Source organism: Novosphingobium sp. RL4 (genome assembly GCF_035658495.1).
Classification (GTDB): domain Bacteria; phylum Pseudomonadota; class Alphaproteobacteria; order Sphingomonadales; family Sphingomonadaceae; genus Novosphingobium.
In genome coordinates this window covers 2,776,097-3,003,065 of sequence record NZ_CP141944.1, presented here as the reverse complement: position 1 = coordinate 3,003,065, position 226,969 = coordinate 2,776,097, and the positions used below count along the sequence as shown (strand labels likewise).

The window sequence follows — 226,969 nt, the reverse complement described above, 5'->3', positions numbered from 1 at the left end:
TTGCTCACGAGTTCGGCTTGCGTAAGGCTCGACCGGCGGAAGATGATCGCGAATTCGTCTCCGCCGATCCGGCAGAGCAAGGCGCCTGGCGGCACGAGTTCGCGCATTCTGCGCGCCGCGTCGGTCAGCAGGGCATCGCCGAAATGATGGCCGTAAGTATCGTTCACTGTCTTGAAGTGATCCAGGTCGATCAGCGCGAGAGTGACGGTTTCGGCAGGCGAGGCCGCGTCGAGCATGTTACGCAAGGTATCGCGGCAGTGCGAGCGGTTGGCGAGGCCGGTCAGTTCGTCATGGCGCGCCATGTGTTCCATGCGCTGCTCGATCCGGCGGCGCTCGGTCACGTCGAAGATCGAGACGATCGTCACTTCCACGCCATCGAGGAGCAGGCGGCGGGTGGAGACAACCGCTTCCACCACTTCGCCGTCGCGCCGCAGCATCTGCCATCCGGCATCGCGGGTGGGGTTCCTGGCGGCCAGCATTCTGGCGGCAGCAGCCCAGTTATCCTCGCCGAACAGCTTTCGGGCGTTGAGGCCCGACATTTCGGCGGCGGAATAGCCGAACAGGCGGCAGGCGGATTCGTTGGCGGTATTGATCCGGCCGGTGCCGGAATCGTGAACCAGCATGGCCAGCGGGTTCTGTTCGAACAGCAGCCGGAAGCTTTCTTCCTTCTGCTTGAGGTCGGTAATGTCGACGCGAAGGCCGATCGAGCCGCCGTCCTCCGTCTTGCGTTCCTCGATCAGGATGCAGCGGCCATTGGACAGGCGCTGTTCGTGACGGCTGGTGGGCTGCTGGATAAGCGCAAGGCGGTCGTTCAGCCATTCTTCCTCGCGGCCCATGGCTTCGGGATAGTCGCCGCGCTGGACGCCCACTCGCAGCGTATCGGCCAGCCTGGCGCCCGGTTCCAGCAGGTCGGCCGAGCGGCAGTAGATTTCCTCGTACTTGCGGTTCCACAGGATGTATCGGCCTTCCTCGTCGAGGAACACCACGCCTTGCGGCAGCACGTCGATCGCTTCGCGCAGTCGCTGATCCGCCCGCGAAGCAGCAGCCAGTGCGGCTTCGAGCGTTCCGGTCGGCAGGTCGCCGTCCGGCATCACGTATTCTTTCTCAGCATTTCCCAGAACCAACGACCAAGCCCCTGTGCTGAAATCACCTTATGCCACAAGACGTTAATTTTTCTGCCAACGCAGGGCGGAGCATTTGGTTGCCGATGGGGAGGCGCATTCGAAGATAAAGTTAACTGACACGAGAAGCCCGCCGCACCGGAGTGCGACGGGCCTTGGCTTTCCTCCCCAGGAAAACGCTTGAGTGGTTATCCGGTCCCGAGGGGCCGGTCGCGCGGGTCGCCGGCGTTATCGATGCCGGCGTTCCCTTGCGGATTTCACTGGCTCAGCGCCGACCCGCGGTTCCGAGGCGGTGGTAGAGGTTCGAATAAGTCGACGAGACCGGATCGTCCTCGTGTGCACGCATGTAGAACAGCACGGCTTCCTGAAGCAGCTTGAAGTCCTGGTTCGAAAGCACCGCGCGGGCGCGGGCCGGTTCGGTGGTCATGGTGGTCATAGTACCTTCCTTTCCTTGCTATGCGGGGATCTTCCCCAAGGGCCTGAGGCCGCGAACTGGTTCGCCCGCTGCCTCAGAGCGAACTGGTTCCCTCCGCTGCCTCAGGCAGCGAACTGGTTCATCGTGTTGTGCGTGCCGCCGGCCTTGAGGGCCGCCTCGCCGGCGAAGTATTCCTTGTGGTCATCGCCGATGTCGGAGCCGGCCATGTTCTGGTGCTTCACGCAGGCGATGCCCTGGCGGATCTCCTGACGCTGCACGCCCTTGACGTAGCCGAGCATGCCCGCCTCGCCGAAGTACTCCTTCGCCAGATTGTCGGTCGACAGGGCGGCGGTGTGGTAGGTCGGCAGGGTGATGAGGTGGTGGAAGATCCCCGCCTCGCGCGCCGCGTCCTTCTGGAAGGTGCGGATGCGCTCGTCTGCTTCTTGGCCCAGTTCGGTGCCGTCGTAGTCCACGCTCATCAGCTTTGCCCGGTCATAGGCGCCGGTGTCACGCCCTTCCGCTTCCCAGGCATCGTAGACCTGCTGGCGGAAGTTGAGGGTCCAGTTGAAGCTGGGCGAATTGTTGTAGACCAGCTTGGCATTCGGGATCACCTCACGGATGCGGCTGACCATTCCGCCGATCTGGCCGATGTGCGGCTTTTCGGTTTCGATCCACAGCAGGTCTGCGCCGTTCCTGAGGGATTCGATGCAATCGAGCACGCAGCGATCCTCGCCGGTCCCGGGGCGGAACTGGTAGAGATTGCTGGGCAGGCGCCGGGGCTTCATCAACTTGCCGTCGCGGCTGATGAGGACTTCGCCGTGGCCAAGCGTATCAGGCGAAACCTCCTCGCAATCGAGGAAGCTGTTGTACCGGTCGCCGATGTCGCCTGCCTCGCGGGTAAAGGCGATCTGCTTGGTCAGCCCCGCACCCAGCGAGTCGGTCCGTGCCACGATAAGCCCTTCGTCCACGCCCAGTTCCATGAAGGCGTAACGAACCGCGCGGATCTTCGCGATGAAGTCCTCATGCGGAACGGTGACCTTGCCGTCCTGATGGCCGCACTGCTTCTCGTCCGAGACCTGGTTTTCGATCTGGATGCAGCAGGCGCCCGCCTCGATGAACTTCCTGGCGAGCAGGTAGGTCGCCTCGGCATTGCCGAAGCCCGCATCGATATCGGCGACGATCGGCACGACGTGGGTTTCGTGGCTGTCGATCGCATGTTCGATCCGCTTGGCCTCGACTTCGTCTCCGGCGTCTCGCGCCTTGTCCAGATCGCGGAACATCATGCCAAGCTCGCGGGCATCGGCCTGGCGCAGGAAGGTGTAGAGTTCCTCGACCAGCGCCGGAACCGATGTCTTCTCGTGCATCGACTGGTCGGGCAGGGGGCCGAACTCGCTGCGCAGCGCCGCGACCATCCAGCCCGACAGGTAGAGGTAGCGGCCCTTGGTCGTGCCGAAGTGCTTCTTGATGGAGATCATCTTCTGCTGGCCGATGAATCCGTGCCAGCAACCCAGCGACTGGGTGTAGCGGGCAGGATCGGCGTCATAGGCGGCCATGTCCTCGCGCATGATGCGCGCGGTATGGCGGGCGATGTCGAGGCCGGTCTGGAAGCGGTTCTGCAGACGCATGCGTGCGACCGATTCCGGTTCGATGCCGTTCCAGGTGGGCTCGGTGCCGATGGTCTGGCCGGCTTCGCTGATCTTGCTCTGGTAGGTCACTGCCAAAAGTCCCCGTCGAAAGTGTTTGGGCGATGACCTTGAGTTAGGCGGCATTTGTGCAGTGCGAAACGCGCGGCGAAGTCCGGTTGTCAAACTTTACAGATATTCCTTGTAAAGATGTGTGGGCATGACAAGATTGCCGTCATGGCTGAATCGCGCCCTCTTTATCTCGGTCCCCGACTGCGCCGCCTGCGCCGCGAACTGGGGCTGACGCAGCAGGCCATGGCCGACGATCTGGAGATTTCGCCCAGCTACGTCGCACTGCTGGAACGCAACCAGCGGCCCGTTACGGCGGACATGCTGCTGCGCCTTGCGCGGACCTACCGGCTCGACATGGCCGACATCGCCGGAGACGACGGTGAGGACTACGCCCGCCGCGTGGGCGAGGTGCTGCGCGATCCCTTGTTCGCGGATATTGACCTGCCGCCGCTGGAGATCGCCGACCTTGCGATGAGTTTCCCCAGCATTTCCGAAGCGCTGCTGCGCCTGCACGGCGCCTATTCCCGCGAAAGCCAGGCGCTGGCGGAGCAACGCGCATCCGGCCCGGCGGCGGAGGAAAGCGAGCCCGTTCGCGAAGCGCAGCGCTTCCTTGGCCAGTCTCGCAACTATTTTCATGCGCTGGATGTTCGTGCCGAAGAGTTGGCTGCCGAAATCGAGCAGGCGGGAGGGGCTGCGGCATGGCTGGGCGCAAAAGGCGTGCGGGTGCGCTTCCTGCCGCCGGATGTCATGGTCGATTCCCTGCGGCGGTTCGACCGTCATAACCAGCAACTCCTGATCGACGACACGCTTGGCCCCGCCAGCCGGGCGTTCCAGATCGCCACGCACATCGCTCATACCGCCATGCGCAGCGATATCGTGTCGGTCGTGCGCGCTGCGGCTTTTGCGCAGACCACGACCGCCACGCTCGTGCGGCGCGCGCTGGCCGGTTACGCGGCGGCGGCGATCCTCATGCCTTACGGCCGGTTTGCCCGTGCCGCGGAGGCGCGCGGTTACGATATCGATGCGCTCGGCGCCCTGTTCGGTGCCAGTTTCGAGCAGGTCGCGCACCGACTGACCACACTCCATCGGCCGGGAGAGGAACGGGTGCCGTTCTTCTTCCTTCGCGTGGATGAGGCCGGCAATGTCTCAAAGCGGCTGGACGGCGCAGGCTTCCCTTTCGCGGCGCATGGCGGCGGCTGCCCCCTGTGGTCGGTACATCAGGTATTCCGCTGGCCGGGAGAGATACGCACCCAGTGGCTCGAACTGCCGGACGGGCAGCGCTTCTTCTCGATCGCGCGCACGGTGACGTTTGGCGAGGGGCGATATGGGCGCGCCAGGGTGACACGCGCCGTGGCGCTTGCCTGTGCGGCGGACGAGGCGGACAAGCTTGTCTATGCGGCAGGTGTGAAGGGTGGGACCGTGGCGGGAACGCCTATCGGGGTGACTTGCCGCCTCTGCCAGCGCGCGGAATGCGCCGCCCGTTCGGTGCCGCCGATCGGGCGGGACGTATTGGCCGACGACTACCGCCGCGCGGCGCAGCCCTACACTTTTGCCGAAAGCTAAAAATTCGCGATAGTGAACGTATATTCTCATATAGGGAATGACGCAGGGGCGATGCCCTTTGCCGGTAACTTGCCCAGCCCTGCCGCAAGCCGCAGGATCGCTCTCGACAGGGCATGACCCCAGCGAGAGGATGATCGGGCAGTGACCAGCGAAGCGTGCGCGGAAGATGCGCCGGGCAAGGCCCGCACTTTCCCGGAACTGATCCGGTCGGCCGCTCATGCCCATGGCGGGACATGCGCCATCACCCTCGAAACCGAGTCCGGTGTCGATAGCGCCACGTTCACCGGTCTAGACCGCGATTCAGCGGCCCTTGCGAAGGGTTTGCTGGCGCGCGGGGTGGGCAAGGGTACGCGCGTTGGTTTCATATTCGGCAATGGACCGGGGTTTGCCGTTACCTTGGCCGCGATAGCGCGGATCGGCGCCGTCGCCGTTCCGATCAGCACCATGATCCGCGCCAATGAACTGGTCCGCGTACTGCGCCAGTCCGACGTGCAGGGCCTGGTGGTCCAGCGCGAGATGTTGGGCAAGGATATGGCGGCGCGATTGGCCGAGGCGGTTCCCGAACTGGATGGGCAGGTGGCAGGGGCGCTGCTCATCCCCCGCATTCCCTATTTGCGCTGGATCGTTTCCGATGGAGAGGCGCTTCACGAGGCTATCGCGCCGACGGCCTGGCTGATCGAGGCCGGGACTGGCGTGAGCGAAGACCTGCTCAGGGCGGTCGAGAGCGAAGTTCATCCGACCGACCAGATGATCGAGATCTACACGTCCGGATCGATGGCCCTGCCCAAGGGCGTGCGCCACCTCCATGGAGCGGTCATGGCGCGTGGCCATTGGCTGGCGGGAATGCTGGGAATCAAGGCGGGCGAGCAACGCGCCGCGCAATTGCCGATGTTCTGGGTTGGCGGGCTGATGCTTTCGCTGGTGCCGAACTGGGAAGTGGGTGCGGTAACGGTCTGTACCGAACGCACGCTCAGCAACAGCCGCTTCGCCATGGGGAGCGTACTGGCCGAGGAGGATCTGGAACGCATCCGGGGGCCGCAACCCTGGTGGGGCCTCGGCATGAGCGAGACTCTGGGGCCATACGGCTGGGGGGATGAATTCCGCGTGCCCGGCCGCCCCGTCTGCGCGCCGATGGACCATTTCGCCCCCGGCTACGACATCCGCATAGCCGATGAGGAGGGCAATTCCGTAGGTGACGGCGAAGTGGGCGAGATGCAGGTGCGCGGGCTCGCGGTTGCACCCGCCCTGCACAAGATAGAGCGCGCCGATCACTATACCGCCGATGGTTACTTGCGCACGGGGGACATGTGCCTGGTCGAGGATCATGCCGACGGGCGCCGCATTCATTTCGTCGGGCGGGGTGGGGACATGATAAAGGTGTCCGGCTCCAATGTTTCTCCCGCCGAAGTCGAGATGGAGCTTCAGGCGCTTGGCGGAGTGCACAGCGCCTATGTCGTCGGCCTGCCGGACCGGGAGCGCGGAACGCTGCTGGCGGCGGCGGTGGTTCCGCGCGAGGGGGCGGTGCTGGACTTTGCCGCCATCGAAGCAAGGATGCGCGCCAGCCTTTCCGGCTACAAGGTGCCCCGTGCTTGGGTGGAAATGGCGCGTGAGGACGTGCCGCTGCTCCATTCCAACAAGGTGGCCCGGCGGGAGATCGCGCGGGTCGTGGCGGAACGGCTCCGGCGGCAGGGGTAGGGCGCTATTGACGAAGATCGGTGCAGGGCATACCCGACGAATTCGAAATAGCGAAAGTGCCCATGTCGCGTTCCTCTCCCGGCGTCGCCCGCATGGCCGCCATCCTGAATTTCATCGCCGACCATCCGGGGCAGGCCTTCGCGCTGACCGATCTCGTCCGCGCGCTCAAGCTCAGCCGCGCGACCTGTCACGCCTTGCTGACCGGCCTTGTCGACGTGGGCTACCTCTATCGTACCAGCGACAAGACTTACGTGCTGGGCCCGGCGCTGGCGGCGATCGGCCGTACCGCCGCCGAGCATTTCTCGCCGCTACAGGTAGCCCAGCCGGAGATGCGCAAGCTGGCGGACGATTTCGATGTCGTCTGCGGCGCCTATTTCCTCGAAGGCGATGTGATCCACTTGCGCGAGCGTGCCGCTTCGGTGAGCCATGTGGGATATCCGGTTCCGCTGGGTACGCGGATGCCGCTGCGCTGGGTGCAGGCAACGGCGTTCTACGCGCGCAGCCCGCGTGACGCGGACGCCGCCCAGGCACGGATAAACCCGTCCCCCACGGCCGAGCAGATCGAGCAGCTTGCCGGCGGCATGGCCTTCGTGCGCGAGCACGGCTTCATCGCGCTGACCCGCCGGCCGGACAGTATCCCGGGCGAAAACGCGATCGTCACCAACCTGGAAGATCCGCCAGTCCTGCCTGAAACCGCTTTGGACGATGCGCGCAATTATCCGTTGATGGCGATCATGGCGCCGATCTACGAAGCGAGGGACAAGGTCTCGATCTCGCTGGTGCTGGCCGGATTCAACGGCCCCATGACCGGTGTGGAAATCCGCAGGGCGGGCGATGCGCTCGCCGAAGCCTGCACCCGCATTTCGCGCTTCCTGATCGGACATCCCGAAACCGACTGACACCCCGCTCCACGCGGCTTTCCTTTCAGGCGAGGCTCGCCTCGCTTGACCGCATCCGTGCGGCATCTTACAAATACCGAAAATAAATTCGCGATATCGAACAATCGTGAATGCAGGTGGGAGTAGGACTGGATGTCGGACGTGATCGTCGCGCCGGAGACCCGGAATCTCGAACAACTGGCGGTGACGCTCGCGCGCTGGCTCGGTGCGCGCATGCCGCAGGCGGCAGATGTCGAAATCCGCGATGTCGCCTATCCGCGCGGGGCCGGGCAAAGCCATGAGACGGTCCTGTTCGATGCCTGCTGGCGCGAACAGGGTGCCGAACGCCGGCAGGGCTGCGTGGTCCGTATCAAGCCGCGCGCTTTCACGGTCTTTCCCGACGACCTGTTCGACGAGCAGTACCGGGTCATGCAAGTCCTGGCCGATGACGGACAGGTTCGCGTCGCCCGGCCGCTCTGGTTCGAGCCTGACCCGGCGCTGCTCGGCAATCCGTTCTTCGTGATGGAGAGGAAGGTCGGGCGGGTGCCGGTTTCGGTCCCGCCCTATGCCCGTGAAGGGTGGCTGCGGGATGCGAGCCCCGCGCAGCGCCGCGTGCTCTGGCGCAATGCAGTGGGGCAGCTTGCTGCGGTGCAGGCGGTTCCGCTCGGCTCTCTCGATTTCCTTGCCGGGCAGCCGGACGCGCCGCGCGGGCTCGATCAGGAATGGGCCAAGTACAATCGCTTCGCGCGCTGGTTGCAACAGGTCGAGCCGCTGCCCGTGCTCGACGCGGCGCTGGCGCGCCTTCGCTCGCTCTGGCCGGATAATCAGCCCGAGGGCCTCGTCTGGGGCGATGCGCGGGTCGGCAACATGATGTTCGATAAGGATTTCGACGTGGTGGCGGTGATGGACTGGGAACAGCCCTCGCTTGGCGGGGCTCTTCATGACCTCGCGTGGTTCTGCGTACTGGCGGAAACGATGCATGGTCCGCGCTCGGCCCACGGGGCTCCGCTGGAAGGCATGGGCAGCCGTGAGGAAACAGTCGCGCTGTGGGAGGAACTGACCGGAAAGTCTGCCGCCGACCTTGAATGGTATGAGGACTTTGCGAAGTTCAAGATGACGTGCACGGGTATCCGGCTTGGCCATCTGCGCGGTTCGCCGATGATGGATGCTTCGGCGATGGCTGCGAGATTGAAGGTGGGGTGAGGGCGCTGGCGAAGGGGGAGCGCCCGCTGCGCTCACCGCCCCTGCTTTCGTTACGTCAGCCCCAACATCCGCCGGCAATTGTCATGGATGATCGCCCGTACATCCGCCTCCGGCACGCCCTCGAAGTCACGCAGGATAACCTCGCGCGAGCGGGGGAAGGTGGTTTCCGAGTGCGGATAGTCCGATGACCACATGATGTTGCGGCCGCCCGGCAGGTCCCGGTTCAGAATACCGGCGCGGTCCTGGATGAAGGAACCGTAGACGTTGCGGTCCATGTACCAGCTCGGCGGGTTCTTGAGCGGGGATTCCGTCCAGAAGCGCTGCTTTTCCCAGGTGCGGTCGTTGTATTCGGCGTACCATGCGAACCAGCCGACACCGCTTTCCATCGAGCCTATGCGAAGGGATGGGAAACGGTCGAACACGCCGTTGTAGATCAGGATGCCGAGCGGTTCGGCCATGGCCAGCTTGCTCATCGGCATGTCGGGCAGGAAGAACTGCTTCTCACCGAAGCGCGGCACCCGGGCACCCAGGTGAAACGTGACGACGAGATCGTGATCGCAGATCGCTGACCAGAGGCGATCGAACTCCGGCTGGTAATATTGCAGGCTTCCCTTCGGATCGCCGGTAAGCGCGGAGACCTGCCCCGGTTTGAGCGCGGCGACGCCGGAACTGGTGTTCCAGGCTTCGGGGTTCTGGGGGAAGGCAGGCAGGTTGATGGCGCGAAAGCCCTTGGCCGCAAGGCGGCGGACGTGGGCAACGGTTTCGCCGACATCGCGCATCGGCACGTAGCCCACTGGATAGAGCCGGTCCGGTGCGGCGGCGCAGAAGTCCAGAACCCAGTTCTGATAGGCTTCGTAGCTGGCGACGTAGAGTTCGTTGTCGAACGAGCCGAGCGGCCCGCCGCCGAACAGCAGGGCGGCGCCCATGCCGTCCGCGTCCATGTCGGCCAGCCGCGTTGTGGGTTCCCAGACCTTGCGCTGATCGGCGAGGCGGCCCTTCATCTTGAAGTTCCTGCCTTCCCGCCCGGCCTGGTTGTTTATCATCATGAAGGGACGGCGGTTGCCTTCGAAGCAGATGTAGTCGCCGTCCTCGGCGTGCTCGATGAAGGGCGCGCGGTCCTTGAGCCGCGCAGGAAGGTAGTCCTTCCACATGTCGTGGGGGGGATCGATATGCGCGTCGGCATCGAAGATCGGGCCATAGGGCCAGGATGCGGCTTGGGCGCCTTCCGGGGCCGGTTTCAGTGCCAGATCGGCTTCGCTCATCTCCCGATTCCTTTTTATTCGCAATACCGAACAAATGATCGCAATTAAGAACTGTCTAGTCAATTGGGCGACTCGGTCCGGCTGATACGATCAGTCGCGCCGCAGGATCATCGCGCCGTATCCATAGCCCCCGTTCGAGACGATTGCGGTTCTGGCGCCGGGCACCTGCCTGCCGCCACCGCGTCCCCAGAGCTGGACGGTTGCCTCATGAATGTGGCCATATCCGTGAAGCCGTCCGGCGGAGAGTTGGCCCCCGCCGGTGTTCAGCGGCAGTTCCCCCCCGATCGCGATACGTTCGCCGCCGCGTGTGAAGCGGCAGGCCTCGCCGCGGGGAACGAGGCCGAGCGCTTCCATCCAGAGCCAGACGAAGATGGAAAACCCGTCGTACATCTGCGCGCAGTCCATCTCGCGGGGCTTCAGGTCGGTACGGGACCACAGCATGTCTCCGGCGCGGCGGGCGGCGGGCAGCTGGGTGAAGTCGCCTTCGTGCTGTCCGGTCCAGAGGCCGCCCACGGCCATGCCCATGGCTTCGATATGGAGGGGCGGGTTCAGCAGGTCTTTGGCGGCATCCCGGTGGGACAGCACCAGCGCGGTGGCGCCGTCGACGTGCGCGTCGCAGTCGAACAGCCGCAGCGGCGAGGATATCACGCGGGCGGCCATGTACTGGTCCAGAGTGATGGGTTCGCGGTAGATCGCGGAAGGATTGTGCGCGGCGTTCGCGCGGGCGTTGACGGCGATGGCGCCGAGTTCCTCTGCCGCCGCGCCGTAGCGTTCGAAGTAGGCCTGGGCGTAAAGCGCGAAAGTGTTGACCGGCGAGAGGGCGTTGAAGGGTACCGTCCAGGCATTGTTGCCATCGACGCGCTCCCGGCTGGCCGCCATCAGCGTGGAGCCGCGGGCGTGCTGCCGCGCGCTCGCCTGAGCCACGGTGCGGAAAATGACGACATGGCGCGCAAGGCCGCAGGCGATGGCGGTGATCGCGTTGAAGATCGGCGCCATGTGGCTGAAGCCTTCCGAGGAAGCGAGAATCCAGCGTGGAGCGATCCCCAGTACGGCAGCGGCCTCGGATGGGCTGACCGGCGCGATCCCGCCGCCTTCGGATGACTTGCCGGGATAGGTGGCGATGCCGTCGATCTCGCGCGGGGAAAGGCCGGCGTCGGCGATGGCGGCGAGACAGGCGTCGGCGGTCAGTTGCAGCGCGGTTCGCCCGGATGGACGTGCGATCTCCGATAGGGCGGCGCCGGTCACGCAGACGTGTTTTTCGGGAAGCAGGGTCATGCGGTCTCGGGTGTGAACAAGGGCAGCCAGATATCCTCGTGTCGTTGGAACACGACCGTGACAGGAAGTCCGATGCGAGCGGTCGCCACGTCGGCAAGAAGGTTGCTGAAAACGTAGAGCCCGCGTTGCTCGGGCAGTTCGATTGCACAGAACACGAAGGGCACTTCGAGGCCGGGCAGCCATGGTTCGTTGTTGATCGTGAAGCTGGCCAGCACGCCTCTGCCTGAAACCGGTTCCGGCGAGACATCCTCGCTGCCGCACTGGGCGCACCGGGGCAGGGGAGGGTGCTGCCATGTCCCGCAGGCGAGGCAGTGCTGTATACGCAGCTTTCCGTCTTGGCCCGATGTCCAGAAGAAGGCGCTTTCCGGTTCCAGCATGGGCAGTTTGCGGGGCAACATCAGAACACCACGCCCTGCACCTTCAGGTCGATGATTTCGTCTTCGCTGTAGCCCAGTGCGGCAAGCACGGTGTCGCTGTCCGCGCCGAGTTCGGGCGAGCGGTCAGAGGGCAAGGCCTCGCCTTCGAACAGCATCGGCACCGAAACCATCGGGATCGTGCTGCCGTCCGCGCAGTGCACCGCCTTGAGATAGCGATTGGCGCGAACCTGTTCGTCCTGCGCCAGTTCGCCGACATCCTGCACCACATCCCATTGGCCGTCCTGCCGGGCGAGGATCTGCTTCCACTCCGCGAGCGTTTTCGAGGCGAACAGGGAGGTCACTTCGGCATGACAGGCGGCAAGATTCCGGCGCCGGGCCTCGGCATCGGTAAAGCGCGGGTCGGCGGCAAGGTCGGGGCGGCCCGAAACCTCGCAGAAGCGGGCCCAGTAGCGATCCGCCTGCAACATGCACAGCGCAAGGAAGCGGCCGTCGCGGGTGCGGTAGTTGGCGACCAGTACATTGTGCGGGTGGGCCGCATCGGGGCGCGGGAACTTCCGCACCCCGTCGGCAGTGGCCTGGCAGATCAGCCGCTGCTGCGACCACATGGCGGCGGCCAGCAGGGAAACATCGACTTCGCCTGCCTCGCCGGTCATCGCGCGGCGGGCTATGGCGGCGCAGATCCCGCCGGCGAGCATGGCAGCGGACAAGGTATCGCCGAAGGCCGGGCCGGGCGGGCCGACCGGATGCGGCGCCTCATCCGCGGTGAGCGAGGATGCGATGCCGCCGCGTGCCCAGAAAGTGATCGCGTCGTAGCCTCCACGGTCGCTTTCAGGGCCGTTGGGGCCGAGTGCGCTGCCGCTGGCGTAGATCAGGTTCGAGAACGTGCGGCGCAGCGTTTCCGCATCGATCCCCATGGCGCGCCGGGCCGGAGGCAGCAGGTTGGTGAGGAACACGTCGGCATCGGCGAGCAGGCGATCCAGCACGGCGCGGCCCGCCTCCTGCTTGAGATCCAGGGTGACGGAGCGCTTCCCCCGGTTGTAGCTCTCCCAGGAATAGTCGATCGTGCCTTTGCCCGATAGCGAGCCGATCGTGAGGCCGCGCAAGGGGTCTCCGCTGGGTGGTTCGACCTTGATGACGTCCGCGCCGAGATCGGCCAGCATGCCGCCGCAAGCCGGCACGAATGCCCACATCGCGACCTCCACGACCTTGATGCCTTCCAGCGGCCTGCCCATCGGCGATCCTTCTCCATCTCGCGAATTTCCGCAGCTTTCCCGGTCATTCGGGACTATTTGCGCGGGCACGATAAATTCTCTATTGCGAATTATGTACCGAAATAGAGAATTGTACAAGCCGGACGGAACCGGCCACGGGAGAACAGACATGCCGGAAGCCGCCATTCGGAAGAGGCCGCAGCAGATTAGCGCCCATGTTCCCCGCACACTCGCGGAGGCGCTCGATCCTGCCTGGTTGACCACGGTGCTCGCCGGGTTCTCGGGCGGGAGGGTGGTATCCGGGGTCGAGACCGTCGAAGTGATCCGCACGGTCGCGACCAAGGTACGGTTCACCGTCACTTTCGAGGGCGGGGAGAGCGGCGCGTTCTGTCTCAAGGGCCTGCTCGACGTGGACGAGACGACCGCACGCGGCGGACCGACCTGTGTTCTGGAGGCTGACTTCTACGGACGGATCGCGCCGACCGTCGATCTCACCGTGCCTGACTGCGTGGCGACGGTGATCGACCGGGGGGGCAGGCAGGCGGTGACGGTGATGCTCGACCTGATCGGACAGGGCGCGACGTTCTGTTCCGCTCTGGATAGTTTCAGTGCCGATGACGCGGTGCTCAGTCTGGGGCAACTCGCACAGCTTCACGCGCGCAGCGACCTGCTGGAAGGGGCAGACTGGATCCGCCCGCGCGTTTCGCAACTGGCGGAGATGACCTACGTTACACCGGAAACGCTCCAGGAGCTGCTGGACGGACCGCGCGGCGACGGTCTTTCCCGGCAAGTCCGCAGCGCACCGCGCCTGATCGCGGGAATCCGGGCGCTGGCGGCCCGCGATGGACAGTGCCCGCAATTCCTCGTCCATGGTGATGCCCATGCCGGAAACGTCTTCCGCCTTGGCGGGGGGGTGGGCCTGATCGACTGGCAACTGCTTCAACGCGGCGGCTGGGCGCTGGACGTGGCCTATCACGTCAATGCGGTGCTCTGCGTGGATGTTGCCGAAGCCGAGGAGCGCAGGCTGCTCGGTGAATATCTCTCGATGATGCGTGGCCACGGCCTGGCAATGCCCGGCGACGAGGAGGCGTGGCGGCAGTACCGCGAAGCGGCGATCTACGGCTATTATCTCTGGGCGATCACCCGCCGCGTCGATCCGCCGATCATCGCCACTTTCGTCGATCGCCTTGGCAAGGCGGTTACTCGCCATGAAAGCCATGCCCTGCTGGGGATCTGACTGCCGAAAGCGGAAGGGCCACGCCGGTGAAGGCGCGGCCCTGCCGGGTCTCTTACATTCCGAAGTGGTACTTGAGGCTCATCCCGTACATGCGCGGTGCGCCGACCGATGCGGTCTCGAAGCCGGTGCCGGATACGAGGCCGGGGTAGAAGTTGTAGTACTTCTCCTTGGTGACATTGGTGGCGAAGAGGGCAAGATCGACCGGGGCTCCCGCGATATTGTTCCAGTTGAAGTTCAGGTTGAGCAGGTCCGTGCTCTGGATGCGGCTGAGGCTCTGGATATAGGCGACCGTGGCAGGGTCGGAGACCGCGCCGGTCTGACAGTTGGGCATGTAGGTATTGGCCGTGCCGTTGCAGCCGAAGTAGAAGCGGTTGGACGGATTGCCGAACATGCTGTCGGTGTGCGTGAATGTGGCACCGAACGAGACCGCACCCACGGATTCCGGCAGCGGCAGCGTGTAGGTGCCGGTTATCGTGACCTTGTTCCTGGGCGAAAGCGCCAGTGGATCGCCCTTGGTATAGGCCCCGGCCAGCACATAGGGAGACCCGGGTTCCAGCGAGAAGGTGTCGATCGAGGTCAGTCTCGTGTTCAGGTAGGTATAGCCCACCTGAAGCAGCAGCCCCGCGAACGGATTGAACGAGGCTTCCACTTCGACGCCCCAGATACGCGACTTGCCGGCATTGACCGGCGCAGCCGTGGGCGAAACCGGCGCCGCCACGCAGTTGCCGTTGGCGTCGACCGACTGGCAGGGGTTGGCGTTGAAGCCGAGCTGGAGCTGCTGGTTCTGGAAGTCGTTATAGAAACCGGCGACATTGAACGTGCCCGGCATGGAACCGTGCCAGCCGGTCTTGGCGCCGATTTCGTAGGCATCGACTTTCTCGGGCTCGAACACGGCAAAGGCCGAGGTCACGTTCGGTGCGATGCCACCGGTGCGGTAGCCACGGGCATATTTGGCGTAGATCAGAACGTCGGTCGTGGGGGTATAGTCGATATCGATCAGCCAGGTCGGCGCCTTGGATTTCTGCTTGATATCGCGGCGGCAGCCGTCGATCGCGCCGGGATCCTGCACGGGCGCATCGGGATAAGTGCAGAACGTGGCGAGGGGGCCTGCCGGGATCGGCTGGAATCCGGGGAAGCTCAGCGGATAGCCGGTAATCGTGGTGGTCTGGACGCTGGTGTTCTTTTCGCGATCCCAGGTGTAGCGGAAGCCGCCGGTGATCTTGAACTGGTCGCTCAGCTTGTAAGTTGCCTGCGCGTAAAGGCCGACGTCGTGGAACGAGGTCCGGCCCGCCGTGGTGTTGATCGCGCCTGCGTGAGAGGTGGGGTCGAAGGCGCCGCCGGAAAACACCGGGGTGATCGCGCCCAGATAGCCCAGGATGTCGTAGCATTCGCTGGCTGCCACTTGCTCCGGCCCGGCGCAGGACTGGATGACCGGTGACTTGGACCCGACCACGTCGAGCGGACGCACCGATTCCAGATAGGCGCCGGCCTGCCAGTTCAGCTTGTCGTCCGTGCTGCGGCCCTGGAGCTGGAACTCTTCGGTGAAGGTCGATTCGTCGGCAGTGCGATGGCCGGGAAGCGACTGGCTGCTGGCGAAGCCGAAGCGATAGCTCGGCAGGCCGATCGGAGCGATGGCGGGGCTTTCGAAGGCGGTGCCGAAGATCGGATTGTTGAACAGGTCGCGCAGTTCGCCATAGCTCACGATGTTCTTCACCGTCAGCGTGTCGCTGGCGTGCCAGGTCGTGGTGTTGATGATCTGCCATGTCGTCAACAGGGAGCGGGCGTTCGGAAGGTCCTGCGCGAAGTCGTAGAAGCCGCCGCCCTGATAGTTCGGACTGTCGGGATCGAGCTGTTCGGCGGCGAAATGGCCCAGCGAATAGGCGGCGTCGGCCGCAATGAGCTTCTGCGCGTCACCATGCGTGTCAGACCGGCTGTACGTCGCGATCGTGTAGTTCTCCAGATCTGGCGTCAGTTCGGCAACCACGCTGAGGCGCGCGGACAGGTAGTCGACATCGTTGAAGTCCTTCGGCCCAACGCCGCTGTTGTTCTTCAGGTAGCCGTCGCGCTTCATGCGGTCGACGCCGAGGCGAACCTTGAACGTCTCGGCCAGTGGAACGTTCAAGACGGCCTGGACGCGGCGCATGTCGTAATTGCCGATCGAGCCCTGGACGTAGCCCTCCAGCACATCGGTGGGCTTCTGCGGCACCAGCAGGATCGCGCCGCCCGTGGTGTTCCGACCGAACAACGTGCCTTGCGGGCCTTTGAGGACCTGGACGTTCTGGAGATCGAAGTAGGCGCCAGGACCGGCGCCGTCGCCTGACGGAAGGCCGTTCGATGCGCCGCGCGGGGAAACCACGTCGGCGAAGTAGACGCCCACGGCCGGTGCGGTGCCGATTTCCTGCACGAAGCCGCGGATCGCGAAGGACGAGTTCTGCGAGCCGAAATTGTTGTTCGCCGAAAGCGAAGGCGTGCTCGTCGCAAGGTCGCTGGCGCTCACCACGTTCCGATTGTTGAGCTGCTCCTGGTTGAACACGGTGATGGATATGGGAACGTCTTGCAGGCGCTCTTCCGTGCGGCGAGCCGTCACGATGATCTCGCCCGGATTGATGGTCGGCGAACTCTGCGCCAGCGCCGGCATTGCCGCCGTGGTGCCGCCAAGCGCAGCGCCAGCCATCAGCGCTGCCCTGAAATTCCTTGCAACCATGTTCGTCCTCTCCTCCGGAAACTGTGTTCTCAGTTGTCGCCGAATTGAACGCCGGGTAGCCGGTCATTGCCGGTCCGTGAGTTACTGCGGTTGTCCAGGGTTGGATAAAGGTGCGGAATTACGACCCGAACTGGGCGTGATCCCGTAATTCCCCAGGTGCCGTCCCTCCCAAATCCCGAGCCGTATTCGGCTTCACAGGTCTTTGCTTCTCAATCCCAAAAGTCCCGCCCGCGTTGATTTTGCGCAGATGGCCGAGACCTCTCTTATGTTTTCGTTCTTTCGTCCGTGCCGGCTTTCAGACCGGGCACGGGATGGAAAATATGCCTCGAAGAGAACTTGCGCAATTCTCTCCTGTAGCGGGTCAGCGCGCTTTTTCGGGTATTCGTTGCTGTAAGGTAACATTTGATGGCGCATCTTCGCCGACCGTTTCGGCTAGCAGCCCAAGAGTGCCCATCCAGGCAATTCTGTGTGCTATTCGGTCATAGGCGATACCGGGTCCGAAGCCATCATGATCGGGATCGGTGAAGGCGTGCCTGGCTTTCGCAAAGCGCGTGACCTGATAGCGGGCGCGGGCGGCACCGAGTTCTGCTTGCAGGGCCTCGACATCTTCTTGCGGGACATAAGGGTCTTCTCCGCCGGTCCAGATCGAGATTTCGGCCTGGATCGTATCCGGCTGGGCAGGCGCATCGGTGGCCAGCAGGCCGTGGAAGCTGGATATTGCCCTTACCGGCTCTCCGCTGCGTGCCAGTTCGAGCACGCATTTCCCGCCGAAGCAGTAGCCGATCGCGGCGATGCGTTCGGGGTCGACACCGTCGAGCCCGCGAACGTGCCGGAACCATGCGACGGTGCGGTCCCGCAATAATCCCGGGGCGGCCATGAGGGCTGCGAACTGCGCGCCTGCGGCTTCTCGCGAAGAGAGGTCGGCACCTGCCTCGTACATGTCCGCGCTCACCACCAGATAGCCCATTGCCGCCAGTTCCCGGATCGCGCGGTCGAAGCTGGGGCCGGGGCCGGTTGCGCCTGGAAACATCAGGACGGCGGCGCCGTTCCATCGGCCTTGCGGCCGTGCGAGGCGGCCCGACAAGCGCGTGCCGTCATGAATGCATGGCAGTGGTTCGAAGCCGGTCATCGGTTCGCTCTCTCCTCGCGCGTTTCACCCTCGTTTTCGAATCGCGTCGAATTGGTGAATTTATGTTCGCAAATCGAGAATGGCTTCAATCAGTGGTCATGTCAAAGCACAGCCGGACATTGCCAGGGATGGCGGCGGCGTGGCATTCGAAGGCATGACCGGGGCCGATCTGAAACCGGCGCGCAAGGCGCGTCTTGGCGCGATAGCGCTGGTGACGATCCTTCATCTTGCGGCGATCGCGGTGCTGATCAGGGCCTTTACCCCGGAGATCGCCGCTTCGATCGCGGGTAGAGTGACGCAGGCCTTCGACATCCCGCTCGACCCGCCCCGGCCTTCACCGGAACCTCGCCCTGAACCCACGCTGGCGGTGACGCCGGTGGCTCCGGCCGCGGAAGGCGGCGCAGGGAGCCCGGGAAAGCGGGCCGCGCCGCGCGCCGTCGCCGTGCCCAGGGCGGTCATTGCCATCAGGCCCACGCAAGCGCCACAAGTCGTGGGGAAAGGGACGGAAAATGCGTCCGGCGCGCGGGATCAGGGAGACGGAACCGGGGCGTCCGGTCAAGGAACAGGCACGGGGGCCGGCACGGGCGGCTCCGGGCGAGGGGGAGGCGGAGCAGCCTCGGGGCCGGTCAAGATCGGCGGCGATATCAATTCGGCGCGCGATTATCCCCGCCGGAGCCGTGATTTGCGATTGGGCTCGGAAGTCATCGTGTCCTTGAAGGTGGGGGTGGATGGACGTGTGAAGGGCTGCCGCGTCATCAGGGCCAGCCCGGATGACGAAGCCGATCGCATCACGTGCCTGCTTGCTGCCGAGCGGTTTCGTTTCCGTCCGGCCCGCGATGCTGCCGGCAAGCCGGTGGAAGCGGAATTCGGATGGCGCCAGCGCTGGTTCCTGAGGGATGCCGGGTGAGGGATCTTCCGGCTGCCTCGCCGCGTTGATCCGATATGGTGGTGTCGATCCTCGCGAGGCAACTCGTCATCCTTTAGCTGATCTGGATCTCCGGAAGCCCCGGATCGGACTAACCGAGCGAAGGCAGGGCAGCCTCTGCCCGAAAGAGATGTTGCCCCGGCAGGAGCTTTGGATGAAATCGAACCTGATCGACTCCGTTGCATTGATGGAAGGTGCTACCATTAACGCGCCCAATGACGCCGATTTGGCCCCTTCATCGAGCCCCATGTCCCAGATCGTTCCAGTTATTCTGTGCGGAGGCAGCGGCACGCGGCTTTGGCCGCGCAGCCGCGTTGCCAAGCCCAAGCCTTTCCTGCCGTTGGTGGGAGAGAGCACGCTGTTCGAGGCGACGGTGTCGCGCTGCCCGCCGGATCTGGGTTTCGCGGCGCCGGTGGTGGTGACGGGACGGCAGCACCTCGAACATGTCGAGGCGCAGCTTCACGGGCAGGAAGGTGCCTCGGTGATCGTGGAGCCGGCCGCGCGCAACACCGCTGCCGCCATCGCGCTGGCCGCCTGCCGCCTGCCGGATGACGCGGTGATGCTGGTCTGCCCGAGCGACCACCATATCGGCCGCCCGGACGTGTTTGCCCGTGCCGCGGCTGCTGCCGCCGCGCTTGCCAGGGACGGCTGGCTGGTGTCCTTCGGCATCGAGGCGACCGCGCCGGAAACCGGCTTCGGCTACCTCAGGCGCGGCGAGGCGATCGAGGGCACGCCCGGTTTCCGCACGGCCCAGTTCGTCGAGAAGCCCGACCTCGAACGTGCCCGCGCCTTCCTGGCTGAGGGCAATTACGCCTGGAACGGAGGCATCTTCGCTTTCCGGGTGAGCGATTTCATGGCCGAACTCGCCGAGCACCGCCCGCAGATCGCCGCCAAGGTGCGCGAGGCCGTGGCGAAAGGCACGCTCGACGGCCACCGCTTCCATCCCGACGCGGCGACTTTCGCCGAAGTGGAAAGCGATTCGGTGGACTATGCGGTGATGGAAAACACCCGCCGCGCGGCGCTGGTGCCGGCCGACATGGAGTGGTCGGACATCGGCAACTGGCACGCCCTGCACGAAGCGCTCGATCGCGACGCCGACGGCAACGCGGCGCGCGGCGCGGGTGAGGCGGAACTGGTGGATTGCCGCAATGTCCTGGTCGACAGCGACGGCCCGCGCGTCTCGGTCATCGGCCTCGAAAACGTCGTCGTCGTCGTCGATGGAAACGACATACTGGTCACCACCGTCCAAGGTGTGCAAAAGGTCGGCAAGCTATCCGGTGCCGTCAACCAGTAAGGACAAGTCGATGAATGCTGCGCTGCCTATCCGCCAGGTTGAAAAGCCCTGGGGTAAGGATGTCCTGCCCGCGCCGTTCAAGGCGCCGGAGGGGAAGCGCATTGGCGAGATCTGGTTCGAACCGCCTGCCGCGCTGCCGGACCTTCTTGTGAAGTACATTTTCACGAGCGAGAAGCTATCGGTGCAGGTCCACCCGAGCGACGCGCAGACGCTCGCCAAGGGGATCGGCAGGCAGGGCAAGGAAGAATGCTGGTTCATCCTCGCCGCAGAGCCCGGCGCCACGCTGGGGATCGGTTTCAACGCGCCGATCAGCGAGGAGGACATGCGCGAAGCTGCGCTTGACGGTTCGATCGAGGGATTGATGACCTGGCACGAGGTCGTGCCGGGGGATTTCTTCTATATTCCCGCCAACACAGTTCACGCCATCGGTATCGGCGTCAGCCTGATCGAGGTGCAGCAGAACAGCGACATCACTTACCGCCTCTACGACTATGGCCGGCCGCGCGAACTTCACCTTGAAGAAGGCATGGCCGTCTCGAAGGGCGAAGTTTACGATCTGGCGAAATGGCACAAGCGGGTGGCGGCGCATGCCACTGAAACCCTGGTAGATGGTCCCCTATTCCTGCTCGACCAGGTTGAAGGGCGCCCTTCGGCCGAAATCGCCGGCCGTTATCCCGACGCCTTGCTGGTCATCCCGCGCGAAGGCACTGTCAGGGTTGCGGGCGAGGCCATAGGGCCGGGCGGCTGCGGCTTGGCAGCCGCGCTGGAGGACGTCGAATTTGCGGAAAACGGCGTCTGTCTGCTGGCCAGGGCCTGTGCAGTCTGAGGCGTGTTTGCCATACAGGACACCATGATCGTCCAGACCATCCAGTTGGCCCTGACGCCGGTGTTCGTCCTCGTGGCGATCGGCAATATTCTGAATATCCTCTCGACGCGCCTCGGCCGGGTGGTCGATCGTGCGCGGACCTTGCAGCAGCTCCATAACGAAACGCAGGGCGCCGAGCATGACATGGTCGTGCTGGAGATTCGCCTTGTCGACAGGCGCATCACGATCATCACCAAAGCCATCCGCTTCATGGTGCTGTCGGCCCTGGCGATCGGCACGACCGTGGCGATCCTCTTCCTGCAAGGGCTGGCCGGGCTCGATCTCCATGGGCTGGCCGCGGTGATCTTTCTGGCCTCGATCGTGCTTTTGCTCGTGGCGCTGGTGCTGTTTCTGCATGAAACGCAGGTCGCCGCTCAGGCGCTCAGCATCCCGCGCGACTATCTGGAACTGCATCGCACCATCTGATCTGCGCTCTCGCGGGTATCGTCCCTGCGGTTGGTGATTTTCGCTTTCCCTTTAGGCTTCTGCGCCGAGGGAGAGAATTGCCATGAACAAGCCGCGCGTGCCAGGGCAGGCCGGGGAATGGAAGTCGGGCTGGACGCTCGTACTTGCCTCGTCGATCGGATTTTCGTTCCTGTCCGTGCTGCTGGCGGGGACGGGCCTGTTCATGGAGCCGCTGTCGAAGGAATTCGGTTGGAGCCGCTCCCTGCTATCCGCCGGGCCAGGACTGGCGACTTTCATCACTGCAATTCTCTCGCCGTTCTACGGTGTCCTGATCGACAAGCTGGGATCGCGAAAGCTGGCCCTGCCGGGCCTCGTTGCCGTCATGGCGGCAACTTGCACCTTCGCATTTGCGAATGGATCGAAAGTGCAGTGGATCGCGCTCTGGCTGGTGTTCGGCGTGCTCCTTACCAGCATCAAGTCCACGATCTGGACCGCTGCGGTTGCCAGTGTGTTCGACAAGGGGAGGGGGCTCGCGCTGGGCTTTACCGTTGCCGGCACCGCGCTGGCGCAGGCGATCGTGCCGCCGCTCGGCAATTTCCTGATTGACGAAGTGGGATGGCGCGGGGCGTTCGTGTGGTTCGGGCTGGGCTGGGGCGGGCTGTCGCTGCTGCTCTGTGTGCTTTTCCTTTACGATGCGCATGACCGCGCGGCCAGGCGGGGCGAGACGGGCGTTTCGCGTGGCGGTGCCCATCTTCCGGGCCTGACCCGCAAGGAGGCCCTACGCAGCCGTCCGCTATGGCAAGTGGCGATCTCGACGTTCGTGGTCATGTTGCTGACCATGGGTCTGGGGATCCATCTTTTTCCGATCCTTACCGAATCGGGGATGAGCCGGACCAATGCAGCCTGGCTCAGTTCGCTGACGGGCGTTGCCGGGATCATCGGCAAGCTGGCGACGGGCGCTCTGCTTGACAGGTTCCGGCCCAACTGGATCGGCGGCCTGACCATGGGGGTGACGGCCGTGACCTTCTTCCTGCTGACCGTGGCGATGGGATCGACGGCAGCGATCGTATTCGCCTTGCTGGTCAATGGCTATGCCGCCGGCACCAAGATGCAGATCTGCGCCTATCTGACGGCGGGCTATGCCGGCATGCGCAGTTTTGGCGCGATATATGGAATGATGTCCGCCATCGTTGCGCTCGCCTCGGGTCTAGGGCCGCTGATAGCGGGCGCGATCTACGACTATTCGGGAGGATATGGTCCGTTCCTGTGGGCCGGGACGATCGGCTGCATTCTCGGCGGCGGGCTGCTGGTGACGCTGCCGGCCTACCCGCGCTGGGATAGCGCTGAGCCCGTGGACGAAGCGATCGCCTGAGCCACCCGAAAACGAAACGGGCCGGAAAAGCGTGTAGCTTTCCGGCCCGTATTCCATTCAGGTTCCGCGGTTCAGGCGGCGAGCTTGAACGGTTCGATCTCGCCCGAAAGGTAGAGCTTCTTGGCCTTGGCGCGGCTGAGCTTGCCCGAGCTGGTACGCGGCAGGCTCTTGGGGGGCACCAGTTCGACCACGCAGTTCATGCCGGTGATCGAACGCACCTTGTCGCGGATCAGGTCGCGCAGTTCGATGCGCTTTACCGGATCGGAGACGCGGCAGTGCACGAGGACGGCGGGAGCTTCCTCGCCATTGTCCATTTCCACCGAGAAGGCCGCGATGTCGCCATGGTTGAAGCCCGGCAGCTGTTCCACGGCCCATTCGATGTCCTGGGGCCAGTGGTTCTTGCCATTGATGATGATCATGTCCTTGGCGCGGCCGACGATGAACAGATAGCCGTTCGCCATGTAGCCCATATCGCCGGTGTCGAGCCATCCGTCGACAAGGCAGGCCTCGGTCGCTTCGGGATCGCGGAAGTAGGAATGCATGACGCTGGTGCCGCGGCACCAGACCTTGCCGATCTTGTGGTCCGCAAGGCTCGCACCGTTCTCGCCCCGGATCACCACTTCCATGTCGAGCACGGGCTTCCCGCAATTGACGATGGCGCGGTAGCGGGCCGGGCGGCTGAGGTCGCGCGGGCTACCGGAGAGGCGTTCTTCCTCGACCAGTTCGACGCGGATACCTTCGCCCGGGGGCATGATGGTGACGGCCAGCGTCGCTTCGGCAAGGCCGTAGCTGGGCAGGAAGGCAGAGGCCTTGAAGCCCGCATCGGCGAAGGCGTTGACGAAGTTCTGCATGACGTCCGGGCGGATCATGTCGGCGCCGTTGCCGGCCAGCCGCCAGCGCGACAGGTCGAAGCGGTCGTCGACATGGCTCTGGCTGGAAATGCGGCGTGCGCAGATGTCGTAGCCGAACGTCGGCGAGTACGAGATCGAGGTGCCTTCGTTGCGGGTGATGAGGTCGAGCCAGGCCAGGGGACGGCGGGCGAAGTCCTCGGTCTTGAGGTAGTCGCCCGAGACCTGGTTGGCGATCAGCGAGAGGAAGCAGCCGACCAGCCCCATGTCATGGTACCAGGGCAGCCACGAGATGCAGCGGTCGTTCTCGGCCAGTTCCATGCCGTGGCTGTGCGCGGCAAGGTTCGACATGAGCGAACGATGCGTGACCGCGACGCCGTGCGGGAAGCGGGTCGAGCCGCTCGAATACTGGAGGTAGCAGATATCGTCCGGGCTGGCCTTGGGCAGTTCGACTTCGGGGGCGTCCTTGCCCGCGAAGTCAGCCCAGGTGGCGTGGCCGCAACCCTGGCGTTCGGCCGCTTTCGCGGTCATCTCGGCGATCTCGTCGGGGCCGACGAGCAGGATCGGGTCCGAGCTGGAAAGCTGGACGGCCAACTGCTCGATATAGTTGTCCTTGCCGCCGAAGCTGGTCGGCAGCGGGAGCGGCACCGGCCAGGCGCCAGAGTAGACCACGCCGCAGAACAGTGCTGCGAAATCGGAGCCGGTTTCGGCGATGAGCGCCACGCGTTCACCCGGTTTCACGCCGCGAGCGACCAGCGCATGGGCGACCTTGATCGAATCCTCGCGCAGCGCGCTATACGGATAGACCTGCTTCAGCGTGCCGCGCGGGTCATGAAAATTGAATCCACGCTGGCCCTGCGCCGCATAGTCGAGCGCATCGCAGAAGGTGTCGAAATCGGCAAACCGGCGGGCAAGCGCGTCCCTGTTGGGGGTGGCGACAAGTGCTTCGCTCGTTTGCGGCACCATGTTGATGGTGTCGTTCATTTCGTTCTAACCCGTTGTTGTTATAACGTTTATCTTATCGGAACCGGGCGCTTCTAACCGGCGTTACATGAACCGGAGATAGCTGTTCCACATGCCAAGTTCCGCGCGCTCTCCCCATTCCGAGCCGACTGTGGCACGAATAGGGCAAGATGTCCGCCAAGCGTCACAATCCACAGCCCCTTACGGGACCCCGCCTGGAAGAATTGGCGCTGGCCTATGTCGCGCGTTTCGCCACTACGCAAGGCAAGTTACGCGATTATCTCCAGCGCAAGCTGCATGAGCGTGGCTGGGACGAGGAGGAACGGCCCGATATCGACCGGCTGATCGCGCGCTACGTGGAACTGGGTTATGTTGACGATGCCGGCTGGGCGCGGATGAAGGCGGGAAGCCTGCTGAGGCGCGGTTATGGGGCGCGGCGTGTGGGCGAAGCGCTCGGCCAGGCCGGTCTTGGTGAGGAACTGCGCGACGAGATGCGGCCCGATGCCGCGGCGGAGCGTCAGGCGGCGGTGGTGCTGGCGCGGCGGCGGCGGCTGGGGCCCTTCGCGCGGGATTTGCCAGATCGGCCTACGCGGGAAAAGCATATCGCGGCGATGCTGCGGGCCGGCCACCGGCTCGACATTGCCCGCAGGGTCGTAGAAGCCGACGATCCTGAAGCGGCCGAACAATGGGCCGAATCTGACTGCGGAGACTATTGAGTGCGCCTGACCCGTTGCTTCGTTTTCGCGTTGGCCGGCCTGATGGCGGCTACGGGATGCTCTCAGGGCGATGACAAGGTGGCGGCCGGTCAGGCGTCGGGCAAGCCCGCGGTTCATTCCGAATCAGGTTTGCCGGTGGTCCCGCTCAAGGTGCAGTCGGGCGGCAGAACGCACACGTTCATGGTCGAAGTGGCGCGCAGCGAAGCGGAGCAGGCCAAAGGGCTGATGTTCCGCACGCAAATGGGGGCTGACGAGGGCATGATTTTTCCGGAGCAGACGCCGCGCCGTGCCGCTTTCTGGATGCGAAACACAGTGATCCCGCTCGATATCATCTTCATCGGGACAGATCACCGCATCCTCAATATTGCGGCGAATGCGGTGCCCTACGATGAAACCCCGCTGCCGGCGAAGGGCGTGGCGATCGGCGTTCTCGAACTTAATGGCGGACGTGCGGCGCAACTGGGTATCAAGCCGGGCGATGAGATGCGCTGGTAGGGCAGCGGACGGCGGGGCAGGGGTCAGTCTTCCCCGCCCAATCGCTCGACCATGGCACGAACCGAACTGAGCTGCGGGCCATAGCGCGTGGCAAAGGCGGTTGACCCGGTATAGCCCCACCAGTCCCAGCAGCCCATCGGGTTGAACGGCAGGGGCTGGCTCTTCTCGACCTGAGGGTAGAGCACGATCAGCCCGTTGGTATCCGCCCAGTTATTGAAGCCGAGTTGGCCGTAGACATCGTCACCCACATATTTCGCGGCCTGACCGCACCCGTGGAATACGACATGTACCGCGCACTTCGCGCCGGATTTCCGACATCCGGCGGGGACGTAGAGGTAGCCGGTGTCGGCCATAGCGCTGAACGGGCTCAGGTAGGGACGCTGGTCGAAGCTGCGCACTTTGCCGGAGAGCGTTTCGGCGCGCGCGCTCAGAGCCTGGCCGAGTATCTGCGTGAGGATTGCGCCGGGCTGATCGTAAGGCTTGTCGTCCACCTTGCAGCGATTGACGTAGGGATCTGCATTGGCATCGCAGGCCCCGCCCAGGGCGATGGACAGAAATGCGTGCCCGGCGGGCAAGTCTGCGATGTAGGCGAGATTGGCCGGCGGGACATGCAGGTCGGTGTAGAAATCGTGCACGGCCTTCATCGTTGCCGAGCCCACGATGCTGTCGGCAGTGCCATGGAAAAGGTAGATGCGCTGCCGGGCGATGTGGGCGATCGGATCGATTGCGCCCAATCCCTGATACCAGTTTGCGGCCCAATAGCTTCCGCTTCCGGAAGGTGTACCCTTCATGCAGGGCAGGGTGGCTGCCAGCCCCATGAGGCCGCAGCCGTAAGGCCCGCCAGCAACGATGCCGGCGCCGATGGTGCTTGCCGAATAGGTCACGGCGTACTGCACGGCCATGAACCCGCCCGAGGACAGGCCCGAGACCGAGGTTCTTGCCGAATCGGCACCCAGCTTCGGCAGTTGGGTGAGTGGCGGCGGCGTGCGGGCTGCCGCAAGGCCGGCATGTGCTGGTGCGAAAGTCGCAAGCACAAGAGCGCAAAGGACAATCCGGAAGAGTGACCATGGAGGCATGCGAACATTCCCCTGTTCGATATGGCGCTTCGATATCGATCAAACGCAGCCTTCGGCATTTCTCCCGAAGGCACGGTGTTCCCCGGCTTGCCACATGTCCAGCCTTGAGGCGGCCGGGTCGTATCGGAAACGGAGGTACTGCCGAATGGCGGAAGCTCGTATGGCTGTTTTGGGCATGTCTCGCGCGGATGGAGCGAATATGCCCGGTGTCCGCTTTCAACACGCTTGGCATCCGCTGCGAACAGCGCTAACGCGCCGCTCATGGGAATCCTGTCCAAGATCTTCACCTGGTGGGACGGCGCCACCATCGGCACCTCGCTCTGGAGCTCGCGCAATGGCGAGCACGTCGGCACCGACGCGCAGGGCAACAAGTACTATCGTTCCAAGCGGGACAAGGTGCGTACCACCGAGGGCTATGAACGCCGCTGGGTGATCTATGCCGGCGCGAACGATGCCAGCAACGTGCCTTCCGAATGGCACGGCTGGCTGCACCATTCCTATGACGGCGTGCCGGAAAGCCATCTGGCGCCGCCGCGCATCTGGGAAGTGGACTATACGCCCAACGCCACCGGTACCGCCGCCGCCTATCGCCCCCAGGGCGCGCTCGAGCGCGGCGGGAAGCGTGCCGCCGCCACCGGCGACTACGAAGCGTGGTCGCCCGACGCCTGAGGGGCGCTGCCTTGAAGCCGGTTCATGCCCTCGCACCCGTTCTCGTCCTGCTGCCGCTCCTCGCGGGGTGCGGTAGCGGCGAACCTGCGCCCGAGGCGCAGGACACCAGCGTTCCCGATGCCATCGCGGGGATGCAGGCTGGACCGGCGCAAGCCGCCAAGGGGCAGCAGATCGGCACGCCGAACAAGGACCGCGTGGTCACGCTCGGCGTCCTCAACAAGCGCAACAACCTGACGCAGGACCTGGTGATGAAGCCGGGCGAGGCGCGCCGCATCGGCAACCTCGTCGTCAAGGTGGCCACTTGCGAGAAGTCACTCCCTTGGGAGCGGCCGCAGGAAGAGGGTGCGTTTGTGCAGGTCTTCGCCGAGGAACGCCGCAATGCCGCCGAAAAACTCGGCTGGCGCAAGGTGTTCTCGGGCTGGCTGTTCAAGAATTCGCCGGCGCTCAACGTCGTCGAGCATCCGGTCTACGATGTCTGGGTCAAGGCCTGCGCTATGACCTTCCCGGGTGAAGAAGCCTTGCCCACGGCAGAGGCATCCTCCAGCAATGCCGCAAAAGCCGCCGGCAGTGCGAGCACGGCTTCCGCGCCTGCCGCTGTATCTTCGCCGACCGCCGCGCCATCGGCCGTCGCTCCGGCTCCTGTCGCGTCCCCCGAGGCTCCCGTCGAGGATTGAGCCTGCTGTAATAGCGCAAGATAGCGCTTCTGCGGCATTTCCACAGCGCCCAGCGATGCAAGGTGCGGCGTCATGAACTGGCAGTCCAGCAAGGTCGCACCGGCCCGCCGCAGCGCCGCTACCAGCCAGCATAGCGCCACTTTCGACGAATCGGTCTCCCGCGAGAACATGCTTTCGCCGCAGAATACCCGGTCGAAGCCGACGCCGTAGAGCCCGCCTACCAGTTCGCGTTCGCTCGATTCGCGTTCCAGCCAGACTTCGATCGAATGGGCATGGCCCAGTGCATGAAGGCTTTCGTAGCTGGACTGGATGCGATGGCTGATCCAGCTTCCGCCTTCGTCGTCGCTATCCGGGCGGACGCGGCGCGGCGCGGCGCAGGCGTCCATGACCTGCGAAAAGGCGGCGTTGCAGGTGACCGTGAAGCGTCCGCGCCGCAAGGTGCGAGCGAGTGAATGCGACATGTGAAAGCCATCGAGCGGAAGAGTCGCGCGGAGGCGTGGCTCGATCCAGAAGATTTCCGGATCGTCGCGGCTGTCCGCCATCGGAAAAATTCCGCTGCGATAGGCCAGCATCAGGAGTTCCGGCTCGATCGTGGTGGGGGAGCGGGGGGCGTGCACGTGTTTATCCTGAAGGGTTTCTGCGGAATTCCATCTTGAGTTGGGGCTTCTCCACGTCAAATTGCAAGGGGCGGGAATATCTTGTCATCATGCTGCTGCACCCTCTTGTATTCCTCTCCATCTCCTTCTAGAGGCTGCCTCGCCCGCAGGAGTGTAGCTCAGTTGGTAGAGCATCGGTCTCCAAAACCGAGGGCCCACGGTTCGAGTCCGTGCACTCCTGCCAGCTTTTTATGAAAAGCGGCGATATCGCCCGCCCCGGAATACTCCGCGGCGGGCGTTTTGCTTTTAAGGGTTTTTGCGCGGCTCATTCCGGCATTTGCGATGAACGGGGAAGCACGATACCGTGTCGCCCTTGTCAAACGCGGTGCTGTGACTAGGAGGGCCGCGTTTGGCGAATCGGGCATTTGCGCGGCTTCGGTCGACAGTGCGGCCCAGATTCGTTCGGCAACTTGCTCGGGAAAGAATCAGCGTAGATGCACGGAACCGCGCGACCGCAGACGGAACAGATCGGTCTCACACGGGCCTCATGGCGAGCCCGATGGCAACGCCTCGCCGAATTGCTCGGAGGGGACCGGGCGCTGTTGCTGGGCGTGCTGCTGGCCGCGATCGCGGCCTTGCCGGCGCTGGTTGCCTGGGCTCCGCAGATGACGGACTATCCCTCGCACCTTGCGGGATACAAGGTTGCGCTGGACCACGGCCAGGACCCCTACCTGACACGCTATTTCGTGTTCAACTGGGAGTGGACGGGGAACCTCGGCGTCGAACTGCTGATGGTGCCGATGGCGCCGCTCTTCGGTCTTGAGCAGGCCGGGCGAATCATCGTGGTGATGATTCCGTTCCTTTCGGGCCTGTCGATCATCGCGGTCTGCCGCTCGCTGGGCCGCCGGGTCGATGTCGGCCCGATTCTCGCCTTCGCGATGATCTGGTCGCCCTCGCTGCTGATGGGCTTCCTCAACTATTCGCTGTCGGTGGCCTTGGGGCTGCTGGCATTCGCGCTCTGGATCAGGCTTGAAGACCGGCCCTGGCGCTGGGCCGTGATGGTGCCGATCGGCTTCGTCGTCTGGCTCTGCCACGTTTCCGGCTGGGGCGTGATGGGCGTGCTGATGTTCGGCTATGAATGGAGCCGCCGCCGTAACTGGCTGGACTGGCGGCCCTTCATCAAGCCCTGGCCGCTGATCTTCCCGCTGTTCCCGATGCTGCTCGGCGTAGGCGCGAATTCCAAGGTTTCCTACGGGCGCTACGTCCTCGATTACAAGTTCGGCATCCTGTACAAGGCGATGCGCAGCTATGACTATTGGTTCGACATCGCCAGTGTCAGCGCGGTTGCCGCCTTGCTTGCAGTCGCCATCTTCCGTCGCCATTTCGACGGCAGGTTGGGCTGGGCAGCGGTCATCCTGCTGGTACTGACGCTGGCGGTGCCGCGCCAGATCTTCGGCGGCGATTATGCCGACTATCGTCTCAGCACGACCGCGCTTCTCGTCGCCTGCCTGGCGATCGACTGGAGCCTGCCACGCTGGGCGATCGTGGCTGCGGCTTCGCTGTTCATCTCGCGCACCGCTGTTACGACGGTCGTGTGGTATCAGGATGCGCAGACCGCGCGGCAACTGATCGCGGCGCTGGACCAGGTGCCGGAGGGCGCGCGAGTCGCTACGGCCGTCGCCATTCCGCGCGTCCAGTGGCGTTTCGGTCCGTTCGAGCACTTCGGCTCCTATGCCGTGGTCCGCCGCAGCGCGATGGAGAATTCGAATTTCGCGCTCCCCGACGTGCACATGCTGTCTATGCGCGATCTTTCCTATCGGTTTGCCGATCCGAGCCAGCGCATCCTCTATTCGCCGCGCCAGCATATCGACCTGCGCAAGTTCGCGCCGGCCCGTCATGCCGAGTACCTCTGGTATATCGGCAGGATAAAGCCCGTGGCGCTGCCGGACGGCGCGCGTATCCTCTACTCCAGCCCCAACTCGTTCCTGGCGCGCCTGGCCGATCCGGCGGATATCGCCAACTAGATCGTCCGGCGATGGGAAGGGCGACCCTTGCAAAATGCAGGGAGCGGGGCTAAGTCCGCGGTTCCTTCCGATATGCGGATCACGAATTGCCCCTCCCGGCCTCGGCCGGGGCGGCGATGGCCCCTATCCGGAAGAAACGAGACACATTTCTGCTCAGGCAGCAGGCAAGACGCGAGAACGACTGAAATGGCCAAGACCAGTCCCGGCGAATTCATCCGGCAGGTGCGTAACGAAGCCTCCAAGATCTACTGGCCCTCGCGCCAGGAGACGGTGACGACGGGGATCTTCGTCGGGCTGATGACTGTCCTGCTTGCGGTGTTCTTCCTTGGCATCGATGCGCTGTTCGGCTGGATCGTCACCTCGATCCTGTCGCTGCTGTGATCGCCTGAACCAGACAACGAAGAGAGAACCATGGCCCGCTGGTACATCATCCACGCCTACTCCGGATTTGAGAACAAGGTGAAGGAATCCATCCTCTCGGAAGCCGAGCGGATGGGTCTTTCGCAGCTCGTCGAGGACGTTCAGGTCCCGCACGAGACCATCACCGAGGTCAAGCGCGGCAAGAAGGTCCAGGTCGAACGCAAGACCATGCCCGGTTACGTGCTCGCCAAGCTCGCGCTGAATGACGACGTATACCACCTCGTCAAGAACACCCCGAAAGTCACCGGCTTCCTGGGGTCGAGCGGCAAGCCGCAGGCGATCAGCGAAACCGAGGCCGCGCGTTACTTCGGCGCCGCCGAAGCCGCTGCCGCCGCGCCGCGCAAGCAGATCAACATCGACTATGAGATCGGTGATTCGGTGAAGGTTCTTGACGGTCCCTTCGCCAGCTTCAACGGCCTGGTCGAGGAACTCGACTTCGACAAGAACAAGGTCAAGGTTGCAGTCTCGATCTTCGGCCGCGCCACGCCGGTCGAGCTCGATTTCGAGCACGTCGAACTCAGCAAGTAATCGGGGCCGGGCTTTCGGCCCGGCACCTCGCTCAAAGCGCCCCGCTCGCCGTCAGGCCTGCGGGGCGTATTGCGTGAAGCGTACAAGGCTGCGCTCGGTAAAGCCAAGCCGGCGATAGAGCGCGCGTGCAGTCGCGTTGTCGGTGTAGCTGTGAAGCACCGGTCGGCGCCCTTCCGCCCGGATCGCCGCCACCACGCGCCGGGAGAGCAGGGCGGCGAGGCCTCGTCGGCGTCCATCCGGATGAGTGCAGACGGCGCTGACTTCAATATGATGGCGGGTGCGCATTCGCTGGCCTGCCATCGCGAGCAGTCGCCCGTCCTCACGCAAGCCCCAGAACCGTCCCAGGTCACCGGTACGTGCCGCGAAGGGGCCGGGCTCGGTCAGGGATGCCAGGGCAAGCATTTCCGGATAGTCGCTTTCGCCGAGAGGCACGATGCGGGGATCGGCGACGGCGTGCTCCACCGCTTCCAGTGCAGCCTCGTCACCGGCGAAGACCATTTGCACGCCTTGCGCGCCGCGCACGATCTCGAGGTCCGGGATGATCGTGTCCTCGGCGACCCGGCTGCGGGCGAGGGCTAACGGGCCTGTAGTGCGCACAAGGTCGGCGAATTCGGCCAGGCATTCCGGGGAGAAATCGCGTACCGCCGCAAGCGGGCCGATTTCGGGGCGGAAGCGCCGTGCGTTCGCGGTTCCGATCGCAAAGCCGGCTTGCTCGCCCTCGAGGGCGTTCCAGATGAGGTTGTCGAGTTCGTGCCCGTGGTCACGGTCTCGGCCGGCGTCCTGTTTCTCGTGCATGCTGGCTTTCTATGGCGGTTGCACCGGGCGAGAGAAAGCCGGAAATCCTGCCCTTTCCTTTTATCCCGATATCGTTTAGGGGCGCGCACTTCGGATCGGCCTCGTGCCGGTGCGATTCCCTGCGGGAGGATGCTCCAGCGTCCGTAAGACCGCTAAACATGAGCATCTGCCGTGCAGGTGTGAAAGTGTGAAAGGAGTGGCCAAATGGCCAAGAAGATCGAAGGTTACATCAAGCTGCAGGTCAAGGCTGGCAGCGCCACGCCGTCCCCGCCGATCGGCCCTGCGCTGGGTCAGCGCGGCGTGAACATCATGGAATTCTGCAAGGCGTTCAATGCTGCCACGCAGGAGCTCGAAAAGGGCATGCCGATCCCCACCATCATCACGGTGTATGCGGATCGCAGCTTCACGTTCGTCACCAAGACCCCCCCGGCGACCTTCCTCATCAAGAAGGCCGTGAACCTGAAGTCGGGCTCGAAGGAGCCGGGCAAGATCAGCGCCGGTACCGTCAAGCGCTCGCAGCTTGCCGAGATCGCCCAGGTCAAGATGGCCGACCTCAATGCCAACGACATTGAAGCCGCCACCAAGATCATCGAAGGTTCGGCCCGCGCGATGGGCCTGCAAGTGGTGGAGGGCTGATTCCATGGCCAAGGTGACCAAGAAGCAGAAGTCGCTGACCGAGAAGCTCGGCGAAAACCTCAAGCACTACCCTGTCGCTGAAGCGCTGCAGACCCTGCGCGACCTGAAGACGACCAAGTTCGACGAAACCGTCGAAGTCGCGATGAACCTGGGTGTTGACCCGCGTCACGCTGACCAGATGGTTCGCGGCATGGTTTCGCTTCCGGCCGGCACCGGCAAGACCGTTCGCGTCGCCGTGTTCGCCAAGGGCGACAAGGCTGCGGAAGCTCTCGCCGCCGGCGCCGACAAGGTTGGTGCGGAAGACCTCATGGACGACATGCAGGCCGGCAACCTCGACTACGACCGCGTCATTGCCACCCCGGACATGATGGGCGTCGTCGGTCGTCTCGGTAAGCTGCTGGGTCCGAAGGGCCTGATGCCGAACCCGAAGCTCGGCACCGTGACCCCGAACGTCACGCAGGCCGTGAAGGACGCCAAGGGCGGCCAGATCGAGTTCCGCGTCGAAAAGCAGGGCATCATCCACGCCGGCATCGGCAAGATGTCGTTCTCGGACGCCGACCTGCTGACCAACTTCAGCGCGTTCGTCGATGCGATCGTCAAGGCCAAGCCCTCGGGCTCCAAGGGCAAGTACGTTCGCAAGATTTCGCTTTCGTCGTCGATGGGCCCCGGCCTGAAGATCGACACGACCGAAATCGCTGGCGCCTGATAGGCACCTGATCCTTCGGGATCATGCGAAACGGATAGAAGGGCCGGAGGGAAACCTCCGGCCCTTTTTTCGTTGCGGCGATCCTTCGGCAGGGCGCTCCTTCTTGCACCGTTCCGCCGAGCGGTGTATTTCGTGCTGAACAACTGTTCAAAACGATAAACTGGAGAGCGTGCCGCCATGGCCATCCGATTCGAGGACATCAAGGAACACATCGGTTCGCGTGTCGTATGGGACGACCGAGCGGACATCTTCACGCCGGAAGCGGCTGAGGCGATCCGGGCCAAAGTGGAAGAGCGTACCGTCGTGGTCTTCCCCGAACTGAACCTCACCGATGTCGAGCAACTTGCCATTACCGACGCGATGGGCGGGACCGTGAAGTTGACCGCGCGCAACAACGTCCAGCAGAACGACGAAAACGTCTATCAGGTCACGCTGGATGAGAAGATCAATCCTCAGCCGGAATATGTGCTGGGGACGTTCTTCTGGCACATGGACGGGATCACCGTGGACATGCCGCCGCCTTTCGCCACGCTGCTGTCGTGCCGCATCGCGCCCGCCATCGGCGGGGAAACCGAGTTCGCCAGCACTTATGCCGCATACGAGGGCCTGCCCGAGGAAGAGAAGCAGGCGCTCGAAGGGCTCAAGGCCGTGCACTCCGTGCGCGCCAGTCTGTCGCCGATCGCCGATGCCATTCCGGAAAAGCATCGTGAGCGCGTGCTCGGCATCGGGCTCGTCAAGGAGCATCCGCTGGTCTGGACACACGGTTCCGGCCGAAAGTCGATGGTGATAGGGACTACTGCCGATCATATCGTCGGCATGGAGGTTCCGGCGGGCCGGGCGATGCTGATCCGCCTGCAGGAATGGGCGGCGCAGCCGGCGTTTTCCCTGCGCCACAAGTGGACCAAGGGCGATTTCGTGATCTGGGACAATACCGGGGCGATGCACCGGGCCATTCCCTATGACAAATCGACCGGCCGCATGATGCACCGTACATCGATCGCCGGCACTGAGACCGTGGCCGCCTGATCCGGGTCAGGCGTTCAGGAACGCCGTCCCGAATACCCGCTTTGCCAGGGCAGGCGGGTCACGGGCGGCGTCAGGGCTCCAGGTTGGCCGCCGTATAGCACTCGACCAGATAGGCCAGCGGCCGTCCATCGGGCAGCAGCAGCATCGCCTGATGGGTGGAAATGGTCTCGGGCGGGCAGTTCGCGGCCGTACCGGCTACTGTCGAGAGCGGCTTGCGGCGGAATTGAAGGGCGGCCACCGCCTTGCCGAAGGGGATATCGGTGGACCCCAGCGCCGCGTTCATGGCCGGCGTCAGGCGCTCCGGGACATACCAGTTCCATGCCACTGACAGGACCTTGGCGCCGCAGTTCAACCGAACATTGCGCAGGCTGACGGTGTCGCCATGTCCGATCGCCAACACCGTGCGAATGTCGTCCGGTGCCGGCTGATCCGCTCCCTGGACGAGGTGCGCCGTGATCCTCGCAGGATCGCCCAATCCTCGTGCGGCACACCATTCCTCCAGCGCCAGCGTGGCGCTGTCATGGCGGCTCAGCACAGCCTCGAATGCGTCCAGTGTGGGCGCGGCAGTCAGGGAAGGGGCAGGAGTGGCCATCAGCGCAAACGCGGCGGCAAGCTCAAATGCCACCTGGCACCGCGGCTCGGCCCATCGCTTCGAGGCCCTCGACCAGCGCGCGTGAACAGGCGGCGAGATCGTCGGCGCTGACGGAGCGGATCACGAAGTTGGCGCCGGTCTTGCCTTCCGCCCAGAAAGGGTAGGAGCCGATCTGGCAGCTCTCATGTGTCTTCTCGGTCTGCCGGAGCAATTCGGCGACTTCGCTTTCGCCCACCCAGCAGCCGATGGTCTCGGACAGCAGCGGCGCTCCGCCTTCGAGCTGCCCGGACAGGGCGTCAAGCATTCCGGCCGTTATGCTCGGGACGCCTGCCATGATGAAGACGTTTTCGTAACGGATGCCCGGGGCGCCGGTGTAGCGGTTAGGGATCAGGCTGGCGCCTTCCGGCGTGCGTGCCATGCGCAGCCGTGCCTCGGTCAGTCCGCCGCGAGTCTCGTAGTAGCCTTCCAGGATTGCGCGCGCTTCGGGGTGTACGCTTGCCGGTACACCCAGGGCCTCGGCGATCGCGTCCACCGTGATATCGTCGTGCGTGGGACCGATTCCGCCGGTTGTGAAAAGGTAATCGTTGCGGGCGCGAAGGACGTTCACCGCTTCGACGATCGCGGCAGTGTCGTCCGCGACGACGCGCACTTCCTTCAGGCGGATACCTTGCACCTGAAGCCAGGTTGCGACTTGCGCGATGTTCTTGTCGTGCGTGCGACCCGAAAGAATCTCGTCACCGATGACGACGAGGGCGGCTGTGTAGATTCGCGAGGATTCGGCCATGGCGCATGGCTAGGACAAAGCTGCGCGCGCCGCCAGTCGTGCATTTGCTTCTCTTTCGCACGCGCGGGACCGGGGCAAAAAGAAAGGGCCGATCCGAAGACCAGCCCTGAAAAGTTTTGGGAGAGGATGCCTGAAAGGCCCGATCCTTATGATCCCGGACACGTTTTGCTGCAAATGCGAAAAACTTTCCTGCTGTTGCGTGACATGCAACCAATCGCTCAGGCGCTGGAAAACCGGCATTCCCATCGGCTTCAGGACTTGCCGGAATTGCACATGAAGAAGGGCAAAGTGAACGATGCCGAGGCGCTCGTTCCTTGCGGCTGATGCACGAGGCATGATCGAATCTGGATAAGGGTTGCCTGTCCTCAGGCCTCTCGCGTTCTCGCACGCACTTCTTGGTCGGAGAGCGATACCGATCGCCAGGCAAGGAAAGCGGGCAAAAAAATGGGCCGGTCCGAAGACCAGCCCTTTGAAAGTTTTTGGGAGAGGATGCCTGAAAGGCCTGCTCCATATGCTCCCGACACCGATTCGCCGCAAATGCGAAAAGATTGGGCAATGTTGCAAGGCGTGCAACTCAGGCGTCTGCCACCGATGTCGTCAGCCGGTAGTGATCGCTCCATAAAGATCGTGCTCGTCGGCATCCTCGATGAGAACATCAACGATATCACCGACTTGCATGTCCTTCCCGGCATTGCGGAGGAAGACGTTGCCGTCGATCTCGGGGGCGTCGGCCTGAGAGCGGCCGGTTGCGCCGATGTCGCCATCCTCGTCCGCTTCGCCCACTTCGTCGATGATGACGGGCAGGATGCGGCCGACTTTACCCTGGAGCTTGGCCGCGCTGATCGCGGCGGTCTTCTCCATGATCCGGGCGTAGCGTTCTTCCTTGACCTCTTCCGGCACGGCGTTCGGCAAGTTGTTGGCGCTGGCGCCTTCGACCGGCTCGAAGCGGAACGCGCCGACACGGTCGAGCTGCGCTTCGTCGAGCCAGTCGAGCAGGTACTGGAAGTCCGCCTCGGTCTCACCGGGGAAGCCGACCACGAAGCTGGAGCGGATGGCGATATCCGGGCAGATTTCGCGCCACTTGCGCAGGCGATCAAGCACCTTGGCTTCGTTGGCCGGGCGCTTCATCGACTTGAGCACCGAGGGTGCCGCATGCTGGAACGGAATGTCGAGGTAGGGGGTGAGCAGCCCTTCCGCCATGAGCGGGATCACCGCGTCGACGTGCGGGTAAGGGTAGACGTAGTGCAGGCGCACCCAAGGCTTGCGGCCTTGCGAATCGCTCAACTGGCCAAGCTCGCGGGCGAGATCGGTCATGTGGGTGCGGACCTCGTGGTCCTTCCATGTGCGCGTTTCATGGCGCACGTCGACACCATAGGCCGAAGTGTCCTGGCTGATGACCAGCAGTTCGCGCGTGCCCGCCTGCACGAGCTTTTCCGCCTCGCGCAGCACCGCGTCGATGCGGCGGCTCGCCAGCTTGCCGCGCAGGCTGGGGATGATGCAGAAAGAGCAGGCGTGGTTGCAGCCTTCCGAGATCTTCAGATAGCTGTAGTGGCGCGGCGTCAGCTTCACGCCCGCTTCGTCGTAGATCTGCGGGATCAGATCGACATAGGGCGAAATCTCGGGCGGGGCGGCGTCGTGCACGGCCTCGACCACGGCTTCGTACTGGTGCGCGCCGGTTACGGCGAGCACGTCCGGGAAGCGCGCGCGGATGACGTCGGCCTCGTTGCCCATGCAGCCGGTGACGATCACGCGGCCGTTTTCGGCAATGGCTTCACCGATCGCAGCCAGGCTCTCTTCCTTTGCGGAATCGAGGAAACCGCAAGTGTTGACGAGCACGACATCGGCGCCGGCATAGTCCGGGCTCATCGTGTAGCCGTCGGCGCGCAACCGGGTGAGAATGCGTTCGGAGTCGACAAGCGCCTTGGGGCAGCCGAGGCTGACCATGCCGACCTTGGGCGGAGAGGGGATTTCAATAGCCATAGGAATGGCCGGCCCGATACGCTTATTACGGCCAAGAGTCACGAAAAACGAATCATGCCAGCACTGCGGCCCCGCCGATGCGCTTCACGATCTCACCGCGGCCTTGCGCCACGGCAATGAGCCTGCGCAAGGAAGGTCCTGTTGGAAAAAGGAATGTGGCAATGGGTCCGGTAAACTGGTTGGCCGTGGTTCTCGCAGCAGTGCTCGCCGTGGTAGTGGGCTTCGTCTGGAACGGACCGCCGTTTCAGAATGACCGCCGACTGGCGCCGGGAAAATCGGAACGCGCGGGGAACTACGGAATCGTCTGCTTCGTGTTTCTCGTCAGTTCGATCATGCTCGGGCACAACTTCGCGCGGATCGGCGCGGAAACGCTTGCGGCAAAGCCCTGGCTCTATTTCATGCAGACCGGCGGCGTCGCCATTGCTTTCGTCTTGCCCGCGATCTGGCTGACGCATGTTCGCTACCGTGCCGAGCCGATTCGCCGTGTGATGGACTGCCTGTTCTGGCTGGTTGCCTATCTGGCGATGGGGCTGGTGTTCTGGGCGCTAGGTTGACGGCTCGTCGTCGCTGCTCTTCGTCGGCGTGATCTCGACCACGATATCACCCGGTTGCAGGGACTGCGCCTCGTCTTCCCAGAAGCCGATCGTGCGGTTTCCGCGATAGATCCTGAGGCCCTTGCCGCCGGTCGCAAGCTGGTCGAGCGAACGGCCCACTTCCGACGGTTCAACCGGTCTTTCGACAAGCTGGACGCGGCCTGCCACCGAAGCGAGGTCGGAGAAATAGTCCGCCACATGCTGCCCATCGGCCGAGCCGGCCAGCAGGAGGCCGGTGAAGCGAACCGGATTGATGACGTTGTTCGCCCCGGCCTGCCGGGCGAGCAGTTCGTTGTCGTCGGCGCGGATGACAACCGTGATCGGCACCTTGGGGGCAAGGTGCCGGGCGGTAAGGACGATGAGCACCGAGGTATCGTCTCGTCCGGCTGAGACCAGCACGGTTCTTGCCGTGGTCACGCGCACCGCGTTCTGGATCTCGTCGCGCGTGGCGTCTCCCTGGAGGACGTTGCAGCCCATCCTTTCGGCTTGCGCAAGCCGGGCCTGTACCGGATCGACGACAACGATGCAGGCCGGTTCGGTTCCCCGTTCGACGAGTTCCTTCACTGCTTCCGAGCCGCTGACGCCGAAGCCGAGCACGACGATGTGGTCTTCCAGCCGTTCCTGGATGCGCTTCATGCGCCATGTCTCCCAGCTGCGCTTGATGATGAAATTGTAGGCGGTGCCGACGAAAATGGTGATGACGGCGAGCCGGATCGGCGTGACCAGTACGGCCTCGATCAGGCGGGCACGATCACTGACGGGGGCGATGTCTCCAAAGCCTGTCGTCGTGATCGAGATCATCGTGAAGTAGACGACATCAAGGAAGCTGACCTGCCCGTCATGGACATCGTGGAGGCCCGCCCGGTCGCTCCAGTGGACCATGATGACGACGAAGATCAGGAAAAATGCGCCGCCCAGCCGCAGGGCCACGTCGGCCCACACCGGAACCGCCAGCGAGCGGCGCAGCGGCTTGAAAACGGGCGCCTTTGGCGGATTGGAGGCAGAGCGTCTCTTCGACATGCCCGGCGAGCTTACGGAGCCTTGGGCAGCTCGTCCAGCGGGTCAACCGGCTTGCCGTCCTGCCGGACTTCGAAGTGCAGTTCGTTGCCCTTGGCAAGGCCGGTGCTGCCGACCAGGCCGACGCGCTCGCCAATGGCGACTTTCGCGCCTTCCTTCACCGTGACCCGGCTGAGGAAGGCATAGGCGGTGAACCAGCCCTGGCCATGATCGATCACGACGAGGTTGCCGAACTGCTCCTTCTCCATTCCGGCGAACCGGACGGTGCCGGCGGCGGCGGCGCGGACCATCGTGCCTTCAGGCGCCTTGATGTCGAGCCCGTCGTGATGGTCGGCGCCGGTCGCGAAACCGCGGCGCACGGGGCCGTTCACCGGCCAGGCGAAACGCGCTGTCCCGGTGGACGGCGCTGCCTTCGGCGGGGGCGGCGCTGTGACCGCGGTGACGGGGGCGGCGCTGGTCGCGGGCGGATCGAGCAGGGTGGGGATCAACAGCGACTGCCCCGCCTTTACCGGAGCCGTTGGATCGAGGCCGTTGGCGAGGGCGATCTGCTCCCATGGCACGGCATATTTGTAGGAGATCGAGAAGCCGGTATCGCCTGCCTTTACCGCATGACGGCGGGTGCGCGGGATTTGCAGCTTCTGGCCCAGGCGCACATTGTAGGGCGGCTGCAGGCCGTTGGCCTCGGCGATCAGGATGCGCGGTACTTGGGCGGCGAGTGCGATGCTGCCGAGCGTCTCTCCGGGCTGGACGACGTGGACGCTCTCCTGCTCGGGCGGCCCGGCAGCGGCGATGGCGGCTCTTGCAGTCGAATTTGCGGCGGCTGCGGCCTTCTTTGCCGGCGCTGCCGGGTTCGCCGCGCTTTTGGCGGGCACCGGAGCGGCCTTGGTCGCAGCTACCTTGGCGCGAGGGATCGTCAGCTTCTGGCCGAGCTTCACGACGTAAGGAGCCTTGAGGCTGTTTGCGCTGGCCAGCGCCTCGGCGGAAACGCCCGCACGGTTGGCGATGCCGTTCAGCGTCTCGCCCGCCACGACGACGTGCACGGCCTCGCTTTCTTGCCTAGGGGGCGCGGCGAAGGCGGGCGCGATCGGCAGCGCGAGCGCCGCCAGCAGGAGAAGGGACTTCCGCATCATGCTTCGAAGCGGCTCGCGATCTCGGCCAGCGATGCGTCGTGCGTGAGGTCGAGTTGGAGCGGCGTTACCGAGATATAACCCTCGGAGATCGCTTCGAGGTCGGTGTTGTGGCCGGCCGTATGCTCGATGCCGTGAAGGCCGAACCAGAAGTAGGGGAACCCGCGAGGGTCCACGCCTTCGACCACCGAACCGCGTGCATAATCGTGAAAGCCCTGGCGGACCACGCGGATGCCCTTGACCTCGGCCCCGGCGACGGGCGGAAAGTTGACGTTGACCAGCGTTCGCGGCGCGAATGGCGCATCGAGCAGGGGCTTCAGTACCTTTGCGCCCCATTCCTCGGCAGCGGAGAAGCTGACGTTGTTGCCGTGCCCTTCGCCCGCATAGACCTGGCTCAGCGCGATCGAGCGGATGCCTGCGAGCGCGCCCTCCATCGCGGCCGAGACGGTGCCCGAATAGGTCACGTCATCGCCGAGGTTGGCCCCGCGGTTGACGCCGGAGAGGATCAGGTCGGGCGGTCCGGGCATGGCCTTCTTGATGCCCATGGTCACCGAATCGGTAGGCGTGCCGGTGACAGAGAAGCGCTTGGGCGCGTGTTCGCGCATGCGCACCGGACGACCGAGCGTCAGCGAATGGCCGGCCCCCGACTGTTCCTCGCTCGGCGCGCAGATCCAGATATCGTCCGAAAGCTGCGCGGCGATCTTTTCAAGAACGTAGAGGCCGGGGGCGTTGATGCCGTCGTCGTTGGTGAGCAGAATGCGCATGGTGTCTTTCTCGCAATGTGGCGCGGGCTTGGTGGTCCAAGCGAGGCGCCGGTCCATTCATCCTTCGACAAGCTCGGGATGAGCGGAGGGGAGGCTCGGCCTGCGTGAAATGGGAGGATGCCCCACTCAAATCCGCTCAGGCCGAGCTTGTCGAAGCCCCTTAGAAGCGGGGCTCCAGCTTTTCGATCCCGCCCATCCAGGGCTTGAGCGCCTCAGGCACCAGTACCGAGCCGTCCTCCTGCTGGTAATTCTCCAGCACGGCAACCAGCGTGCGGCCCACCGCGAGGCCCGAGCCGTTGAGCGTGTGCAGGAACTCGGTCTTCTTGGAGCCTTCCGGCTTGAAACGTGCGTTCATGCGGCGGGCCTGATAGTCGCCGCAGTTCGAGATCGAGCTGATCTCGCGGTAGGCCGCCTGGCCGGGCAGCCAGACTTCGAGGTCGAAGGTCTTCTTCGCGGTGGCGCCCATGTCGCCCGAGCAGAGCAGCACCTTGCGATAAGGCAGTTCCAGCGCCTGCAAGATCGATTCGGCGGCGGCGACCATGCGCTCGTGCTCGGCTTCCGACTGGTCGGGCTGGCAAACGGTGACGAGTTCGACCTTCTCGAACTGGTGCTGGCGGATGAACCCGCGTGTGTCGCGGCCCGCAGCGCCCGCTTCCGACCGGAAGCAGGGGGTGAGCGCGGTCATGCGCAGGGGCAGGGCGGCAGTATCGACGATTTCGTCCTGCACGGCATTGGTCAGCGAAACTTCGGCGGTGGGGATCAGCCAGCGGCCATCGGTGGTCTTGAACAGATCTTCCGCGAACTTGGGAAGCTGGCCGGTGCCGAACACGGCCTCGTCCTTGACCAGCAGCGGCACGATGCATTCCATGTAACCGTTGGTGCCGGTCTGGGTGTCGAGCATGAACTGCGCGAGCGCGCGGTGGAGGCGGGCCATCTGGCCCTTCAGGAACGTGAAGCGGGCGCCGGAAATCTTCGCGCCTGTCTCGAAGTCGAGACCGAGCGCCGGACCGAGATCGGCGTGTTCCTTCGGCTCGAACGCGAACGTGCCGGGCGTGCCCCACTTGGCGACTTCAAGGTTCTCGGTCTCGTCCGCGCCGTCCGGCACGTCGGCTACCGGGATGTTCGGCAGGGCGGCGAGCGCATTGTGCAGCTGCGCCGAAAGGTCTTTCTCCTCGGCTTCGAGCGCGGGGAGGGTGTCCTTGAGCTGGGCGACTTCGGCCTTCAGAGCTTCGGCCGTGGTGCTGTCGCCCTGGCCCATGGCCTTGCCGATCGCCTTCGAGGCCTCGTTGCGGCGATTCTGCCCTTCCTGCATGCGCGTGGCGACGGAGCGGCGCTGCTCGTCGAGGGCGAGGATTTCGGCGGCCACGGGGGCTACCCCACGGCGGGCGAGGCCGGCGTCGAATCCTTCGGGATTCTCGCGGATCAGGCGGATATCGTGCATGGCGCGCGCTATGCCGCCTCATGCCCGCACAAGCAAGATTTGTGCGGCCCGTTTCGACCGGAGTTGCATCGTGTTTTTGGGGAAATGTCCGCCTTTTTCAGCCATCCCGGATATAAGGGATGGTGGGCGCGGCAGGGATTGAACCTGCGACCCCACCCGTGTGAAGGGTGTGCTCTACCACTGAGCTACGCGCCCGCTGCTGGACTGTGTCCGTTGCGGAAGCGCGCCTCTAGATGAGTCGGATCGAATTGACAAGCGCCCATCTCCATTTAAATCGCGAGACATGACCGAAGAGACAAAAACCGGCGCCGACGTGCCGCCCGACCACCTTGCGATCAACCCGAAGAGCCCGTTCTTCGACGAGGAAAAGCTGCAGCGCGGCGTGGGCATCCGTTTCAAGGGAACGGTTCGCAACAATGTCGAGGAATATTGCATTTCCGAAGGCTGGGTGCGCGTTCAGGCCGGCAAGACGCTGGATCGCAAGGGTAATCCCCTGACGGTCAAGCTCGCAGGGCCTGTCGAAGCCTGGTATGAGGATCTCGGCGAAGACGCGCCTGTCGCCAAGGCCTGATGACGCATGATCGGCTGTCCGAAACGGGCGGCCGGTTCGCGGACCTGTCAGTAGTTTCCGGCGATGATGTCGCCGATAGGGTCGCTTCGGCGGCCCTTTTTCCTGGCTTTCACCCGTTCTCGGGGGGCTGCGGCCGCATCGGCTGTCTGGAACGCTCCGTCCTGCACCGTGCCGGGACGGGCGTTGTAGATGAAGCCTGTTACCGGCCAGTGCGTGTTGCCGAGATTGTGGATCGGCGCATACCAGACCCGCACTTCGCTCCAGTCATTCAAGGGAGATACGTCGAGAACGGTAACGTTCTTTTCGATCCGCCCCCGCTGCCCCTCGATGGGCGACCAGTTGGCATGGCTCACCAGGATCGTGCGCGAATCGACGACCTTGCTGACCGTGGCGACATGGCCGAGCTGCGAGCCTGCGTAAGGTTCCATCGCCATGACCGCGCCGATGCGCGGTGCGCGGCCGGTGGCGTAGCGACCCTTTGCCTGCTTCCACCAGGTATGGGCGTCGCCGTATATCTGGATGCCGGAAAGCTGGCGTGCATAAGGCACGCATTCGAGGTAATCCGGGCCTTTGGCGGCGGCGGAGCGGTCGTCGTCCATGCCGGCCAGGGCGTCGTCGATCGCGGAGCGGGCGCTGGCCGGAGAGGAGGCCGCGGCAGCCAGGCTCAACATGATTGCTATCGGATAAACCTTCATGTTTTCCAGATTTGCCCGATACGGTTAGGGGATTCCTTCGGCACATGGTTAACGCCGAAGTAAGAATTTGTTCCCGGGCTTCCCTGTTGCGCTGCGAAAATGCAGACGTTTCCATCTGCGCCGAATTCCCCTAGGGGCCGGAATCCTTTATCGAGTTATCAACATGCTTCCTCAGGTGATCATCATCGGCCGACCCAACGTCGGCAAGTCCACGCTGTTCAATCGGCTCGTCGGCAAGAAGCTCGCGCTCGTCGACGATCAGCCGGGCGTGACGCGCGACCGTCGTTTCGGCGACGCCGAGTTGCTCGGCCTGAAATTCCAGATCGTCGACACGGCGGGCTGGGAAGACGACGAGGCCGAAACCTTGCCCGGCCGTATGCGCAAGCAGACCGAAGCGGCGCTGGAAACCGCCGATGTCGCGCTTTTCGTGGTCGATGCGCGCGCCGGCCTGACGCCGCTCGACGAGGAGATCGGCCAGTGGCTGCGCGCCTCGCCGGTGCCGGTGGTCCTGCTGGCCAACAAGGCCGAAGGGCGCGCGGGTGAGAGCGGCGTCCTCGAGGCCTATTCGCTTGGCCTTGGCGAGCCGATCACGTTTTCGGCCGAACATGGCGTGGGCATGGCCGACCTGTTCGAATCGCTCCTGCCGCATCTCGATCCGCTTCAGCCCGAAGAGCCGGAATTCGAGGAGGAAGTTGACGAGGAGGCGCTGCTGCGCCGTCCGCTCAAGCTTGCCATCGTCGGCCGTCCAAACGCGGGCAAGTCCACCCTGATCAACCGGATTCTGGGTGAGGACCGGCTGCTTACCGGACCGGAAGCGGGCATCACCCGCGATTCGATCACGGTGGATTGGGAATGGACCGATCCCAAGACGCAGGAAGTCCGCCAAGTCAGCCTGATCGACACCGCCGGCATGCGCAAGCGCGCCAATGTCACCGAGAAGCTGGAGCGCATGGCCGTGGCCGACGCGCGCCATGCGATCGACTTTGCAGAAGTCGTCGTGCTGCTGCTCGATGCCACGCGCGGGCTGGAGCACCAGGATCTCACCATCGCCTCGAAGGTGCTCGAAGAAGGCCGTGCGCTGATCATCGCGATCAACAAGTGGGACGTTGCGGAAGGCGCCTCTGCGCTGTTCAACGGCATTCGCGGCGCGCTTGACGATGGCCTTGCCCAGGTGCGCGGCGTGCCGCTGCTGGCGGTTTCGGCGCGGACCGGAAAGGGGCTGGACGAACTCATCGCCGCCGGATTCTCGATTCGCGAGGCATGGAGCAAGCGTGTGCCCACAGCGGCGCTCAATCGCTGGTTCGACGATGCGCTGTCGGCCAATCCGCCGCCGGCGCCGGGCGGCAAGCGCATCAAGCTGCGCTATATCACGCAGGCCAAGACCCGCCCGCCGGGCTTCGTGCTGTTCGGCACCCGGCTCGACCTGCTGCCGGAAAGCTACCGCCGTTACCTGATCAACGGCATCCGCCGGGAACTCGGGTTCGACGCGGTGCCGATCCGGCTCAATTTGCGGATGCCCAAGAACCCGTTCGCCAAGTAACGAAAAAGGCCGCCGGAGATCGTCTCCGGCGGCCTGTTTCGTATCAGGAGGGGTGCGCTGCCACTTCGGCTTCGGAGCTGGGGGATTCGGCCTGTCTTTCCTCGACTTCCACTTCCTCGATGTCGATCGCGTCGGGTTCCAGCAGGCCGTCGCTGTTCTTGATCTCGCGCATGAGGTTCCACACCGCGATGAACAGGGCCGCGATCACCGGGCCGACGATGAAGCCGTTGAGCCCGAAGATCTGCAGGCCCGCCAGCGTTGCGATGAGCACCACGAAATCGGGCATCCGGGTATCGCGGCCGACCAGGATCGGGCGCAGGATGTTGTCGATCATGCCGATGATGAACATGCCGCAGAAGGCCAGGACCGCGCCTTGCCAGACCTGCCCCGTCGCGAAGAGGTAGCCGGCCATGGGCACCCAGACGAGGCCGGTGCCGACGGCTGGCAGCAGCGAGAAGAAGCCCATCATTACGCCCCAGAGCAGCGATCCCTCGATGCCCAGCAGCGAGAAGATCGTACCGCCCACCACGCCCTGCGCCACCGCGACAACCACGGTGCCCTTCATCGTTGCGCGCACGACGACGATGAAGTTGCTCACCAGCCGGTCCCGCAGATGCGGGCGCAGCGGCATGGCATCGCGGATCAGGGCGCCGTACCGGTCGCCGTCGCGCAGGAGGAAGAAGGTGAGGTAGAGCATCACGCCCAGCGCCGCGAGGAAGCTGAGCGCGCCTTGGCCCACCGAAAGCAGCCTTGCGGCGAGCCCTTGCAACCCGTTGGCGATGCCCGCGCCGAACTGGCGGCGAAGGTTCTCGAAATCGGTGAGCCCGTAGCGGTCGATCATCCGTTCCAGCGAATCGGGCAGGGCCGCGCGGAACTGTTCGAGCATGTGTGGGACATTGATCTGCCCGTCCCGGACCTTTTCGTAGATCGTCGAGACTTCCTGCACGAGGCTGGCGCCCAGCAGCAGGGTGGGAATGATGAAGATTGCCAGCAGCATCAGCAGCATGAGGCCTGCCGCCAGATTCTTGCGGCCGCCGAGGTGGGTGGCGAGCCTGGCGGTCAGGGGCTGAAAGAGGATCGCGGCGACCACGCCCCAGAGCACGGCTCCGAAATAGGGCAGCAATAGCCAGGCGAATGCCGCGGTGACGAGAATGACGAGGACGCCGAAACCGTAGTCCTCGATGGTGTAAGGTGGCCGTTCAGGTTGCTCCATGACCCTGTCTTAGCACGATTTCGGGAGAGGCAATCCCGGTAGGCATCCTGACTGGATTTTTCATCGGCTCTGCGCGACAGAGTGTCATCCTACAATTCGAGCGGGGAGCTCTCCATCTTGCCCAGATCTCTGGCCTATCGCGCCTTGCCCTTCCGGCTGGCTGTACTCGCGCTTTCCTGCGCGGCTGTTCCGCTTTCGCCCGCGCTGGCGGCGGAGGACACCGCGGCCAAGGGGCCCGAGCGCGGGTTCACTCCCGACGATCTCTTCAAGCTGTCCGGCGTTACCGATCCGCAGATTTCCCCGGATGGCAGCCGCATAGCCTACGTTCGCGCCGCGGCCGACGTGATGACGGACAAGGTCGTTCCTTCGATCTGGCTGGTCGATGCGGCAACAGGGGTGCAGCGGCCTCTCGTCACGGGTGCGGGCGCGCACTTTTCGCCGCGCTGGTCGCCGGATGGCAAGCGGCTCGCCTTCGTTTCCAGCGACGGAACCGGCGCGCCGCAGCTTTACGTGCTCTGGCTGGACAGCGGCGCGAAAGTGAAGGTGACGGGACTTCCTGACAGCCCCGGCGGTCTTTCCTGGTCGCCCGATGGCCGCCAGATCGCCTATACCATGCGGGTGCCGGGCGAGGGTGCCAAGATGGGTTCGCAGCCGGCGAATCGGCCGGAGGGTGCGCAATGGGCTGAACCGCTCCAGGTGATCGACCGCGTGACTTACCGTTTCGACGGCGGCGGTTATGCGCAGCCCGGCTATGACCACCTGTTCCTCGTCTCCGCCGAGGGCGGCGCACCGCGCCAGCTCACTTTCGGCGATTTCGACGATGGCGGGCCGCTGTCGTGGACCCCGGACGGAAAGCGTATCCTGTTCAGCGCCAATCGCCACGAGAACTGGCAGCGCGACATCAACAACTCGGAAGTCTACGCGCTCGACCTCGCCAGCGGCGCGGTTACGGCGCTGACCTCGCGCAATGGGCCCGACGCCGGCGCGGTGGTTTCGCCGGATGGCAAACATGTCGCCTATGTGGGCTTCGATGACGTCAACCGTTCCTACGAGAATTCAGACCTCTACGTCATGAATATCGACGGCACCGGTTCGAGGTTGCTGACCAAGAGCTTCGACCACTCGATCGATGCGCTCGATTGGGCGGGCAATTCGGCGATCATGGTTCAGTATGACGATCACGCGAAGACCCATGTCGCGCAGGTGGGGCTGGACGGTTCGATCAAGAACGTCGTCGAGGGGCTGAGCCCGGGTGATCACTTCGACCGTCCCTATACCGGAGGCGCCTTCAGCGTGTCCGGCAACGGGCGCATCGCCTATACCTCGGGCACGGCCCAGCGGCCTGCCGACCTCTGGGTGTCGGGCGGCGGGGCAGGGCGCAAGCTGACCGACCTCAACGGCACATGGATGGATGCGAAGGCATTGGCGCCCGTTCGCAAGCTTGCCGTGACCGCGCCGGACGGCCGTTCCATCGATGCATGGCTGGTGACGCCGCCGGGCCTGGCGCCGGGCAGGAAGGCGCCGCTGATCCTTGAAATCCATGGCGGTCCGAACACGGCTTATGCACCGGGCTTCTCCACGGATTACCAGCTCTACGCGGCGCACGGCTATGCGGTGCTCTATACCAATCCGCGCGGGAGCACGTCCTACGGCGAGGAGTTCGCCAACCTGATAGACCGGGCTTATCCCGGCACCGACTACGACGACCTCATGGCGTCGGTTGACGCCGCGATCGCGGACGGGGTGGCGGATCCTGACAACCTCTTCGTCACCGGGGGATCGGGCGGCGGCGTGTTGACGGCGTGGATCGTCGGCAAGAATGACCGTTTCAAGGCCGCCGTCACGCAGAAGCCTGTGATCAACTGGATCAGCGAAGCCCTGACGATGGATGCCACGCCGTTCACCTCGCGTTACTGGTTCGACAAGAAGCCCTGGGAAGATCCCATGGAATACTGGCGCCGCTCGCCGCTGAGCCTGGTCGGAAACGTCAAGACGCCGACCATGGTCGTGGTGGGATCGGACGACTATCGCACGCCCGTCAGCGAGGCTGAGCAGTATTACGCGGCGCTGCAGATCCGCGGCGTGCCCACCGCGCTGGTCAAGGTGCCGGGGGCGAGCCATGGCGGCATTGCCGCACGGCCCTCGCAATCGGCGGCGAAAGCCTCGGCGATCCTTGCGTGGTTCGACAAGTATCGCACCGACAAGGCCGCTGCTCCTGCTGCTAAGGCCGAGTAGACGAGAGTTCGGCGGCCAGCAGGGCAACCAGCTGCGCCGCCGGCAAGGCGCGGGACAAGGGTGCGCCCTGTCCCGCCCATTGCGCGCCGAACAGGGCCTCTCCTTGGCTCAGGGCAGCGGCGTTGAGCGCCTTTCCGGCATGATAAGTGCGCGGATAAGCCGGAACCGGCGGAAGATTCGCGCGCTGCCCAAGCTCCGTGAAGCGATTGGCGAGGCACCGCGCCGGACGGCCCGAGATCGCCCGGGTCATCACCGTGTGCCATGCGGCATCGGAGGCCAGCAGTGCGCGGTAGCCGTCATCGGCGTTGCTCTCAGGGCAGGCGACGAAAGCGGTTCCGAGCTGCGCGGCCACTGCGCCGAGATCGAGGGCGGCGCGAATGCCGCGGCCGTCCATGATCCCGCCCGCTGCGATCACCGGCAGTTTGCCCCATGAAACGAGCAGGCGTGTCAGCGCGCAGGTGCCGAGCCGGTCGTCCGGCGCATCGGGGGTGAACATGCCGCGATGTCCGCCGGCCTCCCACCCTTGCGCAACGAGCACGTCGATCCCGGCGCTGCGCGATAGTTCGGCCTCGGCCAGACTGGTGACGCTGCCGAGCAGAAGGCATCCTGCCCGCTTCAGCGCATCGATCGTGGCGGCTTCCGGCAGTCCGAAATGGAAGCTGACGACCGCTGGCCTGGCCTCAAGGACCACATCCACCATGGCCGCGTTGCCGGCGAAGCTTTCGTAGATCGTTTCCAGCGCGGTGGGTGGCTGGGCACCGTACAACGCGAAAGTGGGGGCCAGCGCTTCGAGCCAGGCCTGCTCTCCAGCAGGATCGGGCCGAGATGTCTCGTGAACGAAGAGGTTGAGGTTGAAAGGCCGGGCCGTGTGGCTGCGCAACTGGGCAATCTGTTGCCGCGCCGCTTCAGGGCCGATGGCGCCGAGGGCAAGTGAGCCCAATGCACCGGCTTCGCAAACCTGAGCGGCGAGCGCGGGGGTCGAAGTGCCCGCCATCGGTGCCTGTATCAGGGGGATCGAAAGCTGGAGGCGCGCGAGAAAATCCATGCGGTCTTGCGCGCCTCCGGTTTCGGTCAGTCCTCGGCCGGCTTGCTCTGGAGCTGGCAGTAGTTCTGGATGCCCATGCGTTCGATCATGTCGAACTGCTTCTCGAGGAAGTCGACGTGCTCTTCCTCGCTTTCGAGAATGCGGGCGAAAATCTCGCGGCTGACGAAGTCCCGCACGGTTTCGCAGTGTGCGATCGCATCCCGGAGCAGGGGGATGGCATCGTATTCCAGCGCGAGATCGGCCTTGAGCACTTCCTCGACGCTTTCGCCGATGCGCAGCTTGCCGAGCGCCTGGAAGTTGGGGAGGCCATCGAGATAGAGAATGCGATCGGCCAGCACGTCGGCGTGCTTCATCTCGTCGATCGATTCGTGGCGTTCGTATTCGGCCAGCTTCTTGATGCCCCAGTTGTCGAGCATGCGGTAGTGCAGCCAGTACTGGTTGATCGCAGTAAGCTCGTTGAAGAGCGCCTTGTTGAGATAGTCGATGACCTGCTGGTCGCCCTTCATGGGGGGATGCTCCTGAATTTGTTCGGGCGGATTATGGCCCCTCCGAACTGACAAGGCAAGCAGGCGCGCGAAAACACCCGACAGAAGCCGGGTTTGACCGCCTTGTTACAGGGTCAGGCTGCCGCGCTCAGTGGCGCGTTGGCGGTTGCCGATTCCTCGGCGATAATATCTTCGGCTTCGTCCAGGCACTGTCCGCACTGCGGCGCATGTCCGAGAGCCCCGTAAAGCGCCGTGGCATCGCCGCGGCAGCAGCGGGCAACGGTACGCAGGTCGGTCTCACGAATGGCATTGCAGATGCAGACGTACATGGTGCGAATCCTCTTGGGAGACCATCATATGCAAATGCAAATGGATCGCAATAGCGTTCTTCATTTGCCTTTCAAGCCGTTGCGGGGAGGCGATTTTTCAACCGTTTTTGCAGTACGAGAGACCTCCAGAGCAGCTCCAGCGGGCCTCTTTGGAAGCGACTCAGCCACAATTCGCTCCATCCCAGCATGCCCGTGCAGCCCATCGCCACGACGAGCCATTGGCCCAGCGGACCGACCTGTCCGTAAAGCCCCAGTCCCCATCCGTAGAACAGCCAGCACATCAGCAGGCTGGTCCCGATATAGTTGCTGAAGGCGACGCGCCCTGTCGCCATGAGCCGTCTTCCCAGGCCGGTGCGGGTCAGGCGCGGAGCGGCCAGTATCAGCAGGGATGCGTAGCCCAGCGCCGTCAGCAGGTGCGGCACGAACAGTCCTTCGCCCAGCAGCGCGGCCATGGCGATCGGCGGGAAGTGCCGGGACCAGCTCCACCAGAGAACGGCGCTCGTGAGAGCGAGGCCGGTCGCGCCAGCGCCAAGGCCCAGCGCGCATATCCTGCGGCGGGGCCATGTGCCGGAGAAGAAGCCGCCGCGAAGCAGCACGACGCCGATGAGCATGAGCGGCAGCACTTCGCTCCAGGCGTGGGCCGTCATCCGGAACAGCCAGAACGGATCGCCGCGCAGCTTGGTCAGCGCGATATCGGTGAAGTCCGAGTGGTACAGGAGGGCCTGCGCCGCGACATTCTGGCGGTAGAGCTCCAGCCGCGCGAAGACGTCCTGTTGCTGGGAGAGGCTGGCGGTTCCCAGCCTTACTGCTTCTTCTGCGCGAACGAGCGGGAGCGTGGACCAGAAGTCGATGGCCATGGCGGTGAGGGAAATACCTGCGGCAATGCCGAGCAGAACAGGGCCGGAAAGGCGCCGCAGGAACAGGAGGGCAAGGCCGCAGCAGGCGTAGACGAACAGGATGTCGCCCCACCAGAGCAGCAGGTAATGCAGGGTGCCGAATACCATGAGCCATGACAGGCGGCGCACCTGGATCACGTCGCCGTCGCGTCCTGCCGTATCCATGCGTTCGCATTGCAGGGCGATCCCGGCGCCGAACAGCATGGCAAAGAGTGCCCGCATCTTTCCTTCGAAGAACAGGAATCCGAAGCCCCACGCGGCTTCGTTGGCGAAGTTGCTTGGGGAAGGAAAGTCCGGCGAAAATGTGCCGATGGCAGGCCCGGCAAAGCCGGACACGTTTATCGCGAGAATGCCGAGAATGGCTACGCCGCGGATCAGGTCGAGCGTGACGATGCGGCCGCCGCCGGGTGCGGGCGGTGTTTCGGGCGCACGGTGGACTGCACGGGCATGTTCGCCCGTGATCGTTTTCGGCATTCCTCATTCTCCCGGCCGGGAGAGTAAGCGATCAACCGTTTCGAGTCGACGGTGAGCCGAAGACTACGAGGTGACGATGCATTCCTTGCCCGAAGCCCTGAGCGCCCCGCAGGCCTTTTCCGCCTGTGCCTTGCTGGAAAAACCGGTGGCATAGAGTTTTGTCAGCTTGCCTGCGGGCACCAGTTGGCGCCGGCTTCCTGCCATTTCCGGGCGGCCTGAAATGGAGGCCCAGAGTTTTTCGGCATTGCCGGACACGCCAAAGGCGCCAAGCTGGAGCCGCCAGGAGCCACCGGCCGCGGCGGCCGGTGAAGTTTGTGGTTTCGGAGCTGGCGCTTTCGGAGCCGGCGCTTTCGGCGGCTGGGCCTTTACGGGCTCGGCCTTGGGCACCGGAGTTGCGGCGGCGATGCGCGATGGCGTGGAGGTGGCGGCCGGGCGGGGTGACGGGGCGAGCGTATAGTCCGCACCGGCATTGGCGGGTCCGTTCACCGCAGCCACCCTGGGAAGCGTGGGCGTGGGCGCAGCGCGCGCCGGGCTGCCAAGTTCGGCGCCCGCCGTCTGCCTGGCGCGATTCGCCTCGGCCTCACTGGAAAGCTGGGCGGCGAGCTGGACGCTTTTCTGGCGATCTTCCAGCGGGATATGCTCATCCATTTGCGCCAGCGCATTGGCGGCCTGGGGCAGTCCGGCTTGCCGGGCAAGGCTGACGAGCGCGTAAGCCCGGACCCAGTCCTTCGTCGCGACATCCCCGTTGAAATGCGCAACGCCGAGAATGTATTCCGCCCGTGCATCGCCCCTCGCGGCGGACGCCTCCAGATAGGGAAGGGCCTTCTGGCGCTCGCCCCGCTGGAACAGCATGAGCCCGTAAGTGTCGGCCGCCTGGATGTGGCCCTTGGCCGCTGCCTTGCCGTAGAGATCCTCTGCCTTGGCCGGATCGAGCGGAACGCCGCGGCCCATCTTGTAGGCCTGCGCCAGGTTGAATTCGGCGTCGGCGTCACCCTTGTCGGCAAGGGGTTTCCACTGCTGGACGGCGGCCTGGTAGTTCCCGGCGGACCAGGCATCGACTCCGGCCTTCACATCGGCCAGCGCCGGTGTGAAGGCGATTCCCGCCAGTGTGCAGCCGCACAGGCCGAGCCGAAGGGAGCGTAGATTTTTCCGCACGTTGCTTTGGCCCCAATTTCGTCGCCGGGTCCCGGTCATGGTAAGCGAAGGTGTTCGCCGTTCCATCCGAAGATCCTGGAAAATGCCCATGTAAGGGCGAAAGTCGCGTTAACCTCGATGGTAAAATAAATGTTGCGGCCGCGTCTGCCCCACCGCGGCCAACGGGGCGGACGCGGCATGGGAGAGGCCGGAACGGTCCCTCGGGATTAACCCTAAATTAGGAACGATCTGCGATCCAGCCTCTTGTGGGTCGCCGATTTTTTCCGGCGGCGTCCTCGGGGGGTAACGGCTTTGCGCGTACTGGCATTGGCATCGCAGAAGGGTGGTTCGGGCAAGACCACGCTTTCCGGTCATCTCGCCGTGCAGGCGCAGCGTGCCGGAGCTGGCCCCGTCGTCCTCATCGATATCGACCCGCAGGGCTCGCTTGCCGACTGGTGGAACGAGCGCGAGGCCGAATATCCCGCTTTCGCCCAGACTACCGTGGCCCGTCTCGCCGGCGATTTGCAGGTGCTGCGCCAGCAGGGCTTCAAGCTCGCCGTGATCGATACGCCGCCGGCGATCACCATGGCGATCCAGAGCGTCATTTCGGTGTCCGAACTGATCGTGGTGCCGACACGCCCCAGCCCGCACGACCTGCGCGCTGTAGGGGCGACCGTCGACTTGTGCGAACGTTCCGGCAAACCGCTGATCTTTGTCGTCAATGCGGCCACGCCCAAGGCCCGCATCACTGCCGAGGCTGCCGTCGCGCTGTCGCAGCACGGGACGGTCGCGCCGGTCACGCTGCACCAGCGGACGGACTTCGCCGCCTCGATGATCGATGGCCGCACGGTCATGGAAGTCGATCCCAACGGGCGCTCGGCACAGGAAGTGACGGCGCTGTGGAACTACGTTTCCGACCGTCTCGAACGCAATTTCCGCCGCACCGTCTTTTCCGCGCCCCAGCTTGCCGGACAGACGGCCACGCCCGGTGCGCCTCGTCCCGTCGGTGGCTTCGGCCGCCGTGTTGCAGGGTCCTGACGATGACCGGAATGAGCGAACACGGCTTTGCCTCGCTGACGCCGGGCCTGCTTGCCCGCAAGGGCCGCGCCCGCCCGGCGATGCGCCGTCAGGACGCGGCGAACTTCGGAATTGGCGGATTTCCGGTCGATACCGCACGTATCGAGGATCTCGGCTGGAACGACTGGGGCCAGAGCGAGGGCGCTCGGAACGATCCGGAGCGGTGCGATCGGGAACTTGCTGGTCTGCCGGAAACGGCGCCGCTGCCCGGTCCGAGCACCGAACTGCCTGCCAGCGCGCCGGTGCCTGACGTGGTCCGCCAGATCGAGGCGATCTCCGAGCGCATGAATCGCGGCGCCCTGCCGACGCGTTCGTCCGGGCTGGAAGGTCGCCGCGCGGCCTTCACGCTGCGGCTTGATGCGGAACGTCACTTCCGGCTCAGGATGGCCGGTGTGCTGCTGAACCGCAGTGCGCAAGTCCTCGTGACCGAGGCGCTCGACAAGTTCCTCTCCGAAATGCCGGAAATCGCGCCGCTGACCGTCACGGTCGGCGGGCGAGGTTGATGCCGGGCCAAAGGGTCGATCCGATGAACCGCCTCAACATTCGTGCCCGCAATGCCGGACTTGCCGTCTGCACCGCGATGGCCGCCGCGCTCCTCGTGAGCTGTGCGGGGCAGATGCCGCTAGCGGCGACCGGAGCGACTGCCATTTCAGGTGACGCCGAGGCCGGTCGGAGCCCCGACAGGGATCTCGCCCGTGCCGAACAGCGCGTGGCCCGCTCCCCGCGCGATGGTTCGGCCCGCGCCGCACTGGCGCAGGCCTATCTTTCCGCGGGTCGGTTCGATTCGGCGGCGACTACGTTCGAGGATGCCGTTGCGCTGGGCGACCAGAGCCCCCGGACGGGGCTCGGCACCGCGCTTGCCTATATTGGCGCAGGGCGTTCCGCCGAAGCGACGGCAGTGCTGGCACGCCTTCACGACCGGATTCCCGCCAGCGACTATGGCCTTGCCATCTCGCTTGCAGGGCAGCCTGCCGAAGGCGTCGCCGTGTTGACCGACGTCGTGCGCGGCGGCGAGAATACACCCAAGGCCCGCCAGAACCTCGCCTATGCCTATGCGCTTGACGGGCGTTGGAGCGAAGCTCGCCTGATCGCTTCGCAGGACGTTCCGGCGGACCAGCTCGATGCGCGCCTCGGCCAGTGGGCCGCCGCCGCGCGGCCCGACCAGTCCCGCGCCCGCATCGCCGGCCTTATCGGCGCACCGCTGCGCAGCGATCCGGGGCAACCGGCCATGCTTGCGCTCGATACGCCTGCGGGCAACGTCCAGATGGCGCGTGTGGAAGCGCCCGAACCGGCGCCTGCCGCGCCGACCGGCGAATTGCCGCCCGTCCAGACCGGCGAGAGCTTCTGGGGCACCAGCCGTGCCGCCGAAGCGGCACCCGCACCGGTAGCCATGCCTGCCGCGCCGGTTCGGATGGCTGCCGCGAATCCCGCTCCGGTCCGCAAGGCAGTGCCTTCTCGCAAGCCGCAGACTGTGAGCTCAACCCAGGCTACGCATCTTGTCCAGCTCGGTTCCTTCCGCACGATGGACGGTGCCCGCCGCGCCTGGGGGATCATCCAGTCCCGCAATCCCGCGCTCAAAGGCCACGGTCTTCGCATTACCGAGGCGAAAGTGAACGGGCAGACCTATTACCGCGTCGCGGCCGAAGGCTTCGACCAGCGCGCCGCCCAGTCGGTATGTTCCAGCGTGCGACAGGGCGGCAATCCCTGTCTCGCCTATGCCCAGCAGCGGCCGCTGCCGGGCGGCGTCGGCACCAACCAGATGCGCCGCGCCGAGCTTTAGAGTTTCCGCGAGGCCCTGGCCTCGCACCTGAGTTCCATGTGAACTAAACGGCTCCTGTCTTCGGACAGGAGCCGTCTTTTTTTGGTTTCAGGGGAATTGGGGGCAGGGGCCTAAGCAGATACTTGGGGCCCGCCTATCCCTTACTTCGCCTTCACGGCAACGCCGCCCTTGAACAGCGCCAGCACGCGGCCCTGCACGGGTTGCTTGTCGAACGGGGTGTTTCCGGCAGCGGCCGCCATCTTGTCCGAATCGACGATCCACGGCCGGTCTGCATCGACGATCGCAATATCCGCTTCGGCCCCGATTTCCAGCTTGCCCGCATTGACGCCGAGGAGCCTTGCCGGATTGGTCGCGATCAGTTCGAAGGCGCGCGAGAGCGAGATCACACCGTCGCGCACGAGATTCATCGTCAGCGGCAGCAGGGTTTCGGCGCCGGCCATGCCGGGGGCGGAATCCGCGAAGGGCAGGCGCTTGTCCTCGGGGCCGCGGGGGTCGTGGCCGGAGGCGATCACGTCGATCGTACCGTCGCCGATCGCGGCGATCACGGCCTTGCGGTCGTCTTCCGAGCGCAGCGGGGGCGAGAGGTGCGCGAAAGTCCGGAAGCCCGCCAGCGCGAGGTCGGAGAGCATGAAGTAGGCGGGCGTGACACCCGCCGTGACCCTGAGCCCGCGATCCTTCGCACGGCGCACGAGGTCGAGGCCCCGGGCGGTCGTGACCTTGCGGAAGTGGATCGCGGCGCCCGCCAGTTCGGCAAGGGCGATATCGCGCGAAATGGCGATGGCTTCGGCTTCGGCAGGCGCGGAGGGCAGGCCGAGGCGGGTTGCCATCTCGCCCGAGGTGGCAACGGCTTTGCCCGTGATCCCGGCATCTTCCGGGTGCGAGAGCACGACCATGCCAAGCATGCCGGTGTACTGGAGCAGACGGAGCATCGTGCCCGAATCGCCGATCCATTGGCGGCCGGTGGTCACGGCCTTCGCACCGGCGTCACGCATCAGGGCGATTTCGGCAAGCGCCTTGCCTTCAAGATTCTGCGTCGCGGCGGCGAGCGGGTGGACCCAGAGGTCCGGCTTGCCCGACTGGGCCGCGAAGCGAACACGCGCCGGCACGTCGAGCGGCGGGTTCTGGTCCGGCATCAGTGCGGCGCGGGTGATCCCGCCGAAATGGAAGGCGGGCTTGTCGATGGCAAAGACGCCGATATCGACGAGGCCGGGAGCGATCAACTTGCCGCGGGCGTCGTGAACTTCGTCGCCGGGTTGCGGGGCCACGTTGGCGCCGAGGGCGGTGATGAAGCCGCCTTCGCTGCGCAGCGCGCCGGCGGTTACGGTGCCATCGGGCAGGATCAGCTTGCCGCCGGTCACGGTCAGGGGCGCGTTGTTGCTCATGCCCAGCCCTCCACACCGCGTGCCCGTCTGGTCAGAACTTCCAGGCAGGCCATGCGCATGGCGACGCCCATTTCCACCTGGGTGGTGATCTGCGAGCGGCCGACGAGGTCGGCGACATTGCTGTCGATCTCGATGCCGCGGTTCATCGGGCCGGGGTGCATGACGAGGGCATTGCCTTCCGCTTTGGCAAGACGATCGAGCGAGAGGCCGTAGAGGTGGCGATATTCGCGGGGCGAGGGGATGAACTGGCCTTCCATGCGTTCGAGCTGGAGGCGCAGCATCATCACCACGTCGGCACCTTTCAGCGCCGCGTCGAAATCGTGGAAGACCTTGACGTTCATTCGCTCGATATCGGCGGGCAGCAGGGCGGGCGGCGCGCAGACGCGCACCTCGGCACCCAGTGAATTGAGCGAGAGGATGTTGGAACGGGCAACGCGGCTGTGCAGGATGTCGCCGCAGATCGTTACGCGCAGGCCGTTGAAGGCGCGCTTGGCCTGGCGGATCGTCAGCGCGTCGAGCAGGGCCTGGGTGGGATGCTCGTGCTGGCCGTCTCCAGCGTTGAGCACGGGGCAATCCATGAGATCCGAGATGAGATGCACCGCGCCCGAGCTGGCGTGGCGGATGACGATGGCATCGGCGCGCATGGAGTTGAGGGTCATCGCCGTGTCGATCAGGGTTTCGCCCTTCTTCACGCTGGACGTGGCGACCGCCATGTTTACGACATCGGCGCCCAGGCGCTTTCCGGCGATCTCGAAGCTCAGCAGCGTACGCGTCGAGTTTTCGAAGAAGGCGTTGATGATCGTCAGGCCGGAAAGCAGGTCACGGCGCTTCTGCGTGCCCCGATTGAGATCGACCCATTGCTGGGCCTCGTCCAGCAGGAACATGATCTCATGCGGGGCGAGCCCGCCGATGCCCACGAGGCTGCGATGCGGGAAGGCTGCGGAGCCTTCCGGGTAAATGAATTCTGGTGCTGTCATCGAAGACAAGGCCTTAGGCTCGGGTGGGGGTGGGCTCAAGGTGTATTTTGGGTCGGCGGCCTATCTCTTGGGTACAAGGGCTTTGCTTGCGGGTTTCGCACGGACGGGAACTTGGGCGGTATCGGTTCCTTCCCTTTCGCTTGCTCTGGCCGCGCCGCCGTTCGGGCGTTATGGCATGGGGATCGAAAGGCTGGTGAATTCATGACGTTCGCGCGCAAGATCTGGAAACTGCTGGTGGGCGTGAAGGATGCCCTGGCGTTGATTTTCCTGCTGTTGTTCTTCGCGCTGCTCTATGCCGCGCTCACCGCACGGCCTTCGGCGGGCAAGATCGAGAACGGCGCGCTGCTCCTCGAACTCGACGGGAACATCGTCGAGGAGAAGAGCAACATCGATCCGCTCAAGCTGCTGATGAGCACCGAGGCACCTGCCGGAGAGTATCAGGCGCGCGATATCGAACGGGCGTTGGCGCTGGCGGCAACGGATTCGCGGATCAAGGTGGTCGTGCTCGATCTGTCGCGCTTCCTCGGGGGCGGCATGGTGCACATCGAGGAGATCGGAAAGTCGCTCGACGCGGTGCGAAAGGCCGGCAAGCCGGTGCTCGCATTCGCCAATGCCTATGCCGATGACGGCGTCCAGCTGGCGGCCCATGCCAGCGAGGTCTGGGTCGATCCGATGGGCGGTGCCTTCGTCGCCGGGCCGGGTGGGAACCACCTCTACTTCAAGGGCCTGATCGACCGCTTCAAGGTCAACGCCCATGTCTACCGCGCCGGCACCTACAAGAGCTTCGTCGAGCCCTATATCCGCAGCGACATGTCGCCCGCCGCGCGTGAGGCCTATCAGGATATCTACGGTGCGCTGTGGAGCGGCTACAAGGCCGACATCGCGCGCGCCCGCCCGCAGGCCCGGCTTGACCAGATGACCGGCGATCCGATCGCCTGGGCCAAGGCCTCGGGCGGCGATTTCGCACAGGGCGCCAAGGCTTCGGGTCTGGTCGACCGTATCGGCGACCGTACCGAGTTCGAGAACCGCGTCGCCGAAATCGCGGGCAAGGACGAAAACGGCGACTTGCCTTACAAGGCAACCCGCCTTCAGCCGTGGCTCGCCGCGAATCCCGAGAAGGGAGAGGGCGCCAAAATCGGTGTCGTTACCATCGCGGGCGAGATCGTCGATGGCGATGCCGGACCGGGACAGGCCGGGGGTGACCGTATCGCCGACCTGCTGGACGACAATATCGACGAGGGCTTCAAGGCGCTCGTTGTCAGGGTCGATTCGCCGGGCGGCTCGGCCATGGCGGCTGAGCGGATTCGCCGCGCGATCGAGCGCTACAAGGCGCGCAAGATCCCGATCGTCGTATCGATGGGCAACATGGCGGCCAGCGGCGGCTACTGGGTCGCGACGCCCGGCCAGCAGATTTTCGCGCAGCCCGAAACGATCACGGGCTCCATTGGCGTCTTCGCGGTCGTGACCAGCTTCGAGAAGACGCTGGCGGACTACGGCGTGACGAGCGACGGGGTGACGACCACGCCGCTTTCCGGCCAGCCTGATGTTTTCGCGGGCTTCACGCCCGAGGTCGAAGGGATGTTGCAGGCCTCGATCGAGAGCACTTATCGCAAGTTCGTCGGCCTTTCCGCCGCCGCCCGCAAGACGACGCCGGAAAAACTTGACGCGATCGCGCAGGGGCGGGTCTGGCCGGGCGAGGAGGCGCGCCGCATCGGTCTGGTCGACAAGATCGGCAATCTCGATGCGGCCCTTGCAGAGGCAGCGCGCCTTGGCGGTGTCGGCAACGGCAAGTTCCAGGCCGTCTACCTCAAGGGCGAGGAGGATTCGATCACCCGCTTCGTCAATGGCCTGACCTCGAAGCCGCAGCAGGCGCGGCTGGGCGGAATGGGCGCCTACGATTTCGCCAGCCTGGTTTCCCTGCGCCGGGACCAGCAGGCGGACCGGGCCATGCAGCAACTGACCGCGATGCTCTCTACCCGGGGCGCGCAGGCCTATTGCCTGGAATGCCCGGTGGTGACGGGCTCGGCACAGCCGCGGGGCGCGAAAGCTATCTCCCTTCTGGAGACGTTCTCGCGCCTTGCCGGGCGCGACTGAGGTTCAGTCCGGAGGAGGCATTTCGATCGGCCCGGTTTCGGGCCGGTCGAAATCCGGACCGGTTTCGGGGATCTCGGTGGGTGCGTCCGGCTCGCCGGGGTCGGCCGGGGGCACAGGCGTTTCCGGCGGGGTGTCACCGGGATTGTCGGCTGGTTGCGTGGCCATCGATTACCTCTCATTTCTGCACTGTTCCATCCAAGGTGGGCAGCGTGCAGGGCAGGGGCAAGACGGCGGAAGACGGGGTGGCGGCAATCCATCCCGCAGCGGGAACGCCGCAACGGACTTGCACATAGCGCGACTCGCGGCGCTTGCCCTTTTCCGCGTGTCCTTATAAGGGCACGTCCCTTGAGTTTCAGGCTTGATCTTTGCGGGCGTGGCGGAATGGTAGACGCGCTGGTTTTAGGTACCAGTATCGAAAGATGTGGGGGTTCGAGTCCCTTCGCCCGCACCATTACGCCGCCCTGGGGGAGATAAGTCGCGAGAATTGGCCCGTAAGGCCCGTTGAATTGCACAGGAAGGCATTTGAAATGCAGATCGTCGAAACCACCAACGAAGGCCTGAAGCGCGCCTACACGGTGACCATTCCCGCCACGACCATCACGGCCCGTGTCGAAGGCGAAATCAAGAAGATCGCCCCGCAGGTGAAGATGCCCGGCTTCCGCGCCGGCAAGGTCCCCGCCAATCTCGTCAAGAAGATGCACGGCGAAGCGATCCACCAGGACGCGCTGAACGCGGCTATCCGCGAAGCCATGGACAAGCTGGTCGCCGATCACGCCCTGCGCCCTGCAATGAACCCCGACGTCGCCCTCGGCGAGGGTTACGAGCAGGGCAAGGACGCCGAGCTGACCGTCAGCCTCGAAATCCTCCCCACGATCGCAGCCCCCTCGCTTGACGGCCTCAAGCTCGAGAAGCTGGTCGTGCCCGTCGCTGAAGACGCCGTGACCGAAGCGGTCGAGCGCATTGCCTCGCAGCAGCAGCGTTTCGAGACCAAGGACGGCGCGGCTGAAGACGGCGATCAGGTCATCATCGACTTCACCGGCAAGCTCGACGGCGTCGAGTTCGAAGGCGGCAAGGCCGAGAAGGCCCCGCTGGTCATCGGCGCCGGCCGTTTCATCCCCGGCTTCGAAGAGCAGCTCGCAGGCATCAAGGCCGGCGAAGAGCGCGTCATCACCGTGACCTTCCCCGAGGACTACCAGGCTCCGAACCTTGCCGGCAAGGAAACCACCTTCGACATCGTGGCGCACGAAGTGAAGGCTCCCGCCGAAAGCAAGATCGACGACGATTTCGCCAAGGAACTGGGTCTTGAGAGCCTTGAGCAGCTCCAGGGCCTGCTCAAGGGCCAGCTCGAGCAGGAAACTGCCGGCCTTACCCGCACCGCGATGAAGCGTCAGCTTCTCGACCAGCTTGCCGCCGGCCACGACTTCGACGTGCCGCCGACCATGGTGGAAGCCGAATTCGCGCAGATCTGGCAGCAGCTCACGCACGAAGCCAGCCACGAGGAAGACCCGGAAGCCGCTCTCGCCGAGATCGAGGCCGAGAAGGACGACTACCGCAAGATCGCCGAGCGCCGCGTGCGTCTTGGCCTGCTCCTGTCGGAAATCGGCCAGTCCAACGGCGTCGAAGTGACCGCGCAGGAAATGCAGATGCTCGTCGGCCAGGCTGCCCAGCAGTATCGCCCGGAAGATCGTCAGCGCTTCTTCGAATATGTCCAGCAGGACCCGATGATGGCCGCCCAGCTGCGCGCGCCGCTTTACGAAGACAAGGTCGTCGATTTCCTGATCGAGAAGGCCGAAGTCACCGAGCGTGAAGTGACCCGCGACGAGCTCCAGGCCGCCATCGAGGCCGACACCGACGGCGAAAAGACGGTCGAAGCCAAGAAGCCGGCCAAGAAGGCTCCGGCGAAGAAGGCTGCTGCCAAGAAGGAAGAGGCCGCCGAGGAAGCTCCTGCTGCCGAGGAAAAGCCGAAGAAGGCTCCCGCCAAGAAGGCCGCTGCCAAGAAGGATGAGGCTGCCGAAGCCGATGCCGAGGCAAAGCCGGCCAAGAAGGCTCCGGCCAAGAAGAAGGCTGCCGCCAAGGAGGATTGATCTCCTTTCGGCTTGATTTCGTGAAGCGGCCCGGCGCAGGAGATGCGCCGGGCCGTTTTTCGTATGGCCGATGCCTTCCCATCCCGCCCGCCTGCCTGCCGCGTGAGGACGTTATCCCACATCCATCCGCGTTAGATCGTTAAAGCCCTTGAACATCGGCGATGGGCACGCGACATAGGCGGTCCAAACCAGAAGAGGACTCCCATGCTCGACCTGTTTGGCGCCACGGGCGCCCAAGGAAAGTTCACTACCGATCCCGTGACCGGCGCGCTGGTGCCGATGGTCGTCGAGCAGACCAGCCGCGGTGAGCGCAGCTTCGACATCTACTCGCGCCTCCTGCGCGAACGCATCGTCTTCATCACCGGCCAGGTCGAAGACCACATGGCGTCGCTGATCGTCGCGCAGCTCCTGTTCCTCGAGTCGGAAAATCCCTCGAAGGACATCTCGATGTACATCAATTCGCCGGGCGGCGTCGTTACGGCGGGCATGGCGATCCACGACACGATGCAGTACATCAAGCCGCGCGTGTCGACCGTGTGCATCGGCCAGGCCGCCTCGATGGGCAGCTTCCTGCTGGCCGCCGGCGAGCCCGGCATGCGTATCGCGCTGCCGAATGCCCGCATCATGGTGCACCAGCCCTCGGGCGGCGCGCAGGGCATGGCTTCGGATATCGAGATCCAGGCGCGCGAAATCCTGCGGATGCGCAAGCGCCTGAACGATCTCTACGTGAAGTACACCGGCAAGTCGCTCGACGAGATCGAGAAGGCGATGGACCGCGACACCTTCCTCGAAGCCGAGGAAGCGCTGGCGTTCGGCCTCGTCGACAAGGTCTTCGAAACGCGCCCTGATGGCGACAAGCCGGCCGACGCCTGAGCATGACCGGAAGGGTGGGGTCTTCGAACCCCGCCCTTCAGTCCTCTTGAAGGATTACGGGGGCAAGGGAATCGGCCTAGGATTGCAAAACCGGTCCGGAGCAGGGTAGACTGGACGAGTCGCCTCGAACGGGCCTAAAGACGGAAAATGACGAAATTGAGCGGATCTGACGCGAAAAGCACCCTCTACTGCAGCTTCTGCGGCAAGTCGCAGCACGAAGTGCGCAAGCTGATCGCGGGACCCACGGTCTTCATCTGCGACGAATGCGTCGAGCTTTGCAACGACATCATTCGCGAAGAGACCAAGGCCGGGATCGCGGGCAAGAAGGACGGCGGCGTGCCGTCTCCCCGCGAAATCTGCGAGACGCTGAACGACTACGTGATCGGGCAGGAACGTGCCAAGCGCGTTCTGTCGGTAGCGGTGCACAACCACTACAAGCGGCTGAAGCACAGCGGCAAGCAGGGCGACGTGGAACTTTCCAAGTCGAACATCCTGCTCGTCGGGCCGACCGGTTCGGGCAAGACGCTGCTCGCGCAGACGCTCGCCAAGACGTTCGACGTGCCCTTCACCATGGCCGACGCCACCACGCTGACCGAAGCCGGTTACGTGGGCGAGGACGTGGAGAACATCATCCTCAAGCTGCTCCAGGCTTCCGACTACAACGTCGAGAAGGCGCAGCACGGCATCGTCTACATCGACGAAATCGACAAGATCAGCCGCAAGGCCGAGAATCCGTCGATCACGCGCGACGTTTCGGGCGAAGGCGTGCAGCAGGCGCTGCTCAAGCTGATGGAAGGCACCACCGCTTCGGTTCCGCCGCAGGGCGGCCGCAAGCACCCGCAGCAGGAATTCCTGCAGGTGGACACGACCAACATCCTGTTCATCTGCGGCGGCGCCTTTGCGGGTCTTGAAAAGATCATCGCCGACCGCCTCCAGAAGCGTTCGATCGGTTTCGGCGCGCATGTCGCCGATCCGGACAAGCGCCGCGTGGGCGAACTGCTCCAGAAGGCGGAGCCGGAAGATCTGCTCAAGTTCGGCCTGATTCCCGAGTTCGTCGGCCGTCTCCCGGTCATCGCGACCCTCAACGACCTCGACATCGAGGCGCTGGTCAAGATCCTGAAGGAACCGCGCAACGCTCTCATCAAGCAGTACGCGAAACTGTTCGACCTCGAAGAAGTCGAACTGACCTTCACGGACGAAGCGCTTGAAGCGATTGCCCAGAAGGCCATCGATCGCAAGACCGGCGCACGCGGCCTGCGCTCGATCGTGGAAGGGCTGCTGCTCGACACCATGTTCGACCTGCCGACCGAAGGCGACATCGCCGAAGTCGTTGTGGACAAGGACGTGGTCGAAGGCCGCAAGGAACCCGTTCGTGTGCTCAAGGGCGACAAGACCGAAGCGGCTGCCTGAGGCAGTCGCGATGGCTTGAACTCTTCAAGTTCAGCCCTCATGAAAAAGGCCCGTCCGGTTGTTCCGGGCGGGCCTTTTCATTGGAAATGAACCGCTGCCGTCCTTTCGGAGGGGCAGCGGGGCTGCAGATCAGCGGCTTCCCGGGGCTGGGGCCGGTGGGCCCATGCTGCCGCGGCGGCCCTGGGCCATCGCCTCGCCCTTGTTGATCGTGCGCATGACGGTACCGTCACGGGAAATCGTCATCGATTGGGTCTCCGTCGTCCGGAGCAGCCAACCCTTTTCGCTCTTCACCCAGGTATCGTGGGAGATCGAAGTCATCCCGAACGTATGCGTTTGCCCGTCGCGCCCTTCACGGGTGTCGCTGGCGACCTGCTGCTGATCGACCTCGGCAACATCGCCCTTGAGCGTGACCGACTGCACGGTAGTGGCTGATTTGCGGTCCGGGTCCACCGGAACCATCGTCAGCCCTTCGATCATCTGTTCGGCAGACATCTTGTTGCCGCCAAGATCGGTGCGTACGAAGTCGGCGGCGAGCAATGGCTTGATCTGCGCAGGCTCCCGGGAATCCATGGCGACGCGAAGTTGCTCATAGCGCGCCTCGATGTCGCCTTTGGTATCCGCCAGGGCGATGCCCGGCACGAGCGCACAGCCCAGCGCGGCGGCCAGCAGAATTCGGGAATTGGAAAGTCGGGTCATCCTGATCGTGTCCCATGTCGCGGAGGTCTATCGTCTGGAGGGACAACTCCTAATCGCCGGCCGCGTTGCCGCAATCACGATATTGTACCCGATTGTCGCGGCCCGGCTTGGCATGGGCGGCGCACCCGCGCACCCTGCCGCAAAACGAAGAGGAGGGGCCATTGACCGGGCGTATCGCCGTTTCGCGGATCATTCACACGATCCATGCGACCACCGACATCTATACATGCCGATTGCTCTACCAGGATGCACTGGGCGGGCTGGTCTTCGCGGAAAACTACTTCCCTGCCGAAGACCGCGATGCGGTGCTGCTTTACGTGACGGATCACATGGTGGAGCCGATGGCGCCGCGCCATCCGGAAGACCTGACCAAGCCCTATGCCCGGCAGGCCGCGCGGATCGGGCAGGCGTTCCATTCGTTCGAGATCAAGGTGGCGGACGGCAAGGCAGCCAGCACGGCCTTCCGCGAGGCCGGGTGCACTGTCGCCAGCGACTATGGCGTGTTCTTCTTCGTCCGTCCCGAATCGACCGGCGGCGTGCTTCTGGAAGTCTGCGAACTGCCGATGCCGAACGATCCGTGGGATCGCGGCAACTGGGACCCGCGCGTCGGGGCAGGGCACCACTGCACCGTGACGGGGCTGGACCACATCGCTTGCGTAACGAGAGACATGGCCTCGGCCCTGCATTTCTTCACCGAAATCGTCGACGGCGAAGTTCTGGAAGACACGCGGACCACGATGCCGCAGCCGGCGCGGCGCGTGCTGCTGCGCGTCGGTGACACGCGGGTCGCGTTCATCGCACCGGACGATGCGGAGGCAGGGCCGCTAGGCGCGTTTCTGGCGAAGGAGCAGAACGGCATCTACGCGCTGGTCTGGAAGATCGCCGATGAAACGCGGGCCCGGTCGCATTTCTCCGAAAAACTCAAGCTGCGCCTGACGCATTCCGGCTGCGTTTCATCCGGCTTCGCGATCGACCCAGACGATTTCCTCGGTGCGCGGCATGAATTCGTGAGCTAGACGACCGTCTCGCTCGCCAGTGCGCACGGGGAATCGAGGTCGGTTTCGATCTGGACGGTCGGGTGGCCGATGCCGAAGCGGTGCTCAAGATCATGGCTGAGGGCATGGAGGAAGCCGTCGCCTCGCTCGGCCCCCGGCATGACGAGATGCGCGGTGAGTGCGGTTTCGGTTGTGCTCATCGGCCAGACGTGAAGATCGTGGACGCGCGTCACGCCGGGCTGGCTTTCCAGGAACGTGCGGACGGCGGCGATGTCGATGCTTTCGGGCACGCCCATCATTCCCATTCGCAGCGATTCGCGCAGGAGGCCCCAGCTCGACCAGGCGATGACGGCGGTGATGATGAGCGAGGCCAGCGGGTCGACGAGTTGCCAGCCGGTGAACATGATGACGATGCCGGCGATGACCACGCCAGCCGATACGGCGGCATCGGCCATCAGGTGGACGAATGCCGCGCGCAAGTTGAGGTCGGACTTGCTGCCCTTGGCGAAGAGGAGCGCCGACAGCGCATTTACCGCGATGCCGATCGCGGCAACCACGATCATCGTCGTGCCGCCGACAGGAGCCGGTTCCGCGAAGCGCCGCACCGTTTCGACCAGGATCGCACCGATCGCGACCCACAGCAGCGCGGCGTTGGCAATTGCCGCCAGTATGGATGAACTCTTGAGGCCGTAAGTGAACCGTTCCGATGGCGGACGGGCCGCCAGCACACTGGCCGCCCAGGCGAGCAGGAGTGAGAGGACGTCGGACAGGTTGTGCCCGGCGTCTGCAAGCAGTGCCATCGAGCCGCTGATGAGCCCGGCCGCACCTTCGGCGATCACGAAGCCGACGTTCAACGCTACCGCAATTGCGAAGGCCTTCCCGGCATCCCCTGGGGCCGGGGGGGCATGGTGGTGATGTCCATGCGAATGGCCGTGACCATGCGCATGGCCATGTCCGTGGCCATGGTCATGATCGTCGTGAGCGTGGTGATTATGCGCGGTTCCCATGGCGATGGCTTCGCATGCTCAGGGCCTTATCAGCAAGCTATGACGTATCATTACACGGATCGCTCGACTCGTCCCGCTTTCGCAGCACGGACCGGGATCTGCTGTGACGTGACATTTATGCCGCACCGCAAATCGTCATATTGGCGTTTAAGATATTGAATATATGTGATAAAATGCTGTCTGTGACAAATTAACTCTCATCACGTCAGAAAATTGCGCGTTGCGGATCAGAAATGAATCCCGTGCGTCAGAAGATTGTCATATTGCCCTGCTCTTAGCAGCCGCAGCAATCCTGCGGCGGGGCAACCTCTCCGCATTTTCGCGCAAACCCATTCTGAAAAGCTCAGGGGGCTAAAATGAAGTTCCAATCGATTCTCTCCACCGCGACCAGCACGCTTGCCGTTGGCGTCGCATTCCTGGCGGCTCCCGCCTTCGCCCAGTCGACCGGTTCGCAGGACTTCGATAACGAGATCGTCGTTTCCGGCAGCACCGACCGTGGCGTCGCCGGTATCGAGATCCCCGATTCTCCGAAGGCGAAGCAGGTCCTGACACAGGAACTGATCTCGCGTGGCACCCCCGGGCAGACGATCAACGAAACGATCAACCTGATCCCCGGCGTCAACTTCCAGAACTATGACGGTTTCGGCTCTTCGGGCGGTAACCTGATGATCCGCGGTTTCGACGACACGCGCATCTCGCAGACCTTCGACGGCCTGCCGCTGAACGATACGGGCGGCTACGCGCTCTATTCGAACCAGCAGCTTGACCCCGAACTGATCGAGCAGGTCAACGTCAACCTCGGCACCACCGACGTCGACTCGCCGACCGCAGCCGCTTCGGGTTCGACGGTGAACTACCGCTCGATCAACCCTTCGGAAGACTTCGGCGCCCGCATGGTCGGCACCGTGGGCGACCAGAACAAGATGCGCGTGTTCGGCCTGATCAACACCGGCAACCTGAACTCTTCGGGTACGCGCGCCTGGTTCTCGGCTTCGAAGGACACCTACGACGCGCTCTATGGTAACTTCGGCAAGATCGACAAGACGCAGTTCAACGCGAAGATCTACCAGCCGCTCGGCAGCAACGGCGATTTCATCTCGCTGGCCGGCCACTACAACTACAACCGCAACAACATGACGTCCGACTGGACCATGACCACGGCAACCCCCTTCTCGGCCGGCGGCATTCCGCTGAACAAGAAGCAGCGCGATGCCTATGAAGTCGCGCGTTGCACCATTCCTGCAGGCGTGGCCGGCGTTACCGATACGGCCTCCAGCTGCGGTTCGGCCTGGGAATACCGTTACAACCCCTCGAAGACCGCGAACGTTCGCCTGAACTCGCGCTTCACGTTGAGCGACAAGCTGACGCTGAGCGTCGACGGTTCCTACCAGTACACCTCGGCCAACGGTGGCGGCACCGTGATCGGCTATGAAGGCACCACCACTGCTGGCCTTTCGGGCTACATCGGCGGTTCGCCCTACTTCGGCGGCGTTGACCTCAACGGCGACGGCGACATCGGTGGCGGTGACGACGTGCGTGGCGACGCAGTGCGTCTTTCCGCTCCGAGCCAGACCGAAACCAACCGTATCGGTGCCGTCGCCTCGCTGCGCTACGACATCGACGACAACAACCGCGTTCGCGTAGCCTACACCTACGACCGTGGCCGCCATCAGCAGACCGGCGAAGTCGGCTTCCTGAAGGCCAACGGCGAGGCCGTGCACTACTTCAACTCGAAGGGTGGCCTGACCGACGTGGACGGCAACATCCTTCAGAAGCGTGACCGCCTTTCCTATGCGATCCTGCATCAGGTTTCGGGCGAATACTCGGGTGACTACGTGGACAACCGTCTGCATGTCGCCGTTGGCGTGCGCGTTCCGTTCTTCCGTCGTAACCTGACGCAGAACTGCCTCACCACCAGCGTGAGCGGCAACGTGAACTGCTTCACCACCAACACGACCGACCAGCAGGCGAATCTGGACGCAAACACCAGCTTTGCTGGCCCGGACAACCGCGTGTTCAACTACAACCGCGTGCTGCCGCAGGCAGGCTTCACCTTCGACGTCGCGCCGAACGCAAGCCTGTACTTCAACTACTCGAAGGGCCTTCAGGTCCCGGGTACGGACAACCTCTATAACTCCTTCTTCTTCGACGAAGGCGTTGTTAAGCCGAAGCCCGAAACCTCGGACAACTTCGACGGCGGCGTGCGTTATCGCAGCGGCATGATCCAGGCCTCGCTCGGCGGCTGGTACACGAAGTTCTCGAACCGCCTGTCGTCGGCTTATGATCCGTCGGTTGACCGCACGACCTACACCAACCTGGGCACCGTGGACCGCTACGGCATCGACGGCACCTTCGCCGTCGCTCCGAGCACCCACTTCAAGGCCTATGTCTTCGGTTCGTACCTCTGGTCGAACATTCGCGACGACGTGGCGACCGGTGCAACCTCGGTCGCCGAGACCGGCGGCAAGATGGAAGGCGGCGTGCCGTCCTACAGCTTCGGTGGCCGTCTCGAAGGCAACTATGGTCCGCTTTCGGTCGGTACCGAGCTGAAGCGTACCGGTTCGCGCTACTACAACAGCCTGAACACCGCCGTCGTGAACAGCGCCGGCGACCAGATCTGGACTGCAAAGATCCCCGGTTACACCATTGTGAACCTCGATGCGCGTCTGGACCTCGGCTTCCTGGGCATGGGCAAGGACACCTATCTCCAGGCGAACGTGACGAACCTGTTCGACAAGTACTACATCGGTTCGTTCGACGATGCTGGCGTCGTCGCAACCAACACGACCTTCGCATACCTCGGTGCGCCGCGCACCTTCTCGGCCTCGATCAACTTCCAGTTCTGATCGAAACCACCGGGTTTGAAAACGACGGGGGAGGAAGCGCAAGCTTCCTCCCCTTTCGTTTGTGCGGTTGCCGGGCAGCATGGTCCTGAAAAGCGCCGGTGATCGGCGCGGTGCGCGTACGCTTTCCTACATCCCTTCAGGGGCGCTATGCCTGAGCGGATGACAAAGCGCCCACTTGCTCAACTTTCGATGATGGTGGCTGGGAGAGGCTGGTGCCTTGGGTCGTATCAGCGCGCGGGAATGGCGCCTGAATCCGGCAGGCACGGGTCGTCAGGCTGCCTCACGGCGGCAGGAGAGTTTTTTATCCCAGGACTGTGTCAACCGTGTCAACCTGCGCCCTGGCCAAGGGCTTACTCGTAGACGCAGGAATCGAAGCCTTCGCGCTTCACGGTACCGATCCGTGCGGCGATGGTGTTGCCGTAGCGGCGGGTGAAGCCCGAGGGGCTTTTCACGCTGCGGGTCTTGGGGCTGGGCAGGGCGGCGGCCATGCGGCCGGCCTCGGTCGTCGTCAGGTTGGAGGCGGACTTGCCCCAATACCGCTGGGCGCCGGCCTCTACGCCGTAAGTGCCGATTCCGGTCTCCGCGACGTTAAGATAGACCTCCATGATCCGCCGTTTGTCCCAGAGGTTCTCGATCAGGAAGGTGAACCAGACCTCCAGGCCCTTGCGCAAGTAGCGCGTCCAGCCGTCACCCTGCCAGAGGAACACGTTCTTGGCGGTCTGCTGGCTGATGGTCGAGCCGCCGCGCAGGCGCCCGCCGGTGGCGTTGCGCTCGAAAGCCTTCTCGATCGCGGCGGTGTCGAACCCGTTGTGCGTGCAGAACTTGCCGTCCTCGGCAGCGATCGCGGCGGCGACCATGTTGCGGTCTATCCGGCTGAGCGGCTGCCAGTCCTTGGTGATGCCATTGCCATCGACCAGCATCGTCACCGTCACCGGAGGGGGCACGAAGCGATAGAGTACGGTCAGCCCCACGCTGATCGCGACGAACCAGAAGACGGTCTTGGCAAGAATGCGCAGCAAAGGAAGGAAGCCCCACGTTCCGATTGTCCGGCGCGCGGGAGTGCCGCCGTCCGGGCCCTGACTAGCGAGGTTGCGCGGTGCGGGAAAGATGCCTGCGCGTTCAATCCCTCGCGTCGAATGCGGCGCGCGCGGAAGAGACCGTTTCGAGGTTGGCCTCCGCCCAGAGCCAGACACCGCAGAACGCCTCGCCCAGACTGTGCCCCAAAGGCGTGAGGCGATAATCGACGCGGGGCGGAATGACGGGGTGAACCGTGCGGTGGACGAAGCCGTCGCGCTCCATCTGGCGAAGCGTTTGCGTGAGCATCTTCTGACTGATGCCCGGCACGATGCGGGCGAGGGCGGTAAAGCGCGATTCGCCTTGTTCCTCAAGCGCTTCAAGAACCAGCAGGGTCCACTTGTCGGCGACGCGCCCGATCAATTCGTTTACGAGTGCATCGACGCCGGGTGTCGAGGAATAGCTTGTGACAGGCGGATTTTCCATTTCTTACTTTCAGGTGAGTACGGCACATTCCGGTGCCTACTTTCCAAAAGAGAGTATTGGACTACATCGCTTTTCGCAATCTCTCGTCACAGGAGCTTTCCCATGAAGATCAGCGGCAACACCATTCTTCTCAGCGGCGGCGGTACCGGCATTGGTCGTGAACTGGCCCAGCGCTGGCATGACGCGGGCAATGTCGTGATCGTGACCGGACGCACGCTGGCCAGCCTTGAGGAAACGGCAAAGGGGCGGGAGAATATCCATCCGGTGGTGCTGGATGTCGCCGATCCGGAAGCGATCAGGTCGTTTGCGGCAGGCTTGCTGGCGAAATTCCCGGCGCTCAACGTGCTCGTCAACAATGCGGGCGTCATGCCGCTGGAGGATACCTCGGTCCCCCGTGATCTTTCGCGCGCCGAAGCCTGTGTCGTGACCAATCTGCTGGGCCCGATCCGCATGACCGACGCCTTCATCGGCCATCTTCGCGAACAGGCGGATGCGGCGATCGTCAATGTGAGTTCGGGTCTGGCCTTCGTTCCACTGGCTAGCGCTGCAGTTTACTCTGCGACCAAGGCGGCCATCCATTCATGGACCGATTCGCTTCGCTTTGCGCTGTCCGGGAAGGTCGAGGTGATCGAACTTGCCCCGCCTGCCGTGCAGACGGAACTGACGCCGGGGCAGTCAGACCGTGAGGGTTACATGCCGCTGGGTGCATTCATTGATGAAGTGATGGGCCTTTTCGCAAAAGTGCCAACGCCGGAGTTGATCGGTGTCGAGCGTCTCGCGTTCTTGCGAAACGCCGAAGCGGAAGGGCGCTATGCCGATACGTTCGCCGCGCTCAATTCGTCGCCGGCGTAATCATGGCCCCGCCGCCCGACTCCATCCGGGCGGCGCTCCTTTGCTGGCCAGTAACCCGGACCGATGCTATGAATGGCCATGTTGCGATGCAGCATGGGTGAGAACATCTAATGGCGGTTCACTCTCTCGACCTTGCGCTGCAAGGAGGCGGCGCCCACGGTGCCTTTACCTGGGGCGTCCTGGACGCACTGCTCCAGGATGAACGTCTTCAGTTCGGTGCGGTCAGCGGTGCCAGTGCCGGTGCCATGAATGCGGCAGTGCTCGTTTCGGGTCTCGTTTCCGGCGGGCCGGAAGGAGCACGCGAACGGCTGCGTTCTTTCTGGAAAGACCTGAACCGGACAGGCCGCGAGGCAGGGCCGCTGATCCCCATGATCGAGGCCTTTCCGCAGACTTCACGCGCGATGTCTTCATGGTGGAGTACGGTTTTCGGTGATCTCGGCATGGCGCATGCCTCGCCGGAACTGGGCCGTGAAATGCAGGAGATCCTCCGCAAGGTCATCGAGGATCATGTCGATTTCACTGCGATATCGAAGGAAGAGGCTCCGCGGATCTTCGTTTCGGCAACCCATGCCGAGAGCGGCGCGGTGCGGATCTTCCGCAACGAGGAGCTGACGGCGGACGCCTTGCTCGCTTCCGCATGTCTGCCGCTGTATTTTCCGCCGGTGACGATCGAGGGCAAGGATTACTGGGACGGTGGCTACAGCGCCAACCCGCCGCTCGTCCCGCTCGTGCGGGAAAGCCCGAACGACGACCTCCTGCTGATTACCGTCAATCCCCAGCTTCGCGACCACACTCCGCGCAATGCCGCCGCGATCGTGGACCGCATAACCGAGATCGGCTTCAACCAGTCGATGCGCAAGGAGTTGCAGGGGCTGTTCCTGCTCAAGTCGTCGATCGGGCATTACCGGGCTGGCGAGGGACTCATCGCGCAAGTGGAGCGGTTGCGCCTACATGAAATTCATGACGAGCCGACACTGGCGGCGATGCCGGCGCAGACCAAACTGCTGCCGGTGCGGCATCTTCTGCTCAAGCTGCGCGATGCGGGGGAAGCGGCGGCCAAACGCTGGTGCGAGACGTCGATCAAGCATCTCGGCAAGCAGAGCACGGTCGATCTGGCGGGGCGTTTCGGTTTCGGTCTGACCTGACCTTGCATCCGGGATCGAGCGGCGCCGGCACAAGCAAAACCGGGCCGTCCTGCGGACGACCCGGTCATGCATTTCCGTCAAATGGCGATCAGCCCGCGGGCAGCAGCTTACGATCGCTGGCGATCCGGTTCATCGCCTTTTGCAGCTTTTCGAAAGCGCGCACCTCGATCTGGCGGACGCGCTCGCGGCTGACATGATAGACCTGGCTCAGCTCTTCGAGCGTCTTCGGGTCCTCGGTCAGGCGGCGTTCCATCAGAATGTCACGCTCACGCTCATTGAGGCCGTCCATCGCCTCGACCAGCATGGCGTGGCGAACGGTCGCTTCCTCGGCGTCGGCAACGGTTTCGTCCTGCAACGGGCGATCGTCCGCAAGGATATCCTGCCATTGGCCTTCGCCTTCCTCGCGCAGGGAGACGTTCAGCGAAGCATCGCCGCCCATCATCATGCGCCGGTTCATGTTGACCACTTCCTGCTCGGAGACGCCGAGCGTGGTTGCGATCTTGGCGACGTCGTCAGGGTGAAGGTCGGAATCCTCGTAGGCGTCGAGATTCTTCTTCATCCGGCGCAAGTTGAAGAACAGCTTCTTCTGCGCGGCGGTGGTGCCCATCTTCACGAGAGACCACGAACGCAGGATGTACTCTTGAATCGAAGCCTTGATCCACCACATCGCATAAGTGGCGAGACGGAAGCCCCGATCAGGTTCGAACTTCTTCACGCCCTGCATCAGGCCGATGTTGCCTTCGGAAATGAGTTCCGAAACCGGCAGGCCATAGCCGCGGTAACCCATCGCGATCTTCGCGACGAGGCGAAGATGGCTGGTCACGAGCTGGCCCGCTGCGGCGGGGTCCTCATGCTCCTTGTAGCGCTTGGCGAGCATGTATTCCTGCTCGGGCGCGAGAAGCGGGAACTTGCGGATCTCGGACAGGTAACGGTTGAGGCTCTGCTCACCGCCCAGTGCCGGCACCGCCGGGAGATTTCGTTCCTTGCTCACAATATCCGTCCTTTCCGGTCGGCCCGCGGTCGAAGACCCTTGCGAGGCGTCTTAGCTTGGGGCCACCTTTTCAAGATAGCACATTTATCCGATTTCAGTGTCGCAGTTCATCGATCAGTGTCCGCATGTCGTCGGGAAGCGGGCTGACGAGATGAACGTTCTCTCCAGTAACGGGATGGACGAAGCCAAGTTCCGCGGCATGAAGTGCCTGACGGGAGAAACCGAGTCGCTGGAGAATCGGACGAATCGCTGGAGGTGTACGACCATATACAGGGTCCCCCACTAGCGAATGTCCGATTGACGACATGTGAACGCGGACCTGATGCGTGCGTCCCGTCTCCAGGCGGCATTCCACCAAACTCGCGGTCTTCAGCGATTCTATGGTTCTGTAATGCGTGACCGCATGCTTGCCGCGACCATCCTCGACCAGCGCCATCTTCTTGCGGTTGGAACTGGACCGGCCGATTGCGCCCGTTACCGTGCCCGCCAGCGGAATCGGCCTGCCGGACACGACGGCCCGATAGGCACGTGCGATCGAATGATCGGCGAATTGCGCGGCCAGCCCCTCATGCGCCTTGTCGGTCTTGGCGACGACGAGCAGGCCGGACGTGTCCTTGTCGATCCTATGGACGATTCCCGGACGGGCCACGCCGCCGATCCCGGAAAGCTGGCCCCGGCAGTGATGCAGCAGCGCATTCACCAGCGTGCCGTCGAGATTGCCTGCGGCAGGATGCACGACCAGCCCCGCCGGCTTGTCTACCACGATAAGGTACTCGTCCTCGAACACGACGCTCAGCGGAATGTCCTGCGCCACCGCCTCGGCGGCGGCGGCTTCCGGCACATCGATGGCGAAGGCTGTGCCTCCGGCCACCTTGAGCGAGCCCTGCGAAACCGGTTTACCGGCAAGCGAGACCCGGCCTTCGGCCATAAGCGCCTTGATGCGCTCGCGTGAAAGTCCGCTCGCCTCGGCCAGCGCCTTGTCCAGCCGGCCGCCATCGTTGCCGATCGAACCCTGGATGATGTTTTCGTAAGCCCCCATTGCCTGTAGGATTTGGGGATGAATGTCGAAGTGACAAGTGACGTGATCGCAAGACTGCGTGAAGAATCGTTACGTGCCCATCCGGAGGAGTGCTGCGGCCTGCTCCTGGGCGAGGGTATGCGGGTCGATCGGGCGATTCCGGCGGCGAATGTCGCCGCTGAACCCAACCGTCATTTCGAGATCGATCCCTCGGTTCTGCTCGCCGCCCATCGCGGAGCAAGGCAGGGCGGTCCGCAGGTGCTGGGCTATTATCATTCCCATCCCGTCGGCCATCCCGTGCCATCGGCCACTGATTGCGAACATTCCACCGGGGATTCGCGCGTTTGGGCGATCATCGCGGGCGGGCAGGTTGCTTTCTGGCGCGATACCGGGAATGGATTTGCGCCGATACCATGCCGTATTGTCGGATGAACGTTCGGCAACGGCCTGAACTTGAATGATTACTGCAAAGGGAAGTCCTCGATCCATGACGACGAGCTCGCTCGAACTTGCCAGCCTGCTGTGTTCGCGACTGTGCCATGACATGCTCAGTCCGGTGGGCGCGCTGACCAACGGGTTGGAGCTGCTGGCGGATGAGAAGGACCCGGAGATGCGCCAGCGCTGCTTCGAACTGCTCGACCAGAGCGCTCGGATTTCGGCGGACAAGCTGAAGTTTTTCCGCCTCGCCTTTGGCGCTGCAGGTGGCTTTGGCGACATGGTTCCCGTCAGTGAGGCCCGCGCGCTGATCGATGCGCTCGTTGCCAACAATGCCCGCATCGTGCTGAATTGGGCGCTCGCAAGCGAAATGCTGCCCAAGCCTGCGGTCAAGACGCTGCTGAATTTCGGCCTGATCGGCATCGAGGCGCTGCCGCGCGGCGGTACGCTGGAACTGGCCGCCGAATTTCGCGACGGCGTCAGCGAGATCGTGGTGCGCGCCGTCGGGCCGCGCATCGCCTTCGACCGCGATATCGGCCGCGCCCTTGAAGGGGCGCTGCCCGAGGGCGATCTTTCGAGCCGGACGGCGCCTGCCGCGATGATCCAGCAACTGGCGCACAGTCAGGGTGGCCGCCTGCAATATGCCCTGGCGGAAGATGCTCTCGTGCTTGGCGCCGTGTTGCCGGGGGCCTGATCGGAAGGAGGCAGGACGATGAACCGATGGTTGGTCAATCGCATCGTCAGGTCGCCGAACTGCAACGAGCGCAAGCTGCCGATCTCGATGGTCGTGCTGCACTATACCGGCATGAAGTCGGCCGAAGAAGCGCTCGAGCGGATGTGCGATCCCGAGGCCGAAGTCTCCGCGCATTACATGATCGACGAGGAGGGCACGGTCACTTCCCTCGTCCCGGAGGATCGCCGGGCATGGCATGCCGGGCGATCATACTGGCGCGGCGTGACCGACGTGAATTCCGCTTCGATCGGCATCGAACTGGTGAATCCGGGGCATGAATGGGGATATCGCCCATTTCCCGAGCCGCAGATGGACGCTCTCCTGCCGCTTCTGGCGGACATCATGGACCGTCACGACGTTCCTCGCGCCAATGTGGTCGGCCACTCCGATATCGCGCCTGCCCGCAAGCAGGACCCCGGCGAGTACTTCGACTGGGCGAGGCTGGGCGAACTCGGGCTCGCGCTGGAGATCCCGGCGGCGAAGATGAACCTCTTCTACGACAACCCTGGCGCTTTCTATCTCGCCCTCGAACGCTTCGGTTATGACATCACCGATGGCCGCGCCGCGGTTACGGCGTTTCAGCGGCGTTGGCGTCCGGAATTGATCGATGGCGAGATCGATGGAGAAATCGGCGCAATTCTGTTGGAACTCCTGTTGGAGCGTGACACCGGCCGTGCTAGGTGACCGCTCGCACCGGGGAGCCGGGCAGCCGCGGGCGTCTTCTTGACGCGCGAGGAAAGTCCGGGCTCCACGAAACAAGGGTGGCGGGTAATGCCCGCCGGGCGAGTCGGGTTTTCAGGCCCGGCGAAGCTTAGGGAAAGTGCCACAGAGAGCAGACCGCCTCGCCTCGCAGGGTTCGCCCCTGAATGGCAGGTAAGGGTGAAAGGGTGCGGTAAGAGCGCACCGCGCTTCCGGTAACGGAAAGCGGCATGGCAAACCCCACTCGGAGCAAGACCGAATAGGGGCTGCGCGCTGTCCACGCTACGAAAGTAGAGCGGCGGCGGGTCTGTTTCGGACCCAGGCAGCCCGGGTTGGTCGCTTGAGCGGCGCAGCAATGCGTCGCCTAGAGGAATGGCTGCCGCCGCGGCGTAAGGTCCCTCCTTGGGGAGACCACGCCAGGAACAGAACCCGGCTTACAGGCTCCCCGGTGCGTTTCTCCCCTTGCGGGGCGGGTCAGGCCGCGACTTGGACGGAGATTCCGCTCTCGTTTTCGCACGCCTGGATGAACCAGCGCTCGCTGCCCTGAAGTCCGATAGCCGTGAGCCGCCCATGCACATAGGCGCCCGTGTCGATGCCCACGCGATTGGCCCGCATTTCCGGTTCCTCGGTGATGGTGTGGCCGTGGACGATGAAGGCCCCGAACTCGCCATTGTGGCTGAGGAAGGGCTCGCGAATCCAGCGGCAGTCGTGACCCAGTTGGTGCTCCAGCGGAGTATCCGGGCGAATCCCGGCATGGACGAACAGATAGTCGCCAAGCCGCACCATCTTCTGGAAGCTGTCGATGAAGTCGAAATCGTCCTGCGGGATGACCTCGATCATGGCGCGTTGAAGATCTTCCAGTTCGGCTTCCATGACGAAGGCCGGATCGAGGCCGTAGGAAAGGATCGTCTCGCGGCCGCCGAACTTCAGGAAACTGCGGAAGGCATCGAGCTTGCGCGCCGCCACCAGAAGCATTTCCTCGTGATTGCCCTGGATGAATTCGACGCGGCGCTTGCTGGCCCATTGCCGGGCGCGCGCAATGACGCCGGCGCTCGCCGGGCCACGGTCGATCAGGTCGCCCAGCAGAACCACGATGCTTTGTGAACTGTCGCGGCCGGCGTTGTCGCGCTCGATCGCGTCGATCAACTGCTCGAACAGGTCGAGTCGGCCGTGGATATCGCCAACGGCATAAGCACGTTGTCCCGGAGGGATGTGAGGAAGCCGCACTTCGGCGGGCCGGCTCAGGAGATTTCTGATTTTCGCAAGCATTAGATACCCGCTCTATTACGAAGACGAACATTAACAAACAAGGAACAGGCGGCAGGGAGGATTCCGCATGGGCCGGACCGTGCCTGATGCGGTCGCAATCATGACCGCCAAGCGGGCAGTGGCAAAAAGTCCACACAACATTGCCCGAATGTTGCCCATCTGAAATTTTTCTTGTGCCGTTGGTTGGTGCGGTGCAGCAATATTGTGCTGCCGCAATCGGGCCCGGGAAGAGGATCGAGGCGGCGGAGCAGGCTGGGACGAGACACCAAAGAAGAATTTAGTGAGGGAATGACCATGCTTATGTCCGTCCGTGGCGCTATCGCCGCCTCTCTTCTTGCGGGTACTGCACTCGCAGCAACTCCGGCTTTCGCAGACGAGGCGGACGCCCCCTCGGAAATCACCGTTACCGGCAACGTCGCGCTGACCAGCGACTATCGATTCCGCGGCGTTTCGCTCTCGGGGGGCGATCTTGCGGTCCAGGGCGGCATTACGGTTTCGCATCAGAGCGGCTTCTATGCCGGTATCTGGTCGTCGTCGCTTCACAGCAGCGAAGTGGACGTCAACGGTGACGGCATCGGCGACGGTTCGGTCTACGGAGACCAGGAACTCGACCTCATGGCAGGCTGGACTGGCGAAGTGACCTCGGGCCTCACGCTCGATGCCGGCCTCCTTTACTACGTCTATCCGAGCGGCAAGATCGGCGATGCCAACTACTGGGAGCCCTACGTCTCGGTGAGCGGCCAGGCCGGCCCGGCGAAGCTCAAGGTGGGCGTGGCCTATGACTGGAAGCAGAAGGGCCTGCTCGACAACAATGGCGACAAGTCGGACAACTTCTACGTTTACGGTAACGTCGACGTGGCCATTCCCAACACCCCGGTGACCGTTTCGGGCCATATCGGCTACACTGACGGCGTGCTGTCGCCCTGCTACTACTGCACCGGCACGGGCACGTTCAACGACAAGACCGGCATCGATTATTCGATCGGCGCCTCGATGACGCTGTTCGGCCCGCTTTCCGCCAGCCTCAGCTACGTCGGCGTGAGCGGCGCGGCGATTGACAGCTACACGGACGACACTGTCGTCGCGACGCTGACCGCGTCCTTCTGAACCATCGCATAGGTTAACGCGTTTTGCAGGAGGACCCGCCCGGAGCTTTCCGGGCGGGTTTTTCGTGCCTCTGTGAGAAGGCGGTCAGCGGAGATAGAAATCCACCGTCGTGACAACGCGGACTTTCTTGTAGGGCGTGTCCGAAACACCCCAGCCGCCGCCGGAATCGCCATCCCGCGCCTCTACGGTGAAGTATCCCTGAGTGGCGCCCTTGATGGAGCCGACTTCCGCCCCGCTGTCATTGGCAAACTGCTCCGCGGCGGACCGTGCGTCCTTGGTGGCAGCAGCGACCATGGGCGGCTTGATGTCGTTGAGCTTGGTGAATGTATAGGCCATCCCCGAACCTTCTTCGAGAATGACGCCGCGCCGAACGAGTTCGAACTGACGTCTTACCGCGTCCTGCGCACGCTTGATGTCCTGACTGCGCAAGGTCATCCGCTGACGGACGGTGAAGCTCGCGATGCCGTTGTTGTCCTTGGACTGCGAGACATTGGCGCCCGTCGGCTGGATGGCATCTGCGGGAAAGCCGAGTTCCTTGAAGAATGTGCGAATCTGCGCCGTATCATTCTCGACGCTCGCCTGCGCTCCGGCAAGGTCGTTGGCGGTGGCCGAGTAGGCGATCGTCCAGGTGGCGAGGTCGGCGGTGACGTCCCGCTCCGCCAGGCCCCGCACGGTAACGGAGCGGTCTGCCCGGTGCGCGCGCTTCAGGCCGTCTCCCAGCAGATAGCCGCCAGCGACAACGCCGATGGCCAGGATGGTCGAGGCGAGAAGCCATCGTCTGGTAGCGGATTCGGCCAAGAAGGTGGTAGAGTGATGAGGGCTCTCTGGGCTATCGTCGGTCATCGCAGCTTCTCCCTGAAGTCCCTCGGAACATGCCGTCAGACGGCTGTATCGTCCATGAACCGTTCTCTACATGCGATGAATTGAAGGAATGCCCGTGACCAAATATCTCCACACCATGATCCGCGTAAGCGATCCGGAAGCCACGATCCGCTTCTTCGAACTGATCGGCCTTCAGGAAACCCGGCGTTTTTCAAGCGAGCAGGGGCGCTTCACGCTGATCTATCTTGCAGTTCCGGGCGAGGAATCCGAGGTCGAGCTGACGTATAACTGGCCGGCCGAGGATGGTTCCGCCGAGGAGTATTCGGGCGGGCGCAACTTCGGGCATCTCGCGTTCCAGGTCGACGATATCTACGCCACCTGCCAGACCTTGGCCGACGCAGGCGTGGTCATCAATCGTCCGCCTCGCGACGGTCACATGGCGTTCGTGCGCACGCCGGACGGCATTTCCGTCGAACTGTTGCAGGATGGCCGGCTGGATCCCGCCGAGCCATGGGCGTCGATGCCGAACGTCGGCGTCTGGTAATTGGGCCTGATCCCTGCCCGTCAGGTGGGCGGGCAGGGATCAGGCCGAGGGCGCTTTCGCGAATCGCAGGATCACGAAGCCCAGAAGGGAAGAGGCCAGCGATCCTGCCAGCACACCCAGCTTGGCTTCATCCACGAGCAGAGGCGTAGTCGGGAAGGCGAGGGCGCCGATGAACAGGCTCATGGTGAACCCGATGCCGCACAATACTGCCGTCCCCCAGAGTTGCAGCCAGCTTGCACCGGCGGGGCGCGGGGCGATGCCCAGGCGGTGCGCCAGATAGATCGCCGCGAATACGCCCGCTTGCTTGCCGATGAAAAGGCCCAGGCCAATGCCCAGGGGCACCGGGGCGAACAGTCCTGCCATGCCGATTCCGGCCAGTGCCACGCCGGCATTGGCAAAACCGAACACAGGCACCACGAGATAGCCGATCCATGGCGCCAGCGCGTGTTCGAGGCGCAGCAGCATGCTGTCTCCGTGCTGTGTTCGCAGCGGGATCGTGAAGGCGAAGAGAACCCCGGCGATCGTCGCGTGAATGCCGGAGTTGAGCACGCAGAACCACAGGCCCAGGCCGAGCGCCAGATAGAGGCTGATGAACTGGATGCGTGCGCGATTGACTGCGAGAAGCGCTGCGAACAGGCCGATCGCGGCCAGCGCCCAACCCAGTTCGATCTGCGCGGTATAGAACAGCGCAATGATAATGACAGCGCCCAGATCGTCGACGATCGCGACCGTCAGCAGGAACAGCCTCAGCGAGGATGGTACCCGCCGGCCAAGCAGTCCTAGCACTCCTACGGCAAAGGCGATGTCCGTGGCGGCAGGGATGGCCCAGCCCCTCTGTTCGGGTTGTTGGGTTCCGGCGGTAATGAGGTAGATCAGCGCGGGCATCGCCATGCCTGCCGCCGCGGCGAGTACCGGCAGGCGGCGCTTTTCGGGGCTCGACAGTTCACCGCCGAGAACCTCGCGCTTTATTTCCAATCCGACCACAAAGAAGAACAAGGCCATCAGTGCGTCGTTGATCCATGCATGAACAGAAGTGAGCCTGGAGATTGGAGTCCAGGGAAGCTCATGATGGAAAAGGGCGTGATAGCCATCACTCAGAGGTGAGTTCGCGGCGGACATCGCCAGTACGGCCATGATGATCAGTAGGATGCCTGAACCTGCTTCACCGCCCATTAACTTTATGAAACGGCGCGCCAATTCATTGGCGTAATGTCTATCCATTCTCATAAACCATGTCGTGAGTGAGTTCCAGGCATCGCCGGGAGGCATGGACCTGCCTGAGAAGAGGTCCGGTAATTCTGATTCCAAGGAGGGGCACCGTGGAACCGGCGGGCATGTTTCAGCAAGGAATTTATTGCCTGCATCTGGTTGAGCAGGAGCTTTTGTTGTTCGCTGCCTTCTGGGTTCTGGTCGGTACGGTCGATGAAATGGCCGTGGATTGCTGCTGGGCCTGGTTCAGACTGTCCGGCCGGGCGAGTACGGGCCGGATTTCCCTCGAGGTCAGCCGGGCGCCGTTGAAGGGACATGCTGCGGTTCTTATCGCTTGCTGGCAGGAAGAACAGGTCATCGCCCATACTATCCGCCATGCCCTTTCCGCGTGGCGGCAAACCGGTTTCACGCTCTACATCGGTTGTTATGGCAACGATTCCGCGACAGTCGCGGCCGCGATGTCGGGGGCGGGGGGTGACAACCGCGTCAGGGTCATCATTCATGACCGCGAAGGCCCGACTACCAAGGCGGATTGCCTGAACCGGCTCTATCATGCGCTGTGCGAGGATGAGCGACGTCGCGGATGCCGCTACCGCAGCGTGCTGCTCCACGATTCCGAGGACATGGTGCATCCCGCGGAGTTGGCCGTTGTCGACGGGGCGCTCGCCAAGGCTGATTTCATTCAATTGCCGGTCCGGCCCGAGCCGCAGGTCAGGTCGCGATGGGTCGGTGGCCATTATCTGGACGAATTCACCGAGGCTCATGCGAAATCACTGGTGGTCCGGGATGTGCTGGGCGCGGCGGTGCCGGCAGCCGGCGTCGGCTGCGGCTTTGCTCGGGATATCCTGGAGCGGATCACGCGTCGGCGCCGGGCTGAAGGCAGCGCCGGACCTTTCGCTGCCGAGTGCCTGACCGAGGATTATGAACTGGGTGTTCTCGTCTGGCGGGAAGGCGGCCGTGCCCGGTTCCTGCGTGTCCGGGATGAGAAGGGGCAACTCGTCGCCACGAGGGCTTATTTCCCCGCGACTTTCGAGGATTCGATCCGGCAGAAGACGCGCTGGGTCCACGGAATTGCCTTTCAGGGGTGGGATCGCCTTGGCTGGAGCCGTCTCGCATGGCGCCGTCCGGGGCGCGTGGGCAAGCTTGCCGATGCCTGGATGGCGATGCGCGATCGCCGCGGCCCGCTGACGGCAATCGTGCTCGCCAGCAGCTATGCGCTGCTCATTGTCGAACTGCTGCTCGGGATCGTGCGGGTGGCGGGATTGGCGGATGAGATACCCGTCCCGAAGTCGCTGAACCCGGTACTGACCATCTGCCTGGCCAGTTTCGTCTGGCGTTGCGGCGTGCGTGCAGGCTTTACCGCGCGCGAGTATGGTGCGTGGGAAGGTGTCTGCGCGATACTGCGCATTCCCGTGGCGAACCTGATCGCCATCTTCGCCGGGCAAAGGGCCCTGGCATCCTACATACGCACGCTGAACGGCGGAATGATCGTCTGGGACAAGACCCGCCACGATGCGCACCCGGCCGCGATGTCGGTAGCCGGAGGGCCGGTCCTGTGAGTGCCTCGACGCGCGTTCGCGGGCAGCCGCTGGTGGCTCTGCTCGCGGTTCTTGCAGGGTGGGCCGGAGGCCGGATCTCGACATGGGAATCGCCCTTGCAGCTTGCATCGCCTGCGGCCCAGCAGGCAGAGGCTGCCGTACCAGGGCCGCAGACGGAAGGGGGCTTCTTCCTCGACCAGAAAGCCGGACCGCAGAGCCCGCCACTGAGTGATCAGGACTACTATTCGGGCAATGGATACGGGCCGGACGCGTTCGGCTATATGCCTGCGGGCATGGTTCAGCCGAGTAACGGGTACTTTCAGGCATTATGGCCGGCTTCGCGCCGCCGACCGAGATCGTCAGCAATCGACCCTCGCGGTGCATGGTACGGTCCTAACGGGAACTCGGCCGAACCCGGCGGTTGGTATGGCATTGACCGCCTGACCGATCGTTACCCGACAGGGCAGCAGTTCCCAGCGGATCATGGCGAGGGCGGACTGACGTTCGATCGGCGAGAAGGACTTCCTGCCGGATTTTCCTCGCTTTCGAGCTTCGCCGCCCAGCCCTATCCGTCCGGTTCGGTTGCGACAGGGCCGATCGCAAGCCAGCTCAAGCCCCGGCGCTGGTCGGCCGACAGTTGGGCGCTCATGCGCAAAGGGGGCTCGGGGCCGCTGGTGATCGGCGCCATGCCCGCGACTTACGGGGCAAGTCAGGCGGGCGCCGTGCTGCGCTACAGACTCGCCATGCGCGCACGCTACAATCCGGTCATCTATATGCGAACGACGTCAACCCTGGGACAGCAGATGCGGGAAACCGCTGCCGCAGTCGGATTTTCCGCGCGGCCTTTTCCGTCAATTCCTGTGATCGGCGCAGTCGAGGGAAGGCTGACGGAGCAGGCCGGGCGGCGGCGACTTCAGCCCGTGGTAATGGCGGTAACCGAATTTCCGACTTTCAGGATGCCTGCCGATTTTCGCGGAGAGGCCTACCTGCAGGCAGGCTATGTCGCGGGGAAGTTCGCCACGCCCTTTGCTGACGGGCAAGTCCGTGTGGATCGCCGTCTGCTGCAGCTCGGACCGGTTGAGACGAGAGTCGGTGCCGGTCTGTGGGGCGGCGCGCAGAGAGGGGCCGGGCGGCTTGATGCAGGGCCATCGGCAGCGGTTGCATTCCCGCTTGGCAGAGGGACTTTCGGCCGCCTAGCCGTCGATTGGCGGTTTCGTGTCATCGGAGATGCGCAGCCGGGTTCGGGGCCTGCGCTGACTCTATCCGCAGGTTTCTGATTCCCGGCTTTCCTCGGACTTGATGCTGCGGTAGCGAGAGGGGTGGAATGGATGTCTATCTCCCCATAGCCAATCTCTCGGTCAACGGGATCATCATCGTTGGACTAGGAGCGATCACTGGCCTGCTTTCGGGCATGTTCGGCGTGGGCGGCGGGTTTCTCACCACGCCGCTGATGATCTTCTACGGCATCCCGCCCACGGTGGCGGCCGCCTCGGCGGCCAGTCAGGTGACGGGGGCAAGCGTTTCGGGCGTTTTCGCCCATACCCGGCGCGGCGGCGTGGATTATCACATGGGCACGGTCATGGTTGCCGGGGGCATCATTGGCACCGGTATCGGCGCCCTGCTGTTCAGCCTGCTGCAGCGGCTCGGCCAGATCGATACGGTCATCAATATCCTCTACGTACTGATGCTCGGCTCCATTGGCGGTCTGATGGCCAAGGAGAGCATCCAGACCATCCGGGCCGAGCGTTCCGGCATTCCCATCGCGGCAAGAAAGCGGCGGCACCATCCGATGGTTGCAAGCTTGCCGATGCGGTGGCGGTTCTATCGCTCGGGTCTCTACATCTCGCCTTTGGCACCGCTCCTGCTGGGAATCGGCACAGGCATCCTGACAATGCTGATGGGGGTCGGCGGCGGCTTCATTCTCGTGCCGGCGATGCTCTATATCCTGGGCATGAGTGCCAACGTCGTCGTGGGCACTTCGCTGTTCCAGATCCTGTTCGTCACTATGGCCACCACGATGATGCATTCCATGACCACACATGCGGTGGACATCGTGCTGGCCTCCCTGTTGCTGCTGGGCTCGGTGACGGGCGCGCAACTTGGCGCGCAGTTCGCCCAGAAAGCCAGTCCGGTGAAGCTGCGCCTGGTGCTTGCCATCATCGTGCTGCTGGTTGCCGGACGGATGGCCATCGGGCTGGGTTACCGTCCGGATGAGATCTACACGGTTGCCCCCCTGTGAAGGACCGGCTTGTTTCGGCAGGTTTCGCACTGGCCGCATTGGTCATGCTGGGAGGTGCCCGGGACCCCATCCTCGTACCTGAAATATCGCAGCACGAAGTAGACCTGCAACAGGGGTTCACCGGAACCGAACTGCTGCTGTTCGGTGCTATCCTGACGCCGGAAGGGTCGCGCGCGGCGCAGGACTACGACATCGTCATCGTGCTGAAGGGGCCGACGCAGTCGATCGTCCTGCGTGAGAAGCAGAAGGTCGCGGGCATCTGGATCAATGCCGACAGTACGGAGCTTCGCTCGGCACCTTCCTATTATGCGTTCGCTTCTACCCGGCCGATCAAAGATATCGTCGACGACAAGACGGCGGCGATTTACGAACTCGGCCTGAAGTGGCTGCAACTTTCGCCGATCGGCGCCATCGATCCCGCTGAGCAGACCCGCTTTTCCGATGGGCTCGTCGATCTCAATCGCCGCAATGGCCTGTATCGCGAAGAGGAGGGCGGGGTGAAGGTGAGTGAGCAGGTGCTCTATCAGGCCCGCATCGGCCTACCCTCGCGAGTGCCGACCGGGACTTATACGGCCGAGACTTTCGCGATTTCAAAGGGGCGTGTCGTTGCTTCGGCCAGCAGCCAGGTGCAGGTCCGCAAGCAGGGTTTCGAACTGGCCATCGCCGACTTCTCCGAAAATTACGGCTTTGCCTATGGCTTGCTGGCGGTCCTGGTGTCCGTGGGCATGGGTTGGCTTGCCGGACGCCTGTTCGCCTTGCGTTGAGTTTGAGCGAAGCAAGGGCTTAGCCGGAAATTAACTGTGCCGGACTAGCCATGCCCGACGAATTTTCTGTTCGGGGGCTTGATGAATCAGATGCGAGTGGAAGGCTTCGATCCCGCGCGGACGTCGCAGGGAGAGCAGCTTGCGCCGAATGCGGCGCGAAGCGATACCGGTCGGGAGCCGATCGGTGTGGTGCTCGAGATTTCCGGCGCCGGAACCCGCATCGCCTTCGACCTCAACCGCCTGGCCGAAACGGCGCAGGATAACGATCCCTGCGTTGCGACTTCGGGGCAGGTGGGGAACCAGATCAAGATCCGCGTCGGTCGCGGCTGGTTGCTTGCCAGCGTGCGGAACCAGAAAAGCGACAACGCCATTCCCGGAGGCATCGTCGCCGAGGCGGACTTTCTGGGCGAGGGCCTGGAAGAGCGTCTGACCGGGCGGATCCATGGTTTCAGGCGCGGTGTCACCCGCTATCCCACTCCGGGAGCATTGGTCTATCCCGCGAGCACTGACGATTTGCGGCAGATCTACGCCAGTGACGGGCGCAAAGCGATCCAGATCGGCAATGTCTATCCGACCAACGACATTCGTGCCGGGCTCTATGTCGACGCTCTGCTGGGCAAGCACTTCGCGCTGTTGGGATCGACCGGTACCGGCAAGTCCACTGGCGCGTCGCTGATTCTGCACCGTATCTGCGAGCAGGCGCCGGAAGGCCATGTCATCATGATCGACCCGCATGGCGAATATGCCGCGGCCTTCCGCAATACGGGTGTGATCCTCGACGTTTCGAACCTGCAGATGCCCTACTGGTTGATGAACTTCGAGGAGCACTGCGAGATATTCGTCACCTCGCATGGCGATGACCGGCAGCTCGATTGCGAAATTCTCGGCCGCTGCCTGATGGAAGCGCGTTTGCGAAACCGGCTCGCCGAGCAAGTGGGCAAGATCACCGTGGATTCGCCGATCCCCTATCTGCTTTCCGACCTGTCGGTCATTCTCGGCAATCACATGGGCAAGCTCGACAAGGGACATTCCAGTGCCCCTTACTTGCGGCTCAAGAACAAGCTCGACGAGCTGAAGGGCGATCCGCGCTACCAGTTCATGTTCTCGGGCATGCTGGTGGGCGATACGATGACGGAGTTCGTCTCCAAACTGTTCCGCCTGCCTTCGCGCGGCCGGCCGATCTCGATCATCGACGTTTCCGGCGTGCCTTCGGACATCACCAGCACCGTGGTCGCCGTGATAAGTCGCCTGGTGTTCGACTTCGCCGTCTGGGCGCGGGAGGAGAAGACGAGGCCGATCCTGCTCGTTTGCGAGGAAGCGCATCGCTACGTTCCCAGCGAAAAGAACGCCGACGGTTCCTCTGTCGGGCGCATTCTCTCCCGCATTGCCAAGGAAGGCCGCAAGTACGGCATCTCGCTGGGCCTGATCACCCAGCGTCCGTCCGACCTTGCCGAGGGCGTGCTCTCGCAGTGCGGGACGATCATCTCGATGCGTCTCAACAACGAGCGTGACCAGGCCTTCGTCCGGGCGGCCATGCCGGAAGGCGCGCGCGGGTTCCTCGATTCGATTCCGGCACTGCGCAACCGCGAATGCATTATCTGCGGCGAGGGCGTGACGATCCCGATCCGCGCCTCGTTCGATGAACTCGAGGAATTCAAGCGCCCGGCCTCGGCCGATCCCTCCTTCACCGAGCTGTGGAGCAGTTCGGGCGGGGAGGAGGAGATGGTCCTGCGCACGGTACAGCGGTGGCGCGCGCAGGGGCGGTGACGGCTACACCGTGAAGTCGGCGCGCCACTTGCCCCAGCGGTAATAGCCGACGGTGAAGGCCACCGTCAGCACCGAACCGACCGGATAGGCCCACCACACCGCCTCGCTGCCGATGAACGGGCGGGCAAGGTAGTAGAAGCCGAGGCGGCCGGGATAGAGGCCCAGGAACATGATGACGAGCGGGGCCACCACCGCGCCATAGGCGCGCATGGTCCCGGTCAGGATCATCGTGATCGAGACGATCACGAAGCTGGCCGTGCAGACGAGCTGGATGTGCTCGGCAATGGGCATGGCCGGGCTGTCGCCGCCGAGGAACAGGGCGAGCAGGGGCCGGTCGAACGCCACGATCAGTGCCGCCACCAGCGTGGAGAAGGCGAGATTCGCGACGAGGCCCACCTCTGTCACCTTGCCCACGCGCTTGTGGTCGCCCGCACCCAATGACTGTGCCACCATGGCGCTGACCGCTGAGCCGATAGCGAAGGCGGGCATCTGGAGGTAGTTCCACAATTGCAGCGAGGCGCCGTAGGCGGCCGCCGCATCCAGGCCTTCGCGATTGACGAGGCTGACCATGATGAGGCCGGCGGAAGAGACCAGCAGCATCTGCGCGCCCATCGGCAGGCCTTTGAGGATGACATAGGCCAGTTCGGCGCCGCGCGGGGCAAGGTAGCCCAGTTCCGGGCCGCGCAGGCGCATCGGCAGGTCCTGCCGGTAAATGCGCCAGAGCTGGTAGATGAGCCCGGCAAAGTTCGCGAAAGCCGTCGCCATGGCGGAGCCGGCGATGCCGAGCGCGGGGATCGGGCCGGGCCCGATGATGAGCAGCGGATTCAGCACGATATCGAGCGCAACTGTCAGGATCATCGCGTAGAGCGGGGTCTTGGAATCGCCCGCGCCGCGCATGCCCATCGAGACCATCATCGACATCGAGCCGAGCGGGATGGTCACGAAGATAACGCGCAGGTACGCGAGCGCCTCGATCCGGCTGGCGTCCGGCGTGCCCAGCGAATGGAGCAGGGCGTCCGCGCCAAGCCAGCCGCCGAGGCCGCAGAGCCCCGACAGCAGGAAGCAGAAGCCCAGGCCCGATCCGAAAGTCTTGCGCGCCGCGTCGATATCGCGCGCGCCGAAGTGCTGGCCCACGCGTACCGTCGTGGCCATGCCGAAGCCGAAGACCAGTGCGAACAGCAGGAACATGATGACATTGGCATTGGCCGTTGCCGCCAGCGCCGCTTCGCCCAGCAGCCGACCCACCCAGATCGCGTTGACCGATCCGTTCAGGGTCTGGAGAACGTTGGAAATCAGCATGGGGATCGAGAAGAGCATCAGCGTCTTCAGGATCGGCCCTTGCGTGAGGTCGCCTTTCATCCGCGCCATTTGCGCCGGGGTAGGTGCTTCCTCGGGTTCTGTTTCCCCGGTCGGGATCGGCGATGCCTCGTTCATTTGCCCCTCAAGTTCCCCGCGTATCGCCCCAGATATGAATGTGCAGGCGGTCGGTGAAGCGATAGCCTTCCTGCGTGCAGATATCCGAGAGCCAGCCTGACCGCTGCCGGATAACATCGCTGGAGCGACCCTCGGGCATCAGGAATATCCGCTCTGCGGGAATGGCGTAGCGCTGCTGGAGCGCGCGGACCTCGTCCACGTCGGCAGGTTCGGCCACCACGAACTTGAACCATGCACGCGGTTCGGCCGCCCAGGCCGCCAGTCGTTCCGGCACCAGCGCGAGCTCGGCCGGATTGCCGCTGTGCGAAAGTTTCGGGCTGACGTTGTACTGCTGCACCCGCGCATCGAGCGCCGCATGCGGGGCCACAGATCCGTTGGTTTCGATTTCGACATGCATCCCCGGCCGCGCTTCGTCCAGCGCGACCAGCATCCGCGCCAGTTGCGGGCCCTGAAGCAGCGGCTCGCCCCCGGTCACGACAAGGCGATCTGGCGGCAGGTCGGCCACCATGCGCGCCACGTCGGCCTCTTCGGCCATGACCTGATTGGCCTTGCGTTCGAAAGCCAGATCGTCGCGGTGGAAGCGATTGTCGCCCGTGAAGCGCCATGTGTACGCGGTGTCGCACCACTGGCAGGCGAGATTGCAGCGCGACAGCCGGACGAACGTGCTCGGCCGCCCCATGCTGACGCCTTCGCCCTGAAGCGAAGCGAACACTTCGGGTTTGCCGGGAGTGGTGGTGGCAAGGGCAAGGGTCACGGATCGTCTCGGTGTAAGATTACGATTTTGAGGGGCGAGGTTGACACAGTTTACACGGTCCAGAGGGAAAAGTGTCACCTTGCGTCGAGGGTGTCACCTTGTGGCTGGTTTCGTGGAGAAAGGGTAGGGCGTTCACGCGCGCGAAAGTGTCAGATGCGTGAGGTGTAGGAAAACGAAAAAGAGAGAAGTCCTGGGGGATGATCCCCCAGGCCCTCGGAATGTCTGCCGGAATGTCTGCGTCGTGACCGGCCTCGCCGTTGCGCGCTCATTGAGAGCCGGGAGACAAAATAGCCTGCGGCAGCAAAGGGCACACAATGAGGCTGCGCGCGTGCCCTGGACGGTATTGGGGGGGGCAGGGGGTCTAGACCCCCTGCCTTAACCCTTACTTCTTCAACCCAGTCGCACCAGCGCCGCGGCCAGACGCTCGGCCTCTGCGGAGTGATGGGCATGGTCGGCACGGGCCTTATCGATGGCCTCCGGCTTGGCCTTCTCTACGAAGGCCGGGTTGCCCAGGCGCTTGTCGAGCGAGTCCCGTTCCTTGACCGAAGCGGCCATGGCTTTTTCCAGACGGGCCTTCTCCGCGGCGATGTCGATCACGCCTTCCAGCGGGATCGCCAGCGTCGCATCGCCCGCGCCCACCTGCATGGCGGCACCGGCTGGAGCCGCTTCGAACACGATTGCATCCAGACGCGCCAGACGGTCGATAACGGTGCCGTTACGCCCGATCACCGCGCGGGTCGCGTCCGAGGGATTGGCGACATAGGCGGTAAGGCGCGCGCCCGGCGCGATGCCGAGTTCGGACTTGGCGCCGCGCAAGTTGCCGATCAGCGCGATCAGCCATTCGACTTCGGCCTTGGCCTCGGCGTCCACCGAGGCTTCCGGCGCGGGCCATGCGGCAACGATCAGGTCCTGTTCGCGCGCGCCCATCTTGCTCCACAGCTCTTCGGTGACGAAGGGCATGAAAGGGTGGAGCATGACGAGGATCTGGTCGAGCACCCAGCCGGCGACGGCCTTGGTTTCCGCGTCGAAGTTGCCCTTGATCAGTTCGATGTACCAGTCGCAGAACTGGTTCCACACGAAGTGGTAGATCGCATTGGCAGCCGCGTCGAAGCGCAGGTCGGCCATGGCCTTGTCCAGCGCGGCAACGGTTTCGACGACTTCGCCGATGATCCACTTGTTGACGGCGGAAGTGGCTTCAGGCGCCTTGATCGAGGTGCTGGCGACGATGCCGTTGGACTGGCAGAAACGCGCGGCGTTCCACAGCTTCGTGGCGAAGTTGCGGTAACCTTCGACGCGCTTTTCATCCATCTTCACGTCGCGGCCCTGGCTTTCCATGGCAGCCATGAAGAAGCGCAGCGCGTCGGCGCCGTACTTGTCGATCAGGCCCAGCGGATCGACCACGTTGCCCTTGGACTTCGACATCTTCTGGCCGTCGGCAGCACGCACCAGACCATGGAGGTAGAGCCGCTTCCACGGCACTTCCTTCATGAAGTGAATGCCCTGCATCGCCATGCGCGCATCCCAGAAGAACAGGATGTCGAAGCCGGAAACCAGCAGGTCGTTCGGGTAATGCTTCTTCAGCAGCGGCGCGTCTTCATCGGGCCAGCCGAGCGTGGCGAAAGGCCAGAGCGCGGAGGAGAACCAGGTGTCCAGCACGTCCTCGTCGCGGGTCAGCTTCTTGTTGCCGGCCTGTGCCTGTGCTTCTTCTTCGGTTTCGGCGACGAAGATCTCGCCGTCCTCGCTGAACCACGCCGGAATGCGGTGGCCCCACCAGAGCTGACGCGAGACGCACCAGGGCTGGATGTTTTCCATCCAGTTGAAGAAGGTCTTTTCCCAGCTCTTCGGGACGATCTCGATGGCGCCTGAACGCACGGCTTCCAGCGGCGGGCCGGCCAGCGTCTGCGCATCGACGTACCACTGATCGGTCAGCCAGGGTTCGATCACCACGCCGCTGCGGTCGCCGAACGGGGTCTGGATCACGCGGTCCTCGACCTTTTCGAGCAGGCCGTCGTCTTCGAGGAACTGGACGATCGCCTTGCGCGCCTCGAAGCGGTCCATGCCGATGAACTGCGAAGGCACGAGGCCGTCCTGCGTCTGGCAGACCTTGGCATCGGCATCGAGCATGTTGAGCATGTCACCGGCCTTAAAGCCCGCGCGCTTGCCCACCTCGAAGTCGTTGAAGTCATGACCCGGGGTGATCTTCACCGCGCCCGAGCCCAGTTCGGGATCGGCGTGCTCGTCCGCGACGATGGGAATCTCGCGGCCGGTGAGCGGCAGGGTGACGGTGGCGCCGCGCGCCAGCAGTTCCTTGTAGCGCTCGTCCTCGGGATTAACCGCCACGGCCATGTCGGCCAGCATCGTTTCCGGGCGGGTGGTGGCGACGTGGATATGGCCCGAACCGTCCGAAAGCGGATACTTGATGTGCCAGAAGTGGCCGTTGGTCTCGCGCGTTTCGACCTCAAGGTCGGAAATGGCGGTGCGGAACTTCGGGTCCCAGTTCACCAGGCGCTTGTCGCGATAGATCAGGCCCTGCTTGTGCAGGTCCACGAAGACCTTGACCACGGCCTTGGTGAAGTGCGGATCCATCGTGAACTGCTCGCGGCTCCAGTCCATCGAGCAGCCGAGGCGGCGCAGCTGACCGGTGATGGTGCCGCCGGATTCGGCCTTCCACTCCCAGACCTTCTCGATGAACTGTTCACGCGTGTAATTCGCGCGCTTGTCCTGTTTCGCCTCCATCTGGCGCTCGACCACCATCTGGGTGGCGATGCCGGCATGGTCGGTGCCGACCACCCAGAGAGCGTCCTTGCCCTTCAGGCGCTCATGACGGATCACGATGTCCTGCAGCGTATTGTCCAGCGCGTGGCCGATGTGGAGCGAGCCGGTAACGTTCGGCGGCGGGTTCACGATGGTGAACGGCTGCGCGTCGGCGCGCTCGGGGCGGAACAGCCCTTCGCTTTCCCAATGCTGGTACCACTTCGCCTCGATCTGGGCGGGGTCGAAGGTCTTGGCCAGCCCAGATTCGGGCCCAGCTTCGAGGGTGCCTTCGGGTGCGGTTTCTGGAGTGTCGGTCATGGCGCGGCGCTTTGCCAGTGCGGCGCTTCGCGCGCAAGTCTCCGTAAGTTCACCCGCGCAGATGCGCGCGCGAGGCAGATTGCTCCACTACGGTTGCAATTGCGAAATGAACAATCTGCCGCACCGGGGGAACCCCTTGCCGGTACAGGCATTTTCCCCCAATACGAGCGCACATGCGGGAATGGGCTGAATTCACTCTGTCGGAAAGCGACCAGGATGGCGTCCAGACCGTGGCGCTGAAGGGGCCCTTGCGCGTTCATTCGCTGGGTAACCTCGGGGCCAAGCTGGCCGCGCTGCACGGGCCGTTCGCCCGGGTGGACATGTCCGGCGTAACCGATATCGACACGACGGGCGCCTGGCTCGTCTGCCGCTATGCCAGCGAGCATGACCTCGAAGTGATCGGCCAGAGCGAGCAGGCGAAACGCCTGTTCGCCGCCATCGGCAAGGTGCCGGAGGAAGAGGCGGACATCGAACCGGAGCAGCCGCTGCTGCTGCGCACGGTGGGCGAACTCGGCGATCTCGTGGTCGGCTGGGGGCACGGGCTGATCCGCTCGGTGGGTTTCCTCGGCGAACTGATCTCGGCGCTGGGCACCGCCATCCGCCATCCCTCGCGGCTGCGCGGCACGGCGCTGGTGCATCACATGCAGCATGTGGGCATCAACTCGCTGTGGATCATCGGGTTGATGAGCTTCCTGATCGGCATCGTCATCGCCCAGCAGGGCGCGGTGCAGCTCGCGCAGTTCGGTGCGGAAATCTACACCATCAACCTTACCGGCCGCCTTGCGATGCGCGAACTGGGCATTCTGATGACCGCAATCATGGTCGCGGGGCGATCCGGGTCGGCCTTCGCCGCGCAGATCGGCACGATGAAGCTGACCGAGGAAGTGGACGCCATGCGCACCATCGGCGTTTCGCCGATGCAGGCGCTGGTCGTTCCGCGGGTGCTGGCGGCGATGCTGATGATGCCGCTGCTGGGGTTCTATTCCACCGTTCTGGCGATCATCGGCGGCGCCTTCATCGCCAATTTCGCGCTCGACATTCCGTTCTGGACCTTCCTTCAGCGCACCCAGGAAGTGGTGCCGATCACCGATGTGTGGGTCGGGCTGATCAAGGCGCCGGTCTTCGCGCTGATCGTCGCGCTCGCCGGTTGCTACCAGGGCATGCAGGTGACCTCCAACGCAGAGGAAGTCGGCGCGCGCACTACCCAGGCGGTGGTCACGGCGATCTTCACGGTGATCGTGCTCGACGCCTTCTTCGCCATCTTCTTCACCAAGATCGGCTGGCAATGAGCGAAACCGCAAGCCTCGAGGCCGAACGGCCCATGCCGGGCGACAATCCCGCCGACGAATTTCCCATCGTCGTCGAGGGGCTGCGCAACGTCTTTGGCGAGCATGTCATTCACGACGATCTCTCGCTCAAGGTCCGCAGGGGCGAAATTCTCGGCGTCGTCGGTGGTTCGGGCACCGGCAAATCGGTGCTGATGCGCTCGATCATCGGCCTGCAGCAGCCTGCCGAGGGCGAGATCACCGTGCTCGGCCACCGCATGGGCGATTCCACCGACGAGGAAGGGATCGACTTGCGCTCGCGCTGGGGCGTGCTGTTCCAGGGAGGGGCCCTGTTTTCGACCCTGACCGTGGGCGAGAACGTGGAAGTGCCGCTCAAGCAGTTCTATCCCGAGATCGACGATACCCTGCGCAGCGAGATCGCCCGCTTCAAGGTGCGCCTCGCCGGGTTGGCCGAGGAATCGGCCTTCAAGTATCCGAACGAGCTTTCGGGCGGCATGAAGAAGCGCGCCGGCCTCGCGCGGGCGCTGGCGCTCGACCCTGAACTGCTGTTCCTCGACGAGCCGACCGCGGGCCTGGATCCGATCGGTGCGGCCGCTTTCGACGGTCTGACGCGCGAACTGGCCGATACGCTGGGCCTGACGGTGTTCCTCATCACGCACGATCTCGACACGCTTCACGCCATCTGCGACCGCGTGGCGGTGCTGGCGGACAAGCAGGTGATCGCCGTGGGTACGATCCCCGAACTTCTCGCGCTCGATCACCCGTGGATACAGGAATACTTCAACGGCCCGCGCGGCCGTGCCGCGCTCGGCGCGAAGGACGAGATTTCGATGCAGCATGACGCGCCGGTCGCGCAGGACGGTCCCGCCCCCGAGGCGCCGACCCTGAATACTACCAACGAAAGCGGGGCATAGGGCACACAGCATGGAAACACGGGCCAATCACATATGGGTCGGAGCCGTCACGCTGGTGCTGCTGGCGACGCTGGCGGCGTTCATCATCTGGATCGCGCGGATCAACGACACCGCGCGAAACGAGTATGACATCTTCTTCAAGCAGTCGGTCGACGGGCTCGCCAAGGGTTCCGGCGTCGATTACGCGGGCGTGCCGGTCGGGCAGATCAAGGAGATCGAACTCTGGCCGCAGGACCCCAGCTTCATTCGCGTGCGCGTGAAGGTGGACAAGAAGGTGCCCGTCACCGTCGGCACCACTGCAACGATCCAGGGCAGCTTCACCGGCGTGGCCGACATCCAGCTCGAAGGCGCCGTGAAGGGCGCGCCGCTGCTGACCGAGCCCGGCCCGGAAGGCGTGCCTGTGATCCCGACCAAGCGCGGCGGCCTGGGTGAAATCCTCTCCAACGCGCCGCTGCTGCTCGAACGGCTGGCGACGCTGACAGAAAACCTCAACCTTCTGATGTCCGAAGAGAACCGCCGTTCCATCACCGGCATTCTCAAGAATACCGACAAGATGACGAAGGATCTCTCGGCCGCGACGCCGCAGATGAAGCAGACGCTGGCGGAACTTCAGGGAACGCTGAACCAGGCCACCAGAACGCTGGTCGCGTTCGAGGGCGTGGCGGGCAAGGCGGACAGCCTGCTGGGCGATCAGGGTAATTCGCTGGCGGCCCAGCTTCGCGAGACGCTGGGTGCTGCGCAGAAGTCGATGGAGACCCTCGACCAGACGCTCCAGCATGCGCAGCCTGCCTTCGACCAGGTATCGCAGCAGACGCTTCCTGCCGCCGAAGCCGCGATCCGCGATCTGCGCGCCACCAGCAAGGCCCTGCGCAGTGTGACCGAGAAGATCGACGAGCAGGGCGCCGGCGCCCTCATTAAGGGGCAGAAGCTGCCCACCTACAAGCCATGAGGGCGCCAGTCGTGAACGGGCGTGCTTCGGCCGGGAAGAAGACAACGGGAAAGACGATGGGAACCGCGATGAAGCTCCGGCACAAGACCCCGATTTTCGGCGGCGCGCTAGCGGCCGTGGCGGCACTGGCGCTTTCCGGTTGCATCAGCCTCGCGCCCAAGCCGCCCGAGCTGCTGTTCCGTCTCACTCCGCAGGACAAGGCTCCCGCAGGGTCGCAGGCCACGGGGCGGATTACCGATGCCATCGTCGTGCTGGACCCTGAGGCGGATCGCAGCCTCGATGTGCTGCGGGTTCCCGTAAGGATAGATGCGTCGAGCATGTCCTATCTCAAGGATGCCTGGTGGATCGAGAAGCCGAGCCGCCAGTTCCGCTCGCTGCTGGCTGAAACGCTGCGTGCCGATACCGGGCAGCTCGTGGTCGAAGGCGGCGATTTCGAAGTCACCGGCAAGACCCTGATCGGCGGGCGCCTGCTCGACATGGGCTACGACGTCGCCACTTCCTCGGTCGTCGTGCGCTTCGATGCAATCCGTACCGAACGCAACGGGCCGATCGTGACCAAGCGGTTCGAATCGGTGGTGCCGGGCATCAAGCCGGAAGCCGCCCTCATCGGGCCGGCTATCAATCAGGCTGCCAACGTCGTGGCGAAGGACGTTGCTGCATGGGTGAAATCCGGCGCCTGAAGGTGCCGGTTTCAAGGATTGCGCAGGAAGAGTTCGTCCTGAAAACGCGGGACTCTGTGCGGAATCTTTCCGAAAGTGACAATATCTGTAAGGTATTGTGCATCTTGGGATCGTCCGTGCGCGTTTTAAAGGGCTATTGAAGATTTAATTTTCTGTCGCGGTTTCCGCCTTTACAATAGCGCCTGCGAAAGGCGGATTTCCGCTACTTTACCTTGTTTTTCGAGTTTCTGGTTGTGGCTGTCATGCCACAATGACAGTTTTATGACGATGCTGTGCAAGCATCTGTATTGAACCGGTTTCCCGGCCCTGTATTCGGCCCCCCGATCCCGCCGCCACGAATGCCGCGGGGCAAACAGAATGCAGGAGCATACGCATGAACAAGATCGCCCTTCTCGGCGCTGCCGCCGCCCTTTTCGCCGTTCCGGCCGCCGCCAATGCGCAGGCCTACGTTCAGGCACAGACCGGCCTCGACAGCGTTTCGATCGACGGCGGTTCGTCGGAAGGCCTCACTTACGGCGTTGCTGCCGGTTACGACTTCCCGGTTCGTGAAGCGCTGTTCTTCGGTATCCAGGCGAGCGTATCGGACAGCACGACCAAGGAATGCGCACGCGACGTCATCGCTCTGGGTGACAAGCTCTGCGTCCGCGCCGGGCGCGACCTTGCCGCTGTTGCCCGCATCGGCACCAACGTTGGCGAAACCAGCAAGCTCTACGTCCTCGGCGGCTACACCAATGCCCGCCTGCGCGTGACCTATACAGATGGCACCAACAAGGACAGCGACGGCACGAACCTTGACGGTTTCCGTCTCGGTGCCGGCTTCGAGCACAACTTCGGCGGCAACCTGTTCGGCAAGGTCGAGTACAACTATTCGAACTACGAACAGGGCTTCAGCCGTCATTACGGCCTCGCCGGTCTCGGCGTGAAGTTCTGATCTCAAGAAGAACGGGACCGCGCGGAGGCAACGCCGTGCACCGTTCGGAAGACCCGCTCCGGTTAGTCCGGGGCGGGTCTTTTCTTTGGAATAGCAGCGAAGGGGGCGCCATGAAGCCCGGGGCAGGCCCCGGCGTCTTGTGCCTACCTCAAAAGTTCTGCCAGTCGCATGGCCAGCTTGAACGCCTCGAAGCGCGCGGCGCGGTGCTCGGCGGCTTCCCAGTCTTCGCCCCAGAGCTCGACTTGCCAGTCTTCTTCCAGGTTGGCGGCTTTCCACAGCGCTTCCGCATCGGCGCCCGGCCGGATCGCAGCCATGGCGATCACCAGCGAGGCGGCGAGGCTGGAGAGCATCTTGAGCGCGGCCAGCGAGAAGTCGCTCTCGGCGGCAAGGGCGAGTTCGATGCGGGCCAGCGTCTCGGCTGGCTGCGGCTTGGGAATGATCCCGGAGATCCGCGTGAAGTGCACGTCGTAGCGGGTTTCCGCTTCGACAAGCAGGGGCTCCCACACGGCCAGCTGGCGCTCGTGAAATGCCTCGCCCGGCTCGGCGCGGTAGCAGAGCGTGTCCGTCTCGGCATAAGGCAGGAGATCGCGGATCGTCTGCTCGCGGTCGTCCGAAACCGCATCCACGGCAAAGTCGGCCAGATCGCGCAAATAGAAGCTCCGCGCGTCGATCTGTTCGCCTTGCGCCGCCCACTCGGCGGCAAGCGCTTCCGCGAGCGCCCTTGTCGGCACGACCTGGGGGCGGCCACCGGCGGTCTTGATCGGTCGGCCGTCCAGCAGCACGCGCCACGCCTGCCCGCCTACGGTCTCACCGATCGAGGCCTCCTTGTAGAAGCGCTTCATTTCGGGCTCCGCCACTTGCGCGCCAGCACCTTGGGGATGACGAACACGTCGATCAGTCCATTGGCGATCAGGAGGTATCCAAGCCAGAGCGGCGCGGCGAGCTTTTCGGCGCCGATCGCCATGCCCGCGATCACGCAGGCGACGCCGAAGATACGCACGAGCTGGATGGTGGCGAAGCGGGCCCTCGCCGGATCTTGTTCGGTCATGCCAGGAGGTACTCCGCAAGTTCGCCCGGCGCTGCGACGACCTTCTCGGCGCCGGCCTCGGTCAGTTCGCGCGGGTGGTGATAGCCCCAGTCCACGCCGACGGCGCGGGTTCCGGCGGCTTTCGCCATCTTCATGTCATAGGCGGTGTCACCGATCATCACCGTTTCGCCGGGCAGGGCGCCCGCATCGAACAGTGCTTCCTCCAGCATCGCGGGATGCGGCTTGGAGGGGTGGCGATCCGCCGTCTGGAGGGTGACGAAGAGGTCGGAAATGCCGTTGGCCGCAAGGCAGTGGCCCAGGCCCCGGTCCGACATGCCGGTGGCCACGCCAAGCGTCCATCCGCGCGCGTGAAGAGTGCGCAGGCAGTCCTCGATGCCGGGAAACAGCGGTTGCGAGACGCGCCCTTCCTCTCGTGCCTGTCGGAATGCGACCTTGTAGGCTTCCGCCATCGCATTTTGCTGCTCTTCGCCGCTATCGGGCAGGAGCTGCCGGATCGCCTGCGGCAACGAGAGGCCCACCGCGCGGCGGATCAGGCCGCGCGAGGGAGCGGGCAGGCTGAAGCGGGCGAAACTCGCTTCCATCGCCTCGCAGATCGGTGCCTGCCCGTCGACCAGGGTACCGTCGCAGTCGAAGACGGCGAACTTTACCGCCGCGGTCACCGCTTTCCTCGCGGACCGGAAGGCCGTCCGCCGGAAGGTGCCGAGCCGCCGGGTTTACGCGAGGCGGGGCGGGCAGGCGCCGATCGGGCTGCGCCGGGGCCAGTCTTGCTGCCGGGACCGGTCTTGCCGGGTTTTCCGCCGGGCTTGCCTGCGGACTTTGCGCCCGGGCGCGATGCGGTCTTGCCCGAGGGCTTGCCGCGTGAGGGACGGTCGGAAGGGGTATCGCGGCGCGAGCGGCGCTCACCCCGGCGTTCCTTGCGATACTGCTTGGCGTGAGCCTTGGCGGCGCGCTTCTCGTCGTCCTTGGTGAACTCCGGCGCGGATTCGGGCAGTTCCGCGCCGTCCGCCTCGTCGAAACCGAGCGAGGCCAGCGAATTGGCGAAATGCTCGGGCAGGGGGGCGGTCACGTCCAGCGGGGTGCCGTCCGGGTGCTCGATGATGAGCCGGCGGGCGTGGAGGTGCATCTTGCGGCTGATCGTGCCCGAAAGAAACGCTTCCTGCCCGCCATACTTGCCGTCACCTACGATCGGGTGGCCGATTGCCGCCATATGGGCGCGCAACTGGTGCGTACGGCCCGTCAGCGGGTGCAGTTCGACCCAGGCGGCGCGGTTGCCGGCACGGTCCAGCACGCGGTAACGGGTGCGGGCGGACTGGCCGCCTTCCTCATCCACATGCATCTTCTCGCCGCCGGTGCCCGGCTGCTTGGCGAGCGGCAGTTCGATCATGCCGTCGTTGATGCTCGGCACGCCGACCACCAGCGCCCAGTAGATCTTCTTGGCGGTGCGCCCGGAAAAGCGCTTGGAGAAGAACGCCGCGCTTCCGGGCGTGCGGGCGATCAGCAGGACGCCGGAAGTGTCCTTGTCCAGCCGGTGGACGAGGCGGGGGCGCGGGCCCTTCTCCGCATAGGCGTCAAGCAGGCCGTCCACGTGCTCCTTCATGCCCGATCCGCCCTGCGTGGCGAGGCCCGGCGGCTTGTTGAGCACGATCGCCGAGCGGTCCTGCGTGAGGACCATCGAATCGGCGAGTTCGATCTCTGCTTCCGTCAGTTCGCGGCGCGGGCGCGAGCCACCGAGGCCGGGCTTGGCCTCGCCGCCCGGCGGCACGCGCAGGACCTGGCCCGCGACGAGCCGGGTGTCGACATCGGCGCGCTTGCCGTCGACACGGATCTGTCCGGTGCGCGCCCAGCGCGACACCATCGCGAAGCCGACTTCGGGCAGGTGGCGCTTGAACCAGCGGTCGAGACGGATGTCTTCGTCGTCGCGGCCGACGGTGAACTGGCGGACGGAATCTGAATTGTCGCGGCTCATGCGGCGACTCCCTTCGTGATGGAAAAGCCGGCAAACAGCGCGGCGAAGCCCGCGATCAGCGAGATCGCGACATAGAAAGCCGCAAGACCGAGCTGCCCGCGCATGGCAAGGGCAATGGTGTCGAGGCTGAACGAGGAAAAGGTGGTGAAGCCGCCCAGCACGCCGACACCGATGAGCAGGCGGGCAGTCTCGCCCTCTGCGGTGTGGCGCAGGAGCCAGCCTGCCAGCAGGCCCATGGCAAGGCTGCCAAGGACATTGACGGTAAGGGTGCCATAGGGAAACGCACCGGCTCTTGCCGGGCCGATCACGGCGGTCCAGCCGAGGCCGGTGAGAAAGCGCAGCCATGAGCCGACGCCGCCGCCCAGCGCCACAAAGAGCGAGGAGGCTAGAAAGGAAGGTTGGGACATTGGGCCGCCTTAGCCGTGAATGCGCGGATTTCCAATCGTTCCATCCGACCGGACGGCACGCGGCCCTTCTATAAGTGTCATTGGGTGCGACCCCACTCCGCAAGGAGACATAATGATGCAAATATCATCTTCCACAAGCGCGCTGAGCACGCTGTTCAATCCGAGTCAGGACATGGAGGACAAGCTGGCCTCCGCCGTGAGCAACGGTTCGGTCAGCGACAGCGATGCCGCGGCGCTCGAATCGGCGCTCGATTCGATCGACGACGCGCTCGGCACGGCGTCTTCGGGCAGCAAACTCGACCCTTCCCAGATGAAGGATCGGATCGATTCGCTGATTTCCGACCAGGTGGAAAACGGCACCCTGACCGAAGATCAGGCCTCCACCCTGCAATCCCTGTTCGCGCAGGGCGCGTCGCAGGATGGCGGTGAGGCCGGCGGAGCCGGCGGCCCCGGTGGACCCGGCGGCGCGGGTGGTCCCGGCGGTCCTCGCGGTGCCGGCGGTCCGCCGCCCGGCGGTTCGTCCGTCGAGGAAACCGACGAGACGGAAGAGACCGAGGAAACGGACGACACCGATGAGACGGACGACACCGATTCCACCGATGACACGGAAGAAGCCGATGAGGCCGATGCCACGCTGGCCGCGGTCCAGGCCTTCATCGAGAACCTGAAGGCCCAGCAGGCCGAAGGCGCGACCTACACGGCTTCCGCGGCGACTTCCGCCACCGTTTCGGCAGCAGGTCTGATCGTCGATCAACTGGCCTGACGCGCGGGATTGGTGTATGAGTACCCTCCATCGGGGAGTCCCACCCTCGGTGGAGGGCGCATTTTGGCCGATCTTTCGCCAAGATTGCTTGCCTTCCGGCCTCGGCGATGCTAGCGGCCCCCAACTTCGAGCCGACCCCGACAGGGATTCGGTGCAATTACGTTTTTTCTTTCAAGGTGCCTTCCGCGTCGGAATGCGGAATTCGTGCCTTCGATTTGTGAGGTGTGTCGGTTTATGCAGATTCTCGTCCGCGACAATAACGTCGATCAGGCTCTTCGGGCTCTCAAGAAGAAGCTGCAGCGTGAAGGCGTCTACCGCGAGATGAAGCTGCGTCGTCACTTCGAGAAGCCCTCGGAAAAGCGCGCTCGCGAAAAGGCCGCTGCTGTGCGCCGCGCCCGTAAGCTGGAGCGCAAGCGCATGGAGCGTGACGGCGTCAAGTAAGATTGATGTCGGCCCCGTCTCCGGGCGGGGTTTGCGGCATCCGTTTTCTCGTTTCCGAGCGAGGAGCGGGGAAATGCCGCGCTACAGTCAGGATCGTATGATTACGATTGTGATTGGCACATCTTAAATTGCTCGGCTTGCGGCTTGAACCCCGCTCCGGCTTGAGCCATGAGGGCGCGGAAATTCCATCCGCGCCCTTTGTGCATCTGCCGTGCAGTTACCGCGCAGCTGTACCCGCCGGGCGAACCCGAACGAGGCCCTAGACCATGACTGAGATCACCCGCGTTCCGCTGCAGCCGATTGCCAAGGGCTCGCTGACCAAGATCTGGCTCGGCGTTGCCGCAGTCGCGCTGGCCGCCGGCGGCGTCGCCTATGCTGCCCTGCCGCCGCAGGTCCACGTCAAGACGCTGACCGCCGGTTCGGGCGAATCGCCGACGATCGCTGACGTCGTGCTCATCAACTACAAGGGCACGCTGCCGGACGGAAACGTCTTCGATCAGGCGCAGCAGGTTCCGATGGCCCTCAATGAGGTGATCCCCGGCTTCACCAAGGCGCTCGTCAAGATGCAGCGCGGCGGCAAGTACGAGGTCGAGATCCCGGCCAAGCTGGCTTACGGCGACAAGGCGGTCGGCAAGATTCCGGCCAATACCGACCTGAACTTCGAAATCGAGCTGCTCGACTTCAAGAGCCGCGCCGAGATCGAGCAGCAGCAGCGCCTGATGCAGCAGCTCCAGCAGATGCAGGGCGGCGCACCGGGCGGTGCCATTCCCGGCGGTGCGATTCCGGGTGGCGCGATTCCCGACGGTGCCGTTCCGGGCGCCGAAGGTCCGGCACACTGATCGCCGCCATGATCCGCACGTTCCGTCCGGCGCTCCTGGCGCTGGCCGTCGTCCTGCCTGTTGCGGCTTCGGCCGCGGCACCGGGCCAGACTGCACCTTCTCCGGCTCCTGCGCCCGCACGCCAGGTCGTGGTCACCACGCTGACCGCGGGGCAGGGCGCCAAGCCTACCCGCGAAGACTATGTGCTGGTGAACTACAAGGGCATGCTCAAGGACGGCACCGTGTTCGACCAGAACGAACAGATGCCGATGGCCGTGGGCGAAGTCGTTCCCGGCTTTGCCGACGGGCTCGTGCAGATGCAGCGCGGCGGCAGCTACCGCATCCTGATCCCGGCGGAACTGGCTTACGGCGCGGAAGGCGGCGGGCCGATCCCGCCCAATTCCGACCTCGTCTTCGAAGTGACCCTGCTCGACTTCAAGACCCGCGCGGAACTCGACGCGATGATCGCCGCGCAGCAAGGGCAGGCGCAACCGGCCCAACCCGGCTCGCAATGAGCCGGGCCGGACGCACTCCCGGAGGCGTCCATGCTTGAAGCAATTTCGGACGGGTGCTAGCTGCCCGATCCTGATCTCCCGGCGCGTGCAGAGCCGCGCCGGTCAAACTGAAGGAACGCCATGTCGGTCGATACCGCAACCGTTGCGAAGATCGCCAGCCTCGCCCGCATCAAGGTGAGCGAGGCCGAAATCGAGGCGATGGTCCCCGAACTCAACGGCATTCTCGCCTGGGTCGAGCAACTCGGCGAAGTCGATACTTCGAACGTCGAGCCGATGACCGCCGTCATCCCCAACACGCTGCGCCTGCGCGACGACGTGATCGACGCCGATCCGCTGACCGGCGGCGACAAGCGCGATGCCGTTCTGGCCAATGCTCCCGCCGCCGAACACGGCTTCTTCGGCGTGCCCAAGGTGATCGAATAATGACTGATCTTACGGAACTCGGCGTTGCGCAGATCCGCGACGGTGTGGCCGGCGGCGATTTCTCCGCCGTCGAAGTGGCGGAAGCTTTCAACGCCAATGTCGCCGCCGCGCAGGAAGCGCTGAACGCCTTCATCATCGCCACGCCTGAAAAGGCCATCGAAGCGGCAGCTGCCACCGACGCCAAGCGTGCGCGCGGCGAGGCTCTCGGCAAGATGGGCGGCGTGCCGATCGGCATGAAGGACCTGTTCGCCACCTTCGACGTGCAGACGACGGCCGCCAGCCACATGCTGGAAGGCTTCAAGCCGCAGTACGAATCGACCGTCTCGCAGAAGCTGTGGGATGCCGGCGCAGGCATGCTGGGCAAGCTGAACCTCGACCAGTTCGCCATGGGCTCGTCGAACGAGACCAGCTATTTCGGCAATGTGATCTCGCCGTGGAAGCGCAACGATGGCGGCAACGCCGCGTTGGCGCCGGGCGGTTCCTCGGGCGGTTCGTCGTCGGCTCTCGCCGCGCGCCTCTGCCCGGCGGCGACCGGCACCGACACCGGCGGCTCGATCCGCCAGCCCGCCGCATTCACCGGCACCACCGGCATCAAGCCGACTTACGGCCGCTGCTCGCGCTGGGGCGTGGTTGCTTTCGCCAGCTCGCTCGACCAGGCGGGCCCGATGGCCCGCTCGGTGCAGGACTGCGCGATCATGCTCGAAGCCATGGCCGGTTTCGACGCCAAGGATTCGACCAGCCTCGACATGCCGGTGCCGAACTGGGAAGCCGCGCTCTCGGGCGACATGAAAGGCAAGAAGGTCGGCATTCCGAAGGAATACCGCGTCGATGGTCTGGACGACGATGTCGCCAAGTCGTGGGACGACGGCATTGCCTGGCTGAAGGATGCGGGCGCTCAGATCGTCGAGATCTCGCTGCCGCACACCAAGTACGCGCTGCCGACTTACTACATCATCGCGCCTGCCGAAGCCTCGTCGAACCTCGCCCGCTATGACGGCGTGCGGTACGGCCTGCGCGATCTGCCGGACGGTGCCAACCTTCAGGACATGTACGCCGCGACCCGCGCCGCCGGTTTCGGCCCCGAGGTGAAGCGCCGCATCCTGATCGGCACTTACGTGCTCTCGGCCGGTTTCTACGACGCCTACTACACGCAGGCCCAGAAGGTCCGCGCGCTGATCGCGCAGGACTTCGCCAAGGCCTTCGAAGAGTGCGACGTGATCCTTGCGCCGACCGCGCCTTCGGCCGCCTTCGGCCTTGGCGAGAACGTCGACGATCCGCTGAAGATGTACCTGAACGACGTCTTCGCGGTGCCCGCCTCGCTCGCGGGTCTTCCGGCGATGTCGGTCCCGGCCGGCCTCAACCGCGAAGGTCTGCCGCTGGGTCTTCAGGTCATCGGCAAGGCTTTCGACGAACAGGGCGTGCTGAACGCCGGTCTCGCCATCGAGGCCCGCGCACAGTTTGCCGCCAAGCCGGAAAAGTGGTGGTAATATGAGCACTTATCGCATCCAGGGCGCCACCGGTGACTGGGAGGTCGTGATCGGCCTCGAAGTCCACGCGCAGGTCACCTCGAACTCCAAGTTGTTCTCCGGATCGGCGACGGCATTCGGCGCAGAGCCTAACAGCCAGGTCTCGCTGATCGACGCGGCGATGCCGGGCATGCTGCCGGTTCCGAACCGCGAATGCATCCGTCAGGCCGTGCGTACCGGCATGGCGATCGACGCGCAGATCAACAAGTGGTCCCGCTTCGACCGCAAGAACTACTTCTACGCCGATCTTCCGCAGGGCTACCAGATCAGCCAGCTCTACCACCCGATCGTGGGCGAAGGCTCGCTGACCATCGAGGCGGACGAGAAGGCGGGCATCCCGGCCGACAAGGTGATCGGCATCGAGCGCATCCACGTCGAGCAGGACGCGGGCAAGCTGATGCACGACCAGCATCCGACGATGTCCTATGTCGACCTTAACCGCTCCGGCGTGGCGCTGATGGAAATCGTCAGCCGCCCGGACATGGCTTCGCCTGCGGAAGCAGGGGCTTACCTGTCGAAGCTGCGGACGATCCTGCGCTATGTCGGCTCGTGCGACGGTAACATGGACCAGGGCTCGATGCGCGCGGACGTCAACGTCTCGGTGCGCAAGCCCGGTGACGAACTCGGCACCCGTACCGAGACCAAGAACGTCAACTCCGTGCGCTTCGTCATGCAGGCGATCGAGCACGAGGCAAACCGTCAGGTGGACGTGCTGGAAGGCGGCGGCAAGATCGTGCAGGAAACGCGCCTGTTCGATCCCACCACCGGCTCGACGCGTTCGATGCGTTCGAAGGAAGATGCGCACGATTATCGCTACTTCCCCGATCCGGACCTGCTGCCGCTCGAACTTGACGATGCCTTCCTTGAGGCCTGCCGCGCGAGCCTGCCCGAACTGCCGGACGCCAAGCGCGCCCGCTACGAAGGCGAACTGGGCCTTTCGGCCTACAACGCTGCCGTGCTGACCGCCGATGTCGATACTTTCGCATGGTTCGAGGCGCTGCTGGCGGAGACGGCTTCGGCACAGGGCAAGGCTCCCGCTGACGTTGCCAAGCAGGCTGCCAACTGGCTGATTTCCGAATTCTTCGGCGCGCTCAACAAGCAGGGCAAGTCGCTGGAAGAATCGCCGATCAGTCACGAACAGGCGGCGGAGCTTCTGGCGCTGGTGGGCAAGGGCACGATCTCGGGCTCGATCGCCAAGCAGGTTCTCGAAACGATGTTCGAGACTGGCGACAATGCCGGCGTCATCGTCGAGCGCGAAGGCCTGAAGCAGGAATCGGACACCGGCGCCATCGAGGCCAAGGTGGACGAGATTCTCGCCGCCAATGCCGACAAGGTCGCCCAGTACCGCGAAGGCAAGGTTGCGCTGTTCGGCTTCTTCGTCGGCCAGACGATGAAGGCAATGGCCGGCAAGGGCAACCCGCAGGTGGTGAACGAGATCCTGAAGGCCAAGCTCGGCTGACGCAGGGTATCATAGACATAAAGAAGGGCCGGAAAGCGCTGTGCTTTCCGGCCCTTCTTCGTTTGAAGCGGCTTACTTCGCGGCTACCTTCTTGGGAGCGGCGGTAATGGCGTTGTGTGCATATTCGACGAAGTTCTTCTGGTAGACGGTACCCAGCTCGCCAAGTGCCGCAACGGCGTCCTCGCCTTCTTTCGGCGGGAACAGCGACAGGCCATTACCGCCCCATGCCTTGTATTCCCAGGTGATCTTCTGGGCGGCATCGAACCGGCGATACATGAACAGCGTGCGCAGCGAGCGGCCATAGATTGCCGCCTTCATGTAGAACACATCGGCGACGATGAGTTCGGAGTAGCATGCGGCGGCCGAATCCGAGCGGCGTGTCTTGATCTTGTTCATCGTCTTGCGTTCGAGCGGCTGCTCGTGACGAATGATGGTGGTGCCCGGCGTCAGCGGCAACAGGGTGCGCAGATCCATCGCCACGAGTGCGTCGAGCTGCGAGGGACTGTCGAGTGCGCTTGCCATCAGCGACTGATTGCTCGAATCCCGGTCGGCATGCAGCGCTGCATCGAGCAGGCCGCCGCCAAGCAGGCCTGTGGTCTGGGACCGCATGCGTTCGGCCGGCCATAGATGCAGTTCGCAACCGTCCGCAGCTGCCGCAGGCTGCAGTCCGGGTACAGGGGCTGTTGCTGCCGCAGGGGCTGCTGCGTCCTGCGCGTGAGCGGCAGGCGCAAAGACCAGTGCCGCGAGCAGACATGCACGCGAGATCATTTTCATTACAGTCGCACTCCGTAGTTGAATGGGTCAGCGTTTCTTTTTCGGCGGCGCCGCCAGCGCCTTGCCGAAATCGTGGATGCTGATGGAATAGGCGGACGCCAGTTCGGACACGATCGCATCGGATGACCTGTCGATAGCCTTGTCGGCAATGCGAACCGGCACCTGGATATAGGTGCCGAAGCTGCGGCCGGACACGTCACCATCGAATTGGCGGAAGCGGTAAAGGATGTTGAGCGCTTGCGTGCCGGTGAAATTCTTCTGCAGGACGAGGTCGTCGATCATCAATTCGGCGTAGCAGCGCGGCGTATCCAGTGCGTGGCGGGCAAGGCCGGTGCGGATTTCGCGGCTGGACAGCGGCGTTTCGTGGATGACCGTGCGATATCCGGCGAGGCTGAGCGTGGCGGCAAGATCTGCCAAGCCGAGTATCTTGACCTGTTCGCCCGCCGAAAGCGGTTCATGCGGTACATTCTCGTATCCGTCGCGTCCCTTGGCTGCTCCGTCCACGGTGCCGCCGTGTGCCCAGCCGTAATAGACCGAATGGAAATCGTGGCCCGGCCAGACATGCAGTTCGCAAGCAGCAGAAGCGGCAGCAGGCGCGGCCAGCGTTTCAGGTATCTGGGCCTGCGCGCTCGCCGTCGCCACGAAAGGCTGCACGCAACAGGCGGCCGCGAAAATCGCGTGCCGAATAGTGGAACTCATCAAGTTTAAACCCCCGGCAAGGTAGCGGCCGATGTTCCCCAACGTCGGTCTTTCCTGCGCGATCAGCCAATATTGGGCCTGGTGCAAACTGGCAAGAGACTTGATGTTAAAGAATAGAATTCAGCTCTGCCGCGCGGGGCGATCATGTGGGAATGGCAGCGGCCATGAAAAAAGGGCAGCCATCGCTGGCCGCCCTTTTTCTTGTCTGCGGGTTCGCCGGTTCAGGCGATTTTGTTGCCTTCCAGCTTCATCGTACCGAAGAAGCCGGCTTTGATCGTGCCGGTGAGGTCGGTGCCGTCGACCGTGGCCTTGCAGTCGAGATCGATCGGCATCGGTGAGGTCATCTTCATCTTCCAGCTCAGCGTGTTGCCGCTGATCTTGCCGTCCCGCAATTCCATCGTGCCGAGGTCGCCGGTGATCTGGCCGGTGAAGGTGTCACCTGCCGGAATGATGGTAAGCGTGCCCTTCTGATGCCCCATCGGGGTCTTGGTCGAACATTCGTAAGTTCCGCCGAGCAGCGACATTCCTGGTCTCCTTATTCTTGGCCTTCGGGCGCTGCCGGTGCCGCGCGCACTTCGACGGGCAGGCCGAGGCCCTTGAGTTGCGGTTCAACCACCTTGCGATCGCCCACGATCACGAACGTCAGGCCGTTGGGCTGGAGATATTGCGTGGCGGCAGCGCCGATCGCCTTGGCGTCTATCGTGCGATACCTGGCGGCAAGGCCGACGTAATAATCTTCCGGGCGGCCGAGACGGTCGTTCTTGCGGATTGCTGCCTGCACGGCGGCGTCGGTTTCGAACAGGTTGGGAAGCTGCCGGATCGCGCCTTCGGTAACGCGCTGGAGTTCCTCCGCGGTTACCGGCCTGCCTGCCGGAAGCGCGCCCATGTCGGCGATGATGGCCTTGATCGCCTCGCCGGTCTTGTCGGACTGGACCGGGGCCGCGACCTGGACCGAGCGTGGGCCGACGGGCTGAGCCACGCCGCTATGGACGCCGTAGCTCCAGCCCTTGTCCTCGCGCAGGTCCTTGTTGAGGCGCGAGAGGAAGCCGCCGCCGAGCACGTCGTTAGCCAGTTGCAGGGGTTCCGCGTCCGGGGTCTTCCCGGTCATCGGCAGGACGCGGCCCGCCACGATCACGGATTGCGGCGAATTCGGCCGGTCGATCAGGACGATCCGGCTGCCGGTGGCGGCGGGCACGGCGGTGTCGAGCGGCTTTACGGGTTTTGGCACGGCCGGGGCCTGCCACTGGCCGAAGGCGCGTTCCAACATCGGCTTCAGTTCGGCCATCGTCACATCCCCCACCACGGTGATCCGGGCGAGATCGGGGCGCAGCCACTTGTCATGCGCGGCCTTGAGCTGGGCAGGGGTGAGCGCGGCGAGCGAGGCGGCATTGCCGAGGCCGTCCGAGGGCTGGGCGTAAGGGTGGTTCCCGAAGAGTTCGCTGCCGAGCGAGCGGGCGGCGAGATCGTCCGGCGTTGACAGCGCCTGCGCCAGTTCGGCTTCCGACTGGGACTTCACGCGCTCCACTTCGGACGGGCTGAAGGCGGGATCGCGCACGATCTGGGCCATGAGGTCCAGCGATGGCGAGAGATTGGCCGAGAGCGCCGAGAGCGTCACGCTGCTGGTGTCCAGCGAGCCGTCGATCGAAATGCTGGCGCCGAGGCGTTCCTGCGCTTCGGCGATGCGGGTTGCGTCGAGCTTCGAGGTGCCCTGGTCGAGCATGGCCAGCATCAGCCCCTGCGTGCCCGGCGTATCGAGCGCATCGGCGGCATAGCCGGCGTCGAAATCGAGCGAGAGCACCAGCTTGGGAACCGCGGTACGGCGCGCAAGCGCCACCGGGATGCCGTTGGAAAGCGTCGTGCGCTCGATCGCCGGGAAAGTCAGTGCGCCGATCTGGCCGAGTTGCGGGAATTCGCGCTTGGGTCCGGCGGCGAGGGCAGGCGCCTTGGCCGTGGGGTCCGGGCGGGGTGCGGGCTGTTTCGCCTCGTCGCCCCAGCCGCCCATGGCATCGCCGCTTTCGGTGCGGGCGCCGGGAACGACGTCGAGGGCATAGACCGGGCGCGAGAGCCATTTGTTCATTGCCGCCTTGACTTCCGCCGGGGTGAGCGCGGCCATGCGGGCAAGGTCCTGCTTGTACTTGGCGGGATCGTCCGAATAGACCTGACCCTCGGCCAGGGTGGCTCCCTTGCCGCTGAAGCCGCCGACGCGTTCAAGGCCGCCGATCTCGCCGGAAAGGGTGCTGACGACGGCACGGCGCACTTCATCCTCGGTCGGCCCGTCGCGCAAGTAGTCGGCGAGGACCTTGTCGAAGGCGGCGTTGGCCTTGGCGCGGTTCACGCCGGGCTTCACGTCCATGGCCATGGTGAGCATGCTGAGCTGCTGGAACACCTGCGAATAGGCGGTCACGGCCACCGCAAGCTGCTGTCCGCGTACCAGTTCATTGTCGAGCCGCGAACTGGCAAGGCCGCCGAGCACCCGCATGCCGATCTGGAGCGCGGGGGTATCGGCATCGTTCAGGCCGGGAGCGGTCCAGTTGCGGGTAAGGCGCAGGACCGGCACCTGGTCTACGATTTCGCGCTTCACCGGCGCCGAAAGCGTCACGGGTTCGGCAGTGACGGGCTTGATCTCGGGGCCGCGCGGAATGTCGCCGAACCATTTCTCCACCTTGGGGCGGGCGGTGGCGGCGTCGATGTCGCCCGAGAGCACGAGCACGACGTTGTTCGGGCCGTAGTGGTCGGTAAACCACTTGCGAACGTCCGTGAGGGTGGCGGCGTCGAGGTCGGCCATCGAGCCGATGGTGGAGTGGCGGTAGGGGTGGCCCACCGGCAGCAGGCCTTCGGCCTGGGCATATTCGAAGAGGCCGTAGGGCTGGTTGTCACCCTGGCGCTTCTCGTTCTGGACGACGCCCCGTTGCTTGTCGAGTTTGTCCTGGGTGACTGCGGGCAGCAGGTGGCCCATGCGGTCGCTTTCCATGAACAGCGCAAGGTCCAGCGCGCCCGTGGGCACGGTTTCCACGTAATTGGTGCGGTCGTACCAGGTGGAGCCGTTGGTGGGCGTGGAGCCCGCGCCTTCCAGCGGCACGTCGAAGTCCGGCACGTTGGCCGATCCGCCGAAGAACAGGTGCTCGTAAAGATGCGCGAAGCCGGTCTTTCCGCGCGGCTCGTTCTTGGAGCCGACCTTGTAGTACGCCGTCACCCCGACGATAGGGGCCTTGCGATCGGTGTGGATGATCGTGGTGAGCCCATTGGCGAGCACGAACTTCTCGTAAGGGATGTCCACCCTGGCGACGAGTTCGGCCGGGGAGGCCGGTGCCGGGGCGGCATTCTCCGACGGTGCCGGCGGTGGCGAGGCGACACTGGCCGTGGGGGCGCTGGCGCAGGCGGAGAGAGCGAGGGCGGCGGCGAGCGCAATGGCGCTGGAACGGGGAGCAAGTCGCATGGCCAAAGGTCTAGCACGTTGTTCGGCAAGGACCAGCGACAAAGGCGATGGGATGCAAGAGGGGCGGCGGGAAGAGAGAGGTCGTCCCGGATCGGGTCCGGGACGACGGACAATTCCCCCCGCCGTTGATTACCCCCGCTTGAAGATCTGGCCGGAATCGAAGCGGGTGATGCGCCACTCCCCGTCGCTGTCGCGGCGGCATTCCATCTTCACGTCGGCGACTGCCAGCGGATCGCAGTATTTCTCGAACGGAGCCTCGCCCACGGCGGCGAAGAACACCAGGAGATAGCCGACTTTCGCATGGTCGGCATCGTCGAAGGAAACCCGCAGCGAAGTGATGATATGGCGCATGGTCATCAGGCCCGCGCCTGCCCGCAGCGCTTCGGCGCGGCCTTTGTAGAAGGTCTCGACCGCGGGCAGTCCCTCGCGCCATTCGCCGCCGACGTTGTAGGCCACATCCTCGGCCAGAACGTCGGCGCTGCGCATTTCGAGGCCGTTGTGAATGTCCAGTTCGTCGCCCCATTCATAGACGACCTGCTTGATGGCAAGCACGTCCGCTGCCTGCTGGGGAGTGAATTTCGCCACGTCTGATGCCTCTTCCCATTGGTTTTCGGGTCTTGTCGGGAGAGGCTAGGCAAGGGCAACCTTCGCGCCAAGCGAATGCGCAACGGCAGGCACGTTCAACGCCACGGCGACGTTTTCGAGGGGGTGGCATTCCGCGCGGCGCTTCCCATCTTGTGACAAGCCGGTTCCGGCTCTTGAGAATCAACGCTTTCTTCCCATCTGCGCGCCATCAGAATGTGCCGCGCGAAAAATGTCATGGCACACCTTGTGTTGCAAATGTACAACACTATATGGTCGAGATCAGGAGGCAATTCATACCATGAATCTCGAAAAGTTCACTGACCGGGCCAAGGGTTTCCTTCAGGCGGCGCAGACTGTTGCGATCCGCATGAATCATCAGCGCATCAGCTCCGACCACATCCTCAAGGCCCTTCTTGAGGATAGCGAGGGCATGGCTTCCGGCCTCATCCAGCGCGCGGGCGGCAATCCGGCCTTCGCGGTGCAGGAAATCGACAAGGCGCTCGGCAGGATTCCCACGGTTTCGGGCAGCGGTGCCCAGGGCGCTCCGGGGCTGGACAACGATGCCGTGCGCGTGCTCGACCAGGCCGAGCAACTCGCCGCCAAGTCGGGCGACAGCTTCGTCACCGTGGAGCGCATGCTGCTCGCGCTGGCGCTGGCCACCACGACTTCGGCGGGGCAGGCGCTCAAGGCCGCCAACCTCACGCCCCAGGCGCTGGAGGCGGCGATTTCCGAACTGCGCGGCGGCCGCAATGCCGACAGCGCTTCGGCCGAAAACGCCTATGACGCGATGAAGAAGTATGCCCGCGACCTCACGCAGGCCGCGCGCGACGGCAAGCTCGACCCGGTGATCGGCCGTGACGAGGAAATCCGCCGCACCGTCCAGATCCTCGCCCGCCGCACCAAGAACAACCCCGTGCTCATCGGCGACCCCGGCGTTGGCAAGACCGCCATCGCCGAGGGCCTGGCGCTGCGCATCGCCAATGGCGACGTGCCCGACAGCCTCAAGGACCGCAGCCTCATGGCGCTCGACATGGGCTCGCTGATCGCGGGCGCCAAGTATCGCGGCGAGTTCGAGGAACGCCTCAAGGCAGTGCTCGACGAAGTGAAGGGCGCGGACGGCCAGATCATCCTGTTCATCGACGAGATGCACACGCTGATCGGCGCGGGCGCTTCCGAAGGTTCGATGGATGCGGGCAACCTGCTGAAGCCCGCCCTCGCACGCGGCGAACTGCACTGCATCGGCGCGACCACCCTCGATGAATACCAGAAGTACGTCGAGAAGGACGCGGCCTTGCAGCGCCGGTTCCAGCCGGTCTTCGTGGGCGAGCCGACGGTGGAGGACACGATCTCGATCCTGCGCGGGCTCAAGGAGAAGTACGAGCTGCATCACGGCGTGCGGATCACCGACGGCGCCATTGTGGCGGCGGCGACGCTCTCCAACCGCTACATCACCAACCGCTTCCTGCCGGACAAGGCGATCGACCTCATGGACGAGGCCGCCAGCCGCATCCGCATGGAAGTGGAGAGCAAGCCCGAGGAGATCGAGAAGCTCGACCGCCGTATCATCCAGCTCAAGATCGAGGAAATGGCCCTCGGCAAGGAGACCGACGAGGCATCGAAGGACCGCCTTGCCTCTCTGCGCGAGGAACTGGCCAATCTCGAACAGCAGTCGAGCGAACTGACCACGCGCTGGCAGAACGAGCGCGACAAGATCGCCGCGGAAGGCAGGATCAAGGAGCAGCTCGATGCCGCGCGCGTCGAGCTCGATCAGGCCCAGCGGACAGGCGACCTCGCCAAGGCGGGCGAGCTTGCCTATGGCACGATCCCCTCGCTGGAGCGCAAGCTGTCCGAGGCGCAGGCCCAGGCCGGAAACGCGCTCCTGCGTGAAGAGGTGACCGAGGACGACATCGCCGGCGTTGTTAGCCGCTGGACCGGGGTTCCGGTGGACAAGATGCTGGAAGGCGAGCGCGAGAAGCTCCTCAAGATGGAGGACGTGATCGGCGCGCGCGTGATCGGCCAGAAGGATGCGGTCTCGGCCGTTTCCAAGGCGGTGCGGCGCGCCCGCGCCGGGCTTCAGGATCCGAACCGACCGCTGGGCTCGTTCCTGTTCCTCGGCCCGACGGGTGTCGGCAAGACCGAGCTGACCAAGGCGCTCGCGGGCTTCCTGTTCGACGACGACAGCGCGATGGTCCGCATCGACATGAGCGAGTTCATGGAGAAGCACGCGGTGTCCCGCCTGATCGGCGCGCCTCCGGGCTATGTCGGCTACGACGAGGGCGGCGTTCTGACAGAGGCGGTGCGGCGCCGGCCTTATCAGGTCGTGCTGTTCGACGAGGTCGAGAAGGCGCACCCGGACGTGTTCAACGTGCTGCTGCAAGTGCTCGACGACGGACGCCTGACCGATGGGCAGGGCAGGGTGGTGGATTTCACCAACACCCTGATCATCCTGACCAGCAACCTCGGCAGCCAGTACCTGACCCAGCTTGACGAAGGGCAGGACGTGGACACCGTGGAGCCGCAAGTGATGGAAGTGGTGCGCGGGCATTTCCGCCCCGAATTCCTCAACCGTCTCGACGAGATCGTGCTGTTCCACCGCCTCGGCCAGGAGCACATGGGTCCGATCGTCGATATCCAGGTGGCGCGTGTCCAGAAGCTGCTCAAGGACCGCAAGATCGTGCTCGACCTGACCGACGCGGCCAAGCGCTGGCTCGGCCGGGTGGGCTACGATCCGGTCTACGGCGCCAGGCCCTTGAAGCGGGCGGTCCAGCGCTACGTCCAGGACCCGCTGGCAGAGAAGCTGCTGGCAGGCGAAGTGCCGGACGGTTCGCACGTCCACATCGACGACGGCGACGGCGCGCTGGCGATCAGCGTGGAGTAAAACGAAAAGAGGGTGCGAGATTGATCTCGCACCCTTTTCCTTACAATCGTTGCGGCAGGTCAGTTGACCCGATGTGCTTTCAGCGCTCGGCCGCCCTTGAAGCGGACCCAGTAGGACCCGAGAGCGGCGGCTTCCAGTTCAACGTCGTCGCCCACCTTGGGCATGCGAACCGTGCCCAGTGCTTCGTTGGTCTGCCACTGTGCTCCGTCTGCCAACGTGAAGAGCAGCTTTCCGCTGGCCGCTCCCCGGACCGAGGAAAGCGTGGTCTTGATGAGCTTGACCTCTTCCTCGCCGCTTCTTTCCCCGCCCCCGAAAAGATCGACGCGAGGAAGGGTGAAGCCGAAGAGCGAGCGGCGGACTTCACGAATGCCTTCCTTGTCCACGACCTTCACACTGCCGGTTTCGATCGCTCCCAGCAATATTCGGCTTTCGCGATCGAAGCAGGCGAGGCGTTCGCCGGAATCGGCGATTGCTCGACACGCCGCAAGCTTGGCCACATCCGGAGGAAGCGCTCTGTCGGAATCCTTGGCCTGCGCTGGACATGCGGCGAAAGTCGCGAGAAGTCCCACCGCGCCAATGGCCGCGCTGGGCAGAAATCGGTGTGCCATGCTGGAAACAGTCCCCTCGGAATTCTTCACCCGACCCTAGCGGGCGACCGCCGGTTTGCAAGCGCGGCTCGGCCGGATGCGCTTGCCTGGGTCGGGAGAGCAGGTGTTTCAGCGCTGGCCTTACTGGCCGCCGGGGCGACTGCGGCTGTAATCGACGATGTCCCTTGCCGCTTCGCTGCCGCGTTCGCGCAGGCGGCGCCATTCACCGACGGGCTTGCAGACACGTTCTCCGGCGAGGCGGCTGCCGGTAACCTTGATCATGCGGCACTTGATGACGTCATCGGGGTCGGTCAGCGCATTCGGTGCGGCTGCCACCGGTGTTGTTGTTGCGGCGGCTGGTTCGGCGGCCTGCGCAGCCGCGCTGACACCGAGGCAGCCGAGCAAGGGAAGTGCGGCAGTAGCTAGAACGATTCGGAACATGTGGAGATCCTGATTTTCATCTAAAGGCAAAGTACCGCGAGCAGCGTTGCGGCGCAAATGAACTGTCGCGGCGTTCCAAGCGGACTTAGCGGCCGATATCGTGTTCCTGGGGAGAAAGTCCCAGTGAGTCCGCTACATCGCAGAACTCGATGATCGCGTCCTGTTCAACCTGCGAAAGGTGAGGGTTCCAGGCATCGAAGATCAACAGGATTCTATCCTCTTCTCCGTGGTTCCATGCTTCGTGGTCGATCGTGTCGGAGAAAGCGAAAGGCTTTCCCTCGATCCATTCCCGTTCTTCGCCGCCCACGCGAAAGCCGCATTTTGGGGGTACTACGAGCGGCAGGTGGATGATCGCCCGGGTGTTGGTTACGCCTGTGTGTGGCGGGATGACTTTGCCGGGTTTCAGGACGGAGAAGAACGCGGTTGGCGCGCGATTGGGAATGCGGGCCATCGGAACCGCGTCAAGCGCCGCGAAGGTGGCAGGGCAATGCTCTGCAAGTGCCTCGTTGCGGGTGCCGTATTCCCAGAGGAAGCAGGCGCTCCAGTCAAGCTTCCCGTCGAGCACGGCCCATGGGCCAGCATGGCCGCCCTTGGGCATCTGGACATACGGCCTGAAGAGATGCCGGCAGTTCGCAAGCACATGAACCGCTTCTGCGCGAATCTTGTCAGCCTGGGCGGCGAGCTGGTCGAACCATGGGAACAGATCGTCATCGAAGAACTCGTCCGCTGGCAGAAATGGGTAATGCAGCCCCGAACAGCGATCGTTGAAGATCTGGCGCTTGCCGGTCGCTGCGTCGAGAAAGGCGCGGGCACGGCGCGCGTCGCGGCCCTGAAGCATTTCCAGCCTGCTGGAGACGCGGGTTTCCATGCCCTGTGTCAGCGTCGCCTGAATGCCGGCGATCACCCGCTGGCCTTGCGCCACTTCCTCTGCGAGCAGGGGCGGCAGTTCTCCGATCGCCTGACTCATTTGAATGACGGCGTGCCACGCGGAGAGGGCTTGCGATTCCTCACCGCGTCGTGTCCGCAATTGGGCGGTGCGCAGCCAGGCAATGAAATCGCGCGCGTCCAGCGCGATCGCGGCCTTCAGCGCCGCAATTTCGCCTTCGTCGTCTCCCGCCGCCCTGCAGGCCGTCGCCAGGTTCCGTTGCAGCGCGCCTGATTCCGGGTCGGCCTCTGCTGCGACCCGATGACAATCGATTGCGGTGGCAAAGTCGCCACTTCGTAACGCTGCAAGGCCTCGCGCGTTGGCGCTTGCCGCGAGTTCGTTGACTTGGGAATCCCCCATTGATGCCCCCTGAATTTACCCCTTGCCCTCGATCTTGCCATTGCCTCTCGGACGTAGCAAGAAGGCCGTCATGACGCTGTCAACAGATATGCAGGTTCCCGAGGCGGCCTGGCTCGCCCACCGTTACGATCCCGCTCAGGACAGCTACCAGTTCCGCCGGATCGAGCGGTCAGGGCGCCAGCAGGTCCCGTTCCTGACTGACGAACATCTGGGGGTGGAGACAAGCCCGGTCGTCATCCGCCGGCAGGCACTTGCCGACTGGGATCGGGCAGCGGGATGCCAGCCGCATTTCATCTTCCATTCGGCATTCTGCGCCTCGACCATGTTGGTCCAGGCGCTGGACCTGCCCGGCATCGCGGCGGGGCTTTCGGAGCCGGTTCTTCTCAACGACCTGATCGGATGGCGTCGCAGAGGCGCAGACCCGAGACAGATGGGGGAAGTGGCGGCGGATATGCTGGCGCTCATAGCCCGCCCGTTCGTGAAGGGAGAGCGGACGGTGATCAAGCCGTCCAACATCGTGAATCCGATCATTCCGGCGCTGATGAACCTTGCCCCTGATTCAAGGGCGGTTCTTCTCTATGCTCCGCTTGAGCCGTTCCTGCTTTCGGTCGTGAGAAAGGGATTGTGGTGCAGGATCTGGTGCCGGCAGCTTGCGAAGGGATATCTCGTAGATCGTTACCTGGATTTCGGTTTCAGTCCCGAGGAACTGTTCCTGCAAACCGACCTGCAGATCGCCGCATTGGGCTGGCTCGCGCAGCAGCGTCATTTCGCGCAAATCGCGGCTCAGATGCCTGACCGGGTCGCCACCCTGGATAGCGAGGCCTTGACGCGTCGCCCCGTGGATTCGGTGGCGGCGGTCTTGCGCCATTATCGCCTTCCGGTGCCTGACCGGGACGTGCTGGCCGGTCAGCCTGCCTTGCACCGCGACAGCAAGAGCGGGGACGCATTCTCGGCCGGGCAGCGCCAGCGCGATCAGGATACCGCGCGCATGGCTCACCGCGATGAAATCGGGACAGTCCTGGAATGGGCGTCCACGATTGCCGCGGCTCAGAATATTCCGCTGGAACTTCCAAACGCCCTGAATTTCGGCTGATTGCCGATGGCGCGGCGGCCGCCGCCTGCACGTCCAGGGCTATAGCCTTGGCGTAGGCCGCGGTGCGCACCTGAATTCTCGCGCTTTCATGTGCCGCAAAGAAAAAGGGGCGGACGTTGCCGTCCACCCCTCAATCTCAAATCGTCGGTAACGATTAGAAGCGCAGCTTTGCAGCCACGGCAAAGCGACGGCCCAGAGCGTCGTAGGTCGACGGGTAGGTGTTGCCGCTGTTGTATGCGGTCGAACCGATGTTCGAGCCGACGATCGGCGGCTTCTTGTCGAACAGGTTCTGGATCGTGACCGTGAACGTGACGTTGTCGGTCGCGTTGAAGCGGGTCGTCAGGTCGAAGTAATCGAACGCCTTGATCCGGTTGAAGTCGACGTTCTTGCCGGCAAGCGCGCCGACGTCGTCGCCAAGGGTGCCCTGGAACGCTTCGCCGAAGTCTTCGTACTTGAAGCTGTCGATGTGGCGCCACAGCAGCGAGACGTCGATGTTCTCGAATGCCAGGGTCGTACGGGTCGACCACTGCCACTTCGGCTGAAGCGAAGCGCAGTTTTCGGAGTAGAGGCCGACGCAGTCACGTGCAACGCCAGTCGGCGAGGACTGGAACACGCTCTTGTCGGTCCAGTTGCCGTTCAGCGCCAGGATCAGGTCCGCGAAACCGATGTTACGGCGATAGTTGGCCGTGAAATCGATACCGGCGGTCGACAGCTTGCCCTGGTTGCTGAGGTTGAGGGCAAGGCCCGGCGTGGTGGCCGGATCGCCGCTCAGGCCGCCGTCGAGCGGGTTACGCTGGATGGCAAGGCAGGCAGGGTTGGTGACGCTGAGGTTGTCGAAGCAGGCCGACATGGCGTCGCCCGGCGTCGGCGTGGTGATCGCGTCCTTGATCTTGATGTTGTAGTAGTCGACCGTGAGCGACAGACCGGGAACGACGCTGGGCTGGAAGACGACACCAAGGGTCCAGGAGTCCGACTTTTCGGGCTTCAGGTTGATGTTGCCGCCGCCCGTGTAGTTGGCCTGGCCGGCTGCCGGCTGGAAGATGTTTCCAACGTTGGCGGCAGTCGCACCCTGAGCGATACAGACGTCACGAAGAACGCCGGTCGGAGCCGAGCGGCCCGGGATCGCGCCGCCGGTGTCTGTGAAGGTGGCGCAGGGATCGTCCGACAGGTTGGTGAGGGCGGTGGTGACCGGGTAGAACAGCTCGTAGATGTTCGGGGCGCGAACGGCACGGCTGTAGTTACCGCGCAGCTTGATGTCCGAAACCGGACCCCAGACGCCGCCGACGGTCCAGGTCGTGGTATTGTACTTCGGGCTGCTTGCAGCGTCGACTTCGTAGTGCGACTGGCGGACGCCTGCGTTCAGCGAGAGTTCCTCGAAGAACGGCTTGTCCTGAACCAGCGGAACCTGAAGTTCGCCGAAGACTTCGTAGACCTTGTAGCCGCCCTTGATGTTCGGGGCCGCGCCGCCGGCACCGCCGAGGTCGCCGGTCTGGGCAAGCGTGTCAGAAGCCTGGCTGGCGTTGTATTCGCGGAATTCGACACCGGCCGCGAACGAGATCGGGTCGGAGGCGAACGGCGAACTGACGCCGATGTTGCCGCTCAGTTCCGCAGTGGCCTGGGCCAGCGAGAAGCGGTTGATGACAGTCGATTCCTCGGTGAGGAAGTCGATCTGCTCAGCCGTGAGCGTGGTGGCATCCGGGGTGAACCAGTTGACCGGGATACAGCCATCGGTCGTGCCTTCGAGGCAGGTGGAGCTGTTGGTCGCCAGCAGCGAGTCGCGAATGCGGCTGTTGAGCGTGTAGCCCTTGATGGTCTGGATGTTTTCGGATTCGCCATAAGCGCCCGAAACGTCGAACTGGATGTTGCTGGTTACGTCACCGCGAATACCGGCACGATAGTCGAACATCGTGGTCTGGTAGTCGGAGATACGCGGACCGACTTCGACGGCACGACGGTACATCGAGGTCGTGGCGGTGCGGTAGTTCGGGTCGTTGGGATCGGTTGCGGCGGCTGCGAGGGCGCAGGACGCAGCGTCGAGGCCGGCGATCGAGCAGAACGAGCTGCGCAGGCCGTCGTTCAGGAACGGGTTCGAGATCGGAATGTCGACCGAGATGCCGAATGCGCCCGAGGGGGCGATGACCGTCGAGACGGTCTGCTTCGAGAACATGCCGCGGCTGTAGATCTCGATGTTGTCGGCAACTTCATACTTCGCGGAGCTGAAGATGTTGAAGCGTTCGAACGGCGTGCTGAAGATGTTCGACGGGTTGAAGTTGTAGGGCTGGTAGTAGGGAACCAGGCTCTGGCCGTCAGGCGCGATCTGCTGGGCGCCGAAGCGGGTCGGAAGGGTCGTGCCCGAACCCGAGGCTTCGCCCGAGAAGCTGTCGACGTTGTAGACCGAGTAGCCGCGCTGGCCCTGGTAGACAGGGTCTGCCTGCTGATAGCCGATGCCCAGGATCACGTGACCGCGGCCATCGTCGAACGAGGCGCCGGTCGACAGGTCGGTACGGAAGGTGGCGCCGTCGCCCTGTTCGGTGATCTGGTAGCTGCTGTTCAGCTCCAGGCCTTCGAATTCGTTGTTGATGACGAAGTTGACGACGCCCGAGATGGCGTCGGCACCGTAGGTGGCCGATGCACCGCCGGTCAGGACGTCAACGCGCTCGACGAGGGCGAGCGGGATGTTGTTGAGGTCGACACGGCCGACCAGTTCGGCGGGGACGATGCGCTGGCCGTCCAGCAGGACGATGTTGCGGTTCGAACCGAGGCCGCGAAGGTCGACGTAGCTTGCGCCGCCGTTGCCGTTGTTGACCGCGGAACCGATCGACGGGACGATGCCCGGAATTTCGCGCAGGACTTCTTCGGCAACGTTGTTCTGGGCCAGCTGGATCGTGTCTGCGGTCGTGACGTTGACCGGGGCAGCTTGCGTCAGGTTCGGGTTGTTGATGCGCGAACCGGTGACGACGATGGCTTCGCTCGCGGGTGCTTCTTCAGTCGCCGCGTCCTGCGCGTAGGCGCCGGTTGCGGTGAACGTGAAGGCGGCAACGCACGTTGCGCTCCGGAGAGCGGCCTTCTTCAGAGATGTTTTCACTTTTGTGTCCCTTGTTGCTTTCGTCCGCCTGTCAGGTGCGTGACCAATCCTGATGGGCGAGCCGGATGCCAGCAGTGGGTGTGTATGCACATGCCCCTGCCATGTCGGAGGTTGTCGCGGCAGGCGATCCGGCTTTCAATCCCCTTCGCCGCGTTGCGCAAATTGTCTCGGAGGCTGTGATCTTGCTGCAACAGTGCTACGGTATTGCACGCAGTTTGCAGTCTTGCCCGGAAGAATTCAGGTGTTTGCCGAGGGAAATGCAATGTTGCATTTCGGCATGTCGGGTGCCGCAAAATTGCTCTGCGTATCGCTGCGGTGAAATCGTGTTGCGTGCGGGTGCTGCGCCGCATCGAATGGATTGACCGCATGAGCACCGGCTTTTAACCGGGTGCTTAAATCGGCCGGATGGCCCGCTGCCGGGCTATTGTGACGCGGAATTAAGCATTTGGTGCCTGGAAAGTAGGCACGGGCGAAAGGGATTGTGGATGAAACTGGATAGCAGCATGGCCGCGGTCGTTACCGGCGCGGCGTCCGGGCTGGGTGCCGCCACTGCGCGGGCGCTTGCGGCGCAGGGTGTCAAGGTTGCGGTGTTCGACCTCAACGTGGAGGCAGGGGAAGCTGTCGCCGCGGAGATCGGCGGCGTGTTCTGCGAGGTCAACGTCACGGACGATGCCAGCGTCGACGCAGGCTTCGCCAAGGCGCGCGCCGCGCATGGACAGGAACGTATCCTCGTGAACTGCGCGGGCATCGCGCCGGCCGCCAAGACGGTGGGCAAGAACCGCGAGACGGGCGAACCGCGCGCGCATGACATGGCGCTTTTCGAGAAGGCCATCGCCATCAACCTCGTCGGTACGTTCCGTTGCATCAGCAAGTCGGCGGCGGGCATGGTGACGCTCGATCCCCTGGACGAGGCCGGTTCGCGCGGAGCCATCGTCAACACCGCGTCGGTCGCGGCGCAGGACGGCCAGATCGGGCAGGCGGCCTATGCGGCATCCAAGGGCGGCGTCCTTGCCATGACCCTGCCGGTCGCGCGCGATCTCATGGGCGAGGGTATTCGCGTCAACACGATCCTGCCGGGCATCTTCGAGACGCCGATGATGGCGGGCATGCCGCAGCAGGTGCAGGATGCGCTCGCGGCGATGGTTCCCTTCCCCAAGCGACTGGGCAAGCCCGCCGAATATGCCAAGCTGGCGCTCTTCATGCTGGAGCACGACTATATGAACGGCGAATCCGTCCGCCTCGACGGCGCGATCCGACTGGGGCCGAGGTAAGGGCCGCAAGGGCGCGCGGGCCGATGGCGCAGGGCACTTCCTCCACCGAATCCGGCACGCCGCCTCCCGGCGCGCGGGCGCAGCTGCTGGAAACGGCCAGCGCGATCATGCGCGATGGCGACGTGATCGACATCTCGCTGTCCGAACTGTCGCTGCGCTCGGGGCTCAATTCCGCGCTGGTGAAGTATTACTTCGGCAACAAGGCCGGGCTGCTCAAGGCGCTGCTCGACCGTGACTGGCAGGCCATCGTCACCAGCGTCGACGCGCTGCTGGCGAAGGACGGCTGGTCGCCCGAGGCCAAGTTGCGGCGCCATCTCTGGAAGGTCGTCGATACCTTCTACGAAGTGCCTTATCTCAACCGCCTGACGATGCGGATGGTACGCGAAAGCGACGATGCCGAGGCGCGCCGCATCGCCGACTGCTATCTCTCGCCGATCTACCGCGCCTATGAACAGCTCATCGGCGACGGGGTGCGGGCGGGTGTCTTCCGTGAAATCGATCCGCAACTGTTCTACTTTACCGTGACCGGGGCGGTGGACCGGTTCTTCTCGGCGCGGCTGGTGCTGAAGCATTGCTTCGACCAGGACACATTGACCGAGGAACTGCGCGACCGCTACCGCGAGCACACGATCGACATCATCATGGCAGGTATCCTTGCGCGCTGAGAAAAGCAGCTTCTGGCACATCGGCATCATCGGCGGCTCCGGCCTGGCTGCCGGCATCGAACTGGAGGATGCGCAGGAGATCGCCGTCTCCAGCCCCTTCGGCCAGGCGTCCGGCCCGGTTACGACCGGGCGGCTGGGCGAGGTGCGCTTCACGTTCATCGCCCGCCACGGCGCCGGCCATGCGATACCGCCGTCGGCCGTGAACTACCGCGCGAATATCGACGTGCTCAAGCGTTGCGGCGTGACGGACGTTCTGGCGCTCTCGGCGATCGGTTCGCTGCGCGAGGAGATGGCGCCGGGCCATATCGTCATGGTGGACCAGTTCATCGACCGCACGGCGGGCCGTGCCGGCAGCTTTTTCGGCACCGGCCTTGTCGCGCATGTCAGCCTTGCAGATCCGACCTGTCCGCGGCTTTCGGCCATGGCCGGGGCGGCGGCGGAGCTGGCGGGCGCGCACGTGCATCCGGGCGGATGCTACCTTGCCATGGAAGGGCCGCAATTCTCGACCCGCGCGGAAAGCCGCATGTATCGCGGCTGGGGTGCGGACGTCATCGGCATGACCGCCATGCCCGAGGCGCGACTCGCCCGTGAGGCGGAACTGCCTTACGCCGTGCTGGGCATGGTTACCGACTACGATTCATGGCGCGAGGAAGAGGCCGGCGTCGAAGTGAGCCATGTCCTGGAGGTCATGCATGCCAATGCCCGCCTGGCGCGTCACGCGCTGAGGGCGCTGGCTGCCAGCCTGCCTGCGCGGCGGGAGCCGAGCCCGATCGACACCGCGCTCGAACATGCGCTCATAACCGCTCCGGAAGCCCGCGATCCGGCGCTCGTCGCCCGGCTGGACGCAGTGGCCTGCCGTTTGTTCGGCGAGCGGGACTGACGCCGCTCGGCACCGCCATCAGTGCGACGGCGGCGGGTGCGGGTCTCCGCCGGAGAATGCGTCCGCGATCGAGCAGGCCGCCGGGCCGAGGATGACCACGAAGAGCGTGGGCAGGATGAACAGGATCAGCGGAACGGTCATGATCGCGGGCAGGCGCGCGGCCTTCTCCTCGGCGCGCATCATGCGTTCGTTGCGGAATTCTGCCGAAAGCACGCGGAGCGCCGAGGCGAGCGGGGTGCCATAGCGCTCGGTCTGGATCATGGTGGTGACGACGCCGCGCATCGCGTCGAGATCGACGCGGTAAGCGAGGTTCTCGAACGCCTGCCGACGCTCGGTGAGGAACGAGAGCTCGATCGAGGCGAGCGAGAACTCCTCGCCCAGTTCGGGGTAGGCGCGGCCCAGTTCGCGGGCGACACGGTCGAAGGCGGCGTCGACGGTGAGGCCCGCCTCCGCGCAGATCACCAGCAGGTCGAGCGCGTCGGGCAGGCCCTTGCGGATCGCATCGGTCCGCTTGGTGATCATGTTCTTGATGAAGATGTCCGGGCCCTTGTAGCCGGCGATCAGCATCGCGGCGAAGCCCATGAACTTCTTGAAGCTGCTCCATTCGGGAAAATAGTCGATCGCGTAGATGACCAGCGCGGCGGTGCCGCCCATCACGATCGGTGCGACGAGACGGGCGAAGACGACCGCGACGGCCCATTCCTTGTTGCGGATGCCCGCTTGCGCCAGCTTCTGCTCGATGTCGCGAAGCTGGCTGTCCTGAAGCACCTTGAGCGAGCCGAGGAAGGCGCCCATGCGGTCGGTCGTATCGTTGCGGCGGACCACGCTCTGGCGCTTGCGCGGGGCGGTGGCGATCCCGGCCTTGAGCGCTTCGCGGCGCTGGTTCAGCGCTTTCACGCGCTTGGCCATGGGATCGCGCACGGTGACCGCGGCATAGATCGCCAGCAGCACCGAGGCGGCGGCAACGATGGCGAGCAGCGTGCCGACGAAGATCACGTCGAAGCCGAGGAGCGTCGGACCGGCGGGTTGGTTTGGCATCTTGCCTGCTATCCTTCGCTCAGATCTCGAAGCTGACCATCTTGGCCATGATGAAGGCGCCGATCCCCATCCACACCGCGCCGCCCATGCCGGCGACCATCAGGCGCTCGTCGATGAAGAACTTGCCGATGTAGCCGGGGTTGATCCACCAGATCATGCCGAAGACGATGAAGGGCAGGGCGCCGACGATATAGGCCGAAGCCTTCGATTCCGAGCTCATCGCGCGGATCTTGAGCTTCATCTGGGCGCGCTTGCGCAGTACGTCGGCAAGGTTCGCAAGGGTTTCGGCGAGGTTGCCGCCGGTTTCCCGCTGGATCGCCAGCGTGATGCAGAAGAAGTTGAATTCCGGGATTTCGAGCCGATCGGCGGTTTCCTGGAGGGCGTCCTCCATGGTCTTGCCGATCTTGATGCGCTCGGTCACGAGCTTGAATTCCTGGCCCACCGGGCCGGGAATTTCCTTGGCGACCACGCCCAGCGTCTCGGTGACGGGCAGGCCGGAGCGCAGGCCGCGCACGAGCAGTTCGATGGCGTCTGCGAACTTGACGATGAAGCCGTTGGTGCGCCGCGCGATCAGCTTGTTCAGCACGAAGTGCGGCACGCCGCCGCCGATGAACAGGCCCACCGCCAGCGCCAGCAGCGGGGCGCCGGACTTCAGAAAGACGAGCGCGGCGACGAACAGGCCCACTCCGGCCGAAACGGAGATGTACTGCTTCAGCGTCCAGCTCCTGCCGGAGCGGTGCAGGCGCAGGGCCAGCGCGTCGATCCGAGAGCCCGAGCCCGCCGTGCGGTGGACCTTGGGCTTGCGGGCCGCCACGGCCTTGCGCATCTGCGCTTCCATCCGGTCCGTCGCGCTCTGCGAATGGCGATAGCGGACGGCCTTCAGCCGGCGCGACGATTCCTTGGCCGGAGACGGGCCGGAGAATGCCGCCAGGATGAGCCCGATCATGCTCAGCAGGCCAACCGCCACCAGCAGAAGCTGCATCATGTTCATCTACGCCCGCCTTCCGTGAACCGCGCGCCTCAGCGGGCGGCGGTTTCCTTCCGGGCGGCCTTGCCCATGAAGGACTTGAGATCGAACTTGCCGAGCAGCGACGTCTTGCCGGCGGTGCTCTTGCCGGGCTGCGCCTTTCCGGCAGAGGCCAGTTCCGCCGCCTCGCCGCCTACCTCGATGATGAGGCGCGACAGGTCGCGCATCGCCGCACCCGCCCGGTTCGAGCGGTTGGCATCGGCAAAAGTCTGGCCGAGCTTGGCTGCCATCGAGGCGGCCTTGAGGTCATAGGGGATCGAAAGCTGGATCGGCGCCTCGATCGAGGCCTCGAAATCGGCGCGGGTGATTTCCGCAAGGCTCGGCTGGACCTTGTTGGCCACCAGGATCACGCGGGCCTGCGGCGCATTCGCCTTGAGCCAGGACAGGATGCGGATCGTGTCGCGCGCCGAGGCGAGGCTGAGTTCGACCACCAGCACCACCACGTTCACATTGGCGACGAGCTGGGGGAAGTTGATCAGCATGTTGCGCGGCATGTCGATCACGGTCATCTCGAAGGCCTGCCGGAACTCTTCCTCAAGCTGGAGGAAGGCGGCGCCGTCGGTCATCAGCGGGGTGCTGATCGGCGCTTCGGCCGAAAGCAGCGCGAGATTGTCGTTGGCCCGGATCATGGCGCGTTCGATGAACAGGCCGTCGATGCGGCTGGGGTTCTCGATCGCGTCGGTCAGGCCGCGGCCCGGTTCGAGATCGAGGCAGAGCGCGCCGGTGCCGAAATGGATGTCGAGGTCGAGCAGGGCGGTCGGCAGCTTGTTGTCGGCGCTGAACAGCCATGCGATCGAAGTGGCCAGCGTGGATGCGCCGACACCGCCGCGCGTGCCGATCACGGCGGTGGAAACATGGGTTCCGGCGGAACCGGCCTCCGACGGGCGCGGTGCGGAGAACACGGCCTGCGCATGGGCCAGCGCATCGCGCACCTGCCCGGGCGAGAGGGGCTTGAGCAGGTAGTCGTGAATGCCGCTGGCGAGCAGGTCGCGGTAGAGGCGCACGTCGTTGACCTGGCCGATGGCGATCACCACCGTGCCCGGCTCGCAGACTTCGGCCAGCGCGTTGATGTCGTTCAGCGGATCGCCGCTTTCCGACAGGTCCACCAGCAGGATGTTCGGGCTCGCCGTGATCGACAGGGACTGGACCGCGTTGCGCAGCCCCCCCTTGTTGCACTTCTCCGGCTGCCAGCCCATTTCGAGGGCAATCGGGCGCAGCACGTCGAGCGAGGCCTCGTCGCAGAGATAGGCGGCGAAGGGGTCGCGTCCGCTCGGGCCACCGGATTTCCAGGGTGCGTTCATGACTCAGTTGTCCTTGCTGGAAGTCGCCTTGACGGTGGCCCCGCCGGTTGGCGCCGCGTTACGATAGGCGTCGATCGCCTTGGATGCGCTCATCACCGTGGTCTGGCCGGTCGTCTGCGCGCCGTGGAGCAGGTCCTCCGGGTTGGCGATCATCGCGGCGAGATTGGAATTGGTGGCGCAGCCGTAATTGCTGGTGAGGCCGTTGTTCGGATTGAAGTCGCTCTTGGCAGACCAGTCAGGGCAGCCGGGCACCGACGCCCGGGTACGGGCCACCACGATGCGTGCGCTGCCGGCGGTGACATATCCCTCGGTAACGGGTGTGCCCTCGGCCAGGGTCAGGCCGTAACGTCCGGCCACGGCTTCCACCGCGCTGCGCACGGCTGGATTGCGCGAGGGATCGTCGATGAAGACGCGGTCGCCGTACTTGAGTCCCATCGCGTCGAACCAGCCGGCAAGACGGCTCTGCTCGCCCTGTGCCAGCCCGCTGTCGCCCGCTCCATTGCCGTTCGTGGCGAGGTCGAGCGTGTAGTTCACTTTCTCGACGACCGGCTGGTGCACGCTGTTCATCGAACGGTTGGTGGCCATGCCGCCGCAACCGGCTACGAGCAGGCCGAGCGAGAGGGCGATCGAGCCGGCGACGAGGCGCCCGGACCGCGCAATCTGGATGGACATCGGGTTCATCTTTCTCACTTCAGGCTGAAGCCGGGCTGGGGGGCGGTGCCAGTGGCGGCGGAGCGCTTCGACTTGCCCTGTGCAGGAGCGGACCCGTCGGCATCGCCGATTCCCGGCGCTGCTGCTGCGGCGGGCTGGCTGCCCTTGCCCTTGCTCACCCCATCGCTCTCCATGTTGCCGAGGAGGCGTTGCAGGTCGTTCGGCGCGTTGAAGCCGTCTGTCGGCAGCACGATCTGCGAGGCGTCCACCGGGTTGACGAGATAGGGCGTGACGATGATGACCAGTTCGGTCTCGCCGCGTTTGTAGCTGGTCGAGCGGAACAGCGAGCCGAGGATCGGCAGGTCGCCCGCGCCCGGCAGCTTCTGGATGGTGTTCTGCGAATTGTTGCTCAGCAGGCCCGCGATCATGAAGCTCTGGCCCGAGCCGAGTTCCACGGTCGTCTCGGTGCGGCGCACGGTGAGTGCCGGCACTTCGTACCCGTTGAAATTGACCGCGCCCTGGCTCGAAAGCTCGGAAACCTCTGGGCGCACGCGCATCGAGATACGGCCGTTGGCCAGCACCGTGGGCGAATAGCTGAGGCTGACACCGTACTTCTTGTATTCGATCGAGGTGGTGCCGAGGGCCTGGCTGATCGGGATCGGATATTCACCGCCCGCCAGGAACTCCGCCGTCTCGCCTGAAAGGGCGGTGAGGTTGGGCTGGGCGAGCGTGGTGACGAGGCCGATGGTCTCGCCCGCGTCGAGCGAACCGAGGATGTTGACCCCGAACAGCTTGCCCGCTGCGGCAAGAGTGGAACCGGTGGTGATCGGATTGACGCCGGAAGCGCCGTCGGGCGGAGTGGCTGTGCCGAGAGATCCGCCCGGGACATGCTGCTCGAACCATCCGCTGCGGCCCTGGCCGACGCCGAACTTGAACCCGCCCGTGCTGTCCACGGTGGTCAGGTTGGTCTGGAGCGACTTCACCAGCGAGCGGCTGACTTCGGCGATGCGGACCTGGAGGTTGACCTGAAGCGGGGTCGCCATGCGCAGGCGGCTGATGACGTTCGAATCCTTGCCCGCGTAGGCCTGGACGAGGCGCTCGGCCTCGGCCGCGTCTTCCGGGGTCTTGATCGTTCCCGTAAGCAGGAAGGTGTTTGAGCCCATCGTGGAAACGCCGATCTTTGCCTCGGGCATGGCGAGCCGCAGCATGGCGTCCACGCTGTCGAGGTTGGAGCCGACCCGGACGGTTGCCGACCAGATCACCGCGCCCGCCGAATTGCTGGCGTAGACGGTAGTGGTGCCTCCCGCCTTGCCGAAGACGTAGAGCTGGCGGGCGGATTTGACCTGCACGTCGGCCACAGCGTCATTGGCGACGAAGACGTCGGCCATGGCGCCCGGCACGTTGACGAGCTGGCCGTTGCCGATCGAGAGCGTGAGATCTTGTGCGGGCTGGACGACGGACTGGGCGCTGGCGGGCGTTGCCGCGATCGGCGAGGCCAGCGGCGCAATCGCGCAGGCGGCGACCAGCATGGACTTGAGAAGGCGCGTCTGCATCGTGTGATCCTTCGTCGGATGGATGCGGCCAATGGCGGTGAGGGCAGGCATCAGCGGCTGCTCACGGGGACTTCGACGGTTTCCTTGCCGCGCGTGACGCGGACGACGGGCCCCGTGCGGACCGGCGCCGCCGAGGACGGGCCCTGCGGCGCGCTGGCGACAGTGACCGTGCGCGCGGCCACTTCCGTGCTCGTCGCCGGGCGGCTGGAGCGCTGGAAGCGGGAAACGTCGCCGCCGGTCATGTAAGTGGAGATCCCTTCGAGCGGGCGCTCCATGGCCTGCTTCATGATCTTCTCTTCCTGCTCGCGGGTCGCGCCTTCGGGCACCTTGATGTCGCCGCTGGCGAGGATGCGCTCGAACTCGCCCTGGTTGTCGGCTATGGCGCGCAGCGAGAGGCTGAGCGTGCCGATCTCCTGCGCCACGGCGACTTTCTCGGCGATGCGCGGCGTGACTTCGAGCGTGACGGTGCTGAAGGCGTGAACCACGGTCTTGCCGTCCACCACTTCGTTGTCGGTGGCCTGGTCGGTGGCGAGCACGCGCAGGTTGCGCAGGATCGTTTCCGAGGCGCGCAGGGCGTCGCCGCCGTCGCTGCCGCGCACTTCCTGCGTCAGCACGAGGTCTACATGGTCGCCGGGAAAGACGAAGCCGCCCACGCCGGTCTTGGCGGATACGGGAATGGTCACGGCGCGCATGCCGGGGCCGAGCGCGGCGGCAAGGAAGCCGCGATCGCCCGGCGCCACCAGCGCGCCCTGCGTCACCGGCTGGCCGGCGGTGATCTGGAAGCGGACGACGGTGCCGAGCAGCTTCTGCATGTCGGATTCGCCGTCGATGAAATAGGCGTCCTTCACCAGTTCCTTCGGCCAGTCCTGATAGGACACGGCGTCCGCGGTGATGATCGTGCCCACCGGCAGGGCGCGCTGGGCGACGAGGACCTTGGGGCCGGTCGGCTGGGCCTGCTGGGCGGCCTCCGCCTGGGGCGCGGCTGCCCCGGCGAACATCGAGCGGGCTGCCATCGCGGTCACCACTGCAATCAGCAGCGCGGTGGCCAGCAGCACCAGCTTCTTCCTATCCATGCTTATGCGACCCCTTCAGAATACCCGAGTCCCGAAATCCTTGAGCAAGTCCCTGCATTTTCATCCGGATTGGTTAAAATCGGGTTCATCCAACAAGGCTGGTGGAAAGCGCCTGCTCTCCCATCACCCAGAGCGCGGCCGCCGAGATCGCGACTCCGTAGGGAATGGGGAGGCGGGACTTCTGGCGGCGCATGATGTGGCGGAAGCCCGACAGGAACAGCGCAGCCACCGCGAGCGCGGCAAGGGCGAGCATCCAGCCCTGCGGGACCGCCGCATGGATTGCGGAGAGTCGTTCCGGCGAAACCACCGGCCGATGCACGGCAAGGGCATAGACGATGGCCCCCGCCGCCCAGACCCAGCCGAGCGCGACGAGCCAGCCCAGCGCGTCCCGCAGCTTCTCGCCGGGAACGCGCTCCATGTTGAAGGCGGCCATGGCGATCGAGGCGCCGCCGCCGATCATCGCCATCAGCACGATGAGCTGCCCGAAACTGGCGGGCACGAACCACAGCGCCAGCGCGGCGAGCAGCTTGACGTCGCCGCCGCCCATCTGGCGCAGCGCGAACAGCACGCAGGCCAGCGCGAAAGTCACGGCGGCAAGGCCGATCTGCCATGCGATGTCGGCCCAGCCGAAACCGGCGGCCCACCACCACAGCGGGGCGGCAAGGGCAATGGCGAGATTGAGCCCGTTGCCGATCTCCCGCCGCCTGATATCGGTGAAGGCGGCGCGCAGCAGGGCGATTGCCAAGGCCAGCAGCAATGCATACGAAAAGGCTGTGCCCGGCATTCGTGAATTCCCCTTTGCCCGTGCCACGATCTAGCGGATACCGCTTACCAAACAGTAACCACTGTGCTGAGGCCGAATTCGCCACGTGACCATTGAAACCCTTGAGAACAAGCCCGTTTCCCCAGAGCCTGCAAGCGCCGCGCGCGCCCGCCGGGCGATCCCGGAAGATGCGGTGGAAAGCCGCTGGAACGGTCCGTCCGGGCCGGAACCGCTGCGCCGGATCGACTGGCCGGCGCCGTCCGCTCCCCGCGGCTCGCTGCTGTTCCTGCCCGGGCGGGGCGACACTTACGAGAAATGGCTCGAATCGCTTGATCAGTGGCACCGGGAAGGCTGGGCGGTCAGTTCGATCGACTGGCGCGGACAGTCGCTGAGCGGGCGGCTGGGTTTCGATGCCACGACCGGGCACGTCGCCGATTTCGGCCTCTGGATAGACGACCTTGCCGCTTTCTGGAGCGCCTGGGCGGCGGAGCAGCCGGGGCCTCATGTTCTCGTCGGCCATTCGATGGGCGGTCATCTCGCCATGCGGGCGGTGGCGCAGGGCAAGGTCGCCCCGGACGCGCTCGTGCTGTCCGCGCCGATGCTGGGCATCCATCCTGCATGGCTGCCCGCGAACCTGCTCCATGTCGCCGCGCGCGGGCTTGCGGCGCTGGGCGATCCGCGCCGTCCGGCATGGAAGCATAACGAGAAACCGGGGCTGTTGCCGCAGGCCCGCTCACGCCTGCTCACTCATGATGACGACCGCTATGCCGACGAGGCATGGTGGCGCCGCGAACGGCCGGGAATCGCGATGGGCCCGGCAAGCTGGGGCTGGATCGAACGCGCGCTCGCCTCGATACGCCTGCTGGAGGGCAGGGGCGTGCTTGAGGCGGTGGACGTGCCGGTGCTGCTGCTGGCGACACGGCATGACGGGCTGGTGTCCTGGCCCGCGATTCGCCGTGCCGCGCGGCGTTTGCCGAGGGCCGAACTCGTCGCCTTCGGGGGCGAATCGCGCCACGAAATCCTGCGCGAAAGCGATGTCGTGCGAGACCGGGCGCTCTCTGCCATACGGGACTTCCTGAACCGGACTGCGCCCGCTAGGGGCTGAAACCCTTATGGATGCGAGGTTCGATATCGTCATAGTGGGCGCCGGCATGGCCGGTGCCTCGCTGGCCGCCCGCGTGGGCGCGCAGGCACGGGTGCTGGTGATCGAGGCCGAGGAAAGCCCCGGTTATCACGCCACCGGACGCTCCGCCGCGTTCTGGACCGAAAGCTACGGCGGCCCGCAGGTCAAGCCGCTGACCACCGCCTCCGGCCCGGAACTGCGGCGCCTTGGCGTCCTCGCGCCCCGCGGCGCACTCACCATCGGGCGCGGCGGGCAGGAGCGCGAGATATCCGATTTCGCCGAGACATATGGCGCGGTCGGCATCGATGTCTCGGTGCTGGGGCGTGCGGAAATCGCGGCGCGCATACCCGATCTGCGGCCGGAATGGACTTGCGGCGTGCTGGAACCGAGCACGTGCGACATCGACGTTGCCCGCCTGCACCAGCACTATCTCGCCGCCGCACGCAGGGCCGGCGTGGACCTGTGGTGCCGTTCCGGCCTCGCCGCTGTCGAGCGCGTTTCCGGTGGCTGGGCGCTCTCACTGGCCGACGGCCGCCGCGTGGGCTGCGACCTGCTGGTCGACGCCGCCGGTGCCTGGGCCGATCCGGTGGCGGAGAAGGCGGGGGTGCGCCCGCTCGGTATCGCGGCCTATCGCCGCACGATAGCGCAAGTCGCAATCGAACCTGCCGCGCCAGACAGCCTGCCGCTCGTTCTCGACGTTTCAGGCACGTTCTACTTCAAGCCCGAGAGCGGCCGCCTCTGGCTGAGCCCTCACGACGAGACGCCCAGCACCCCGTGTGACGCCGCGCCCGAGGAACTCGACGTGGCGCTCGCCGTCGACAGGTTCGAGCAGGTCGTGGATCGCCGGGTTCGCCGTGTCGAGCATCGCTGGGCGGGCCTGCGCTCCTTCGCGCCGGATCGCTTGCCGGTCTATGGCTTCGATCCCGGTGACGATGCGTTCTTCTGGTTCGCCGGGCAGGGCGGCTTCGGGATACAGACCGCGCCCGCCGCTGCGCAGCTTGGCGCCGCCCTGCTGCTGGGCGCGGCCGGAGGCGAGATCGAGCCCGCTCCGTTCGCGCCCGGCCGGTTTCGGCGGCGATAGTCGGCCGGCCTGTTTTCCCTTTCCACTTCGCGGGGAAACTTGCACAAGTGCGCACAGGGTGTGTTCCTGCAAGGAGACCTGAGATGGCTCATCGCTTTGAAATCCGCCAGAACAAGGCGGGCGAATATGTTGCCTACTTCCTCTACAATTCCGAAACCATGTTCTGGACGGAAGGCTATTCGAGCAAGGCTTCCGCGAAGAACGCGATCGAATCGATCAAGAAGAACGGTCCCCCGGCCGACGTGGTCGATACGACCACGGGCTGATCCTCACTCGTTGTTTTCGGCCTCAGCGCCGCGCTCGGCGGGTTTCCTGCCGGGCGCGACGAAGTGCCATGCCAGCAGCACCGGCTCCAGCACGGCCATGCCGACGAAGATGCTCGCCAGCCGGTGGACGGCGGGCATGATCCGGGCATCGGCGTAGGAATCGGGCACGAGCACGACCAGCACGGCAAGCGTGAACTGCAGGCCCAGGTAAGTGACGTTCGGGAGGCCGTTCTCAATATGGCGGCCGATGACGATGCCAAGGCAGGTGCCCGCGATCAGGACGGGCGTGCTGCCCTGTGCCAGCAGCAGCACTGCAAGCGAAAGGCCGCCGCCCGCCAGGCAACCGAGCGTGCGCTGGAACAGGCGCCGCGTCACCGGCACGAAGCCGCTCGCGCCGATGCCGGTTACGGGAACGATCATCACCGCCATCACGGTCACGGCGGCCTGCGCCATCTGCGGCATCTGGAACAGGGCGTGGAGCACCGGCAGCACGGCGATGGCGATACCGGCCTGCGCTGCGTGGCGCGCGGCGTGGGGGTGCCATTTCATCCGGTCCGGCGCGGGTTTGCGGCCCGCCAGCCACTTCCTGCCCGAAAGCGTTGCGGCGGAAAGGCTGACGATCACGCAGGCCACGGTGCCCGCGATCACCTCGAGCATCCGGGTCTGCGCGAAGTGGATGGTGTCGAGGTCGGGATGTTCGAGCTTGTCCAGCAGGATCATCTCGAACGTCAGTCCGAACAGCAGCCATGCATAGGCGCGCCGGGCGGTAATCATGCCGTAGAGGCCCACCGCGCCCACCAGCGCCGCGCTCGCCATGGCGAGCGGCAGGGAGTGGGCGGCATAGGGCACGATCGCCAGGGCCAATAGCGATCCGATCGCGGTTCCCGCAATGCGCAGCACGCCGCGCAGCAGGGTTTCCGCAGTCTCGCTCTTGAGCAGGACGAAGGCCGTGAAGGCGGCCCACGCAACCATCTGCGCACCTATCAGGTGCGCGATGAGGATAGCCAGCATGACCGAGGCCACGCAGGCCCATTCGTCCGCCATGCGCGGACCCGGCGTCACCAGCGCGCGGGCTTCCCGCTTGAGCGCGTCCGCAAAGCCGCGAGGCGCTGTAAGCCGGTGGTCGAAGGCATGTGGCACGCGCCGGGATTAGCCGCGCTTCACGGCGCTGACAACCATTCGACGGGGAGCGCTATCTTCGTTCAGCAGGGAACTGGGACTGGCAGGCATATGCCGGATTGTCGACGGCCTTGCGAACCTCGAAGACAAGGTTGGTGAAGGCGACCGGATCGGTAACCGGATTTCCGCCTTGCGGCACCGAGACGGAACCCCCGCTACACGCCATCTGGAGCCGGAGCCGCTGTGCTTCGTCGCTTTGCTCCATGGTGATGATGGAGGCGAGGATGGAGGGAAGCTTCGAGGACTGCTTCAGCCCGTTCATGGTGAATTCGGCATAGTGGTCATTGTTCTGATCGAACAGGACCAACTGCGCGGCTGTCGCCGTTGCCGCCTCCGGCGCCTTGCTCCTGGATGTGGCAGACCCCGTTCCCTCGGCGCTGATCGTGGCGAGATGCGATTTCGTGCGATAGTAGCCTTCGGCGACCAGCGATTGTGCGGCCGATGCTCCGCCGTCTCCCAGATTGAGCTTCACGTTGCCGTTGATCGCCTTCAATTCCGGCAGGCCCGACTTGTAGCTGATGCGGGCGTTGGGGCGTGGATTGAGACAGGCTGCGGCGAGCATGTCGTTCATCTCCTTCGCTGCCGCGAGGATCGCGGGCGAAGGGTCGATTTTGCCTTCCTTTACGGAGCGGTCGACCTTGCGAAAATTGATGACTTGCGGGCATATGGCGGGGGGCGTGACCGGTCTCTTGGCGAGGCTTCGGCGCCAGCGCTCGAACGCGGCCGACATGCGGCCCGAGGCCGTCTGATAGTAGGCCTGAGTGACAGTGGGTTGCATGTCCAGAGCGCAGAGCAGTGCGCTCTCGGGGTCGAGATCGTCGGTCTTGCAATTGGCCGGACTTCCATTGGCATCTTTCAGACTGTCAGGTGCGATGCCGATGATGGATGCGGAGAATTGCGTGATCCCGGCCTGGCCGGCGGCGTTGGCGGGCAAGCCGAACAGTACGCCGTTGCCGTCGATCCGTGCGTCGCGCTGCTTGGCGAAGAGCACGTAACCGAAACCGATCTGATACTCGAGCTGGACACTGTCGACCTTGCGGATCACTTCGGTGTAGTGGAGTTCTTCGCCGGTTCCCCAGAACGTCAATCCGCTGCCGACGCCGAGGAATCCGGCGCTGGCCGACCGTTCCCGGTTGCTTCTCGCATAGCGCTCGAAATGATCGAGGCATGTCTGGCCGGAATTCGCGCAATCGCGCCTGATCGCGGCGATTTCCAACTGCCAGCCGTTTTCGGGACCTGCTTCCTCCAGCGTGGTGGGCGAGGCATCACGGGCCACTGCCGGAGCGGTTGCAAACGTCAGGCCCAGCGCGAAAACGCCGCGCGGCAGCCAGCGTACAGATTTACGATTCATGATTCGATCCCCCCTCAGAGACTGGGAGGATCATATGGAGAATAGAGACAAGCGCCAGTCATAAGCGCTTTGTCGATGCTGCCTAAGGGGGTTATTCAGTATTATCCGGCCATGCGTGCTTGTGCGCTACGGGACTGTTCGCTTTTTTCGGACCTGCGCGAACATCGAGCTACTTGCCTGCGGCGACCGCCGCGTCACTGGCGAGCTTGTCCACGCGCTCGTTCTCGGCGTGGCCGGAATGGCCGCGGACCCATTCCCACTGGACCTTGTGGCGGGCGACCGCCTCGATCAGGTCATGCCAGAGGTCGGCATTGCGGACCGGCTGCTTGCTGGCGTTCACCCAGCCCTTCTTCTTCCAGCCGTGGACCCACTTCGTGATACCGTCGATCACGTATTTGCTGTCGGTCTGCAGCGTGACTTCGCACGGCTCGGTCAGGGCGTTCAGGCCCTTGATGACGGCGGTCATCTCCATCCGGTTGTTGGTGGTGTCGGGTTCGCCGCCGGACATTTCCTTCTCGTGCTGGCCCATGCGCAGCAGTACGCCCCAGCCGCCGGGGCCGGGATTGCCCTTGCAGGCGCCATCCGTGAAAATCTGTACTTGCTTCATGCGCCGAATATCCCGGAATTGGCCGGATCTGCATAGAACTGAAGTCGCCGTGCGAAGGCCATCGGGTCCTTCGGGGTGACGAGGGCGTCTTCCGGCGTGTTCAGCCAGTCGTAGGCGCGGGTGGCGAGGAAGCGCACCGCCGCGCCGCGGGCCAGCACCGGCAGGCTTTCGCGCTCTGCCGGGGTGAGCGGCCGGACGGCCTCGTAACCCTCGATCAGCGCAAGGGACAGGTCGGGGCGGAACTGCGTGCCGTCAGTGCTGAAGCACCAGGCCGCATGAGTAACGGCAACATCGTAGGCTAGCAGGTCGGTGCAGGCGAAGTAGAAGTCGATCAGGCCCGTCACCTTGTTGCCCAGCATCAGCACGTTGTCGGGGAACAGGTCGGCATGGATCACGCCGGCCGGAAGGTCCGCCGGCCATTCGCGCGCCAGCACGCCGAGTTCGCGTTCGACGAGGCGGCCGAGTTCGGGGTGGATCGATTCGAGCCCTTCGGCGCCGCAGTCTCCCAAAAGCTGCTGCCAGGCCGGCAGGTCGAGCGAGTTGGTGCGGGCCTGGCCGAAGTCCGCCGAGGCGAGGTGGATCTGCGCCAGCGCCGCGCCGACCGCGCGGGCCTGTTCCGCCGTCGGTTCCGACACCGAGACGCCGGGCAGGAACTCGATCAGGGCCAGCGCCTTGCGGCCTTCGCCTTCGCCGATGAAGCGGTGGCTCGCGCCGTCGCGGTCATGCATGGTGCGGGGGACCGGGCAATCGCGCGCGGCCAGATGGTCGAGCAGGTCGAGGAAGAAGGGCAGGTCGGAAATGTCCGTCCGGCTCTCGTATACGGTGAGGATGAAGCGGCGGGCGCTTTCGCCGTGCTGCGTCTCGATCAGCCAGTTGCTGTTGGACACGCCCTCGGCGATGCCCTTGGCGGAGATCAGCGAGCCGACGTCGAAGGTCTCGACGATCGCGGACATTTCTTCCGCGCCGAGTCGGGTATAGACAGCCATTGATGTGGATCCTTCAGCGGGCGAGCTGGCGCGGCAGCTTGAACGTGATGGTTTCCTCTGCGGTCACCCGTTCCTCGGATTCGACCGTGCGCAGTTCCTTGATGCGCGCGATCACTTCGTTCACCAGCGCTTCCGGCGCCGAGGCCCCGGCGGTGAGGCCCAGTGTGGCGATGCCCGTCAGCCATTCCGGAGCGATGTCGCTCGCGCGCTGGATCATCTGGCCGCGCGAACCAGCCCGCTCCGCCACTTCGACGAGGCGCAGCGAGTTCGAGCTCTTGGGCGAGCCGATCACCAGCACCATCTCGCAGTCCGGCGCGATCTGTTTCACCGCGGTCTGGCGGTTGGACGTGGCGTAGCAGATGTCTTCCTGCTTGGGTGCAACGACATCGGGGAAGCGCGACTCGATGGCGGCGATGATCGCTGCGGTATCGTCCACCGAAAGCGTGGTCTGTGACAGATACGCGAGTTCGACGCCTTCCGGCACCTTGACCGTGGCGACATCTTCCACCGTCTCGATCAGCGACATGGTGCCTTCGGGAACCTGCCCGAAGGTGCCGATGACCTCGGGGTGGCCGGCATGGCCGATGAAGAGGATATGGCGGCCGTCCGCGATCTGGCGTTCGGCCTGGCGGTGCACCTTGCTGACCAGCGGGCAGGTCGCATCCAGCCATTCGAGGCCGCGCGCGGTGGCTTTTGCCGGCACCGACTTGGGCACGCCGTGGGCCGAGAAGATCACCGGCACGCCGTCCGGCACCTGGTCCACGCTCTCGACGAAGACGGCGCCCTTGTCCTTGAGATTGTCCACCACGAACTTGTTGTGAACGATCTCGTGGCGCACGTAGACCGGCGCGCCGTAGATTTCGAGCGCACGCTCGACGATCTCGATGGCGCGATCGACCCCGGCGCAGAACCCGCGCGGGGCGGCGATCAGGAGGCGCAGGGGCTGCTCCGAACCGGACGGCACGGGCGCGGACGTAGGCGATGGAAAGGGCGCGTTCATGAATGGGCCTCTAGCGCTTTGCCGCTTGCGCCGCTAGGGCAAGCCGACGTCTTCGAGGAACCTCACGATGAATGCACGCCGCCTGACTGCCACTATCCTCTGCTCCGCCGTCGCGGTGACCGCGCTGAGCGGCTGCGCCAAGAAGGGCGAGATCGTGGTCGATTCGGGTGTGGGCATCACGGCGGTCCGCTCGACCTGCCCGGCGGTCGGCATTCCCGAATATACCGGCGATATCACGCTGTTCCGCGCTCCGAACGATCGCACCGCAGCCAATATCGACGTGGTTGCCGCGATGACCAACGTGCGCACCCAGTGCAACGACCAGAGCGGGGACAAGGTTTTCGCCAAGGTGGACTTCGACATTCTCGCCCGCCGCAACGACACGCAGGGCGCGCGTCAGGTGACGCTGCCCTATTTCGTCTCGGTGCTTCAGGGCGGCACTGCCGTCATTTCGAAGCGCGTCGGCCAGGTGACGGTGAACTTCGCTGACGGCCAGGACCGCGCGCAGGCGCACACCACCGCTTCGGCCTATATCGACCGTGCCGCAGCAACGCTGCCCGCCGATATCCGCGAGCGTATCACTCGCAAGCGCAAGGCCGGCGATACTGACGCGGCCGTCGATCCGCTGTCGGATCCCACCGTGAAGGCCGCCGTCGCGCGCTCCAGCTTCGAAGTTCTGGTGGGCTTCCAGCTTGACGAAAAGCAGCTCGCCTACAACGCCACGCGTTGATCCGGGGCTGATGACCGCCGGGGGCATTGTCTCCCGGCCGGCCATTCAAACTCCATGTAAACGTCCGTTTGCGGCGTTGTTAGGCCGGCTCAGTCCGGATCGAGCCCCATGGCCCGTGCGATCGCCCGCCGTGCGCCGTGCGCCATGGTTTTGCGGTTCGTCCGTTCTTCCCCGGTCAGCGGCGGCAGGAAATGCAGGGTGAGCGGGATCGGCCGCCAGCGGGCCAGAATGTGCAGCGCATTGTCGAGGCCGGGTTCGTCTCCCACCCAGGCGATCTCGCGCGCTTCCGGGCCATAGTCGAGCCAGACCGGCTGCACGGCGACGTGCCGGTCGTGGCCTTCTATCGCGGAGAGCAGCGAGGATTTGAAGGGCAGCAGTTCGACGCCGCCCGATGTCGTGCCTTCGGGGAACACAGCCAGCGCGCCGGTTTCGTGCATGGCGGCGCGAATCTGCTCGATCTGGATGGACACCGTTGCGCGCTGGTGGCGGGCGATGAACACGGTGTCGTTAAGTTCGCAGAGCCAGCGGAGCGGGCCGAACCCGGCGAGGCCGTCATGCGCGACGAATGCGGTGCCGGTGGCGCCTGCAAGCGCGGGAATATCTAGCCAGCTCACATGATTGGCGATGAAGAAGCTGCCGGGGACGGGCAGCGCGCCCAGTTTCCTGATGCGCAGCCCGCAAATTGTGCCGACCGTGCGCAGGAACAGGCGCGGCACCGGATTGTGTCGGGTGATCGGGGCAAGGGCGTAATAGGCGGGAATGCAGAGCGTGAGCAGCAGCAACAACGCAAAAAGGCGGACCGCGACCAGGGCCCAGCCCCGGGGTGCGATCCGCCTTTTTGAAAGCAGGTCCGGGGCCGGAGCCTCGGCCGTCACTTGCGGGTTTCGCCGTCCTCGCGCTCGATACGGACGCCGAAGAGTTCCATGCGGTGGTCGACGAGGCGGAAGCCGAGCTTTTCGGCGATCTGGCGCTGGAGCGATTCCAGTTCCGGGTCGACGAATTCGATGACCTGGCCGGTTTCCACGTCGATCATGTGATCGTGGTGTGCTTCGGGCGCGGCTTCGTAGCGGGCACGGCCGTCGCCGAAGTCGTGACGGTCAAGAATGCCGGCTTCCTCGAAAAGGCGCACGGTGCGGTAGACCGTGGCGATCGAGATGCCCGGGTCCAGCGCGGTTGCGCGTTCGTGGAGCTTCTCGACATCGGGGTGGTCGGTACTCTCGGAAAGAACCTTCGCGATGATGCGGCGCTGTTCGGTAATCCGAAGGCCGCGTTCAGCGCAGAGGGCTTCGATGTCGATTGGTTGATGCACGTTTGACCTGTATCAATGAAAAGGCACGGCCACCTAGATAGGCGGCCGTGCCCTTAATCACAACCTTCGAACGCCCGTTTGCCGGGCGTAAGTCGGCGCGGCCTGAAATCAGGCGGCAGCCTTGGGCTTGCGGCCGCGGCGCGCGTTGGGCTTGCGGCCCAGGCCGATCTTCTTGGCCAGTTCGCGACGCTTCTCGGCGTAGTTGGGGGCAACCATCGGATAGTCGGCGGGCAGGTTCCAGCGCGCGCGATATTCTTCCGGGGTCATGTTGTAATGGGTCATGAGGTGACGCTTGAGCATTTTCAGCTTCTTGCCGTCCTCAAGGCAGACGATGTAGTCGGGCTTCACCGAAGCGCGCACCGAAACGGCGGGCTCGGGCTTTTCTTCCTCGACGACGGGCGTACCGCCAAGTCCGGCGAGAGCGCCGTAGACATTGGTGATGAGCGTGGGCAGGTCTTCTACGTTGACGTTGTTGTTGCTGACATGAGCTGCAACGATGTCGGACGTGAGCGTGATCAACGTCTCGTTGGCATCAGCCTGAATGATTTCCATTTTACGACCTCTTTTTTGCGACCATTACTGGATCGGGCGAGCCTTTTAGGCCTGCCGTTTCGCCTTGGACCATTTCAATCTGGAATACAAGATCAATTACAAGTCGTTCCTAATTGTGACAATTGTAACGAAATCAATCCGATTAATACTGTTAGATTCCGTCAGTCTATGTCGCAAGCAAAGGTCAGTGCATCGATTCTCTCGCCGTTCGGTGTACGGTAGTAATCTTTCCGTTCGCCGATGGCATAGAATCCGAAGGTTGCGTAAAGAGACTCTGCCGAGTTTCCTCTTCTCATTTCAAGTAGAAGTCGTTTAGCGCCCCGTGCTCCTGCGGCAAGTCTAAGTGCGTCCAATATGGATCGCCCAAGTCCTTTCCGGCGGAACTGCGGATCTACTGCGAGAAGCAGTAACTCTTCTTCTTCGTAGCCCGTTCGCGACAGTGAAAATCCGGCCGCGATTTCCCCTTCCGTCAGGGGTTTTCCTTCGGGCGAAACGAGGAAATAGTGACAATTTCCCAGAGTGAGCGCGTCTTCGACCTGGCGCCTGTTCCATGCCTCGCCCCAGGCCGGGTCGAACGCCGTGGCCATCACGGCCATGATCTGGTCGAGATCGTCAAGCATCCGGGATTATCCTTGCGGTCCGGGAAGGCCGCCGGGCAGCTTGGCGTCGGGCGCGCGGCCATAGAGGGGGCGGGTGTCGGCGGTCAGGGCATGGGCGGGCAGGAGCGGGAAGGCGCGGGCATCCGGCCAGATGGCGAGGGCGGTTCCGTTTCCGCGCGCGGCGACAAGGGCCTGCGCCTGCGTGCCGGCGACCACCTCCTCGGCAACTGCGGCAGCCGCCGCGTCGGGACGCAGCGAGGTGAGGGGCCGGGTCACGCTGCCGTCTTTAGCGAAGCCTTCGATGAACCATTCGCCGTGGCCACCGGTCATCGCCGTTGCCACCGGAACGACCCCGGCCTGATCGCGCGCTATCGCCGAGACCATGGCGAGGGTCGAGTATCCGATCACCTCGGAGCCCCAGGCAAGCGCCAGCGCGCGGGCGGCGGCCAAGCCGACGCGCACGCCGGTGAAGCTGCCGGGGCCGAGCGCCACCACGATGCGGGCGGCGCGGCCGCGATCGGGAAGCTGTGCGATCATCGGCACGAGCGCTTCGGCATGGCCGCGCCCGAGCATCCGAAAGTCTCCCGCGAGAAGCGCGCCGTTCTCGAACAGCGCAACCGAACAGGCTTCGGTAGCGCTGTCGATCACCAGTGTGCGGCCGTGGAACGGCTCTGCGGTCGTCTCCGTCGTCACGCCTTCGTCATCCCTTTGGGTTCAGGCGGCGCGGACTTCGGTGACTTCGGGAACGTAGTGCTTGAGCAGGCTCTCGATCCCGTGCTTGAGCGTGGCGCTGGACGAAGGGCAGCCCGAGCAGGCGCCCTGCATGGCGAGATAGACCACGCCATCGCGGTAGCCGCGATAGACGATGTCGCCGCCGTCGTTGGCCACGGCCGGGCGCACGCGGGTCTCGATCAGTTCCTTGATCTGCTCGACGATGTCGGCATCGGCGGGATCGTCGCCATAGTCAGCCTCGTCCTCGGCGGGGACCGAGAAGCCGCTGGCGTTGCCGCCCGCGAACAGCGGGGCTTCCGACACGAAATGATCGAGCAGGATCGAGACGACCTGCGGCTTGAGATCAGACCATTCCGAGCCCGGCGCTGCCGTGACCGAAACGAAGCCCTGGCCGAAGAACACGCCGGTCACGTCGCCAAGGTCGAACAGGGCCTGCGCCAGCGGCGAGACTTCCGCGTCCTCGGGCGAGGTGAACTCGCGGGTGCCTGCCGCCATGACCTGCCGGCCGGGCAGGAACTTGAGCGTGGCGGGATTGGGCGTGGCTTCGGTTTCGATATACATGATGCACGCGATTTAGGTGTTGCTGGCAGAGGGTCAAGTCCACAAGCAGCAATTGACTTTGAATGAGGCGGGAACAACGCTGCGACTTGGCGCTTTCTAGGCCGCTACTTTGCACCCCTGCGGGGCCGGGGAACAGTCTCGCGCTATTCACTGGCCCTTAATCGAACCGGAACCTATACCCCTCCCGATGACGAAATCTTCGCGCGCCGCCCGCTCGCTCGCCTGCCTGCTCCTGCTGGCTCCCCTCCCGGTTCAGTCCGTTCTTGCGCAAGTGCCCGGCGCTGCCGCGCCCGCGCCGGAAACCCTGCCGGGCGACAGCGATCCGTGGCTCTATCGCGGCAGCGACATTCCCCGCGATCCCGAATGGCATTTCGGGGAGCTTTCCAACGGGCTGAAGTATGCGGTGCGCCGCAACGGGGTGCCGCCGGGGCAGGTCTCGATCCGTATCCGCGTCGATGCCGGCTCGCTTTACGAGACCGATTCGGAGCGCGGCTACGCGCACTTGCTGGAGCACATGCTGTTCCGCCAGTCGAAGTACATTCCCGAGGGGACGGCGATTGCCGCCTTCCAGCGCCTCGGCGCGACTTTCGGCAGTGATACCAATGCGGTGACCTCCACCACGCAGACCGTGTTCAAGCTCGATCTGCCCAATGCCACGCCCACTTCGCTGGACGAGACCTTCAAGCTGATGAGCGGCATGGTGACCGCGCCCACGCTTTCGGCCTCCAACCTCAAGTCCGACCTGCCGATCGTGCTGGCCGAGATGCGCGAGCGCGGCGGCGCCGCCAAGCGCGTTCAGGACGCCATGCAGAAGACGCTCTACGCCGGGCAGCCGCTTTCGGCGCGTGAGCCGATCGGCACTGTCGAAACGCTGACTTCGGCAACCCCGGATTCGGTGCGTGCCTTCTACTCGCGCTGGTATCGCCCGGACAACGTCGCCGTGATCGTTGCAGGCGATGCCGATCCGGCGACGCTGGAAGGCTACGTGAAGAAGTGGTTCGCCGACTGGAAGGCGACCGGCAAGCTGAGCGCCGCGCCCAGCTTCGGCGATCCGGCGGCGCCCGCAGGGGCCGATCCGAAGAACCCGGTGGGCGAGACCAAGGTCCTGATCGAGCCCGATCTGCCGCCTTCGCTGATGTATGCGATCCTGCGCCCCTGGCGGCAGGTGACGGACAACGTGGTCTACAACCAGGGCTTGATGGTCGATTCGATCGCGCAGGCCATCATCAACCGCCGCCTGGAATCCAAGGCCCGCGCGGGTGGCAGCTTCCTGTCGGCCTCGGTCAACCAGGACGACGTCTCGCGCTCGGCGGACGCCACGTTCGTCTCGGTCACGCCGCTGGGCGAGGACTGGCAGGCGGCGCTGCGCGACGTGCGCGGGGTGATCGCCGATGCGATGACCAAGCCGCCGACGCAGGCCGAGATCGACCGCGAGGTCGCCGAACTCGACGTTGCGTTCCAGGTCCCGGTCGAACAGCAGCGCATCCTGCCCGGTTCGAAGCTGGCGGACGACATGGTCAACGCGCTGGACATTCGCGAAACCGTGGCGGCGCCGAACGACGTGCTGCGCATCTTCCGCGAATCGAAGCCGCTGTTCACGCCGGCAGACGTGCTGAAGCATACGCAGCAGCTCTTCAGCGGCTCGGTGACGCGGGCGATCTTCACCACGCAGAAGCAGGGCGGCGCCACTGACGATGGGCTGCGCACCGCGCTGCTCCAGCCGATCCGGCCCGACGCCTCGATCCGCACCGCGGTCAACGAGAAGCCGGTGTCGTTCGAGAAGCTGCCCGCCATCGGCGCGCCCCACAAGGCGACCGCACAGGCGCCTACCGGCCTGCTCGACATCGAGCAGCTCACTTTCGCGAACGGAGTGAAGGCGCTGCTCTGGCCGGTTCAGGAAGAGCCGGGGCGTGTCACCGTGAAGGTCCGGTTCGGCGGCGGCAAGCGGTCGATCGCGCCGCAGGATGCCCCCTATATCGCGCTTGGCGAATTCGCGCTCGTCGGCTCTGGCCTTGCCACGCTGGGCCAGGAAGACCTCGACCGCATCTCGACCGGGCGCAAGCTGGGCTTCGATTTCGAGGTGCAGGACGCCAGCTTCCAGTTCCAGGCGGAAACCCGCCCGCAGGACCTGGCCGACCAGCTCTATCTCTTCGCTGCCAAGCTCGACCTGCCGCGCTGGGACCCGCAGCCGCTCGTTCGCGCCAAGGCTGCGGCGAAGATCCAGTATGCAACTTATTCCACTTCGCCGCAGGGCGTGCTGAACCGCGATCTGGAATTCTACCAGCGCGGCAAGGACGCCCGCTTCGCGACGCCCACGCCGGGCGAGATCGAGAAGACAACGGCGGCCGGCTTCAGGAAGGTCTGGAGCAAGGCACTGGCGAGCGGCCCGGTCGAAGTGCAGATCTATGGTGACTTCGACAAGGCCTCCACCATCACCGCGCTGGAGAAGACGTTCGGCGCGCTCAAGGCCCGTACGCCCGCGCCGTCGACGGCCAATCTCGCCGAAGTCTCGGTGCCCAAGCCTTCGGACGTGCCGGTGGTGCTGCATCACCACGGCGACCCGGACCAGGCGGCGGCGGTGATCTCGTGGCCTACCGGCGGCGGCGCCATGGGCATTCGCGAATCGCGCCAGCTCGAAATCCTGACGCAGCTCTTCACCAACCGCCTGCTCGATGCCGTGCGCGAGAAGCTGGGCGTGGCCTATGCGCCTTACGTCTATTCGCAGTGGCCGGTGGACATGGCGGCGGGCGGTTCGATCACGGCCATGGCGCAGCTCGATCCCAAGTCGGCGACGGTGTTCTTCCAGACCGCGGACGAGATCGCCCAGGACCTCATCAACAATCCGCCCACCGCGCAGGAACTGGCGCTGGTCACCGAACCGATGCGCCAGCAGGTGACGCGCGCGGCTTCGAGCACCTCGTTCTTCATGGGCCAGCTCGAAGGTGCGACTTACGATCCCTCGCGGATCGGCACGGTCCGCACGATCCTCTACGACTATACCGCCACCACGCCGCAGCAGATGCAGGCGCTTGCCGCCCGCTACCTCGGCAAGAACAACTCGTGGCGGCTTGAGGTCATGCCGGAAGGCAAGAGCTCGGGAACGGTCGCGGTAAAGTAGGAAAAGCAGGGCGGGATTGTTCGCAAGTTACGCGGGCAATCCTGCCGCCTGTAACATTGTTCCGTTACGCCGGGGCGCTGTGGCGCAATCGATCACCGTGATCGCCTAAACCGGCTTTGCAAAAATTACCGGGGGAGGCTATGGCGCGCCTCTTGTTTGCGGTTCTTGCCGGTTTGGCCCCATGCATTCGGCGCGGGGAGAGAAGGCAAAGGAACCGCCAGGAGTACGTGACGTGGCTAGCAATTGGACCCCGGAAAGCTGGAAGGCTAAGGAAGCCCGCCATCTTCCGGTATATGGCGATGCGGAGAAGCTGGGCGAGGTAGAGGCCACGCTTGCGAAGTTTCCGCCGCTGGTCTTTGCGGGCGAGGCGCGCGAACTCAAGAAGGACCTGGCCGAAGTGGCTGCCGGTCGCGGTTTCCTGCTTCAGGGCGGAGACTGTGCGGAAAGCTTCGCCGAGTTCAGCGCCGACAATATCCGCGACACGTTCCGCGTGCTTCTCCAGATGGCGGTGGTGCTGACTTTCGCCAGCAAGCAGCCGGTGGTGAAGCTGGGCCGCATGGCGGGCCAGTTCGCCAAGCCGCGTTCGGCGCCGACCGAGACGATCGGCGGACTGGAACTGCCCAGCTACTTCGGCGACATCATCAACGGCATCGAGTTCGAGCCGGAAACCCGCCGCAACGATCCCGAACGGATGCTCAAGGCCTATGGCCAGTCGTCCGCCACGCTCAACCTGCTGCGCGCTTTCGCGCATGGCGGCTATGCGAACCTGCGCCAGGTCCACCAGTGGACCATGGAGCACATCGGCCGCAGCCCCTGGGGCGAGCGTTTCTCGCAGATGGCCGACCGCATCAGCGAAGCGCTGGACTTCATGGCCGCCTGCGGCGTGGACCCGACCTCGGTTCCGCAGCTTCAGGGCACCGATTTCTACACCAGCCACGAGGCGCTGCTGCTTCCTTACGAGGAAGCGCTGACCCGGCGCGATTCGCTGACCGGCGACTGGTACGACTGCTCGGCCCACATGCTGTGGATCGGCGACCGTACCCGCTTCGAAGGATCGGCCCATGTCGAGTATCTGCGCGGCGTCGGCAATCCGATCGGCATGAAGTGCGGCCCCAGCCTCGAGCCCGACGCGCTGCTGCGCATGCTCGACACGCTGAACCCGGCGCGTGAACCCGGCCGCATGACCCTCATCAGCCGTTACGGCTATGACAAGGTAGAGGCCGGCCTGCCCAAGCTGGTGCGCGCGGTGAAGGCGGAAGGTCATCCGGTGGTGTGGTCGTGCGATCCGATGCACGGCAACGTCATCAAGGCCGACAGCGGCTTCAAGACCCGCCCGTTCGACCGCATCCTGGCCGAAGTGCGCGGCTTCTTCGCCGTTCACCGTGCCGAGGGCACCCATGCGGGCGGCATCCATATCGAGATGACCGGCCAGGACGTGACCGAATGCACCGGCGGCGCCATCGCCATCACCGACGAGGCGCTGAAGGACCGTTATCACACCCACTGCGACCCGCGCCTCAACGGTGCGCAGTCGATCGAACTCGCGTTCGAGCTGGCGGACCTGCTCAACCTCGAAGCGACCGAACGGCAGAAGCAGGCGGCGTAAGGCAGCCGCTCAGGACAAGATCGAAAGGGCAGGGGAGCCGGGGCTCTCCTGCCCTTTTGCTTGTCCGCAGGCCGTTACTTCGGGGCTGCGGCTGCCGCTTTCGCATCGGCGGATGCGTGGGCCAGGCAGGGAACGCTGTCAGCCGTCCAGTCTATCTCGTAAGTGGCGGGCACGTTCTTCGTGCCGCTTTCCACGGTTCGCGATGTTTCGGGGTTATAGAAGATCCACGCCATGCTGTTGTCGAAGGCGGCGATGCGCGCATTGTCCTTCTTCGCGGTCGCCGCGTCGATTTCCTTCTGCTCCACGCGTGAGCCGCGGATCATGCGAATGGCGCCGTCACGCTGTTCGAAGGCGCGGTAATAGGTCCGGCCGAACAGCTGCGTGTCATAGCCCTTCTTGAACGTCCATCCCGCCGGACGGGCCGTGGACGGCAGCCGAACGGTCGTTACCCGGCAGTCGAATTCGGGCTTGTTGGCGTAAGGCAGTTCCTGATCCTGATCGGCCGAGCGCGTGCGCCGTTCGGGCGGGCTGAAGCCGCCTCCAGGCAGGGCGAGCGACCTTGATCCGTCCCCGTCGTCATCCCAGTCCACCGAACCGGTGCCGCTGATGGTCAGCACGCTGGCCTGCGCCTTCTGGTCGTGGCGCCACTGGACATCCTCGATCGCCTGCCAGGTGCTGCCGACCAGTTGCTGGCGGAAGCTGCCGAGCATCTGGTCGTGCGCGAGGCCGGAAAGCTGCATTTCCTGCTGCAGGCCCTCGATCCCGCGGGTGATCGTGGTGTTGGTGATCCGGGCGGGTTCATCGAAACCGGCCCTTGCGTCGATCTCGTAAAGGGTGATCTGGTCGGGCCTTTGGGCGGGCTGCCACGCGAGCTGCTCGATCGAGCTGCCCTGTTCCGTAAGCGGCAGCACCCACTGGTAAGGCATGATCGGCGTGGTGGAGGGCGGCACCACCGGCGGCAGCGTGCCGTCCAGCCAGTAGACCGCGCCGTCTATATGCGCGCGCACGATGACGTGATCGAACAGGCGCGGGCTCGGCAGCCGCTGGTCGAACCCGTCGTCCCCGCCGCCGGTGTTGACCAGCACGGCTTCCGCCTGGATGCCCAACTGGCCCAGGAGCGCCAGCAGCAGCGCTGTCTTGCCCTTGCAGTCGCCATAGCGGCGCTGCCAGGTCTCGTCCGCGGTGGCGGGCACGAGGTTCCCGTTGCCGAGGCCGACGTAGATATAGCGCACGTCCTGCTGCACCAGCTTCAGCGCCGCGCTTGCGCGGTCCAGCGGCAGCGCGTGGGCTGCGGCGATGCGGCTCGCCTCGCGCCGGAGCGGCGAAGCATCGGGCAGCTTCGCGGCCTTTGTGTAAAACGGCGCGAAACGCCTTGAAATTCCTGCCCAATCGGCAAAGTCGCTATATTCGACCACACGCTGCCAGAGATAGCGGGCCGGAGCATCCTTGGGCGGGACGATGGTGGCCGGATTGTCCAGCCGGACTTCGAGCGCGTGTTCGCTCTTGCGGGCGAAGGCGTTCATGTCGGGCGTCATGCGCAGTTGCGGTTCTGCCCGGTCTTCCCAGCTGAGGCCCAGCAGGAAGCGGCCCGGCACCGGGCTGGGCGCGATCAGCAGCATTCCCGCGTCGCTGGCGCCCAGCGTGGGATCGGTCGTGCGGATGGTGAGGGCGACTTCCAGTTCATCGCCCACGCGCAAGTCGGCGATGCGCAGCACCGCGGTCAGGGTGCCGTCCAGCTTGGCCGCTTCGAGCTGGTCTTCCCGGCGCAGGATCTCGAACGCGGCGGTTTTCAGCACGTCGATGACTTCGCCATCGCGGTGGATCCGGATGGCGTGCACGGTGGGCGCGCCCGCCGCCGGGTTCCAGGCGATGGACAGGTTGCCGAGTTGCAGGGCGCTGGGGTGCAGGATCCTGATGCGATAGCCGGTGTATTGCGCCTGCCCCTGCTTATCGAGATGGATCAGGGTATCCTGATGGCGCACGAAGACGGCGCCGGTGGCGTTTTCCGGCACGGGCAGGTCTTCGGAGGGTGAAACCCAGCGAGGAACGGGGCCGCGCTGGACCTGATCGTCGCGAGCGAAAGCCGGGCCGCAGACAAGCGCGGACGCCAGAAATACCGAAATCGGAAAACGCACATCAACCCCCGTGATTACACCTCATAATGTCCGGTATTTTCGGCAAGGCAAGACTATTGCCGGATGAAAATTCGTTTTTTAATTCAATTGGATAGCCTTGTTTCATGGGCTGTTGCAGTTCTTGCCGAAACTGTCGCGCGCGCGCCTGCACCTCGCGGCCGGGCGCGCAAGGCGGGGGCAGGGCAGGCCCGGCGCTGCTGTTTCGCGCGGCCGCTCGTCTTCACGCTTGACCGCCGGAAATGCACGGGCCACCAATCGGGCCCATGACAAAAAGCCTTCGGATCGCCGCGTGCCTTGCAGCCGCGCCGCTTGCACTCGCCGCCGCCCAGCTTTCCGCACAGGACAGCGCCCGCGCGCCCACCGACACCATGATGAACGAGCAGGTCGAATCGTACGACTGGGTACGCCCGCAGGCGGACTACATCCGCCGCGAGGTGATGATTCCCATGCGGGACGGCAAGAAGCTCTTCACCGTCATCGTCATGCGCAAGGGCACGAAGGACGGTCCGATCCTGCTCAGCCGCACGCCCTACAACGCCGGCGGCATGACCAGCCGCAACCGCAGCCAGAAGATCGAGGAAATCCTGCCCGTCATGGACGCGGATTTCGTCAACGACGGTTACATCCGGGTCTATCAGGACGTGCGCGGGCTTGACGGTTCCGAAGGCGACTACGTGATGAACCGGCCGCTGCGAGGCCCGCTCAACAAGACAAAGGTCGATCACGCCACCGACGCTTACGACACCATCGACTGGCTGGTGAAGAACGTGAAGGAGAGCAACGGCAAGGTCGGCATCACCGGCTCGTCCTATCTCGGCTTCACCTCGCTCATGGCGCTGATCGATCCGCACCCCGCGCTCAAGGCCGCCGTGCCGCAGAGCCCGATGGTGGACGGCTGGATGGGCGACGACTGGTTCCACAACGGCGCCTTCCGCATGTTCGGGTTCGACTACGACCTTGGCCAGACGGTCAAGAAGGGCGGCGGCGCGGTGCCCAAGGGCACGGGGGACGAGTACCAGGCCTATCTCGATGCCGGTTCGGCCATGGAATATGCCAAGGCATACGGCCTCATCGACCTGCCGGTGGTGCGCAAGGTGCTGGAGCATCCCGGCTACGATGCCTGGTGGCAGGGGCAGGCGGTGGACAAGCTGCTCGGCGCGCGCAAGCTGACGGTGCCGACCATGCTCGTGGTGGGACAGTGGGACCAGGAGGACAGCTACGGCGCCCCGGCGGTCTACCAGGCGCTCAAGGCGAACGGCACGCCGGACGACATGGTGAGCCTTGCCATCGGCCCCTGGCGCCACTCCCAGGTCAACTACGAAGCGCGTGAGCTTGGTCCGCTCAAGTGGGAAGGCGATACCGGCGGCCAGTTCCGCCAGCGCTACATGAAGCCCTTCCTCGACTGTCACCTGAAAACCGTGGCACCGGCCTGCAACACGCCGCCGGTGATCACCTATGCCACCGGCGCCAAGGGCGACAAGGGCGGCTGGGAAGTGTCGCAGAAGTGGCCGGCGGGCGATTACACGCCGCTCTACCTTGCGGGGAACTACGGCCTCTCATGGAGCAAGCCGGCGGCGGGCAGCGACAGCTACGTCTCCGACCCCGCCAAGCCGGTGCCGATGCTGCCGCGCCCGGTGCACATGCAGGGCGAGGAGTGGAAGACCTGGCTCGTCCACGACCAGCGCTTCGTTGACGGCCGCCCGGACGTGCTGAGCTATACCACCGGCACGCTGGACAAGGCGGTCCACATCAAGGGAGCGCCCAAGGTGGAGCTGCACGCCTCCACCAGCGGGCGGGACAGCGACTATGTGGTCAAGCTGATCGACGTCTATCCGCAGGAAAACTCGGCCAATCCGGAACTGGCGGGCTACCAGCTCGGCATCGGCATCGAGATCTTCCGCGGCCGCTACGTCCACGGCTTCGACAAGCCGCAGCCGCTGGAGCCGGGCAAGGGCTATACCTTCCAGTGGTCGTTGCCGAACGTCGATCACGTGTTCCTGCCGGGCCACCGGATCATGGTGCAGGTGCAGTCCAGCCTGTTCCCGCTCTATGACCGCAATCCGCAGTCCTGGGTGCCCTCGATCATGGAGGCCAGGGCGAGCGACTATGTGAAGGCGACCGAGACGGTGACTTATGGCGGCGATGCGGCCAGCGCCGTGTGGCTGCCGGTGGCGAAGGACTAGGAGCAGGTTCCGGGGGTGCGGGGGCGATGGCCCCTGCATTCCTCCCGCTTCAGCTTTCGCCGAACAGTTCCCGCTGCGAGGCCTCGATCTCCTCGAAGTAGCGGCGGCGCGCGTGGCGTTCGGTCACGACGCCAACGACATTGCCGATACCGTCCACCACCGCCAGTTCGTCGGCCACGGCCACGTCGAAGGCCTTGATCATCGCGCGGATGTCGGTGGTGGGGGAAAGCGTGGTGCCCTTCAGCGTCGCCAGCCCGCCCACCGCGCTGTCCTGCGCCAGTTCGGGGTTGTAGGCGGCGGAGGTGGTGACGATCCCGGCGTAGTGTTCCTCCTCGTCCAGCAGGATCGCCTTGCTGGCCGAGCCGAGCGGCACGCGGGCGCGGAAATCGGCGATGGAAAGGGTTGCGGGCACCGAGATCCAGTCCTTGCGCATGATGCGCCCGGCGGTGAGGCTGAGCATCCAGCCGATATCGCGCGGGGAACGGATGATCGAGCCGCGAATGTGCAGGCGCCAGGTGGAGAACGAATAGCCGAACATCTCGCGCGTGAAGGCGCTGGATACGAGCGAGGCGGTCAGCACCACGCCCATCAGCGCGAAGTCGTGCGTGGTTTCCAGCATGAGCATCGCCAGCGTCATCGGGCCGCCGACGATGGAGACGGCCAGCGCGCTCATGCCGACGAGGGCGGCTTGGGTGGGGTCCAGCTCGATGCCCAGCGGCAGCATCTGCACGGCGGCGGCGAAGATCAGGCCGACCAGCGATCCCAGGAACAGCGAGGCGAAGAACAGGCCGCCGCGAAAGCCGAAGCTGAGCGAGATCACCGAGGCGGCGATCTTGAGCGCGAGAACCACGAGCAGGAACTGGATCGCCGGCTGCATCACGAGATTGAGATGCATCGCCCCGTGCCCCGCCGAAAGCGATTGCGGCGATACCCATGCGAGCGGCATCAGCAGCAGTCCGCCGACCAGCGGTTTCCAGCGCGTGAAGCGGGTGAAGCGCTGGACGTGAAGCTCGGTAAACGTCACCAGCCGCATGACGAGGATGCCCACCAGGGCGCAGACCAGCCCGAGCACGGCATAGATGAAATAGTCCCCGGTGGTCAGCTCATGCGTGCTCGATGCGGCGATCAGGTAGGGTTCCACGCCGAGCTGGCGCGTGATGAACGCGGCGCCGAGGGCGGCGGCGATGACCGGGGCGATGGCGGCGGGGGTATAAGTGCCGATCACGATCTCGAAGGCATAGAAGGCGCCCGCCAGCGGTGCGCCGAAGGCGGCGCCCACGGCCGCGCCCGCGCCCGCGCCCACCAGCGTCCGCATGTCGGCGCGGCGCAGCTTGAACCACTGGCCCAGCACCGAGGCCACGCCGCCGCCCATCTGCGCATAGGCCGCCTCCAGCCCGACCGATGCCCCGGCGCCGTTCGAGATGATCGTCTGTGCCGAGATGATGAGATTGTCGATGAAGGGAATCCGGCCGCTGTGCAGGGCATTGGCCTCCACCACGTCGATCGGCGCGCGGCGGCGGCGGCGCAGCAGATAGCCGATGCCGATCAGCACGAGTCCGCCGAAGGGGAGTGCCAGCAGGCGCCAGGGATGGCGGATTTCGCCGATCGCGCTCAGCCGGTTGCCGGTGACGCCGTAGAAGAGCTGCTGGAGGGCATGGGCGAGGAACCCTTGCAGGTTGGTCAGCCAGCCCGCCGCGATCCCGGCCAGAACGGCCAGCACGATGAACGCCAGTTCGCTTTCGCGCATGCGCTGCCGCTGGCGGATGACCAGGGCTTTCAGGGCGTTAACGGCGGGACGTCGCATCGATCGTCGATTGGGCCTGCGCGCGCGGCGCTGTCAAGGCGGGTATCGGGAGGGGAAGGAAGAAAACGCGAAGGTGGCGCGCAGCCGGGCGGCCTCACGCCCCGAAGTAGCCCCTGGCCCGCGCCGTCTCCAGTTCCGCTTCGAGATAGTCCCACAGCGCGGGCGCGCCGCGGCTGATCTGCGGCTTCAGGCGCTTCACGACCCGCTCGTGGCTGATCCCGTTCTCGCGCCAGCTCTGCCCCTCGTTGCGCAAGTTGAGCAGGGCGGGCATCGCGCGGTCGATGGCATGGGCGAAGCGGGCCTCGGCGGTCCGTTCTTCCTCGAACTCGGTCCAGAGGCCGCGCAGGTAATCCGCCTCGGCATCGGGCAGGATGCCGAAGATCCGGTCTATGGCCGCGCGCTCGGCCGCCTTGCGGTCCGCCAGGCCTTCCTCGAAGAACACCATGACATCGCCGGTCTCGATCTCGCCGATATCGTGGACCAGCAGCATCGCCATGACCCGCGAGATGTCCGGCGTTCCCGAGGCATGGGGTGCGAGCGCCACGGCGAAGAGCGCGATCTGCCAGCTATGCTCGGCCGAATTCTCGTAACGGTCGAGGCCGATGGGCTTCACCTTGCGGGTGACGGCCTTGAGCCGGTCCAGCTCCATCACGAAATCGATGACGTTCTGCATTGTCGCTGGGCCCCCTTACCGACCGGATGGCCGCTCTGGAGGCTTGTCCGGCGATTCTCAAGCGGAAGCGGTCATTTCGGCGGCATGCGGATGCCGCCGTCAAGACGGATGCACTGGCCGTTGAAATAGGTGTTGCGGGCCAGTTCCATCACCAGCGAGGCGAATTCCTCGGGATTGCCGAGCCGCTTGGGGAAGGGCACGGCCTTGCCGAGGCCATCGTAGACCGCCTCGTTCATTTCCTTGACCCGCAGCATCGGCGGCGTGGCGAAAGTGCCGGGAAGGATGGCGTTCACCCGGATGCCGAGGTCCATGAGATCGCGGGCCATCGGCAGGACCATGGCGTTCACCGCGCCCTTGGCGCCGCCGTAGGCGACTTGCCCGACCTGCCCGTCCTGCGATGCGGCCGACGAGGTGAACACGATGCAGCCGCGTTCGCCGTCGTCATTGAGCGGGTCGGCGCCGGCCATGCCCAGCGCGGCGATCGAGGCGACGCGGTAGGAGGCAGTGAACACGCCTTCGGCCGTTCTGGCGATCTGCTCGGTGGCGGCGCGCTTGTAGCCGCCGGTGGTCTTGTCGAACGAGACGGTCTTGCCGCCGCCGGCCACGACGGCGCAGTGGACGACGATCCGTTCCTGCCCGTGAGCGGCGCGGGCCCTGGCGAAGCCGGCTTCCACGCTTTCCTCGTCAAGGATGTTCACCTTGCAGAACACGCCGCCGATCTCGGCCGCGAAAGCTTCGCCCGCTTCCTCGCTGATGTCGAACACGGCTACTTTCACGCCGGCATCGGCAAGGGCCTGAGCGCTGGCGCGGCCGAGGCCCGAAGCGCCGCCGGTGACGACTGCGGCGAGGGTATTGTCGATCTTCATGAAGCAGGCTCTCCCGAGCGGGTTTGATTCGTGTTTGGCCCAAGGGCTAGCGCAATTCGCGGCCGGAAAGGTGCGATCGAATGCGGTCGGCGCGCAAGTATCGCCCCTGCGCACTTGATGGGCGCGGCGCGGCGGCGCCTTGCGTCCACTGCCGATGCGGCTGCACCTACGGACAGGCGCCCGCCGCGTCGCGGGTGAAGATCGCACGGGACGGGTTCGGCACTGCCGCAAAGGGCAGGCCGCGAGAGATCGGAGAGAGAAATGGCCGAAGGCGATGTGTTCCTCGACACCAGCGATGTCGATCGGTGGGTCGGCAAGCCGGTGATTTTCGCCGAGTTCTGGGACCCGTGCAACGCCACGGACATCCGCCGCTGGGCGCAGGCGATGGATTACGCCAATCCCCTGCACTGGGACGAGAATTTCGCGCGGGCCAGCCGCTTCGGCGGTATCGTCGCCCCGCAGAGCTTCACCGTCGCCATGGACTACGGCCACGGCTGCCATCCTTCCTGCGTCGGCCGGATTCCGGGATCGCACCTGATCTTCGCGGGGGAGGAATGGTGGTTCTACGGCAATCCCGTCCGCCCCGGCGACAAGCTCGTGCAGGAGCGCAGCTTCGCGGGCTATCGCATTGCCGAGACAGGCTTTGCCGGGCCGACGATGTTCGCCGATGGCGATACGGTCCACCGCAACCAGCACGGCGCGCTCGTCGCCAAGGAGCGGGCGACCTCGATCCGCTACCTCGTGGAGGAGGCGAACAAGCGGAAAGTCTACGACAAGGAGAATCGCGCGCCCAGGTCCTGGACAAGGGAGGAACTGGACGAAGTGGCGAAAGTGCGGCTGGACTGGATCAGGTCGGGCCGCGAAGGCATCTCGCCGCGCTGGAGCACGGTCAAGGTGGGCGATACTTTGCCGCGCCGGGTGATCGGGCCGCACAGCCGCGTCACTTTCGCGCTCGAATGCCGTGCGCACCGGCAGAACATCTGGGGCACCTGGCGCTGGAACGCACCTGAAGGCGTGCACGATCCCGCCCAGGAAGACGCAGGCTTCGGCGGCGACATGAGCTACGACTTCGAAGCCCGCAAGATCGATCCGCGCCAGGGTGACGGCCTGTTCCACGGGCCCAGCTCCGGGCACATCAATCCCGAGAAGGCCGAGAAGGTCGGCATGGGCGGTGCTTATGGCTACGGCTCGTCGATGAATGCCTGGCACCTCGATACGGTGGCCTACTGGGCCGGGCACGAAGGCTATATCTGGCACTCGAAGACCCAGTTCCGCAGCCCCGCTTTCGAAGGGGACGTGACTTACGTGGATGCCGCCGTGATCGACAGGCAGGAGACCTCCGAATTCGGGATGCCGGTGGTCACGGTCGAGACGCGGATGACCACGCAGGACGGCAACACCATCCTCAAGGGCACCGCGACGGTATCGTTGCCGCTCTGACCGGGAGGACGACCATGGCGGACCGTGAGGACATCGTCGAAGTGCTCAATCTCTACGGCCTCGCCATGGACACCCGGCGCTGGGATCTGTTCGGGCGGGTGTTCACGGCGGACTGTGCGGTCGATTACGGGCCCGGTTCGTGCTGGAACGATCTAGGTGCCTTTCAGCATGCTTTCGGTGCCTTTCACGAAATGTTCGATGCAACCCAGCATGTGATGAGCAATCACCTCGTTCGAGTGGAGGAAGATAGAGCTTTTACAGTGACATATGGCCAGTGGCGGCTCATCCGTCATGCCGCTGGACAGCCGCCGGTGTGGGACGGCAGCGGCTACTACGACGATGAACTGGTCCGCACCGAAAACGGCTGGCGCATCGCCCGGCGGACCTGCCGGGTGCTCTACTGGACGGGCAATCCCCGCGTCCAGATGCCCGAGGGCGACATCGCCTTCGAACTGGACCTCGCCGCGCTCCACGAGGAGGAGCGGGCAGGCCGGATCGGCTATCTGCCGACCTGACAAGGGGGGCGGACGGAGCCCCTCGCGTATCGCCGGGCCGGATTTGACCTCCGCAAATTGGCGTCCTGCCGGCGATCGGGCTATCCAGCGCAGACAAGAGAAATGTGAGAGGAACGCTGCCCGCAGGGGCGCGTAAGCTGGGATGTGGGCTAGATCGCACGATGCTCAAAACAGCGGGTACAGCCCCCTGAAAGCGCAGTCCGCGCAGGCTGACGGCCGGATCATGCCTCACCGATTCCGGCGCGTTTTCGACCGCCTTTCGAAAAGCCATTGGCGAAAGCCCGCGGCGGTTTCGAACGCGCAAGATGCTTTCGTGGCATGGCGGCCTGGGCCTTCGAACGCAGGGATGCCGGGTGCGGAATATGTTCGCAAAGGTGCCGGTTCTTTGCGGATGTGACGTGAACCACGCCTGGAATGTCCCGAACCGGCAGCAGCGATGGACAGGCGATGCCGCCTGCGCGAACTGCCGGTCGGGGACTGCCCGGGAACCAGAACAATTGCCATCAGGCACGAACGGGAAGGAGCCACGGTGACGTATCTTGCGGAGTTGAGATCGAATTGGCGACCGTTGCTTGCCGCAACGGTCGGCGTGGGCACGGGTATGTCGCTGGCGGGGACCGTCACCAGCGCGATCGCGCCCAGCATGATCGCCGCCAACGGGTGGAGCAAGGCGGACTTCGCGATGGTGGGAAGCCTCGGGATCGTCAGTTCCCTGGCATTTCCGTTCATAGGCCGGATCGCCGACGTTCTCGGTGTCCGGTGGACGGCGCTTATCGGGCAGGTGACGCTGCCGCTGATGTATCTGGCATACAGCCTGATGGGCGGCTCTCTACAGACCTATATCGTGATCTTCCTGATCCACAGCGTGGTGTGCCTTACCACGACCTCGACCGTGTATACCCGGTTGCCGGTCCAGTGCATTTCCGCTGCGAGAGGGGCCGCCCTTGCCATCGTGGCATCCGGTCCCGCGCTCGTGAGTGCGATCGGCGGCCCCCTGCTCAACGCTTACGTCGAGGCGAACGGGTGGCGCGCCGCTTATCAGTTGCTGGCGATCTTCGCCGTGGTGGCGGGCACGATCACATTCCTCCTCATTCCCGCGGAAGCGGACCGGCAGGCAGGTGCGCGCGCGCCCCGGCGGCCTGCGCGCGAGGATTATCCGGCGATCTTTCGTGCACCCGCATTCTGGATCCTGCTGGCGGCCATGCTTCTTTGCAACATTCCCCAGGTCATCATGCTGACGCAGCTCAAGCTCGTGCTGCTCGACAACGGCGTGACAGGTCGCGGGGCGTCGGTGATGATCAGCGCGCTGTCCATCGGGATGCTTGCGGGCCGCCTGATCACGGGTGTTGCGCTGGACCGGTTCAATCCGTTCGCGATCTCGTTCTTTACCCTTGCCCTGCCGAGCCTTGGACTGTTCATCATCGCCTCAAGCCTTGATGCCCCCGCGGTGTTGACGGGGGCGGTCTTCTTCCTGGGCTTCGCATTCGGTGCCGAGGGCGACATCATCGCCTTCCTCGTGGCGCTGTGCTTCCCCATTCGGATCTATGGTTCCGTCATGGGGCTGATGACCGCGACGATGTCGGCTTCCGCTGCGATCGGCGCCGTGGGGCTGAGCATCATTCTGGCACGGACCGGCGGCTACAGCACCTTCCTGGTGATTGCCGGTACTGCGGTACTGGTGGGCGCGTTCCTGCTTTTGACCCTGGCGCGGGCTCCGCGACCGCTAGATCTGGAAGGATGCCCGGCATGACTAAAGTGATGGAGGGCATTCGCGTCCTCGAAGTTGCCCAGCACACGTTCGTGCCGGCAGGCGGGGCCATTCTCGCCGACTGGGGCGCGGATGTCATCAAGATCGAACATCCCACGCGCGGGGATGCGATGCGCGGCTTCATCAACATGGGGGGGATGAAGATCAACCCGCTGCGCCATACGATGATGGAGCATCCCAATCGGGGCAAGCGTTCGGTCGGCGTCGACATCTCGACGCCTGAAGGGCAGGAGGTCATCTACGAACTGGCCCGAAGCTGCGACGTCTTCCTGACCAATTATCTGCCCTATCTGCGGCAGAAGCTGAAAATCGATATCGAGCACATTCGCGCGGCCAATCCCGATATCATCTACGCCCGTGGCAGCGCCTATGGCGACAAGGGCCCGGAGCGCGACGTCGGCGGTTTTGACGGCACCGCGTTCTGGACCCGAAGCGGGGTGGGCTGGTCGATGAGCCCGGGAGAGCTTGAGGGGCCGCTGTCCCAGGGCATTCCGGCCTTTGGCGATTCCACGGGCGGCATGAATCTCGCCGGCGGGATCGCCGGTGCGCTGTTCCATCGGGAGCGAACCGGCAAGCCCAGCGAAATCGACGTCTCACTGCTGTCCACCGCCTGGTGGTCGGCGGGCAGCGCGCTCGATATCCAGCTTGAGAACAAGCGGGCGATGCGTGTCGGAATGCCGCGTTCGGGTTCCAATCCGGGCAATCCCTTCATGGGTAACTTCGCCACGTCCGACGGCGGGACCATCAATTTGTGCACGCTCATTCCGGGCCCGCATATCCGCAGCCTGTTCGAACATGTCGGCGTGCCGGAAGCCGCGGACGATCCCCGCTTCTCGACGGCGGAAAAGCTGCTTGAAAACTGGGAGGCCGCCGGCGAGATCATCAACGCCCGGTTCAATGCCATGCCGTTCGCCTACTGGCGCGAGCATCTGAAGACCTACACGGGCCAATGGGCGCCCTACCAGAGCCTGCTGGACCTCGCGCATGACGAGCAGGCGCTGGCCAACGACATGCTCTTCGAGGTCGAGGCCATGGACGGCGGCGATCCCATCAAGCTCGTTCGAGGGCCGGTGCAGTTCGATCATGCTCCCGTCGACACGATCCGGGCTCCGCAGGCTTCCGAACATACCGAACTGGTGCTGATGGAGATCGGGCTGCCGTGGGACCGGATAGAGGAGCTCAAGGCATGCGGCGCCATCGCATGACGGCCGGTGCAGCCGTGCTTCCAAGCTGAACGGCTGCCGTGAGCGAAGCGGACTTCGAGCGGCTGAACACCCCGCTGTTGCGGCACTTCACGGCGCTTTTCGGCGAACTGGGAGGCGATCTCCCCGCGCTACTCGAGGAAGTGGAGATTGTGCCTCGGGATTTTTCGGAAGGTTCCGGAAGGCTGACTTATCGGCAGGCGATCCGCTTGCTCGACACGGCGGCGAGGAGGCTGGATTGCCCGGATCTGGGCATGCGACTTGCGCTTCGCCAGCGCGGGGGAGCGGTTTTCGGCCCTCTCGGCAACGTAATGCGCAATTCCAGAACGTTCGGCGATGCAGTGCGGTCCGCCTGCGAGCACAGCGGGGCACACAGCCGGGCCGTGCGGGTCTGGCTCAGCGCCCATGCGGAGCCCTCGGCCACCTTCGCGGGCCATGAACTGTTGCTTGGCGACACGGCAAATCGCGCGCAGGCCATCGAGCAGGTCCTGCTGATCGGGCATCTCGAAGCGATGGAAATGACGGGCGGCCTATCGCGGGCGCGGCGCGTTTGCTTCCGCCACGAACCGGTATCCACGCGCTCCGCCTATCGCCGGAATTTCGGCTGCGAGGTGCTGTTCGGGGAGCCGGCCGACGGTCTTGTGTTCTTCGACGAAGACCTGACACGCCCCATCCTCAGCCAGGACGAATATGTCTATCGGGACATGCTGCGCTACCTTGAGGAGCATTTCCCCAAGCGCCAGCTTCCCGTCGATGCGGAAGTTCGCGGACTGGTGCTGCGATCGCTCGCCCTGGGAGACAGTTCGACGGACAGCGTGGCCCATGCGCTCAATCTTCACGCCCGCACGCTCCGCCGCCGGCTTCGCGAGGAAGGCCTTGGTTTCCAGCAGGTAAAGGACAGCGTCCGGCGCGAATTGACCTGTTACTACCTGGAGCGGACGGACCTCGATTTTCGGGGCATTTCGGAAAAGCTGGGCTTTGCGGAACAGTCCATCTTCTCGCGGAGCTGCCGGCGCTGGTTCGGCAAATCGCCCACCGGATTGAAGGACGAGTTGTGCCGGCGCGAGAGGATGTCCGGATAGGTCAAGCCAAACGCCGCCAAGTTGGCGCATGAACCGTTACACAAAACGACGGGACACGCTGCCGGCCTTCACGGGCATGGCGGCGAATGGAAGGGGGAAAGCCGGGGGCTGCCTGAGAAGCAGCCGATATCCCGACCATCCCGAAATGCGGAGGCGCAACCGCAAGTCCCGATCAAGACGTTTCGTTGCCTCGATCGGCCGCAAAGGCCGACGGGTTTGATTGTACCAGGGGAGGATGAGGAATTGGCAATCAATTACAAGTGTTCGGTCGGGCGTCTCGCGCTCTGCGCGGCTTCGGTCGCTGTCATGCCGGCAGCGGCAATGGCCCAGGCCGACGCGCCGCCGCCCGCGCAGGACCAGTCGGCTGCCGACCAGGTGACCAGTGAACCGATCGTCGTGATCGGTACTCTCATCCGCGGCATCGCCCCGGCCGGCAACAATGTCATCGACATGAGCGCGGAACAGATCGCGGCCACCGGCGCTGCCACGACGAGCCAGGTTCTCAGCTCCATTCCGCAAGTCGGCAATTTCTTCAACGGACTGCCGGCCGGCGTTTCGCAGCAGCCGGGCGCCAATGGAAGCAACCCGATCAATCGCCCCAACCTTCGTAGCCTTCCCGGCGCGAACACCAGCGGCGGCGCCCAGACGCTCGTGCTGTTCGACGGCCAGCGCGTTGTTGGCGCGGGCATCCAGCAGGTTGCCGTCGATCCCGACATCATCGCGCCGGGCGTGATCCAGCGCGTGGAGGCGATGACGGACGGCGGTTCTGCCGTCTATGGCTCGGACGCGCTCGGCGGCGTGATAAACTTCGTGTCGCGCGATCGTTTCGACGGCGTCCAGATGGATGCGCGATATGGGATCGGTGACGATTTCCAGTCGGTCGAGGCGAGCGGGATGGCCGGCAAGGACTGGGGCTCGGGCGGCTTCTATGTGGCCTACGGCTATTCCCACCATGACAGCGTCTTTGGCGCCGACCGGGACTGGGTGAAGCAGGTCGACTGGAACACCGGAGTGCCGACCGGCCGCAACTGTGCGGCGCCCAACGTGACCATCGGAACGACCTCCTATGTGCCTTCGGGAGGCGGGATCACCGCCGGCGGTCCCAATTCCTGCGATTTCTCCGACCCTGTCGCCATCTATCCGACCACGACTTTGCACACCGTGTTCGCCCGTCTCAACCAGCGCCTCTCGGGCGGGGTGCGTTTCGACGTGACCGCGCTTTATGCCAATCGTTCGATCGAGCAGATCGGCGGGACGCTGGGAACGGGAGCGCTGGGCACCGGCGCTGCGGGTCAGGCCACGCTCGCGGCAAGCTCTCCCTTCTACCGTCCGACCGGCGACGCCAATGACGGGCTGCCTCAGGTCGTCCGGTATGACTACAGCCCGCTGTTCGGAACCGCTTCGTCCACGCAGAATACCGACCTCGAAACATGGCGGGTTGCTCCCTCGATCTCGGTGGAGCTGGGCTCCGATTGGGAATTCAGCGGGCTGTTCAGCTATGGCCTTGCCACGACGTCGTTCTCGAATGCGCAGATCAGCGCGGCGGCACAGTCTGCCGCTCTGGCCGGGGGGACGCTGAATCCCTACGATGTGGCTGCAACATCGCCCAGCGTGGCTTCGGGCCTGCTTCGCTACAACAAAGGCACCGGCCGGAACGAACTGTTCGATTACAGGGCCATCGTCAACGGGCCGCTGTTCGAACTTCCTGGCGGCACGCTGCGCGCGGCGGCCGGCTACGAACACATGCAGGACAACTTCAACAGGCGGTCGACGAATGCATCGACGTATCTGTTGCAGGACCCGACGAGCTACACCCAGAAGGTGGATTCGGTCTTCGGCGAGCTTTCGATCCCGATCGTCGGCGATGAAAACGCCATGTCGTTCATCAACGAACTGACGCTTTCGGCCTCGGCACGTTACGACAAGTACAACGACTTCGGCGACACCTTCAATCCGAAGTTCGCCGCAACCCTGCGCCCGGTCGAATGGATCGCGATCCGGGGGAACTGGGGCAAGTCCTTCACGGCTCCGTCGCCGGTGGACCAGCTTGGCGTCATGGCCTCTGCCGTGGCCACGGTGCCCGCTGCATTCCTGCGCACGCCGCCCGGCGTAACCGCCGCTCCCGGTGAAATCGGGCTGTTCGTGTCGGGTACCGCTCCCGGAATTCAGCCGCAGAAGGCGACGAACTGGTCTGTCGGCGCGGAGATCGAGCCGCCGTTCCTGCCGGGGCTGACGCTGAACGCGAGCTATTACAACATTGACCTCACGGGAACGATCGGGAGGCCGGTAACCGGAGCTGACCTCAGCGACTACTATGCGAACTTTCCGCAGCTCTATTCGGTTCGCCCGAGCGGCCAGGAACTGGCGGCCTATCTGACGCAGTTCGATCCGGCCAACTTCAACTTCACGGTGGCGAACCCGACCTCGACCGGTCAGGCGATCATCACTTCGGGCGGTACGAACTCGCCCGTGCTGGTCTCGCTGGACACCCGTGCAAGGAACCTGGGCACCGCGAAGCTCGACGGCCTCGATTTCTCGGCCAACTACGTGCTCGATACCCGCTTCGCTTCCTTCGATGCGAGCGTCACGGGGAACTACCGACTTTCGCAGAAATCGCGCGCCTTGCCTTCGCTGCCTGTCGCCGACGATCTGGCCTTCAACACCCCGGTGTTCCGCATCCAGGGAACGCTGGGAACCCGGATCGGCGGGCTGCGCGCGCAGGTCATCTGGAACCACACCTCGGGATACAAGCGGGGCACGGTCGAATTCGGCCAGACCCGGGTTTCGGCCTTCGATGCGATCAACCTGTTCTTCAAGTACGACGTGAAGTCCAAGTCCGCCTGGGGGAGCGACCTGTCGTTCACCCTGAACGTGCAGAACCTGTTCGATGTGTCGCCGCCCGAGTTCCGTTCGGCAGCCGGTCTGGGCTTCGATACCACGCAGGGAAGCGCCTTCAGCATCGGGCGTATCGTCCAGTTCGGCGTCAGCAAGAAGTTCTGACCCTCACAGGGCCGCTCGGGCACTTTGCCCGGGCGGCCCGAAGGTCGATGCCCCGACCTTGCGGGTTCATCGCTGTTTGCAGTCGTTGCTGTGGAAGCAATAAGTGACGACGTAGCCGATGTGATCCGAAAGCGCATCGGCCCCGGGATGGGCGCCGAACGGTACGTCCATGGCCCCGAAGGCGAGCTTCGTGGCAGTGCCGGAACGGTAATATTGCTTGTCCTTGCCGCGCTTCACGATTGCCGCAAGTTCCGGCCGCAAGGTCGTTTCGGAACCCGGCAGCCGGGACGAGGCTTCAGCGGTGCCCAGTGCATCGCCGATCAGGCTTTTCGCTCCGGAGATGCGGTCCGGGTCGTGGCCGACATTGAAATCCCCGGCGAAAACCAATGCCTGGCTCGCAGGAACCTGGGCGTGGATAAATGAGAAGGCAGCGGCCAGTTGCAGCCTGTAGGCCTGGTTGGCCCGATCGACCGAGACGCCTGAGGCGCGGCGGGAGTTGAGATGGGTATTCGCAACCGCGACGGGTTGCGCCTGCCCCGGAACCCTGACCCAGGCCACCAGCAGTCCCTTGGAGGCGAGACAGTCGAAACCCGCGCAGAGGGACGCGGGAAAGGCCATCCGTCTTGCAGCGATAATCGGGTAGTCCGACATGATGACGAGGCCGCTGTCCACCCATTTGCCCTCGGTCTCGCCTCTGGTCCACGACGCGCCGTTCGCAAGATTGGCGGAGGCCAGCCTCTCGGAGCGATCCGATGGCTTGCCGAGAGCTTCCGAGGGCTGCGGTCCGATCGCGATCCACTTGTAACCGGCGCGAGCGGCGATCGCCTTGGCTTCGGGGACGAATGCTTCCTGCAAGGCCACGACATCCGGTTGGCGGCCGCTCAGCCTGAGGCTTCCAAGCTGCTCCGCGATCTTTTCCAGCGCGGCCGGGCGGCCCAGCGCGGCGGGGAAGGGCAGGCCCTTCACATTGTAGGTCATGACGGAAAGTGTGCCCGGCGTTCCCGAAGCAGCTTTGGCTCGCGGCTGGTAGACAGCGGCCGGAAGGGGGCGGGCGATGTTGGAAGCGGAAAGACCGGCAACCATGGCAAGGGTGATGAAACCAAGTCGGTACACGCAGGAGAACTCCAGCTTCGATCTCGCCTAGACGCCGGGAACCCGCATTTCCCGCATCACGCATTTTCAGGTGCGGGTTCGGGCTCGCACCGGAGTCTCTCCAAGGTCCCGCCGCTCGGGACGGGGAACGGAGCTCCAGTCATGAGGCGATCCAAGATGACCGGCGTTGCATGCGCATTGCTTGCGATGGGGCCGAACATTGCCGAGGCGCGGACCGAGAAGGTCTGGGGCATGAGCGGCGCGCGCTATCTGCCGCAACTCGTCGAGTGGTCGCTGTCTGATATGTCCATGCCGGATCAGGTGAAGGTCATGCGCCTTGAAAACGATTCCGGCGATGCGGGCTGGCGTTTCGACCTGCTGGCGATCCGTTCGCTCGATCCGGTAGAGCTTCCCGGCGATCCGGACGGGGCGCGGTTCCGGGGGCGGCACATGAGCTTCAGCGCCTGGCATTCGCTGGGAGACAGCAGTATTCTGCGGCTGAACGGCGTTGCCGGCCGTGTAAGCCGGCGAAGCGGTTCCGGCATCCTGCTTCCGGCCAAGACCCGCGCCGGATATGCGGCGGCGGAACTTTCGCTGGATCATGGGCGCGACTGGTCGGTTTCGGCCGGCATCTACCGGCAGGGCGGCTGGGGCGGGCGTTCGCTCGAAAACGACCTCCTTCGCATGACCAACGGCGAGCCCGCGGCAGCCATGGGTGTTCACGCTGCCGCCCGCGTCGCCGTTTTCAACGGCTCGGGCGAGCCGCGGACCTGGCTCGGGCTCGACGTGCATTCCGGTAGAAGGGCGGCGGGCCTTGGGCAGGCACTGCGAGCCGGCAGCGATGTCAGCCTCGTGCTGACGTCCAGCTTCTGAGGGTGCCATGACGGTCGCTGGAAGATCACCGGAACATCTGCTTTACCTGAGAGAGGAAAGAGCGCTTGCGCAGGAAGGACGGGCTATGACGTCGCTCGGGCAGGAGGTGCCTGCCGATGGAGGACTACGGCAGGTATGCCTCGCCATGCGGGGCGAACTGCGGCGCTTCCTGCTGGCCCGCCGGGTAAGCGAGGCGGATGTCGAGGACTTGTTGCAGGATCTGTTCCTTCGCCTTGAAACCACGGTGACGGGGCCGGTCCGCGCACCGCGCGCCTATCTCTACCAGATGGTCAACAACATGGCTCACACTCGGCGGCGCACGGAAACGCGCCGCCAGTCCCGCGATGCGGGCTGGATCGACGCGCGGGACGGCGAGGAACAGGCCGATGCCGCGCCCGACGCCGAAGCCACGCTCGTGGCCCGTGACCAGCTGGCCCGCGTGGAAGCCCGGCTTGCCCAGTTGCCGGAGCGGACCGCCTACGTCTTCCGCCAGTTCAGGATCGAAGGCGCGTCGCAGAAGGACATCGCGGGGCATCTCGGGATAAGCCTGAGCGCGGTGGAAAAGCATTTGCAGCGCGCCTATCGCGCGGTGCTCGAAATTCGCGCCCGGCTGGACGATGCAGCCGGCGGGGCCGGAAGAACAGGAGGGTTCGATGATTCGTCCCGATGACGAGGGCATTCATGGGCAGGCAATCGCCTGGCATGTGCGGCTCGCCGATGCGAGCGAGGAGGACTGGGGCGAGTTCGCCGCCTGGCTCGAGGCGGATGCGCGCCACAACGATGCCTACGAGGCCGTTTGCGACGAGGATCTGGCGCTCTCTCCCGCCGTGGCTTTGGCGAGGCAGGAGAATTTTCGGACAGAGGCGGAAGCCGGGCATCGGGATGCTGCCGTCTCGCCGATCGGCGCGCGGCGGCCCGGACGCTGGATGTGGCCGGCCATGGCGGCGACCGTGGCGCTTGTCGCCGCCGGGTCATGGATGGCCGTGGGAGGATGGGACCGGTCCTACACCGTGACGACGGCGCCGGGCGAAGCACGGACGATCGCGCTATCCGACGGCAGCAGGATCATGCTGAACGGCGGCACCGAACTGGTGCTGCGCCAGTCCGACCCGCGCGTTGCCGAACTCAAGGCCGGGGAGGCGCAGTTCTCCGTCCGTCACAATGCGGAAAAGCCCTTCACCCTGACCGTCGGTTCGCAGCGCGTGGTCGATGTGGGGACCGTGTTCAACGTTCGCTCCGGCAGCGGCGGGGTGCAGGTGGAAGTGTCCGAAGGGGCGGTCCGGTTCGAGGACGGCATTACGCGCCTTCGCCTCAATGCCGGCGATACCCTGAAGGCGAGCGGCGACAGGCTGATGGAAGGAAGCAAGGCCGCCGCCGACATCGGCGCATGGACGCGCGGCAAGCTGGTCTACCGCGATGCGCCGCTCGTGGAAGTCGCGGGCGACATTACCCGGGCGCGGGGGATTGCCATCGAACTGGGCCCCGATCTATCGAAGACAAGTTTCACGGGCGTGATACAGCTGGACGGGGACAATGCGGCGCTGCAACGGCGTGTCGAGGTCCTGATTGGTGCGAAGGTGACCGAAACTGCCGATGGTTGGTCGATCACACGTTAACCGGTTCCTTCCCGCTCTATTGGCGGTCGCCGTCAACACGATGCAGGCCGCTCCGGCGCTGGCAGCGGAGACGCATGTTTTCGCGGTGCCGGCGGGGCGGCTTTCGGACGCCTTGCTGGCCCTTGCGCAGCAGGCGGGAATCTCGATCGCGCTCGGCGATCCCAGGCTGGATACCCTGCGTTCGCGCGGGATTTCGGGCCGTCACGATGTAGCCGAGGCGTTGCGGCGAATTCTCGCCGGAAGCGGGTACGACTTCGTCTTCGTCGATTCCCGTACCGTGCGGCTGGTGAAGCGCGCCGCTGCGCCCGCCATCGCTCCCAGGGCGCCGCGCATGGGGGCGGCTCCTGCTATCCGGCCAGTGCCTGTCCCGGAGGTGGCGGGGCCGGACATTCTCGTCACGGCGACCAAGCAGCGCCTTGGCCTTGCCGACTATCCCGCCAGCCTGGCGGTGGTGGAGCCTGACCGCGAGGAACTGGCACGGGCAGGCGGGCGCGGAACCGGCTATATCCTGGGCAAGCTGCCGGAGCTGTCCTCGACCAATCTGGGGCCGGGCCGGAACAAGATATTCATCCGCGGCATCGCCGACAGCAGCTTCAACGGCACCAGCCAGTCTACGATCAGCCAGTATCTGGGCGAGATGCGGCTGATCTACTCCGCGCCTGACCCCGATCTTGCCTTGCATGACATCGCCCGCGTCGAAGTGCTGGAAGGGCCGCAGGGCACGCTCTACGGGGCGGGAACCCTTGGCGGCATCATCCGCCTTGTCCCGACGCCGCCCGATCCGGGAAAGACCTCGCTCGAAGGGGCGTTCGGCGTCCGCCTCACGCAGGACGGCGCGCCGGGCGGCGACGGGGCGCTCGTGGCGAACCTGCCGCTGGCAAGGGATCGACTGGCCCTGCGCGCCGTGGTCTACCGCACCGTCGACGGCGGCTATATCGACGATGCCGCGCGCGGTCTGAGGGACATCAACCGCAACGTCATGACGGGGTTTCGCGCGGCGCTTCGCTGGCAGCCGGATGCGGCATGGACGGTGGATGTCACTCTGGCCGGACAGGACCTCAATTCCCGCGACGGGCAATATACCCTGCGCGGAGAGCCCGATCTGGTTCGTTCGTCCGCGATCGCGCAGCCGTTCGACAACGACTATCGCCTGGCCGGCGTGACCCTGTCCCGCGATTGGGGTGAAACCCGGCTGACTTCTGCCACCGGCTATGCCCGGCAGAGCATCGACACCGTGTTCGATGCCACCACCTCCGCATCGCCGCAGATCCGGCAGTACGAGGAGGATGTCGCGGTAAAGCTGCTCTCGCACGAGACGCGGCTGAGCGGGAACTGGGGCAATGGCGGGACATGGCTCGTGGGTCTGGGCCTGGTCAACAATATCGACCGTGCGGTGCGCAGGCTCGGCGCGCCCGGTGCGCTGGACACGCTCTCCAATCTCGCCAACACGACACTGGATGCGGCAGCTTTCGGCGAGTTCGGCATTCCTCTGCGGCGCAATGTCCAGCTCACGCTCGGGGGGCGGTTCAGCTACGTTCGCCAGACCAGCGAATTCATGGGGCAGGGTGGCCTCGATTTCGAGCCGGTGCGCCGCCAGCAGCGTTTTCTGCCCTCCGTTGCGTTGTCATGGAAGCCGGGAGCAGGGGTGCTGGCCTATGGCCGATATCAGCAGGGCTATCGCCCCGGGGGTCTTCAGGTAACCGGCTCCGCGGCCGATCCCAGCGCGGATCGCTTCGTGTCCGACCGCATCCAGACGGTTGAGCTGGGCCTGCGCTTCGGCATGGAGAAGGGCGCCCGCCTGTCCGGCAGCCTGACCGCTTCGCTCGCTCGCTGGCGGAATATCCAGGCCGATCTCGTTGCCATAGACGGGCTGCCCTACGTGGCGAACATCGGTTCGGGCCGGGTAGGAAATCTGGCCTTTTCGCTGGCCTGGCGCCCGGTGGACGCCCTGTCGCTGGAGGCGGCGGGTTTCCTCAATTCCAGCAGCCTGTCCGATCCCGCCCCGGGCTTCGACAACATCAGCGACCGAGACTTGCCCAACGTCGCCGACCAGGGATGGCGCACGGCGGCCAAGTTCGTCCATTCGCTTGGCTGGGCGGACCTCACGCTCGATACGGCGATACGCCATGTCGGGCGTTCGAAACTGGCGATCCTTTCCCCCTTCGCGCTGACACAGGGGCGTTACTACGACCTCTCGGCGGGCGGCCGGCTGTCATTCGGCCGCTGGGGGCTGTCGCTCGACCTTGCGAACATTCTCAACGACCGGGGCAACACTTTTGCCTTCGGCAATCCCTTCACGGTGGCTCAGGGTCTGCAGCAGACACCGATGCGCCCGCGTTCCCTGAGGATCGGCGTCGATGCCCAGTTCTGAACTCCGCAATAGCGCTGAGACCCGGCGCCTGCTCGTCTCGATCCACGATGTCGCCCCTTGCTTCGAAAGCGAGGTGGACCGGCTTGTCGAGATTCTGGAGGCCCGGCTGGGCGCGGCGCGTTTCGCCATGCTGGTCGTGCCCGATCACTGGGGGCGGGCATCGCTTTCGCAAGCGCCGCGTTTCCAGGCACGGCTAAGGGGCTGGGCCGAGGCCGGGGTCGAGATGTTCGTTCACGGCTGGTACCATCGCGACGATGCCGTCCACGGCGGCGGGGCGGGCTTCAAGGCGCGCCACATGACGGCGGGAGAGGGCGAATTCCTTGGCCTTTCCCAAGCCGAAGCCTTGCGGCGAATGCGCGACGGCAAGGCCCTGCTGGAAGACATCGTGGGCATGCCGGCGGCCGGTTTCATCGCTCCGGCCTGGCTTTACGGGCCGGGCGCGATGGCGGCGATGGAAGAATGCGGTTTCGCGCTGGCGGAAGACCATTTCCGCGTCTGGCAGCCGGGCAACGCGGACCGGCCGCTCGCGCGCGGCCCGGTCATCACCTGGGCAAGCCGCAGCACCATGCGCACGGCCTCTTCGCTGTTCTTTGCCGCGCTCGCCCGGCGGGCCATGCAGCGCCAGCGCGTGGTGCGCATCGCCGTCCATCCCGGAGACGTGACGAAGGCGTCATTGGTGCGCAGTATCGATCGCACCCTTGCCGCATTCTCCGCCGGGCACGTTCCGGGCCGCTACGCCGAACTGCTCGCCTGAAAAAATCCTCCGGGGCGCAGTGTGGGTCCGGAGGAATGCCGGAGTCATATCGGCATGACCGAACCTCTCAGGATCGTCCTTCCCATTCACAGCTTTGAGCCGGGCGGGGTTGAGCGCGTCGCGCTGAACCTGGCCCGGCACTGGCAGGACGCCGGGCACGACGTGGTCGTCGTGCTGGGGCGAAACGAGGGCCCGGACCGCGCCTGCGCGCCGCCCGGCCTGCGGTACTGGAGTTGTCGCAGCTTCATCCCCACCGCGCCTTTCGAAACGATCTGGATGATGTGGTGCCTGTGCCTCTATCTGGCGCGGGGCCGGGCCGATGTGCTGTTCTGCCCCGGCAACACCTACACCGTGGTCTGCGTGGTGATGAAGCTGCTGCTGGGCGATCGCTGCCCGCCGGTTGTGGTGAAAGTGAGCAACGACCTTGTTCGCGCCGACAAGCCGCTGCTCCGCCGGCTGTGGTACCGGCTCTGGCTGCGCCTGAACGGACTGTTCCTCGATCGCTTCGTGGCGCTGGCCGAGCCGATGTTCGACGAAGTCGTCAAGGGCATGGGCGTCGCCGCGCATCGGGTGACGACGATCCACGATCCGGCGCTGGACCGGCGCCGCTTCGAACGGTTGCAGGCGATGCCTCGAGAGCGCGCGGCGGGCCGGGCGCTGCGCTACCTCGCGGTAGGGCGGCTGGCGGCGCAGAAGAATGTCGAGATGTTGCTGATGGCTTTCGCCTCGGGGTTCAGGCCGGGTGACCGGCTCACCATCGTTGGCGCGGGGCCGGAGCTTGGCGCGTTACGGCGGGTCGTGCGGACCATGGCGCTGCGGGGTATCGTGACGTTCACCGGCCACCTTCCGTCTCCAGACGAGCATCTCCGGACCTCGGACTGCCTGCTGCTCTCCTCGAACTACGAAGGGGTGCCCGCCGTCGTGATCGAGGCCATCGCCGCGGGCCTGCCGGTCATCGCCACCGATTGCTGCGCCAGCATGAAGAGCTTGCTGGGGGGCGGCACGCGGGGGGTGCTGGTGCCTGTCGGCGACGTGCACGCCATGGCGCAGGCCATTGCCCGCCCGGAACGGCTGCCTCAGCCGGGCCCCGGCGAACGGGCATATGCTGCACGGTTCTCGCTCGAACTGGCCGCAACTTCGTATCTTGCGGTCATGCGCGAGGCCGTTGCCGTGTCCGATCAGGTGCGCACCGCACTCCTCCCGGAGCTGCTGCGTTAGGTCGCGGCCCCACTCCCTTCACAAGACCCGAGGACGATCCGTTTGCTCCCATCTGCCATGCCTGCTGCGCCGTCGCCGCGCTTTCCCCCGCTCCAGGCCCAGGACAGGGCTTCGCGTTTTCGCATGGCAACCTTGTTGCCGCTGCTGTTCTCGGTGCTCGTGGCGCTGGCCGTGGTGCTGGCGATGAGAGGCATGGACCCGGCGCGGATTTACGCCATGGTCCCGCGCGCGCCGTCCTTCTGGATCGTGTTCGCCGTGTTCTACCTTGCCGGACCGCTCAGCGAATGGGCGATCTTCCACCGGCTCTGGAACCTGCCCGCAGGCGGACTGGTGCCGCTGCTGCGCAAGCTCGTGTGCAACGAACTGCTCTTCGGCTATCTGGGAGAGGCCTACTTCTACACATGGGCGCGCCGCCGCCGCGCGATGACCGCGGCGCCGTTCGGCGCGATCAAGGACGTGGCGATTCTTTCCGCCATGGCCGGCAACGGGGTGACGCTGTTCCTGCTTCTGGCGGTGGTGCCGTTCGTTTCCGCCGGCGATCTCGGGCTGGAGAACGATTCCGTCCTCGTCTCGCTGGGCGTGGTGCTCGTCACCTCGATCGCGGCGATGTTCCTGCGCCGACGCATCTTTTCCCTACCGCGAGAGGAACTGGGCGCGATCCTGGGCATCCATCTGCTGCGCATCGCCGCAACCACGATCCTGTCCGCGGTGCTCTGGCACATGGTGCTGCCGCATGTGCCGGTGGCCTCATGGCTCCTGCTTTCGACCCTGCGCCTGCTGGTTTCCCGGCTGCCCTTCGTGCCCAACAAGGACGTGGCTTTCGCGGGGCTCGCGGTCTTCACGCTCGGGCATGAGACAAGCATCGCCGCCCTGATGACGATGATGGCCTCGGTGATCCTGCTGGTCCACGTGCTGCTCGGCCTCGCGTTGGTGGCCCTGGATGTCCTGCGCCATGTCTCGGGCCCCGCCGGAGCGGAGGAAGCAGGGCACCCATAAAAAATCGAGGCGGCGGGATGCGGGTGTGCTGCCGGTGCGGAGTCCATGCACCATGCGCATAGGATTCCTGTTCAACCACGACCAGATTCACCAGGTCGCCCACAGCCTGCCGATTGCCATGGCCATGGCCGATCAGGGTTTCCCGGGCGAATTGATCGTTGCGACCACGAACGCGGCCCTCGCCGCCGAAGTGCGCCGCCTGGCCGGTGACTATCTCGGCAGGACGATCCGGCATGTCGAACTGGGCCCTTCCACGCTGTCGCGCAGCATGGACGCCTTGCTGGGGCGCGTCGTGCCTGCCGCCAAACTGCTCATCTACCGCGACAATCTCCCGTTTTTCCGCAGTCTCGACGTGCTTGTGGTGGCCGAGAAGACCTCGCTCATCCTCAAGAAGCGCTACGGCCTTCACGATCTCGCGATCGTTCATACCAGACACGGCGCCGGAGACCGGGCGATCGGCTTCGACAAGGCCAGTGCCTGTTTCGATCATGTGCTCTGTTCGGGCACGAAAGTCCGCGACCGCCTGGTGTCCGAAGCCCGGGTCGAACCCACGCGGATCAGCATCGTCGGCTATCCCAAGTTCGACGTCCTGCCCAGCCGGATCGCCAGACGCTTCCTGCCGGCGGGGGAGCGCGTGGTGCTCTACAACCCGCATTGCTCGCCGCATCTGTCCTCGTGGTATCGGCACGGGCACGGCGTTTTCGAGCATTTCCTGAACGACGAGGGCAGCGGGCTGGTCTTTGCACCGCACGTCATGCTGTTCCAGCGGCAGTTCGTCGTGGCCATCGACAAGCTCAGCATCGAAAAGGCGGGGGCCATTCCGCAGCGCTTCCTGCGGGGCGAGAATATCAAGATCGACCTCGGCAGCCGCGCCTCGACCGACATGACCTATACGCTGTCCTCCGATATCTACCTCGGCGATGCCAGCAGCCAGGTCTACGAATTCATGCTGCGCCCGAGGCCCTGCATCTTCCTCAACAGCCACGGGCACGAATGGCGCGGCGATCCCAATTTCCTCCACTGGACAGCGGGCGAGGTCATCCGCAAACCGGACGAGCTGCCGGCCGCGATCGACCGTGCCGAGCAACTGCACGAGGAGCACTATCGCGCGGTGCAGGAGCAACTTTTCGCCAGCAGTTTCGATCTGCAGGACACGCCGTCCTCGGTTCGCGCCGCCATCGCCATCGCGACCTTCGCAGAGCATCGGTCGCCGTCCTTCCGCCCCATGAACCGTCTTTCGGCATGAAGCCGCTCGACGCATTCTTCTGGCGCCGCGCGGCCGGTGAAGGGCCGATCCGCAGGCAGGACAGCCCGGTTCGGCCGGAGGCGTTGCCCGGCGGCATAGTGGGCCGCATCTTCGCCTCACTCGGCATGGTCCTGGGCGGGAAGGCCGGCGCGGGGCTGGTCAGCCTGGCCTATCTGCTGCTGGCGACGCGTTTCCTGGGGCCGACCGAATATGGCGTGCTCGTGCTGGTCCATGCCTATATCACCACGGTTTGCGGCATCGTCGAGTTTCCGTCGTGGCAGGCCATCGTGCGGTATGGAGCCGAGGCCCAGCGGCAGGAAGATCCGCATCGCCTCGTCCGCCTGCTGCGCTTCGGGGCGAAGGTTGAGCTGGTCGGCGGCGTGCTGGCGATACTTTCCGCGGCTCTGCTGGTGCCGCTGGTGGGCGGGCATCTCGGCTGGCCGCCGAAAGCCATGGCCTTCGCACCGTTCTATGCCCTGGCCGTGCTGGGATCGGTGCGCTCTACTCCGGCGGGATATCTCCAGCTCTGCGGGCGTTTCGACCTGCTGGGACTGCACAATCTGGTGCAGCCGCTCTTCCGACTTGGCGGCGCGCTGATCGTCATTGCCTGCGGCTGGGGTATCCGCTCCTTCCTGTTCGCATGGCTGGTCGCCGCGCTGGCCGAGTTCGCGCTCATGTGGGGCATGGGGATATGGCTCGCCGCCCGCAATCTCGGCGCGGCCTTGCCGCATCCTGCGGGTAGCGCCGCGCCCGGCGGCGCGGCGCAGGAGAACCCGGGAATCTGGCGCTTCCTCATCGCCAGCAATGCCGACGTGACTCTAAGCGAACTGGCGGGAAGAGTGGCGCCGCTGGTGGTGGGCTGGGTGCTGGGACCGGCGATGGCGGGGCTCTATTCGGTCGCGCAGCGCGCGACCGTCATCATCGCGCAGCCGGCCCAGATACTGGGCAATACCGCATATGCAGAACTGGCCCATGTGGTTGCCGATGGCCGGGGCGGCGAAGCGCTGCGCCGGATATTGCGAAAGATCGTGACGGTCGGTCTGGTCGCGGCAACGCCGGTGGTGCTGGTCGTGGCGGTGTTCCCGCAGCAGATCCTCCAGCTCCTTGCGGGCCGGGCCTTCACCGAGGCTGCCGGCGTGATGATCGTGCTGGTACTGGCCCGGGCGATAGCGCTGATCGGACCGCCGTGCAGTTCGGCCATTTCCGCGCTGGGCCATCCGTCGCGGTCGATGGCCGCGAACCTTTTTGCAAGCCTCGTGTTCCTCTCGGCCATGCCCTGGCTGCTCCAGCGCTACGGGCTGATGGGGGCAGGTATCCAGGCACTGGGACAGGCCATTCTTGCCAGCGGGCTGCTCGTGCTGCTCGTCTGGCGCAGCAGCATGGGCCGCTAGGACGATGCGGATCGCCTATATCATCAATTCGGTGGAAGGCGGCGGCGCGGCGCTGCCGGTGCCGTCGATCGCGCGGGTGCTGGCAGAGGCCGGGGCCACGGTTCGCGTCTTCGCGCTGACCCGGCGGGACGGCAGGGCGCTTGCCGCGATGGAAGCCGCCGGGCTCGCCCCCTGCGTGCGTGACGGCGGCGACAAGGACCACGCACAGGCGCTGCGCTGGCTCCTGCGCGAGTTGAGGGCATGGCACGCCACGCACTTGTGGACCTCGCTGAGCCGGGCGACGGCGCTGGGCCTGCTGGCCGGCCCGAGGCTGGGCCTGCCGGTCGTCTGCTGGCAGCACGCTGCCTTCCTCAAGCCGTGGAACCTCCGCCTGCTGCGCGCGCTGCAACCGCGGGCGAGGCTGTGGGTCGCGGATTCGCAGACCGTTGCCGGGTTCATGAAGGACCGGCTCGGGATAAGGCCGGAACGGATCGCGACCTGGCCGATCTACGCCGTCGATCCGCGAATGCCGGTCGCCCGGGCCTGGCAGCCGGGGCAGGTGCTGCGGATCGGCAGCCTCGGCCGGCTTCATCCGGTAAAGGGCTACGATGTCCTGATCGAGGCGCTGGCGCGGTTGCGGCAGAACGGCTTTACGGCGCCGGTGCCCTGGACGCTGGACATCGCCGGCGAGGGAAGCGAGCGCGGCGCGCTGGAGGCACAGGCGAAGGCGGCGAGGATCGGCGACATTCGCTTGCCGGGCTATGCCGAGGATCCAAAGCGATTTCTGGCAACGCGGCACCTCTACGTGCAGCCTTCCCGTTCGGAAGGGTTCTGCATCGCGGCGCATGAGGGGCTTACCGCAGGCCTTCCCGTCATCGCCTCCAGCGTGGGCGAACTGGTCCATTCGGTAAGGCCTTTCGAGACAGGCTGGCTCTGTCCGCCGGAAAGCCCCGCCGCGCTCGCCGAGAACCTGCGTCAGGCGCTGAGCTATCCCAGCAGGCTGGCCGACATGGGGCAGGCAAGCCGCCGGGATATGCTCGCCCGCTTTTCTCCGGCGAACTTCGCGCGCGCGGGGACTGCTATCTGCGAGCGTATCGCCCCGCCGCCCGTTTGAGATCGAGCGCCATGCCCGCCAGCGAACGGTCGATGGTCTTCACATCGATGAGGGTGACGGCGCCGCACGCGCTCAGGGTATGCATGCCTTCGTACCGGCCCGAAGGACCGGAGGGGATCGCCATCGCATCGCCTGCTTCGGCCGAGAATCCGGTCTCGTCGAGGCGATCGATCCAGAGCGGACGGATCGCGCCGCCGTAAGTCCGCATGCAGTCCTGCGTCGGGAGCATGATGCGCCCCTCCACGACCAGCGGGGTTCCGCCGGGGCGCGAGGATTGCCGCCCGCGTCGCACCGGATTGCCGGGGTGCGGCGTCCACCGGCCCGTGAGTGTATCCGCCCAGGCGACGTGAAGCGTGCCCAGCTTGGTGTCGCGACTTTCGGCCGACGAATAGAACAGCCACCATCGGCCCTCATGTCGCAGGATCGATGCGTCGACTGGCAGGCAGTCCACCTCGATCGTGCATTCCGGGCGCCAGCGGTCCAGCGCGTCATCGCCGCGATAGAGCGTCAACTTGCCCGAGCGATGCGCCTCCGGCAGCATCCAGACCGCGCCTTCGCCCTGAAAGACTTGCGGATAGGACAAGTGCCAGGGCTCCTCCAGCACCAGTCGGCGATCGATCAGCGTGAAGCTCCGGTCGAACGTCAGCCGTTCGATCACCCCGTGACGTGTGCGGTAATCGTATTGCTCGGCAAAGACGTGAAGCCGGTTGCCGTCGTCGAAGCCGAAAGGGTCGGCCAGGAAGGTGAACGCGGGTTCCTGCGGGAACCACACGATGTCCGCTGCGGCATAGTCCGCCGCGAGCACCCGGCTTGCCGGGTGCGGCAGCAATCCGCACTGCCAGATGTCCTTGCGTCTAGGCATGGGCCCTCATAGCTCGCTGCCCGGCTTCGGCAACCGTGCATGTTCCATCAGAATTTCACCGGAACCGCCGGAAAGCTGGAACCTCACGCTTATTCGCAGGCCGGGCCGATTGTCCTCCAGCAGAAGCGGGGCGTCATGCAGGGCCGCGATGGCGCGCACCAGCGACAGGCCGAGGCCGGAACCCGGTGTGCTGCGGCTCGCGTCCAGGCGGTAGAACCGGACCAGCACCTTGTCGCGCTCCTCGGGCGGGATGCCGGGGCCGTCGTCGGCCACTTCGGCAAGCACCGATCCGCCGCGATGCGCGACGCGCAGGGTCAGCCGCGTTCCCGGCGGTGTGTGGATCAGCGCGTTTTCCACCAGGTTGGTGAACATCTGGGCCAGCAATTCGCCATCGCCCAGCACCGCAAGTCCCGGCTCGATGCAGGTCTCCAGACGCTTGCCGGCATCTTCCGCGACCGGCTCGTAAGCCAGCCCCACCCGTTCCACGATCTCGCTGATGTCCACCGGGGCGAGCCTGCCGCGTCCGGCGCCGCCCTCCAGCGTGCCGATGCGCAGCAAGGCCCGGAAGATGGCGAGGATTTCGTCGGTCTGCTCCAGCGAAACGTCGATGCCGGCATCGTAGGCATCGATCGTCTGCTGGCCGCGTAGGGCCTCCAGCTGCTGGCGGAGACGGGTGAGAGGGGTTCTCAGGTCGTGCGCGATGTCGGTAGATACCTGGCGCAGGCCCTCCATCAGGCCCTGGATGCGGTCGAGCATGAGATTGAGGTTGCTGGACAATTCGTCGAACTCGGGCCCCATGCCGATGGCCGGAAGCCGCTCGTCCATGGCCCCGGCCATGATCCTGCTCACCGAAGTGTTGACCCCGTGCAGACGGCGCACGAACAGACTGCCGACGAAGTAGCCTCCGACCAGCGCGAACAGGGTAATGCCGACCCCGCAGGCCAGCGTGAACGCCCGCAGCCGCGCCATCAGCGCGCGGACATCGAACGTGTCCGTGGCAACCACAAGATGGAGCCCGTCCGGCAAGGCTGTGCCGAGGGTCTGGAAGGTTTCCATCGCCTCGCCCCGCACGGCCACGTTGACTTCCCGGACGCTGAGCGTGCCGCGCCCGTCGAGCCGGACGCCGGAGGGCAGGTCGCCCGCGATCCGGATGCCGTCGCCGCGCACCAGGCGGAACCGGAACTGGGGATCTTTGCCGGTGTGGGAATGGCGGCGGATGGCGTCGGTGAGGCCGGAAAGGCCGAGTGCCCGATATTCCGATGCCAGCACCTTGGCTTCGTTGCTGAGAGTCCCGTCCGTTGCCGCGACGGCATAGCCTTCGATCTGGCGCTGCACCGCCACGAGCACGAGCAGCGAGCCCACCGCGAAGACGGCGGCAAACAGCACGGCGAAGCGGAACGCCCCGCTGCGCAGGACATTGCGGCTAAGCGGCTCAGCCACCGTCGATCCGATATCCCGCCCCCCGGACCGTCTGGATCAATTCGCGATCGAAGCCGCGATCCACCTTGGTGCGCAGCCGGCTCATGTGGCTCTCTATGATGTTGCTGCGCGGATCGAAGTGGAACGACCAGACGTTCTCCAGCAACATCGTGCGCGTCACCAGTTCGCCGGCGTGGCGCATGAGGTATTCGAGCAGCTTTAACTCCTGCGCCTGCAGTTCGATCTTTCCGCCCGCGCGCATCACGGTGCGGCGGATCAGGTCCACTTCCAGATCGGCGACTTTCAGGACCGCTACGGCGTCGGGAATCGGAGGTCGCCGCAGCAGCGCATTGAGGCGCGCCACCAGTTCCGATACGGCAAACGGCTTCACGAGATAATCGTCGGCACCCGCTTCGAGGCCCTGGACCCGGTCGTCCACGCCATCCATCGCCGTCAGCAGCAGGACCGGCGTGCGAATGCCGGCGGCACGCAGCGCCTTCATCACGCTGAGGCCGTCAACGCCCGGGACCATGCGATCGAGCACCAGCACATCGTACTGGCCGCTCGTCGCCATGAACAGCGCGTCGGCGCCAGAGCTGCAGCCGTCGATCACATGGCCCGCGGATTCGAGCGATCGTCCGACGTGCCTTTGCAGCTCTTCATCATCCTCGAGGAAGAGGATTTTCATCTCGGCCCGTTCTCCGCGGCAGGTACTTGTATCGCCTCCATTATGGCGCACACTCGGCATCGCCATGCAAGTTGGGAATTCCTAACATTCGGCTCACCTTGGGCGAATGTACCTGCTCTTATTACGCGTCCGAAGGTCTTGCCGGAGGTGATTGGCGATAATGGCATGCAGCGCATCGAAGATCGTCCTTGCGGAACAGGCATAGCGCCGTGGCACGCTCTTTCGCCGCCATGCGTCCGCATCCCCTTGGTCCCGTCCTGATCCGGGGCGCGATGAAGGTTCTGATCGGCATCGCCGTGGCCACGGTCAGCGGCTGCGCGCATTACACGCCGCTTCCGCTGCCGACTTCGGCGCCGCTGGCAAGCGATGTGCAGGGCCTGTCCGGCGAGGCGCCGTCCGCGCCGCTTTCGGTGAACGAGGTGGCATTGCTGGCGCTGGCGAACAATCCCGATCTCCAGGCCGTCCGGGCGGGCAGGGCGGTCGCCTCGGGGCAGACGAGGCAGGCGGGCCTGCTGCCCAATCCGTCGTTGTCTGCCGCCTTTCTTCCGCTTCTGTCCGGTGCGGGCACGGTGCCGGGCTGGAACATCGGCATCGCGCAGGACATCAAGGCGCTGATCACCTACAAGTCGCGGCGCCGCGCCGCATCGGACAGCGAGCGGCAGGTCGCCGCAGACGTGGTCTGGCAGGAGTGGCAGGTTGCCGGAAAGGCCCGCCAACTCGCGGCGAGCCTGATAATGGGCGCGCGCAGCCGCCCGGTCTACGTCGAGGCCTATGAACTGCTCCGCAGCAGGAACGCCCGGCTGGAGACCGCGCTGGCCGCGCGGACCGTGACCTTGAGCACCGTCGCGCCCGATCGCGTGGCGCTGCAATCGGCCCGCGCCGCGCTCGATGCGCTCGATCAGAACCAGCTTGCCCTGCGCCATCAGCTCAATGCCCTGCTCGGGCTCCGGCCCGATGCGGTGATCGCGCTGGCGGACAAGGCGGAGCTGCCGCCTTTCGATCCTGCGCAAATCAGGGCGACCCTTGCCGACCTGCCAGGTCGGCGCCCGGATCTGCTCGCCCTGCGCATGGGCTATGCCTCTGCTGACGAGTCCGTCCGGCAAGCCATCCTGTCGCAGTTCCCGGACTTCGTGCTGGGCGGCAGCGCGGCGAGCGACAATTCCAAAGTGGTCAGCGGCGGCCCCAACGTCACCCTCGGCCTGCCGATCTTCGACCGCGGGCAGGGCAACATCGCCATCGCCAATGCGACGCGGGCCAGGCTTCATGCCGAGTATGCCGCGCGTCTGGCGGCGACTGTCGGCGAAGTCGGCGCTTTGCTGGCGGAGACGGAACAACTCGCGGCCCAGCTCGAAAATGTGCGCCGCGACCTTCCTGCCGCCCGCATGGCTGCGGAACGGGCAAGGACCGCTTTCTCCGCATCGAACCTCGATGAGCGCGCCTACCTCGATCTCGCCGCGAACCGCTTCGCCAAGGAACAGGAAGCGATGACGCTGGAAGCTGCCCTGCTGGACCGCAAGATCGCGATCCTGACGCTTACGGGGGCCGGGCTGCCCACTGCCGACCTTCCCTCGGAGCCCGCCCCGGAACCCGGAGTGAACCCTTGAAAATCATGCATTTCCCGATTGCCGCTACCCTGCTGGTACTCAGCGCCTGCGGGAGCGGCCCTTCGGAGCCCGACAGGACGCCAAGCGTCCTCGTCACGGTCGTGCGGCCGGTGCGCGGGGCGCTTCCAGCCACGATCACCGCCTATGGCTCCGCCTCGCCGTCCGAGGCGGGTACATCCTCCATCAGCATGGCGCAGCCCGGACAGCTCACTTCACTGGCGGTGACGCAGGGCACTGCGGTGCGGGCGGGGCAGGTGCTGGGCACCTTCGCCGTCGCGCCTTCCGCAAGGAGCGCCTACCTGCAAGCCGCCGATGCCCTTGCGGCGGCAGAGAAGCAGCGCCGCTCGGCCGCGCAGCTCCTGTCCCAGCAACTTGCGACGTCCGACCAGCTCGTCCAGGCAGACAAGGCAGTTGCCGATGCGCGCACCGCGCTGGCCGCGCTTGCGGCCGAAGGCGCGGGCAGGTCGGTTCAGACGCTCACGGCGCCGTTCGCCGGTATCGTCACTTCGGTTACGGCCGCGAGCGGCGATCGCTTGCAGCCCGGCGCTGCGATCATGACCCTTGCCCGTCAGGGCGGAATAGTCGTGACCGTCGGCATCGATCCCGCGGAGCGGGGCGGCGTGGCTCCCGGGCAGGCGGCCAGCATGAAACGCCTTTCGGGCGGCGGCGGCATCGCCGGAAAGGTGGTGCGGGTGGACGGCATGCTCAACCCGAAGACACGGATGGTCGATGTAGACCTCGGCTTCCCGGCCGGTGCGCTGCTGCCGGGAGAGGGCATGGAAGTTGCCATCCGCACCGGCGACGTGGCGGGATGGGTCGTGCCTCATGCGGCGGTCGTCACGGCAGGAGGCCCCGCGCGCATCTTCCAGGAGGCCGGTGGCAAGGCCAAGGCCGTGCCGGTGCAGGTCCGGCTTTCCTCCCCCGAGGGTGACGTGGTGGACGGGCCGGTAGATCCCCGTCGGCCGATCATCGTCGAGGGGGCCTATCAGGTGAACGACGGCGATGCCGTGCGGTGGGGGCGTTGATGCTCGAACGTCTGCTGCGCTCGCAATCGCGCGCCTTCGTGCTGGTTGCGCTGGCGATGGCGCTGGCCGGGCTGATCGCGGCGTTCTCGCTGCCGATCGGGTTGTTTCCGCAAGTCTCGTTTCCCCGCGTCGTCGTCGATCTCGATGCAGGCAGCCGTCCCGCCGACCAGACCGCGCTGACGGTGACCCGTCCGGTGGAGGAAGCCATTCGCGCGGTGCCCGGTGTGCAGGACGTGCGCTCGGAAACCAGTCGCGGTTCGGCGCAGATCTCCATCGACTTCGGCTGGGGCCGCGACATGGTGTCGAGCACGCTGATGGTCGATTCCGCCATCGCCCGCATCCTGCCGACCTTGCCCGCCGGAACACAGTACGACGTGCGCCGGATGGACCCGACGGTGTTCCCGATCATCTCCTATGCGCTGGTTTCCGACACCGCCGATCCGGTCGCCCTGCAGGACTTCGCGCGCTATCAGGTCACGCCGCTGCTGTCCTCGATCCCCGGCCTTGCCCGCGTGGGTGTGCAGGGCGGCGAGACTGCCGAAGTCCAGGTTCTGGCCGATCCGCAGCGCCTTGCCGATCACAACCTCGCCATGGCGGACCTTGCAGCCGCGATCCGGGGCGGCAACGTGCTCAGCGCGGTGGGCCAGGTGCAGGATCGCGGCCGCCTGTCTCTGGTGATCGCCGACCGCAGCGTGCCGGGCGCGGATCAGGTCGGCAATATCGTCGTCCAGTCGGACCCCGCCGGAATCGTCCGCGTGCGCGACGTGGCGACCGTCCAGAACGGCACCGTGCCGCAATGGCAGCGCATCGTCGAGGATGGGCGGCCGGCGGTGCTCTTCAACATCTATGAGCAGCCGGACGGCAATGCCGTGCAGATCGCGCGGGAAGTGCAGGCCAAGCTGGCGACCCTGAAGCTGCCTGCAGGCGTCAGGCTGGTGAACTGGTACGACCAGAGCGAACTGGTCACGCAATCCGTGGCGAGCGTTCGCGACGCGGTGCTGATCGGCCTGGTCCTTGCCGGGCTGGTGCTGCTCTGGTTCCTGCGCAGCTGGCGCGTGACGCTGGTGGCCGCGATCGTGGTTCCCGCCACGCTGGCGGCCACGGTGCTGGTGCTCAGTGCGCTCGGAATGTCGTTCAACATCATGACGCTGGGCGGCATCGCGGCGGCTGTCGGCCTGCTGATCGACGACGTGATCGTCATGGTCGAGCACATCGCCCGGCGCGCCGGTGCCAGCGGCAAGGACGGCGCGGTGGCGGGCAAGGATGCAGTGTTCCCCGCCGCGCGCGAATTCATGGCGCCGCTCACCGGATCGAGCCTGGCAACGCTGATCGTGTTCCTGCCACTCTCGTTCCTGACGGGCGTGACCGGGGCCTTCTCCAAGGCGCTTTCGGTGACCATGGCCGCCGCGCTTGCGATCTCATGGGCGATGACGGCCTTCGTCGTGCCGGTGCTGGTCCACCGGCTGGTGGACTTCGGCAAGTGGCGCGATCCGGGCGAGGCGGGAGAGGGGCGCCTGGGACGCGCGCACGACCGGACGCTCGATGCGCTGGGGCGCAGGCCGTGGCTGCTGGCCGCTATCCTCGTGCCGCTGCTGATCGTGGGATATCTCGGCTACAGCAATGTGCCCACCGGCTTCATGCCCCGGGTCGACGAGGGCGGTTTCGTCATGGATTACTACACCGCGCCGGGAACCTCGCTTGATGAAAGCACGCGGCAGATCGCGCAAGTCGACCGTATCCTGAGCGGCAATCCGCAAGTGCTCACGTTTTCCCGCCGCCTCGGCACCGGGCTGGGCGGGGACCTTGGCCAGAGCTACCACGGAGACTATTTCGTCCGCCTGAAGCCCGGCCATGCCACGCCGACCGAGGAACTGGCCGCCGCCGTCGCGGACGAAGTTTCCATGAAAGTCCCCGGTGTCGAGGTCGAAGTGGCGCAGCTCATGGAAGACCTCATCGGCGACCTGACCGCCGTGCCGCAGCCCATCGAAGTGAAGCTGTTCTCGTCCGATCCGTCGGTGCTCGACGATCAGGCGAAGAAGGTGGCTAAAGTCGTTTCCGGGATTTCCGGCGTGGTCGAGGTCAAGGACGGCGTACAGCTTGCGGGCGATGCCATCGATGTGGCCGTCGATCCGGTGCGTGCCGGAATGGAAGGCGTCTTGCCCGCCGACGTCGAGACCCAGCTAGCAGACGCGCTCAGCGGCACCGTCGCCACAACGCTGCCCCAGGCGAGCAAGACGGTCGACGTGCGGGTTCGCCTGCCGAATGCCACGACCATGAGCGAAACCGAACTCGCCCGCCTGCCGATCCGGGCGAGCGATGGACACCTGTTTCCGCTGTCGCGCGTGGCCAGCCTGACATCGGTCGCCGGCCAGCCACAGATCGCGCGTGAGAATCTGGAACCGATGGTGGCGGTGACGGGCCGCATCCAGGGACGCGGCATCGGCGCGGCGGTTGCCGACGTTACCGCCGCGCTCGACAGGCCCGGTGTTCTCGCGCCCGGGGTGCGCTACGAGATGGGCGGGCTCTATCAGCAACAGCAGATCGCTTTCTCCGGGCTTCTGCATGTCTTCGGTGCCGCTCTGGTCGCCGAATTCATCCTTCTGCTCGTGCTTTACCGGCGCCTTTGGCTGCCGGTCATCATCATCGGCTGCTCGTTGCTTTCGACGACAGCGGTCTTCACCGGGCTGTGGCTTGCCGGGGTGGATCTCAACATCACCGCGCTGATGGGCATGACCATGATCATCGGTATCGGCACCGAAATGGCGATTTTCTACGTTTCCGAGTTCGAGGAGATGTCCCGTCACATGCCGCCCGCAGATGCCGCGCGCGAGGCGAGCCGCAACCGTGTGCGCCCGATCACGATGACGACGCTGGCCGCCATTCTCACGCTGCTGCCGCTTGCGCTGGCGATCGGGCAGGGCTCCGGCATCCAGCAGCCGCTGGCCATCGCGATCGTCTCCGGCCTGCTGCTGCAATATCCGCTGGTCCTGCTGGCCATGCCGCTCCTCGTGCGGCTGACCTTGCCGAAGACAGGAAACGGGCCGGGACGCAAACATTGGGAATTTGTATAGGGACGTCCAGCGCCGCCCAATGCGCGCCGGGTAAGCGTCGGCCATGCGCCAGCTTGCCTATCTGACCCTGCCGATCGCCCTTGCGGCCTGTAGCAAAACGGATTCGCGGAGCTCCGCGCCGCCATCCCATGCCGAACTGATCGCTCATGAAAGCGAATTGCTGAAGTTGACGTTGACGCCGGAGGCGCAGCGCCGGCTCGGCATTGTCACGGCGCGGCCGGGAGGCGGCGCGGCCGGGCAAGTCCGGCAGGTGACCGGCGAGATCGTGGTTCCTCCCACCACGGCCAACGGGGTGCCTACCAACTCGCTCACCAACCTCCAGCAGGTCGGCGCGCAGCAGGCGGCGGCCGATGGCGAAGTGGCGCGAACCGAGGCTCAGGCGCGACTGGCGCGGATCGCCCTGACCCGCGCCGAAAACCTCGTGCGGGAGGAAGCAGGAAGCATCCGGGCGCGGGACGAAGCGGCGGCGGCCTTCGCGGCAGCGCAGGCCGGGCTTGGCGCCGCACGGCAGCAGAGAGCACTGCTGGGGCCGGCGATAGGATCGCTCGGCAATCAGTCCGTTCTCTGGGTGAGGGCCTCGGTCTTCGCCAGCGATGTCGGCGCGATCCAGCGGGGTGGCTCCGCCACGGTTCGGGCGCTCGGCGCGGATGCGGTGTCGCACAGCGCACGCCCCGTCCAGGCCCCGCCCTCCGCCGACGGAACGGCCGGCACCGTGGATATCTATTACGCGCTCGGCAACGACGGGCGCAGCTTCCGTGTCGGGCAGCGCGTGGCGGTGGACCTGCCGCTTTCCGGCAGAACCCAGGGTCTTTCGGTCGCCTCCTCGGCTATCGTTCGGGACATCTACGGCGGGGAATGGCTCTATCGGCGGACAGGCAAGGACACTTTCGTCCGGCAGCGCGTCGAAGTGGCGAGTGAAACCGGCGGCACCGCATTGCTCGCGCGGGGGCTGGAGCCGGGCGCCGAAGTCGTGACGGTAGGCGCGGCAGAGCTGTTCGGCACCGAATTCGGGGCGGCTCACTGATGCTGGCCGGTCTTGTCCGTTTCGCGCTGGTCCAGCGCGTGCTCGTGCTTGCCCTGGCCGCATTGCTTGTCGTGCTGGGCGTAAGGGCGGGCCGCGATGTCCCGCTTGACGTCTTTCCAGAATTTGCGCCGCCCATGGTCGAAATCCAGACCGAGGCGCCCGGCCTGTCCACCGAAGAAGTGGAAAGCCTTGTCACCGTGCCGATCGAGACCGCGGTCAATGGCGTGCCCGACCTGATGACGCTGCGCTCGAAGTCCGTGCTTGGGTTGTCCTCGGTGCAGATCCTTTTCGCGCGCGGGACCGATGTGATGCGCGCGCGCCAGATGGTGGGGGAGCGCATCGCGCAGGTCCAGCCCCGCCTGCCGGTGGCGGCGCGCCAACCGGTGCTCATGCCGCCGCTCTCTTCCACCAGCCGCGCGATGAAGATCGGGATCACCTCGGCCAGGCTGGATCAGATGAAGCTTTCGGAGCTGGTTCGCTGGACCATCCGCCCCCGGCTGATGGCGGTCCCCGGCGTTGCCAATGTCGCCGTCTGGGGCCAGCGCGACCGCCAGCTTCAGGTCCTCGTCGATCCGGACCGGCTTCGCGCCGCGGGCGTCACCCTTGCCGAAGTGCGGGCTGCAGCAGGAGACGCGGTTCTGGTGGGCGGCGGCGGCTTCATCGACACGCCGAACCAGCGTCTTGCCGTTCAGCAGGGCGGCATGGTGCAGGACGCCGCGCAACTGGGGCAGGCCATCGTGCGCCAGTCCGGCAATGCGCCGGTGAGGATTGCCGATGTCGCCCGCGTGGTGGACGGTCACGCACCGCCCATCGGCAACGCCATCATCGACGACGTTCCCGGCATCATGCTGATTGTCGAGAAGCAGCCGACCGCCAATACGCTGGAACTGACCCACGCGGTCGAAGCCGCTCTTGATGAACTGAAGCCGGGCCTGACGGACGTGAAGGTCGACACGACCATCTTCCGTCCCGCCACGTTCATCGAGCGTTCGATCGACAACCTGACACGGGCGCTGCTGATCGGCTGCGCACTGGTGGCGGCGGTCCTGTTCCTATTCACCAGGGACTGGCGGCAGGCGGTGATCAGCCTCACGGCGATTCCGCTTTCGCTGCTTGGCGCGGGGCTGGTGCTGCTGTGGAGCGGGGCGACGATCAACGTCATGGTGATCGCCGGGCTGGTCATCGCGCTGGGCGAAGTGGTGGATGATGCGATCATCGACGTGGAGAACATCGCCCGGCGGCTACGGCTCAACCGCGAGGCGGAAGATGTCAGGCCCGCCTTTGCGGTGGTGCTCGCCGCCTCGCTGGAAGTGCGCTCGGCGGTCGTTTTCGCCTCGCTGATAGTGATGCTCGTGTTCCTGCCGATCTTCTTCCTCGGCGGCGTGGCGGGCACCTTCTTCCAGCCCCTGGCGGTCGCCTACGTACTTGCGATCGCGGCTTCGCTGCTGGTTGCGCTGACGGTGACACCGGCGCTCTGCCTTTTGATCCTTCCCAACGCTCCGGTGACGCAGGAACGCGATACCCGCTTCGTACGCTGGCTGAAGCGCGGCTATTCCGGCGCGTTGCCCTGGGTCTTGATGCGCTCGCGCATGGCGGGGGGTGTCGTTGCAGGAGGACTGGTGCTCGCGGGGCTGGGCTATGCGGGGTTCAAGGACCAGTTCCTTCCCGACTTTCGCGAGACAGACTTCCTCATGCATTTCGTGGAGAAGCCGGGCACTTCGATCGAGGCGATGGACCGCATCACCATGCGTGCCTCGAAGGAACTGCGCGCGATACCCGGTGTGCGCAATTTCGGAGCGCATATCGGCCGTGCCGAACAGGCTGACGAGGTCGTCGGGCCGAACTTCACCGAATTGTGGATCAGCCTTGACGAACAGGCCGACCATGATGCGTCCGTTGCCCGCATCAAGCGCGTGATCGACGGCTACCCCGGCCTGTTCCGCGACGTGCTCACCTATCTGCGCGAGCGTATCAAGGAAGTGCTCACAGGCGCGGGTGCCACTGTGGTCGTGCGGATATACGGGCCCGATCAGGCGGAACTGCGCGCCGCAGGTGAGCGCGTTCGCGATGCCGTGGCGGGGGTGGGCGGTGTTTCCGATCTCAAATTGGAAAGCCAGGTGCTCGTGCCTCAATTGCGCATCCGACCGCGCCCGGAGGAGCTGGCCCGTCTGGGGCTGACCGCCGGCGAGGTGCGCCGTCAGGCCCAGACGCTTGTGGCGCAGCAGAAAGTGGGCGAGATCTACCGGGACCAGAAATCGTTCGACGTCACGCTCTGGGGCGAGCCCCGGGTTCGCGGCTCTATCCACGCCTTGCGTGACCTGATGATCCAGTCGCCCGCCGGAGCACCCGTGCGCCTTTCGGACGTCGCCGAGGTGGAAGTGGTTCCCGCGCCTAACGAGGTGAAGCGTGAAAACGGCCAGCGCCGCCTCGACGTGACCATGAACGTTGCCGGAGCGGACCTTGGAACGGTGGCGCGCGGGGTGGAGGCTGCCGTTGCCAAAGTGCCCTTCGCCGCGGGTTATCATCCCGAAGTGCTGGGTGAATACGCTGCCTTGAAGGAATCGCGCCAGCGGCTCTGGACGACCGGCGCGCTCTGCCTTCTCGGCGTGCTGCTGCTGGTCTGGATCGAGTTCCGCTCGCGCCGGATCACGGCGCTGGTCGGCGTCAGCCTGCCTTTCGCGCTTGTCGGGGGCGTCGTCGCGGTCGCGCTCACCGGTGGGGTGCTGTCGCTGGGCTCGCTCGTGGGCTTCGTAACGGTGATCGGCATAGCGGCGCGCAACGGCATCATGCTGCTTTCGCATTACCGGCATCTTGAACGTGAGGAGGGCATGGCATTCGGCCGCGAACTCGTGCTGCGCGGCGCCGAGGAAAGGCTGGTGCCGATCCTGATGACCGCCGCCTGCGCCGGTCTGGCGCTGGTTCCGCTGATTGCGGCGGGCAATGCCCCGGGCCACGAGATCGAACATCCCATGGCCATCGTCATTCTTGGCGGGCTGGTATCGTCGACCTTGCTCAATCTCTTCCTGATGCCCGCGCTCTACGCAAGGTACGGCCAGGAACGCGCAGAAGGACCGGTCCGGGGCGCGGAGGTATCGGCATGATCTTGCGCCTTCCACTATGGGCCGGTCCGCTCGCCGCGCTGGCCGTGACCGGATGCATGGCCCCTCCCGCGCCGATCAAGCCGGAAATTCCGCCAGCGGCTGCCGGCCGCTTCGCCGATCTCCCGGTCGCGACGCTCGACCCGGTGCCCGAAGACTGGTGGCGCCTCTACGAGGATCCAGCACTGGATTCCCTCGTCGAAGCCAGTCTCCTGGCCAATGCCGATCTGCGCGTCGCTTATGCCAATCTCGAAGGCGCGCGCGCGGCCTCGAGATTGGCGCGCGCTGCGCGGCTTCCCACCACGACGATCGAAAGCGCGCTCACCGTCGACGATCCCGGCAACCAGCCCGGTGCGGTGTCCGTTCCGGCGAGCGACTGGGATATCGCGGCGACCGCAAGCTGGGATATCGACCTGTTCGGTCGGCTCCGGTCCGGCGCGCTCGCCGCCAGCGCCGATGCCGAAGCGCAGGCGGCGGCGCTTGATGGAGTCAGGGTTGCGGTCGTGGCCGATACGGTTCAGGCCTATCTCGAATCCTGTGCCGCCTCGCAGGCAATCGCAGAGGCTGGGGCGGTGGCAGCAGCGCAGGAGCGCTCGCTTGCGCTGGTTCGCGAACAGTTGTCGGCCGGGGAAGTCTCGCCGCTGGAAGTTTCGCAGGCAGCCACCCTGGCTGCCTCGACCAGAGCGGGTATCGCGCCGTTCGAGGCGGCGCGCGCGAATGCGCTCTATCGGCTCACCACGCTGAGAGGTCGCCCCCCCGCCGAGGCGCGCGTCGATGGGCCGGGCTGCACGATGATCCCGCGCCTGAAGGTGCCGGCGCCGGTCGGGGACGGCACTGCACTGCTGCTCCGCCGGCCCGATGTGCGCGAGGCCGAACGCAGGCTGGCAGCCTCTGCCGCCCGGATCGGCGTGGCGCGCGCCGACCTCTATCCCCGCGTCAATCTGGGCGGGGCGCTGGGCCTGCTCTCGGGCGGTTTCGACGCGGCCATATCGCCGCTGATAACCTGGGCCTTTCCCAATCAAGGGCCGGCACGGGCGAAGCTTGCTCAAGCCCGGGCTGCGGAGCAGGCCGCCCTTGCCGGCTGGGATGTAGCGGTCCTGAAGGCGCTCCGGGAGGTCGAGACCGCGCTTGCCGCCTACGATGCCGAACTGCGACGCAATCGCGATCTCGGGGCTGCGGCAGATGAGGCACGCGCTTATGCCCGCCGGTCCGCGGCGCGCGTCCGGCTGGGCGATGCGGCAAGCCTGCTCCAGATCGATGCCGAGCGCACCCTGGCTGCCGCGCGCCTTGCGAAAATCCAGAGCGATCTTGCGGTCGCCCAGGCGGAAGTCGCGCTCTTTCGCGCGCTCGGTGGCGGCTGGCGTAGCGGGTCGCAGGCGCGCTAGGCTGCGTCCATGCGAATCCTGATAGTGGAAGATGACGAAGAAACCGCCTGCTTCATCGCGAAGGGACTTGAGGAAGCCGGGCAAGCCGTCGTCCTGAGCCGCGATGGGCGCGATGGGCTGTTTCAGGCGACCGGTGGCGGATTCGATGTCATTGTGCTCGATCGCATGCTGCCGGGGCTCGACGGGCTTTCGTTGCTCAAGGCGCTGCGCGCGGCGGCGGACGCAACGCCGGTCCTGATGTTGACCGCGATCGGCGGAATTGCCGACAGGGTGGACGGGCTGGAGGCCGGGGCTGACGATTATCTGGTGAAGCCCTTTGCCTTTTCCGAACTCGCCGCGCGGATCAATGCTCTGGGCAGGCGGCCGCAGGCCCGGATGGAGGGGCACTTGCTCGCTGTGGGCGACATCCTGCTCGACCTCCATCGCCGCACGGTCGAACGGCGGGGAAGCCGCATTGCCTTGCAGCCGCGCGAATTCGCGCTGCTGGCCGAATTGATGCGCAATCCCCGGCGGGTGATGACGCGCACGATGCTGCTTGAACGGGTGTGGGATTTCGATTTTGATCCCAAGACGAACATTGTCGAGACCCACCTCAGCCGCTTGCGATCCAAGCTCAACGCCGGGTTCGAAGAGGATGCCATCGAGACGATACGCGGGGCCGGCTACATGATCCGGGGCGGATAGATGCTGCGGAACCTCTGGCGAACCACTTCAGGGCTGGTCGGGATCGTCGCCGTCGCATTTGCGCTTGCCACGCTAGCGATCGGCCTCGCGGCTTACGAAGTCACTCACGAGGCGCTGGAGCAGCAGCTCGACCATCGTATCGCCACTGAAACCGCCGGGTTGCTGGCGGAAGCACATTCCAGCGGACTCCCGGCGCTCGCCGCTGCCATCGGTCGCCGCGAAGCCGCGCGGTCGACCTCCAGCCTCGAGTACCTGCTGGTGGACGAAGCCGGTGAAAGACTGGCGGGCTCTCTCGATGCCCCGGTTCCCGGAAAACAGGGCTTCGAGGAGTTTCTCCACTATCGGCGGCAAGGGCAGGGCTACCTTAGCGAGGATGCCATCGCACAGGCCCTGACAACTGCGGTTCCGGGCGGCACGCTCGTGATTGCAGCTGATCGCTCCGACCTCGACGAGATCGACCGGACGCTGGCCGCGCTGTTCGCAAGCTCGCTCGCGGCCATGCTCATCCTCGGGTTGGCGGCGGCGGTCCTGATCGGTTGGATTACCCGGAGACGCCTGAGCCGGATCGATGCGACGGCACAGGCGATCATCGGCGGCGATCTGGCCCGGCGCATTCCCCGGGACAATTCCGGAAGCGAGTTCGATCGGCTGGCCGGCACGCTCAACCGGATGCTCGACCGGATAGAGAGCCTGATGGAAAACCTGCGACAGGTATCGAGCGATGTCGCTCACGATCTGCGCACGCCGCTTACGAGGCTCTGCAACAAGCTCGATGAAGCGGCGCGCGAACCGGAAGCGCGAATTCGCGCAGATATCCTCGACACAGCGCGTGCGCAGGCGGGCGAATTGCTCGAACTGTTTTCGGCCTTGCTGCGGCTGGCGGAAATCGAGGGCTTGTCCGACCGGCTTCCGCGCCGCCGCGTGGATATGTCGGTGCTGCTCGACCAGATGGCAGAGAGCTACCGCCCCGACATCGAGGACAGCGGCCGCACTCTCCAGGTTGATTTCCCCGCCGGACTGGAAATCGAAGGCGACCGCCGCCTTGTGAGCCAGGCAATCGCCAACCTTCTCGACAATGCCTTGCGTCACACGCCGGGCGGCACCGCAATCTGCATGACGGCCAGTTCCGGCGACGAGGGCATAAGCGTCGAGGTCGCGGATAACGGTCCCGGTGTGGACGAGGTCGAAGGACAGCGCCTGTTCGAGCGGTTCGCCCGCAGCGAGCAGGCGCGGTCCAGTCCGGGGCATGGGCTGGGCCTGAGCATGGTTCGCGCCATCGCGCAGGCACATGGCGGGCGGGCCGAGTTGAGGAACGGCGCTCCCGGTCTTGCCGTGGTCCTCCATTTCCCGCCGATATGAACGATCTCAGCCTGTTTTCGGGGCAGGAATTTCCGGCGAAGCATTCATGCCCCGCCGGAGAAAACCGGGTGAGGGTCGGCCTTAGAAGTGGGTCGAAAGGCTCAGCTTGACGCTCGGCGGGAGCCCCTGGGCAAGAAGGCTCGAGCCGGTCGACGCCCAGTAGCGCTTGCCTGTCACGTTATCCGCATAGACGCGGATCGTCGTCGGGCTTCCGGCAAGGTCGAAGTTGTAGCTCGCTCCGAGGTCGAAGGTCACGTAGCCCGGCACGAAAGCCTGGTTGAGCGCATTGACCGCGCGGCGGCCGACATGGAACATACCGGCCGAGACCCGCAGGCCCTCGATCACGGGGACGCGGTATTCGGCGAAGATCGAACCCGAATACTTCGAGACATTCTCGATCAGCTTCCCGACAACAGTAGCGTTCCCGGACTTCTGCTGGGCGTCGAGATAGAGGGCGCTGGCGGAGATCGACAGGCGCGGAAGCACTTCACCGACTGCGCTTACCTCGATGCCCTCGTACACGGCCTCGGCATCCTGGACGAAGTAGTTCGCGCTGTTGAGGTAGGCCGAGGGACGCTTGATGTGGAAATAGGCGGCCGTCATCAACATGCCCCGGATCGGCTCGACCTTGAGGCCCACTTCCTTCTGCTTGCTGACCGCCGCCGGGAGGATTTCACCCGCATTGTTGGCGATCTGCTGCGCGATCGGTCCGGGTTCGAGGCCTTCGATATAGTTGGCATAGACATTCGCCCAGGCCACCGGCTTTACCATCAGCCCGTAGGACCAGGTTCCCGGCTTGATCTTGTAGTCCGAGGTGCGGCTGACATCGCTGTAGTCGGTCTTGCGATAGCCGATGGTCGCCTGAAGCCAGTCGCCGAGCGAGGCCCTGTCGAAGATGTAGACGCCAAGGTCCTCGACCCGCGACGGGTTGGGAATGATACGTGGCGGCTTTGGCTGCTGCGGAATGGCAACCGGGTCGTAAAGGTTCTGGGCAAAGCTGTATCGCACCGCCGTCGGCACATTGCTGTCGCGCGTGTAGTACGATACGCCGACCATGACATTGTGCGTGATCGGTCCGGTCTGGAACGAGCCGGAGACATCGCTGCGATAGATATTGTTCTTGTAGTCGTTGCCGCTGGTCATCGCCACGGAGACGGTTCCGTCCCCGGTGTCGAGATTGTAGCCGCCGAAGGAGGAATAATAACGGCTTCGCGTCAGGTAGGATTGGCCGACGGCGAAGGCGATGCGCCAGTTCTGCGCAAAATCGTAATTCACGCGCGCCAGCAGGTTCGTCGAATGCCCGCGACCCTGCATCCATGACGCGCCCAGGTTTTTCGAAGGGGACTGGAGGGGCGGAAGCGCGATGGCTCCGTTCACGGCGGCGGGCAGGCTGAACTCCGTCGGCTCGGTCACGGACTTGTAGTTGTATTCGGCGTCGAGCAGGATTTCGAGGCCATCGAGGGGGCGCCAGTCGAACGCTCCCGAAATGAAGCGTCTGGCGCCGGAACTGCGCTTGATCCCGGTTTCGATCGAGGATGTCCCGGCATTTACCCGCAGGCCCGCCGATCCGAAGCTGCGGCTGACATCGAAGTTCGCGCCGACGGATCCGTTGGAATCGCCCATGAAGTCGATACGGTTGATCGGTGCATTCTCAGGGCGTTCGGTCACAAGATTGACGATGCCGGAAGGGGTTGCGAAGCCGTAGTAGAGCCCCGCCGCACCCTTGAGGACTTCGATGCGGTCCTTGCTCTCGATCGGTTGCTCGATCAGGTTGACGATCGGCAGGACGCCGTTCCAGCGCACGTTCGTGAAGTTGTTGAGAGTGATGCCGCGGATCGCCAGGTTGCTGTAGATGGCACTGTTGATCTGGGCCTGCGTGACGCCCGGGGTGTTCCGCACGGCGTCGATCAGGGACCGGGCCTGCTGCGCTTCCAGCAAGTCCTTGGTCATGACTGCGATCGTCAGCGGCGTATCGCGCAGGCGTGCGTCGCGGAAGGTGCCGGCCTGCACGAAATCCGCGCTGAAGCTGTCTCTGCGGTCTGCTGTGACAACGATATCCTGGGCGGGAGCGCTAGTTTCCTCAGTGCCTTGAGCCGCTGCGACACCGGGCATCGCAGCGAGGGCAATCGCCGGAATCGATGCGCCGACAAGGGCCATGCAGATCCCGGGCCGAGCACGCGTGACTGATGACAAAACTAATCTCCCTGAACATCAAACTTATGGTCGCGCAAATACGCAAATGCGAAACATTTGCAATAGTGCCGTCGCGAAACGTCTCGGCATTTCGCGGTCGGCGGTGTTCGGGAAGGTGGTTGCGCCGGTCGGCAGTCCGAGGGTGCGCGGATATGAGCCCGGCCTTGTCTGGCCGGTGCAGGGCAGCAGTTTGCTGTGGGCGCCGCTCGCATTCTGAAACGCGATCAGGTGATGGGGCGCGAGGGTTTGATTTGGGGAGACGGAACTTAAAGCTCAACGCCGCTAATGCCGAATGGAGGACATGCCGCATGATTGGCATATCATAACTTCAGCAGAACTACCTGGCTGGGGCGGCAGGATTCGAACCTGCGAATGCCGGTACCAAAAACCGGTGCCTTACCACTTGGCGACGCCCCAGCAGGGAATGCGCGCTTAGCGGCTAATGCGGGCGCTGAAAAGCCCTTTGAAGAGAGTTTTCCAGCGCCGGCATTTCAGCAGGCTCAGGCCTTGAGAACAATGTCGATATCGGCGGCGGAATGCCGTTCGCGGACCATGCCTTCACCGTTGCGGTTTACGATCCGGCCGCGTTGAACCGGCGTGCGGGCGCCGACTTCCTCGCCCCAGCGCATCAGGTTTTCGTAGCTGGCAACGTCAAGGAAAGTCGCCGCATCGCCATAGGCGTCGCCGCGCACGAAGCCGCCGAACCAGCCATAGGCGGCTATGTCAGCGATAGAATATTCGCTTCCCGCCAGATAGCGCGACTCGCCGAGGCGCTTGTCCGCCACGTCGAGGATGCGCTTCGTTTCCATGGCATAGCGATTGATCGGATATTCGAACTTCTCGGGTGCATAGGCGTAGAAATGTCCGAAACCGCCGCCGATCAGCGGAGCCGTCGACATCTGCCACATCAGCCAGGACAGGCACTCCGCGCGCTCGGGATAGTTGGCCGGCACGAACTTGCCGAACTTTTCCGCAAGATAGAGCAGGATAGCGCCCGATTCGAAAATCCGCACCGGCTTGTCTGCGGAATAGTCCAGCAGGGCGGGGATCTTCGAGTTCGGATTCACCGAAACGAAGCCCGAACCGAACTGGTCGCCTTCGCCGATATTAATGAGCCAGGCGTCGTATTCCGCCTCCGCTACCCCTGCGGCAATCAGTTCTTCCAGCAGGATCGTGACCTTTTGCCCATTGGGAGTACCTAGCGAGTAGAGTTGCAGGGGGTGCTCTCCGCGTGGCAGTTCCTTGTCGTGCGTCGCCCCGGAAACCGGACGATTGATGCTCGCCCATTCGCCGCCGTTCCCCTTGTCCCAGGTCCAGACTTTCGGCGGCGTGTAAGTGGGATCGGACATGAGCAACTCCTTGATGTCGTGGGGGCTGATCTAGGAATGGCCTTCTCGGGCGGCAACCCCGATGCGGCTGATTGCGACCTTTGTGCTGTGGGCGACACAATAGTCCGAAGAGATACTCGACTGTCGGTGATTTCGATTGTAAATCAATCAGCTAGTGGTTTTATACGGCACTCGGCAAAACGGCGCCGGCAAACTGGCAGGAGGCGAATGACTAAACCGATCGACGCACCGGGAACTCCGGCGGGCCGGCGGCAGCCTTCGCGCCGCCGCAACAAGGGCTTCGAGGAAACCCATGGGGTCCTGATCGACACGGCTGTGCGGCTGATGTCGGAAAAAGGGACCGAAGCGCTTTCGCTGTCCGAAGTTGCGCGCGAAGCGGGTGTTAACCGCACCACCGTCTATTACCATTTCGACAGCCGCGATGCCTTGTTGGTGGCGGTTCGGGAATGGTCGGCAAACCAGTTGGCGGCCGCATTCGCACCGTCCGACACGGCAGAGAACCGCACCCGCTTCATCACCCGCTTCGTGCTCGAAAATCCCGAGGTGATCGCGCTCTGGACCGAGGAATTCCTCGCGCCGGGCCGTATCGGCAATCGCTACCCCCATTGGGATGCCCTTGTGGACGGGTTACGCGAGCAGTTCGCGGAGATGGGAGAAACGGACATCGACGCGGAATCGTTCAGCACATTGCTGCTGACATGGGCGATGATCGGGCCGCGCGTCTATCGCAATAGCGTCCGGCCTGACCTGCCGCTGGACGATGTCGTCGAACGGCTGGCGAAGAGCCAACTCGCCATGCTGCGCCTGATAGGCGTTACGCCAGGCCGCGATATTACGACAGATGTGTTGTAAGAATCGATAGGCTACCATATCCTGCTCCCGACAAAAGCAAGGGAGAGGATGCAATGAACGGGCAGGACGCGGCCTTCGAGCCGGTGGGCAAGGACGAACTGGCGTGGCTTGGCACGCGGCCTGTGCCCGCCGCACCCTACCACGATCCGGACTGGTTCGAACTGGAGCGAGAGGCGGTGTTTCGCCGTAATTGGCTCCAGATCGGCCATGTCTGCGAGGTTCCCGATCGTGGCAGTTTCATCCGCCGCGAGGTCGAGGTGCTCAAGGCGTCCATCCTCGTCACGCACGGCAAGGACGGGGTGATCCGGGCTTTCCACAATGTCTGCACGCATCGCGGCACCCAGTTGGTCGATGCCTGCGAGGGAAAGCAGAGCACCTTCAGTTGCCCCTATCACATGTGGACTTTCGGGCTGGACGGCGGACTCATCTCCGCGCCGGATTTCGAATCCTTCCACGTTTCCAAGTCGGATTGCGCTTTGCCCGGCCTGGCCTGCGAGGTGATTGGCGGCCTCATCTTCGTTCACTTCGGAACGCCCGCGATGAGCCTGCGTGAGGAACTGGGACCGCTTGCGGAAAAGCTGGAGCAGATGCCGGTGGGCCGCGCCACCACCTTCTCGGAATATGTCTACGAGATCGACGCGAACTGGAAGCTGACGTTCGATAATTTCCAGGAAAACTATCATCTGCGCTTCATTCACCCTGCTGCCGCGCAACCGGTTTGCAGCGCGGACAATCCGTTCGGTTATCCGGTCTCCTACGATTTTCATGGGGCCCACCGAGCGCAACGGATCTGGACGAACCCGAATATGCCTCCCCCCGCGCCGATACAGGGCGAGGCTTTCAGGCGCGGCGGGGTATCCGCCATGGCGGATGGTTTGTTCGGCGCCGAAACCGTGAAGGACTATCTGGCGCTGTTCCCGAACTTCTTCCTGTTCGGCTCACCGGTGCAGCATTTCTCGCACGTGGTCATGCCGCTCGCCCATGATCGTTCTCGTGGGGTTATCCGGCTTTACTGGGTGGGGGAAGACGAGAGTGCGAGTGAGCGGTTCGCTCGTGAATATGTCATGGCGACGGCCCGGGATGTTCATGCCGAGGATAGATCGGTGATCGAACGCGGGCACAAAGGGCTCGCCAGCGGGGCCTTGCGGCATATCCATTTCCAGTCTCAGGAATCGCTTTGCCGGCACCTGTTCAACGAGGTCGAGCGTATGGTGCAGGCCTTTCGCGCCGAGCGGCTGGAGGTGGTGCGATGAGCGTATCGCTTCCGGCGGGATTCGCGGTGCTGGAACCCTTCGTGTCGCAATGGGCCATCGGTGGCTCCGCCGCGCGTGCCGAGCAACGTGGCCGTTCTTTGAAAGAGCAGCGTGAGGCGTTCTACGTGGCGGCCAGCGCGCATCTTGGCGCCGCTCTCGATCATCTCGATGCGCGCGGGCTGCACGAGTTCGATCAGGCGGATGACAGGCTGATGAACCTCATGCTGAGCCTTGCGCACGTTGCGCTGGCGGAAGAGCTTCAGAAGGACGCCGAGGCGACACATGCCACTTTTCGCAAGTTCATGGAGATCACGCGGACACCGGCAGGGGCTTGAACGCCGAGGCCGACGATGTCCGATGCAATCGGCGCGCCAACCGCGAGAGCGGGGCGCGCCGGAAAGGTAGAAGTAAAGCATCAGGGAGAATGGCTCCCCGATGCTTGCTTCATGTTCAGGAGACCTTGCGGATCCAGCCATGCGTATCGGCAGCTTCGCCACGCTGGATCGAGACCAGGCGGTTCTTGAGCTTGGCGGTAAGCTGGCCGGGGCCGCCCGAACCGATGGTGAATTCACCGTCGCGGCCCGAAACCTTGCCGACCGAGGTGACCACGGCGGCGGTACCGCAGGCAAAGGTTTCGATCAGCTTGCCTGAATTCGCATCGTCGCGCCACTGATCGAGGCTGTACTTGCCTTCCTCGACCTTGAGGCCTTCCTCGCGGGCGAGCTGCAGCAGGCTGTCGCGGGTGATGCCGGGCAGGATCGTGCCGGTCAGCGCTGGCGTGAGCAGGGTGCCGTCCTCAAACACGAAGTAGAGGTTCATGCCGCCCAGTTCCTCGATCCACTTGTGCTCGGCAGCATCAAGGAAGACGACCTGGTCGTGCCCGCGAGCGATGGCTTCGGCCTGGGGGACGAGGCTGGCAGCGTAGTTGCCGCCGCACTTGGCCGCGCCGGTGCCGCCGGGGGCGGCGCGCGTGTAGTCGGAAACCCAGATCGAGACGGCAGGCGCGCCCGACTTGAAGTAATTGCCTGCCGGGCTGGCAATGACGATGAACTTGTACTGCTTGGCCGGGCGCACGCCGAGGAACGCCTCGGTGGCGATCATGAAAGGGCGCAAGTAGAGCGAGGCGCCTTCGCCGTCCGGGATCCAGCTGCGATCGATCTTCACGAGGCGTTCGATGGCTTCGACGAAAAGGGCCTCGGGAAGCTCGGGCATGGCGAGGCGCTGGGCCGACTGGTTGAAGCGCGCGGCGTTCGCCTCGGGGCGGAACAACGCCACCGAACCGTCGGTCTGGACATAGGCCTTGAGGCCTTCGAAGATTTCCTGCGCGTAGTGCAACACTGCTGCCGCGGGATCGAGCGCAATCGGCTGGCGCGGGCCGATGACCGCGTCATGCCAGCCTTGGCCTTCGGTCCATTCGATGACCACCATGTGATCGGAGAAGTTCGTGCCGAAACCGGGGTTGGCAAGTACGGCCTCACGCTGTTCCGCGCTGGCGGGCGAAGGGTGGGGCAGGGTGGTGAAGGTCAGGCCGGCATCGGCGAGAGTCGCCATCGAACGAAATCCTCTTGTAGACGTTCCGGCTCCGTTGAATGAAAATTACACTCAAGGCAACCGAAAAGTAATTTTGATACTCAATTTTATAGTATTACCACGCTGCAGCGGGCGGAGCCATGGCATGGGCCGTCCGCAGATCGGCGGGAAAACTGTCGCGGAACGGCCTTAGCCCCGGAAAACCCGCAAGTGCCAGTGCGAAATTCGCTTGCCGCGATGCGGGGAGGATAAGCCGGAGGCGTGACCTTGCGAGGCGACAGCCCGAGAAACCCTGCCCGGAGACGGCGTTCGACCTGCGGGAATCAATACGCGCCATGCAAATGAGAAGGGCCGCCCCGGTTGCCCGGTGCGGCCCTTCGCATGGTCAGCGGCCGGGAAGTGCCGCCAGCGAAAGCCTTTATCGCTTCATCAAAATTTAGCGATAATGCCTCGCGACGGAAATTGCCGACCTCTCTGCTGAACCATGAGACATCGGATCACCTCCTTTCGCGCTGTTGAGCCAAGGTTGCCGCACTGAAGCGGCCGGACTTCGGTAACTCTCGGGCGCGTTTCCCGGGGCCCGTCGTCCTGAGAAAATTTGTGTCCGATTCCGCACCGCACAACAAGTCTTGAATTCATATTTTTTGCGGTCATTATCGACGCTTCGGGTGAGTTTTCCCCAGCCTTCGCGCCGCTTTGACGGCTCGATTTCGGGGGCTGGAAAGTGCGGCCCGAATGCCCTTGAAATGACGTGAAAACATTCCGGAAGGGCGAGAAGTTATGGGCTATTTATCCGCCTTCTCGCCACGATTCCTGTTCAATTTTGCACGTTGCGCTCTCAGCGACAGTCCTCGATGACGCGCGAGATTTCGGTCCAGCTCGGGATGTAGAGCGGCGCCATGCCCTGGACTTCGGCGGCAAAGCGACCGCGGCTGAAGGCCATGGCGTCAAGCAGGCGGTCCCGTGCCGGCAGGTCCACCTGAACGCCGCCGTTCACGGGCGATGCCGTGAGCACGCGGCTGGTGTCCGAGGTGGAGATGGAAAGCGGTACCGAGCCGTTCGCCGCGCCGCTGCGGAACAGTGATACCGTGGCCGATCCTCGATTGCAGCGTATTCCGAAAGTGCCATTGGCGAAGCTGGCGATACCTGGCGAGGCGATGCTCCAGTCGCCCGGTGTCTGCGGGGCGTCTCGCCAGTCTGCGGCAGGCGGGGCTGTCGGAGCGGGAGGCGCGACGGGGGCAGGCGCCGGGCGCGGTGCAGGCGGCGGGCTGCTCGGCGCTACGCAGCCGGCGACCATCGCCAGCGCGGCGAGCGGGGCGAAAGCGAGTTTCTGGGGGAACGCGGAGAGAGCCGGGCGTCGGCGCGGATTTGCCTTCATGATCCCGGTATGGAATGAGGCGCGCTTCATCTCAAGTATGCAAAGCCATGACTGACCCGTCCGAACCCCGCTCCGTCGAAAAGAAAGCTCCGCATTCCAAGGGGGCATCCGCAAAATTGCGTGTCGATCAGGCGTTGGTGGACCGCGGGCTTGCCGAAAGCCGCACGCGTGCGCAGGCGCTGGTGCTGGCAGGGCTGGTGTTTTCCGGCGAGACCAAGATCGCCAAGCCCGGGCAGAGCCTTAAGGCCGACGCGCCGCTTGAAGTGCGCGGGCGCGATCACCCCTGGGTTTCGCGTGGGGGCATCAAGCTGGCTCATGCGATCGAGCATTTCGGCCTCGACCCGGCGGGGGCTGTCGCCATGGACATCGGCAGTTCCACGGGCGGGTTCACCGACGTGCTGCTCAGCAATGGCGCTGAGCGCGTGTTTGCGGTGGATTCGGGCACCAATCAGCTCGCCTGGAAGCTGCGTCAGGACCCGCGCGTAACCGTGCTGGAACAGACCAGCGCCCGCGTGCTCACGGCGCAGCAGATCGATGCATCGTGCAACTGGGTCGTCTGCGATGCGAGCTTCATCGGGCTCGCAAAGGTTCTCGAAGTACCGCTCCGCCTTGCCGCACCCGAATGCAGGCTGGTTGCGCTTATCAAGCCGCAGTTCGAAGTCGGACGGGGCGAGGTGGGGAAGGGCGGAGTCGTGCGCGACCCCCTGTTGCACGAGCGAGTCTGCAACGAGGTGCGGGACTGGCTCGAAGGCGATGGCTGGGCGATCCAGGGGATCGTCGAAAGTCCGATCAAGGGCCCGGAAGGTAACGTCGAGTTTCTCGTTTCGGCGCAACGTGGATGAATTTCGGGATATCAGGTGATTGCGCGCCGGGCAGGCTCGTTACACAACTTGCCGGAATCCACCGCCTGATGTCGCGGTTTTCCTGATTCGGGAGTTGCTAGGGGAATGAACCTGATCGCTTCGTCGGGCCAGTTGCGCGCCAGCCTGCTGCGCTGGTCGCTTGTGCTCGTCCCGCTGGTCGTGCTGCTGGGCTTCATCTCGGGCAAGGTTTCGCAGAGCGGGCCCGGCAATGCCTGGTTCGATGCATTGGCAAAGCCCGCCACTTATCCGCCGCCCATCGCCTTCCCGATCGTCTGGACGCTACTCTATGTGTTGATGGGCGTGGCGCTGGCGATGGTCTGTTCGGCGCGCGGCGCGCGCGGACGCGGGCTGGCGGTGGCCGCGTTCGTCCTGCAGTTCGCGCTCAACCTGGCGTGGAGCCCGGTGTTCTTCGGCGCCCATCAGATGACCATCGGACTCGCGGTGATCGCGGCGATGGATTTCGCGGTGCTTCTGACGATAGCGCTGTTCTGGCGGATTCGCCCCGTCGCGGCGCTGCTGCTCGTGCCCTATCTCGTGTGGATCTGCTTCGCGACATACCTGAACTACGCGTTTCTTGAGGCAAATACCTCTCTCGATGGTGCTGAAGGGCCGCGGGCGGTGGAACGCTTCGAGATTTGAGCAAAGGGCTCTTGCGCGGCTTCGCGCAACATACCAAATAGGCTCCCATGCAAAGCGAAAACCCTTTCGTCGCCGACTTCGTCAAGATGATGAACAGTGCCGCCGGCACGCTCGCCGGCGTGGGCCGGGAAGCCCGCGACAATGCGCGTGAGCGCTTCAAGGAATTCATGGGCGACATGGACTATGTCACCCGTGAGGAATTCGAAGCGGTAAAGGAACTTGCCGCCACCTCGCGTGCCGAAGTGGAAACGCTCAAGGACCGGATCGCCGCACTCGAAGCCAAGTCCGGTTCGTAGTTCCGGCCCCGCGAAGGCCGGGTCGTCCCACGCCTTCTCGCGTTTCGTTTCCCTGATCGTGCGTCGCTGTAGCTGAGGCCCTGCAAGCCGCATCATGCAGCTTCGCGCTTCCGCCATCGTTTGTGCCTCCCGGCCTCACGGCGAAACAGCCGCCATCGTTCGCCTGTTGACGGCGGAAGCGGGTCTCGTCGCGGCCTATGTCGCCGGAGGCAGGGGGCGTGAACTGCGGCCGGTGCTGATTCCCGGCAACGGCGTCGAGGCGGAAATCCGCTCGAAAAGCGATAGTCAGCTTCCTTTCGCCCGCATCGAACTGGTTTCCAGTCGCGGCCCATGGCTGGGTGAACCGCTCCCCGCCGCCGCTATCGCCTGGGTCACGGCGCTTACCGCCACCTGCCTGCCCGAGCGCCATCCCTATCCCGCGCTTTACCAGGCGCTTGGCGCGCTGCTGGAGGCGATCTGCGTTGCCCCCTCCGCCCGGGGCTGGGCGCTGCCGCTCCTGTCCTACGAAGTCCTCCTGCTGCGCGAGCTTGGCTACGGCGTGCCGGTTGCGCGTCCCGAGGATGACGACTGGGGGGCGATACTCACTACTTTCGACCTGCTCGGCCGCGAACTGGCGCGCTATCCGCTTGCCGATCGGCGTGGAGACGCTATGGGGGCGCGCGTCCTGCTGCGTGAGCGGCTGGGGCGGATTCACGGTTGACGCCAAGCGGAGAACGACATGCGCATTGCGGTATTTGCAGGAGACGGGATCGGTCCCGAGGTCACCGAGCAGGCAGTGCGCGTGCTTCAGAAGCTCGATCTTCCAGGCCTCGAACTCGTCGAAGGCGATGTCGGCGGCGTCGCCTATCGCAAGCATGGCCATCCGCTTCCGGCCGAAACCCTGGAAATCGCGCGTTCGTCGCAGGCGATCCTGTTCGGCGCGGTGGGCGATTTCTCGTGCGATCATCTGGAGCGTCACTTGCGCCCGGAGCAGGCCATTCTTGGCCTGCGCAAGGAGCTCGGCCTCTTCGCCAACTTGCGCCCGGCGCAGGTTTTCGCGGGCCTCGAGGACCTGACCACGCTTCGTCCCGAAGTCGCCAGCAAGATCGACCTGCTGATCGTGCGCGAACTCAACGGCGATGTGTACTTCGGCGAGAAGGGCATGCGCACGCTGGAAGACGGCCGCCGCCAGGGCTGGGACATGATGTCCTACGCCGAGGATGAAGTGCGCCGCATCGCGCATGTCGGCTTCACGGCGGCAATGGGGCGTTCGAAGAAGCTTTGCTCGGTCGACAAGGCGAACGTCCTCGAGACCTCGCAGCTCTGGCGCGATGTCGTGATCGAGGTCGCCAAGGAATATCCCGAGGTCGAACTCAGCCACATGTACGTCGACAATGCGGCGATGCAGCTGGTGAAGAACCCCGGCCAGTTCGACGTGATCGTCACCGGCAATCTGTTCGGTGACATTCTTTCCGACCAGGCCTCTATGTGCGTGGGCTCGATCGGGCTGCTGGCTTCGGCCAGCCTTGCCGAGGGTACTTACGGCCTTTATGAGCCGATCCACGGTTCGGCGCCGGACATCGCGGGCAAGGGCCTTGCCAATCCGATGGCAACGATCCTCTCCGCGGCGATGCTGCTGCGCCATTCGCTTGGCCTCGAAGTCGAAGCTGCCCGTATCGAGGCGGCCGTGGCGAAGACCCTGGCGGACGGCATCAAGGGCGGCGATCTGGGCGGTTCTGCGGGAACGCGGGAAATCGGTGACGCGGTCGTCGAACGCCTGTAAGGTCCCGCGACCTTAACTGACGATAGATTTTTATTCAGGTTTTCCACCTAGTACGGGGCGCATGAACATTACTCGTTCGGATCTCGCAGAGGCGCTCGACGTCGCAGCCAAGCCGCTTGAGCTGGCCATCGTCCTGCCCACCTACAACGAGCGCAAGAACATCGCGACGATGATCGAGCGGCTCGACGCCGCGCTCAAGGGCGTGGTGTGGGAGGCTGTCTTCGTCGATGACAACAGCCCCGACGGCACCTCGGACGAGGCGCGCCGCCTGTCGCTGGAAGATCCGCGTGTACGCTGCATCCAGCGCATCGGTCGGCGCGGCCTTGCCAGCGCCGCCATCGAGGGCATGTGCTCCACCGCCGCGCCAATCGTCGCGGTGATGGATGCCGACCACCAGCATGATCCCGAATTGCTGCCGCAGATGCTGAAGGCCGTGACTTCGGGCGAGTACGACCTTGCCTATGCCTCGCGCTTCGCCGAAGGCGCCAGCACCGAGGCATGGGGTCGTCCCGATCGCGTCAAGGCGTCGGGCCTTGCCAACCGGATCGCCAACAAGGTGACCGGCGTCGAGCTGACCGACCCGATGAGCGGCTTCTTCATGCTGCGCACCGAGACGCTGCGTGCGGATGCCCACCGCCTGTCGGGGGTGGGCTTCAAGATTCTTCTCGATATCCTCGCAACTGTCGATCGTCCGCTCCGCGTCAAGGAGTTTCCGCTCCATTTCGCGGCGCGAGCCGAAGGCGAAAGCAAACTGGACCAGACCGTCGTGTTCGAATTCCTCGTGGGCCTTTACGACAAATGGCTGGGCCGGATCATTCCGACCCGTTTCGCGCTGTTCGGCACCGTTGGCGCCTTGGGCGTGCTGGTGCAACTGAGCGCGCTGTGGATCATGCTCCACCTCGTGTTCGCCGAGCGCTTCGTCTACGGAAACTGGTCGGAGAGCGCGACATTCAACATCGCGAACACCATTGCTGCGGTCGTGGCGATGACGTTCAACTTCGTGTTGAACAACGAACTGACTTATTCTGACAAGCGCCTGCGCGGCTTCGGCCCGCTGATGCGCGGCTGGGCCCAGTTCGCGGTGACCTGCTCGCTGGGCCTGTTGACCAACATCGGTTCGGCCGCCGTGCTCAAGACCATCGGCATCCATGCCGTGGTGGCAGTCATCACCGGCATCGTGCTGGGTTCGGTGTGGAACTTCGCACTGTCCTCCAAGTTCGTCTGGGGCAAGTACTGAGCGTGAATATGCCGCGGCACGCGGTGCCGCGCAGTCAGGTTCTGTGGCTCGTGCTCACGAGCGTAGCGGCGTTGTTCAGCTTGCTTGACACGCCGTTTCCGCGTCTGGCGCCGATGCAGAATCTTCCCACTCTGGCGATTCTCGGCGCGATCTTCTGGTCGTTGCGGCGGTGGCCTCTACCGACCAGCGCCGTCGCCTGCATCTGCCTGTTCCTTGTGCTGCACACGATCGGTGGGCGTTACGTCTACTCCCATGTCCCCTACGAGTATTGGGCGCGGGCGCTCGGTCTGCCGTCGCCAGCGGCGACGCTGGGCCTGGAGCGCAACGCCTGGGACCGGCTCGTCCATTTCAGTTTCGGTGCGCTGTGGGTCCATCCGATCTCGGTATGGCTCGTCCGGCATAAGGGGCTGTCGCTGTCCCTTGCCACTTATATCTCAGTCGAGTTCGTGCTGGCGGGCAGCGCTCTCTACGAGATATTCGAATGGCTGCTGACGGTGTTCATGGCCGGCCCCGATGCGCTGGCCTACAATGGACAGCAGGGCGATCCCTGGGACCCGCAGAAGGACATGGCCATGGCAGGGCTCGGGGCGGTGGTCAGCGCGTCGGCCCAAGCAATCCGGTTGCGGCTGCGGGCCGATCTCTGAGGATCAGCGCCAGTTCGGCAGCCACATCCAGAAATTGTAGAATTCCTTGGTGGGCAGCGGGGCGCCTGAAATGATCGGGTAGAACAGGACGAACATGCCGACGGAGCCCCACATGGCTATCGTTCCGGCACGGCGCCACTTGTCGCGGCGATCCCACAGGGCATCCAGAGCGAATGCGAGAATGGCCATGAGGAAAGCGCCCGGCAGCAGATAGTGATAGTAGAACTGGATGGGCTTGCCGTTGACAATCCACATGCCCAGCGTCCCGGCATAGAGCGCGATGAGCACCGTGAGCTCCGATCGGCGGCGGAACGTCGCGGCCCAGATGCTCCAGATCAGGGCGAAAAGTCCCGCGATCATGGAGAACGGGTTGCCGAGCATGACGATGCCATGCTGACGCCCGTCGATACTCTCGAACTGGTACCAGATCGGCCGCCAGTCGACCATCCACTGGTACCACTGGCTGCGATAGGGGTGGAGCTTCTTCACGCTGTCCTGCAGCGCTATCATGTGGCGGTGCTGTTCGATGAAGCCCCAGGGCGAGACGGGACGAACGCTATAGAACATCGCGGGCAGGTAGGTCGCCCAATAGACCGCCAGGGGTAGCAGGCCGAGCCAGAACCCCGCCTCGATCAGCGATATCCCGGGAATCGGGCCTGCTTTCCTGCTGCCGACGATCTTCCAGCCATTCTCCCGGATGCGCAGGGCCAGGAACCAGAGCCCGGGAATGGCAAGCGCCGGCGCGCTGCTCCACTTGGCGCCCAGCGACAGCCCCAGCGCGATCCCCGTCATCGCCAGCCGCGCCCTCGCGGCTCCTGCCGAACCCGATCGAAGCGCGGCGGCGAACTGCCAGAGGCCGACCATGCAGAGCGACGCCTCCACCATGTCGAGCATCGCGATCCGGCTTTGTACGAACCATGTGAAATTGGTCGCGAGAAGCACCGTGGCGGTGATCGCCGCGCGGCGGCGGCCGGAAATGAGCCAGATGAAGCGCGAAAAGGCCAGCAGGCCCAACGTTCCGAAGAGCACCGGGCCGATGCGCCATGCAAAGGGCCGGTCGCCGATGAGGGCGATGAACCCGGCGATCACTTCCTTGGCGAACATCGGATGCTCGCGATTGGCGGGAACCATGTCCAGCAGCTTGAGCGCTGCGGGAACGTAATGGATCTCGTCGAAGTAGTACCGTCCCGGCTCGGAAATGCGGAACAGGGCGAGGGCCAGGAACAGGCCCGTTACGATCAGGCTCCAGCCGATCGGGTCTCGGTCATTACGGGAAACGGTCGGCATCGGCTCGGCGGAATAGGGAGGAAAGCGAGCGACTGCAAGGCCGGCTGAGATGGGGTTGAACGGCACCTAGACTTGCACTGCGTCGCTCACGATCCTAGAGGCATGGCCCATGAAACGCACCACCGGACAGGACCGCACCAAGACCCGCAACTGGCGCCCTGCCACCCGCGCGATCCGCGGGGGCACCTGGCGCTCCGAAATGGGGGAGACCAGCGAAGCGCTGTTCCTCACTTCGGGCTACAGCTACGACGACGCAGCCACGGTCGCCGCCCGCTTCATGGGCGAGGACGACGGCATGACGTACTCGCGGTTGCAGAACCCGACGGTGCAGATGCTGGAAGAGCGCATCGCGCTGCTTGAGGGTGCCGATGCCTGCCGCACGCAGGCTTCCGGCATGGCCGCGATGACGGCGGCGCTGCTGTGCCAGCTTTCGGCCGGCGACCACATGGTTTCCGCGCGCGCTGCTTTCGGTTCGTGCCGCTGGCTGGGCGATAGCCTGCTGCCGCGTTTCGGTATCGACGTCACCGTGATCGACGCGACCGATACGGCTGCATGGGAAGCGGCGATCCGGCCTAACACCAAGGTGTTCTTCTTCGAATCGCCCGCCAATCCGACGATGGACATTGCCGACATCGAAGGCATCTGCGCGATCGCCAAGGCGCACGGCATCACTACCGTGGTCGACAATGCGTTCTGTTCGCCGGTTCTCCAGCGTCCGATGGAGTTCGGCGTGGATGTCGTTGCCTATTCGGCCACCAAGCTGATGGACGGGCAGGGCCGCGTTCTGGCGGGCGCCGTTTGCGGCACCGAGGAATTCATCAACGACAAGCTCCTGCCGTTCCAGCGCAACACCGGGCCCAATCTTTCGCCGTTCAATGCCTGGGTCGTGCTCAAGGGTCTCGAAACGCTTGACCTGCGGGCGAAGAAGCAGAGCGAGAACGCGCTGAAGGTCGGTGAGTTCGTTGCCGGCCGGGTGCCGCGGATCCTGCATCCCTGGCTCGACAGCCATCCGCAGCAGGCGCTGGCCCGCAAGCAGATGGATGCCTGCGGCCCGATCTTCAGCTTCATCGTCGATGGCGGACGCGAGCAGGCCCATGCCTTGCTCGACGCGCTGGAACTGGTCGACATCTCGAACAACATCGGCGACTCGCGCTCGCTGATGTGCCACCCGGCATCCACCACGCACCACAACATGGGGCCGGAAGGCCGCGAGGCCATGGGCATCTCCGAGGGGATGCTGCGCATCAACGTGGGCCTGGAAGATGCCGACGACATCATCGAGGATCTCGACCAGGCACTGACCAGGGCGGGGCTCTGAGGCCTGCAATACCTTGCTTTTCGGGCGGTGAATCGGCCGGATATGGATGTTGTTTCCTGTCCGGCCGGCGCTTCGCCGGAATGTGGCCAAAGGTGATCGCATCCGGGACAGGGGTGGCCGCCTAGCCTGTTGTAGGCATCCCGATTCGTCGTTAGGCTGGCGGGTGTTATGAAGGAACTGTTCCAGCATACCGCACTGACCGACGGCGTGACTGTCAGGGTCGCCGTGAATTTCCTGCCCGAGCAATCTCGGATTGAGGCGGGCAAGTGGTTCTGGGTCTATCACATCCGCATCGAGAATGATTCGGACGATACGCTCCAGCTTCTCACCCGGCACTGGCGCATCACGGACGGAAACGGCGATGTCAGCATCGTCGAGGGTGAAGGCATCGTCGGCGAACAGCCGGTCATTCGCCCCGGCGCCAGCCACGACTACGTGTCGGGCTGCCCGCTTTCGACCCCGCAGGGCTCGATGGAGGGATACTACACCTTCACGCGAAGCGACGGCGAGCAGGTGGAGGCAGCAATTCCCTTCTTCCCGCTGGCCGCTCCCGCAACGGCGGGTTGAGGCATCGCCTTCGCCGGGATTGCGGCATCGCCTTCGCCGGGATTGCGGCATCGCCCTCGCCGGGGTTGCGGCAGAACATTCCCGACGGCCAATACATTCCAGATGCCCATTGCCCGCTATGGCGACTGCGCATAGGGAACTTCCATGAAGCGCACGCACCTGCCCCTCAATGCCCTGCGCGTTTTCGATGCAGCGGCACGCCACCTTTCCTTCACCCGCGCGGCCGACGAACTGGCGGTGACTCCCGCCGCCGTCGGTCAGCAGATTCGCGCCCTTGAGGATCTCCTCGGCGTGGTCCTGTTCCGGCGGACCAGCAAGGGTCTGGAGCTGACCGAGGAAGCGGGAGCGGGCCTAGCCGCGCTCAGGACCGGTTTCCTGCATTTCGAGGATGCCGTGCAGGCCATGCAGGCCGGGCAATCCAGCCATGTCTATACCATCGCCGCCCCGCGCGAATTCTTCGCCGCATGGCTGGCGCCGCGCCTTGCGCAGTTCCGTGCCGACAATCCGCAGGTGCGCTACGTCATCGTCGATGGCGAACTGACCGATTTCACCGAGGCCAACCTCGATCTCGCCGTCCGCTGGACCGATGGGCCCGGCGAACTGGAAGGCGCTGCACTGGGCGCGGCCGAATGGGTCGAAGTCGGTGTGGGAGACTGGATCGGCTGGCCGGGCGATCCCACGCCCGGCGGCGAACTGGGCCAGGAGAACGAGGAGGCCAAGCCCGCGATCGCCGTCAGCGATGCCGGTCAGGCGATTGCGGCGGCGCGTTCCGGGCTGGGCCGCGCGCGCGTTCCGGGGCTGCTGGCGCGGGGCTTGATGGGGGCGGACGAACGCGCCGCCATTCAGGCCACCGTTCCGTCCCGGCGCGGATACTGGCTGGTGGCGCCGCTGCCGCAATGGCGGCAGAAGAAGGTCAAGGCGCTGGTCGCGGCGCTGACCGGCGAAGCCGGGGCCGAGTGAGCAGGCCGATCCGCATTCCGGTGATGGCGGTCAGGACCATCCTGCCGGAACGCGGGATCAAGGGGAGGGAGCCCCGCCCGGACGGGCAGGGCTCCGGCCGCTATCAGAAGCCGAGATCCTCGATCTTCCCGTCGAAGTTGCCGCCGAGCTTGTGGATGGCTTTGGCGAGCTTGTCCTGCGGCACGCCTTTCAGATAGCCGTCCACGATCCGCTGGTAATTGCTGATCATGCCTTCGACGTCCTTGGACAGGCGCATGAATTCAAACCCGGTGGCGTGCAGCCCCTTCTGCTGGATGGGGATGTTGCCATAGTCCTGCCGCGGGATCGGCGGGAATTCGGGGCTGTTGTAAGGCAGGTCGACCGGCTCCATGACGGGCTCCGGTTCTTTGCCTTCCGGGCAGTAAGTGAGCGACCAGATCTCGAAGTAGCAGCTTTCCGGGCCCAGCGGGCGAATGCGGTAGGCCGACATCGAGGTGAAGTACGGCAGCAGGAAGTAGTGCGGGAAGAGGAATTCCACCGCATTGACGGGGTGCGTCTGCGACAGCGTGCAAAGATCGGGCACCGGCTCGCCGCGTGCTTTGAGCTGTTCCGTGATCTGGTGCATGACGATGCCGAGCCAGTGGAACATCGCCATGTTCTGGTCTTCGGGCAGGCCTTCCTCGATGCCGATGAGGCCGCGGGCGATTTCCACTTCCTTTTCGTGGACCATGCCCGCCATGCCTTCGCTGAGGAGCGCCATCGAGTTGACCTGCAACTCCTGGTTCTCGCGATAGGAGAGGTGGGCTTCGGCCATGATCGGAACCGGGCCGCGCGGGGTCTTGTACATGGAATCGTACATCATCGGCGCGGCGTGCTGGAGCTGCGGATGCGTCTGCATCACGTGGTAGCCTTCCATGAAGGCTTCCATCGCGATCTTCCAGTTGGCCGGCAGCACGGCGCCGTAGCACCATTCGGCCCGCATCTTGTCGAGCCCGCGCGCTTCGAGGTTTTCGGCGATCGGGCCGAGCGATTCCCGCACGGAAGGTGCGTCATGGTCATGATTGATCCATACGCAGCCGATGAAAGTCTCGGCGCGGCAGGGGATCAGGTTGATGTCGTCTTCCTGGAGCTGACGCTCCGAGAACATGTGCTTGCCGTAGACCTGCGTGGATTCGCCGTCCATGTTCCAGCGCCAGCCGTGGAACGGGCAGACGAAGCCGGACTTCGAGCAGTTGCCATGGGCATTGCCGGTGCCGCCCGCGAAAGGCACGCCGCGATGGCGGCAGGCGTTATGGAACGCCTTCACGCCGCTGGCGGTGCGCACGATGATGACGGACTTGCCGACGTTCTCGTACTCGATCCAGTCGCCTACTTCGGGGATCTGTTCCTCGCGGCAGGCCATCTGCCAGACGTGAGGCCACAGATGGTCAAGCTCCGCCTGGTAGAACTCGGCGTCGTAGTAGCGCTTGACCGGGATCCGTTCGGGATCATCGATCGGAAACGGGACGGACCGCAGCCCGCCGTCGACAGATTTAAGCACTCCGACACCTCTCAGATGGTTCTTCATTCGTGTTGAACGAATGTACAACCGTGGGCGAGGCAGGCAATGGCCGGGCGCGTCCCGAGCATCGTGGACGCGCTTTTTGAAACGAGGGATCGGGGGCGGTCGGGAGGAAGGGGCGGGCGCTCCTTGCTGGCGGCGCCTGCCCCGGTTTCGCTGGCCTCTTGCGCTAGCTCCGGTTCGGATCGAGCGCAGAGGCGGAGCGCCGTGACGGTTGAGCCATGCCGCGGTTCTCCATCGCCATGAGCGCGGCGATGCGCTTCTCGGTTGCCGGGTGGGTCGAGAACAGGTCCGATACCGAAGTCGGCACGATGTAGAGCTGGGCGGCTGCCGGGTTGCGCTCGGACGCGGCGTTCGGGACGGCTTGTGCAGGGCCTGCGATCCTGGCCAGCGCCGAGGCGAGGGCGCGCGGGTTGCCGCTGATTTCGGCGCCGGCCTTGTCCGCTCCGAATTCGCGGGTGCGGCTGATCGCCATCTGCACGATCATCGCCGCGAAAGGCGCCATGAACACCGCTGCCATGGCGGCGAGCGGATTGGGCCGATTCTCGCCGCTGCCTCCACCAAGGTGGCCGCCGAAGAACAGGCCGAAGTTGGCGATCATCGAGATGGCGCCGGCAATCGTCGCCACCATGGTCATGATGAGGGTGTCGCGGTTCTTCACATGGCCAAGCTCGTGAGCCATGACCGCGGCCACTTCCTCGCGGTCCAGCATGTCGAGCAGGCCGGTCGTCGCGGCTACGGCGGCGTTTCGGGGATTGCGGCCGGTGGCGAAGGCGTTCGGGTTGGGGCTCTCGACCAGATAGACGCGCGGCATCGGCAACTGCGCGCGGCGGGCCAGCCCGGCGACGAGATTGTAGAACTCCGGCGCGGTGCGTTCGTCCACTTCGCGCGCGTTGTGCATCCTGAGCACGATGCTGTCGGCGTTCCAGAAGGTGAACAGGTTCATCCCCGCCGCCACGACCAGCGCGATCGCCGCGCCGCCGCTGCCGCCGAAGATATAGCCCAGCCCCATGAACAGCGCCGTGAGCGCCGCCAGCAGCATGGCCGTCTTGAAACCGTTCACTTCGTCAAACTCCCTGAAATCGTGGAATGCGGGATCTGGGTATCAGATGCCGGCTTTCAATATCCGGAACGCGCCCTGCATCGCCCGCGCGAATTGCTTCGTCCTTTGCGCCTTGGGTGTCCCCAAGCGCGGCAATCCCCCCTAGGACCGCCGGAAAGAGGCTTTTTGGGAGTTCACAGGCAATGGCGTTCAAGACCCGCGTCACCGAGATGCTCGGTATCGAGCATCCGATCGTGCAGGGCGGCATGCAGGGGGTGGGTCTGGCCGAACTTGCCAGCGCCGTGTCCAATGCAGGCGGCCTCGGCACGCTGACCGCGCTCACCCAGCCCAGCCCGCATGCGCTGCGCGAGGAGATCGAGCGTTGCCGGTCGATGACCGACAAGCCGTTCGCCGTGAACATCACCGTGTTCCCGACCATCCTTCCGCCCGATTACAAGGCCTATGCCCAGGCCGCGATCGACGGCGGCGTGAAGATCATCGAGACCGCCGGCACGCAGCAGGTTCGCGAAATCTGGGAGATGGTGAAGCCGCACGGGATCACCGTGCTTCACAAGTGCACCGCCGTGCGCCACGCGCTTTCGGCCGAGAAGCACGGCTGCGACATCATCTCGATCGATGGTTTCGAATGCGCCGGCCATCCGGGCGAGGATGACATTCCCGGCCTGATCCTGATCCCCTCGGCGGCGGACAAGGTGAAGATCCCGATGCTGGCCAGCGGCGGTTTCGGCGATGGGCGCGGTCTCGTCGCGGCGCTGGCACTGGGGGCGGAGGGCATCAACATGGGCACCCGCTTCTGCGCCACGCGGGAAGCGCCGATCCATGACAACGTGAAGGCCAAGTACGTCGAGAACGACGAGCGGGGCACCAACCTCATCTTCCGCAAGTTCAAGAACACCGCGCGCGTCGGCAAGAACGACGTATCCGACGAGGTCGTCGAGATTTCGGCGCGGCCCGATGCGGTCTTCGACGATATCCGCCACCTCGTGGCAGGCGCCGTCGGGCGCGAACTGCTCCAGAGCGGCGATCTCACGAAGGGCATCTTCTGGGCCGGAATGGTGCAGGGCCTGATCCACGATGTTCCCACCTGCAAGCAACTGATCGACAGGATCGTTGCCGAGGCCGAGGAAATCGTGAATGGCCGTCTCGGAAAGATGCTGGCCTGAGCCGGTACGGATTACGGAGCGATGCCTGAAATGACCTACGAGAAAGTCCTCTACAGCCTCGAAAACGGTGTCGCGCGGGTTTCGATGAACGATCCCGCCACCCGCAATGCCGGCTCCGCGCAGATGGGCGAGGAATTGTTCGACGCCATGACCCGCGCCTCGTTCGAGGCACGGGCTGTGGTGCTGACGGGCGAGGGCAAGGCGTTCTGCTCGGGCGCGAATCTCGGCGATGCGTCCGACATGCTGGCCGATCCGCGCCGCGACGTGGGCACTCTGCTGGATCGTCACTTCAATCCGGTCATCATCGCCATGCGCAACATGGAGCAACCGGTCGTCACCGCCGTTCGCGGCGCGGCAGCGGGCGTGGGCGCGGGCCTCGCCATGGCGGGCGACCTGATCCTCTGCGCCGAAAGCGGCTTCTTCCTTCAGGCCTTCCGCCACGTCGGCCTTGTGCCCGATGGCGGTTCCTCGTGGCTGCTGACCCGCGCGGTGGGCCGCGTGCGCGCCATGGAAATGATGCTGCTGGGCGAGCGTCTCCCTGCCGCCAGGGCGCTGGAATGGGGCCTCGTCAACCGCGTGGTGCCTGACGAAGACCTCGATGCCGCTGCCCTCGCGCTGGCGGGCGAACTGGCGCAAGGTCCGTGGTCGCTGCGCCGGATCAAGCAGGTCGCTTGGGCGGCGACCGACTGCACGCTGGAACAGGCCCTCACCAACGAACGCCTCGGCCAGCGCGACGCCTCCCGCACGCAGGATTTCGTGGAGGGCGTCACGGCCTTTGCCGAAAAGCGCAGACCGGTGTTCAAGGGGCGCTGAACGCGGGCACCGTTTATTGGCCGTTGTTTCAGCTTGCGCTGGGATGGCGGCTTACGCCGGTGGGTTCAACGGGTGGTGGCAACACTTTAATCTTTTGAGGAAGATGGAGTGTCGCGATGAAGCAGCGTCGTCGGATATATTACACGGCCAGCCAGCGAGCGGAGATATGGGATCGTTGGCAGCGCGGGGAATCGATGAGTTCGATCGGGCGAAGGTTTGATCGAGAGTCATCGTCGGTATTTTCGGTGATTTCGCCGACCGGCGGTATCAGGCCCGCCGATCGCAAGCGTGGCCGCCTTGCGCTGAGCCTTGCCGAACGGGAGGAGATATCGCGGGGCCTGAGCGTCAGTGAACCCTTGCGTGCGATAGCACGGCGACTGGGCCGCGCGCCTTCGACGATCAGTCGCGAAGTCAGGCGTAACGGCGGCCTTGCACGGTATCGGGCGACCGTGTCCGATCAGGCGGCCTGGGACCGAGCCTTGCGGCCCAAGCCCTGCAAGTTGGCTTGCTCGCCGCCATTGGCCCGGGCAGTATCGGCCAAGCTGTGCCGCAAATGGTCACCAGAGCAGATTGCGGGGTGGCTCAGGCGCAGCTTTCCCGAGGAGCCGCATAGGCAAGTGTCGCACGAGACTATCTACAGAAGCCTGTACATACAGGCGCGGGGAGTTCTTAAGAAGGAATTGCTGGAGCATCTGCGCGCCCGGCGCACCATCCGCAGGTCGCGGCACGCCAGCCTCAAGCGCAACGGGCTGGGACAGATCAAGGATGCCGTGTCGATCAGCGAGCGTCCCGCGTCGGTCGAGGACCGCGCCATTCCCGGCCACTGGGAAGGCGATCTGATCGGAGGCACAAAGAACAGCTACATCGCGACGCTGGTCGAACGGCATTCGCGCTACGTGATGCTGGTCAAGGTCGCCAACAAGGAAACAAGGAGCGTGGTGTCGGCGCTGATCAGGCAGACGCAGCGCCTACCGCGCGAACTCTACAAGTCGCTCACCTGGGATCGCGGCAAGGAACTGGCCGATCATCCGCGCCTCTCACTGGCTACCGATGTCGAAGTCTATTTCTGCGATCCGCAATCGCCTTGGCAGCGCGGCTCCAACGAAAACACCAATCGTCTGCTACGACAATACTTTCCCAGAGGAACCGATCTATCGCTATACAGCCAGGCCAAACTGAGTGCCGTTGCCCGGCAACTCAACGAACGGCCAAGGAAAACGCTCGAATACCAAACACCCGCAGAGCGCTTTCAAGCCTGTGTTGCCGCCACCCGTTGAACCCACCACCCATTGCGGACGTTCGATCACGCGCTACGATATGACGATGGCGGTTTGGCAATTCGTTCTTGACTTCGTTCCAGCATCATCGGCCCGTATCGCTGGAGCCACTGCTGCACGGATGAGGCGCGAGCAACTCGATGAAATTCGTCTGGGTTTCTCAAGCACCGATGCCGATGTGCTGTTTGCCAGGCTTGGCACACTACTACCCGAGAAAAATTCTTGGTCCGCCAGCCTACGAATTTGGGGCGATGAGAAGACCGATGACATTCAGGTCTTCTTCGATGGGCAGGTCATTGAGGACATTCAGTTCCGCCTTAATGTGGCAGACCTCTCATTACATTTAGTCGGTGGTATCTGCGGACTCGCGCGCCATTTCGATTGCATCCTTGCCACGAGGGATGGGGCGATCCTTCTGCCGAACCGGGAAGCTGTCGTCAGAACGATCATGCAATCGCGGGCCATGAAGTTTGTTCGAGAACCGCAACGTTTTTTGGAAGAGGCAATCCGTTTGGACCGAGACGGCGCGTAGCGGCAGCTTACCACCCTTCATCGCCTTTCCGGGGCGCCGATCGCATCGTTTGGCGAGGTAAAGCCGCCCGACCGTTTTCAGGCAGTCCAAATCCGCGGCTTTAGCGGCGATGAGGGGTGGTGAGTGGACGTTAGCTTCCGACCTTCCAACGATCACCGAAAATTGCTGCCAGCTCCGCCAAATGCCAGAACTGCGGTGAAAATCGTCTGGAGCCAAAACCCAATTGGATGATCAATCCTCGGAAAATTAGATATAAATAAAAATCATATTAAATTCAGGCTGAGTGCTTTGATAGTACATTGGTTCGCTAATTCTGTTCAGCATGAAGGTCACCTCCCCGGCTTCGGGGTCGACGCTCATCACGGCCAGGTCGTATCCCGCAACATTAAGCAGTGGAATAGGCTTACCTGTTCCATATGCGACGTTCAGTTTATCTTTGAAGGGGCTCTCGGCGCCGGTCCTGACATCCCATAAACTAAACTTACCCCACGACGTTTCCTTTCCGTCGCGCATAGGGCGTAGATAGATCAGGAGATTGTTGCGGTCAGCCTCGATCCGCTTAAGCGTGAGATGGAATTGCTTCCCTTCTGCGTCTGGAGTGAGTTCCAGCGTATGGAACGGCACTGGCTCGATCTCGCGAGCGGCTTGCAATTCCTTGGACTTCGCCCCCCCAAGAAAAACATGGTCGAGCAGTCCGTCGGCGTTCTCGTCAGCAAAGCAGAAACGCACATACTGTTCCACATTTGAGAAGACGCTAGCGACCAGCTGGTATGACAGATCGTTGTGGGCCTTGATCTCCGCAGAACAATAATAGTGGTCGCTATTAAGCCCAGTTCGCTTCGCGGAGGCCCCCGTGGCAGCAAATCCTTCCAAATCGAGATCTGTACCAACGTCTTGGACGAACCTATCGATCGAGACGGTTATTTTACGATCAAGGCGGCCCAAATTCCAACGCATAAACCGGCTAGAAGCGATAGATTCCCCTACCTTGATCTTAAATGGCGTACCAACCGGGGAATTGGTTTCCATTGGCACGAGCACGGATCGTGCAGATTGCAGCGGCAATCGCCCTGCCGTTAGGGTCGTCAAAAGCGCAAAGAGCCCCAACGCCTTGACCAGTTTCGATCGACGCCCCCAACACACCAGCATTGCCATTACCCCATGATGATATTGATTCCGACTCTAGCTAACAGCAATGGTTCCATGCTCCAATTCGGTTTGTTCCATTCCCCCACACATAACTGCACTCGTCAAAGACGATCGAATAAAGATCATATGTAGAATTTGGGTTAGCCGAATGGTGCTCGACTGACGCGGAGATGAGAGTTTGTATATCCGGCATGGGGCGTGTCCGGAATGGCAGGAAATCTCCTTTGTCGGCGATGCGCTATACCGAAGGCGATGGGCAGCTATCTGCCGATGTGAGCCGGTGAGACGCCTTTTTCGCAACCGGCCTCCACGTTGTCATCCTGAACTTTTGTCAGGATCCATGTCTATACCCATGCTTGTTGTTGGGCATGGAAACTTGCCCTCGGTTTGGGCGATTTGGCGGCGAAGCTTTCGGTGGGATGGATCCCGAAACAAGTTCAGGATGAGGAACTGCGCGACGGCACCTTGCCTTCGCAACAACCATCTTCGTCATCCTTGCGCCGGCGGGGATTCCGCTATTCCGACGGACGCGGCGCGGTAAAAGGCTGCGGGTTCCAGCCTGGGCGACGGAGTTTGAGCGTTGGGCAGGCGTCTACCCAGCAAGCCCTCAGATCGCGCCCACTTCCCGCAATTCCGCCATCCTTGCTTCATCGATACCGATCTCCGCCAGCACTTCGGCGGTATGTTCGCCCAGCATGGGCGGGGCCATGCGGATGGTTGCCGGGCTGGCTGACATCTGGGCGAGCGGGCTGGCGATGAGGTCCACCGAACCGCTTTCGGCCCAGGCGTGCGGCGTGGCGGCGCGCAAGTTCCGGTGCTTGACCTGCTCATCCTCCCACACGTCCGCCAGTTCGTTGTAGCGCGCGGCGGGGATGCCGACGCCGTCGAGCATGTCCTGCATCCGGGTGACGGTGAAGCCCGCGCTCCAGGCGTTGATGAGGTCCATCAGTTCGGCGCGGTTGGTCTTGCCGCGCTTCAGGTTGCTGTCGAAGCGCGGGTCGGTGAACAGTTCGGGCTGCTCCATCAACACGGTCAGGCGGCGATAGTGCTCGTCGGTGCCGGCGGTGAGGTAGATGATGCCGTCGGCGCAGCGCATCAGGTCTGCCGGGCCGCCGCCGTTGCCGCCGTTGCCGAGGCGGGGAGGGGCCTGCCCGCTGATGAGGTAATCCTGCATGATGTGGCTGACCATCGCCACCGAACTGTCGAGCAGGGCGATGTCGATGAACTGGCCCTCGCCAGTTCGGTTGCGGTATTGCAGCGCGCCGAGGATGGCGAGGGCGGTGTTGTGGCCGGTCACGAAATCGACGAGGCTGGGTCCGGTCTTGAGCGGGCCGCCGCCGGGCTGGCCTTCGGGAAGGCCGGTGACGGCCATCATGCCGCCGGTGGCCTGGAACAGCCCGTCATAGCCGGGCCGCGCCGCCATCGGGCCGGTCTGGCCGAAGCCGGTCACCGAGCAGTAGATCAGGCGCGGGTTGATGGCCTTCAGGCTCTCGTAATCGAGGCCGAAGCGGGCCAGATCGCCCACCTTGTAATTCTCGATCAGCACATCCGCCGTCTTCACCAGCTCCTTGAGGATGGCCTGACCTTCCGGCTTGGAATGGTTGAGCGTGATGGAGCGCTTGTTGCGGTTGGACACGGTGAAGAAGCTGGAATGGCGGGTCTCGATCCCGTCCTTGCCGGGCACCCACGAGAAGCCGTAGCCGCGCCCGTCGTCCCCCACGCCGGGGCGCTCGATCTTGATGACGTCGGCGCCGAGGTCTCCGAGGATCTGCGCGCCCACGGGGGCGGCGAAGACGCGGCTCATGTCGATCACGCGGATGCCGGCCAATGCCGCCTTGGCGGCGCTCTTGTCGTTGTTGCTCATCGTCCGAACCTAGTCAGAGCGGAGAGGCGGGCCAAGGCGGGGGGCGGCGCTTATCGCAGCGACGATCAAGGCGGCCTGCCGCCCAAGTCAGGGCTTATCCCGCCCGCCAAAGCCGGTTAGCGCGGGCGCAACGGACACATGAAAAAGGGACTGGGCGAGATGAAGACGGCCATCATCACCGGGGCAGGCAGCGGCATCGGCCTTGAAACCGCAAAGATACTCCATGGCGAAGGCTTCGCCATCGTCGGCGTCGGTCGCAGCAAGGACAAGCTGGCCACGCTGGAGGCAGAGATCGGCAACCCCGACCATGTGCTGGCGATATCGGCGGACCTTACCGACCCTGCCGCGCCCGCGCGGATCGTGCAGGCCGCGCTGGACCGGTTCGGCCGGATCGACGCGCTGGTGAACAATGCCGGTGTCGGCAGTCCGAAGCCGCTGGACGAAACCGACGACGAAACGCTGGACGATTTCCTCGACATCATGCTGGTGGCTCCGTTCCGCCTGTGCCGCGATGTGATCCCGCACCTTTCGCAGGGCGCGAGCGTGGTGAACGTCACCAGCACTTTCGCGCATATCGGCGGGCGGCGGGGCGGCGCCTACTCGGCGGCGAAGGGCGGTCTCAAGTCGCTGACCGAACACATGGCCTGCGAATACGGCCCGCGCGGCATCCGTTCGAACTGCGTGGCGCCGGGCGTGACGATGACCGACATGGTGCGCCACCGTTTCGAGGATGAGGGCTTCAAGCGCGCCAATGTCGAAACCACGCCCTATCCGCGGCTTGCCCAGCCCGAGGATATCGCTTCGGTGATCGCGTTTCTCTGCCTTCCCGGCAGCGAGATGATCAATGGCCAGTCGATCGTCGTCGATGGCGGCTGGACGGCGACGAAATACCTCTCGCCCCGCGTCACCCGCACCACATGGGTCGAGCCTGACGGAGAGTAAGCGGGATTAAGGCGCGGTGCAGACCACGTTTCCGCCGCGCCGTTTCGCCTCGTAAAGCGCCGCGTCGGCCCGGTGGAACAGGGCTTCCGGATCGACGCCCCCGGCGCTGTCGGGGAATGCCATGCCCGCGCAGGCGCCAAGCGGGAGGTAGCGTTCCTGCCAGATCACGGGAGAGGCCAGGGCGCTCATGCGGTGCCGCACGCATATCTCGAGCCCCATCCGCGATCCCGTGCGGCCCAGGATCATCGCGAATTCGTCACCCCCGATGCGGGCGATGAGCCGGGCTTCGGGGAACGTGGCGCGCAGCCGGCGGGCGAAGCCGGTCAGGCAAGCATCGCCGGCGGCATGGCCCCACCTGTCATTGACGGCCTTGAAGGCGTTCATGTCGAACAGCACGATGGCGCCGATGTCCGAAAGGCTATCGTCACCGGCGGGTCGGTCGAGGAATTCGGACTGGAAACGGGCGCGGTTGGAAAGGCCGGTCAGCGCGTCATTCTCGGCCATCTGGCGAAGCCGTTCCCAGCGCAGGCGTTCCTCGGTGATGTCCTGCTTCATGCCATAGAGACTGACGGGGCGGCCGTTCTCGACGCGGGTTGCCGCGGTCAGGCGCATCCAGCGCAGTTCGCCGTCGGCGCGCCTGATCTGCGCTTCCATCGAGAATCCAGAACGCGCGGCAATGGCCTGCGAGCGTAGCCGCTCGAGCGTGGCGCGCGAATCCTCGGCGTAGAATTCCAGCGTTTCGCGGCGGTCCATCTGGCGGTGGAGCGGGGCGCCGAAGATCTGGAACACACCTTCCGTCCAGGAAAGCTCTTGCGTCCGCAGATCGCAGGACCAGGCGCCGATCGATGTCAGTGCCGCTGCCTGCGCGTATAGCTGCGCCGGATCGCTTGCGATCATGCGGGCAGCGCCGGGCGCGGGGGTCGTGCGGGACTGGATGACGGCGTGATCCAAAAGGCGGGAACCTCGGGGGGAAGAGGGTCGCGCTCCGTTACGGGAGCTTGGCTTAGGGGTAAGCACTTAAGGTAAAAGGAATACTAAGCATAGGGTCTTGAATGGTCTCCGGGGGGCATCATTCATTGCCGTTTCGCCAACGGCGATGCTCCCTCCCGGTCAAGCTGGCGCGGTTGTTCGCCGGCCGCCGGGCGCCGATAATGCCGCCTCAATCGATCGGGAAGAGGCGATGATCCGGGGCATCCATCATGTCGGCGTGAACTGCCGCGACCTTGCGCGAATGACGCGTTTCTACTGCGAAGCCTTCGGTTTCGAGCCAGTGGACGAAGGGTTCGGCTGGGCGGACGAGCCGGTGATGGACCGCATCGTCGATGTGGCCGGATCGGCGGCGAAGGGCGTGATGTTGCGGGCGGGGCAGTGCTATCTCGAACTGTTCGAGTATTCCGCTCCGCCTTCCGACATCGCCCGGCCGCTCAGGCCCAACGATCGCGGCTATACGCATTTCTGCATCGATGTGACCGATATCGAATCGGACATTCTCCACCTGAAGGCCTGCGGCATGACCTTCGGCGACCGGGATTTCGTTGACGTGGGCCATGTAAGCACGATCTACGGCTACGATCCCGAGGGCAACGTGATCGAGGTGCAGCAATGCATGCCGGGCAACGGCTTCACGCTGGAGGAACTCGGCCAGGGAAATGCGCTGCGCGCCCGGGCGGAATGAGGGGATCGGAGCCGATGCCTTCCCCGGTGTAGCGGCTGACCGAGCCGCGCAGGCTGAGGTCGGCCGCGAAGGTGTGGCGGGCGATTGCTCCGTCCGTGATCCGGGTGAGCGCCTCTCGCGCGATGGCGGCCCAGGGGACGCGCATCGATGTGAGTGGCGGCAGGGTCCGGGCCGCCAGCGGCGTATCGCCGAACCCCACGACCGAGAGTTCACCCGGCACCGAAGTTCCGGTTCGCGCGGCGGCATGGAGAACGCCGGCCGCCATCTCGTCGTTGCAGCAGACGATCGCGCTGGGGCGGGGGCTGACGTCGAGCAGGAGCAGGCCCGCCTCGATCCCCGATTCGAAAGTGCCGTTCCCGGAAACGACGAGGGGCGGCCCCCTTCCGCCCCGGTCCGCCATGGCATCGAGGTAGCCCTGTTCGCGCAGGCGCGGTCCGGGCGAGGTTTCCG

Annotated in this window: 205 protein-coding genes, 4 tRNA genes, 1 other RNA gene and 1 pseudogene (2 of these 211 cut by a window edge); 116 read left to right on the top strand and 95 right to left on the bottom strand. The window is 64.7% G+C overall.

The genetic code is table 11. The features are described 5' to 3' along the window. The 3 genes from U9J33_RS14580 to U9J33_RS14570 all read right to left on the bottom strand — a co-directional run. Positions 1-1,091: the 5' portion of a putative bifunctional diguanylate cyclase/phosphodiesterase gene (locus U9J33_RS14580; RefSeq protein WP_324696287.1), read on the bottom strand. The gene continues 982 nt to the left of window position 1, outside the view; only the first 1,091 of its 2,073 coding nucleotides appear in the window; it begins with the start codon at positions 1,089-1,091; its stop codon lies off the left edge, out of view. Between the two features lie 295 nt (positions 1,092-1,386). After that, positions 1,387-1,557 carry a hypothetical protein gene (locus tag U9J33_RS14575; RefSeq protein WP_165913302.1) on the bottom strand — a complete coding sequence of 57 codons (171 nt, stop codon included), beginning with the start codon at positions 1,555-1,557 and terminating at the stop codon, positions 1,387-1,389. A 101-nt stretch (positions 1,558-1,658) separates the two neighbouring features. Further along, entirely contained in the window at positions 1,659-3,251 is a 1,593-nt protein-coding gene (locus U9J33_RS14570) for an isocitrate lyase (RefSeq protein ID WP_324696284.1), read from the bottom strand. A gap of 144 nt (positions 3,252-3,395) precedes the next feature. Here U9J33_RS14570 and U9J33_RS14565 point away from each other — a divergent pair, with 144 nt between their 5' ends. The 4 genes from U9J33_RS14565 to U9J33_RS14550 all read left to right on the top strand — a co-directional run bounded on the left by U9J33_RS14565 (position 3,396) and on the right by U9J33_RS14550 (position 8,569). Beyond that, positions 3,396-4,793 (top strand): helix-turn-helix domain-containing protein, encoded by a 1,398-nt coding sequence (locus tag U9J33_RS14565; protein ID WP_324696282.1) that lies wholly within the window; start codon positions 3,396-3,398, stop codon positions 4,791-4,793. A 141-nt stretch (positions 4,794-4,934) separates the two neighbouring features. Further along, positions 4,935-6,488 (top strand): class I adenylate-forming enzyme family protein, encoded by a 1,554-nt coding sequence (locus tag U9J33_RS14560; protein WP_324696280.1) that lies wholly within the window; start codon positions 4,935-4,937, stop codon positions 6,486-6,488. Positions 6,489-6,550: 62 nt separating this feature from the next. Further along, the gene (locus U9J33_RS14555) at positions 6,551-7,387 is read left to right on the top strand and encodes an IclR family transcriptional regulator (protein WP_185996924.1); all 837 of its coding nucleotides are present in this window, start codon (positions 6,551-6,553) and stop codon (positions 7,385-7,387) included. 132 nt (positions 7,388-7,519) lie between these two features. Continuing rightward, entirely contained in the window at positions 7,520-8,569 is a 1,050-nt protein-coding gene (locus U9J33_RS14550; protein ID WP_324696276.1) for a phosphotransferase family protein, read from the top strand. Between the two features lie 50 nt (positions 8,570-8,619). Here U9J33_RS14550 and U9J33_RS14545 read toward each other — a convergent pair whose 3' ends face one another. From U9J33_RS14545 to U9J33_RS14530, 4 genes are all read right to left on the bottom strand, one after another. After that, the gene (locus tag U9J33_RS14545) at positions 8,620-9,831 is read right to left on the bottom strand and encodes an amidohydrolase family protein (RefSeq protein ID WP_324696274.1); all 1,212 of its coding nucleotides are present in this window, start codon (positions 9,829-9,831) and stop codon (positions 8,620-8,622) included. 90 nt (positions 9,832-9,921) lie between these two features. Then, positions 9,922-11,106: a thiolase family protein gene (locus U9J33_RS14540; protein WP_324696272.1), complete on the bottom strand. Its 1,185-nt coding sequence runs from the start codon at positions 11,104-11,106 to the stop codon at positions 9,922-9,924. Beyond that, positions 11,103-11,504, bottom strand: a complete 402-nt coding sequence (locus U9J33_RS14535) for a Zn-ribbon domain-containing OB-fold protein (RefSeq protein WP_054436790.1) — start codon at positions 11,502-11,504, stop codon at positions 11,103-11,105. The genes U9J33_RS14540 and U9J33_RS14535 overlap by 4 nt, the downstream gene beginning before the upstream one ends. Next, entirely contained in the window at positions 11,504-12,715 is a 1,212-nt protein-coding gene (locus U9J33_RS14530) for a CoA transferase (RefSeq protein WP_324696269.1), read from the bottom strand. Before U9J33_RS14530 ends, U9J33_RS14535 begins: the two co-directional genes overlap by 1 nt. 148 nt (positions 12,716-12,863) lie before the next feature. On the opposite strand from U9J33_RS14530, the gene U9J33_RS14525 reads away from it, so the two are divergent. After that, the gene (locus tag U9J33_RS14525; RefSeq protein WP_324696267.1) at positions 12,864-13,931 is read left to right on the top strand and encodes a phosphotransferase; all 1,068 of its coding nucleotides are present in this window, start codon (positions 12,864-12,866) and stop codon (positions 13,929-13,931) included. 52 nt (positions 13,932-13,983) lie between these two features. On the opposite strand, the gene U9J33_RS14520 is transcribed toward U9J33_RS14525, so the two are convergent. Together U9J33_RS14520 and U9J33_RS14515 are read right to left on the bottom strand one after the other, a co-directional pair. Further along, positions 13,984-16,635, bottom strand: coding sequence for a TonB-dependent receptor (locus U9J33_RS14520; RefSeq protein WP_185996931.1), 2,652 nt, complete (start codon positions 16,633-16,635; stop codon positions 13,984-13,986). A 361-nt stretch (positions 16,636-16,996) separates the two neighbouring features. Beyond that, positions 16,997-17,764 carry a dienelactone hydrolase family protein gene (locus tag U9J33_RS14515; protein WP_054436781.1) on the bottom strand — a complete coding sequence of 256 codons (768 nt, stop codon included), beginning with the start codon at positions 17,762-17,764 and terminating at the stop codon, positions 16,997-16,999. 79 nt (positions 17,765-17,843) lie between these two features. On the opposite strand from U9J33_RS14515, the gene U9J33_RS14510 reads away from it, so the two are divergent. The 5 genes from U9J33_RS14510 (at position 17,844) to U9J33_RS14490 (ending at position 22,625) form a co-directional block, all read left to right on the top strand. Next, complete coding sequence (locus U9J33_RS14510; protein WP_324696264.1) at positions 17,844-18,671, top strand: TonB family protein; 828 nt, start codon at positions 17,844-17,846, stop codon at positions 18,669-18,671. Positions 18,672-18,936: 265 nt separating this feature from the next. After that, positions 18,937-19,983, top strand: coding sequence for a mannose-1-phosphate guanylyltransferase (locus U9J33_RS14505; RefSeq protein WP_324696262.1), 1,047 nt, complete (start codon positions 18,937-18,939; stop codon positions 19,981-19,983). A gap of 10 nt (positions 19,984-19,993) precedes the next feature. Then, a complete protein-coding gene (locus tag U9J33_RS14500) occupies positions 19,994-20,809 on the top strand; it encodes a class I mannose-6-phosphate isomerase (protein ID WP_324696261.1) in 816 nt (271 codons plus the stop codon). A 24-nt stretch (positions 20,810-20,833) separates the two neighbouring features. Beyond that, a complete protein-coding gene (locus U9J33_RS14495; RefSeq protein WP_054434356.1) occupies positions 20,834-21,274 on the top strand; it encodes a DUF2721 domain-containing protein in 441 nt (146 codons plus the stop codon). 82 nt (positions 21,275-21,356) lie between these two features. Beyond that, complete coding sequence (locus tag U9J33_RS14490; RefSeq protein WP_324696257.1) at positions 21,357-22,625, top strand: MFS transporter; 1,269 nt, start codon at positions 21,357-21,359, stop codon at positions 22,623-22,625. A gap of 71 nt (positions 22,626-22,696) precedes the next feature. On the opposite strand, the gene U9J33_RS14485 is transcribed toward U9J33_RS14490, so the two are convergent. Beyond that, positions 22,697-24,457: a fatty acyl-AMP ligase gene (locus tag U9J33_RS14485; RefSeq protein ID WP_185996936.1), complete on the bottom strand. Its 1,761-nt coding sequence runs from the start codon at positions 24,455-24,457 to the stop codon at positions 22,697-22,699. 149 nt (positions 24,458-24,606) lie between these two features. On the opposite strand from U9J33_RS14485, the gene U9J33_RS14480 reads away from it, so the two are divergent. Further along, the gene (locus U9J33_RS14480; RefSeq protein ID WP_324696254.1) at positions 24,607-25,152 is read left to right on the top strand and encodes a regulatory protein RecX; all 546 of its coding nucleotides are present in this window, start codon (positions 24,607-24,609) and stop codon (positions 25,150-25,152) included. Then, positions 25,153-25,647 carry a DUF192 domain-containing protein gene (locus U9J33_RS14475; RefSeq protein ID WP_324696252.1) on the top strand — a complete coding sequence of 165 codons (495 nt, stop codon included), beginning with the start codon at positions 25,153-25,155 and terminating at the stop codon, positions 25,645-25,647. It abuts the gene before it with no gap. 23 nt (positions 25,648-25,670) lie between these two features. Here the strand turns inward: U9J33_RS14475 and U9J33_RS14470 are convergent, their stop codons facing one another. Then, positions 25,671-26,681, bottom strand: a complete 1,011-nt coding sequence (locus tag U9J33_RS14470; protein ID WP_324696250.1) for a PHB depolymerase family esterase — start codon at positions 26,679-26,681, stop codon at positions 25,671-25,673. A 303-nt stretch (positions 26,682-26,984) separates the two neighbouring features. Between U9J33_RS14470 and U9J33_RS14465 the strand changes: the two genes are divergently transcribed. After that, positions 26,985-27,392, top strand: a complete 408-nt coding sequence (locus tag U9J33_RS14465) for an NADH:ubiquinone oxidoreductase subunit NDUFA12 (RefSeq protein WP_324696249.1) — start codon at positions 26,985-26,987, stop codon at positions 27,390-27,392. Positions 27,393-27,523: 131 nt separating this feature from the next. Then, positions 27,524-27,823 (top strand): annotated as a pseudogene (locus U9J33_RS14460) (DUF2155 domain-containing protein); the annotation flags it as partial. Between the two features lie 35 nt (positions 27,824-27,858). Here U9J33_RS14460 and aat read toward each other — a convergent pair. After that, entirely contained in the window at positions 27,859-28,683 is an 825-nt protein-coding gene (gene aat, locus U9J33_RS14455; protein WP_324696247.1) for a leucyl/phenylalanyl-tRNA--protein transferase, read from the bottom strand. 147 nt (positions 28,684-28,830) lie between these two features. Here aat and U9J33_RS14450 point away from each other — a divergent pair. From U9J33_RS14450 to nusG, 4 genes are all read left to right on the top strand, one after another. Next, a tRNA-Trp gene (locus U9J33_RS14450) sits at positions 28,831-28,906 on the top strand. A gap of 334 nt (positions 28,907-29,240) precedes the next feature. After that, positions 29,241-30,686, top strand: a complete 1,446-nt coding sequence (locus tag U9J33_RS14445) for a hypothetical protein (RefSeq protein WP_243692669.1) — start codon at positions 29,241-29,243, stop codon at positions 30,684-30,686. Positions 30,687-30,872: 186 nt separating this feature from the next. Next, a complete protein-coding gene (secE, locus tag U9J33_RS14440) occupies positions 30,873-31,067 on the top strand; it encodes a preprotein translocase subunit SecE (RefSeq protein ID WP_054435447.1) in 195 nt (64 codons plus the stop codon). 30 nt (positions 31,068-31,097) lie between these two features. Continuing rightward, positions 31,098-31,634 carry a transcription termination/antitermination protein NusG gene (nusG, locus tag U9J33_RS14435; RefSeq protein WP_054435445.1) on the top strand — a complete coding sequence of 179 codons (537 nt, stop codon included), beginning with the start codon at positions 31,098-31,100 and terminating at the stop codon, positions 31,632-31,634. Positions 31,635-31,685: 51 nt separating this feature from the next. On the opposite strand, the gene U9J33_RS14430 is transcribed toward nusG, so the two are convergent. Continuing rightward, positions 31,686-32,429, bottom strand: coding sequence for a GNAT family N-acetyltransferase (locus tag U9J33_RS14430; protein ID WP_324696243.1), 744 nt, complete (start codon positions 32,427-32,429; stop codon positions 31,686-31,688). 204 nt (positions 32,430-32,633) lie between these two features. Between U9J33_RS14430 and rplK the strand changes: the two genes are divergently transcribed. From rplK to U9J33_RS14415, 3 genes are all read left to right on the top strand, one after another. After that, entirely contained in the window at positions 32,634-33,065 is a 432-nt protein-coding gene (gene rplK / locus U9J33_RS14425) for a 50S ribosomal protein L11 (protein WP_054435442.1), read from the top strand. A 4-nt stretch (positions 33,066-33,069) separates the two neighbouring features. After that, positions 33,070-33,771 (top strand): 50S ribosomal protein L1, encoded by a 702-nt coding sequence (gene rplA, locus U9J33_RS14420; protein ID WP_132469337.1) that lies wholly within the window; start codon positions 33,070-33,072, stop codon positions 33,769-33,771. A gap of 177 nt (positions 33,772-33,948) precedes the next feature. Continuing rightward, on the top strand, positions 33,949-34,797 hold the full coding sequence (locus U9J33_RS14415) for a TauD/TfdA family dioxygenase (RefSeq protein WP_324696240.1): 849 nt from the start codon (positions 33,949-33,951) through the stop codon (positions 34,795-34,797). Between the two features lie 70 nt (positions 34,798-34,867). On the opposite strand, the gene U9J33_RS14410 is transcribed toward U9J33_RS14415, so the two are convergent. Both U9J33_RS14410 and U9J33_RS14405 read right to left on the bottom strand, forming a co-directional pair. Then, positions 34,868-35,389, bottom strand: coding sequence for a hypothetical protein (locus U9J33_RS14410; RefSeq protein ID WP_324696238.1), 522 nt, complete (start codon positions 35,387-35,389; stop codon positions 34,868-34,870). Between the two features lie 22 nt (positions 35,390-35,411). Beyond that, complete coding sequence (locus tag U9J33_RS14405; RefSeq protein WP_324696236.1) at positions 35,412-36,173, bottom strand: competence/damage-inducible protein A; 762 nt, start codon at positions 36,171-36,173, stop codon at positions 35,412-35,414. Between the two features lie 126 nt (positions 36,174-36,299). On the opposite strand from U9J33_RS14405, the gene U9J33_RS14400 reads away from it, so the two are divergent. Further along, the gene (locus U9J33_RS14400) at positions 36,300-36,497 is read left to right on the top strand and encodes a hypothetical protein (RefSeq protein WP_324696234.1); all 198 of its coding nucleotides are present in this window, start codon (positions 36,300-36,302) and stop codon (positions 36,495-36,497) included. 273 nt (positions 36,498-36,770) lie between these two features. Here U9J33_RS14400 and rimO read toward each other — a convergent pair whose 3' ends face one another. Beyond that, positions 36,771-38,153 (bottom strand): 30S ribosomal protein S12 methylthiotransferase RimO, encoded by a 1,383-nt coding sequence (gene rimO / locus U9J33_RS14395; protein ID WP_324696232.1) that lies wholly within the window; start codon positions 38,151-38,153, stop codon positions 36,771-36,773. 161 nt (positions 38,154-38,314) lie between these two features. Here rimO and U9J33_RS14390 point away from each other — a divergent pair, with 161 nt between their 5' ends. Then, positions 38,315-38,707 carry a DUF1761 domain-containing protein gene (locus U9J33_RS14390; RefSeq protein ID WP_054435430.1) on the top strand — a complete coding sequence of 131 codons (393 nt, stop codon included), beginning with the start codon at positions 38,315-38,317 and terminating at the stop codon, positions 38,705-38,707. Here the strand turns inward: U9J33_RS14390 and U9J33_RS14385 are convergent. The 5 genes from U9J33_RS14385 to U9J33_RS14365 all read right to left on the bottom strand — a co-directional run bounded on the left by U9J33_RS14385 (position 38,699) and on the right by U9J33_RS14365 (position 43,290). Next, a complete protein-coding gene (locus tag U9J33_RS14385; RefSeq protein WP_324696230.1) occupies positions 38,699-39,766 on the bottom strand; it encodes a potassium channel family protein in 1,068 nt (355 codons plus the stop codon). The two genes, U9J33_RS14390 and U9J33_RS14385, sit on opposite strands and share 9 nt — an antisense overlap. Positions 39,767-39,777: 11 nt before the next feature. Beyond that, positions 39,778-40,893: a LysM peptidoglycan-binding domain-containing M23 family metallopeptidase gene (locus tag U9J33_RS14380; RefSeq protein ID WP_324696228.1), complete on the bottom strand. Its 1,116-nt coding sequence runs from the start codon at positions 40,891-40,893 to the stop codon at positions 39,778-39,780. Next, a complete protein-coding gene (gene surE, locus U9J33_RS14375; protein WP_054435428.1) occupies positions 40,890-41,654 on the bottom strand; it encodes a 5'/3'-nucleotidase SurE in 765 nt (254 codons plus the stop codon). Before surE ends, U9J33_RS14380 begins: the two co-directional genes overlap by 4 nt. 160 nt (positions 41,655-41,814) lie before the next feature. Then, entirely contained in the window at positions 41,815-43,095 is a 1,281-nt protein-coding gene (gene serS / locus U9J33_RS14370) for a serine--tRNA ligase (protein WP_324696226.1), read from the bottom strand. A gap of 120 nt (positions 43,096-43,215) precedes the next feature. Then, positions 43,216-43,290, bottom strand: a tRNA-Val gene (locus U9J33_RS14365). Positions 43,291-43,378: 88 nt separating this feature from the next. Here U9J33_RS14365 and U9J33_RS14360 point away from each other — a divergent pair. Beyond that, positions 43,379-43,666, top strand: a complete 288-nt coding sequence (locus U9J33_RS14360) for a DUF3297 family protein (RefSeq protein ID WP_054435425.1) — start codon at positions 43,379-43,381, stop codon at positions 43,664-43,666. Between the two features lie 47 nt (positions 43,667-43,713). On the opposite strand, the gene U9J33_RS14355 is transcribed toward U9J33_RS14360, so the two are convergent. Beyond that, a complete protein-coding gene (locus U9J33_RS14355; RefSeq protein ID WP_324696223.1) occupies positions 43,714-44,337 on the bottom strand; it encodes a CHAP domain-containing protein in 624 nt (207 codons plus the stop codon). Positions 44,338-44,524: 187 nt separating this feature from the next. On the opposite strand from U9J33_RS14355, the gene der reads away from it, so the two are divergent. Further along, positions 44,525-45,901 (top strand): ribosome biogenesis GTPase Der, encoded by a 1,377-nt coding sequence (gene der / locus U9J33_RS14350; RefSeq protein WP_185996946.1) that lies wholly within the window; start codon positions 44,525-44,527, stop codon positions 45,899-45,901. A gap of 43 nt (positions 45,902-45,944) precedes the next feature. Here the strand turns inward: der and U9J33_RS14345 are convergent, their stop codons facing one another. Next, positions 45,945-47,114 carry an AI-2E family transporter gene (locus U9J33_RS14345; protein WP_054435422.1) on the bottom strand — a complete coding sequence of 390 codons (1,170 nt, stop codon included), beginning with the start codon at positions 47,112-47,114 and terminating at the stop codon, positions 45,945-45,947. A 117-nt stretch (positions 47,115-47,231) separates the two neighbouring features. Here U9J33_RS14345 and U9J33_RS14340 point away from each other — a divergent pair, with 117 nt between their 5' ends. Beyond that, positions 47,232-49,349 carry a prolyl oligopeptidase family serine peptidase gene (locus U9J33_RS14340; RefSeq protein WP_420719845.1) on the top strand — a complete coding sequence of 706 codons (2,118 nt, stop codon included), beginning with the start codon at positions 47,232-47,234 and terminating at the stop codon, positions 49,347-49,349. Here the strand turns inward: U9J33_RS14340 and U9J33_RS14335 are convergent. The 5 genes from U9J33_RS14335 to U9J33_RS14315 form a co-directional block, all read right to left on the bottom strand. Beyond that, the gene (locus U9J33_RS14335) at positions 49,336-50,394 is read right to left on the bottom strand and encodes a nitronate monooxygenase (RefSeq protein WP_324696220.1); all 1,059 of its coding nucleotides are present in this window, start codon (positions 50,392-50,394) and stop codon (positions 49,336-49,338) included. The genes U9J33_RS14340 and U9J33_RS14335 overlap by 14 nt on opposite strands. 26 nt (positions 50,395-50,420) lie before the next feature. Then, on the bottom strand, positions 50,421-50,900 hold the full coding sequence (bfr, locus tag U9J33_RS14330; RefSeq protein ID WP_054435419.1) for a bacterioferritin: 480 nt from the start codon (positions 50,898-50,900) through the stop codon (positions 50,421-50,423). Positions 50,901-51,013: 113 nt separating this feature from the next. Further along, on the bottom strand, positions 51,014-51,208 hold the full coding sequence (locus U9J33_RS14325) for a (2Fe-2S)-binding protein (RefSeq protein WP_054435417.1): 195 nt from the start codon (positions 51,206-51,208) through the stop codon (positions 51,014-51,016). Between the two features lie 71 nt (positions 51,209-51,279). Continuing rightward, complete coding sequence (locus U9J33_RS14320) at positions 51,280-52,578, bottom strand: DUF418 domain-containing protein (protein WP_324696216.1); 1,299 nt, start codon at positions 52,576-52,578, stop codon at positions 51,280-51,282. A 63-nt stretch (positions 52,579-52,641) separates the two neighbouring features. Continuing rightward, positions 52,642-53,733: an SPOR domain-containing protein gene (locus U9J33_RS14315; protein WP_324696214.1), complete on the bottom strand. Its 1,092-nt coding sequence runs from the start codon at positions 53,731-53,733 to the stop codon at positions 52,642-52,644. A gap of 291 nt (positions 53,734-54,024) precedes the next feature. Here U9J33_RS14315 and U9J33_RS14310 point away from each other — a divergent pair, with 291 nt between their 5' ends. From U9J33_RS14310 to U9J33_RS14300, 3 genes are read left to right on the top strand one after another with little or no spacing between them, the layout of a single operon-like run. Further along, positions 54,025-54,750 carry a ParA family protein gene (locus U9J33_RS14310; RefSeq protein ID WP_132469333.1) on the top strand — a complete coding sequence of 242 codons (726 nt, stop codon included), beginning with the start codon at positions 54,025-54,027 and terminating at the stop codon, positions 54,748-54,750. Positions 54,751-54,752: 2 nt separating this feature from the next. After that, on the top strand, positions 54,753-55,292 hold the full coding sequence (locus U9J33_RS14305) for a hypothetical protein (RefSeq protein WP_243692667.1): 540 nt from the start codon (positions 54,753-54,755) through the stop codon (positions 55,290-55,292). A gap of 23 nt (positions 55,293-55,315) precedes the next feature. Further along, positions 55,316-56,569, top strand: a complete 1,254-nt coding sequence (locus U9J33_RS14300) for an SPOR domain-containing protein (RefSeq protein WP_324696210.1) — start codon at positions 55,316-55,318, stop codon at positions 56,567-56,569. A gap of 140 nt (positions 56,570-56,709) precedes the next feature. Here U9J33_RS14300 and U9J33_RS14295 read toward each other — a convergent pair whose 3' ends face one another. Then, positions 56,710-57,951 (bottom strand): dihydroorotase, encoded by a 1,242-nt coding sequence (locus U9J33_RS14295; protein WP_132469332.1) that lies wholly within the window; start codon positions 57,949-57,951, stop codon positions 56,710-56,712. Further along, positions 57,948-58,928, bottom strand: coding sequence for an aspartate carbamoyltransferase catalytic subunit (locus tag U9J33_RS14290; protein WP_054440661.1), 981 nt, complete (start codon positions 58,926-58,928; stop codon positions 57,948-57,950). The genes U9J33_RS14295 and U9J33_RS14290 overlap by 4 nt, the downstream gene beginning before the upstream one ends. 201 nt (positions 58,929-59,129) lie before the next feature. Here U9J33_RS14290 and sppA point away from each other — a divergent pair, with 201 nt between their 5' ends. Then, positions 59,130-61,022, top strand: coding sequence for a signal peptide peptidase SppA (gene sppA, locus U9J33_RS14285; protein WP_324696207.1), 1,893 nt, complete (start codon positions 59,130-59,132; stop codon positions 61,020-61,022). Between the two features lie 3 nt (positions 61,023-61,025). Here sppA and U9J33_RS14280 read toward each other — a convergent pair whose 3' ends face one another. Then, positions 61,026-61,187, bottom strand: coding sequence for a hypothetical protein (locus tag U9J33_RS14280; RefSeq protein WP_165913258.1), 162 nt, complete (start codon positions 61,185-61,187; stop codon positions 61,026-61,028). Between the two features lie 202 nt (positions 61,188-61,389). Here U9J33_RS14280 and U9J33_RS14275 point away from each other — a divergent pair. From U9J33_RS14275 to clpX, 4 genes are all read left to right on the top strand, one after another. Continuing rightward, positions 61,390-61,473, top strand: a tRNA-Leu gene (locus U9J33_RS14275). 76 nt (positions 61,474-61,549) lie between these two features. Next, positions 61,550-63,106 carry a trigger factor gene (tig, locus tag U9J33_RS14270; protein WP_054440658.1) on the top strand — a complete coding sequence of 519 codons (1,557 nt, stop codon included), beginning with the start codon at positions 61,550-61,552 and terminating at the stop codon, positions 63,104-63,106. Between the two features lie 204 nt (positions 63,107-63,310). Then, the gene (clpP, locus tag U9J33_RS14265; RefSeq protein ID WP_054440656.1) at positions 63,311-63,979 is read left to right on the top strand and encodes an ATP-dependent Clp endopeptidase proteolytic subunit ClpP; all 669 of its coding nucleotides are present in this window, start codon (positions 63,311-63,313) and stop codon (positions 63,977-63,979) included. Between the two features lie 147 nt (positions 63,980-64,126). Next, positions 64,127-65,389, top strand: coding sequence for an ATP-dependent Clp protease ATP-binding subunit ClpX (gene clpX, locus U9J33_RS14260; RefSeq protein ID WP_054440653.1), 1,263 nt, complete (start codon positions 64,127-64,129; stop codon positions 65,387-65,389). Between the two features lie 129 nt (positions 65,390-65,518). Here clpX and U9J33_RS14255 read toward each other — a convergent pair whose 3' ends face one another. Beyond that, a complete protein-coding gene (locus U9J33_RS14255; RefSeq protein WP_324696202.1) occupies positions 65,519-66,085 on the bottom strand; it encodes a nuclear transport factor 2 family protein in 567 nt (188 codons plus the stop codon). Positions 66,086-66,246: 161 nt separating this feature from the next. On the opposite strand from U9J33_RS14255, the gene U9J33_RS14250 reads away from it, so the two are divergent. Further along, positions 66,247-67,101, top strand: coding sequence for a VOC family protein (locus U9J33_RS14250; RefSeq protein ID WP_324696200.1), 855 nt, complete (start codon positions 66,247-66,249; stop codon positions 67,099-67,101). Here U9J33_RS14250 and U9J33_RS14245 read toward each other — a convergent pair. Further along, entirely contained in the window at positions 67,098-68,087 is a 990-nt protein-coding gene (locus U9J33_RS14245) for a cation diffusion facilitator family transporter (protein ID WP_324696199.1), read from the bottom strand. The two genes, U9J33_RS14250 and U9J33_RS14245, sit on opposite strands and share 4 nt — an antisense overlap. Positions 68,088-68,443: 356 nt before the next feature. Between U9J33_RS14245 and U9J33_RS14240 the strand changes: the two genes are divergently transcribed. Further along, a complete protein-coding gene (locus U9J33_RS14240) occupies positions 68,444-70,933 on the top strand; it encodes a TonB-dependent receptor (protein WP_324696198.1) in 2,490 nt (829 codons plus the stop codon). Between the two features lie 350 nt (positions 70,934-71,283). Here U9J33_RS14240 and mtgA read toward each other — a convergent pair whose 3' ends face one another. Next, positions 71,284-71,949 carry a monofunctional biosynthetic peptidoglycan transglycosylase gene (gene mtgA, locus U9J33_RS14235; protein ID WP_054440704.1) on the bottom strand — a complete coding sequence of 222 codons (666 nt, stop codon included), beginning with the start codon at positions 71,947-71,949 and terminating at the stop codon, positions 71,284-71,286. A 103-nt stretch (positions 71,950-72,052) separates the two neighbouring features. Next, complete coding sequence (locus U9J33_RS14230; protein WP_054440643.1) at positions 72,053-72,433, bottom strand: winged helix-turn-helix transcriptional regulator; 381 nt, start codon at positions 72,431-72,433, stop codon at positions 72,053-72,055. A gap of 102 nt (positions 72,434-72,535) precedes the next feature. Here U9J33_RS14230 and U9J33_RS14225 point away from each other — a divergent pair, with 102 nt between their 5' ends. Continuing rightward, positions 72,536-73,285 carry an SDR family oxidoreductase gene (locus tag U9J33_RS14225; protein ID WP_054440640.1) on the top strand — a complete coding sequence of 250 codons (750 nt, stop codon included), beginning with the start codon at positions 72,536-72,538 and terminating at the stop codon, positions 73,283-73,285. Positions 73,286-73,395: 110 nt separating this feature from the next. Continuing rightward, positions 73,396-74,430 carry a patatin-like phospholipase family protein gene (locus U9J33_RS14220; protein ID WP_324696195.1) on the top strand — a complete coding sequence of 345 codons (1,035 nt, stop codon included), beginning with the start codon at positions 73,396-73,398 and terminating at the stop codon, positions 74,428-74,430. 88 nt (positions 74,431-74,518) lie between these two features. On the opposite strand, the gene rpoH is transcribed toward U9J33_RS14220, so the two are convergent. Continuing rightward, positions 74,519-75,421: an RNA polymerase sigma factor RpoH gene (rpoH, locus tag U9J33_RS14215; protein WP_132469330.1), complete on the bottom strand. Its 903-nt coding sequence runs from the start codon at positions 75,419-75,421 to the stop codon at positions 74,519-74,521. A gap of 94 nt (positions 75,422-75,515) precedes the next feature. Next, positions 75,516-76,460 (bottom strand): RluA family pseudouridine synthase, encoded by a 945-nt coding sequence (locus U9J33_RS14210; RefSeq protein ID WP_185996960.1) that lies wholly within the window; start codon positions 76,458-76,460, stop codon positions 75,516-75,518. Positions 76,461-76,478: 18 nt separating this feature from the next. Here U9J33_RS14210 and U9J33_RS14205 point away from each other — a divergent pair, with 18 nt between their 5' ends. From U9J33_RS14205 to rnpB, 4 genes are all read left to right on the top strand, one after another. Further along, the gene (locus tag U9J33_RS14205) at positions 76,479-76,871 is read left to right on the top strand and encodes a M67 family metallopeptidase (protein WP_324696192.1); all 393 of its coding nucleotides are present in this window, start codon (positions 76,479-76,481) and stop codon (positions 76,869-76,871) included. Between the two features lie 55 nt (positions 76,872-76,926). After that, positions 76,927-77,568 (top strand): histidine phosphotransferase family protein, encoded by a 642-nt coding sequence (locus U9J33_RS14200; protein ID WP_054440630.1) that lies wholly within the window; start codon positions 76,927-76,929, stop codon positions 77,566-77,568. An 18-nt stretch (positions 77,569-77,586) separates the two neighbouring features. Further along, the gene (locus U9J33_RS14195; RefSeq protein WP_054440627.1) at positions 77,587-78,291 is read left to right on the top strand and encodes an N-acetylmuramoyl-L-alanine amidase; all 705 of its coding nucleotides are present in this window, start codon (positions 77,587-77,589) and stop codon (positions 78,289-78,291) included. Between the two features lie 9 nt (positions 78,292-78,300). Further along, positions 78,301-78,759: RNase P RNA component class A (gene rnpB, locus U9J33_RS14190), an RNA gene on the top strand. A 21-nt stretch (positions 78,760-78,780) separates the two neighbouring features. Here rnpB and U9J33_RS14185 read toward each other — a convergent pair. After that, a complete protein-coding gene (locus tag U9J33_RS14185) occupies positions 78,781-79,533 on the bottom strand; it encodes a metallophosphoesterase (RefSeq protein ID WP_367142790.1) in 753 nt (250 codons plus the stop codon). A 336-nt stretch (positions 79,534-79,869) separates the two neighbouring features. Between U9J33_RS14185 and U9J33_RS14180 the strand changes: the two genes are divergently transcribed. Then, the gene (locus U9J33_RS14180; RefSeq protein ID WP_054440702.1) at positions 79,870-80,682 is read left to right on the top strand and encodes a TorF family putative porin; all 813 of its coding nucleotides are present in this window, start codon (positions 79,870-79,872) and stop codon (positions 80,680-80,682) included. Between the two features lie 84 nt (positions 80,683-80,766). On the opposite strand, the gene U9J33_RS14175 is transcribed toward U9J33_RS14180, so the two are convergent. Then, positions 80,767-81,525 carry an SIMPL domain-containing protein gene (locus tag U9J33_RS14175; protein WP_324696187.1) on the bottom strand — a complete coding sequence of 253 codons (759 nt, stop codon included), beginning with the start codon at positions 81,523-81,525 and terminating at the stop codon, positions 80,767-80,769. A gap of 94 nt (positions 81,526-81,619) precedes the next feature. Between U9J33_RS14175 and U9J33_RS14170 the strand changes: the two genes are divergently transcribed. Further along, positions 81,620-82,048 (top strand): VOC family protein, encoded by a 429-nt coding sequence (locus U9J33_RS14170; protein ID WP_054440621.1) that lies wholly within the window; start codon positions 81,620-81,622, stop codon positions 82,046-82,048. A gap of 39 nt (positions 82,049-82,087) precedes the next feature. On the opposite strand, the gene nhaA is transcribed toward U9J33_RS14170, so the two are convergent. Then, positions 82,088-83,275, bottom strand: a complete 1,188-nt coding sequence (nhaA, locus tag U9J33_RS14165) for a Na+/H+ antiporter NhaA (RefSeq protein ID WP_420719885.1) — start codon at positions 83,273-83,275, stop codon at positions 82,088-82,090. Between the two features lie 158 nt (positions 83,276-83,433). On the opposite strand from nhaA, the gene U9J33_RS14160 reads away from it, so the two are divergent. The 5 genes from U9J33_RS14160 to U9J33_RS14140 all read left to right on the top strand — a co-directional run bounded on the left by U9J33_RS14160 (position 83,434) and on the right by U9J33_RS14140 (position 89,565). Continuing rightward, positions 83,434-84,816 carry a glycosyl transferase family protein gene (locus tag U9J33_RS14160; protein ID WP_324696182.1) on the top strand — a complete coding sequence of 461 codons (1,383 nt, stop codon included), beginning with the start codon at positions 83,434-83,436 and terminating at the stop codon, positions 84,814-84,816. Further along, the gene (locus U9J33_RS14155; protein ID WP_324696180.1) at positions 84,813-86,072 is read left to right on the top strand and encodes a hypothetical protein; all 1,260 of its coding nucleotides are present in this window, start codon (positions 84,813-84,815) and stop codon (positions 86,070-86,072) included. The genes U9J33_RS14160 and U9J33_RS14155 overlap by 4 nt, the downstream gene beginning before the upstream one ends. Before the next feature lie 47 nt (positions 86,073-86,119). Further along, a complete protein-coding gene (locus U9J33_RS14150; protein ID WP_054440619.1) occupies positions 86,120-87,034 on the top strand; it encodes a sulfite exporter TauE/SafE family protein in 915 nt (304 codons plus the stop codon). Positions 87,035-87,078: 44 nt separating this feature from the next. Beyond that, positions 87,079-87,798, top strand: a complete 720-nt coding sequence (locus U9J33_RS14145) for a TIGR02186 family protein (protein WP_132469351.1) — start codon at positions 87,079-87,081, stop codon at positions 87,796-87,798. Positions 87,799-87,888: 90 nt separating this feature from the next. Continuing rightward, positions 87,889-89,565 (top strand): ATP-binding protein, encoded by a 1,677-nt coding sequence (locus U9J33_RS14140; protein ID WP_420719884.1) that lies wholly within the window; start codon positions 87,889-87,891, stop codon positions 89,563-89,565. 3 nt (positions 89,566-89,568) lie between these two features. Here U9J33_RS14140 and U9J33_RS14135 read toward each other — a convergent pair whose 3' ends face one another. From U9J33_RS14135 to U9J33_RS14125, 3 genes are all read right to left on the bottom strand, one after another. Continuing rightward, entirely contained in the window at positions 89,569-90,999 is a 1,431-nt protein-coding gene (locus U9J33_RS14135; protein ID WP_082370509.1) for an MATE family efflux transporter, read from the bottom strand. A 7-nt stretch (positions 91,000-91,006) separates the two neighbouring features. Continuing rightward, positions 91,007-91,753 carry a 7-carboxy-7-deazaguanine synthase QueE gene (locus U9J33_RS14130; RefSeq protein WP_324696175.1) on the bottom strand — a complete coding sequence of 249 codons (747 nt, stop codon included), beginning with the start codon at positions 91,751-91,753 and terminating at the stop codon, positions 91,007-91,009. Between the two features lie 390 nt (positions 91,754-92,143). Further along, on the bottom strand, positions 92,144-94,825 hold the full coding sequence (locus U9J33_RS14125) for a valine--tRNA ligase (RefSeq protein ID WP_324696173.1): 2,682 nt from the start codon (positions 94,823-94,825) through the stop codon (positions 92,144-92,146). A gap of 173 nt (positions 94,826-94,998) precedes the next feature. Between U9J33_RS14125 and U9J33_RS14120 the strand changes: the two genes are divergently transcribed. From U9J33_RS14120 to U9J33_RS14100, 5 genes are all read left to right on the top strand, one after another. Then, a complete protein-coding gene (locus tag U9J33_RS14120) occupies positions 94,999-96,114 on the top strand; it encodes an ABC transporter permease (protein ID WP_132469327.1) in 1,116 nt (371 codons plus the stop codon). Continuing rightward, the gene (locus U9J33_RS14115; protein WP_082370508.1) at positions 96,111-97,025 is read left to right on the top strand and encodes an ABC transporter ATP-binding protein; all 915 of its coding nucleotides are present in this window, start codon (positions 96,111-96,113) and stop codon (positions 97,023-97,025) included. The genes U9J33_RS14120 and U9J33_RS14115 overlap by 4 nt, the downstream gene beginning before the upstream one ends. Positions 97,026-97,035: 10 nt before the next feature. After that, the gene (locus U9J33_RS14110) at positions 97,036-97,974 is read left to right on the top strand and encodes an MlaD family protein (protein ID WP_054440612.1); all 939 of its coding nucleotides are present in this window, start codon (positions 97,036-97,038) and stop codon (positions 97,972-97,974) included. Positions 97,975-98,030: 56 nt separating this feature from the next. Continuing rightward, positions 98,031-98,654: an ABC-type transport auxiliary lipoprotein family protein gene (locus U9J33_RS14105; protein WP_054440694.1), complete on the top strand. Its 624-nt coding sequence runs from the start codon at positions 98,031-98,033 to the stop codon at positions 98,652-98,654. A gap of 373 nt (positions 98,655-99,027) precedes the next feature. Further along, complete coding sequence (locus U9J33_RS14100) at positions 99,028-99,585, top strand: outer membrane protein (protein ID WP_185996971.1); 558 nt, start codon at positions 99,028-99,030, stop codon at positions 99,583-99,585. A gap of 143 nt (positions 99,586-99,728) precedes the next feature. On the opposite strand, the gene U9J33_RS14095 is transcribed toward U9J33_RS14100, so the two are convergent. From U9J33_RS14095 to crcB, 5 genes are read right to left on the bottom strand one after another with little or no spacing between them, the layout of a single operon-like run. Then, positions 99,729-100,427 (bottom strand): ATP12 family chaperone protein, encoded by a 699-nt coding sequence (locus tag U9J33_RS14095; RefSeq protein ID WP_324696167.1) that lies wholly within the window; start codon positions 100,425-100,427, stop codon positions 99,729-99,731. Next, positions 100,424-100,633 (bottom strand): hypothetical protein, encoded by a 210-nt coding sequence (locus U9J33_RS14090; RefSeq protein ID WP_054440606.1) that lies wholly within the window; start codon positions 100,631-100,633, stop codon positions 100,424-100,426. Before U9J33_RS14090 ends, U9J33_RS14095 begins: the two co-directional genes overlap by 4 nt. Then, a complete protein-coding gene (locus tag U9J33_RS14085) occupies positions 100,630-101,292 on the bottom strand; it encodes an HAD-IA family hydrolase (RefSeq protein ID WP_185996973.1) in 663 nt (220 codons plus the stop codon). The genes U9J33_RS14090 and U9J33_RS14085 overlap by 4 nt, the downstream gene beginning before the upstream one ends. After that, on the bottom strand, positions 101,289-102,599 hold the full coding sequence (locus tag U9J33_RS14080) for an RluA family pseudouridine synthase (RefSeq protein ID WP_324696164.1): 1,311 nt from the start codon (positions 102,597-102,599) through the stop codon (positions 101,289-101,291). The genes U9J33_RS14085 and U9J33_RS14080 overlap by 4 nt, the downstream gene beginning before the upstream one ends. Further along, entirely contained in the window at positions 102,596-103,006 is a 411-nt protein-coding gene (gene crcB / locus U9J33_RS14075) for a fluoride efflux transporter CrcB (RefSeq protein ID WP_185996975.1), read from the bottom strand. The genes U9J33_RS14080 and crcB overlap by 4 nt, the downstream gene beginning before the upstream one ends. 112 nt (positions 103,007-103,118) lie before the next feature. Here crcB and U9J33_RS14070 point away from each other — a divergent pair, with 112 nt between their 5' ends. The 7 genes from U9J33_RS14070 (at position 103,119) to gatB (ending at position 108,951) form a co-directional block, all read left to right on the top strand. After that, positions 103,119-103,769, top strand: coding sequence for a hypothetical protein (locus U9J33_RS14070; RefSeq protein ID WP_324696161.1), 651 nt, complete (start codon positions 103,119-103,121; stop codon positions 103,767-103,769). A gap of 234 nt (positions 103,770-104,003) precedes the next feature. Continuing rightward, entirely contained in the window at positions 104,004-104,210 is a 207-nt protein-coding gene (gene rpsU / locus U9J33_RS14065) for a 30S ribosomal protein S21 (protein WP_054440590.1), read from the top strand. A 266-nt stretch (positions 104,211-104,476) separates the two neighbouring features. Then, positions 104,477-105,049: an FKBP-type peptidyl-prolyl cis-trans isomerase gene (locus U9J33_RS14060; protein WP_185996976.1), complete on the top strand. Its 573-nt coding sequence runs from the start codon at positions 104,477-104,479 to the stop codon at positions 105,047-105,049. A gap of 8 nt (positions 105,050-105,057) precedes the next feature. Then, a complete protein-coding gene (locus U9J33_RS14055) occupies positions 105,058-105,543 on the top strand; it encodes an FKBP-type peptidyl-prolyl cis-trans isomerase (protein ID WP_324696157.1) in 486 nt (161 codons plus the stop codon). A 120-nt stretch (positions 105,544-105,663) separates the two neighbouring features. Next, a complete protein-coding gene (gene gatC / locus U9J33_RS14050; protein ID WP_054440581.1) occupies positions 105,664-105,966 on the top strand; it encodes an Asp-tRNA(Asn)/Glu-tRNA(Gln) amidotransferase subunit GatC in 303 nt (100 codons plus the stop codon). After that, the gene (gene gatA, locus U9J33_RS14045; protein WP_054440578.1) at positions 105,966-107,453 is read left to right on the top strand and encodes an Asp-tRNA(Asn)/Glu-tRNA(Gln) amidotransferase subunit GatA; all 1,488 of its coding nucleotides are present in this window, start codon (positions 105,966-105,968) and stop codon (positions 107,451-107,453) included. Before gatC ends, gatA begins: the two co-directional genes overlap by 1 nt. 1 nt (position 107,454) lies before the next feature. Continuing rightward, positions 107,455-108,951: an Asp-tRNA(Asn)/Glu-tRNA(Gln) amidotransferase subunit GatB gene (gatB, locus tag U9J33_RS14040; RefSeq protein WP_324696154.1), complete on the top strand. Its 1,497-nt coding sequence runs from the start codon at positions 107,455-107,457 to the stop codon at positions 108,949-108,951. Between the two features lie 72 nt (positions 108,952-109,023). On the opposite strand, the gene U9J33_RS14035 is transcribed toward gatB, so the two are convergent. The 5 genes from U9J33_RS14035 to U9J33_RS14015 all read right to left on the bottom strand — a co-directional run bounded on the left by U9J33_RS14035 (position 109,024) and on the right by U9J33_RS14015 (position 114,445). Then, complete coding sequence (locus U9J33_RS14035; protein WP_054440571.1) at positions 109,024-109,560, bottom strand: hypothetical protein; 537 nt, start codon at positions 109,558-109,560, stop codon at positions 109,024-109,026. A 192-nt stretch (positions 109,561-109,752) separates the two neighbouring features. Then, a complete protein-coding gene (locus U9J33_RS14030) occupies positions 109,753-110,424 on the bottom strand; it encodes a hypothetical protein (RefSeq protein ID WP_324696151.1) in 672 nt (223 codons plus the stop codon). 221 nt (positions 110,425-110,645) lie between these two features. Then, positions 110,646-110,948, bottom strand: coding sequence for a hypothetical protein (locus tag U9J33_RS14025; RefSeq protein WP_324696149.1), 303 nt, complete (start codon positions 110,946-110,948; stop codon positions 110,646-110,648). An 11-nt stretch (positions 110,949-110,959) separates the two neighbouring features. Continuing rightward, positions 110,960-113,860: a pitrilysin family protein gene (locus U9J33_RS14020; protein ID WP_324696147.1), complete on the bottom strand. Its 2,901-nt coding sequence runs from the start codon at positions 113,858-113,860 to the stop codon at positions 110,960-110,962. 129 nt (positions 113,861-113,989) lie between these two features. After that, positions 113,990-114,445 carry a nuclear transport factor 2 family protein gene (locus tag U9J33_RS14015; protein ID WP_324696145.1) on the bottom strand — a complete coding sequence of 152 codons (456 nt, stop codon included), beginning with the start codon at positions 114,443-114,445 and terminating at the stop codon, positions 113,990-113,992. Between the two features lie 298 nt (positions 114,446-114,743). Here U9J33_RS14015 and clpB point away from each other — a divergent pair, with 298 nt between their 5' ends. Next, complete coding sequence (gene clpB / locus U9J33_RS14010) at positions 114,744-117,323, top strand: ATP-dependent chaperone ClpB (protein WP_054440566.1); 2,580 nt, start codon at positions 114,744-114,746, stop codon at positions 117,321-117,323. A 59-nt stretch (positions 117,324-117,382) separates the two neighbouring features. Here clpB and U9J33_RS14005 read toward each other — a convergent pair whose 3' ends face one another. The 3 genes from U9J33_RS14005 to U9J33_RS13995 form a co-directional block, all read right to left on the bottom strand. Continuing rightward, entirely contained in the window at positions 117,383-117,931 is a 549-nt protein-coding gene (locus U9J33_RS14005; protein ID WP_324696143.1) for a hypothetical protein, read from the bottom strand. A 120-nt stretch (positions 117,932-118,051) separates the two neighbouring features. Further along, positions 118,052-118,351 carry a hypothetical protein gene (locus U9J33_RS14000; protein ID WP_324696141.1) on the bottom strand — a complete coding sequence of 100 codons (300 nt, stop codon included), beginning with the start codon at positions 118,349-118,351 and terminating at the stop codon, positions 118,052-118,054. 85 nt (positions 118,352-118,436) lie between these two features. Then, a complete protein-coding gene (locus U9J33_RS13995) occupies positions 118,437-119,636 on the bottom strand; it encodes an aspartyl/asparaginyl beta-hydroxylase domain-containing protein (protein ID WP_324696140.1) in 1,200 nt (399 codons plus the stop codon). A 70-nt stretch (positions 119,637-119,706) separates the two neighbouring features. Here U9J33_RS13995 and U9J33_RS13990 point away from each other — a divergent pair, with 70 nt between their 5' ends. Continuing rightward, a complete protein-coding gene (locus U9J33_RS13990; protein ID WP_324696138.1) occupies positions 119,707-120,729 on the top strand; it encodes a hypothetical protein in 1,023 nt (340 codons plus the stop codon). A gap of 154 nt (positions 120,730-120,883) precedes the next feature. Here U9J33_RS13990 and U9J33_RS13985 read toward each other — a convergent pair whose 3' ends face one another. Next, positions 120,884-123,814, bottom strand: coding sequence for a TonB-dependent receptor domain-containing protein (locus U9J33_RS13985; protein WP_132469320.1), 2,931 nt, complete (start codon positions 123,812-123,814; stop codon positions 120,884-120,886). Between the two features lie 485 nt (positions 123,815-124,299). Between U9J33_RS13985 and U9J33_RS13980 the strand changes: the two genes are divergently transcribed. Genes U9J33_RS13980 through U9J33_RS13970 form a run of 3 tightly spaced genes read left to right on the top strand, consistent with a single transcriptional unit; the run spans position 124,300 to position 126,630 of the window. After that, a complete protein-coding gene (locus U9J33_RS13980; RefSeq protein WP_054440562.1) occupies positions 124,300-125,085 on the top strand; it encodes an SDR family oxidoreductase in 786 nt (261 codons plus the stop codon). 23 nt (positions 125,086-125,108) lie between these two features. Next, the gene (locus U9J33_RS13975) at positions 125,109-125,750 is read left to right on the top strand and encodes a TetR family transcriptional regulator (RefSeq protein ID WP_054440557.1); all 642 of its coding nucleotides are present in this window, start codon (positions 125,109-125,111) and stop codon (positions 125,748-125,750) included. Then, positions 125,740-126,630 carry an S-methyl-5'-thioadenosine phosphorylase gene (locus tag U9J33_RS13970; RefSeq protein ID WP_324696125.1) on the top strand — a complete coding sequence of 297 codons (891 nt, stop codon included), beginning with the start codon at positions 125,740-125,742 and terminating at the stop codon, positions 126,628-126,630. Before U9J33_RS13975 ends, U9J33_RS13970 begins: the two co-directional genes overlap by 11 nt. Before the next feature lie 18 nt (positions 126,631-126,648). On the opposite strand, the gene U9J33_RS13965 is transcribed toward U9J33_RS13970, so the two are convergent. The 7 genes from U9J33_RS13965 to U9J33_RS13935 all read right to left on the bottom strand — a co-directional run bounded on the left by U9J33_RS13965 (position 126,649) and on the right by U9J33_RS13935 (position 134,057). Further along, positions 126,649-127,668, bottom strand: a complete 1,020-nt coding sequence (locus U9J33_RS13965; protein WP_324696122.1) for a type II secretion system F family protein — start codon at positions 127,666-127,668, stop codon at positions 126,649-126,651. Positions 127,669-127,687: 19 nt separating this feature from the next. Then, positions 127,688-128,659 (bottom strand): type II secretion system F family protein, encoded by a 972-nt coding sequence (locus tag U9J33_RS13960; protein ID WP_324696120.1) that lies wholly within the window; start codon positions 128,657-128,659, stop codon positions 127,688-127,690. Between the two features lie 29 nt (positions 128,660-128,688). After that, positions 128,689-129,996, bottom strand: a complete 1,308-nt coding sequence (locus U9J33_RS13955) for a pilus assembly protein CpaE (protein WP_324696118.1) — start codon at positions 129,994-129,996, stop codon at positions 128,689-128,691. Positions 129,997-129,999: 3 nt separating this feature from the next. Further along, positions 130,000-130,668, bottom strand: coding sequence for a CpaD family pilus assembly protein (locus U9J33_RS13950; protein ID WP_324696115.1), 669 nt, complete (start codon positions 130,666-130,668; stop codon positions 130,000-130,002). Between the two features lie 14 nt (positions 130,669-130,682). Further along, positions 130,683-132,200: a type II and III secretion system protein family protein gene (locus U9J33_RS13945; protein ID WP_324696114.1), complete on the bottom strand. Its 1,518-nt coding sequence runs from the start codon at positions 132,198-132,200 to the stop codon at positions 130,683-130,685. Between the two features lie 50 nt (positions 132,201-132,250). Then, positions 132,251-133,273: a Flp pilus assembly protein CpaB gene (gene cpaB / locus U9J33_RS13940; RefSeq protein ID WP_054440549.1), complete on the bottom strand. Its 1,023-nt coding sequence runs from the start codon at positions 133,271-133,273 to the stop codon at positions 132,251-132,253. 85 nt (positions 133,274-133,358) lie between these two features. Then, on the bottom strand, positions 133,359-134,057 hold the full coding sequence (locus tag U9J33_RS13935) for an A24 family peptidase (protein WP_324696111.1): 699 nt from the start codon (positions 134,055-134,057) through the stop codon (positions 133,359-133,361). Between the two features lie 91 nt (positions 134,058-134,148). On the opposite strand from U9J33_RS13935, the gene U9J33_RS13930 reads away from it, so the two are divergent. The 3 genes from U9J33_RS13930 to U9J33_RS13920 all read left to right on the top strand — a co-directional run bounded on the left by U9J33_RS13930 (position 134,149) and on the right by U9J33_RS13920 (position 136,506). Further along, complete coding sequence (locus U9J33_RS13930; protein WP_324699062.1) at positions 134,149-135,141, top strand: alpha/beta hydrolase; 993 nt, start codon at positions 134,149-134,151, stop codon at positions 135,139-135,141. A 7-nt stretch (positions 135,142-135,148) separates the two neighbouring features. After that, positions 135,149-136,240: an FAD-dependent oxidoreductase gene (locus tag U9J33_RS13925; RefSeq protein ID WP_324696108.1), complete on the top strand. Its 1,092-nt coding sequence runs from the start codon at positions 135,149-135,151 to the stop codon at positions 136,238-136,240. 83 nt (positions 136,241-136,323) lie between these two features. After that, positions 136,324-136,506 (top strand): YegP family protein, encoded by a 183-nt coding sequence (locus tag U9J33_RS13920; protein ID WP_054440545.1) that lies wholly within the window; start codon positions 136,324-136,326, stop codon positions 136,504-136,506. A 3-nt stretch (positions 136,507-136,509) separates the two neighbouring features. Here U9J33_RS13920 and U9J33_RS13915 read toward each other — a convergent pair whose 3' ends face one another. From U9J33_RS13915 to ispH, 5 genes are all read right to left on the bottom strand, one after another. Continuing rightward, positions 136,510-137,646 carry an FUSC family protein gene (locus U9J33_RS13915; RefSeq protein WP_231636123.1) on the bottom strand — a complete coding sequence of 379 codons (1,137 nt, stop codon included), beginning with the start codon at positions 137,644-137,646 and terminating at the stop codon, positions 136,510-136,512. A 52-nt stretch (positions 137,647-137,698) separates the two neighbouring features. Beyond that, a complete protein-coding gene (locus U9J33_RS13910) occupies positions 137,699-139,036 on the bottom strand; it encodes a hypothetical protein (RefSeq protein ID WP_185996995.1) in 1,338 nt (445 codons plus the stop codon). Positions 139,037-139,205: 169 nt separating this feature from the next. Then, positions 139,206-139,643, bottom strand: coding sequence for a ribonuclease HI (gene rnhA / locus U9J33_RS13905; protein ID WP_054440540.1), 438 nt, complete (start codon positions 139,641-139,643; stop codon positions 139,206-139,208). Further along, the gene (gene thrB, locus U9J33_RS13900; RefSeq protein ID WP_324696102.1) at positions 139,640-140,629 is read right to left on the bottom strand and encodes a homoserine kinase; all 990 of its coding nucleotides are present in this window, start codon (positions 140,627-140,629) and stop codon (positions 139,640-139,642) included. Before thrB ends, rnhA begins: the two co-directional genes overlap by 4 nt. Before the next feature lie 13 nt (positions 140,630-140,642). Further along, entirely contained in the window at positions 140,643-141,629 is a 987-nt protein-coding gene (gene ispH, locus U9J33_RS13895) for a 4-hydroxy-3-methylbut-2-enyl diphosphate reductase (protein WP_324696100.1), read from the bottom strand. A gap of 67 nt (positions 141,630-141,696) precedes the next feature. On the opposite strand from ispH, the gene U9J33_RS13890 reads away from it, so the two are divergent. After that, entirely contained in the window at positions 141,697-142,359 is a 663-nt protein-coding gene (locus tag U9J33_RS13890) for a hypothetical protein (RefSeq protein WP_185996998.1), read from the top strand. Between the two features lie 89 nt (positions 142,360-142,448). Here U9J33_RS13890 and U9J33_RS13885 read toward each other — a convergent pair whose 3' ends face one another. From U9J33_RS13885 to U9J33_RS13860, 6 genes are all read right to left on the bottom strand, one after another. Next, entirely contained in the window at positions 142,449-143,144 is a 696-nt protein-coding gene (locus U9J33_RS13885) for a lysophospholipid acyltransferase family protein (protein WP_324696098.1), read from the bottom strand. Between the two features lie 86 nt (positions 143,145-143,230). Next, positions 143,231-143,668 carry a Fur family transcriptional regulator gene (locus tag U9J33_RS13880; protein ID WP_054440532.1) on the bottom strand — a complete coding sequence of 146 codons (438 nt, stop codon included), beginning with the start codon at positions 143,666-143,668 and terminating at the stop codon, positions 143,231-143,233. 108 nt (positions 143,669-143,776) lie between these two features. Beyond that, positions 143,777-144,220, bottom strand: a complete 444-nt coding sequence (locus tag U9J33_RS13875) for a MucR family transcriptional regulator (RefSeq protein ID WP_054440529.1) — start codon at positions 144,218-144,220, stop codon at positions 143,777-143,779. Positions 144,221-144,381: 161 nt separating this feature from the next. Then, positions 144,382-144,840: a GNAT family N-acetyltransferase gene (locus U9J33_RS13870; RefSeq protein WP_185996999.1), complete on the bottom strand. Its 459-nt coding sequence runs from the start codon at positions 144,838-144,840 to the stop codon at positions 144,382-144,384. Between the two features lie 6 nt (positions 144,841-144,846). Further along, positions 144,847-145,512 (bottom strand): tRNA (adenosine(37)-N6)-threonylcarbamoyltransferase complex dimerization subunit type 1 TsaB, encoded by a 666-nt coding sequence (tsaB, locus tag U9J33_RS13865; protein WP_324696094.1) that lies wholly within the window; start codon positions 145,510-145,512, stop codon positions 144,847-144,849. A gap of 21 nt (positions 145,513-145,533) precedes the next feature. Then, positions 145,534-146,112 (bottom strand): NifU family protein, encoded by a 579-nt coding sequence (locus U9J33_RS13860; protein ID WP_054440521.1) that lies wholly within the window; start codon positions 146,110-146,112, stop codon positions 145,534-145,536. A gap of 187 nt (positions 146,113-146,299) precedes the next feature. Between U9J33_RS13860 and U9J33_RS13855 the strand changes: the two genes are divergently transcribed. Both U9J33_RS13855 and U9J33_RS13850 read left to right on the top strand, forming a co-directional pair. Next, positions 146,300-149,230 (top strand): M16 family metallopeptidase, encoded by a 2,931-nt coding sequence (locus U9J33_RS13855; RefSeq protein ID WP_185997000.1) that lies wholly within the window; start codon positions 146,300-146,302, stop codon positions 149,228-149,230. 232 nt (positions 149,231-149,462) lie between these two features. Further along, positions 149,463-150,836, top strand: a complete 1,374-nt coding sequence (locus U9J33_RS13850) for a class II 3-deoxy-7-phosphoheptulonate synthase (protein WP_054440681.1) — start codon at positions 149,463-149,465, stop codon at positions 150,834-150,836. A gap of 74 nt (positions 150,837-150,910) precedes the next feature. Here the strand turns inward: U9J33_RS13850 and U9J33_RS13845 are convergent, their stop codons facing one another. Continuing rightward, entirely contained in the window at positions 150,911-152,971 is a 2,061-nt protein-coding gene (locus U9J33_RS13845; RefSeq protein ID WP_324696089.1) for a DUF3857 domain-containing protein, read from the bottom strand. 263 nt (positions 152,972-153,234) lie between these two features. Between U9J33_RS13845 and U9J33_RS13840 the strand changes: the two genes are divergently transcribed. After that, positions 153,235-155,154, top strand: a complete 1,920-nt coding sequence (locus tag U9J33_RS13840) for a CocE/NonD family hydrolase (RefSeq protein ID WP_324696087.1) — start codon at positions 153,235-153,237, stop codon at positions 155,152-155,154. 49 nt (positions 155,155-155,203) lie between these two features. Here U9J33_RS13840 and U9J33_RS13835 read toward each other — a convergent pair whose 3' ends face one another. The 3 genes from U9J33_RS13835 to U9J33_RS13825 all read right to left on the bottom strand — a co-directional run bounded on the left by U9J33_RS13835 (position 155,204) and on the right by U9J33_RS13825 (position 158,497). Beyond that, complete coding sequence (locus U9J33_RS13835; protein ID WP_054440515.1) at positions 155,204-156,958, bottom strand: chloride channel protein; 1,755 nt, start codon at positions 156,956-156,958, stop codon at positions 155,204-155,206. Positions 156,959-157,052: 94 nt separating this feature from the next. Next, positions 157,053-157,631 carry an HD domain-containing protein gene (locus tag U9J33_RS13830; RefSeq protein ID WP_185997002.1) on the bottom strand — a complete coding sequence of 193 codons (579 nt, stop codon included), beginning with the start codon at positions 157,629-157,631 and terminating at the stop codon, positions 157,053-157,055. A 71-nt stretch (positions 157,632-157,702) separates the two neighbouring features. Continuing rightward, the gene (locus tag U9J33_RS13825) at positions 157,703-158,497 is read right to left on the bottom strand and encodes an SDR family oxidoreductase (RefSeq protein WP_324696083.1); all 795 of its coding nucleotides are present in this window, start codon (positions 158,495-158,497) and stop codon (positions 157,703-157,705) included. Between the two features lie 261 nt (positions 158,498-158,758). On the opposite strand from U9J33_RS13825, the gene U9J33_RS13820 reads away from it, so the two are divergent. From U9J33_RS13820 to U9J33_RS13795, 6 genes are all read left to right on the top strand, one after another. Beyond that, positions 158,759-159,937 (top strand): FAS1-like dehydratase domain-containing protein, encoded by a 1,179-nt coding sequence (locus U9J33_RS13820; protein ID WP_324696080.1) that lies wholly within the window; start codon positions 158,759-158,761, stop codon positions 159,935-159,937. Between the two features lie 14 nt (positions 159,938-159,951). Continuing rightward, on the top strand, positions 159,952-160,452 hold the full coding sequence (locus U9J33_RS13815; RefSeq protein ID WP_324696078.1) for a nuclear transport factor 2 family protein: 501 nt from the start codon (positions 159,952-159,954) through the stop codon (positions 160,450-160,452). A gap of 589 nt (positions 160,453-161,041) precedes the next feature. Then, positions 161,042-162,202, top strand: coding sequence for an MFS transporter (locus U9J33_RS13810; RefSeq protein ID WP_324696076.1), 1,161 nt, complete (start codon positions 161,042-161,044; stop codon positions 162,200-162,202). After that, positions 162,199-163,425, top strand: a complete 1,227-nt coding sequence (locus U9J33_RS13805) for a CaiB/BaiF CoA-transferase family protein (protein ID WP_324696074.1) — start codon at positions 162,199-162,201, stop codon at positions 163,423-163,425. Before U9J33_RS13810 ends, U9J33_RS13805 begins: the two co-directional genes overlap by 4 nt. Positions 163,426-163,463: 38 nt before the next feature. Next, the gene (locus U9J33_RS13800) at positions 163,464-164,504 is read left to right on the top strand and encodes an AraC family transcriptional regulator (protein WP_324696072.1); all 1,041 of its coding nucleotides are present in this window, start codon (positions 163,464-163,466) and stop codon (positions 164,502-164,504) included. A 243-nt stretch (positions 164,505-164,747) separates the two neighbouring features. Continuing rightward, positions 164,748-167,504: a TonB-dependent receptor domain-containing protein gene (locus tag U9J33_RS13795; protein WP_324696070.1), complete on the top strand. Its 2,757-nt coding sequence runs from the start codon at positions 164,748-164,750 to the stop codon at positions 167,502-167,504. Between the two features lie 66 nt (positions 167,505-167,570). Here U9J33_RS13795 and U9J33_RS13790 read toward each other — a convergent pair whose 3' ends face one another. Further along, a complete protein-coding gene (locus tag U9J33_RS13790; RefSeq protein ID WP_324696068.1) occupies positions 167,571-168,617 on the bottom strand; it encodes an endonuclease/exonuclease/phosphatase family protein in 1,047 nt (348 codons plus the stop codon). A gap of 141 nt (positions 168,618-168,758) precedes the next feature. On the opposite strand from U9J33_RS13790, the gene U9J33_RS13785 reads away from it, so the two are divergent. The 10 genes from U9J33_RS13785 (at position 168,759) to U9J33_RS13740 (ending at position 180,154) form a co-directional block, all read left to right on the top strand. Continuing rightward, a complete protein-coding gene (locus U9J33_RS13785; protein ID WP_324696066.1) occupies positions 168,759-169,469 on the top strand; it encodes a hypothetical protein in 711 nt (236 codons plus the stop codon). Between the two features lie 85 nt (positions 169,470-169,554). After that, positions 169,555-170,139 (top strand): RNA polymerase sigma factor, encoded by a 585-nt coding sequence (locus tag U9J33_RS13780; RefSeq protein WP_185997011.1) that lies wholly within the window; start codon positions 169,555-169,557, stop codon positions 170,137-170,139. Continuing rightward, positions 170,123-171,085 (top strand): FecR family protein, encoded by a 963-nt coding sequence (locus U9J33_RS13775; protein WP_324696063.1) that lies wholly within the window; start codon positions 170,123-170,125, stop codon positions 171,083-171,085. The genes U9J33_RS13780 and U9J33_RS13775 overlap by 17 nt, the downstream gene beginning before the upstream one ends. A 40-nt stretch (positions 171,086-171,125) precedes the next feature. Beyond that, complete coding sequence (locus U9J33_RS13770) at positions 171,126-173,456, top strand: TonB-dependent receptor (protein WP_324696061.1); 2,331 nt, start codon at positions 171,126-171,128, stop codon at positions 173,454-173,456. Continuing rightward, entirely contained in the window at positions 173,443-174,210 is a 768-nt protein-coding gene (locus tag U9J33_RS13765) for a polysaccharide deacetylase family protein (protein ID WP_324696059.1), read from the top strand. Before U9J33_RS13770 ends, U9J33_RS13765 begins: the two co-directional genes overlap by 14 nt. A 54-nt stretch (positions 174,211-174,264) precedes the next feature. Next, positions 174,265-175,428, top strand: coding sequence for a glycosyltransferase (locus U9J33_RS13760; protein WP_324696057.1), 1,164 nt, complete (start codon positions 174,265-174,267; stop codon positions 175,426-175,428). Positions 175,429-175,551: 123 nt separating this feature from the next. Beyond that, the gene (locus U9J33_RS13755; protein ID WP_324696054.1) at positions 175,552-176,424 is read left to right on the top strand and encodes a hypothetical protein; all 873 of its coding nucleotides are present in this window, start codon (positions 175,552-175,554) and stop codon (positions 176,422-176,424) included. Positions 176,425-176,476: 52 nt separating this feature from the next. After that, positions 176,477-177,670, top strand: coding sequence for a hypothetical protein (locus U9J33_RS13750; RefSeq protein ID WP_324696052.1), 1,194 nt, complete (start codon positions 176,477-176,479; stop codon positions 177,668-177,670). Further along, a complete protein-coding gene (locus U9J33_RS13745) occupies positions 177,667-179,061 on the top strand; it encodes a lipopolysaccharide biosynthesis protein (protein WP_324696050.1) in 1,395 nt (464 codons plus the stop codon). Before U9J33_RS13750 ends, U9J33_RS13745 begins: the two co-directional genes overlap by 4 nt. 4 nt (positions 179,062-179,065) lie before the next feature. Then, positions 179,066-180,154 carry a glycosyltransferase family 4 protein gene (locus tag U9J33_RS13740; RefSeq protein ID WP_054440467.1) on the top strand — a complete coding sequence of 363 codons (1,089 nt, stop codon included), beginning with the start codon at positions 179,066-179,068 and terminating at the stop codon, positions 180,152-180,154. On the opposite strand, the gene U9J33_RS13735 is transcribed toward U9J33_RS13740, so the two are convergent. The 3 genes from U9J33_RS13735 to U9J33_RS13725 are packed head-to-tail and all read right to left on the bottom strand — an operon-like array spanning position 180,120 to position 183,123. Beyond that, the gene (locus tag U9J33_RS13735; RefSeq protein WP_324696048.1) at positions 180,120-181,016 is read right to left on the bottom strand and encodes a formyl transferase; all 897 of its coding nucleotides are present in this window, start codon (positions 181,014-181,016) and stop codon (positions 180,120-180,122) included. The genes U9J33_RS13740 and U9J33_RS13735 overlap by 35 nt on opposite strands. Positions 181,017-181,022: 6 nt before the next feature. After that, entirely contained in the window at positions 181,023-182,456 is a 1,434-nt protein-coding gene (locus U9J33_RS13730; protein WP_054440463.1) for a sensor histidine kinase, read from the bottom strand. After that, positions 182,449-183,123: a response regulator transcription factor gene (locus U9J33_RS13725; RefSeq protein WP_324696046.1), complete on the bottom strand. Its 675-nt coding sequence runs from the start codon at positions 183,121-183,123 to the stop codon at positions 182,449-182,451. Before U9J33_RS13725 ends, U9J33_RS13730 begins: the two co-directional genes overlap by 8 nt. A 272-nt stretch (positions 183,124-183,395) precedes the next feature. Here U9J33_RS13725 and U9J33_RS13720 point away from each other — a divergent pair, with 272 nt between their 5' ends. The 8 genes from U9J33_RS13720 to U9J33_RS13685 are packed head-to-tail and all read left to right on the top strand — an operon-like array spanning position 183,396 to position 196,373. Further along, the gene (locus U9J33_RS13720; protein WP_324699061.1) at positions 183,396-184,727 is read left to right on the top strand and encodes a TolC family protein; all 1,332 of its coding nucleotides are present in this window, start codon (positions 183,396-183,398) and stop codon (positions 184,725-184,727) included. Between the two features lie 5 nt (positions 184,728-184,732). Then, positions 184,733-185,752 (top strand): efflux RND transporter periplasmic adaptor subunit, encoded by a 1,020-nt coding sequence (locus U9J33_RS13715; RefSeq protein WP_185998737.1) that lies wholly within the window; start codon positions 184,733-184,735, stop codon positions 185,750-185,752. After that, positions 185,752-188,823 (top strand): efflux RND transporter permease subunit, encoded by a 3,072-nt coding sequence (locus tag U9J33_RS13710; RefSeq protein WP_324696042.1) that lies wholly within the window; start codon positions 185,752-185,754, stop codon positions 188,821-188,823. The genes U9J33_RS13715 and U9J33_RS13710 overlap by 1 nt, the downstream gene beginning before the upstream one ends. Positions 188,824-188,866: 43 nt before the next feature. Beyond that, on the top strand, positions 188,867-189,847 hold the full coding sequence (locus tag U9J33_RS13705; protein ID WP_324696040.1) for an efflux RND transporter periplasmic adaptor subunit: 981 nt from the start codon (positions 188,867-188,869) through the stop codon (positions 189,845-189,847). Beyond that, a complete protein-coding gene (locus U9J33_RS13700) occupies positions 189,847-192,948 on the top strand; it encodes an efflux RND transporter permease subunit (RefSeq protein ID WP_324696038.1) in 3,102 nt (1,033 codons plus the stop codon). The genes U9J33_RS13705 and U9J33_RS13700 overlap by 1 nt, the downstream gene beginning before the upstream one ends. After that, positions 192,945-194,330: a TolC family protein gene (locus tag U9J33_RS13695; RefSeq protein ID WP_324696036.1), complete on the top strand. Its 1,386-nt coding sequence runs from the start codon at positions 192,945-192,947 to the stop codon at positions 194,328-194,330. Before U9J33_RS13700 ends, U9J33_RS13695 begins: the two co-directional genes overlap by 4 nt. 9 nt (positions 194,331-194,339) lie before the next feature. After that, entirely contained in the window at positions 194,340-195,014 is a 675-nt protein-coding gene (locus U9J33_RS13690) for a response regulator transcription factor (protein ID WP_054440456.1), read from the top strand. Next, positions 195,015-196,373: a HAMP domain-containing sensor histidine kinase gene (locus U9J33_RS13685; RefSeq protein ID WP_324696034.1), complete on the top strand. Its 1,359-nt coding sequence runs from the start codon at positions 195,015-195,017 to the stop codon at positions 196,371-196,373. Between the two features lie 81 nt (positions 196,374-196,454). Here U9J33_RS13685 and U9J33_RS13680 read toward each other — a convergent pair whose 3' ends face one another. The 3 genes from U9J33_RS13680 to yghU form a co-directional block, all read right to left on the bottom strand. Then, complete coding sequence (locus tag U9J33_RS13680; protein ID WP_324696032.1) at positions 196,455-198,530, bottom strand: TonB-dependent siderophore receptor; 2,076 nt, start codon at positions 198,528-198,530, stop codon at positions 196,455-196,457. A gap of 378 nt (positions 198,531-198,908) precedes the next feature. Next, positions 198,909-198,983, bottom strand: a tRNA-Gln gene (locus U9J33_RS13675). 83 nt (positions 198,984-199,066) lie between these two features. Then, on the bottom strand, positions 199,067-199,915 hold the full coding sequence (yghU, locus tag U9J33_RS13670) for a glutathione-dependent disulfide-bond oxidoreductase (RefSeq protein WP_324696030.1): 849 nt from the start codon (positions 199,913-199,915) through the stop codon (positions 199,067-199,069). Positions 199,916-200,122: 207 nt separating this feature from the next. Between yghU and U9J33_RS13665 the strand changes: the two genes are divergently transcribed. Genes U9J33_RS13665 through U9J33_RS13655 form a run of 3 tightly spaced genes read left to right on the top strand, consistent with a single transcriptional unit; the run spans position 200,123 to position 202,355 of the window. Further along, positions 200,123-200,767 (top strand): TetR/AcrR family transcriptional regulator, encoded by a 645-nt coding sequence (locus tag U9J33_RS13665; RefSeq protein WP_054440443.1) that lies wholly within the window; start codon positions 200,123-200,125, stop codon positions 200,765-200,767. Positions 200,768-200,820: 53 nt separating this feature from the next. Continuing rightward, entirely contained in the window at positions 200,821-202,020 is a 1,200-nt protein-coding gene (locus U9J33_RS13660; protein ID WP_185997028.1) for an aromatic ring-hydroxylating oxygenase subunit alpha, read from the top strand. Next, positions 202,017-202,355, top strand: coding sequence for a hypothetical protein (locus U9J33_RS13655; protein WP_324696027.1), 339 nt, complete (start codon positions 202,017-202,019; stop codon positions 202,353-202,355). The genes U9J33_RS13660 and U9J33_RS13655 overlap by 4 nt, the downstream gene beginning before the upstream one ends. Before the next feature lie 115 nt (positions 202,356-202,470). Here U9J33_RS13655 and U9J33_RS13650 read toward each other — a convergent pair whose 3' ends face one another. Both U9J33_RS13650 and U9J33_RS13645 read right to left on the bottom strand, forming a co-directional pair. Continuing rightward, positions 202,471-203,571, bottom strand: coding sequence for a branched-chain amino acid aminotransferase (locus U9J33_RS13650; RefSeq protein ID WP_054440437.1), 1,101 nt, complete (start codon positions 203,569-203,571; stop codon positions 202,471-202,473). 817 nt (positions 203,572-204,388) lie between these two features. After that, positions 204,389-204,928, bottom strand: a complete 540-nt coding sequence (locus U9J33_RS13645; protein ID WP_324696025.1) for a hypothetical protein — start codon at positions 204,926-204,928, stop codon at positions 204,389-204,391. A 47-nt stretch (positions 204,929-204,975) separates the two neighbouring features. Between U9J33_RS13645 and U9J33_RS13640 the strand changes: the two genes are divergently transcribed. The 7 genes from U9J33_RS13640 (at position 204,976) to U9J33_RS13610 (ending at position 210,369) form a co-directional block, all read left to right on the top strand. Beyond that, positions 204,976-205,770 (top strand): TlyA family RNA methyltransferase, encoded by a 795-nt coding sequence (locus U9J33_RS13640; RefSeq protein ID WP_324696022.1) that lies wholly within the window; start codon positions 204,976-204,978, stop codon positions 205,768-205,770. A 105-nt stretch (positions 205,771-205,875) separates the two neighbouring features. After that, positions 205,876-206,430 carry a TspO/MBR family protein gene (locus U9J33_RS13635; RefSeq protein ID WP_324696019.1) on the top strand — a complete coding sequence of 185 codons (555 nt, stop codon included), beginning with the start codon at positions 205,876-205,878 and terminating at the stop codon, positions 206,428-206,430. Between the two features lie 47 nt (positions 206,431-206,477). Further along, positions 206,478-206,726, top strand: a complete 249-nt coding sequence (locus tag U9J33_RS13630; RefSeq protein ID WP_054440429.1) for an accessory factor UbiK family protein — start codon at positions 206,478-206,480, stop codon at positions 206,724-206,726. A gap of 94 nt (positions 206,727-206,820) precedes the next feature. Next, positions 206,821-207,426 carry a DNA repair protein RecO gene (recO, locus tag U9J33_RS13625; protein ID WP_054440427.1) on the top strand — a complete coding sequence of 202 codons (606 nt, stop codon included), beginning with the start codon at positions 206,821-206,823 and terminating at the stop codon, positions 207,424-207,426. 18 nt (positions 207,427-207,444) lie between these two features. After that, entirely contained in the window at positions 207,445-208,488 is a 1,044-nt protein-coding gene (gene leuB / locus U9J33_RS13620) for a 3-isopropylmalate dehydrogenase (protein WP_324696015.1), read from the top strand. Positions 208,489-208,549: 61 nt separating this feature from the next. Next, positions 208,550-209,725: a glycosyltransferase gene (locus U9J33_RS13615; protein WP_054440423.1), complete on the top strand. Its 1,176-nt coding sequence runs from the start codon at positions 208,550-208,552 to the stop codon at positions 209,723-209,725. A gap of 71 nt (positions 209,726-209,796) precedes the next feature. Further along, positions 209,797-210,369 (top strand): DUF2238 domain-containing protein, encoded by a 573-nt coding sequence (locus U9J33_RS13610; protein WP_324696012.1) that lies wholly within the window; start codon positions 209,797-209,799, stop codon positions 210,367-210,369. Between the two features lie 3 nt (positions 210,370-210,372). On the opposite strand, the gene U9J33_RS13605 is transcribed toward U9J33_RS13610, so the two are convergent. Continuing rightward, positions 210,373-211,656 (bottom strand): phospholipid carrier-dependent glycosyltransferase, encoded by a 1,284-nt coding sequence (locus U9J33_RS13605; RefSeq protein WP_324696010.1) that lies wholly within the window; start codon positions 211,654-211,656, stop codon positions 210,373-210,375. Positions 211,657-211,765: 109 nt separating this feature from the next. Between U9J33_RS13605 and U9J33_RS13600 the strand changes: the two genes are divergently transcribed. From U9J33_RS13600 to U9J33_RS13590, 3 genes are all read left to right on the top strand, one after another. Further along, on the top strand, positions 211,766-212,974 hold the full coding sequence (locus U9J33_RS13600) for a trans-sulfuration enzyme family protein (protein ID WP_054440416.1): 1,209 nt from the start codon (positions 211,766-211,768) through the stop codon (positions 212,972-212,974). 168 nt (positions 212,975-213,142) lie between these two features. Further along, positions 213,143-213,541, top strand: a complete 399-nt coding sequence (apaG, locus tag U9J33_RS13595; protein ID WP_185997035.1) for a Co2+/Mg2+ efflux protein ApaG — start codon at positions 213,143-213,145, stop codon at positions 213,539-213,541. 144 nt (positions 213,542-213,685) lie between these two features. Then, positions 213,686-214,501, top strand: coding sequence for a LysR family transcriptional regulator (locus U9J33_RS13590; protein ID WP_324696004.1), 816 nt, complete (start codon positions 213,686-213,688; stop codon positions 214,499-214,501). Positions 214,502-214,604: 103 nt separating this feature from the next. Here U9J33_RS13590 and U9J33_RS13585 read toward each other — a convergent pair whose 3' ends face one another. Beyond that, positions 214,605-216,020 (bottom strand): aromatic ring-hydroxylating dioxygenase subunit alpha, encoded by a 1,416-nt coding sequence (locus U9J33_RS13585; RefSeq protein WP_324696002.1) that lies wholly within the window; start codon positions 216,018-216,020, stop codon positions 214,605-214,607. 190 nt (positions 216,021-216,210) lie between these two features. Then, positions 216,211-217,104: a zinc metalloprotease HtpX gene (gene htpX / locus U9J33_RS13580; protein WP_324696000.1), complete on the bottom strand. Its 894-nt coding sequence runs from the start codon at positions 217,102-217,104 to the stop codon at positions 216,211-216,213. A gap of 182 nt (positions 217,105-217,286) precedes the next feature. Between htpX and U9J33_RS13575 the strand changes: the two genes are divergently transcribed. The 4 genes from U9J33_RS13575 to U9J33_RS13560 all read left to right on the top strand — a co-directional run bounded on the left by U9J33_RS13575 (position 217,287) and on the right by U9J33_RS13560 (position 220,889). Then, a complete protein-coding gene (locus U9J33_RS13575; protein WP_185997038.1) occupies positions 217,287-218,267 on the top strand; it encodes an NAD(P)H-dependent flavin oxidoreductase in 981 nt (326 codons plus the stop codon). 21 nt (positions 218,268-218,288) lie between these two features. Next, positions 218,289-219,080, top strand: a complete 792-nt coding sequence (locus U9J33_RS13570; RefSeq protein ID WP_324695996.1) for an enoyl-CoA hydratase-related protein — start codon at positions 218,289-218,291, stop codon at positions 219,078-219,080. A gap of 116 nt (positions 219,081-219,196) precedes the next feature. Further along, on the top strand, positions 219,197-220,357 hold the full coding sequence (locus U9J33_RS13565) for an IS30 family transposase (RefSeq protein WP_324695151.1): 1,161 nt from the start codon (positions 219,197-219,199) through the stop codon (positions 220,355-220,357). 46 nt (positions 220,358-220,403) lie between these two features. Then, positions 220,404-220,889 carry a hypothetical protein gene (locus U9J33_RS13560; RefSeq protein ID WP_324695995.1) on the top strand — a complete coding sequence of 162 codons (486 nt, stop codon included), beginning with the start codon at positions 220,404-220,406 and terminating at the stop codon, positions 220,887-220,889. A 246-nt stretch (positions 220,890-221,135) separates the two neighbouring features. Here U9J33_RS13560 and U9J33_RS13555 read toward each other — a convergent pair whose 3' ends face one another. Continuing rightward, positions 221,136-221,918 (bottom strand): hypothetical protein, encoded by a 783-nt coding sequence (locus tag U9J33_RS13555; protein WP_292636425.1) that lies wholly within the window; start codon positions 221,916-221,918, stop codon positions 221,136-221,138. A gap of 727 nt (positions 221,919-222,645) precedes the next feature. Next, positions 222,646-223,902, bottom strand: coding sequence for a CoA transferase (locus tag U9J33_RS13550; RefSeq protein ID WP_324695990.1), 1,257 nt, complete (start codon positions 223,900-223,902; stop codon positions 222,646-222,648). Between the two features lie 138 nt (positions 223,903-224,040). On the opposite strand from U9J33_RS13550, the gene U9J33_RS13545 reads away from it, so the two are divergent. Beyond that, on the top strand, positions 224,041-224,844 hold the full coding sequence (locus tag U9J33_RS13545) for an SDR family oxidoreductase (protein WP_324695988.1): 804 nt from the start codon (positions 224,041-224,043) through the stop codon (positions 224,842-224,844). Positions 224,845-224,850: 6 nt separating this feature from the next. Here the strand turns inward: U9J33_RS13545 and U9J33_RS13540 are convergent, their stop codons facing one another. Continuing rightward, complete coding sequence (locus U9J33_RS13540) at positions 224,851-225,795, bottom strand: GGDEF domain-containing protein (protein WP_292636423.1); 945 nt, start codon at positions 225,793-225,795, stop codon at positions 224,851-224,853. Positions 225,796-226,024: 229 nt separating this feature from the next. Here U9J33_RS13540 and U9J33_RS13535 point away from each other — a divergent pair, with 229 nt between their 5' ends. Then, positions 226,025-226,519 carry a VOC family protein gene (locus U9J33_RS13535; protein WP_324695984.1) on the top strand — a complete coding sequence of 165 codons (495 nt, stop codon included), beginning with the start codon at positions 226,025-226,027 and terminating at the stop codon, positions 226,517-226,519. Here the strand turns inward: U9J33_RS13535 and U9J33_RS13530 are convergent. Then, a protein-coding gene (locus U9J33_RS13530) for a substrate-binding domain-containing protein (protein ID WP_324695982.1) crosses the window boundary here: on the bottom strand, positions 226,467-226,969 show its final stretch. The gene runs 538 nt beyond the window's last position; only the last 503 of its 1,041 coding nucleotides appear in the window; the start codon falls outside the window, past its right edge; the stop codon is at positions 226,467-226,469. The two genes, U9J33_RS13535 and U9J33_RS13530, sit on opposite strands and share 53 nt — an antisense overlap.

Excerpts from the sequence above, each read along its gene's own strand:
- U9J33_RS14575 (WP_165913302.1), bottom strand. The coding sequence starts at position 1,557 with ATGACCACCATGACCACCGAACCGGCCCGCGCCCGCGCGGTGCTTTCG.
- U9J33_RS14565 (WP_324696282.1), top strand. The coding sequence starts at position 3,396 with ATGGCTGAATCGCGCCCTCTTTATCTCGGTCCCCGACTGCGCCGCCTG.
- U9J33_RS14555 (WP_185996924.1), top strand. The coding sequence starts at position 6,551 with ATGTCGCGTTCCTCTCCCGGCGTCGCCCGCATGGCCGCCATCCTGAAT.
- U9J33_RS14550 (WP_324696276.1), top strand. The coding sequence starts at position 7,520 with ATGTCGGACGTGATCGTCGCGCCGGAGACCCGGAATCTCGAACAACTG.
- U9J33_RS14545 (WP_324696274.1), bottom strand. The coding sequence starts at position 9,831 with ATGAGCGAAGCCGATCTGGCACTGAAACCGGCCCCGGAAGGCGCCCAA.
- U9J33_RS14540 (WP_324696272.1), bottom strand. The coding sequence starts at position 11,106 with ATGACCCTGCTTCCCGAAAAACACGTCTGCGTGACCGGCGCCGCCCTA.
- U9J33_RS14535 (WP_054436790.1), bottom strand. The coding sequence starts at position 11,504 with ATGTTGCCCCGCAAACTGCCCATGCTGGAACCGGAAAGCGCCTTCTTC.
- U9J33_RS14530 (WP_324696269.1), bottom strand. The coding sequence starts at position 12,715 with ATGGGCAGGCCGCTGGAAGGCATCAAGGTCGTGGAGGTCGCGATGTGG.
- U9J33_RS14525 (WP_324696267.1), top strand. The coding sequence starts at position 12,864 with ATGCCGGAAGCCGCCATTCGGAAGAGGCCGCAGCAGATTAGCGCCCAT.
- U9J33_RS14520 (WP_185996931.1), bottom strand. The coding sequence starts at position 16,635 with ATGGTTGCAAGGAATTTCAGGGCAGCGCTGATGGCTGGCGCTGCGCTT.
- U9J33_RS14515 (WP_054436781.1), bottom strand. The coding sequence starts at position 17,764 with ATGACCGGCTTCGAACCACTGCCATGCATTCATGACGGCACGCGCTTG.
- U9J33_RS14510 (WP_324696264.1), top strand. The coding sequence starts at position 17,844 with ATGGCTTCAATCAGTGGTCATGTCAAAGCACAGCCGGACATTGCCAGG.
- U9J33_RS14505 (WP_324696262.1), top strand. The coding sequence starts at position 18,937 with ATGTCCCAGATCGTTCCAGTTATTCTGTGCGGAGGCAGCGGCACGCGG.
- U9J33_RS14500 (WP_324696261.1), top strand. The coding sequence starts at position 19,994 with ATGAATGCTGCGCTGCCTATCCGCCAGGTTGAAAAGCCCTGGGGTAAG.
- U9J33_RS14495 (WP_054434356.1), top strand. The coding sequence starts at position 20,834 with ATGATCGTCCAGACCATCCAGTTGGCCCTGACGCCGGTGTTCGTCCTC.
- U9J33_RS14490 (WP_324696257.1), top strand. The coding sequence starts at position 21,357 with ATGAACAAGCCGCGCGTGCCAGGGCAGGCCGGGGAATGGAAGTCGGGC.
- U9J33_RS14485 (WP_185996936.1), bottom strand. The coding sequence starts at position 24,457 with ATGAACGACACCATCAACATGGTGCCGCAAACGAGCGAAGCACTTGTC.
- U9J33_RS14480 (WP_324696254.1), top strand. The coding sequence starts at position 24,607 with ATGTCCGCCAAGCGTCACAATCCACAGCCCCTTACGGGACCCCGCCTG.
- U9J33_RS14465 (WP_324696249.1), top strand. The coding sequence starts at position 26,985 with ATGGGAATCCTGTCCAAGATCTTCACCTGGTGGGACGGCGCCACCATC.
- secE (WP_054435447.1), top strand. The coding sequence starts at position 30,873 with ATGGCCAAGACCAGTCCCGGCGAATTCATCCGGCAGGTGCGTAACGAA.
- nusG (WP_054435445.1), top strand. The coding sequence starts at position 31,098 with ATGGCCCGCTGGTACATCATCCACGCCTACTCCGGATTTGAGAACAAG.
- U9J33_RS14430 (WP_324696243.1), bottom strand. The coding sequence starts at position 32,429 with ATGCACGAGAAACAGGACGCCGGCCGAGACCGTGACCACGGGCACGAA.
- rplK (WP_054435442.1), top strand. The coding sequence starts at position 32,634 with ATGGCCAAGAAGATCGAAGGTTACATCAAGCTGCAGGTCAAGGCTGGC.
- rplA (WP_132469337.1), top strand. The coding sequence starts at position 33,070 with ATGGCCAAGGTGACCAAGAAGCAGAAGTCGCTGACCGAGAAGCTCGGC.
- U9J33_RS14415 (WP_324696240.1), top strand. The coding sequence starts at position 33,949 with ATGGCCATCCGATTCGAGGACATCAAGGAACACATCGGTTCGCGTGTC.
- U9J33_RS14410 (WP_324696238.1), bottom strand. The coding sequence starts at position 35,389 with ATGGCCACTCCTGCCCCTTCCCTGACTGCCGCGCCCACACTGGACGCA.
- U9J33_RS14405 (WP_324696236.1), bottom strand. The coding sequence starts at position 36,173 with ATGGCCGAATCCTCGCGAATCTACACAGCCGCCCTCGTCGTCATCGGT.
- U9J33_RS14400 (WP_324696234.1), top strand. The coding sequence starts at position 36,300 with ATGCCTGAAAGGCCCGATCCTTATGATCCCGGACACGTTTTGCTGCAA.
- rimO (WP_324696232.1), bottom strand. The coding sequence starts at position 38,153 with ATGGCTATTGAAATCCCCTCTCCGCCCAAGGTCGGCATGGTCAGCCTC.
- U9J33_RS14390 (WP_054435430.1), top strand. The coding sequence starts at position 38,315 with ATGGGTCCGGTAAACTGGTTGGCCGTGGTTCTCGCAGCAGTGCTCGCC.
- U9J33_RS14385 (WP_324696230.1), bottom strand. The coding sequence starts at position 39,766 with ATGTCGAAGAGACGCTCTGCCTCCAATCCGCCAAAGGCGCCCGTTTTC.
- U9J33_RS14380 (WP_324696228.1), bottom strand. The coding sequence starts at position 40,893 with ATGATGCGGAAGTCCCTTCTCCTGCTGGCGGCGCTCGCGCTGCCGATC.
- surE (WP_054435428.1), bottom strand. The coding sequence starts at position 41,654 with ATGCGCATTCTGCTCACCAACGACGACGGCATCAACGCCCCCGGCCTC.
- serS (WP_324696226.1), bottom strand. The coding sequence starts at position 43,095 with ATGCACGATATCCGCCTGATCCGCGAGAATCCCGAAGGATTCGACGCC.
- U9J33_RS14360 (WP_054435425.1), top strand. The coding sequence starts at position 43,379 with ATGACCGAAGAGACAAAAACCGGCGCCGACGTGCCGCCCGACCACCTT.
- U9J33_RS14355 (WP_324696223.1), bottom strand. The coding sequence starts at position 44,337 with ATGTTGAGCCTGGCTGCCGCGGCCTCCTCTCCGGCCAGCGCCCGCTCC.
- der (WP_185996946.1), top strand. The coding sequence starts at position 44,525 with ATGCTTCCTCAGGTGATCATCATCGGCCGACCCAACGTCGGCAAGTCC.
- U9J33_RS14345 (WP_054435422.1), bottom strand. The coding sequence starts at position 47,114 with ATGGAGCAACCTGAACGGCCACCTTACACCATCGAGGACTACGGTTTC.
- U9J33_RS14335 (WP_324696220.1), bottom strand. The coding sequence starts at position 50,394 with ATGGATTTTCTCGCGCGCCTCCAGCTTTCGATCCCCCTGATACAGGCA.
- bfr (WP_054435419.1), bottom strand. The coding sequence starts at position 50,900 with ATGAAGGGCGACCAGCAGGTCATCGACTATCTCAACAAGGCGCTCTTC.
- U9J33_RS14325 (WP_054435417.1), bottom strand. The coding sequence starts at position 51,208 with ATGTACGTCTGCATCTGCAATGCCATTCGTGAGACCGACCTGCGTACC.
- U9J33_RS14320 (WP_324696216.1), bottom strand. The coding sequence starts at position 52,578 with ATGCCGAAAACGATCACGGGCGAACATGCCCGTGCAGTCCACCGTGCG.
- U9J33_RS14305 (WP_243692667.1), top strand. The coding sequence starts at position 54,753 with ATGACCGGAATGAGCGAACACGGCTTTGCCTCGCTGACGCCGGGCCTG.
- U9J33_RS14300 (WP_324696210.1), top strand. The coding sequence starts at position 55,316 with ATGAACCGCCTCAACATTCGTGCCCGCAATGCCGGACTTGCCGTCTGC.
- U9J33_RS14295 (WP_132469332.1), bottom strand. The coding sequence starts at position 57,951 with ATGAGCAACAACGCGCCCCTGACCGTGACCGGCGGCAAGCTGATCCTG.
- U9J33_RS14290 (WP_054440661.1), bottom strand. The coding sequence starts at position 58,928 with ATGACAGCACCAGAATTCATTTACCCGGAAGGCTCCGCAGCCTTCCCG.
- sppA (WP_324696207.1), top strand. The coding sequence starts at position 59,130 with ATGACGTTCGCGCGCAAGATCTGGAAACTGCTGGTGGGCGTGAAGGAT.
- U9J33_RS14280 (WP_165913258.1), bottom strand. The coding sequence starts at position 61,187 with ATGGCCACGCAACCAGCCGACAATCCCGGTGACACCCCGCCGGAAACG.
- tig (WP_054440658.1), top strand. The coding sequence starts at position 61,550 with ATGCAGATCGTCGAAACCACCAACGAAGGCCTGAAGCGCGCCTACACG.
- clpP (WP_054440656.1), top strand. The coding sequence starts at position 63,311 with ATGCTCGACCTGTTTGGCGCCACGGGCGCCCAAGGAAAGTTCACTACC.
- clpX (WP_054440653.1), top strand. The coding sequence starts at position 64,127 with ATGACGAAATTGAGCGGATCTGACGCGAAAAGCACCCTCTACTGCAGC.
- U9J33_RS14255 (WP_324696202.1), bottom strand. The coding sequence starts at position 66,085 with ATGACCCGACTTTCCAATTCCCGAATTCTGCTGGCCGCCGCGCTGGGC.
- U9J33_RS14245 (WP_324696199.1), bottom strand. The coding sequence starts at position 68,087 with ATGGGAACCGCGCATAATCACCACGCTCACGACGATCATGACCATGGC.
- U9J33_RS14240 (WP_324696198.1), top strand. The coding sequence starts at position 68,444 with ATGAAGTTCCAATCGATTCTCTCCACCGCGACCAGCACGCTTGCCGTT.
- U9J33_RS14230 (WP_054440643.1), bottom strand. The coding sequence starts at position 72,433 with ATGGAAAATCCGCCTGTCACAAGCTATTCCTCGACACCCGGCGTCGAT.
- U9J33_RS14225 (WP_054440640.1), top strand. The coding sequence starts at position 72,536 with ATGAAGATCAGCGGCAACACCATTCTTCTCAGCGGCGGCGGTACCGGC.
- U9J33_RS14220 (WP_324696195.1), top strand. The coding sequence starts at position 73,396 with ATGGCGGTTCACTCTCTCGACCTTGCGCTGCAAGGAGGCGGCGCCCAC.
- U9J33_RS14210 (WP_185996960.1), bottom strand. The coding sequence starts at position 76,460 with ATGGGGGCTTACGAAAACATCATCCAGGGTTCGATCGGCAACGATGGC.
- U9J33_RS14205 (WP_324696192.1), top strand. The coding sequence starts at position 76,479 with ATGAATGTCGAAGTGACAAGTGACGTGATCGCAAGACTGCGTGAAGAA.
- U9J33_RS14200 (WP_054440630.1), top strand. The coding sequence starts at position 76,927 with ATGACGACGAGCTCGCTCGAACTTGCCAGCCTGCTGTGTTCGCGACTG.
- U9J33_RS14195 (WP_054440627.1), top strand. The coding sequence starts at position 77,587 with ATGAACCGATGGTTGGTCAATCGCATCGTCAGGTCGCCGAACTGCAAC.
- U9J33_RS14180 (WP_054440702.1), top strand. The coding sequence starts at position 79,870 with ATGCTTATGTCCGTCCGTGGCGCTATCGCCGCCTCTCTTCTTGCGGGT.
- U9J33_RS14175 (WP_324696187.1), bottom strand. The coding sequence starts at position 81,525 with ATGACCGACGATAGCCCAGAGAGCCCTCATCACTCTACCACCTTCTTG.
- nhaA (WP_420719885.1), bottom strand. The coding sequence starts at position 83,275 with ATGAGAATGGATAGACATTACGCCAATGAATTGGCGCGCCGTTTCATA.
- U9J33_RS14150 (WP_054440619.1), top strand. The coding sequence starts at position 86,120 with ATGGATGTCTATCTCCCCATAGCCAATCTCTCGGTCAACGGGATCATC.
- U9J33_RS14145 (WP_132469351.1), top strand. The coding sequence starts at position 87,079 with ATGCTGGGAGGTGCCCGGGACCCCATCCTCGTACCTGAAATATCGCAG.
- U9J33_RS14140 (WP_420719884.1), top strand. The coding sequence starts at position 87,889 with ATGCGAGTGGAAGGCTTCGATCCCGCGCGGACGTCGCAGGGAGAGCAG.
- U9J33_RS14135 (WP_082370509.1), bottom strand. The coding sequence starts at position 90,999 with ATGAACGAGGCATCGCCGATCCCGACCGGGGAAACAGAACCCGAGGAA.
- U9J33_RS14125 (WP_324696173.1), bottom strand. The coding sequence starts at position 94,825 with ATGACCGACACTCCAGAAACCGCACCCGAAGGCACCCTCGAAGCTGGG.
- U9J33_RS14120 (WP_132469327.1), top strand. The coding sequence starts at position 94,999 with ATGCGGGAATGGGCTGAATTCACTCTGTCGGAAAGCGACCAGGATGGC.
- U9J33_RS14115 (WP_082370508.1), top strand. The coding sequence starts at position 96,111 with ATGAGCGAAACCGCAAGCCTCGAGGCCGAACGGCCCATGCCGGGCGAC.
- U9J33_RS14110 (WP_054440612.1), top strand. The coding sequence starts at position 97,036 with ATGGAAACACGGGCCAATCACATATGGGTCGGAGCCGTCACGCTGGTG.
- U9J33_RS14105 (WP_054440694.1), top strand. The coding sequence starts at position 98,031 with ATGGGAACCGCGATGAAGCTCCGGCACAAGACCCCGATTTTCGGCGGC.
- U9J33_RS14100 (WP_185996971.1), top strand. The coding sequence starts at position 99,028 with ATGAACAAGATCGCCCTTCTCGGCGCTGCCGCCGCCCTTTTCGCCGTT.
- U9J33_RS14095 (WP_324696167.1), bottom strand. The coding sequence starts at position 100,427 with ATGAAGCGCTTCTACAAGGAGGCCTCGATCGGTGAGACCGTAGGCGGG.
- U9J33_RS14090 (WP_054440606.1), bottom strand. The coding sequence starts at position 100,633 with ATGACCGAACAAGATCCGGCGAGGGCCCGCTTCGCCACCATCCAGCTC.
- U9J33_RS14080 (WP_324696164.1), bottom strand. The coding sequence starts at position 102,599 with ATGAGCCGCGACAATTCAGATTCCGTCCGCCAGTTCACCGTCGGCCGC.
- crcB (WP_185996975.1), bottom strand. The coding sequence starts at position 103,006 with ATGTCCCAACCTTCCTTTCTAGCCTCCTCGCTCTTTGTGGCGCTGGGC.
- U9J33_RS14070 (WP_324696161.1), top strand. The coding sequence starts at position 103,119 with ATGATGCAAATATCATCTTCCACAAGCGCGCTGAGCACGCTGTTCAAT.
- rpsU (WP_054440590.1), top strand. The coding sequence starts at position 104,004 with ATGCAGATTCTCGTCCGCGACAATAACGTCGATCAGGCTCTTCGGGCT.
- U9J33_RS14060 (WP_185996976.1), top strand. The coding sequence starts at position 104,477 with ATGACTGAGATCACCCGCGTTCCGCTGCAGCCGATTGCCAAGGGCTCG.
- U9J33_RS14055 (WP_324696157.1), top strand. The coding sequence starts at position 105,058 with ATGATCCGCACGTTCCGTCCGGCGCTCCTGGCGCTGGCCGTCGTCCTG.
- gatC (WP_054440581.1), top strand. The coding sequence starts at position 105,664 with ATGTCGGTCGATACCGCAACCGTTGCGAAGATCGCCAGCCTCGCCCGC.
- gatA (WP_054440578.1), top strand. The coding sequence starts at position 105,966 with ATGACTGATCTTACGGAACTCGGCGTTGCGCAGATCCGCGACGGTGTG.
- gatB (WP_324696154.1), top strand. The coding sequence starts at position 107,455 with ATGAGCACTTATCGCATCCAGGGCGCCACCGGTGACTGGGAGGTCGTG.
- U9J33_RS14035 (WP_054440571.1), bottom strand. The coding sequence starts at position 109,560 with ATGCGGTCCCAGACCACAGGCCTGCTTGGCGGCGGCCTGCTCGATGCA.
- U9J33_RS14030 (WP_324696151.1), bottom strand. The coding sequence starts at position 110,424 with ATGAGTTCCACTATTCGGCACGCGATTTTCGCGGCCGCCTGTTGCGTG.
- U9J33_RS14025 (WP_324696149.1), bottom strand. The coding sequence starts at position 110,948 with ATGTCGCTGCTCGGCGGAACTTACGAATGTTCGACCAAGACCCCGATG.
- U9J33_RS14020 (WP_324696147.1), bottom strand. The coding sequence starts at position 113,860 with ATGCGACTTGCTCCCCGTTCCAGCGCCATTGCGCTCGCCGCCGCCCTC.
- clpB (WP_054440566.1), top strand. The coding sequence starts at position 114,744 with ATGAATCTCGAAAAGTTCACTGACCGGGCCAAGGGTTTCCTTCAGGCG.
- U9J33_RS14005 (WP_324696143.1), bottom strand. The coding sequence starts at position 117,931 with ATGGCACACCGATTTCTGCCCAGCGCGGCCATTGGCGCGGTGGGACTT.
- U9J33_RS14000 (WP_324696141.1), bottom strand. The coding sequence starts at position 118,351 with ATGTTCCGAATCGTTCTAGCTACTGCCGCACTTCCCTTGCTCGGCTGC.
- U9J33_RS13995 (WP_324696140.1), bottom strand. The coding sequence starts at position 119,636 with ATGGGGGATTCCCAAGTCAACGAACTCGCGGCAAGCGCCAACGCGCGA.
- U9J33_RS13990 (WP_324696138.1), top strand. The coding sequence starts at position 119,707 with ATGACGCTGTCAACAGATATGCAGGTTCCCGAGGCGGCCTGGCTCGCC.
- U9J33_RS13980 (WP_054440562.1), top strand. The coding sequence starts at position 124,300 with ATGAAACTGGATAGCAGCATGGCCGCGGTCGTTACCGGCGCGGCGTCC.
- U9J33_RS13975 (WP_054440557.1), top strand. The coding sequence starts at position 125,109 with ATGGCGCAGGGCACTTCCTCCACCGAATCCGGCACGCCGCCTCCCGGC.
- U9J33_RS13965 (WP_324696122.1), bottom strand. The coding sequence starts at position 127,668 with ATGCCAAACCAACCCGCCGGTCCGACGCTCCTCGGCTTCGACGTGATC.
- U9J33_RS13960 (WP_324696120.1), bottom strand. The coding sequence starts at position 128,659 with ATGAACATGATGCAGCTTCTGCTGGTGGCGGTTGGCCTGCTGAGCATG.
- U9J33_RS13955 (WP_324696118.1), bottom strand. The coding sequence starts at position 129,996 with ATGAACGCACCCTGGAAATCCGGTGGCCCGAGCGGACGCGACCCCTTC.
- U9J33_RS13950 (WP_324696115.1), bottom strand. The coding sequence starts at position 130,668 with ATGTCCATCCAGATTGCGCGGTCCGGGCGCCTCGTCGCCGGCTCGATC.
- U9J33_RS13945 (WP_324696114.1), bottom strand. The coding sequence starts at position 132,200 with ATGCAGACGCGCCTTCTCAAGTCCATGCTGGTCGCCGCCTGCGCGATT.
- cpaB (WP_054440549.1), bottom strand. The coding sequence starts at position 133,273 with ATGGATAGGAAGAAGCTGGTGCTGCTGGCCACCGCGCTGCTGATTGCA.
- U9J33_RS13935 (WP_324696111.1), bottom strand. The coding sequence starts at position 134,057 with ATGCCGGGCACAGCCTTTTCGTATGCATTGCTGCTGGCCTTGGCAATC.
- U9J33_RS13925 (WP_324696108.1), top strand. The coding sequence starts at position 135,149 with ATGGATGCGAGGTTCGATATCGTCATAGTGGGCGCCGGCATGGCCGGT.
- U9J33_RS13920 (WP_054440545.1), top strand. The coding sequence starts at position 136,324 with ATGGCTCATCGCTTTGAAATCCGCCAGAACAAGGCGGGCGAATATGTT.
- U9J33_RS13910 (WP_185996995.1), bottom strand. The coding sequence starts at position 139,036 with ATGAATCGTAAATCTGTACGCTGGCTGCCGCGCGGCGTTTTCGCGCTG.
- rnhA (WP_054440540.1), bottom strand. The coding sequence starts at position 139,643 with ATGAAGCAAGTACAGATTTTCACGGATGGCGCCTGCAAGGGCAATCCC.
- thrB (WP_324696102.1), bottom strand. The coding sequence starts at position 140,629 with ATGGCTGTCTATACCCGACTCGGCGCGGAAGAAATGTCCGCGATCGTC.
- ispH (WP_324696100.1), bottom strand. The coding sequence starts at position 141,629 with ATGAACGCGCCCTTTCCATCGCCTACGTCCGCGCCCGTGCCGTCCGGT.
- U9J33_RS13890 (WP_185996998.1), top strand. The coding sequence starts at position 141,697 with ATGAATGCACGCCGCCTGACTGCCACTATCCTCTGCTCCGCCGTCGCG.
- U9J33_RS13875 (WP_054440529.1), bottom strand. The coding sequence starts at position 144,220 with ATGGAAATCATTCAGGCTGATGCCAACGAGACGTTGATCACGCTCACG.
- U9J33_RS13870 (WP_185996999.1), bottom strand. The coding sequence starts at position 144,840 with ATGCTTGACGATCTCGACCAGATCATGGCCGTGATGGCCACGGCGTTC.
- U9J33_RS13860 (WP_054440521.1), bottom strand. The coding sequence starts at position 146,112 with ATGTATATCGAAACCGAAGCCACGCCCAATCCCGCCACGCTCAAGTTC.
- U9J33_RS13855 (WP_185997000.1), top strand. The coding sequence starts at position 146,300 with ATGACGAAATCTTCGCGCGCCGCCCGCTCGCTCGCCTGCCTGCTCCTG.
- U9J33_RS13840 (WP_324696087.1), top strand. The coding sequence starts at position 153,235 with ATGACAAAAAGCCTTCGGATCGCCGCGTGCCTTGCAGCCGCGCCGCTT.
- U9J33_RS13835 (WP_054440515.1), bottom strand. The coding sequence starts at position 156,958 with ATGCGACGTCCCGCCGTTAACGCCCTGAAAGCCCTGGTCATCCGCCAG.
- U9J33_RS13830 (WP_185997002.1), bottom strand. The coding sequence starts at position 157,631 with ATGCAGAACGTCATCGATTTCGTGATGGAGCTGGACCGGCTCAAGGCC.
- U9J33_RS13825 (WP_324696083.1), bottom strand. The coding sequence starts at position 158,497 with ATGAAGATCGACAATACCCTCGCCGCAGTCGTCACCGGCGGCGCTTCG.
- U9J33_RS13820 (WP_324696080.1), top strand. The coding sequence starts at position 158,759 with ATGGCCGAAGGCGATGTGTTCCTCGACACCAGCGATGTCGATCGGTGG.
- U9J33_RS13815 (WP_324696078.1), top strand. The coding sequence starts at position 159,952 with ATGGCGGACCGTGAGGACATCGTCGAAGTGCTCAATCTCTACGGCCTC.
- U9J33_RS13805 (WP_324696074.1), top strand. The coding sequence starts at position 162,199 with ATGACTAAAGTGATGGAGGGCATTCGCGTCCTCGAAGTTGCCCAGCAC.
- U9J33_RS13785 (WP_324696066.1), top strand. The coding sequence starts at position 168,759 with ATGAGGCGATCCAAGATGACCGGCGTTGCATGCGCATTGCTTGCGATG.
- U9J33_RS13780 (WP_185997011.1), top strand. The coding sequence starts at position 169,555 with ATGACGTCGCTCGGGCAGGAGGTGCCTGCCGATGGAGGACTACGGCAG.
- U9J33_RS13775 (WP_324696063.1), top strand. The coding sequence starts at position 170,123 with ATGATTCGTCCCGATGACGAGGGCATTCATGGGCAGGCAATCGCCTGG.
- U9J33_RS13770 (WP_324696061.1), top strand. The coding sequence starts at position 171,126 with ATGCAGGCCGCTCCGGCGCTGGCAGCGGAGACGCATGTTTTCGCGGTG.
- U9J33_RS13765 (WP_324696059.1), top strand. The coding sequence starts at position 173,443 with ATGCCCAGTTCTGAACTCCGCAATAGCGCTGAGACCCGGCGCCTGCTC.
- U9J33_RS13760 (WP_324696057.1), top strand. The coding sequence starts at position 174,265 with ATGACCGAACCTCTCAGGATCGTCCTTCCCATTCACAGCTTTGAGCCG.
- U9J33_RS13755 (WP_324696054.1), top strand. The coding sequence starts at position 175,552 with ATGGCAACCTTGTTGCCGCTGCTGTTCTCGGTGCTCGTGGCGCTGGCC.
- U9J33_RS13750 (WP_324696052.1), top strand. The coding sequence starts at position 176,477 with ATGCGCATAGGATTCCTGTTCAACCACGACCAGATTCACCAGGTCGCC.
- U9J33_RS13745 (WP_324696050.1), top strand. The coding sequence starts at position 177,667 with ATGAAGCCGCTCGACGCATTCTTCTGGCGCCGCGCGGCCGGTGAAGGG.
- U9J33_RS13740 (WP_054440467.1), top strand. The coding sequence starts at position 179,066 with ATGCGGATCGCCTATATCATCAATTCGGTGGAAGGCGGCGGCGCGGCG.
- U9J33_RS13735 (WP_324696048.1), bottom strand. The coding sequence starts at position 181,016 with ATGCCTAGACGCAAGGACATCTGGCAGTGCGGATTGCTGCCGCACCCG.
- U9J33_RS13725 (WP_324696046.1), bottom strand. The coding sequence starts at position 183,123 with ATGAAAATCCTCTTCCTCGAGGATGATGAAGAGCTGCAAAGGCACGTC.
- U9J33_RS13720 (WP_324699061.1), top strand. The coding sequence starts at position 183,396 with ATGAAGGTTCTGATCGGCATCGCCGTGGCCACGGTCAGCGGCTGCGCG.
- U9J33_RS13715 (WP_185998737.1), top strand. The coding sequence starts at position 184,733 with ATGCATTTCCCGATTGCCGCTACCCTGCTGGTACTCAGCGCCTGCGGG.
- U9J33_RS13710 (WP_324696042.1), top strand. The coding sequence starts at position 185,752 with ATGCTCGAACGTCTGCTGCGCTCGCAATCGCGCGCCTTCGTGCTGGTT.
- U9J33_RS13705 (WP_324696040.1), top strand. The coding sequence starts at position 188,867 with ATGCGCCAGCTTGCCTATCTGACCCTGCCGATCGCCCTTGCGGCCTGT.
- U9J33_RS13700 (WP_324696038.1), top strand. The coding sequence starts at position 189,847 with ATGCTGGCCGGTCTTGTCCGTTTCGCGCTGGTCCAGCGCGTGCTCGTG.
- U9J33_RS13695 (WP_324696036.1), top strand. The coding sequence starts at position 192,945 with ATGATCTTGCGCCTTCCACTATGGGCCGGTCCGCTCGCCGCGCTGGCC.
- U9J33_RS13690 (WP_054440456.1), top strand. The coding sequence starts at position 194,340 with ATGCGAATCCTGATAGTGGAAGATGACGAAGAAACCGCCTGCTTCATC.
- U9J33_RS13685 (WP_324696034.1), top strand. The coding sequence starts at position 195,015 with ATGCTGCGGAACCTCTGGCGAACCACTTCAGGGCTGGTCGGGATCGTC.
- U9J33_RS13680 (WP_324696032.1), bottom strand. The coding sequence starts at position 198,530 with ATGGCCCTTGTCGGCGCATCGATTCCGGCGATTGCCCTCGCTGCGATG.
- yghU (WP_324696030.1), bottom strand. The coding sequence starts at position 199,915 with ATGTCCGATCCCACTTACACGCCGCCGAAAGTCTGGACCTGGGACAAG.
- U9J33_RS13665 (WP_054440443.1), top strand. The coding sequence starts at position 200,123 with ATGACTAAACCGATCGACGCACCGGGAACTCCGGCGGGCCGGCGGCAG.
- U9J33_RS13660 (WP_185997028.1), top strand. The coding sequence starts at position 200,821 with ATGAACGGGCAGGACGCGGCCTTCGAGCCGGTGGGCAAGGACGAACTG.
- U9J33_RS13655 (WP_324696027.1), top strand. The coding sequence starts at position 202,017 with ATGAGCGTATCGCTTCCGGCGGGATTCGCGGTGCTGGAACCCTTCGTG.
- U9J33_RS13650 (WP_054440437.1), bottom strand. The coding sequence starts at position 203,571 with ATGGCGACTCTCGCCGATGCCGGCCTGACCTTCACCACCCTGCCCCAC.
- U9J33_RS13645 (WP_324696025.1), bottom strand. The coding sequence starts at position 204,928 with ATGAAGGCAAATCCGCGCCGACGCCCGGCTCTCTCCGCGTTCCCCCAG.
- U9J33_RS13640 (WP_324696022.1), top strand. The coding sequence starts at position 204,976 with ATGACTGACCCGTCCGAACCCCGCTCCGTCGAAAAGAAAGCTCCGCAT.
- U9J33_RS13635 (WP_324696019.1), top strand. The coding sequence starts at position 205,876 with ATGAACCTGATCGCTTCGTCGGGCCAGTTGCGCGCCAGCCTGCTGCGC.
- U9J33_RS13630 (WP_054440429.1), top strand. The coding sequence starts at position 206,478 with ATGCAAAGCGAAAACCCTTTCGTCGCCGACTTCGTCAAGATGATGAAC.
- recO (WP_054440427.1), top strand. The coding sequence starts at position 206,821 with ATGCAGCTTCGCGCTTCCGCCATCGTTTGTGCCTCCCGGCCTCACGGC.
- leuB (WP_324696015.1), top strand. The coding sequence starts at position 207,445 with ATGCGCATTGCGGTATTTGCAGGAGACGGGATCGGTCCCGAGGTCACC.
- U9J33_RS13615 (WP_054440423.1), top strand. The coding sequence starts at position 208,550 with ATGAACATTACTCGTTCGGATCTCGCAGAGGCGCTCGACGTCGCAGCC.
- U9J33_RS13605 (WP_324696010.1), bottom strand. The coding sequence starts at position 211,656 with ATGCCGACCGTTTCCCGTAATGACCGAGACCCGATCGGCTGGAGCCTG.
- U9J33_RS13600 (WP_054440416.1), top strand. The coding sequence starts at position 211,766 with ATGAAACGCACCACCGGACAGGACCGCACCAAGACCCGCAACTGGCGC.
- apaG (WP_185997035.1), top strand. The coding sequence starts at position 213,143 with ATGAAGGAACTGTTCCAGCATACCGCACTGACCGACGGCGTGACTGTC.
- U9J33_RS13590 (WP_324696004.1), top strand. The coding sequence starts at position 213,686 with ATGAAGCGCACGCACCTGCCCCTCAATGCCCTGCGCGTTTTCGATGCA.
- U9J33_RS13575 (WP_185997038.1), top strand. The coding sequence starts at position 217,287 with ATGGCGTTCAAGACCCGCGTCACCGAGATGCTCGGTATCGAGCATCCG.
- U9J33_RS13570 (WP_324695996.1), top strand. The coding sequence starts at position 218,289 with ATGCCTGAAATGACCTACGAGAAAGTCCTCTACAGCCTCGAAAACGGT.
- U9J33_RS13565 (WP_324695151.1), top strand. The coding sequence starts at position 219,197 with ATGAAGCAGCGTCGTCGGATATATTACACGGCCAGCCAGCGAGCGGAG.
- U9J33_RS13560 (WP_324695995.1), top strand. The coding sequence starts at position 220,404 with ATGGCGGTTTGGCAATTCGTTCTTGACTTCGTTCCAGCATCATCGGCC.
- U9J33_RS13555 (WP_292636425.1), bottom strand. The coding sequence starts at position 221,918 with ATGGAAACCAATTCCCCGGTTGGTACGCCATTTAAGATCAAGGTAGGG.
- U9J33_RS13550 (WP_324695990.1), bottom strand. The coding sequence starts at position 223,902 with ATGAGCAACAACGACAAGAGCGCCGCCAAGGCGGCATTGGCCGGCATC.
- U9J33_RS13545 (WP_324695988.1), top strand. The coding sequence starts at position 224,041 with ATGAAAAAGGGACTGGGCGAGATGAAGACGGCCATCATCACCGGGGCA.
- U9J33_RS13535 (WP_324695984.1), top strand. The coding sequence starts at position 226,025 with ATGATCCGGGGCATCCATCATGTCGGCGTGAACTGCCGCGACCTTGCG.